The organism is Parafrankia elaeagni (assembly GCF_000374165.1).
Taxonomy (GTDB): Bacteria; Actinomycetota; Actinomycetes; order Frankiales; family Frankiaceae; genus Parafrankia; species Parafrankia elaeagni.
The window spans coordinates 57391-288076 of the sequence record NZ_KB893728.1; the positions used below are offsets into that span (position 1 = coordinate 57391).

At 72.6% G+C, this 230686-nt stretch carries 170 protein-coding genes and 6 pseudogenes (2 of these 176 running past the window's edge); 84 read left to right on the top strand and 92 right to left on the bottom strand.

What is annotated here, in order from left to right:
• The 7 genes from B207_RS0116840 to B207_RS0116870 form a co-directional block, all read right to left on the bottom strand.
• Window positions 1–367: the 5' end (the start) of an HAD family hydrolase gene (locus tag B207_RS0116840; RefSeq protein ID WP_018637736.1), read on the bottom strand. Its footprint begins 404 nt before the window's first position; only the first 367 of its 771 coding nucleotides appear in the window; it begins with the start codon at window positions 365–367; its stop codon lies beyond the left edge, outside the window.
• Window positions 364–1596 carry an ABC transporter ATP-binding protein gene (locus B207_RS0116845; RefSeq protein WP_018637737.1) on the bottom strand — a complete coding sequence of 411 codons (1233 nt, stop codon included), beginning with the start codon at window positions 1594–1596 and terminating at the stop codon, window positions 364–366. The genes B207_RS0116840 and B207_RS0116845 overlap by 4 nt, the downstream gene beginning before the upstream one ends.
• The gene (locus tag B207_RS0116850; protein ID WP_018637738.1) at window positions 1593–2882 is read right to left on the bottom strand and encodes an extracellular solute-binding protein; all 1290 of its coding nucleotides are present in this window, start codon (window positions 2880–2882) and stop codon (window positions 1593–1595) included. The genes B207_RS0116845 and B207_RS0116850 overlap by 4 nt, the downstream gene beginning before the upstream one ends.
• Window positions 2883–2938: 56 nt before the next feature.
• Window positions 2939–3784, bottom strand: a complete 846-nt coding sequence (locus tag B207_RS0116855; protein ID WP_018637739.1) for a carbohydrate ABC transporter permease — start codon at window positions 3782–3784, stop codon at window positions 2939–2941.
• Window positions 3781–4728, bottom strand: coding sequence for a carbohydrate ABC transporter permease (locus B207_RS0116860; RefSeq protein WP_018637740.1), 948 nt, complete (start codon window positions 4726–4728; stop codon window positions 3781–3783). The genes B207_RS0116855 and B207_RS0116860 overlap by 4 nt, the downstream gene beginning before the upstream one ends.
• On the bottom strand, window positions 4725–6938 hold the full coding sequence (locus B207_RS0116865; RefSeq protein WP_018637741.1) for an outer membrane protein assembly factor BamB family protein: 2214 nt from the start codon (window positions 6936–6938) through the stop codon (window positions 4725–4727). Before B207_RS0116865 ends, B207_RS0116860 begins: the two co-directional genes overlap by 4 nt.
• A 163-nt stretch (window positions 6939–7101) precedes the next feature.
• Complete coding sequence (locus tag B207_RS0116870; RefSeq protein WP_084692182.1) at window positions 7102–8037, bottom strand: MurR/RpiR family transcriptional regulator; 936 nt, start codon at window positions 8035–8037, stop codon at window positions 7102–7104.
• A gap of 415 nt (window positions 8038–8452) precedes the next feature.
• Between B207_RS0116870 and B207_RS0116875 the strand changes: the two genes are divergently transcribed.
• The gene (locus B207_RS0116875; protein ID WP_035740964.1) at window positions 8453–9661 is read left to right on the top strand and encodes an IS701 family transposase; all 1209 of its coding nucleotides are present in this window, start codon (window positions 8453–8455) and stop codon (window positions 9659–9661) included.
• Between the two features lie 127 nt (window positions 9662–9788).
• Here the strand turns inward: B207_RS0116875 and B207_RS0116880 are convergent, their stop codons facing one another.
• The 10 genes and pseudogenes from B207_RS0116880 to B207_RS0116920 all read right to left on the bottom strand — a co-directional run bounded on the left by B207_RS0116880 (window position 9789) and on the right by B207_RS0116920 (window position 19889).
• The gene (locus B207_RS0116880) at window positions 9789–11060 is read right to left on the bottom strand and encodes an ABC transporter substrate-binding protein (protein ID WP_195905305.1); all 1272 of its coding nucleotides are present in this window, start codon (window positions 11058–11060) and stop codon (window positions 9789–9791) included.
• A 173-nt stretch (window positions 11061–11233) separates the two neighbouring features.
• Window positions 11234–12430, bottom strand: a complete 1197-nt coding sequence (locus B207_RS0116885; RefSeq protein WP_154675408.1) for a branched-chain amino acid ABC transporter permease — start codon at window positions 12428–12430, stop codon at window positions 11234–11236.
• Window positions 12423–13313, bottom strand: a complete 891-nt coding sequence (locus B207_RS0116890) for a branched-chain amino acid ABC transporter permease (RefSeq protein ID WP_018637746.1) — start codon at window positions 13311–13313, stop codon at window positions 12423–12425. Before B207_RS0116890 ends, B207_RS0116885 begins: the two co-directional genes overlap by 8 nt.
• A 51-nt stretch (window positions 13314–13364) precedes the next feature.
• The gene (locus B207_RS34260; protein WP_407671425.1) at window positions 13365–14246 is read right to left on the bottom strand and encodes an ABC transporter ATP-binding protein; all 882 of its coding nucleotides are present in this window, start codon (window positions 14244–14246) and stop codon (window positions 13365–13367) included.
• A 2-nt stretch (window positions 14247–14248) separates the two neighbouring features.
• Window positions 14249–15190, bottom strand: a complete 942-nt coding sequence (locus B207_RS0116900; protein WP_018637748.1) for an ABC transporter ATP-binding protein — start codon at window positions 15188–15190, stop codon at window positions 14249–14251.
• A gap of 911 nt (window positions 15191–16101) precedes the next feature.
• Window positions 16102–16212 (bottom strand): annotated as a pseudogene (locus B207_RS41540) (3'(2'),5'-bisphosphate nucleotidase CysQ); the annotation flags it as partial.
• Window positions 16213–16293: 81 nt separating this feature from the next.
• Window positions 16294–17517 carry a cytochrome P450 gene (locus B207_RS0116905; RefSeq protein WP_018637749.1) on the bottom strand — a complete coding sequence of 408 codons (1224 nt, stop codon included), beginning with the start codon at window positions 17515–17517 and terminating at the stop codon, window positions 16294–16296.
• Complete coding sequence (locus B207_RS0116910; protein WP_018637750.1) at window positions 17504–18679, bottom strand: sulfotransferase family protein; 1176 nt, start codon at window positions 18677–18679, stop codon at window positions 17504–17506. Before B207_RS0116910 ends, B207_RS0116905 begins: the two co-directional genes overlap by 14 nt.
• Before the next feature lie 94 nt (window positions 18680–18773).
• On the bottom strand, window positions 18774–18947 hold the full coding sequence (locus B207_RS38450; RefSeq protein ID WP_230205062.1) for a hypothetical protein: 174 nt from the start codon (window positions 18945–18947) through the stop codon (window positions 18774–18776).
• A 60-nt stretch (window positions 18948–19007) separates the two neighbouring features.
• The gene (locus tag B207_RS0116920) at window positions 19008–19889 is read right to left on the bottom strand and encodes an SDR family NAD(P)-dependent oxidoreductase (protein ID WP_018637751.1); all 882 of its coding nucleotides are present in this window, start codon (window positions 19887–19889) and stop codon (window positions 19008–19010) included.
• A 165-nt stretch (window positions 19890–20054) separates the two neighbouring features.
• On the opposite strand from B207_RS0116920, the gene B207_RS0116925 reads away from it, so the two are divergent.
• Together B207_RS0116925 and B207_RS0116930 are read left to right on the top strand one after the other, a co-directional pair.
• On the top strand, window positions 20055–20996 hold the full coding sequence (locus B207_RS0116925; RefSeq protein WP_018637752.1) for a LysR family transcriptional regulator: 942 nt from the start codon (window positions 20055–20057) through the stop codon (window positions 20994–20996).
• 59 nt (window positions 20997–21055) lie between these two features.
• Window positions 21056–22000, top strand: a complete 945-nt coding sequence (locus tag B207_RS0116930) for an alpha/beta hydrolase (RefSeq protein WP_018637753.1) — start codon at window positions 21056–21058, stop codon at window positions 21998–22000.
• Between the two features lie 85 nt (window positions 22001–22085).
• On the opposite strand, the gene B207_RS0116935 is transcribed toward B207_RS0116930, so the two are convergent.
• Window positions 22086–24242, bottom strand: coding sequence for a hypothetical protein (locus tag B207_RS0116935; RefSeq protein WP_018637754.1), 2157 nt, complete (start codon window positions 24240–24242; stop codon window positions 22086–22088).
• A 512-nt stretch (window positions 24243–24754) separates the two neighbouring features.
• Here B207_RS0116935 and B207_RS0116940 point away from each other — a divergent pair.
• From B207_RS0116940 to B207_RS0116950, 3 genes are all read left to right on the top strand, one after another.
• A complete protein-coding gene (locus B207_RS0116940; RefSeq protein ID WP_018637755.1) occupies window positions 24755–24994 on the top strand; it encodes a hypothetical protein in 240 nt (79 codons plus the stop codon).
• 345 nt (window positions 24995–25339) lie between these two features.
• The gene (locus B207_RS0116945) at window positions 25340–25576 is read left to right on the top strand and encodes a hypothetical protein (protein WP_018637756.1); all 237 of its coding nucleotides are present in this window, start codon (window positions 25340–25342) and stop codon (window positions 25574–25576) included.
• Between the two features lie 226 nt (window positions 25577–25802).
• Window positions 25803–27377, top strand: a complete 1575-nt coding sequence (locus B207_RS0116950; protein ID WP_026311141.1) for a long-chain-fatty-acid--CoA ligase — start codon at window positions 25803–25805, stop codon at window positions 27375–27377.
• A gap of 13 nt (window positions 27378–27390) precedes the next feature.
• Here B207_RS0116950 and B207_RS0116955 read toward each other — a convergent pair whose 3' ends face one another.
• From B207_RS0116955 to B207_RS0116980, 6 genes are read right to left on the bottom strand one after another with little or no spacing between them, the layout of a single operon-like run.
• Window positions 27391–28950: a tetratricopeptide repeat protein gene (locus tag B207_RS0116955; RefSeq protein WP_018637758.1), complete on the bottom strand. Its 1560-nt coding sequence runs from the start codon at window positions 28948–28950 to the stop codon at window positions 27391–27393.
• 12 nt (window positions 28951–28962) lie between these two features.
• The gene (locus B207_RS0116960) at window positions 28963–29937 is read right to left on the bottom strand and encodes a tetratricopeptide repeat protein (RefSeq protein WP_018637759.1); all 975 of its coding nucleotides are present in this window, start codon (window positions 29935–29937) and stop codon (window positions 28963–28965) included.
• Complete coding sequence (locus tag B207_RS0116965) at window positions 29915–32419, bottom strand: Hsp70 family protein (protein ID WP_063820928.1); 2505 nt, start codon at window positions 32417–32419, stop codon at window positions 29915–29917. The genes B207_RS0116960 and B207_RS0116965 overlap by 23 nt, the downstream gene beginning before the upstream one ends.
• A 31-nt stretch (window positions 32420–32450) precedes the next feature.
• Window positions 32451–33101, bottom strand: a complete 651-nt coding sequence (locus B207_RS0116970) for a hypothetical protein (RefSeq protein ID WP_018637761.1) — start codon at window positions 33099–33101, stop codon at window positions 32451–32453.
• Window positions 33085–34689: a hypothetical protein gene (locus B207_RS0116975; protein WP_026311142.1), complete on the bottom strand. Its 1605-nt coding sequence runs from the start codon at window positions 34687–34689 to the stop codon at window positions 33085–33087. Before B207_RS0116975 ends, B207_RS0116970 begins: the two co-directional genes overlap by 17 nt.
• Complete coding sequence (locus B207_RS0116980; protein WP_018637763.1) at window positions 34686–35879, bottom strand: serine/threonine-protein kinase; 1194 nt, start codon at window positions 35877–35879, stop codon at window positions 34686–34688. The genes B207_RS0116975 and B207_RS0116980 overlap by 4 nt, the downstream gene beginning before the upstream one ends.
• A 509-nt stretch (window positions 35880–36388) precedes the next feature.
• On the opposite strand from B207_RS0116980, the gene B207_RS40685 reads away from it, so the two are divergent.
• Window positions 36389–38215, top strand: coding sequence for a serine/threonine-protein kinase (locus B207_RS40685; protein ID WP_051102561.1), 1827 nt, complete (start codon window positions 36389–36391; stop codon window positions 38213–38215).
• A gap of 365 nt (window positions 38216–38580) precedes the next feature.
• Window positions 38581–39693: a hypothetical protein gene (locus B207_RS0116990; protein WP_018637764.1), complete on the top strand. Its 1113-nt coding sequence runs from the start codon at window positions 38581–38583 to the stop codon at window positions 39691–39693.
• A 556-nt stretch (window positions 39694–40249) separates the two neighbouring features.
• Here B207_RS0116990 and B207_RS0116995 read toward each other — a convergent pair.
• The 5 genes from B207_RS0116995 to B207_RS0117010 form a co-directional block, all read right to left on the bottom strand.
• The gene (locus tag B207_RS0116995; protein ID WP_018637766.1) at window positions 40250–40909 is read right to left on the bottom strand and encodes a TetR/AcrR family transcriptional regulator; all 660 of its coding nucleotides are present in this window, start codon (window positions 40907–40909) and stop codon (window positions 40250–40252) included.
• A 47-nt stretch (window positions 40910–40956) separates the two neighbouring features.
• A complete protein-coding gene (locus B207_RS41545) occupies window positions 40957–41181 on the bottom strand; it encodes a hypothetical protein (protein ID WP_018637767.1) in 225 nt (74 codons plus the stop codon).
• 23 nt (window positions 41182–41204) lie between these two features.
• The gene (locus tag B207_RS42890) at window positions 41205–41435 is read right to left on the bottom strand and encodes a histidine phosphatase family protein (protein ID WP_407671422.1); all 231 of its coding nucleotides are present in this window, start codon (window positions 41433–41435) and stop codon (window positions 41205–41207) included.
• Window positions 41436–41465: 30 nt separating this feature from the next.
• Window positions 41466–42536, bottom strand: a complete 1071-nt coding sequence (locus B207_RS0117005) for an alpha/beta fold hydrolase (protein WP_154675409.1) — start codon at window positions 42534–42536, stop codon at window positions 41466–41468.
• 235 nt (window positions 42537–42771) lie between these two features.
• Window positions 42772–43398, bottom strand: a complete 627-nt coding sequence (locus B207_RS0117010; protein WP_018637769.1) for a peroxiredoxin — start codon at window positions 43396–43398, stop codon at window positions 42772–42774.
• A 205-nt stretch (window positions 43399–43603) separates the two neighbouring features.
• On the opposite strand from B207_RS0117010, the gene B207_RS0117015 reads away from it, so the two are divergent.
• From B207_RS0117015 to B207_RS0117035, 4 genes and pseudogenes are all read left to right on the top strand, one after another.
• The gene (locus B207_RS0117015; protein ID WP_018637770.1) at window positions 43604–44467 is read left to right on the top strand and encodes a hypothetical protein; all 864 of its coding nucleotides are present in this window, start codon (window positions 43604–43606) and stop codon (window positions 44465–44467) included.
• A pseudogene (locus B207_RS34275) lies at window positions 44457–44996 on the top strand (DUF1731 domain-containing protein); the annotation flags it as partial. The gene B207_RS0117015 and the pseudogene B207_RS34275, both read left to right, overlap by 11 nt.
• Before the next feature lie 573 nt (window positions 44997–45569).
• Window positions 45570–47300 (top strand): glucose 1-dehydrogenase, encoded by a 1731-nt coding sequence (locus B207_RS42585; protein ID WP_018637772.1) that lies wholly within the window; start codon window positions 45570–45572, stop codon window positions 47298–47300.
• Window positions 47301–47584: 284 nt separating this feature from the next.
• The gene (locus B207_RS0117035; RefSeq protein WP_051102562.1) at window positions 47585–49162 is read left to right on the top strand and encodes an ABC transporter substrate-binding protein; all 1578 of its coding nucleotides are present in this window, start codon (window positions 47585–47587) and stop codon (window positions 49160–49162) included.
• A gap of 206 nt (window positions 49163–49368) precedes the next feature.
• On the opposite strand, the gene B207_RS0117040 is transcribed toward B207_RS0117035, so the two are convergent.
• From B207_RS0117040 to B207_RS0117050, 3 genes are all read right to left on the bottom strand, one after another.
• The gene (locus tag B207_RS0117040) at window positions 49369–50409 is read right to left on the bottom strand and encodes an NAD(P)-dependent oxidoreductase (RefSeq protein WP_018637774.1); all 1041 of its coding nucleotides are present in this window, start codon (window positions 50407–50409) and stop codon (window positions 49369–49371) included.
• A gap of 146 nt (window positions 50410–50555) precedes the next feature.
• Complete coding sequence (gene htpG, locus B207_RS0117045; RefSeq protein WP_018637775.1) at window positions 50556–52475, bottom strand: molecular chaperone HtpG; 1920 nt, start codon at window positions 52473–52475, stop codon at window positions 50556–50558.
• A gap of 330 nt (window positions 52476–52805) precedes the next feature.
• Window positions 52806–54458, bottom strand: coding sequence for an MFS transporter (locus tag B207_RS0117050; RefSeq protein WP_018637776.1), 1653 nt, complete (start codon window positions 54456–54458; stop codon window positions 52806–52808).
• 128 nt (window positions 54459–54586) lie between these two features.
• On the opposite strand from B207_RS0117050, the gene B207_RS34285 reads away from it, so the two are divergent.
• Window positions 54587–55555 (top strand): helix-turn-helix domain-containing protein, encoded by a 969-nt coding sequence (locus B207_RS34285; RefSeq protein ID WP_018637777.1) that lies wholly within the window; start codon window positions 54587–54589, stop codon window positions 55553–55555.
• A gap of 77 nt (window positions 55556–55632) precedes the next feature.
• Here the strand turns inward: B207_RS34285 and B207_RS34290 are convergent, their stop codons facing one another.
• A complete protein-coding gene (locus tag B207_RS34290) occupies window positions 55633–56766 on the bottom strand; it encodes a prephenate dehydratase (RefSeq protein WP_018637778.1) in 1134 nt (377 codons plus the stop codon).
• Window positions 56767–57845: 1079 nt separating this feature from the next.
• On the opposite strand from B207_RS34290, the gene B207_RS0117065 reads away from it, so the two are divergent.
• From B207_RS0117065 to B207_RS34300, 7 genes and pseudogenes are all read left to right on the top strand, one after another.
• Window positions 57846–58574 (top strand): DUF4184 family protein, encoded by a 729-nt coding sequence (locus tag B207_RS0117065; protein WP_018637779.1) that lies wholly within the window; start codon window positions 57846–57848, stop codon window positions 58572–58574.
• 238 nt (window positions 58575–58812) lie between these two features.
• On the top strand, window positions 58813–60132 hold the full coding sequence (locus tag B207_RS0117070) for a class I SAM-dependent methyltransferase (protein WP_084692185.1): 1320 nt from the start codon (window positions 58813–58815) through the stop codon (window positions 60130–60132).
• Window positions 60133–60135: 3 nt separating this feature from the next.
• Entirely contained in the window at window positions 60136–88881 is a 28746-nt protein-coding gene (locus tag B207_RS34295) for a non-ribosomal peptide synthase/polyketide synthase (RefSeq protein ID WP_018637781.1), read from the top strand.
• 48 nt (window positions 88882–88929) lie between these two features.
• The gene (locus tag B207_RS0117080; RefSeq protein WP_018637782.1) at window positions 88930–89145 is read left to right on the top strand and encodes an MbtH family protein; all 216 of its coding nucleotides are present in this window, start codon (window positions 88930–88932) and stop codon (window positions 89143–89145) included.
• A gap of 40 nt (window positions 89146–89185) precedes the next feature.
• Window positions 89186–90322 (top strand): annotated as a pseudogene (hppD, locus tag B207_RS42895) (4-hydroxyphenylpyruvate dioxygenase); the annotation flags it as partial.
• A gap of 39 nt (window positions 90323–90361) precedes the next feature.
• Complete coding sequence (locus B207_RS42900) at window positions 90362–91450, top strand: alpha-hydroxy acid oxidase (protein ID WP_407671426.1); 1089 nt, start codon at window positions 90362–90364, stop codon at window positions 91448–91450.
• A gap of 189 nt (window positions 91451–91639) precedes the next feature.
• Window positions 91640–91960: a hypothetical protein gene (locus tag B207_RS34300; protein ID WP_035740970.1), complete on the top strand. Its 321-nt coding sequence runs from the start codon at window positions 91640–91642 to the stop codon at window positions 91958–91960.
• A gap of 12 nt (window positions 91961–91972) precedes the next feature.
• Here B207_RS34300 and B207_RS0117095 read toward each other — a convergent pair whose 3' ends face one another.
• Window positions 91973–92863: an aldo/keto reductase gene (locus tag B207_RS0117095; protein WP_018637785.1), complete on the bottom strand. Its 891-nt coding sequence runs from the start codon at window positions 92861–92863 to the stop codon at window positions 91973–91975.
• Window positions 92864–93164: 301 nt separating this feature from the next.
• Here B207_RS0117095 and B207_RS0117100 point away from each other — a divergent pair, with 301 nt between their 5' ends.
• The gene (locus B207_RS0117100) at window positions 93165–93473 is read left to right on the top strand and encodes a hypothetical protein (RefSeq protein WP_018637786.1); all 309 of its coding nucleotides are present in this window, start codon (window positions 93165–93167) and stop codon (window positions 93471–93473) included.
• 126 nt (window positions 93474–93599) lie between these two features.
• Here B207_RS0117100 and B207_RS0117105 read toward each other — a convergent pair whose 3' ends face one another.
• The 4 genes from B207_RS0117105 to B207_RS0117120 form a co-directional block, all read right to left on the bottom strand.
• Entirely contained in the window at window positions 93600–93755 is a 156-nt protein-coding gene (locus B207_RS0117105) for a hypothetical protein (RefSeq protein WP_326828412.1), read from the bottom strand.
• Between the two features lie 168 nt (window positions 93756–93923).
• Window positions 93924–94811: a heme ABC transporter ATP-binding protein gene (locus B207_RS0117110; protein WP_018637788.1), complete on the bottom strand. Its 888-nt coding sequence runs from the start codon at window positions 94809–94811 to the stop codon at window positions 93924–93926.
• On the bottom strand, window positions 94808–95878 hold the full coding sequence (locus B207_RS0117115) for a FecCD family ABC transporter permease (protein WP_018637789.1): 1071 nt from the start codon (window positions 95876–95878) through the stop codon (window positions 94808–94810). The genes B207_RS0117110 and B207_RS0117115 overlap by 4 nt, the downstream gene beginning before the upstream one ends.
• Before the next feature lie 188 nt (window positions 95879–96066).
• On the bottom strand, window positions 96067–97209 hold the full coding sequence (locus tag B207_RS0117120; protein WP_230205064.1) for a heme/hemin ABC transporter substrate-binding protein: 1143 nt from the start codon (window positions 97207–97209) through the stop codon (window positions 96067–96069).
• Window positions 97210–98291: 1082 nt separating this feature from the next.
• Here B207_RS0117120 and B207_RS0117130 point away from each other — a divergent pair.
• The gene (locus B207_RS0117130; RefSeq protein WP_018637792.1) at window positions 98292–99053 is read left to right on the top strand and encodes a thioesterase II family protein; all 762 of its coding nucleotides are present in this window, start codon (window positions 98292–98294) and stop codon (window positions 99051–99053) included.
• A 149-nt stretch (window positions 99054–99202) separates the two neighbouring features.
• Window positions 99203–100048: a 3-hydroxybutyryl-CoA dehydrogenase gene (locus B207_RS0117135; RefSeq protein ID WP_018637793.1), complete on the top strand. Its 846-nt coding sequence runs from the start codon at window positions 99203–99205 to the stop codon at window positions 100046–100048.
• Here B207_RS0117135 and B207_RS38470 read toward each other — a convergent pair.
• The 3 genes from B207_RS38470 to B207_RS0117145 all read right to left on the bottom strand — a co-directional run bounded on the left by B207_RS38470 (window position 99948) and on the right by B207_RS0117145 (window position 102965).
• The gene (locus B207_RS38470; protein WP_230205065.1) at window positions 99948–100742 is read right to left on the bottom strand and encodes an MFS transporter; all 795 of its coding nucleotides are present in this window, start codon (window positions 100740–100742) and stop codon (window positions 99948–99950) included. The genes B207_RS0117135 and B207_RS38470 overlap by 101 nt on opposite strands.
• Window positions 100655–101050 carry a hypothetical protein gene (locus tag B207_RS41555; protein ID WP_051102564.1) on the bottom strand — a complete coding sequence of 132 codons (396 nt, stop codon included), beginning with the start codon at window positions 101048–101050 and terminating at the stop codon, window positions 100655–100657. Before B207_RS41555 ends, B207_RS38470 begins: the two co-directional genes overlap by 88 nt.
• 250 nt (window positions 101051–101300) lie before the next feature.
• Window positions 101301–102965 carry an esterase-like activity of phytase family protein gene (locus B207_RS0117145; RefSeq protein WP_018637794.1) on the bottom strand — a complete coding sequence of 555 codons (1665 nt, stop codon included), beginning with the start codon at window positions 102963–102965 and terminating at the stop codon, window positions 101301–101303.
• A gap of 299 nt (window positions 102966–103264) precedes the next feature.
• On the opposite strand from B207_RS0117145, the gene B207_RS0117150 reads away from it, so the two are divergent.
• From B207_RS0117150 to galK, 3 genes are all read left to right on the top strand, one after another.
• Complete coding sequence (locus B207_RS0117150; RefSeq protein WP_018637795.1) at window positions 103265–105202, top strand: PhoX family protein; 1938 nt, start codon at window positions 103265–103267, stop codon at window positions 105200–105202.
• Window positions 105203–105386: 184 nt separating this feature from the next.
• On the top strand, window positions 105387–108920 hold the full coding sequence (nifJ, locus tag B207_RS0117155; RefSeq protein WP_018637796.1) for a pyruvate:ferredoxin (flavodoxin) oxidoreductase: 3534 nt from the start codon (window positions 105387–105389) through the stop codon (window positions 108918–108920).
• Between the two features lie 242 nt (window positions 108921–109162).
• Window positions 109163–110338 carry a galactokinase gene (gene galK, locus B207_RS0117160; protein ID WP_018637797.1) on the top strand — a complete coding sequence of 392 codons (1176 nt, stop codon included), beginning with the start codon at window positions 109163–109165 and terminating at the stop codon, window positions 110336–110338.
• Between the two features lie 197 nt (window positions 110339–110535).
• Here galK and fahA read toward each other — a convergent pair whose 3' ends face one another.
• From fahA to B207_RS34315, 6 genes are all read right to left on the bottom strand, one after another.
• Complete coding sequence (gene fahA / locus B207_RS0117165) at window positions 110536–111762, bottom strand: fumarylacetoacetase (RefSeq protein WP_018637798.1); 1227 nt, start codon at window positions 111760–111762, stop codon at window positions 110536–110538.
• Window positions 111759–112196, bottom strand: a complete 438-nt coding sequence (locus B207_RS34310) for a hypothetical protein (protein ID WP_018637799.1) — start codon at window positions 112194–112196, stop codon at window positions 111759–111761. Before B207_RS34310 ends, fahA begins: the two co-directional genes overlap by 4 nt.
• On the bottom strand, window positions 112193–113395 hold the full coding sequence (locus B207_RS0117175) for a homogentisate 1,2-dioxygenase (RefSeq protein ID WP_018637800.1): 1203 nt from the start codon (window positions 113393–113395) through the stop codon (window positions 112193–112195). The genes B207_RS34310 and B207_RS0117175 overlap by 4 nt, the downstream gene beginning before the upstream one ends.
• A gap of 62 nt (window positions 113396–113457) precedes the next feature.
• On the bottom strand, window positions 113458–114663 hold the full coding sequence (gene hppD, locus B207_RS0117180; protein ID WP_018637801.1) for a 4-hydroxyphenylpyruvate dioxygenase: 1206 nt from the start codon (window positions 114661–114663) through the stop codon (window positions 113458–113460).
• A gap of 122 nt (window positions 114664–114785) precedes the next feature.
• Complete coding sequence (locus B207_RS0117185; protein ID WP_018637802.1) at window positions 114786–115469, bottom strand: response regulator; 684 nt, start codon at window positions 115467–115469, stop codon at window positions 114786–114788.
• The gene (locus B207_RS34315; RefSeq protein ID WP_018637803.1) at window positions 115466–116776 is read right to left on the bottom strand and encodes a sensor histidine kinase; all 1311 of its coding nucleotides are present in this window, start codon (window positions 116774–116776) and stop codon (window positions 115466–115468) included. Before B207_RS34315 ends, B207_RS0117185 begins: the two co-directional genes overlap by 4 nt.
• Before the next feature lie 189 nt (window positions 116777–116965).
• On the opposite strand from B207_RS34315, the gene B207_RS34320 reads away from it, so the two are divergent.
• Window positions 116966–119272, top strand: coding sequence for an MMPL family transporter (locus B207_RS34320; RefSeq protein ID WP_018637804.1), 2307 nt, complete (start codon window positions 116966–116968; stop codon window positions 119270–119272).
• 105 nt (window positions 119273–119377) lie between these two features.
• Here B207_RS34320 and B207_RS0117200 read toward each other — a convergent pair whose 3' ends face one another.
• The gene (locus B207_RS0117200; RefSeq protein ID WP_018637805.1) at window positions 119378–120400 is read right to left on the bottom strand and encodes an aldo/keto reductase; all 1023 of its coding nucleotides are present in this window, start codon (window positions 120398–120400) and stop codon (window positions 119378–119380) included.
• Window positions 120401–120563: 163 nt separating this feature from the next.
• On the opposite strand from B207_RS0117200, the gene B207_RS0117205 reads away from it, so the two are divergent.
• The 3 genes from B207_RS0117205 to B207_RS0117215 all read left to right on the top strand — a co-directional run bounded on the left by B207_RS0117205 (window position 120564) and on the right by B207_RS0117215 (window position 123824).
• Window positions 120564–121913: a hypothetical protein gene (locus B207_RS0117205; RefSeq protein ID WP_026311148.1), complete on the top strand. Its 1350-nt coding sequence runs from the start codon at window positions 120564–120566 to the stop codon at window positions 121911–121913.
• A complete protein-coding gene (locus tag B207_RS0117210) occupies window positions 121910–123352 on the top strand; it encodes an acyl-CoA reductase (RefSeq protein WP_018637807.1) in 1443 nt (480 codons plus the stop codon). The genes B207_RS0117205 and B207_RS0117210 overlap by 4 nt, the downstream gene beginning before the upstream one ends.
• Before the next feature lie 103 nt (window positions 123353–123455).
• Window positions 123456–123824, top strand: a complete 369-nt coding sequence (locus tag B207_RS0117215; RefSeq protein ID WP_018637808.1) for an FKBP-type peptidyl-prolyl cis-trans isomerase — start codon at window positions 123456–123458, stop codon at window positions 123822–123824.
• Here B207_RS0117215 and B207_RS0117220 read toward each other — a convergent pair.
• From B207_RS0117220 to B207_RS34325, 3 genes are read right to left on the bottom strand one after another with little or no spacing between them, the layout of a single operon-like run.
• Window positions 123817–124500 carry a Maf family protein gene (locus tag B207_RS0117220; protein ID WP_230205066.1) on the bottom strand — a complete coding sequence of 228 codons (684 nt, stop codon included), beginning with the start codon at window positions 124498–124500 and terminating at the stop codon, window positions 123817–123819. The genes B207_RS0117215 and B207_RS0117220 overlap by 8 nt on opposite strands.
• A gap of 28 nt (window positions 124501–124528) precedes the next feature.
• The gene (locus tag B207_RS41560) at window positions 124529–124855 is read right to left on the bottom strand and encodes an MFS transporter (RefSeq protein WP_230205067.1); all 327 of its coding nucleotides are present in this window, start codon (window positions 124853–124855) and stop codon (window positions 124529–124531) included.
• Window positions 124825–125655 carry an MFS transporter gene (locus B207_RS34325; RefSeq protein ID WP_230205068.1) on the bottom strand — a complete coding sequence of 277 codons (831 nt, stop codon included), beginning with the start codon at window positions 125653–125655 and terminating at the stop codon, window positions 124825–124827. The genes B207_RS41560 and B207_RS34325 overlap by 31 nt, the downstream gene beginning before the upstream one ends.
• 54 nt (window positions 125656–125709) lie before the next feature.
• On the opposite strand from B207_RS34325, the gene B207_RS34330 reads away from it, so the two are divergent.
• Window positions 125710–126201 (top strand): winged helix-turn-helix transcriptional regulator, encoded by a 492-nt coding sequence (locus tag B207_RS34330; protein ID WP_018637810.1) that lies wholly within the window; start codon window positions 125710–125712, stop codon window positions 126199–126201.
• A gap of 32 nt (window positions 126202–126233) precedes the next feature.
• Here the strand turns inward: B207_RS34330 and B207_RS38475 are convergent, their stop codons facing one another.
• On the bottom strand, window positions 126234–126398 hold the full coding sequence (locus tag B207_RS38475) for a response regulator (RefSeq protein ID WP_230205069.1): 165 nt from the start codon (window positions 126396–126398) through the stop codon (window positions 126234–126236).
• Between the two features lie 86 nt (window positions 126399–126484).
• Window positions 126485–127081 carry a CGNR zinc finger domain-containing protein gene (locus B207_RS0117240; RefSeq protein WP_035741052.1) on the bottom strand — a complete coding sequence of 199 codons (597 nt, stop codon included), beginning with the start codon at window positions 127079–127081 and terminating at the stop codon, window positions 126485–126487.
• Window positions 127082–127111: 30 nt separating this feature from the next.
• Between B207_RS0117240 and B207_RS0117245 the strand changes: the two genes are divergently transcribed.
• Window positions 127112–127840: a maleylpyruvate isomerase N-terminal domain-containing protein gene (locus B207_RS0117245; RefSeq protein WP_018637813.1), complete on the top strand. Its 729-nt coding sequence runs from the start codon at window positions 127112–127114 to the stop codon at window positions 127838–127840.
• Between the two features lie 286 nt (window positions 127841–128126).
• On the opposite strand, the gene B207_RS0117250 is transcribed toward B207_RS0117245, so the two are convergent.
• The 3 genes from B207_RS0117250 to B207_RS0117260 all read right to left on the bottom strand — a co-directional run bounded on the left by B207_RS0117250 (window position 128127) and on the right by B207_RS0117260 (window position 132166).
• Window positions 128127–129842, bottom strand: a complete 1716-nt coding sequence (locus B207_RS0117250; RefSeq protein ID WP_018637814.1) for an alpha-amylase family protein — start codon at window positions 129840–129842, stop codon at window positions 128127–128129.
• Window positions 129839–130906: a TIGR03885 family FMN-dependent LLM class oxidoreductase gene (locus B207_RS0117255; protein WP_018637815.1), complete on the bottom strand. Its 1068-nt coding sequence runs from the start codon at window positions 130904–130906 to the stop codon at window positions 129839–129841. The genes B207_RS0117250 and B207_RS0117255 overlap by 4 nt, the downstream gene beginning before the upstream one ends.
• Window positions 130907–131029: 123 nt before the next feature.
• Window positions 131030–132166: a carboxylate-amine ligase gene (locus tag B207_RS0117260; RefSeq protein WP_018637816.1), complete on the bottom strand. Its 1137-nt coding sequence runs from the start codon at window positions 132164–132166 to the stop codon at window positions 131030–131032.
• Window positions 132167–132414: 248 nt separating this feature from the next.
• Between B207_RS0117260 and B207_RS0117265 the strand changes: the two genes are divergently transcribed.
• The 6 genes and pseudogenes from B207_RS0117265 to B207_RS34335 form a co-directional block, all read left to right on the top strand.
• Window positions 132415–132825, top strand: coding sequence for an EthD domain-containing protein (locus B207_RS0117265; protein ID WP_026311151.1), 411 nt, complete (start codon window positions 132415–132417; stop codon window positions 132823–132825).
• Window positions 132826–132906: 81 nt separating this feature from the next.
• Window positions 132907–133947, top strand: a complete 1041-nt coding sequence (locus tag B207_RS0117270; RefSeq protein ID WP_026311152.1) for a pyridoxamine 5'-phosphate oxidase family protein — start codon at window positions 132907–132909, stop codon at window positions 133945–133947.
• 442 nt (window positions 133948–134389) lie between these two features.
• A complete protein-coding gene (locus B207_RS0117275) occupies window positions 134390–134986 on the top strand; it encodes a DUF6529 family protein (RefSeq protein WP_018637819.1) in 597 nt (198 codons plus the stop codon).
• A 13-nt stretch (window positions 134987–134999) separates the two neighbouring features.
• Window positions 135000–135449, top strand: coding sequence for a Rieske (2Fe-2S) protein (locus B207_RS0117280; RefSeq protein ID WP_026311153.1), 450 nt, complete (start codon window positions 135000–135002; stop codon window positions 135447–135449).
• Window positions 135450–135463: 14 nt separating this feature from the next.
• The gene (locus tag B207_RS0117285) at window positions 135464–136036 is read left to right on the top strand and encodes an FHA domain-containing protein (RefSeq protein ID WP_026311154.1); all 573 of its coding nucleotides are present in this window, start codon (window positions 135464–135466) and stop codon (window positions 136034–136036) included.
• Between the two features lie 169 nt (window positions 136037–136205).
• Window positions 136206–137423, top strand: a pseudogene (locus B207_RS34335) (MFS transporter); the annotation flags it as partial.
• Between the two features lie 54 nt (window positions 137424–137477).
• On the opposite strand, the gene B207_RS42905 reads toward B207_RS34335, so the two are convergent.
• Window positions 137478–138200 carry an MBL fold metallo-hydrolase gene (locus B207_RS42905; RefSeq protein ID WP_407671427.1) on the bottom strand — a complete coding sequence of 241 codons (723 nt, stop codon included), beginning with the start codon at window positions 138198–138200 and terminating at the stop codon, window positions 137478–137480.
• Window positions 138201–138219: 19 nt separating this feature from the next.
• On the opposite strand from B207_RS42905, the gene B207_RS41570 reads away from it, so the two are divergent.
• Window positions 138220–138399: a hypothetical protein gene (locus B207_RS41570; RefSeq protein ID WP_230205079.1), complete on the top strand. Its 180-nt coding sequence runs from the start codon at window positions 138220–138222 to the stop codon at window positions 138397–138399.
• 224 nt (window positions 138400–138623) lie between these two features.
• Here the strand turns inward: B207_RS41570 and B207_RS0117300 are convergent, their stop codons facing one another.
• A complete protein-coding gene (locus tag B207_RS0117300) occupies window positions 138624–139100 on the bottom strand; it encodes a VOC family protein (protein ID WP_018637826.1) in 477 nt (158 codons plus the stop codon).
• Window positions 139101–139309: 209 nt separating this feature from the next.
• Here B207_RS0117300 and B207_RS40690 point away from each other — a divergent pair, with 209 nt between their 5' ends.
• The 3 genes from B207_RS40690 (at window position 139310) to B207_RS0117315 (ending at window position 141360) form a co-directional block, all read left to right on the top strand.
• Window positions 139310–139939 (top strand): hypothetical protein, encoded by a 630-nt coding sequence (locus B207_RS40690; RefSeq protein ID WP_026311155.1) that lies wholly within the window; start codon window positions 139310–139312, stop codon window positions 139937–139939.
• Window positions 139940–140003: 64 nt separating this feature from the next.
• Complete coding sequence (locus tag B207_RS0117310) at window positions 140004–140432, top strand: hypothetical protein (protein ID WP_018637827.1); 429 nt, start codon at window positions 140004–140006, stop codon at window positions 140430–140432.
• A gap of 109 nt (window positions 140433–140541) precedes the next feature.
• Window positions 140542–141360, top strand: a complete 819-nt coding sequence (locus B207_RS0117315) for an AraC family transcriptional regulator (protein WP_026311156.1) — start codon at window positions 140542–140544, stop codon at window positions 141358–141360.
• A gap of 45 nt (window positions 141361–141405) precedes the next feature.
• Here B207_RS0117315 and B207_RS40695 read toward each other — a convergent pair whose 3' ends face one another.
• The 3 genes from B207_RS40695 to B207_RS0117330 all read right to left on the bottom strand — a co-directional run bounded on the left by B207_RS40695 (window position 141406) and on the right by B207_RS0117330 (window position 145428).
• Window positions 141406–143157 carry a serine/threonine protein kinase gene (locus B207_RS40695; RefSeq protein ID WP_195905307.1) on the bottom strand — a complete coding sequence of 584 codons (1752 nt, stop codon included), beginning with the start codon at window positions 143155–143157 and terminating at the stop codon, window positions 141406–141408.
• An 89-nt stretch (window positions 143158–143246) separates the two neighbouring features.
• Window positions 143247–143948, bottom strand: a complete 702-nt coding sequence (locus B207_RS0117325; protein ID WP_326828413.1) for an adenylate/guanylate cyclase domain-containing protein — start codon at window positions 143946–143948, stop codon at window positions 143247–143249.
• Between the two features lie 31 nt (window positions 143949–143979).
• A complete protein-coding gene (locus B207_RS0117330) occupies window positions 143980–145428 on the bottom strand; it encodes an FAD-binding oxidoreductase (protein WP_018637830.1) in 1449 nt (482 codons plus the stop codon).
• 204 nt (window positions 145429–145632) lie between these two features.
• Between B207_RS0117330 and B207_RS0117335 the strand changes: the two genes are divergently transcribed.
• Window positions 145633–149730 (top strand): BTAD domain-containing putative transcriptional regulator, encoded by a 4098-nt coding sequence (locus B207_RS0117335; RefSeq protein ID WP_018637831.1) that lies wholly within the window; start codon window positions 145633–145635, stop codon window positions 149728–149730.
• Here the strand turns inward: B207_RS0117335 and B207_RS0117340 are convergent.
• Window positions 149655–150464: a hypothetical protein gene (locus B207_RS0117340; RefSeq protein WP_018637832.1), complete on the bottom strand. Its 810-nt coding sequence runs from the start codon at window positions 150462–150464 to the stop codon at window positions 149655–149657. The two genes, B207_RS0117335 and B207_RS0117340, sit on opposite strands and share 76 nt — an antisense overlap.
• A 41-nt stretch (window positions 150465–150505) precedes the next feature.
• Here B207_RS0117340 and B207_RS41575 point away from each other — a divergent pair, with 41 nt between their 5' ends.
• The 3 genes from B207_RS41575 to B207_RS0117355 all read left to right on the top strand — a co-directional run bounded on the left by B207_RS41575 (window position 150506) and on the right by B207_RS0117355 (window position 153378).
• Window positions 150506–150802 carry a hypothetical protein gene (locus tag B207_RS41575; RefSeq protein ID WP_084692189.1) on the top strand — a complete coding sequence of 99 codons (297 nt, stop codon included), beginning with the start codon at window positions 150506–150508 and terminating at the stop codon, window positions 150800–150802.
• Window positions 150803–150967: 165 nt separating this feature from the next.
• Window positions 150968–152218: a hypothetical protein gene (locus tag B207_RS0117350; protein ID WP_026311157.1), complete on the top strand. Its 1251-nt coding sequence runs from the start codon at window positions 150968–150970 to the stop codon at window positions 152216–152218.
• Between the two features lie 275 nt (window positions 152219–152493).
• Complete coding sequence (locus B207_RS0117355; RefSeq protein ID WP_018637835.1) at window positions 152494–153378, top strand: sulfite exporter TauE/SafE family protein; 885 nt, start codon at window positions 152494–152496, stop codon at window positions 153376–153378.
• Window positions 153379–153399: 21 nt separating this feature from the next.
• Here the strand turns inward: B207_RS0117355 and B207_RS0117360 are convergent, their stop codons facing one another.
• Complete coding sequence (locus tag B207_RS0117360) at window positions 153400–153843, bottom strand: MarR family winged helix-turn-helix transcriptional regulator (RefSeq protein ID WP_018637836.1); 444 nt, start codon at window positions 153841–153843, stop codon at window positions 153400–153402.
• A gap of 37 nt (window positions 153844–153880) precedes the next feature.
• Here B207_RS0117360 and B207_RS0117365 point away from each other — a divergent pair.
• Window positions 153881–154141 (top strand): annotated as a pseudogene (locus tag B207_RS0117365) (ATP-dependent helicase); the annotation flags it as partial.
• Window positions 154138–154701 carry an SWIM zinc finger family protein gene (locus tag B207_RS0117370; RefSeq protein WP_230205071.1) on the top strand — a complete coding sequence of 188 codons (564 nt, stop codon included), beginning with the start codon at window positions 154138–154140 and terminating at the stop codon, window positions 154699–154701. The pseudogene B207_RS0117365 and the gene B207_RS0117370, both read left to right, overlap by 4 nt.
• Window positions 154702–154824: 123 nt before the next feature.
• On the opposite strand, the gene B207_RS0117375 is transcribed toward B207_RS0117370, so the two are convergent.
• Window positions 154825–155745, bottom strand: a complete 921-nt coding sequence (locus B207_RS0117375; RefSeq protein ID WP_018637839.1) for an NADP-dependent oxidoreductase — start codon at window positions 155743–155745, stop codon at window positions 154825–154827.
• 88 nt (window positions 155746–155833) lie between these two features.
• On the opposite strand from B207_RS0117375, the gene B207_RS0117380 reads away from it, so the two are divergent.
• A complete protein-coding gene (locus B207_RS0117380; RefSeq protein WP_018637840.1) occupies window positions 155834–156772 on the top strand; it encodes an AraC family transcriptional regulator in 939 nt (312 codons plus the stop codon).
• Window positions 156773–157205: 433 nt separating this feature from the next.
• A complete protein-coding gene (locus B207_RS0117385; protein ID WP_018637841.1) occupies window positions 157206–157670 on the top strand; it encodes a universal stress protein in 465 nt (154 codons plus the stop codon).
• A 2-nt stretch (window positions 157671–157672) separates the two neighbouring features.
• Here the strand turns inward: B207_RS0117385 and B207_RS42910 are convergent.
• Window positions 157673–157885, bottom strand: a pseudogene (locus B207_RS42910) (IS6 family transposase); the annotation flags it as partial.
• 10 nt (window positions 157886–157895) lie between these two features.
• Here B207_RS42910 and B207_RS34350 point away from each other — a divergent pair.
• Window positions 157896–158360 carry a hypothetical protein gene (locus B207_RS34350; protein ID WP_018637842.1) on the top strand — a complete coding sequence of 155 codons (465 nt, stop codon included), beginning with the start codon at window positions 157896–157898 and terminating at the stop codon, window positions 158358–158360.
• A 2-nt stretch (window positions 158361–158362) separates the two neighbouring features.
• Here the strand turns inward: B207_RS34350 and B207_RS0117395 are convergent, their stop codons facing one another.
• Window positions 158363–158992 (bottom strand): TetR/AcrR family transcriptional regulator, encoded by a 630-nt coding sequence (locus tag B207_RS0117395; RefSeq protein ID WP_018637843.1) that lies wholly within the window; start codon window positions 158990–158992, stop codon window positions 158363–158365.
• 71 nt (window positions 158993–159063) lie between these two features.
• On the opposite strand from B207_RS0117395, the gene B207_RS0117400 reads away from it, so the two are divergent.
• The 3 genes from B207_RS0117400 (at window position 159064) to B207_RS0117410 (ending at window position 162389) form a co-directional block, all read left to right on the top strand.
• Entirely contained in the window at window positions 159064–160185 is a 1122-nt protein-coding gene (locus B207_RS0117400; RefSeq protein ID WP_018637844.1) for a hemerythrin domain-containing protein, read from the top strand.
• 252 nt (window positions 160186–160437) lie between these two features.
• A complete protein-coding gene (locus B207_RS0117405) occupies window positions 160438–161619 on the top strand; it encodes an ABC transporter substrate-binding protein (protein ID WP_018637845.1) in 1182 nt (393 codons plus the stop codon).
• On the top strand, window positions 161616–162389 hold the full coding sequence (locus tag B207_RS0117410) for a cobalt-precorrin-6A reductase (RefSeq protein WP_035741062.1): 774 nt from the start codon (window positions 161616–161618) through the stop codon (window positions 162387–162389). The genes B207_RS0117405 and B207_RS0117410 overlap by 4 nt, the downstream gene beginning before the upstream one ends.
• Before the next feature lie 11 nt (window positions 162390–162400).
• Here B207_RS0117410 and B207_RS0117415 read toward each other — a convergent pair whose 3' ends face one another.
• Entirely contained in the window at window positions 162401–164434 is a 2034-nt protein-coding gene (locus B207_RS0117415) for a DNA polymerase (protein WP_018637847.1), read from the bottom strand.
• Window positions 164435–164794: 360 nt separating this feature from the next.
• On the opposite strand from B207_RS0117415, the gene B207_RS0117420 reads away from it, so the two are divergent.
• Together B207_RS0117420 and B207_RS0117425 are read left to right on the top strand one after the other, a co-directional pair.
• A complete protein-coding gene (locus tag B207_RS0117420) occupies window positions 164795–166012 on the top strand; it encodes an acetyl-CoA C-acetyltransferase (protein ID WP_026311159.1) in 1218 nt (405 codons plus the stop codon).
• 133 nt (window positions 166013–166145) lie between these two features.
• Complete coding sequence (locus B207_RS0117425; RefSeq protein ID WP_018637849.1) at window positions 166146–167159, top strand: zinc-binding dehydrogenase; 1014 nt, start codon at window positions 166146–166148, stop codon at window positions 167157–167159.
• A gap of 49 nt (window positions 167160–167208) precedes the next feature.
• Here B207_RS0117425 and B207_RS0117430 read toward each other — a convergent pair whose 3' ends face one another.
• Window positions 167209–169968, bottom strand: coding sequence for a SpoIIE family protein phosphatase (locus B207_RS0117430; RefSeq protein WP_018637850.1), 2760 nt, complete (start codon window positions 169966–169968; stop codon window positions 167209–167211).
• 296 nt (window positions 169969–170264) lie between these two features.
• Here B207_RS0117430 and B207_RS0117435 point away from each other — a divergent pair, with 296 nt between their 5' ends.
• Together B207_RS0117435 and B207_RS0117440 are read left to right on the top strand one after the other, a co-directional pair.
• Entirely contained in the window at window positions 170265–170801 is a 537-nt protein-coding gene (locus B207_RS0117435; RefSeq protein ID WP_018637851.1) for a VOC family protein, read from the top strand.
• Window positions 170802–170948: 147 nt separating this feature from the next.
• On the top strand, window positions 170949–171233 hold the full coding sequence (locus B207_RS0117440) for a hypothetical protein (RefSeq protein WP_018637852.1): 285 nt from the start codon (window positions 170949–170951) through the stop codon (window positions 171231–171233).
• A 51-nt stretch (window positions 171234–171284) separates the two neighbouring features.
• Here the strand turns inward: B207_RS0117440 and B207_RS0117445 are convergent, their stop codons facing one another.
• Window positions 171285–171650 carry a nuclear transport factor 2 family protein gene (locus tag B207_RS0117445; RefSeq protein ID WP_018637853.1) on the bottom strand — a complete coding sequence of 122 codons (366 nt, stop codon included), beginning with the start codon at window positions 171648–171650 and terminating at the stop codon, window positions 171285–171287.
• A 131-nt stretch (window positions 171651–171781) separates the two neighbouring features.
• On the opposite strand from B207_RS0117445, the gene B207_RS34355 reads away from it, so the two are divergent.
• The 5 genes from B207_RS34355 (at window position 171782) to B207_RS0117475 (ending at window position 177725) form a co-directional block, all read left to right on the top strand.
• Window positions 171782–172378: a TetR family transcriptional regulator gene (locus B207_RS34355; RefSeq protein WP_018637854.1), complete on the top strand. Its 597-nt coding sequence runs from the start codon at window positions 171782–171784 to the stop codon at window positions 172376–172378.
• Window positions 172379–172743: 365 nt separating this feature from the next.
• Window positions 172744–173166, top strand: a complete 423-nt coding sequence (locus tag B207_RS0117455) for a hypothetical protein (RefSeq protein WP_018637855.1) — start codon at window positions 172744–172746, stop codon at window positions 173164–173166.
• Window positions 173167–173379: 213 nt separating this feature from the next.
• Window positions 173380–174198, top strand: coding sequence for a hypothetical protein (locus B207_RS0117465; RefSeq protein ID WP_230205072.1), 819 nt, complete (start codon window positions 173380–173382; stop codon window positions 174196–174198).
• Window positions 174199–174449: 251 nt separating this feature from the next.
• Window positions 174450–176828: a beta-glucosidase family protein gene (locus B207_RS0117470; RefSeq protein ID WP_407671428.1), complete on the top strand. Its 2379-nt coding sequence runs from the start codon at window positions 174450–174452 to the stop codon at window positions 176826–176828.
• 105 nt (window positions 176829–176933) lie between these two features.
• Entirely contained in the window at window positions 176934–177725 is a 792-nt protein-coding gene (locus tag B207_RS0117475; RefSeq protein WP_018637859.1) for a hypothetical protein, read from the top strand.
• Between the two features lie 24 nt (window positions 177726–177749).
• Here the strand turns inward: B207_RS0117475 and B207_RS0117480 are convergent, their stop codons facing one another.
• Window positions 177750–178370, bottom strand: a complete 621-nt coding sequence (locus B207_RS0117480; RefSeq protein WP_018637860.1) for a copper resistance CopC family protein — start codon at window positions 178368–178370, stop codon at window positions 177750–177752.
• A gap of 456 nt (window positions 178371–178826) precedes the next feature.
• On the opposite strand from B207_RS0117480, the gene B207_RS0117485 reads away from it, so the two are divergent.
• Window positions 178827–179696, top strand: coding sequence for a sugar phosphate isomerase/epimerase family protein (locus B207_RS0117485; protein WP_026311160.1), 870 nt, complete (start codon window positions 178827–178829; stop codon window positions 179694–179696).
• 190 nt (window positions 179697–179886) lie between these two features.
• On the opposite strand, the gene B207_RS0117490 is transcribed toward B207_RS0117485, so the two are convergent.
• The 7 genes from B207_RS0117490 to B207_RS0117520 form a co-directional block, all read right to left on the bottom strand.
• The gene (locus B207_RS0117490) at window positions 179887–180921 is read right to left on the bottom strand and encodes a beta/alpha barrel domain-containing protein (protein ID WP_018637862.1); all 1035 of its coding nucleotides are present in this window, start codon (window positions 180919–180921) and stop codon (window positions 179887–179889) included.
• Window positions 180918–182159, bottom strand: coding sequence for a CaiB/BaiF CoA transferase family protein (locus B207_RS0117495; RefSeq protein ID WP_018637863.1), 1242 nt, complete (start codon window positions 182157–182159; stop codon window positions 180918–180920). Before B207_RS0117495 ends, B207_RS0117490 begins: the two co-directional genes overlap by 4 nt.
• A 27-nt stretch (window positions 182160–182186) precedes the next feature.
• Entirely contained in the window at window positions 182187–182975 is a 789-nt protein-coding gene (locus tag B207_RS0117500; protein ID WP_018637864.1) for an IclR family transcriptional regulator, read from the bottom strand.
• Between the two features lie 34 nt (window positions 182976–183009).
• A complete protein-coding gene (locus tag B207_RS0117505) occupies window positions 183010–183768 on the bottom strand; it encodes a maleate cis-trans isomerase family protein (RefSeq protein WP_018637865.1) in 759 nt (252 codons plus the stop codon).
• Window positions 183758–185806: an oxidoreductase gene (locus B207_RS0117510; RefSeq protein WP_018637866.1), complete on the bottom strand. Its 2049-nt coding sequence runs from the start codon at window positions 185804–185806 to the stop codon at window positions 183758–183760. Before B207_RS0117510 ends, B207_RS0117505 begins: the two co-directional genes overlap by 11 nt.
• A gap of 10 nt (window positions 185807–185816) precedes the next feature.
• Window positions 185817–186647, bottom strand: a complete 831-nt coding sequence (locus B207_RS0117515; RefSeq protein WP_018637867.1) for a TauD/TfdA dioxygenase family protein — start codon at window positions 186645–186647, stop codon at window positions 185817–185819.
• A 150-nt stretch (window positions 186648–186797) separates the two neighbouring features.
• Window positions 186798–187616 (bottom strand): SDR family NAD(P)-dependent oxidoreductase, encoded by an 819-nt coding sequence (locus tag B207_RS0117520; protein ID WP_071086307.1) that lies wholly within the window; start codon window positions 187614–187616, stop codon window positions 186798–186800.
• Between the two features lie 221 nt (window positions 187617–187837).
• Between B207_RS0117520 and B207_RS0117525 the strand changes: the two genes are divergently transcribed.
• The gene (locus B207_RS0117525; protein WP_018637869.1) at window positions 187838–189589 is read left to right on the top strand and encodes a dolichyl-phosphate-mannose--protein mannosyltransferase; all 1752 of its coding nucleotides are present in this window, start codon (window positions 187838–187840) and stop codon (window positions 189587–189589) included.
• Between the two features lie 85 nt (window positions 189590–189674).
• Here B207_RS0117525 and B207_RS0117530 read toward each other — a convergent pair whose 3' ends face one another.
• Both B207_RS0117530 and B207_RS0117535 read right to left on the bottom strand, forming a co-directional pair.
• Window positions 189675–190595: a TIGR03619 family F420-dependent LLM class oxidoreductase gene (locus B207_RS0117530; protein WP_018637870.1), complete on the bottom strand. Its 921-nt coding sequence runs from the start codon at window positions 190593–190595 to the stop codon at window positions 189675–189677.
• Between the two features lie 19 nt (window positions 190596–190614).
• On the bottom strand, window positions 190615–191940 hold the full coding sequence (locus tag B207_RS0117535) for an AMP-binding protein (RefSeq protein WP_018637871.1): 1326 nt from the start codon (window positions 191938–191940) through the stop codon (window positions 190615–190617).
• A gap of 224 nt (window positions 191941–192164) precedes the next feature.
• Here B207_RS0117535 and B207_RS0117540 point away from each other — a divergent pair, with 224 nt between their 5' ends.
• The 3 genes from B207_RS0117540 to B207_RS0117550 all read left to right on the top strand — a co-directional run bounded on the left by B207_RS0117540 (window position 192165) and on the right by B207_RS0117550 (window position 196467).
• Window positions 192165–193745 (top strand): acyl-CoA synthetase, encoded by a 1581-nt coding sequence (locus tag B207_RS0117540; RefSeq protein WP_018637872.1) that lies wholly within the window; start codon window positions 192165–192167, stop codon window positions 193743–193745.
• Between the two features lie 162 nt (window positions 193746–193907).
• Window positions 193908–195086, top strand: a complete 1179-nt coding sequence (locus B207_RS0117545; protein WP_018637873.1) for an NAD(P)/FAD-dependent oxidoreductase — start codon at window positions 193908–193910, stop codon at window positions 195084–195086.
• 16 nt (window positions 195087–195102) lie between these two features.
• Window positions 195103–196467 (top strand): MFS transporter, encoded by a 1365-nt coding sequence (locus B207_RS0117550; RefSeq protein ID WP_230205073.1) that lies wholly within the window; start codon window positions 195103–195105, stop codon window positions 196465–196467.
• Between the two features lie 133 nt (window positions 196468–196600).
• Here the strand turns inward: B207_RS0117550 and B207_RS0117555 are convergent, their stop codons facing one another.
• The 4 genes from B207_RS0117555 to B207_RS0117570 form a co-directional block, all read right to left on the bottom strand.
• On the bottom strand, window positions 196601–197545 hold the full coding sequence (locus tag B207_RS0117555; RefSeq protein WP_018637875.1) for an alpha/beta hydrolase: 945 nt from the start codon (window positions 197543–197545) through the stop codon (window positions 196601–196603).
• Between the two features lie 146 nt (window positions 197546–197691).
• On the bottom strand, window positions 197692–198435 hold the full coding sequence (locus B207_RS0117560) for an SDR family oxidoreductase (RefSeq protein ID WP_018637876.1): 744 nt from the start codon (window positions 198433–198435) through the stop codon (window positions 197692–197694).
• A complete protein-coding gene (locus B207_RS0117565) occupies window positions 198432–199721 on the bottom strand; it encodes a cytochrome P450 (RefSeq protein WP_018637877.1) in 1290 nt (429 codons plus the stop codon). Before B207_RS0117565 ends, B207_RS0117560 begins: the two co-directional genes overlap by 4 nt.
• Window positions 199722–199840: 119 nt before the next feature.
• A complete protein-coding gene (locus B207_RS0117570; RefSeq protein ID WP_035741074.1) occupies window positions 199841–200314 on the bottom strand; it encodes a MarR family winged helix-turn-helix transcriptional regulator in 474 nt (157 codons plus the stop codon).
• A gap of 103 nt (window positions 200315–200417) precedes the next feature.
• Here B207_RS0117570 and B207_RS0117575 point away from each other — a divergent pair, with 103 nt between their 5' ends.
• Window positions 200418–201404 (top strand): extracellular catalytic domain type 1 short-chain-length polyhydroxyalkanoate depolymerase, encoded by a 987-nt coding sequence (locus B207_RS0117575; RefSeq protein WP_018637879.1) that lies wholly within the window; start codon window positions 200418–200420, stop codon window positions 201402–201404.
• Window positions 201405–201424: 20 nt separating this feature from the next.
• On the opposite strand, the gene B207_RS0117580 is transcribed toward B207_RS0117575, so the two are convergent.
• The 3 genes from B207_RS0117580 to B207_RS0117590 form a co-directional block, all read right to left on the bottom strand.
• Window positions 201425–202069 carry a nitroreductase family protein gene (locus B207_RS0117580; protein ID WP_018637880.1) on the bottom strand — a complete coding sequence of 215 codons (645 nt, stop codon included), beginning with the start codon at window positions 202067–202069 and terminating at the stop codon, window positions 201425–201427.
• An 85-nt stretch (window positions 202070–202154) separates the two neighbouring features.
• Window positions 202155–202877: a metal-dependent hydrolase gene (locus B207_RS0117585; protein WP_018637881.1), complete on the bottom strand. Its 723-nt coding sequence runs from the start codon at window positions 202875–202877 to the stop codon at window positions 202155–202157.
• Window positions 202878–203058: 181 nt separating this feature from the next.
• Window positions 203059–204282, bottom strand: coding sequence for an ABC transporter substrate-binding protein (locus tag B207_RS0117590; RefSeq protein ID WP_026311163.1), 1224 nt, complete (start codon window positions 204280–204282; stop codon window positions 203059–203061).
• Window positions 204283–204905: 623 nt separating this feature from the next.
• Between B207_RS0117590 and B207_RS0117595 the strand changes: the two genes are divergently transcribed.
• Complete coding sequence (locus B207_RS0117595; protein WP_018637883.1) at window positions 204906–206006, top strand: NAD(P)-dependent alcohol dehydrogenase; 1101 nt, start codon at window positions 204906–204908, stop codon at window positions 206004–206006.
• 268 nt (window positions 206007–206274) lie between these two features.
• Window positions 206275–207315, top strand: a complete 1041-nt coding sequence (locus tag B207_RS0117600; RefSeq protein WP_018637884.1) for an LLM class F420-dependent oxidoreductase — start codon at window positions 206275–206277, stop codon at window positions 207313–207315.
• A 13-nt stretch (window positions 207316–207328) separates the two neighbouring features.
• On the opposite strand, the gene B207_RS0117605 is transcribed toward B207_RS0117600, so the two are convergent.
• A complete protein-coding gene (locus B207_RS0117605) occupies window positions 207329–208216 on the bottom strand; it encodes a nuclease-related domain-containing protein (protein ID WP_018637885.1) in 888 nt (295 codons plus the stop codon).
• Window positions 208217–208661: 445 nt separating this feature from the next.
• On the opposite strand from B207_RS0117605, the gene B207_RS34360 reads away from it, so the two are divergent.
• Entirely contained in the window at window positions 208662–209642 is a 981-nt protein-coding gene (locus B207_RS34360) for an alpha/beta fold hydrolase (RefSeq protein ID WP_018637886.1), read from the top strand.
• 74 nt (window positions 209643–209716) lie between these two features.
• Here B207_RS34360 and tyrS read toward each other — a convergent pair whose 3' ends face one another.
• On the bottom strand, window positions 209717–210940 hold the full coding sequence (tyrS, locus tag B207_RS0117615; RefSeq protein WP_018637887.1) for a tyrosine--tRNA ligase: 1224 nt from the start codon (window positions 210938–210940) through the stop codon (window positions 209717–209719).
• A 650-nt stretch (window positions 210941–211590) separates the two neighbouring features.
• Between tyrS and B207_RS0117620 the strand changes: the two genes are divergently transcribed.
• From B207_RS0117620 to B207_RS0117630, 3 genes are read left to right on the top strand one after another with little or no spacing between them, the layout of a single operon-like run.
• A complete protein-coding gene (locus B207_RS0117620) occupies window positions 211591–212451 on the top strand; it encodes an SDR family NAD(P)-dependent oxidoreductase (RefSeq protein ID WP_018637888.1) in 861 nt (286 codons plus the stop codon).
• A 48-nt stretch (window positions 212452–212499) separates the two neighbouring features.
• The gene (locus tag B207_RS0117625; RefSeq protein WP_018637889.1) at window positions 212500–213057 is read left to right on the top strand and encodes a nuclear transport factor 2 family protein; all 558 of its coding nucleotides are present in this window, start codon (window positions 212500–212502) and stop codon (window positions 213055–213057) included.
• A gap of 47 nt (window positions 213058–213104) precedes the next feature.
• Window positions 213105–213665: a nuclear transport factor 2 family protein gene (locus B207_RS0117630; RefSeq protein WP_018637890.1), complete on the top strand. Its 561-nt coding sequence runs from the start codon at window positions 213105–213107 to the stop codon at window positions 213663–213665.
• A 121-nt stretch (window positions 213666–213786) separates the two neighbouring features.
• Here the strand turns inward: B207_RS0117630 and B207_RS0117635 are convergent, their stop codons facing one another.
• The 4 genes from B207_RS0117635 to B207_RS0117650 form a co-directional block, all read right to left on the bottom strand.
• Window positions 213787–214971: an amidohydrolase family protein gene (locus B207_RS0117635; protein ID WP_018637891.1), complete on the bottom strand. Its 1185-nt coding sequence runs from the start codon at window positions 214969–214971 to the stop codon at window positions 213787–213789.
• A 125-nt stretch (window positions 214972–215096) separates the two neighbouring features.
• Window positions 215097–216395 carry an acyl-CoA dehydrogenase family protein gene (locus B207_RS0117640; RefSeq protein WP_018637892.1) on the bottom strand — a complete coding sequence of 433 codons (1299 nt, stop codon included), beginning with the start codon at window positions 216393–216395 and terminating at the stop codon, window positions 215097–215099.
• Window positions 216392–217543, bottom strand: coding sequence for an acyl-CoA dehydrogenase family protein (locus B207_RS0117645; RefSeq protein WP_018637893.1), 1152 nt, complete (start codon window positions 217541–217543; stop codon window positions 216392–216394). Before B207_RS0117645 ends, B207_RS0117640 begins: the two co-directional genes overlap by 4 nt.
• Window positions 217544–217608: 65 nt before the next feature.
• Complete coding sequence (locus tag B207_RS0117650) at window positions 217609–218220, bottom strand: TetR/AcrR family transcriptional regulator (RefSeq protein ID WP_035741078.1); 612 nt, start codon at window positions 218218–218220, stop codon at window positions 217609–217611.
• A gap of 438 nt (window positions 218221–218658) precedes the next feature.
• On the opposite strand from B207_RS0117650, the gene B207_RS0117655 reads away from it, so the two are divergent.
• The 9 genes from B207_RS0117655 to acuI all read left to right on the top strand — a co-directional run.
• Window positions 218659–219957, top strand: a complete 1299-nt coding sequence (locus B207_RS0117655; RefSeq protein WP_018637895.1) for a cytochrome P450 — start codon at window positions 218659–218661, stop codon at window positions 219955–219957.
• A gap of 138 nt (window positions 219958–220095) precedes the next feature.
• Complete coding sequence (locus B207_RS0117660; RefSeq protein WP_018637896.1) at window positions 220096–221697, top strand: SMP-30/gluconolactonase/LRE family protein; 1602 nt, start codon at window positions 220096–220098, stop codon at window positions 221695–221697.
• Between the two features lie 5 nt (window positions 221698–221702).
• A complete protein-coding gene (locus B207_RS0117665) occupies window positions 221703–222554 on the top strand; it encodes an SDR family NAD(P)-dependent oxidoreductase (protein WP_018637897.1) in 852 nt (283 codons plus the stop codon).
• A gap of 85 nt (window positions 222555–222639) precedes the next feature.
• On the top strand, window positions 222640–224025 hold the full coding sequence (locus B207_RS0117670; RefSeq protein WP_018637898.1) for an aromatic ring-hydroxylating oxygenase subunit alpha: 1386 nt from the start codon (window positions 222640–222642) through the stop codon (window positions 224023–224025).
• 86 nt (window positions 224026–224111) lie between these two features.
• Window positions 224112–225938, top strand: coding sequence for a flavin-containing monooxygenase (locus tag B207_RS0117675; RefSeq protein WP_018637899.1), 1827 nt, complete (start codon window positions 224112–224114; stop codon window positions 225936–225938).
• Between the two features lie 38 nt (window positions 225939–225976).
• Window positions 225977–226921, top strand: a complete 945-nt coding sequence (locus tag B207_RS0117680) for an SDR family NAD(P)-dependent oxidoreductase (RefSeq protein WP_018637900.1) — start codon at window positions 225977–225979, stop codon at window positions 226919–226921.
• A gap of 141 nt (window positions 226922–227062) precedes the next feature.
• Entirely contained in the window at window positions 227063–228769 is a 1707-nt protein-coding gene (locus B207_RS0117685) for a thiamine pyrophosphate-binding protein (protein WP_018637901.1), read from the top strand.
• Window positions 228770–228833: 64 nt separating this feature from the next.
• Complete coding sequence (locus B207_RS0117690) at window positions 228834–230252, top strand: aldehyde dehydrogenase family protein (RefSeq protein ID WP_018637902.1); 1419 nt, start codon at window positions 228834–228836, stop codon at window positions 230250–230252.
• 63 nt (window positions 230253–230315) lie between these two features.
• Window positions 230316–230686, top strand: partial view of an acrylyl-CoA reductase (NADPH) gene (acuI, locus tag B207_RS0117695; RefSeq protein ID WP_018637903.1) — the 5' portion only. Its footprint extends 613 nt past the window's final position; 371 of the gene's 984 nt are visible here — the first part of the coding sequence; its start codon is at window positions 230316–230318; its stop codon lies off the right edge, out of view.

Below are 230686 nucleotides of genomic sequence, written 5' to 3' on the forward strand. Positions count from 1 at the left end.
CGAGGGCGTCCGCCGCGTGTGGGCGGGCGGGGGCGGGGTGAGCCGCCAGGTGGGCGTTCCATTCCCGCTCCGCCTGCGCCGCGTCGGCGGGCGTGATGCCGAGGCCGTGCATGAACTCCGACAAAGGAAGGCGGAACGCGGCGGCGAACTCGTCCGCGGTGAGACCGGGCCGGCCCCGGCGGCGCAGCACCGTCGCCGTCGCCGCCCGGGCCCGTTCGGCATCGTCCATGATCGTCCCGTTCCAGTCGAACACGACGACCAGGCCTGCGAGCGGTGCTGGGCTGGTCCCGGGTCCGAGGTCGGAGCCGGGACCGGGACCGGCGGCTGCCGCCCCGCCGATGATCGCCGTGGTGTCACGTTCTGTCACAGGACGAAGATGTGAAGGTCGGCGACGGGTGCGGTGACGGTGACCTCGGCCCCGGGGCGCAGCGGGACGTCCGCCGCGCAGCGGGCTGCCATCGCCGTGCCGGAGGCATCCAGGTGGACGATCTTCTCGGGCCCTGCCGGCACGACCAGGCTCACGACCGCCGGCGCGGAGACCCGGGCTTCAGCGCCGGTCCCGGAGGTCTCGCCATCGCCGCTTCGCCACGGACCATCGCCGGCCTTGGGATTCGGACCACTGACGCGCAGATGTTCCGGTCGGATCCCCACCGTCACACCGTCGCCATCCGCGGCGGGGCGGCCTGGCAGGTCCGGGTGGTGGACGAGGCCGAGCGGCGTCCGCCATCCGTCGTGGGTGTGGTCCGCGGCCATCAGGTTCATCGGCGGGGAACCGATGAAGCCGGCGACGAACGCCGTCCGCGGATGGTGGTAGAGCTCGTCGGGCGTGCCGACCTGCTCGAGGCGCCCGTCGCGCAGCACGGCGATCCGGTCGGCGGTCGCCATGGCGTCGATCTGGTCGTGGGTCACGTGCACCGTGGTGGCGCCGGCCGCCCGCAGCCGGCCGGCGATCTCGATGCGCAGGGACTGGCGCAGTTGGGCGTCCAGGCCGGAGAGAGGCTCGTCGAGGAGGACCACGCCGGCCTGGCGGGCCAGCGCGCGGGCGAGCGCGACCCGCTGACGCTGGCCGCCGCTGAGCTGGCGCGGCAGCCGGTCGAGCAGCTCGGTGATCTGGAGCCTGCCCGCGACGTCGCGGGCCCGCCGGTCGGCCGCGGCCGGGTCCAGGCGCAGCCCGTGGCGGAGCCCGAGCGTGATGTTGCGCAGTGCGGTGAGGTGCGGGTAGAGGGCGAAGTGCTGGAAGACGATGGCGATGTCGCGGCGGTGCGGGGGCAGGCCGATCTGGTCCCGGCCGCCGATGAGGACCTCGCCCTCGTCGGCGTGGTCCAGCCCGGCGATGATCCGCAGCAGGGTCGACTTGCCCGAGCCGGACGGCCCGAGCACAACGAGGCTCTCGCCGCGGGTCACCGCGAGGTCGACGCCGTCGAGCGCGACGACGTCCCCGAAGAGGCGGCGGATGCCGCGCAGCACCAGCCCGCCGTCGGAGAGCGCCGCGGAGCCGGAGTCCACCGCTGCGGCTGCCGGCCCGGCGGCTGTGTCGGCGGCCGGAACGATCTCCGATCCGCTGGCCGAGGAAGTCAGGACGTCGGGCGCTCTCACCGGGCCGCCCCGTCGATCTGCCGGACCGCGCCGGGCAGGACATCGTCGACCGACGCGCCGTTGGTCAGCTCTGTCACCAGGTCAGTGATGATCTTGTTGACCTTGGGGGTCGCGTCGCCGTGCCAGCCGCCCCAGGGGGTGAGGGTGCCGTCGAACGACCAGGCGAAACCGACCTGGGTGCGGGCAGCCGGGTCGGCCTTGAGCTCGGCCGCGGCCCGGGTGTCCACCGGGACGTAGCTGAAGGTCTTAGCGCTGGTGGCGATGACAGTCGGGTCGAGCATCGCGCCGATCATCTCGTTGGCGAAAGCGGCGCGGCAGGGGTCGTCGGACAGCACGATCCACCCGTTGCCGCCGGCGGGCAGTGAGGGCGTGCCGCCGTCCGGGACTGGGAAGGCGCTGACGCTCCAGTCGAAGCGGTCGCCGACCTGCGTGGTCATCGACGCCGCGCTGGCCGGCGAGGAGATCATGTAGGCGAGCTCGCCGCGGGTGAACATGGCCATGGCGTCGGCGAAGGCGACCGGCTCGGCGAGCTTCTCGGCGCCGAGGTCGGCGTAGATCGACAGCCCGTCGCGGCCCTGGTCGCTGTCGAAGCCGGCGGTGCCGTCGGGGTTCACGAAGGTCGCGCCCGCGCTCTGGATGTACGCCTGGGCGACCCAGTCGGCGATGCCGTCACGGGGCAGCGCGACGGCCGCCGCGTCGGTGCGTTCGCCCACGGCACGCGCCGCCGCGAGCAGCTCGCTGGAACTCGTCGGGGGAGCCGTCACACCGGCCTGCCCTGCGAGGTCGGTATTGGTGTAGAGAACAGGCATCGAGACCTGGAAGGGCGCCACGTACGGCTTCCCGTCGACCTCCCCGATAGACAGGAACCGTCGGTCGTAGGTGTCGTTCAGCGCCTCGGGATTGATCGGGGCGGGGGAGAACTCATCGACCCAGTACCGCACCTGGCCGAGGCCGACCATGACGACGTCGTGTCTGCGGCCCGAGGCGAGGTCGGTGACGACCTGCTGGGTCAGCGCGTCGTAGCCGGCGGCGGAGGACAGCTCCAGGTTGACCGTCAGACCGGGGTGCTCCGCCTCGAGGGTCTTCTTGGCCTGCTCCGCGGCCTGCGCGCCCTGCTGCGCGTAGATCGTGTCGATGGTGACGCCGTTCGGGTCGCAGCTGTCGACGGCGGCGGCCGTGGCGGGGGAGCCGGCGGTGTCGCCGGAGCCGCCGCAGGCGGCGGCCAGCAGTGCCACCGAGGCGATCGCGGCGGCCGTGGCCGCCGTGGTGCGGGAGAACGTCCGCATGGTGAGACGACCTTTCTTGGACGAACCAGGAATGTGTGACGGGTGATCCGGGCAGGTCAGCCGGGCAGCTCGCCGCCGGCGATGCCGGCGATGAACCGCCGCTGGGCGAGCAGGAAGAGCCCGACGATGGGAGCGGTGATGATCGCCGCTCCGGCGGCGAGCGCGCCGAAGTCGGTGCCGGTCTCCGCCTGCTGGAACACGGCGAGGGCCAGCGGCGGCGTGCGCAGGCCCGGGTCGCGGGCGACGAGCAGCGGCCAGAGGTAGTCGTTCCAGTGCACGAAGATGGAGAACACCGAGAACGTGGCGATGGCCGGTGCGCTCATCGGCACCACCACGCGGACGAGCGTGGAGACCGTGCCGAGCCCGTCGGCGCGCGCCGCCTCCAGCAGGCTGTCCGGGATGGTCGTCATGTACTGGCGGAGCAGAAAGACGCCGAACGCGCTCGTGGTGAAGGGCAGGACGAGCGCCACCATGGTGTTGTTCAGCCCGACCGACCCGATCCCCAGATAGAGCGGGATCGCGGTCGCCTGCGTCGGGATCAGCAGGCAGGCGAGGACGGTCGCGTAGAACGCGTTGCGGCCCCGGAAGCGCAGTTTCGCGAAGGCGTAGGCGGCCGGGATGCACGTGAGTAGCTGCAGGGCGAGGATCGAGATCGTCACGATCGCGCCGTTGAGCATGGCCGTGCCGAGGTCGGCCTGGTTCCAGGCGCGGGAGAAGTTCCCGAGGTCGATCGACTCCGGCAGGAACGAGATGCCGTCGAAGAAGACCGAGTCCTGGCCGGCGACCGCGGTGCGCAGCATCCAGTAGAAGGGGAAGACAGCCACGCTGACCGTGACGAGGACGAGGCCGGCCTGTGTGGTCCGCCAGAGCGTGTCCGGGCCGGTGAGGCGGCGCGCCTTCATCGGGCACCGCCGAGCAGCGAGCGGCGGCGCAGCAGACCGAGCACGGCCAGGACGGTGAGCAGCAGCACCGACAGCGCCGCCGCCTTGCCCAGCTCGAAGTAGGTGAACCCGAGCCGCCAGGTCATGGTGAGCGCGGTCTCGGTGGCGCCCAGCGGCCCACCGCCGGTCATCACGTTCACCGTGTCGTACACCTGCACCGCCTGCAGGACGGTCATCACACTGGCGAACACCATGATCGGACGCAGCAGTGGCAGCGTGACGAGCCGCAGCTTCGTCCAGCCGGTCAGCCCGTCGGCGGCGGCGGCCTCGTGGACGGCGGTCGGGATCGCGGTGAGCCCGGACAGGAACAGCACCATGGTCAGCGCCGCCCCGCGCCAGACGCCGACGGCGGCGACCGTGGTGAGCGCGTACCGTTCGTCGCCCAGGTAGTTGACTGGGGCGATGCCGACGACGGCGAGTGCCTGGTTGGCGAACCCGCCGCGCAGCGCGAAGATCCACCGGAAGACGACGGCCATCGCGACGAGGTTCGCGGTGAACGGGAGGAACAGCAGGGTGCGGACGAGTCCGCGGGCGCGGCGCAGCGACTCCGTGAGCAGCGCCAGCGCCAGCCCGATCACCATGCTCGGGACGATCGTCAGCGCGCAGTAGACGAGGGTGTTGCGCATCGCCTGCAGGACTTCGGGGTCCGTCAGGACGTCGGTGAAGTTCGCCAGCCCCACCCAGGTCCAGGTGGTCCCGTCCGACAGGTCGATCTCGTACAGGCTGCCGACCAGCGCGAGCACGCCGGGCACGATCACGAACAGGGTGATGAGGACCAGCGCGGGGGCGGTGAGCACGGCTGCCGTGGCGCCGTCCGCCGCCGCGCCCCGCGGCGGCCGCGTGCCGCTCGGGTGCCCCGTCGATTCTGTGACGGCGGGCACGGCGGGGCCGGTCGTGAGCGTCATCGCAGGACCGCGCGGTCGAACGCGAGGACGCGGCCGTCCACGCCGACGACGAGCAGCAGATCCTCGGCGGCGGTGACCGGGGCCGCCACCGGCACACCGACGTCCACCGGCCGGTGTACTGCTCCGGTGGTCGCGTCGACGACGTGCAGGACACCGTCCAGACCCGGGGCAACGAGGACCGCGGTGCCGTCCCCGGCGGTGAGGAGCGTCGGGCCGGCGAAGATGGCGTGCGGAGTGCGGGTGTAGCTGGTCATCGCGAAGGGAGACGGTCCGCCGAGCGGTGTCCGCCACAGCGGCGATCCGTCCTCGCGGGAGAGCAGGACCAGGCCGAACCCGGCGTCCGCGATCGCGATCCCGTCCGGAGCCGCCGCCGGCGTGGCCGGGTTGAGTGGCAGGCTCACCGGAGCCGACCAGACGGTGCTCCCGTCGGCCGAGGACACCCGCACGACCCGACCGGACGCGGCGAAGACCAGGTCGCCGGTCACCAGGTCGTGCAGCGGGGAGCCGATCGGAGTCGGGCTGTCGAGGGCCATGCCGCCGGCGGGCTGGCCCGTTGGCCACCGGGTCGCGCCGGTGTGCAGATCGAGACCGATCATTGTCGCCGGTGCTGGCCAGGCCCCGACGATCAGAGTGTCGCCGACGGCCGTGGGGGCGCTGTGCGCCACGATCGTCTGGTACGGGGTGAGGTCGGTGCGCTCCCAGCACAGCTCGCCGGTCTCGGCGTCGAGAGCGCGCAGGTGACAGAGGTCGCCGACGATCGCCAGCCCGTCCGCCACGACGGGGTCGAGCCAGATGAACTGGCGCAGCGGGTCCGGCGACGGCACCCGCCACCGTTCGTGGCCGTCGGCCAGGTCCAGGCTCACCACGTCGCCGGAGACCTCGGCGACGAGCACGCTGCCGCTGCCGCTGCCGCTGCCGCTGCCGCTGCCGCTGCCCGGGCCGGTGCCGTGCACGGTCGGTGTGCCCTTCACCGAGGAGCGCATTGGCGCGCGCCAGGCGAGCGTCCCGTCGGCGAGGCTGAGGGCTTCGACCGCGCCCGAGGCGCTGTCCTCGTGCCGGACCCCGGCGAGCACCAGGTCTCCGCTGACCCGGACCGGCGCGCGGTGACCGGGGCCGGAGAGCTGGTGCACCCAGCGCACGCTGTCGCCGGAAGCGCTGTCGCCGGAAGCGCCGTCGAGGAGGCTGCCGGCGGGCATCCGGGCCCAGGGCACGTCCGGGATCTCGAAGGTCGCCCGCTCCAGGCCCGTCGGCGCGACGGCCTGCGTCCGCAGTGTGATCCGCTCGCCGTCCCAGGTCACGATCCGGTAGGACGGCGGCGAGTAGTCGAGGGCGCCGAACAGCGGCGTCGGGGTGTTGACGTGCAGGGTCCCGCCGACCTCGACGACCCGGGAGGTGTGCCGGTGCCCGGAGAAGGTCGCGAGCGGCTGGCTGGGCAGGCCGGCGAGGATCGACGTCCACGGCTGGTCGTGGCTGAGCAGGATCCACGGCGTGCCGGCGGGCAGCGACTCCAGGTCGGCCCGCAGCCAGGCGTCCTGGCGGTCGTTGTCGAGGCCGAGCTCGTGGGTGTGCCAGTCGAGCGCGACGACATGCAGCCCGGGCAGGTCGAAGGAGTACCAGCGGGGCCCGATGTTGCGTTCGTAGCCGGCCGGGTCGCCGGAGTGCATCAGGTAGTTGGTGCGGGTCACCTCCATGCTGAACGAGTCGAACGAGCCGCCGATGTGGTCGTGGTTGCCCGGCAGGAGATGCACCGGGACGGGGCTGCCCTCGACGGCCTTGCGCAGCGCCTCGAACTCCTCGTCGCTGCCGAAGTCCGTCAGGTCGCCGGTGGCGACGACCGACGCGACGTCCCCCGCCCGCTCGGTGAGCCCGGCGAAGAAGGCGGCGAGCGCGTCGTGGCTGCCCATCTCGCTCGGCTGCGGGTAGATCGCCGCGGCCAGGTCGGGGCGGCTCACATGCAGGTCGGAGATGTGGACGAAGCGGTGCGGGAAGACATCCGGCTCGGGGGTGAGGACGAAGGTGACATCCTCGGCCGTGGCCGGGACGAACCAGTGCTCGCAGCCGTAGCCGGCCGGGCGGACCACGAACACGAACGGCCCGCTGGGCGTGAGGGTGAAGGAACCGTCGGACGTCGAGGCTGTGACGGTGGCGCCGTCGCTCACCCTGACGCCGGCCCGGGGCTCACCCCGGGTGGTGACGATACGTCCACGCATGGTCGGACCTCCTCTCTGCGCGCGCACGAACCGCGGCGGATCGCCGCGGGAACTGAGGACATGACGGAGGGGTGCACGCGGGTTCAGGCATGCGGAACCGGCCGGTGATCAGGCCGGTGCTCGGACGGAGCTGGAGTCGGCGTGCCGCGAGGTGCGGGTGCCGTCAGATCCGGTGTTCGGTGAGGACGTCGGCGGTGGCAGCGAGGGCGTCCCGTGATGGGGGATGGCGCAGCGCGATGAGGACGAACAGTGCGTCCAGCAACGCCAGGTGGACGATGCGGCTGGTCATGGTCTCGATGCGGTAGGAGGTCTCCCGGCTGCCGGCGACGAGGGGCAGGTCGACGAGTTCGGTCAGCGGTGACCGGGAGAAGCTGGTGAGCGCGACGGTCGTCGCGCCGGAACGGCGGGCGGTGCGCATCGCCGCGAGGGTCTCGGTGGTCGATCCGGTGTGGCTCACCGCGAAGCAGACATCGCCGGGGCGGAGCATCCGCGCGCTCACGTCCTGTACGTGGACGTCGGCCGGGAAGTAGGCCGGCAGCCCGATCGTCGTCAGGCGGTAGGCGATGTCCGAGGCGAGCGGGGCCGACGTCCCGACGGCCACGAACTGGATGCGTGGGGCGCTGACCAGGGTCTCCGCGACCCGGGCGAGCATCTCGGCGTCGAAGTGCGCGGCGGCCTCCTCGACCGCACGGGCGGTGCTGAGCAGCACCTTGCGCGACACCTGTTCCGGCCCGTCCTCGGGGCTGACCTCCTCGAGGAGCTGGCGTTCGGCGGGGATCGAGTCGCGGGCGAGCCGGAGCTTGAGGTCCTGGTAGCCGCGCAGGCCGAGGCTCTGGCAGAACCGGATCACCGTGCCGACCGAGGTGTCGGAGGCCGCGGCGAGCTCGGTCACCGACAGGTGGATGACACCGACCGGGTCGCCCAGCACGACCCGGCCGACCCGCTGCTCGGCCGGCGACAGGCTGGCGGACAGATCCCGCGCGAGCTCCAGCACGCTGCCGGAGGTCCGCTCTGCCGCGGGCACCGCTGGCGCCGCGGATTCGGGGGACGGCCCGGCGGACGGCCGTGCGTCCGGTGAGCCGGGCTGAGCTGCTGGCATGCACAGAACGTTAGGAGGGCCTGGTGAACGGCTTGTGTCCCGGGACGGAACCGTGGAGCAACGTTCCAGTTCAAATGGATATGTGGAGTGAAGTTCCAGAACTCCGGGACGGCAGTGGCTGGACCCGGTTTCTGGGTTCTTTCCTGAGGGCTGGGTCAGCTCGGTGTGCCGGCGGCGACGGTGACGAGGCTGCGGGCGGTGTCCGTGGCGGCCCGGCCAGCCAGGGCGCGAACGCGGATACGGGTGTCGTCCCCGCCGGGCTGTCGAGGAGCAGGCTTCCTTCTGCGGCTACCGGAGTCGCGGCCACTGACTGGGCACTAACCGGCCGCACTGGCACTTTCGGGGGATCTTTCGGTCGCTATCGGATGTGGCGCAGATCTCGCCGGTGTGGGATTGCCCTGTGAGACCGGAGGAGATGGAGAGGGTTCGCCCGGTGGTCGAGGCGTTCGCCGAGGACATGCTGGGCGGGCTGCGGCGGCGTGACCAGCGGGCGAAGGGTGAGCTGTACCTGCGTGGCCTGCTGCTGGACGGCAGGCGCAAGTCGATGCGTCCGATGGCGGATCGGCTCGCGGTCGACCACCAGTGTCTCCAGCAGTTCATCACCAGCTCGACCTGGGACCACCGGGACGTCCGCCGGCGACTGACCCGGTGGGCGGTCGGCGCCCTCGACCCGGTCGCGCTGGTGGTGGACGACAGCGGCTTCCCGAAGGACGGCCCGACCTCGCCCGGTGTCGCCCGGATGTACTCCTGCAAACTGGGCAGGGTCGGGAACTGCCAGATCGGGGTGTCGGCGCACGCGGTGACCGACGAGATGTCGGCGGCGCTGAACTGGCGGCTCTTCCTGCCTCCCTCGTGGGACGACACCGCCCTGGGCGATCCCGCCCAGATCGCGGTGGCCCGGACCCGGCGGGCGCAGGCGGCGATCCCGGACGACCAGCGGCACCAGGAGAAATGGCGACTCGCGCTGGACATGCTCGACGAGCTGCGCGGGTGGGGGATGCCCGTCCGCCCGGTCGTCGCGGACGCCACCTACGGGGACGTCACGGCCTTTCGGCGGGGGCTCACCGAGCGGGGTGTCCCCTACCTGGTGGCGGTCACGCCGACCGCGACCGTGCAGGCGGCCGACACGGCGCCGGCGGCGTACCCGGACAGCGGGCGGCCGGCGCCCGCGACGGCCCACGCCGACCCGCCGTGGGACCTGCGCACCCTGGTGATGACCAGCGGCTGGCCCGACGGCCGGTTCGTGCCCTGGCGGGCAGGCACGCAGCTGGGTCCGGCCGAGGTCACCGGCACCGGGCTGCGGCGCTCCCGCTTCCTCGCGCTGCGGATCCGTACGCCGACCCCCGATCAGGGCCCACCGGAATGCTGGCTGCTGGCCGAGTGGCCGCCCGGCACGCCCGAACCCAGTGACTACTGGCTGTCGACACTGCCCGCCGGCGCCGAGCTGCGCGAGCTGGTCCGCCTCGCCCGGATCCGGGCGAGGATCGTGCACGACTACCGTGAACTGCGCGACGCGCTCGGCCTGGACCACTTCGAGGGCCGCTCGTGGACGGGCTGGCATCGCCACGTCACCCTCGTCAGCGTCGCCCAGGCGATCCGCACCCGCCTGCGCGCGAGCCAGTAGACAACCGGAACCCGCGGGCGCCGATCCGCGGGCGCCGATCCGCGGGCGCCAACCCGCGGGAACGCGGCGGGGTCCCGCTCGGCGGGCTGGTTCACCCGTCGAGCGGGACCCCGGTCGGACATAGGCGTCAGCCGCGAACGTAGGCGGCGACCGTCGGTCCCTCGTAGTTGGCCGCAACGCCCTCGGTGCTGCCGGGCACGCCGGCCTTCGGTCGAGCAAGGAAGCTTTCCCGAGAGGGGGAGATACCCGGCTTGGAGAAGTCGAGCGTGCCGGTCAGACCGTCGGTGTCGGCGGGGCTGATGGCAGCCTTCGCGGCGAGCACACCCTCCGGGGTGAGGTCGCCGTCCTCACACGCCTTCTGCAGGATCAGTTCCATGATCTTGGAGGACGAGTAGCCGGTGACGACGCTGTTCGACGGCTCGACGTTCGGGAACTTCTCCTTGTACGCCTTCAGCAGGTCGGCGGCCGGCGGCAGGCCGACACCGACGTTCGGGCCCACGAGGTAGAAGTTCTCGATCAGGGCGTCCCGGGCCGGCGTGTCGAGCAGAGTCGGGAAGAACGTCGGGGCGTTGCCGAGCAGCGGCACGTCGAGCCCGGCGCCGTTCGCCGCCGCGGCGGCACCCGCGGTCTGGCTGGGCTGGGTGGTCAGGACGATCGCCGTGACTCCCTCGGCGGCGAGCGCGGTGACCCGGGAGGTCATGTCCGGCTCGGCGGCGCCGATGCGCTGCTCGACGATGGTCATGCCGTGCTGCGCGGCGAAGAACTTGCTGCCCTCGAGCGCGTTGTTGCCGTACTCGCTGTCGTGGAAGATGTGGCCGATCTTGTCACCTTCCTTGATCCGCCCCTCCTCGAGCAGGTAATCCAGGCCGTTGATTGTCTCCACGTCGTAGGTGGGGCCGGGAACCGCATAGCCGGGGCTCGCCGCGAGGTTCTTCGCCCAGGCGACCGGAATGCCGATCAGGCCGTCCTGCTCCAGCTCGGGAATTAGGGCGGTCGCCATCGGGGAACCGAGAACCTGGACGAACCCGAGGACGTCACCGGAGCTTTCCGCGTACTGCGTGACCGCGGTCTGCACGTTGTAGCCGTGGTCCTTGATGTCCAGCTCCACGGTGAACCGGCCGCAGATCTTCTCGCCCTGGTTCAGCCGGTCCCAGTAGATCCGCTGGCCTTCGGTGACATCCTTGCCGCTGGCCGCGTTCAGGCCGGTGAAGTCGGTCAGCACACCCAGGGTGATGACGTCGCCTTCGATGCCGGCCCCGGTCCGGACAGTGCCGGCGCTGTTCTCGGCGGGCGGCGGCTCGTCGTCGGACTTCGTGCTGCACGACGCGGCCGTGACGATCGCCGCCATCGCGGCGATCGCCGCGACCGGGCGCATCAGATCGGATCGCCTGGTTCTCATACCGTGCATCCTGGTCCCCTCACTCGCGTTCACTTGGTTGCCGGGAAAGACGCGCGCTGATCCCCATAGCGGCGCGGCCGGCGGGACATTCGGTCAGTTCGGGCAGGCCGGGTGGTTCGGGAGGTTCGGGAGGGCCCGGTGGTTCGGAGGGTGGAGTGATCGTTCGTCCGCCGTCAGGTAGGGGCCTGCCGAGAGGCGCGTCTGCTGCCTGCCGCCTTCAGCCCGCGGGCGATTCCGGCCAGCCCGCTCGGCCAGAAGACAATCACCAGGATGACCGCCGCGCCGTACGCGTACCGGGCGGCCTCGGAATAGCTCACCCCGCCGGTTCCCGGCTCGGAAAGTCCCGGAATCGACTCCGCGTACTGCCTGAGCACGTATGGCAGCGCGGTCACGAACGCCGCGCCGGCGCAGGCGCCGCCCACCGATCCCAGACCGCCGAGAACAATCATGGCCAGGTACTGGACGGAGATCTCGATCGCGAACGACTCCGGCGCCACACTGCCGATCGCCAGCGCGAACAGCACGCCGGACAGACCCGCATACATCGAGGAGAGCAGGAATGCCCTCGCCCGGTACGCGGTGACGTTCACGCCGTTCACCGACGCCGCGATCTCACTGTCACGCACCGCACGCAGCGCTCGGCCGGGACGTCCGTTCAGCGCCGCCCGCGCGAAAAGATAGCACCCGACCGCCAGGACCAGGCCGAGATACCACAGCCGCTCGAACTTCTCGAACTCAACATTGAGGATGTAGAGGTCCGGATCGGTGTCGTCGAAGGTGAACCCGAACAGCGAGAAGTCGGGCACGGTGCGCCCGTTGTGGCCGCCGCTGACCTCACTGGCCGAGTTGAAGACGTGGATGCCGACGAACACCAGTCCCAGCGAGGCGATGCCGAGGTAGAGACCTTTCAGGCGGGCGCCGATCGGGCTGAAGAGAAGTCCGGCGAGACCCGAGATGCCGACTGCGAGGACCATGCCGACCAGCGGCGGCAGCCCGAGGCCGACATACGGGTGTGAACCGGAGTCGTTCGACTCGCCGGACAGCCAGCAGTAGCTGATCCCGCCGACGGCCAGAAAGAACGCGTGCCCCAGGGACAGCTGGCCGGTGGTGCCGACCAGGATGTTCAGTCCGATCGCACCGATCGCCGCACCGAACACCGCGAAGCCGGTGCGTAGCCAGAACTCCTCCAGATAGAACGGCAGCACCGCCAGCACGGCGACGAGCACGATCAGCAGCAGGCTGCCCGCGGCCGGGCGGCGCAGCTGCCGGGCGCGGCGCGTGCCGGCCGCCGGGCCCGGGGCCCCGGTGCCCGGCACGGCCACCGGTGTGCTCTGTGTCGTTGGTGTGCTCTGTGTCGTCGGGTCAGACACGGTGCAGCTCCTTCGTCCCGAACAGGCCGGCCGGCCGGACGAGGAGCACCAGCATCATCACCACGTAGGGGACGACGATGCTGAAACCGCCGCCCAGGAAGGTCAGGCTGGAGCTGTAGCCGGCGAACAGCGACTCGGCGACGCCGACGATCAGGCCGCCGGCCAGCGCACCGGTCGTCGAGTCGAGACCGCCGAGGATGGCGGCGGGGAACGCGGCGAAGGCGATCGTGCGCAGGTTCGGTTCGAGGCCGGGCGTGGGACTGCCGGTCAGGAACACGGCCGCGACCGCCGCGAGGCCACCGGCGATCAGCCAGGCGACCGCGCCGACCCGTGCCTGCCGGATGCCCATCAGGGCCGCGGCCTCCGGGTCCTCGGCCGCCGCGCGCAGCGCCACTCCCCAGCTGGTGAAGCGGAACGCGGCGAACAGCAGGCCGATGAGCACGAACGCCACGCCGATCGCGGTCAGCCGGTTCTCGCTGATGTTGACGTCGCCCAGGCGTACGACGTCGGCGCCCCACGGCTGGCCGAGCGACATCACGCTGGAGCCGATCCGCCTGGTCAGATCAGTGGTGATGAGGACGTCCAGGCCGAGCGTCATGATTGTCAGTGAGGCCACGTGCGCGCTGCGGATCCGCGAGAACAGGATCTTCTCCGACGCGAGCGCGACCAGTGCGGTCACGGCGATGCCGATGGCGACGGCGGCGGCGAAGCCGACCGACGGCTCGACCCGGGCGATCACATAGGCGCCGAGCAGGAGGAAGGCGCCGTGCGCGAAGTTCAGGATCTCGCTGGCCTTGTAGATGATGACGAAACCGAGCGCGATCAGGGCGTACAACGACCCGAGCGACAGGCCGTTGAGGAGGAACGACAGGAAGGTGGTCAAAGCGAGGGCTCTCCGGTCGGGGCGGGGCGTCGGCCGAGGCGTTCGTCGCGACTACGGGGACGGTGCGGGCGCGGGTGCCGGGGCGGCTCCGGAGCCCGTGTCGGTGCCGGTCTCGGTGCCGGTGCCGAGATAGGCGGCGATGACCGCCGGATCGTTCTGGATCTGCGCCGGAGTGCCGTCGGCGATGAGTCGGCCGAAGTCGAGGACGCTGATCCGGTCGGCCACCGACATGATCATGGACATGTCGTGTTCCACCAGGAGAACGGTGATCCCGAGCGACTCGCGGACGGAAAGCACGATCTCCGACATCCGCAGGGTCTCGGCCGCGTTCATGCCGGCGACGGGTTCGTCGAGCAGCAGCACCCGCGGCTCGGTCGCCAGCGCGCGGGCGACCTCGACCCGCTTGCGGTCGCCGTAGGAGAGGATGCCCAGCGGCCGGTCGAGGAGATGCCCGAGGCCGACGAACTCCGCGATCTCGACGACCCGCGCCCGGTGCAGCCGCTGTTCCCGCACCGCCCACGGCAGTTTCAGCCCGGCGCCGACGAAACCGGCGCGGGTCAGCAGGTGCCGGCCGAGCATGATGTTCTCCTCGACCGACTCGCTCGGCGAGGCCGCCATGTTCTGGAACGCCCGCCCGACACCGAGGGCGGTGATCCGGTGTGGACGCCGCCCGGTCAGCGTCGTCCCGCCGAGTCGCACACTGCCGGCCGACGCCCGGTACACCCCGGAGATGACGTTGAACAACGTCGACTTGCCGGCGCCGTTCGGCCCGATCACCGCGTGCACCGTGCCCGGCTCGGCGCGCAGCGACACCCCGGACAGCGCGGTGAGTGCGCCGAACCGGACGGTGACGCTGTCGACCTCCAGCGCGGCGACGTCCCCGTGCGCCGTGCGGGCCGGGCCGGCGTCGCTGTCGCCCCTGCCGCTCAGGATCGTCACGGCCGGCCCGTTCCGGTCGCCGCTCCGGCGCCGAGCAGCCCGAAGCGCCCGCGCGCCGGCGGAGTCCAACGGCTCAACGTCGGCCGCGGGGCCGCGCCTCCCGCCGTGCCGGTGGGGCTGGCCGCGCCCCCGGCGCCGTCGCCCGGCCCTCCCGGCCCGCCTGGTCGGTCCGGTCGGGCTGGCGTGTCGTCGTGGTCCGTGCCGCCGGTGTGGCCCCGGCCGAGGTACAGCGAGGCGATGTCGTCGGAGGCGGCCAGCTCGGCAGCCGGGCCCGACAGCTCCACCCGCCCGAGCTCCAGGACATAGCCGTTGTCGGCGACGCCGAGAGCCATCGCGGCGTTCTGCTCGACGAGCATCACCGACGTGCCCTCCTGGTTGATCTGCTTGAGGACCTCGCCGATGTGGGTCACGATCTGCGGCGCCAGGCCGAGCGACGGCTCGTCCAGCAGCAGCAGCCGAGGGCCCGACATCAGCGCCCGGCCGATGGCGAGCATCTGCTGCTCGCCGCCGGAGAGCAGCGCGGCGCGCTGCCCACTGCGCTCGGCGAGCCGAGGGAACATTCCGTAGACTTTTTCCCGGCGCTCGGCCCGGGTCGCCCGGCTGCGGACGGTTATCGCGCCCGCCTTGAGGTTCTCCTCGACGGACAGCCGCCCGAACACTCGGCGCCCCTCCGGGACGAGAACGACCCCGCGGTTGACGACGTCGGCCGGGTGCGCGTCCACCAGGGACCGCCCGCCGAAGGTGATCTGGCCTTTGTCGACCTTGGCCCGGTGGCGTTTCAGGGAGCCCGTGACAGCGCGCAGCAGCGTCGTCTTGCCCGCTCCGTTGCTTCCGAGCACGGCGACTATCTCGCCGGTCCCAACGCGTAGGTCAATGTCCCGCAGGGCGCGAATGACCCCCGCGTAGGTGACCTGCAGACCGCTGACGTCCAGCTCCAAAGCCGCCCTCCGTCGAAGTGTTGGCTGATGCGTATGGCCTGGGTGTTCCGGCCCGAAAGGAAATGTTGTACAGGCGGCAGATCATGTATCCGTCCGACTCTGCGGCACAAGCGTTGTCGGCATTTTCTCGGGACTTTGTTAGGTTGCCGGACCCGGTGCCGGACATCCGCCGCCCGGTGGTCCCGCGGCCCGCCCACCGCCGGATCTCGCGTTGCCCCGCGGCATGGCCTGCTGTCGCGGAGCAAGCGGTCAGGGGGTGGTCGCTCGGCTGCCGCTGTCTGCCCATCCCGCCGGAGTACCGCCATCCGGTCGCCGCGGTGCTGTGGCGAGGCCGAGGCGATCTCTCGGGAGTCATTCGGAGCAGGGGCATGCCGGCAATTCGCGGCCGCCGCCGCGCTGTTCCGGGAAGGGCGGCGGGGCGGTGGGGCGCCGTCCAGATGGGGCGCCGCCGGGTGCGGAAGGCGAGCCGGGCATGGGCCCCGAGGCGGCCCGGAATGAGGTGCCCTCTTTTGCGCGTTGGATCTCGCCGTGTTGAGGCGGAGCGCCGCATGCTGGGATTCACGGCCAGGGTGTGAAGGCCTCAGGGGGCCGTTTTCAAGAGGTCGTAAAGGCGTTTGGTCGGGGCGGTGTCGCGGCCCTCACCAGCTCGCACGCTATCTTTTGGGGCACCATGGCCATGGTCGCCGAAGGCGGATAAATCGGAGCGTGAACGCCTGTTGCGGCGCGCGTGCGGCTCTCTCCCGCTGCTGGTGAACGGCAGTGAGTGGTACTCGGCGTGGGCAGAGGGCGACCTGAGGTTGAAAGGCCTATCGAGTCGTCGTGGCGCAGGCGCAACTGATCCGGTTGCCTTCTGGATCTGGCCGAAAGAATGTGAACGCCGCATCCTCCGGTGAATCCGGCCTCGTCCGCGCTCAGCTGCCCCGCAGCACGCTGATGACCGTCGCGGCGAGCTCCGGGCGGCAGACGAGCAGATCCGGCAGGTACGGGTTGGCCTGGTCGTAGCGCAGTGGCGCGCCGTCGAGCGGGTCGACGATCCAGACCCGCTCGCGGTCGAGGCGGGCCGGGCTGTCCGCCGCGGGTCCGTGGACGACGTGAGGGCCAGTCTAGGAGAGGATCACCGGCAGGTTCAGCCATCCCCTCGTCGTCGACGTGTGGTCGAGCACCGCGTTGTCGCGGTCGACCTCCCAGTCGGTCCACCGTTTCAACACCTCGTCGAGCACGACCCGGCCCTCCATCCGGGCCAGTGAGGCGCCCAGGCAGAAATGCAGGCCGTGGCCGAAGGCGAGGTGCCGGTCGATCCGGCGGTGGATGTCGAAGGTGTCCGGGTCGGTGAAGTGGCGCTCGTCGCGGTTGGCGGAGGAGTTGAGGAGCAGCACGGCGCTGCCCGCGGGGATGGTCCCTCCGTGGTGTTCGACGTCTCGGGAGACGACCCGGCCCTGCACGGGCGAGGGCGACTCGAAGCGGAGAATCTCCTCGATCGCCTGCGGGACGGCGGACCGGTCGGCAGCGAGTTCCCGGCGCTGGTCGGGATGCTCACCCAGGAGCTGGCCGGTCCACCCGATGAGTCGCCTGGTGGTCTCGTTGCCCGCGCCGGCCAGAACGGAGGTGTAGGTCAGGACCTCCTCGCGGGTGAGCCGGCGCGTGGTACCGGTCTCGTCCGTGAACTCGGTGGTGATCAGCTCGGTCATGAGGTCGTCGGCCGGGTGGGTGGCCCGCCAGTCGACGTACTCGGCGAACGGCTGCGCCGTCGAGCGGGCATCGGTCGGCGACGGCGCCTCGCCGTCGGTGAGCTGGTGGCGTCGTGTGCCGGCGTCGCGGATCGCCTCCTGGTCGCCTTCGGGGATGCCGAGCATCATGCCGATGACCCGCATGGGGACGATCGCCCCGAGGTCGGCCACGAAGTCGAAGCTCCCGGCGCCTACCAGCTCGTCGAGCAGCCGTGCGCACAGCGCCCGGACCTGTGGCTCGAGTGCGGCCATCCTGCGCGGGGTGAACACGCGCGAGAGCAGCCCGCGATGGATGTCGTGGACCGGGGGGTCCTCCGCCAGCAGGCTGCCCGGTGGCAGCTGCACACCGGCCTTGATGATCTCGAGGATGAAACCCTGACCGGAGATGTACGTACCCCAGTCGGTGAGCGCCCTCTCGACATCGTCGAACCGGCTCAGTGCATAGAAGTCGTACTTCTCGTTGTAGTACAGCGGTGCGGAGTCCCGCAGCCGTCGCCACACCGGATAGGGATTCGCATCGATCGTGAGGTCGTACGGATCGTAGTAGATCTCCGGCCGCCGTGTTCCTGTCATCTCGGGCTCCCACTCACGAATGGTCATGAGACGTGTCCTCGGAGCGAGCAGTCCAGTGTTCCGCGCGTGCGGTGTAGGCGGCGAACAGCGGGCGGACCTCGTCGATGTCGATGCCGAAGGTGGCCGGGTCGGGGTGCATGTTGGCCTCCCGCTTCTCCGCGTTCTCCCGCCACCACCGCCTCATCCCGGCCTCGAACTCCTCGGTGACCGGCTCCTCCAGCCAGGAGTACAGCCCGCGCACCTCACGCAGTGGCTCGCGCTGCATCGCCCGGAAGTCGATGTCGTAGAATCTGCCGTCCGCCCCCCTGTCGCGGAACGCGAGCGCGCGCTCCATCCCGACCGACCAGTGCTCGACATTGAGCGCGCCGAGGTAGCGCAGGTCGATCTCGTCGCAGTAGGACCGGGCCACCGCCGCGTACAGGTCGGCCGCCGAGACCATGACCTCGGCCGGGTCCCGGTGTGTCATCACGAACCGGGCGTCCGGGAAGACCTCGTCGAGCTGGTCCAGGAACAGCAGGTGGGTGGGGCACTTCAGCCGCCACGGCCGCGCGGGGAAACCCCACTGCAGCAGCTTCAGGACCCGCAGTTCGTACTGGTAGGTCGGGGTGAGGTCGGCGCTCTCCAGCAGCCATGTCGAGTACGACGGGACGTAGGCGAAGGCCTGGAAGTAGTGCGCCTTGAAGTCGAGCGCCATCAGGCCCTGGCACTCCGTCGGCCCGGTCGCGCTGGCCGGGACGAGCTTGGCGCGCCGCGGCGAGCTCGTCGCGCGGAACTCCGCGTCGGAGCGGCTCTCGTCGAGCCGGCTTTCCAGCCCGTCGCCGGTGGACGGCGGCGGGCAGGGCTGTGATGCCTCCCAGGTGCGCAGCGAGCGGGCCTGCGGATCCTCGGCGAGCAGGGCCGAGAGGGCCGTCGACCCCGTCCGGGGCAGCCCCAGGCCGATCAGCGGGGCGACGATCGGCTCGTCGTCGATCTCCGGGTGACGCCGGTACCAGTCCTCGACCTGCAGCCGCTGCGACAGCAGCCCGCCGAGCAGCCTGCGGAGCACGACCTGGCCGGTCGTGTTCAGCCGGGCCTCCGTCTCGAGCGAGCGGGTGAGCCGCTCGAGCCCCTCCCGGAACGCGTCGTCACCGAAGTCCGTGAGGCCGGTCCCGGCCCGGGCCTCGTCCAGCAGCTCGTCCTGTAAACCCATGGTGACTCCCTCCTCGCCGTTGTCCGCTGCCAGGCGCGCATGTCGGCGCTCAGGCACGCATGTTCGCGCCGCCGTCGATGGCCCAGGCCTGGCATCACGCCGTTGCAGCGCACCCCTGGCGGCCCCAGTTGCCGGCGATGTGCCGGGTGAGCGCGTGGACGGCCGACTTCGAGGCCGCGTAGGCGGTCCGGAGCTGGTCGCCGCTGCCGCCGCTGACGGCGGCCCCCGACGACGTGTTGACGAAGGTCCTACCTGAGAGTCCGCGCATCCACCATCTCCACGATGCTCCACCAGGTCCGGGTCCGAGGTGACGTCAGAGGGCGCGCGCTCACCCCATCCACTGGCCGCCGGCCACGTCGATGGTCTGGCCGCACATGTAGTTGGCGGCCTCCGAGGCGAGGTAGGCAACCATGTTGGCGACCTCCTCGGGCAGGCAGACACGACCCAGCTGGACCTGGTTCCTCAGCGCGTTCGCGATCGTGGTGCGGCCCGCGAGGTCGCCCTCGTTCTGCGGGTCGAGGATCATCCGCTTCATGTCGGGCTTGATCATGATGCCCGGCGCCACCCCCAGGACGTTGATGCCCCGGGGCGCGAACTCGTGGGCGAGGTTGCGGGTGAAGCCGATGACGCCGGCCTTGCAGGCGCAGTAGACGGTGAGGCCGGGCTGCTGGACGCGCCCGCCGACCGCCCCGATGTTGATGATGCGCCCGGACCCCTGCGGAACCAGGTACTGCAGGGCGGCGTGGGCGCCGTACATCATCATGGTCAGGCTGCCCAGCACCGTGCCGTCGATCTGGTCCTTGGTGAAGTTCTCGAAGGCACCGGCCGAGACCATCACCGGATTGTTGACCATAATGTCCAGACCGCCGAGAGCTTCCCGGCTTTCGGTCACGGCCTGGTGCACCTGGTCCCAGTCCGACATGTCCGCGCGGATCGGAACGGCCTTCACGCCCCAGCGCTTCTCGACCTCGGCGGCTCTGCGCTCGACTTTGGAGAAGGTTCGGCCGACAAGCGCGACATCGGCACCGGAACCGGCCAGGCGATTGGCGATGGCCTGGCCTAGCCCGTCGCCGCCGGCCCCGGTGACGATCGCCTTCTGGCCCCTCAGGTCCAACAGGTCGCTCACGCGCTTCTCGATGATGTGCGTGGGGAGCCGGTCGAGCCCCATCGCCGCAGACCAGTCCTGTTCTTCCTGTTCCTCCACGCGCATGGGAGATCTCCTGCCGCCGTGCCGGCGAGGGTGTACGGCCCGAACGGCAGGACGCCCCGTCGCGACTGTTTCGAGTGATGCTAGGGCGCTGTGGCGGCGGGCTGCCAATACAAAATTCGGCGCTCAGATATACAGGATCGGCATAGCTGGGGTAATGTCGGGGACATGGACACTCATCGTCTGAGGTACTTCTTACGCATCGCGGACGAGGGTTCGATCAACCGGGCGGCCAACACGCTGGGGATCGCCCAGCCGGCGCTGAGTCGCCAGGTACGGTTGCTGGAGGAGGATCTCGGCGTCACCCTGTTCCGGCGCACGGCCCGTGGTGTCCAGCTCACCGAGGAGGGGGAGCGGCTGCGGGCGACCACCGCCGCGCCGCTGCGCCAGCTCGAGCTCGCTATGCGATACGTGGGGTCCCCGCTGGCGCGGGTCGAGCGTGGCCTGCACATCGGCCTGCCGGCCACCGCCACCGGCATCCTCGCCTCCCCACTGCTCGACGGTCTGAGCGCGGCATTTCCCAGAGTCGACTTCCAGATAAGCGTCGCCAGTACGGACGTGCTCGTCGAGGGAATGTTGAAGGGCGCTGTCGACATCTCGGTCATCGACCCCGTCCAGGACGGCCGTCTCTTCTATCACGACCTGCTGGTCGAGGATCTCGTTCTTGTCGGCGGGCGTACCTCGGACCTGCAGCCGGGCACCGCCATGGACTTCGCCGAGCTCGCCCGCCGCCCGCTCATTCTTCCCGCATCTCCGAGCGGAATCCGTACCAGCATCGAGAACACCGCGCTGCGGCTCAAACACCGGCTGCAGTCTCGCTTCTCCACCGATTCACTGCAGGTCACGAAAAGCCTCATCGAGGCGGGACGCGGCTATGGTGTGCTGCCGCTGTCGGCCTGCGCCGCCGAGATCGACGCGAGGAAGCTGTGTTATGCCCCGCTGCGCGACCCGTCCCTGACCCGGCAGCTCGGTATCGCCGTCACCGCGAACCTCGAACTGCCCCGCGGCTTCGCCACCAGGGTCGGTGAGATCATCCGTGAGGAGGCGGCCCGGCTGGTCGAGTCCGGCGGCTGGGGCGCGCGCCTGTCCCCACCGCTGTCCGAGGCGTAGATCCGAGGCGTAGAGATTTCTCCCCGTACGCCGGGTTTTCTGGGCTAGCATCCCCGCGTATGTCGTCCGCCCAGGTGGCGCCGGAACTGCGCGCCAGGCTCCGCCGCTCACCGCGACTTCCGGTGTACCGGGCGCCGGTGCTGCGCTTCGCGCGGTTCGCGATCGGCCGGCTGCCGGCACCCCCGTTCGCCGGGGTCACCGTCGAGCAGTATCCCGAGGCGGGGCAGGGCCTGCAGGTCTACCGCCCTGACACCCGGCGTTCGGATGCCGCGCTGCTGTGGATCCACGGCGGCGGGCTGGTGATGGGCGCCGTCGTCCAGGACCACCGCCAGTGCGCGGGCACCGCCCTCGCGCTGGGCATCCCCGTGGTGGCTGTCGAGTACCGCAAGGCACCCGAGCACCCGTTTCCCGCTCCGCTCGACGACTGCCAGGCGGGCTGGGAGTGGCTGCAGGGGCAGGCCGCGGCGCTGGGGGTGGCCCCGTCGCGGGTGGCAATCGGCGGTCAGAGCGCCGGTGGCGGGCTCGCGGCGTCCCTGATCCAGCGGCTGCAGGACCGCAGCGGCGGCCCCCGGCCGGCCGCCCAGTGGCTGCACGCGCCGATGCTGGACGACCGCACGGCCGCCCGTCGTGACCTGGACTCCCCGCCGCACCCGGTGTGGAGCAACCGGCTGAACCGCTTCGGCTGGCGCTCCTACCTCGGCGCCGAGCCCGGCTCCGCCGCCCCGGTGCCGCCGTACGCGGTGCCGGCCCGGCGCGACGATCTGGCCGGGCTCCCGCCCGCCTGGATCGGAGTCGGTGAGGTCGACCTGTTCCTCGCCGAGGACCGCGCCTACGCCCAGCGGCTGAGTGCCGCCGGGGTGCCGACGACCTTCCACTCGGTGCCCGGGGCGCCGCACGGCTTCGAGACCTGGGCGTCGGAGACGACCATCAGCGTCGAGTACCTGGCCGCCGCGCGTGCCTGGCTGCGCCAGACCCTCCTGGACGGGCCCGCCGCCCGCACCTGACGGGGCTGCCGCCGGCCATCCGACGGGCCGCCGCAGGCTCGATCGGGTCGGTCGGCGACAGCCCGCCGCCTGTGCGGTTCCTGCGTCAGCGGACGACGACGCGGGCGCGGGCGAGGTTCTGGACGAGCCCGTAGGGGCTGTCCCCGGCGCCGGCTCGCCGGGCCGTGACCCGGGCGACCGGGAAGTACGTTCCGGCCCGGTCGAACGTATGGGTGGCGGTCAGCCGGACCGTGCCGTCGGCCGGGTCGATCTCGGGCCGCTCGGCATAGGCGCCGGTGCCGTCGAAGTCCCACTCCACCCGGACGATCTCGCCGGCCCCAGGGGGCAGTTCGGCGGTGACGTCGAGGGTGACCGGCCGACCGGCGCGGGCGTCGGCGCGCGCGGCGGGCCGGATCTCGCGGTCGTCGACCTCGGTGACCCTGACGTCGACGACAGGCTGGACGCCACGGCGCTCGTCGGCACCGGCCGGCACGTGGATCTGCGTCTCGCCGTCGACCTCGTAGCTGGTGCTGGCCGGCGGCGCCGTCCCGTGGGTGACCCAGTCGTCGAGGTAGAGCAGAGCCTGCTGCAGCTCCGACAGGTACCGGACGATGTGGGTCTCGGCGGCCGCGTCACGCGGCGGCACATGGCCGGCGTTGTCCATGAACCACAGCCGGTAGGAGCCGTCGAGGCCGGAGCCGAGGTGGGTCTGCGCCGCCCGGCGGTACCAGTCGGCCGGCCACGGGAAGGCCTCGGTGTCGAGCAGTGAGCCCAGCATGATCATTTTTCCGTGGAAGGTGCCGGTGGGGACGGCGCCGCTGGCCGCCTGCGCGAACGTCGGCCCGACGAGGAGCGGGCGCTGCGGGTACAGCGGCGTGCCGTCCGGGCCGCGGAACTGGTCCCAGCCGTACTCGCCGGGCGCCGGGACCTGGTGGCGCTGGTAGTACTGCAGCGCGATGATCCACGAGTTGTCGAGACGGAGCCGGTCGCCGGGGCGGATCGTGTCCGTCACCGCCCTGTCCGCGCCGGTCCCGAAGGTGATGGTGTTTCCCTCCACATCCCCGAGGGGCACCGTCTTCCCGGCGGCGGCGCCGCTGAGCACGACGAGGTCGGCCCCGGCCAGCTCCCCGGCCGGCGCGGCACCGAGAGTCAGCCTGCCGGGCGGCGCGGCCGGAATCGTCGGCGTGCCCTGGACGTCCCGCAGGGCCGGCCGGGCGGCGACGCCGGCGTCGTCCGCCCGGGCGGTGACCTCGGCCTCGTGCCGGACGCGCGCGGCCCCGGCGGACGACGCCGGGTCGGTGCCGGCGTAGCCCGGCTTCGACCAGAAGTCGTCGACATAGCCCGGGTCCAGAACGCGTACCCCTCCGCCGACCGCGAAGAAGGCGCCGCCGGTCATGTTCTCGTGGTCCCACCAGCCACGCAGCGGGAAGCCGATCCGGGTCGCCTCGCGCAGCACCGCGCGCTGCTCCTCGTTCAGGCCGGCGTAGGGGTCGCCGCTGCCGCCGGGCTCCATCGCGTCCACGATCTGTGGGAAGACGGGCTTCAGGACCCGCAGCGCCAGCAGCTGCGTGGTCATGCTGCTGGGGATGGCGTTCGGCGTGCCGGGGACCATCGGCACCCCGCCGTCCCACACGCCCTCGGTGTTCTCCAGGGCGCCGATCGTCTGGTAGGCGCCGCCGCTCGCCCCGTAGATGTAGCCGCGGGGGCGGGCAGGATCGTCGTAGACCTGCGCCGCGACCGCCCGGGAGAACTTCGCCGCCGCCGCGTTGACCCGGTAACCGGCGATGTCACCGGCGCCGGGCAGGCCGCCCGCGTTGTTCGTGGAGACGACATACGCCCCGCTCGAGACGGCGAAGGCCACGGTGTTCGGCGCGGCCTCGTCGGTGGACAGCGTCGGATACGTCGAATGGAAGAAACGGCCCTGATAGCGCTCGGGGAAGTAGAGGGAGAACGTGGCCCTGGTGCCGGTGAAACCACCGTGGATGTGGCGGACGCGGACGGTGACATCCGTGGCGGGGTCGGTGATGTCCTGCTTCTCGTCCCGGTCGACGAAAGGCTGGTTCAGCGTCGGGTCCACACACCGGTCGGTGACGAACAGGGCGGTGCCACCCTGCGGCCCCGGTGTGCAGGCGGGTCCCTGGAGTGCGCCGTCGCGCAGCTGTAAGGGACGTCCGACGTCGGTTCGCCCCGCTGGTTCGGGCGGGGAGTCGTCGCTGCAGGACACCAGTGTCGCCGTGGCCGCCAGGCTGACGGCGAGCAGCACCGCCTGGCCCGTCAGTCTCGTTCGGCCGGGCCGGAGGCCCCCGGGGCGGCCCCCTTCTCGCCAGTGCCGACGCCTGCCACGGCTCGGAGCTCGTGTCATTCTTGACCTCGCCTCACTCTCCGGTCGGTCCTGGACCGCCGATGTGGACGGCGAGTGTAGGTGCGCCTGACCCGGAGAATCGCCTGAATGCGCCCCCGTACGCCCGAACGTGGTGTTCGGGTGGTCCCTTCGCGGGCGGCAACCTTGGCGGCAACGGCCCGTCGCCCCGCCGCTCCACAGCTGTTCCCGCCCGGCAGGGCCTGCCCCCACTCCGCCTTCGCCACCGGATCGCCGAGGAAGGTGAGGACGTCGACCGGCAGAAACAGCCGCACGACAGGCGTGACACCTTACCGTCGACCCGTTGATCTCGCCGGCCGACCGATCGCCATGGCGAACACGCCTGCGAGCGCGGAGTAAAATGCATGTTGGCCGAGAGAACTCCTCGCGCCCTGCCGCGAATGACGTCGAATAGTGTGACTGTTGCTGCGAGCCGCACACTGATCGGGATTCTGACGGTCGCCCTGGCTGTCGGCGGGGGACTTGCCCGTACCGCCACCACCGAGGCCGGAGTGACGCTCGAGGGCACCGGCCCGACCCCCTCCGACCCCCTCCGACCCGCTCCGACCCGACCGTTCTTCCGATACCCGCGGTCGGGCCGGGTGCGGGCCCTTCCCGGCCCACCGGTGCGGCCACCCGGCGAGGAGTGGCTGTAACGGCCGTACTGAAGTGAGCTCCGTCGCGCGGCAGGTCGCCAGCATCAGGATGCCGGGTGGCCTGCCTGTGGCACAGGGGTCCTGGCCGTCTCCGTGACATGCGTCACCGAGGTGTGGTCGAAATGTGATTCGGGCAACGCTGATTCCCCTGTCTCGGGGGTCCGGCGGGCTGTTTTGTGTCATGGGCCACGGGCGTGGATCACAATATATTTCGCCCGCGGCGGTGCGTCTCAGGTCACGTCCGGAAGGCCTCATGAAAGCTCCGGGATGAGCGCACCATAAGGGTGGCGGTTGTGACCTGGTTGCCGTCACCAGTCTTTTCTCTGCACCTGGGAGCCTGTTGTGATGAATGTCGTCCACGCCTTCGTCCGCCCCGGCGCGCCCGCGAAGCCGGCCCCGCGCGGTTCTGCCCGTTCCTGGTTCCTCGGCCCCGAGGAGACCTTCCTGACCCTCGGCGCCCCCGCCGCGCTGCCCGAGCCCCAGGCCACCGCGGCGCCCCGCCGTCCGGTCTCCGGGAGGGTCGAGCGGGAGCGTCCGGTCCGCCGCCACCGCGTGCTGCGCTGGGCGCACTCCCACAGCTGATCTCACCGCTCCGTCTGCGGGAGCCTCTTTTCGGTACAGGCTTCCCGCGACGCCGCTTTCGGTCACCATGTTCTCACTGCACGTTGTTGCGCTCCGCTGGATCGGGCTCGGATGAGTTTCGGCCCGGGAGGCGGGGCAGGGCAGCACAGAGACGGGTGGCGGGTGGCGGATCCGGCCGGTGAGGCCGGACCGGTGTGCCGCGATCCTGAGCGAAAGGGACGCGGCCATGGCCAATCTGTCACAGCTTCTCGAGAACACCGCCGTCACCTGTCCCGACCGCTGCGCCGTGGTCCTCGGGGCGTCCCGGCTGACCTACGCCGAGGTGGACGCCGCTGCCGGCCGGGTGGCGAACCTGCTGGTCGACCGCGGGATCCGTCCCGGCGACAGAATCGCGCTGACGTGTGCGAACATCCCGCAGTTCACGGTGGTCTACTACGGCATCCTGAAGGCGGGTGCGGTGGTGGTGCCGCTCAACGTCCTGTTGCGGCGCCGGGAGATTGCCTACCACCTGGCTGACTCCGGCGCGCGGGCCTACTTCTGCTTCGAGGGAACCGCCGAGCTGCCCATGGCGAAGGAGGCATTCGCCGGGTTCGCTGACACGCCGGCCTGCGAGCACTTCTTCGTCATCACGGTCGACCCCGCCGGGAAGTCGCCGGTGGCGGGAACCGCGGCGCGCCCGGTGGAGACGCTGGCGCGGGCGCTCGCCGAGAGGCCGTCCACGTTCGCGACAGTGACGCGCGACGACGATGACACCGCGGTCATTCTGTACACGTCCGGGACCACCGGGCGGCCGAAGGGGGCGGAGCTGCGGCACCGCAACATGCGGGACAACGCGCTCGCCGGGCGGGACCAGTTCGGCTCCGACATCTCCCGCCCCGACACCTACCTGGGCGCGCTGCCGCTGTTCCACTCCTTCGGGCAGACGGTCGTCCAGAACGGGGCGTTCGCGTTCGGCGGCACCGTGGTACTGCTGCCCCGGTTCGACGCGGGCGCGGCGATCCGGCTGATGCTCGCCGAGCGGGTGACGATGTTCGCCGGTGTCCCCACCATGTACTGGGGTCTGCGCAACGCGCTCGGGCAGGATCCGTCGATCGACACCGCGGCACTCGCGCGCAACCTGCGGGTCGCCGTCTCGGGAGGTTCGGCGCTGCCGGTCGAGGTACACCGGCAGTTCGAGAAGCAGTTCGGCGTGACCATCCTGGAGGGGTACGGGCTGTCGGAGACCTCGCCGGTGGCGTCGTTCTCGCCGTATGGCCAGCCGCCGCGGGTCGGCTCCATCGGCCTGCCGATCCGCGGTGTCGAGATGACCCTCCTCGAACGTGACACCTGGGACGAGCTCGCCGACCCGGCCGGGATCGGCGAGATCGCCGTCCGCGGGCACAACGTGATGAAGGGCTACCACCGGCGTCCCGAGGAGACCGACGAGGTCATCCGGGACGGCTGGTTCCGCACCGGCGACCTGGCCCGCAGGGACGAGGACGGCTGGTACTACATCGTCGACCGCTCCAAGGACATGATCACCCGAGGTGGGTACAACGTGTACCCGCGGGAGATCGAGGAGGTGCTGGTGACCCATCCGGATGTGTCGCTCGTGGCCGTCATCGGCGTCCCGCACCCGCGTCACGGGGAGGAGATCAAGGCCGTCTTGATCCGCGAACCGGGTGCCACCGTCACCGCCGACGAGCTGATCGGGTGGGCGAAGGAGCAGATGGCCGCCTACAAGTACCCGCGGATCGTGGAGTTCGTCGACACGCTGCCGATGACCGCCACCGGCAAGATCCTCAAGCGCGAGCTCTCCTGACCGGCCCCGCTGGTCAGGGGCTGATCAGCGGTCTGAAGGCGGCCTGGATGTCCGGGCCGGAGGGGGTGACGTAGCGCTCCGTGTCATAGCCGAAGAGCGTGAAGGGACAGCTCGAGCCGTTGATCTCCACCCTGGTATCGGTCAGCAGCGCTCCGGTCCGCAGGTCGTGGACGCGGACGGGCAGCGCCACCCGATGGAACGTCACGTTCCCGCCGGGGTTGTAACGGCAGGTCTCGACCGCCGAGCCCAGCTCGTCATCACCGACGCAGAGGACCCGGGTGGCGGCGGTCAGGTCGCCGGCCTTCCACTCGCCGGGCAGATCGTCCACGTAGGTGGAGGCGCCGAAGACCAGGGCCCGGTTCGGGCCGCTGGACGCCTGTGAGAAGGGGACCGGGGCGGTGCAGTACTGCGGCAGGGTGCCGGCCGCCGGGGCGCGCAGCAGGTCGCGCAGGTTCGTGACCTCCGCCTCCCGGCCGATCCGCGCGAGGCCGTCCCGTGCCCGTGGGGCGAGCGCGTCGCCGGGGTACCGGTCGAGCAGCTGCTGGAAGGTGGCCTGGGCCCCGTTCGGATTCCCGGCGTCGAGAAGCTTGTCACCGCAGCCGACCAGCGCCGCGGGCGCGAGCCGGGGCACGGCCTCGGCAGCGCGGTCGAGATCGTTACCGCTGGCCGGCCGCTCGGTGAGCCAGGTGGTGATCGTGGCGGTGTCGCAGGGATCCTTGGCCGGTAGGCCGCCGAGGAACCGGTCGAGGACCGCCCGCACCGCGCGCTCATGGCCGGGCAGGTCTGCGAGGACGGTCGACAGTGCCCGGAACCCGCTCTCCAGCTCCGTCGTGTCGCCGCCCAGGGCGTTGGCGAGGTCGTCGCCGGCTGTCCGCAGCTGCGCGCAGGCCTCGACCGTGCGCTCGCCGTCCGCTGCCGGGGAGATCGTGACCATCCGGTGGGCGGGGGTCACCCGGTCCACGGCGGCCTCTGCCCGCGAGCAGTCGCCCGCGATGCGCGCCGCGGTGACGTCCTTCTCGATCTTCCCGGTGTCGAGCCGGAGGAACACGAACGCCAGCAGCACCGGGAGCACGGAGACGAGGGCGAGCGACCGGCGCACCCACGACCGGCGCACCCACGACCGGCGCACCCACGACCGGCGCACCCACGACCGGCGCACCCACGACCGGCGCACCCACGACCGGCGGACCGGCGCTCCGGGGGGCCCGGTCCCACGCGGTCCGGTCCCGCGGTGGCATGGCCACCCGCCAGCCAGACACCAGCCGTGCGCTACCAGGAGCGCCCACCACGCCAGCACGATGACGGCGAACCACAGCACCTGCGCGGACGAGGCGAAGATGATGAGCAGCTCGGCGGTGATCAACACGGAGACCAGGGCGAGATGGACCCGCCCCAGCATCAGGTACCCGACGCCGAGCAGGGAGGCGTTGCCCAGCGCCACCGCCAGTGGATCGTGGGACCGCTCCGCGTCCCCGGCCCGTCCCGGTCCTGCCGTCGCGTCCGGCCTGGCCGTCGTGTCCGGCGGTGGCTGCGACGCCGGGTGTGGCCCGGGCCGCGACTCGGCCTGCGTCATCGGAGGTTCCTCTCAGCCGGGCGGCGTGATGCGCAGGGTCACGGTGCGGTTGCGGATGCCGTCGGCGGGGGAGTCGGGGTAGGGCGCGACGGCGCTGCCGGCCGCCGCGACCGTGAGAGCGGCCGCGGGGACGCCGGCCGCGCGCAGGACCTGCGCGGCGGCGGCGGCGCGGGCCAGGCTCAGCGTGGTGTTGTCGGTGAACGGCCCGCCCGGTCCGACCGGGACGCTGTCGCTGTGGCCGACGATCTCGGCGGCGACGCCCGGGATGGCCGCCAGCCGGCCGCCCGCCGCGGCGAGCGCCGCGCGGCCCTGCGGGCTCAGGGTGTCGCGGCTGGCGAAGACGGCCTCGCGAAAGACGGCGACCACCTGGTCACCGGCCCTGGCGAGCGTCACCTCCGGCCCGGCGAGGCGCGCCGCCAGGTCCGCCCCGCGGGAGGCCGGCGCGGCGGTCACACTCCCGGCAACGGCGGGAGCTGCCGTGGCGGTCGCGGACGCCGAGGTGGCGCTGGCTGGTTCGTCCTGGTCGTGACCGAGCCACCAGCCTCCGCCGAACGCGATGGCGAGGGCGAGGGCAGCTGCCACGGTCACGCCTCCCCGGACCCGGCCGCCGCCGCGGCGGGTGCGCAGCTGGTCGAGGCGGCGCAGGCCCGCCGTCGCCCCGGCCGCCGTCGGGTCGAGGGCGAGCACGGCCCGCCAGTGCCGCTCCGCCTCGTCGAACCGGCCCTGCTGTGCCCGGATCCGGGCCAGCAGGTCGTGCTCGACGGCGGTGTGGTCCCGTCCGTCCGCCAGCGCGCCGAGCAGGCGCAGGCCGTCCTCGTACCGTCCCGCGCGGGCGAGCCTGGCCGCCCGCCCACGGACGGCCTCGCCGAGCAGCGCGGCCTCGCCGAGCAGCGCGGCCTCGCCCAGCGGCGCGGCCTCGCCGAGCAGCGCGGGCGGGCCGTTGCCCGTGGGGCCGGCGCCACTCTCAGCGCTGGGGCTTGTAGACACCGCTGACGTCCTCCCCGCCGTCCGGCCCGGCGCCGCGCGGGAGCAGCTCGATGAGCTCGCGGTTCACCGACCGCAGCGCCTCGATGTCGTTGCCGTCGACGGCGCGCCGGCCCTTCGCGATCAGTCGCGCGGCCGCGGCCTGGTCGGTCAGCTCGTCACGCATGCCGGTGAGCTGGGAGAAGCGGGCCATCACCACCGCCCCTGTTCTGCGGTCGACCACGGTGGCGAGGTAGGCGGCCAGCTGGTCCACCAGGGTCCGCAGATGCTCGGCATCCCGGCTCTCCAGGGCACGGCGGACGTCGGCGGCGAGCAGTTCGTAGCGCCGTCGGTCCCGCGGCTCGCCGTACTCGTCGATCAGACCCGGCGCGTCGCGCAGCACCCGGTTCGCCCACTCGACCAGCGACGGCCACTCCAGCGCCTGCTCGACGGCGTCGAGCCTGGCCTGCAGGTCCAGCAGGCGCCTGCCGGCGGTGCCGGCCGCGTCGGTGTCTCCGTGCTCGGTCGCGGCGACGTCGTTCTCCAGCTGGTCGACCACCCGCTCGCCGTCCAGCTCGTCGAGGATCGCGAGCGCGGCCGGGTCGGCGGTGCGCCGCGCGTCCGTCTGCAGGCCGTCCAGCCGCTCCTGCTCGGTCCGCAGCGCCCGGCGAAGCTCGGCCGGCTCCGGGGCGCGCTCGGTGGTCAGGTCGTGGAAGGCCTCGAACTCCTCGTCGAGGACCGGCACGTACGCCCGCGTGGTGACCAGTCGGGAGGCGTCGATCTGGATCTCCACCTCGATCTCGCTGTTCTTCGGGATGTCCCGGGTGACCTGGTCGGCGAGGATCTCCAGCGCGCCCACCTGCCGGTTGCGGCTGGCCCGGGCGTGCTCGCCCTCCACGATCGGGATCCGCAGCAGGCCGCCGGACTCGCCACGGGTCAGCCGCACGGTGCTGCGCAGGATCTCGCGGGCCTTCTCCGGGATGCGGGTTCCCTTCGTCAGCAGCCAGGAGACCTCGTTGCCGGCCAGCGTGACGCCGATCGAGTGGGTCAGGGTCGCGGCCGGTGCGACGACCCCGACGGTGTACGTCAGCTCCTCGGGCTGGACCTTCTCCCGGGCCCCGGTCGGCCCCTCCAGGACGATCTCGTAGACGTTGCGTCGCTCGGGCTCGGCCCGCAGCGTGGTGATGAACGTCCCGGCCGCCGGCAGGACGACCTTCCCACTGCGCCACGGCGGCCGGGCCCCGGCGTTGACGAACTCGACGGTGAAACCGTCCAGCACCCGCCCGGCCGGGCCCCGCACCACCCCGCCGACCACCGGTTCCGGATCGGAGCCGATCGGCTTGTACTCCAGGTCCACCGTGTAGGAGACGTCCGGGCGGACCGGCTCCGCGGGCAGGCGCTGGGTCCCCGCGAAGATCGCCGCACCGCGGGCGACGACCGTCATCGGGTCCTGGCTGACGTCCAGCTCGATGCCGAGGCCCTCGTGTAGCCGGCGGCGCAGGTAGGGCGTGAGGGTCGGGCCGCCGACGAGCAGCACCCGGTCGATCCGGTCCGGCGTCAGCTGGCTCTCCCGCAGCGCGGCCTGGCAGATGTTGACCGCCCGGGCGACGAACGGTTCGGTCAGGGCGTCGACGTCCGCGCTGTGCAGCTCGTGGACGAACTCCACCGGGGCGCCGCGGGAGTCGGCGCACAGTGGCGGGTCGCTGATGTCGACCAGCGCCGAGTCCGCCGAGGACAGCTCGATCTTCGCGTTCTCCGCGGCCGCCTTCAGCTTCGCGATCGCCTGCGCCCAGGTCGGCTCACCCCGCCCGAAGCCGGGCAGGGTGTACTGCCGCAGCAGCGCGGGGATCAGCAACTGCTCGACGATCGCCCAGTCGATGAGCTTCCCGCCCAGGAAGTTGTCGCCGCGGTGGTTGACGATGTCGAACTCGCCGTCGCGGACGTGCACGACCGAGGCGTCGAACGTGCCGCCGCCAAGGTCGAAGACGAGCCGGTAGATGTTGTCCTCGTCGCGCTGGAAGCTGTAGGCGAGGGCAGCCGCGGTCGGCTCCTGCAGCAACGGGGAGAGCTCCAGCCCGGCGGCCTCGGCGGCCCGCCGCGTCGCGTCGGTCTGGTTCAGCTCGAACGCGGCCGGCACCGTGATGACGGCGGCCCGGACCTCCTCGCCCAGCTGCCTGGTCACGTTCGCCTTGAGCGCGCGCAGCACGTGGGCGGACAGATCCTCCGGGCCCAGCTTCAGGCCGCTGTTGGCGAAGGATGTCAGCTGGTCGCGCAGGCCCATCCTGAGCTTGAACTCGGCGGCGGCGTTCGCCGGGTCGGACTCGACCCGTTCGCGGGCGCGTTCGCCGACATGAATCCGCCCGGCGCGGTCGGCGTACACGGCCGACGGCGTGGTGTCGTGCCCGAAGGCGTTCTTGACGATGCGGGCCTCGGTGCCGTCCAGGACGGCGATCGCACTGTTGGTCGTCCCCAGATCGATGCCGAAGTCCATCGTTGATCGCGCCATCATGCCTCCTGGCCGGTGAAAGGGGGATGGGTCAGCCGCCGCCGTCGCGGGCGGCGGTGTCGGGCGGGGCAGTGTCGGGCGGAGCGGTGTCGCGTGAGGCGGTCTCGCGTGAGGCGGTGTCGGGCGGGGCGGTGCCGGGCGGGGCGGGAATGCCGACCACGACCTCACCGGTCTGCACCCGCTGGCCGTGTAGGTAGACGCTCGGCCGCAGGGTCTCCAGGACGATCTCGCCGCTCAGGCCGGCGGTCTGCTGGAACTCGAGAACCTGCAGGTCGAGGCCGGAGTCGTAGCGGGTGCGGTCGTGCTCCTGGATCTCGACCCCGGCCGCGGTGAGGGTGCCCCACAGGGAGTCGAGCTGGCGCTGCAGGCGGCGGGTGTCCGCCGGGCCGGCGGGCTTCGTCCGATCGGTGCCGCCGGCCAGGTCGGACAGGCGCCGGCGCAGCCGCCAGAGGCCGGTCGCGAGCTCGGCGACCACCGGCTGCCCGAGCGCCCGCGCTGTGGCGCCCGTAGCGCCCGTGGCGTCGGGTGCCGTCGTCGAAGTGGGCCCGGAGGCATCCGCGGTTCGGGTGGCCGAGGAGGCCAGCCGCAGTGCCTCGGCCCATTCCGCGGGCAGTGCCGGTCGGGCTATGCGGAACTCGCGGGGATGGCGCCACTGGCGCAGGCCCTCAACCACCGGTGACACCGAGCGGTCGTTCGCCTCGCTGCCAGCCCTTGCCACGCAGGTCCGCCAATGGTGGGAAGGAATCGATGCGCGCCCGCTCCCGTCGCGCGGCGGGCCAGCTCACGGCCATCCCGTCGACGAGGAAGGCGATGACCGCGGCGAGAACGCCGAGCGCGACGAAGCCGCCGCCAGCGCCGGGGAACAGCATCGAGGGAACGCTGATCGCCACGAGGAAGTACAGGACGGTACGCAGGGCCATCCGCCAGCCGCCGCTCGCCCTGCGCAGCTCGCAGGTACGGCAGCGCGGCACGGTGATCTCACCCTTGCTCCACTGCACGCCCTGGAAGGTCCGAACCACCTCGCCGTGCATCCAGACCCTGACTCCCGAGCGTTCCTCGGCCGGCCGGTCCCGGCAGACCCAGCAGACGATGTGCAGAGCGGACGACTCGAGAAGCGCCCGGTTCTCGGCCAGCCGCTCGCGGATGGCCTCGGAGCCCGCCGTGCGCTCGGCCCGCGTCAGCAGCTCGGTCATCGTGAGGTGATCGCGGGCGGCGTTGTCTCCCGCGGCGCGGGGCACGCCCCTGGTCCGGTCGAAGGCCAGCAGGCAGTGCAGCGTCTCGAGGGCGACCTTGTCGTGCGCGCGGACCCGCGTCGGCTCCTCGGCGGGCAGCAGGACGTCGATCCGTTCCAGCAGCTCCGCGGACTCGGTGAGGATCCGCTCGGCCTGGGCCAGGCCGTCCGTCGAGGTGTTCTCGGCGATCCGGACGGCGCTGTCACACAGGGTCGTGACCTCGTTCGCCCAGGGGGTGCCCGCCGTGCGCAGTGCGGCCCCGAGGGCCTCGTCGGCGGTGGGCCCCAGCCGCGCCGCCCGCATCGCCGCCAGCTGTCGCTCGGCCCGTCCGAGGTCGCCCGCGGTGAGGGCCGCGACGGCGAGCTCGGCGCCGATCGCGAGCAGCGCGGTCGGCAGCGCCGCCCGGACGTCGGCGGCCAGGCTCTCGTCGAGCCGGGCGTTGCCGGCCTGCCGGATGCGCGCCGCGAGACCCTCCCAGACCCGATCGTCGTCCAGGACGTTCTCCCAGCGGCGATGGACCGAGAGCCAGTCAGGGGGCGGACCACTCGTGTCGGTGGCGGCCTGCTCGGCGTCCAGGGCCTGCAGGTGCTCGAGCACCGCGAGGTTGTGGACGGCACTCGCGGCCTCCGCGGACGCTTCCGGATCGGTTCGGGCCGCTGCCGTGCTCCAGTGCCGCACCGCGGACGCCGTGTCGCCGGTGGCCAGGGCGGCGAGCGTCGGGTCCGGCTCGCCACCCGTGCCGCTGGTGGCGACTGGCCAGAACCAGAAGAACTCGTCGACCAGCCGCTGGCGGGGGTCCCCCAGCCGGTCGAGGGCACCGCGGAGGTCCTGGGCGGACGGCGCCGGCCGCAGCGGCAGGACGTCCGACACCGGCAGCTCGCCGCCGGTCTTCTCGATCACGGCGAGCATGTCGGACTTCCGCCTGATGTCCCGCCCGGTCGCCGCCAGGGGCAGGCCGGTCACGCGGAAGGCGTTCTGCCGGTAGAGCCGTGGCGACAGTCGCCCGAGGAGACCGGAGTCGGTGTGCCGGGTCGTCATCTCGCCACCCCCCTGCGCCACAGCCGGATCCGGGACGCATGCTGTTCACGCAGATCAGGCCAGGCGGCGCAGGCCTCCTCCATCAGATCGGCGGCGTGGCCGTACCGGCCGGCGGCAGCGGCGGCCACCGCCCGGGCAGCCAGCCGCTCCGCCGCAGCCTGCCCGTCGGCCGCTGCCCGGTCCGCGGGTAACGCGCGCTGGTCCGCGGGTAACGCGCGGCGCTCCGGCGGCGCCTGGCCGCCGGGCGAGGCCCGGCCGAACGTCTGCTTGCCTGCGGCGATCTCCTCTGCCGGCACGGGTTCCCGCAGCGGCCGACGGGCCGCGGCCGGGGTGTCCGGCCGCCACGCCTCCAGCTCGGTGAGCAGCTGCGCGGCCGACGGGTAGCGCTTCGCCATGTCGAAGGACAGCGCCCGGGCGACGATGCCGTCCAGTACCGGGTCCACCGCGTGCCGCACCTCGCTCGGCGGCACGAGCGCCGATCGGTGCCACGACGCCGCGACCGGGTCGCCGGCGCCGCGCTGCGGATAGGGGACCTGGTCGGTCAGCAGCAGGTAGAACACGACACCCAGCGACCAGACGTCCGCCGGCATCGATGACAGGTGTGGGTGGAGCAGGGTCTCCGGTGCCATGAAGGCAATCGACCCCTGGGAGCTCGCCAGCAGGGTCAGGGCGCTGACCTTCCTGGCGAGGCCGAAATCGCTGACCCGCACCCGCAGGCCGGCCCCGTCATAACCGACCAGGATGTTCTGCGGAGTGATGTCACGGTGGACGATCGGCGGGGACTCCTGGTGCGCCACGGCCAGACCGCGTGCCGCCTGGCGGATGACGTCAACCGCTGTCGGGACGGGCACGTACCCCTCGCCCTGCGAGCGCCAGAAGTCGTGCAGCGTACCGCCGGCGACGTATTCCATGGTGAAGTAGGCGTGAACGCCGCCGGACGTCTCGACGGTGTTGGCCTCGAACACCCGGACGATGTTCGGGTGTGCTATGCCGGAGAGCAGCATCGCCTCGCCGAGCGCGTCATGCACCTGTTCTGTGGACATTCCCGCCTGCCGGAAGACCTTCATCGCCTGCCGCTTCCTCAGATATCGGTGCCTGACCCGGTACACCTCCGCGAACGCACCGGCGCCGAGTAGTCGCTCCACCGTGTAGGTGTCACGGACGACCTGCCCGTCGCGTAACAGAGCCATGGGTCCGAACCTCCGGCAGCGCAGTACCAGACAGGGGTTCCACGGGGCCGGCTCCCACCGTCTGCTCCGGTCCTCGGGGATGGACTGGCGCGCGGTCGGGCGGGTGCGAGCGCGCTGGGCCTGCTGATTGTCCCGCTGTTTCCGAACCGCGTCGCCGCTGCCGGCCGCCGTTGTCTGTCAGGATGACGACAGGCCGCCGAGATGTCGAGCCCACAGGTTTCTTGTCTAGCAGCAACAAATTTCCTCCCTGCTGTTCTCGTGCGGCGCACAGCCGTCACGTCAGTCTTCTCTCCCTCAGCGCGTCGCTGGGAGGAGAAACCGAAGAACGGTCTCTCGGAAAACCGATTTCTGGCTGGATCCCGCGTTCTCCCGGGGCCCGGTCGGAACGATTTCCGATGGGTCGGGGTTGTCGAGGGCTGGCTTCCTCGTGATGATGCTGCGGTGGTAAGGATGCGGCGCTCGGGGCGCTCGGGGCGCTCGGCGGGACTGCGCGACCGCGGGAGTATCCGGTGATCGTCGACCGGTCGCGGGTGGCCGCGGCCGTGCCGAACTACGTGCTGGGTGAACAGCTCGGCTCGGGGGCGTTCGGCCTGGTGCTGCGGGCCGAGCACCGCCGGATGCGCCGCCCGGCGGCGATCAAGGTGATGCCGGCCGAGGGCGCGCGGATAGACTTCGCCGCCGAGGCGCGGCTGCTCGCGGGGCTGGACCATCCGCACGTCGTCCGGGTGTACGACTACATCGAGGCCGACGATCTGTGTCTGGTCGTGATGGAGCTGCTCGCCGGCGGCACGCTGACCCGGCGGCGGGCCACGCTGAGCGCTGGGCAGACCTGCGCGGTGGGCCTCGCGGTGGCCGCGGCGCTGGGCCACGCCCACGACCGCGGGGTGCTGCACCGCGATGTCAAGGCCGACAACATCCTGTTCGCCGCGGACGGGACGGTGAAGGTCGGCGACTTCGGGATCGCGAAACTGTTCGAAGGGTCGGCGGCCACCGTCAGCAAGGTCGTCGGCACGCCGATCTACATGGCGCCGGAGCAGATCGACGTGGGCGGCCGGCTCGGACCGGCAACCGACCTGTACGCCCTCAGCGCCGTTCTCTACACCCTGCTGGCCGGCCGGCCCCCGTTCGACCCGAAGCAGCCCCTGCACCTGCTGTGGCACCAGCTGCGCAACGAGCCCGCCCCGCCGATGGACGGAGTGCCGGGCTCCGTCGCCCAGGTGGTGCTGCGCGGGCTCGAGAAGGACCCGGCGGCCCGCCACCCGGACCCGGCGGGGTTCGCTCTGGACCTCGCCGGCGCCGCGGCGGAGGCCTATGGTGTCGACTGGATCGCCCGCACCGGCATGCCGCTGCATCTCGACGACGCCGTCCGCCGTGCCGCCGTCCGCCCTGTCACTGTCCGCCGTGCCGCTGTCCGGTCACCGGCCGATGCGGTGACGGAACTCGTCCAGGACATCGTCGCGGAGGGGCCGACTGCGCGCCCCGACGGGCTGCCCGCATTCACCGGCCCGGCCCCGGGCAGCGCCGGATCCACATCGGGCACGGCGGTCACAGCCAGCGCCGACACCACCGAGGGCCGGTACGCGGGCACCGTCGGCGCGGAGGAGTTCGCCCGACTGCGGCACGCCCACGGCGCCGACCATCACACCACCCTGGCTGCGGCGAACGAGCTCGCTCTGCGGCTGAGCGCCCTCGGGCGGCACGAGGAAGCCCGCGAACTCGACGAGGACGTGCTCGGACGGCTGCATCGTCAGCTGGGGCCCGACCATCCGGACACGCTCACCTCCGCCCACAACCTCGCGGTCGACCTGACTGCGCTCGGTGCGGCCAGCCGCGCCCGTGACCTGTGTCAGGACACGCTCCGGCGGCGCCGGAGCGTCCTCGGGCCCGACCACCCGGACACCCTCGACACGGCGCACAATCTCGGCATGCTGTGCAGCGCCGGCGGCGAGCACGGGGCGGCGCGTGAGCTGGGGGAGGACACTCTGGCCCGGCGCCGGCGGGTGCTGGGGCCCGACCATCCCGAGACCCTGACCGCCGCCTTCAACCTGGCCGCGCGGCTGGGCGCCCTCGGCGAGTTCGAGGCGGCGCGCGAGCTGGGGGAGGACACTCTGGCCCGGCGCCGGCGGATGCTGGGGCCCGACCATCCCGAGACACTGGTCAGCGCCTTCAACGTCGCCTTCTACCTCGGCCGTCTCGGCCGCTACCTGGACGCCGGCGACCTCTGCGCGGACATCCAGGAGAGCCGTGGCCGGAGCCTCGGCCCGGGCCACCCCGACACCCTCGCCGCCGAGGATGCCGTCGCCTGGTGGTTCCACCAGGCCGGGCGTGACCTTTAGCCGCCTTTGGATCCGATGGCGGCCACAGCCGTCGGCGCGGTTTGTTGCTGCCACCGAACGGCGGCCTTGTGCGCATAGATCGGCGCCTTTTGTTCTGGCTGGACGAGCAGTTCTCGCCGCCGTTAGGCTCGCTCTGCTGGTGGGCGTATAAGGGTCATGTGGGTGACGGCGGATTCTGTCGTGCGTCGGCTCGGACAACTCGGAGAGCACGAGCCGCGGGCGGTTCTCCGTCATTGGCCTGATTCGTTCTGTCCAGCGGGTCGTCCGTCGTGGCCCGCCCTGCCGGCGGCAGGGCGGCACGGCGGCTGACTCCGTCACGTCTTCGTAGATACTCGGGAAAAATTCGGGGGTTTCTGGTGGAGCTTGTGTCGACGTACTCACACCTGAGTGACCGGCTTTTCGCCGAGCAGATCATGGAATCGATCAGGGAACGGCACGGGGTCGACCTGCGGGCGATCTTCGCGAATGACGCGCTGAGTGAGAGGAAGAAGGCCCGGATCGCGCGGGTACGGCTCCTGGAGGCACTCCTGGAGGAGGTGGGCCGGCCGGGCTCCGGCGCGACGGGCCTCGAGGCCACCGACTTCGACCAGGACACCGCTCTCGAGAGGATGCTGGACACCGAGGTTGACATCGAGCCGAACCTCTCGATGACGCGCAGCGACGCGAACTTCGTCATGGGTCTGCGGGGTGACGACGTCAGGCAGTATCTCAGCTCGCTCACGAAGCGCTTCGAGAACATGCAGAACGCCAAGACCCCGGGCCAGCTCGCGATGGAACTGGTTGCTGGCGGCCTGATCAGCGTGGGCGTCCCGATGGCGGTCGAGACGATCAAGGCGCTGCGTGCCGGGCAGGCCCTGCTCACCGCAATCCGCACCGGTATCACCAGCATCGGCCTCAAGACCGCGATCGGTGCTGTCGTCGTGGTTCTCGTCGGATTCCTGCTGTACCTGTTCCTCGAAAACCCGAAGAAGATTCTCGGAATGGTCATCAACGACACCGACGAGCACCTTGTCGTCAAGGAGTGGGAGAAGGGGGTGGATGGAAAGAAGGCCGGCGACCTGTATATGGCCTTCGGGCACATGGCCTCCTTCATGCAGGACAACGAGGGAGGGCTTGTCTCGCCGAAGGTCCAGGTCAGGGCGCGCGTCAACTTCGGGCCGAGCGACCCGGAGAACCTCGTGTTCGCCGGAATCTACTTCGCCGACCGGAACTTCGGGATGCGCGGCGCCGAGGGGGTCATGATCTTCAGCTCGCCGAAGATCCGGTTCGCGCACCTCTTCGCCGTCCCGTACTTCGAGGACAACGGTACGTACATCGGGTTCGTCACCGAGGGCGAGGACATCGAGAAGATCTACAATGACTTCTACGGGAAGCGGCAGGTCTCCGTCTCCTACACCGAGAGGAACTACCGGCTCGCCGCGAATGTCAACGCGCCCAGAGGCGGTGTTGTGGCCTGTATCGCCTCCATCGTCCAGTGACGGCCGGCGCTCCGCGGGCGGCGTGGGCAGGAAGCCTGACGGGGCCAGGTAACCGGCGCTGACGGAAGCGCCGTGACAGGCCGACCTCACGACCGCGGTCGCGAGACCGGCGAGGACCGGTGACACAGACCCGCCCGATAGCGGCTTCGTCGAACCGGTCCTCGCTCGGCTCGCCCTGTGGAACCCGGCTGTCGCCAGGGACCGCGACTGCGCGGTGCCGCGCGGTGGTGCTCGGCCGGATCCGCCGAGTAGGCCGGGGCCGCGCCGGTTCCCGCCGCGGCCCTGACTGCCCGCTGAAAGGGATCAAAAAGCTGTCGCGGACAACAACCTCACCCTGCGGGAGGTCGTCGAGCACCAGCTCCGCGCGATGCGCTCGCCGTTCGTCGGCTCGCCGCTGACCGTCGCGAACGAGATCCAGCGCTGGTTCGAGAGCGGTGGCTTCGAGGGCATCAACCTCACGGTGACGGTGCGGCAACCTCGGCCTGCGGGTGTCGGAGAACCGCCACACGGCGGCGCGGCACCGGCTGCGGGCAGCCGGCTCGGCTGGCGAGGGGGTCTACCAAGCGCCGTCCTCGTCCGGTTCGCCGGCACCGTCATCCTCCGACCCGGTACCCGCGGCGGTACCCGCGGCGAGCGCGCCGCTGTCGTAGCGGTGCAGCAGACGCTCCACCAGCGCGCGTGTCTCGGCGTGGCCGTCGGTGAGTCCCAGCGGATCCTCGGCGACGAAGCCGCGCGAGACCGCGCCGATGAGGAAGAGCAGGGCAGCGGGCGGGATGTCGTCCGGGCCGGTGCCGAAGTCCGGCAGCCGGCTGGCGAGGAGCTCCGCCTGCTGTCGGCGGAACCGCCGGGAGTACTCGGCGATCTCGTCGCGGATGCTCTTGCGGTGGTTGGCGAGAGCCATGAACTCGGAGAGCAGCGCGGTGCGGGCCGGCTCCACGCTGAGTTCCCACAGGGCCCGCAGCGGCTGCGCCTCGGTGAACACGCGGGCCTGCCGGGCGAGGTTCTTCTCCGCGCCGTGCCGGAAGACGGCGAGGAAAAGATCATCCAGGGTCGGGAAGTAGTAGTGGATCAGAGCTGGCGTGACCCCGGCCGCCTTCGCGACGCTGCGCGAGCTCACCGCGGCGTAGCCGTCCTGCCGCATCAGGCGCTCGGTGACGTGGATCAGGAGCGCGCGGGTCCGGGAACTCTCGGCGCCGGTTCGGCGGGGGCTGACCATAACCGCATTGTGGGTCACGCCGCGGGAGCCGCACGCTGTACTCCCGCTCAGCTGCGGTTCTCCCGGCTGGGCAGGATCGTGTGGAAGCCGTCCGTGGCTCCGTGCAGCACCAGCGACCAGCGGCTGCTGCCAGCCGAGGACCAGCGGTGCGACCACCAGGTCAGTGAGGCGTGGGCGACGGAGAAGCCGTAGGACAGCGGGGTGACGGCCGGCACCCCCATCAGCAGCCGGTGGGTCGCCTCCACCGTCTCGCCGTGGGCGATGACCAGCACGCGCTGGCCGCGGTGCAGCTCGGTCAGCTCCCGCAGGCAACCGCCCGCGCGGATGAGGAACCCGCTCCAGCTCTCCGAACCGGGGGCGAAAGGCCGGCCTCCGGCCGGTGCGCCGCCTGCTCGCGGCCCCGCGGGGTCAGCCCGGTGCAGCCGCGGTCGCCCCCGGCGATGTTGCAGTGCGCTTCGCCGTGCCTTACCAGCAGCAGATCCGTGTCGGTGTCGGACATCCAGCGGCCCCCGTCCCGTGGGTTCATCCCGAACCCTGCCGGTGCGAGCCGGCGCGGTCAGGTGAACGGGCGCAGCGGCGCGGAAGGGTAGGCGGATCGTCCAGGTGCGATGGTTTTGTCCGTCGCGAGGTCCGTCGCGAGGTCTGCTGCGAGGCGCCCGAAGTGGCGTTCGACCGCGGCCAGCCAGGCCAGCGGTCGGCTGGCGTGCGGGCTGTGGTCCGCCCCCGCGATCACCGCCAGGTGCGCGCGGGAAATGGTCCGGGCCAGGGTCTGTGCCGAGTCGCGCAGGCCTGAGTCCCGCTCGCCGACGATGACCGTCGTCGGGCAGCCGATCTCGTTGAGCCGGTCGACCATCGAGGGGTAGGCCCCCAGCTCGCGGCCGAACGCGACCAGCGCTTCCGGATCGATCCGGCCGAGTCCCTCGACCTGGTGGTCGGCGGCGCTGCCGTGGCGCTCGGCCGCCCCGGCCCGCTCGTCGACGACGGAGAGCTCGCTCGGGCCGCCGTCGGCCGCGGGCTCCGGGTCATGCGCGCTGTGGACGGCGGTGGCGATCGCCGCGGCGCCCTCCAGCAACGCGGACACGACCCGCCGGGCCGCCCCGCCTGTCGCGGAGGCCGGCTCGGCAGCGGTGTCGACGAGCACGAGGGAGCGCACCCGCTCCGGATGGTCGAGCACGTAGCGTAGTGCCACCACTCCGCCCATCGAATGGCCGACCAGGTCGACGGCGTGCGGGCCGAGCGTGTCCAGCAGCGCGACGAGGTCCGCCAACAGCAGGTCGAAGGTGTAGGAGGGACGCCCGCCGGCGGCCCGGTCGCTGGCACCGTGGCCACGGTGGTCGTAGGCGATGACCCGGCGGGTGCTGGCCAGCTCGGGAGCCACCCGGGCCCAGTCCGCGGTGGTCCCCGCGATGCCGTGGACGAGGACGACCGGGGTGGAATCCGGCGGGACGGCGCCCTGGGCTGTGTCGGTCCGCGCGGAATGCAGGTCCTCGACGTGCAGGTCGAGGCCGGCCGCCACGCGGATCCGCCGCACCGTCGGCCCGTCCGGTCGCCTGTCCGCGGGCTGGTCCGCCGACGACCCGAACGAGACGGTCCGGTCGGCCGGCCGGTCAGCCGTCTGGTCGGTCACGGACAGCACCTCTCGTCGGGCGTCCCGTCGTGTGTCCACGCCGGTGTGTCCATGTCGGTCGGCGCCGGGGAGAGGCAGAGAACCCCACCCCGACACCGGATCCGGAGCCGGCCATCCACTCGGGTGACCAGACGGTCAGACTGCCATCCGGCCGGGCAGTCCGCTGGCCGAACGGGTCAGCGGGTCAGCCGTCCTGCGGTCAGCCTGTCCGCCGACGATCGACCGGATGGACCGGTCAGGGGGCGTCCGCGTAGCGGAGGTAGGGCTTGATCTCCTCGACGTTGCTCAGCTTCGCCCGGGCGTCCTCGGTCGACAGGGCCGGCGAGACGATGACCCGGTCGCCGGGCTTCCAGTCCGCCGGGGTGGCGATCGGGTTGGCGTCGGTGGCCTGCAGTGCGTCGATGACCCGGACGATCTCGTCGAAGTTGCGGCCCACCGACTTCGGGTAGGTGAGCGTGAGGCGCACCTTGTTCGCCGGGTCGATGATGAAGACCGAGCGCACCGTGGAGGTGTCCCCCTCGCCGGGGTGGATCATCCCGTACAGCTCGGCGACGCTGCGGTCCGGGTCGGCGACGATCGGGAAGTTCAGCGGCGTGCCGCCGACCTCGCCGATGTCCGGGGCCCAGCCCAGGTGGTCCTCGACCGGGTCGACGGACACGGCGAGCGCCTTGGTGTTGCGCTTGGCGAACTCGGTCTGCAGCGCCGCGGTCCGTCCCAGCTCGGTGGTGCACACGGGCGTGAAGTCGGCCGGGTGGCTGAAGAAGACCACCCAGGAGCCCTCCTTCCAGGCATGGAAGGAGATGTCACCCTCGGTGGTGGCGGCAGTGAAATCGGGCGCGATATCGCCCAGCCGAAGGCTCACAGAAGAATCCCTTTGTCGGTAGCGGTGAACGGACGTCCACCAGGGCCGGCCGGTCCTGGCACCCCTGAAACTACCCAAGCCGCCGCCCCGGCTCCCGGATCCCCGCAGGCGTGATCAGCCTCTCGGGCCTGCCGGAGCATGTTTGTGCCGGCTGTGATCGGATTGCTCCGCCGCCTGCGCGAGGCGGGGAGAGAGGAGGTGCCGGATGCCAGAGCCCGAGGGCGAGCTCGATCTGCCGATACCGGTGCCGCGAAGGCGTCGGCGCTGGGCGGTGCCGGAGACCCCGGCCCCGGCGCAACAGACCGCGGGCCTGCCGATCTCGGCCCAGTACGCCGCGGTCCTGGCCATGCTCGTGTGGGTCGTCGCGGTCGTGGCCGGCTGGGTCCTCGCGGGTGCACTGGGTGGCCCGCCGCTGGCCGGTGCCGTGCTGGGAGCGGCGGTGGAGCAGGTTGTGGAGGGGCTCCTCGTCGTGCCGGTCCTGGCACGGCGGAGATCGCGGCCGTGTTCCGATCCGGTACGCGGCCGTGTCATTGCCGCCGGCGCCGGGCTGGGAGCGGCGGTGGCGGACGTGAGGACGCTGGGGAGCAGGCGGGGCCCGGTGCGCAGCGTGGCGGTCGTCGGCGCGGCGCGCCGTCCGCGGGTGATCCTCGGAGAGCAGCTGGCGGCGTCGGCTCCCCCGGAGCTGGAGGTCCTGGTCGCTCATCAGATTGTGAGAAGCCGTGGGCTGATCCCCCACCGTCTCATCTCGGCCCAGATCCTGATCTGGGCCGCGCTCGGCATGCTGATCGACTGGTTGGACACCAACGCGGCGGCCGCCCTCCTGCTCATGCTGATGACAGGTCTCTACTCGGGGCTCCTTGCCACGAGCCTGTGTCTGAAGTCCGCCGACCGGCGTGCGGACCGTCGCGTCGGGGAGGCGCTGGGCGCCGGGCGTCTCGCCGACGCGCTCGAGAGCCAGCAGCGGGTCGGCGAGATCTGCCCGCCCGGGTTCAGCCTCTGGATCTACCTCGTATGCCCGCAGTCTGCTCTGCCGGATCGCCTCGCTCGCCTGCGGGCCGCACAGCGTTGACATCGCACGGAACTGGGAACGCGCCCAGGCCGACGCCCCGACCCCGGACACCCGCCGGGTCGCGCTCCGTACGTCGATGGTGATGGCTCCCGGTCGGGGCGGCGCGTTCGACATGCTGCTCCGGCTGACCCGGTGCGGCCTCGGCGGGCCGGTCGGCGGCGGGCGGCAGTACATGTCCTGGATTCACGGCCGCGACTTCGCGCGGGCCGTCGATCTTCTTCTCGCCGATGACACATTCGCGGGGCCGGTCAACCTGGCTGCGCCGAACCCGCTGCCGCTGCGTGCCTTCATGGCGGGCCTGCGGGGTGCGGCCGGCGTGCGGTTCGGGCTGCCCGCCACGCGTTGGATGGCGGAGATCGGCGCCTTCACGCTCCGCAGCGATACCGAACTTCTCCTGAAGAGCCGCCGTGTGGTGCCGGGCCGCCTGCTCCGCGCCGGCTTTGTCTTCGACTTCCCCACCTGGCCCGGCGCGGCCGAGGATCTGGTGGCCCGGGTTCGTGACGGCGCCGGTGGCATCGCCGGCGCCTGACGCCGGTCCCATCCCGGCCCCGGCTCCGGGTGAGCGCGTCGCGGCCGGTGACCAGCTGCGGTGCCCACGTTGACGTGAACGTCAGGACCACCTGCCGACCGAGGCCAGGCGCTGCGGTCCCGCGGTTACCAGGGCACTGGATGCTTGCTGAGCTGCCCGTTCTCGTCTACGTTGACGTCATGTTCTCCTAACATTGACGTCGACGCCAGGCAGAACCACGACGAGAACAGAACCACGACGAGAACAGAACACGACGAGAACAGAACACGACGAGAACAGAACACGACGAGAACGGCGCCACGACGAGAACGGCAGCACGAGGGGGACCACGACCAGACAGAACCATCTCTGGCGCGATGTTCAGGAGCCGATGTGCGGGGGCGGGTACACGCCGGCCCTCGGGTTCCGGCCGCCCGATCTGTTTCGGAAGGCCTAGGCATGGCCGGGTTTCCCGAATGCTTTTTCCGGGATGGCGGGCCACAGGTACCCCGCGGCACGCGAGTATCTTCACGTGCCGCTGCGAGAAGCAGTGCGCGGCCTTCACCGTAATGCCTTGACTCTCAGGAGCGCATCGTGATCACCACCTCCGAAGTCGACCCCAACGAATCGAACGTGCCGCGCTCGCGCCGAGGCGCCGAGACCAGGACGCGTCTCGTGAAGGCGGCGAAGTCGGTTTTCGAGGAGAAGGGCTTCCACGAGGCCCGGGTGGCGGACGTGGCCGAGCGTGCGGGCCTCTCCCACGGCTCCTTTTATCACTACTTCGATTCTAAAGACGAGATTTTCCGCGAGGTCGCGGCGACGATCGACACCGAGCTCAGCGCCGGAATGCGCATCATTCTCGACCGGGAGTCCACGGCGACCCCCCGGGAGCGACTCGCGGCGGCGATCCGGGTCCATTTCGAGGCCTACCGCGAAGAAGCGCGCATCATGAGTGTGATCGAACAGGTCGGGCGGCACGACGAGCGGATCCGCGAGCTGTGGGACGGCCTGTACTGGAACCACAACACCGACGTCGCGGCGTCGGTGGAGAACCTGCAGCGCCACGGACTGGCCGACCCCGACCTCGACCCGGTGGTGACGGCAGCGGCGTTGGGCGCGCTCACCTGGCGTTTCGCCGAGCAGTGGCTGGTGCAGGGCCACCCCGACCGCCAGTTCGACACCGCCCTCGAGCAGATCACCCGACTCTGTGCGAACGCGCTGTGCCTTCGTGACCCGGTTCGTCCACCGCGCGCCGGGCAGGCGCGGATGGCACCCTTCACGGAGTCGCTCGCCGAGCCCCGCACGGATGCGTCCACGGAGCGGCCCATGGTGCCGTCGGCCCCGGCCTCGGTGCCCTTACCCACCGCGCTGTCGGACCCGTTACCGGCGGCGCCCCCCACGCCCCCTCTGGACTCCACGCCCCCCCTGCCACCGCCCCCCACCTCGCCGCCAGCCGAGCCAGCGGCGCTACCAGCCCTCTCACCTGCGGTGCTGTCGGGCCCGTCCGGGCCGTCACCACGCACCGGCCGGCCGGCTGGCCGGAGGAGAAGGCTCTACGACCTGACCGGCCGGGTCGCGATCGTCACCGGCGGCGGGACCGGTATCGGCGCAGCCACCGCCCGGCTGCTTGCCGAGTACGGGGCCGACGTGGCCATCGCCGCGCGCACCGTCGCCGACCTGGAGCGGACCTCCGCCGAGGTCGAACAGGCGACCGGCCGACGCTGCCTGCCCATCCGCACCGACGTCAAGGTCGAGGACGATGTCGTCCGGCTGGTGGGAAGCACCGTCGACGAGCTCGGCCGCGTCGACATTCTGGTCAACAACGCCGGTGGAACCCGGATGGGCCCGCTGGCGACCCTGCCGACCAAGGGCTGGGACGCCAGTTTCGACCTCAACGTGCGTGCGGCGTACTTCTGCACCCGGGAGGTCGGCCGTCATCTGATCGCGCAGGGGTCGGGCGCGATCGTCAACATCTCCTCGGACGCGGGTCTGCACGGAGTGCGCGGCGGGGCGCACTACGCCTCGTCGAAAGCCGCGCTGCAGATGTTCACCTCGGTGGCCGCCGCCGAATGGGGACCCCACGGGATACGGGTCAACTGTCTCGCCGTCGGCCCGGTCGCCTCCGCGCGAGCCGTGGCCGCCTGGCAGTTGGCCGGTATCGACACCGCCGAGTTCAGTAGTTCCACGCCTCTCGGGCGCCCCGGGACCCCGGACGAGGTCGCCCAGGCGATTCTGTTCTTCGTGAGCGACGCCGCGTCCTATATCACCGGGCAGACCCTGGCCGTCGACGGCGGCCCCCATATGGGCGGGATCCGGGAGACGTGAGGCGGCCGCGTACTGCCGCCGGAGTCCGGGCGCGGCGCAGAAGGAAAGCGGGAACCGGATGTCGGCTGTGAAGAGGAAACCGCTGCTGAAGCGGCGCCCAGCCACCGCATCGAAAGCCTAGGATGCATCCGCGGTCGGGACGGCCGCGCGCGCCCCGCCCCGTCGAAACGGTGACCACCGCGGGTACCTCTCCCGCGCACAGTCCATAGTGAACGCACCAGATGAAATAAGCGCATCAAACGCACGGAAAGTACCGTCCAGAAAAACACCGAGAAAGGCAGAACATGATTCGGGTAAAGCGATTACTGGTCGCGACCGTCGTGTCCAGTATGGCGCTCGTTCTCGGCGCCTGCGGCGGCGGAGACGATGACACCGGCTCGCCCTCGTCGTCCTCAGCGGGCCCGACCGGCCAGCCGGTGGCCGGGGGTGAGGGCCGGATCCTGATGCTGAGCGACCCGCGCAGCCTGGATCCTGCCACCCTCGGTAACAACACCCCGATCACCGCGGTGCTGGGGAACGCCCTGTACGGAACCCTCATGGTCGGCGACGAGGCCGGAAAGATCAGCTACACGATGGCCGAGTCGTTCGAGACGACCGACCAGGGCAAGACCTTCACCCTCAAGCTGCGCCCGGACCTGGTGTTCTCCGACGGCACGCCGCTGGACGCCGAAGCCGTGAAGTTCAACTGGGACCGGACCAAGGACCCGGCGGTCGGCTCGTCCTACGTCGCCGAGGCGTCGATGATGCAGTCGACCGAGGTCGTCGACGAGACCACCCTCAAGGTCACGATGGTCAAGCCGGTGTCGGCGTACGCGCAGGCCATCCTCACCTCCTCGATGAACTGGATCGGCTCGCCGGCAGCGCTCCAGAAGGGCCAGGCGTCCTTCGACGAGAACCCGATCGGCGCCGGCCCGTTCACCCTCGACAACTGGACCCGCCAGGCGGACATCAGGCTGGTCAAGAACTCCCGCTACTGGGACGCGCCGAAGCCCTACCTCGACCGGCTCACCATCCGGTCGTCCCTCGACACCACCCAGCGCTACAACACGCTGGTCAGCGGCGGTGCCGACGTCGCCGTCGAAGCCGACTGGGTCAACCTGGACAAGGCCACCGAGGCCGGAATGACCAGTGACCTGATGCCGCTCAGCGGGGGCAACTTCCTTGCCCTGAACTCGCGCCGGGCGCCGTTCGACGACATCCGCGCCCGCCAGGCCCTCTCCGCGGCGCTCGACATGGAGGCGTTCAACCTCGCCGTCTACAACGGCACCGCGCAGGTGCCCGAGAAGCTGTTCGCCGAGTCGTCGCCGTTCTACGCGGACATCCCGCTGCGCAAGCCGGACAGGGCCCTCGCCCAGCGGCTGTTCGACGAGCTCGCCGCCGAGGGCAAGCCGGTGACGTTCGCCTTCTCCTCCTTCCCCACCAGCCAGAACCGGGCGATGGCGGAGAACGTCCAGGCGCAGCTGAGCAGCTTCGAGAACGTCAAGGTGGAGGTGAAGATCGTCGACTTCTCGCAGGTCGCGGCGCTGCGCACGACCTTCGACTTCGACGCGCTCGTCTCGTCGGCGTTCTTCCAGGACCCCGAGCCGCGGCTGTGGACGGCCTTCCACCAGGACTCGCTGGCGATCCTGCACGGCGTCAAGGACCAGGAACTCAGCGATGCGCTGGACGCCGGCCGGGTCGAGACGTCGGAGGCGGCACGCAAGGCCGCCTACGAAACCGTGCAGGAGCGCCTGTCCGAGCTGACCCCGGTCATCTTCCTGACCCGCTCCGCGGCTGGTGTGATCGCGAACGAGGACGTCGGTGGCGTCCGCCAGTACGGCGCCGGGTCGCTGCTGCCCGAGGAACTGTGGATCAAGAAGTAGTTCTCCGCCCGGAACCGGACGGGACGATCGCCCGCTCGCGGGGGCGAGGTGGGACGGCCGAGGTCTGACAAAGCCCGGCGGGCGCACGGCGCACGGCGCACACCGCGCCGTGCGCCCGTACGCGTCGGGCCCGACCCGGCCCGGTCATCCTCTGGCGGCACCGTTCCGGGAGCGTTCCGGCTCGACCGGCGGTGCTGGCGGGCGGCTCAGTAGCCGGCCGTGAGGTCGACTGTGCCGTGCAGCGGTTCGCCGGCGCGCCAGCGGCGCAGGTTGTCGACGAAGACCGCCAGTCCGGCGTTGAGCCCACCGGGCGCCGACCAGGACAGGTGCGGCGTGATCCGGACCCGCGGGTCGCGGCGCAGCGGATGATCGGCCGGCAGCGGCTCGGGATCGGTGACGTCCAGGCTGGCCCGGGTCACCGTCCCGGCCGCCAGCGCCCGGACCAGCGCGTCGGTGTCGACGACCCGGCCGCGGGCGACGTTCACCAGGTGCAGCCCGGGCCTGGCGACGGCGAACGCGGCGTCGTCGAGCAGGCGATCGGTCTCCGGGGTCAGCGGCGCGGCCACGACCAGGTGGTCCGCCGCGCCGAGCAGCTCCGGCAGGGTCCGCACGACGGTCACCTCCGGCACGTCGGCGGGGCGGCCGCTGCGCCGCAGCGCCAGCTGGCGTGTCCCGAACCCGTGCAGCCGGGGGGCCAGCTCCCGGGCGATGGAGCCGAAGCCGAGCAGCCCGACTGTCCGGCCGACGAGCGAGCCGAGCGGCTCGGTGTAGAACGGCTCGTTCGTCTCGGCCTCCCAGATGTCGGGCATCCGCTTCTCGGCGGCCAGCAGCAGGCCGACGGTCAGCTCGGCGATCGCCGCGCTGTTCGCGCCGCGGCCGCAGGTCACCGTGCGGCCGGCCAGACGATCGAGGGGGAAGCCGTCGACCCCGGCGGACACGAAGTGCACCCACTGCGCCCGCTCGACCGCGGCCAGCACGGCCGGCGGACAGCCCTTCAGCGACCAGGGCATGACGAGCGTCATCACCGGCCCCGCCCCACTCGTCACCGGCGGCAGGGGATCGCCGTCGAGGACGTCCACGATCTGCGCCTCGGCGCCGACCAGCGCGCGGAGCTGTCCGACGAACTTGCCCGGGAGCACTGCCGCGACCACGGCGGGCCCGAGCGGGGCCGCTGCGGAGGCGGTGCGTGCCCCCGGGCGGAGGTCCGCGGAGGTGGTGGGCGGCGGGGTGGGCGAGATGATCGTCATGTGTCGCGGGCTCCCGGAGGTCGGTCGGCGGTCAGCGCTGCGATGCGGCCTCGGACGCCGGTAACGGTAACCGACCCGCCGCACCGTCTCGATCTCGTGCCGGCGTCCGGGCCCGAGGACCCGACGACGCGGGCCCGCCGCCGCGGCTACAGCGCGTTGGCCAGTCGGTCGGCGAGCAGGCGGGTGAAGCGGGACGGGTCGCGCAGCTCGCCGCCCTCGGCGAGCACCGCCATGCCGTACAGCAGCTCCGCGGTGCCGGCGAGCACGTCGGCGTCGGCCTCGGCGCCCTGCTCGTGCGCCTTGCGCAGCCCGGTCACCAGGGGGTGCGTCGGGTTGAGCTCCAGGATGCGCTTCTGCCGCGGAACGTCCTGCCCCATGGCGCGGTACATCTTCTCCAGGGTCGGCGTCATGTCATGGGTGTCCCCGACGACGCAGGCGGGGGAGGTCGTCAGGCGGGTGGACAGGCGGACCTCGCGGACCTCCTCGCGCAGGCTCTCGGCCATCCAGGACAGCAGGGCGCTGAAGTCCTGTTCCCGCTGCTCCCGCTCGGCGTCGGTGCTCTGCTCCTCCTCCTCGCCCCCGAGGTCGACCTGGCCCTTGGCGATCGACTGCAGCGGCCGGCCGTCGTAGCGGGCGACCCGCTCGACCCAGACCTCGTCGACCGGGTCGGTCAGGATCAGCACCTCGTAACCCCTGGCCTGGAACGCCTCGATGTGCGGGGAGTTCTCGACCAGCGACCGCGACTCACCGGTCATGTAGTAGATGTCGCTCTGGCCGTCCTTCATACGCTCGACGTACTGGCGCAGGGTCGTCGGCTCGGCGGCGTCGTGCGTGGAGGCGAGGGAGAGCAGGTCCAGGATCGACTCCTGGTTGTCGGCATCGTCGAGGAGCCCCTCCTTGAGGACCGAGCCGAACTCCTTCCAGAACGTCCGGTAACGCTCGGCGTCGTTCTCCTGCAGGGTGCTCAGCGTGCTGAGTACCTTCTTGACGAGGCGGCGTCGGACGAGCTGGATCTGGCGGTCCCGCTGCAGGATCTCCCGCGAGATGTTCAGCGACAGATCGTGTGCGTCAACCACGCCCTTGACGAAACGCAGGTAGTTCGGCATGAGCGCCTGGCAGTCGTCCATGATGAACACGCGCTTGACGTAGAGCTGGATCCCGCGGCGGGCACCCTGCGTGAACAGGTCGAACGGGGCGTGGGCGGGCAGGAAGAGCAGGGCCTCGTACTCGAAGACCCCCTCGCCCTTCATGTGGATGATCTCGAGTGGGTCGGTCCAGTCGTGGCTGAGGTGCCGGTAGAGCTCGTGGTACTCGGCCTTGTCGACCTCGTTGCGCGGACGGGCCCACAGTGCCTTCATCGAGTTCAGGGTCTGGACGTCGGTGCTGGTCGCACCGTCCTCACCGGTGGTCTCGACGGCCATGCGGATCGGCCAGGCGATGAAGTCGGAGTACCGCTTGACGATCTCGCGGATCTTGCGCTCGTCGGTGTAGTCGAAGAGGTGGTCCTCGTCGTCCACCGGCTTGAGGTGCACGGTGACCGAGGTACCCTGCGGGGCGTCGTCGACCGTCTCGATGACATAGGTGCCCTCGCCCGCCGACTCCCAACGGGTGCCGTCGGTCTGCCCGGCCCGGCGGGTGAGCAGCGTGACGGTGTCGGCCACCATGAACGTGGCGTAGAAACCGACGCCGAACTGCCCGATGAGCTCGTTCGCGGGTGTTGCGTCCTTCGACTCCCGCAGCTTGCGCAGCAGCTCCGCCGTGCCTGACTTGGCGATCGTGCCGATGAGGCTGACGACGTCGTCCCGGGACATGCCGATGCCGTTGTCCCGCACGGTCAGGGTGCGCTTCTCCCGGTCGACCTCGATCGCGATGTGCAGATCGGACGTGTCGAGGCCGTGATCACCGTCGACCAGCGACTCGAGCCGCGCCTTGTCGAGGGCGTCCGAGGCGTTGGAGATCAGCTCGCGGAGAAAGACATCCTTGTCGGAGTAGATCGAGTGGACCATCAGCTGCAGAAGCTGGCGCGCCTCGGCCTGGAACTCCAGCGTCTCGATCCGGTTGCTCACGAAAGCTCCTCCATCGGAAAGGGCATACGCCGACATGACGTCGGGGGTGATGACACGGCCCGGGCCCGCGCCGGACCAGCTGCGCCGCCGCCTGCCGCCGCCTGCCGGCTCGTGAACGCGCCGGGACGCGCCGGGCGGCCGCGCTGCCCGGTGACCACGAACTAATGCCGTGACCGACAGGGCCCGCGGCGGCTCACGGTCACTGGGTACATGCCGGAAATCATAGGGGTCCGCACCGACACATCGGGCCCGTGCCCGGAGGATTCCACAGCGAGACCCGCGCGCCGGCCGCCGGGGGAGCGGCCGGCGCGCGGGCGTCGACGAGGTCGGTCAGACCGGAGAGTCGGCACCCGCGCCGGCACCCGCGCCGACTCCGGCCGCGGAACGTGCCGTCCGCCCGAGGAGGACCACGGCGACGACCAGCCCGGCCGCGACGGTGGCCGCGCCGTCGGCGCACAGGGCGATCCGGATGCCGTCGAGCATCGCGCCGTCGGCGGCGGTGCCGGGAGATCCGGTGCCGTCGGCGGTGACGACCGCGTTCACGATCGCGCTGACCACCGGGATGCCGACCGTGAGGGCGACCTGCTGCGTCATGGTCGCGAGGCCGGTGGCCAGGCCCTGCTCGTCGTCGGGCAGGCCGGTCGTCCCCGTCACCAGGTAGCCGACGATGCCCAGGGCGTGCCCGAAGAAGCCGACCACCGAGGCGATCAGCACCAGGGTGAGCGAGGAGCGATCGAGGTCGACGAGCGCCAGCGCCGCGGCCGACGAGCCCTGGAGGAGCAGGGCGGCGACGAGCGCCGTCGGTGGGCTGATCCGGCTCAGGATCCGCGGGGCGACCAGGCCGGCGGCGAACGCCGCGGCTCCCGGCAGTCCGAAGATCAGCCCGGTGGTCAGTGCGGAGTAGCCGAGGAGCTGCTGCAGGTAGAGCGTCAGCAGGAAGACGAGCGAGCTGCCCATCGCGAAGATGACGAACCCGCCGGCGTTCGCGCCCGCGACCGTGCGTCGGCGCAGCACGGAGAGGGACGCCAGCGGGTGCGAGCTGGTCGCCTCGATGCGCCAGAACGCGACCAGCAGCGCCGCCCCCAGCACGATCGTGATCCACACGACGGGTCGGCTCCAGCCGTCCTCGCCACCGGTGGAGATCCCGTAGATGAAGGCCACCAGGCCGGCGGTGACGGTCAGCGCCCCCGGGACGTCCAGCCGCCCGCCCCGCTCACCGCGTCCGCCGGGGACGACCCTCGGGGCGGTGACCAGGATCGCGACCGCGATCGGCACGTTCAGCAGAAACGACCAGCGCCAGCTGAGGAACTCCGTCAGCAGGCCACCGATGAGGGCACCGACGGTGAAGCCGGCCGGCAGGAGGGCGCCGTTGAGCCCGAGCGCCCGCCGGCGGGCCGGTCCCTCCGGGAACATGGTCACCAGCAGGGACAACGCGGCCGGCGTGGCGATCGCGGCGGCCATTCCCTGGCCCACGCGGGCGACGAGCAGCACCGCCGGCGTCGTGGCGAGGCCACCGACCAGCGAGGCGACGATCAGCAGGGCCAGCCCGGCCAGGAACATCCGGCGCCGACCGGCGATGTCGGCCACTCGGGCGAACAGCAGCGTGAAACCGGCGGACGGCAGTGCGAAGGCGGTGACGATCCACTGCAGGTTGCCCTCGGAGATCCCGACGCCGGATCCGATGGACGGCAGCGCGACGTTCAGGATCGAGAAGTCGACCGCGAGCATGAACTGGGTTCCGAGCAGGAGCAGGAGCCCGAGGCGTTCCCGGCCGGTGAAACCGCCAGGGCCGCCAGGGCCGCCAGGGCTGGCGGGGCCGGCGGGGGGCCGCCCGTCGACCGGGCTGCCGGGCGCAGCGCGGGACGGGCCCCTGGGCGGGTCGGCGGCATCGCCCGGATGCGCCTGGGGGCGCGGCTGCGCGGTGCCGCGCCCGGCCTGCGCCGGCACGGCGACGGGATCGGCTGCGGCGGTGGTGTCGGTCATGCGGCTGACGATCGGGGCGCGCGCGTCGGGTAGCCACCGCCCTGCTGAGGCCCTCCACCGCGGGGGTAGCCCTGGCAGGGTGACCTTCGCCGCACGGAGATGTCGGTGGTCGGAGCGAGAATGCTGGCATGACCGAGCTTGGCGAGTTCCTCCGTTCCCGCCGCGACCGGCTCGCGCCCGCCGACGCCGGCCTCGTCCGGCCTGGTGAGCGGCGGCGGGTGCCCGGCCTGCGCCGCGAGGAGCTCGCCCAGCTCGCCGGCGTGAGCGTGACCTACTACGCCCGCCTCGAGCAGGGGCAGAGCCGCAACGCCTCCGACGCGGTGCTCGACTCGCTCGCCCGGGTGCTCCGGCTCAGCGACGACGAGCACGCCCACCTGCGCAGCCTTGCCCGCCCGGAGCGGTCGGCCCGCCGCGGCCGCCGGCCCGAGCGGGTCCGCCACGGTGTCCGGCTGCTGATCGGGTCGGTGCGCGACTCGCCGGCCCTCGTCGTCGGCCGCCGCACCGACGTTCTCGCCTGGAACCAGCTCGGGCATGCGTTGTTCGCCCCGCACCTGGCCTTCGACGCGCCGGACCGGTGCGCCGCCCGCCCGAACATGGCCCGGCTGATCATGCTCGACGCGCATACCCGCGACCTGTACGTGCACTGGCGCCGCAAGGTCGAGGATGTGGTCGGCTACCTGCGGCTGGCCTCCGGCCAGTACCCGGAGGACGAGCAGCTCACCACCCTGATCGGTGAGCTGTGTGTGAAGAGCGAGGAGTTCGCGTCGGGCTGGGCCCGCCACCCCGTCCGCGACTGCACCAGCTCCGTGCGGGCCTACCGCCATCCGCTGGTTGGTGACCTGACCCTGCACGAGGAGACGATGCGCCTGCCGGACGACCCCGGCCAGCGGGTCAGCGTCCTGTCGGCGGAGCCGCAGTCACCCACGGCCGAGCGCCTCGCGCTGCTCGCGAGCCTGGGCGCACCGCCCGTCCGCCCGCAGAGCTCCCTCCCAGCGCCGCGTGAGCCGGTGGGTCCGGCCCGCCCGCAGGCCGGGCACATCGAATGCGGCGGTGCCGGTCTGGCCGGCCCGCGGTACCCGGGTGAGGAGGTGCCGTGACCGCGCCCGTGGTGGCGATGGGCGGCGGCTCGGCCGCGCGTTCGCCGTGTCCGTCACGGCTGCCGCACTCTGGCTGATCAGTCGCTGCCTCTCCTTCCCGAGGAGGGATGGGTGGTGAGCCGTCCGGCGGATCCGGCGGGACGGGCCTGGTCGTACGGGGTCCGTGATCCGGGGATCCGCCCCGGCCGGGGCGGACGGGAGCGGGGCAGCACCCCGAGCACCGTCACGCCGACACCCCGGGTGCGCAAAGCACGCACCATGGTCGCCAGCGGTGCGTCGGCGATGTCACCGGTGCACTCGACCAGGAGGTAGTGCGATCCCAGCGCTGTTCCAGTCGGCCGGGACTCGAACCGCAGCAGTCGCGTTCCCGCGTCGGCAAGCGGGGTGAGCAGATCCCACAGCGAACCGTCGCCGTGGTGGGCCGGGACGCATGCCAGCAGCGTGCGGGCCGACGGGGCGCCGCTGCGGTCCGGGCTCGGCCCCGGCCCGGTCCGGCCCCGCGGGGACGGCCCACAGCCCACCACGACGAACCGCGTCTCCGCGCCGGGCACGTCGTCGATGTCGACCGCGAGTTCGACGACACCAGGGACCAGCGCACCGGCGGCGCCGGCCCCGACGGCGGCCGTCCGTCCCGAAAGGTCCGCGACGACCCGGCTGAGCCCGGCGGCCGTGGAGTCCACCGGCACTGCCAGCGCGCCGGGCGCGTGCCGGCTGAGCCAGCCGCGGCACTGGCTCAGCGCGTGGGGATGGGAGACCACGGTGGTCAGGGTGGCCAGGTCGGTCGCGGGCCGGCCGAACAGGTGCAGGCGAACGGTCAGCGCGAGGTCGCGGCGCAGTGTCAGGCCCTGGCCTGCGCCGGCCAGCTGGACCAGGGTGTCGACGGTGCCGCCCACCAGGCCTGCCGCCGAGTTCTCCCACGGGACGATGCCTTCGGCGACCACACCCTGGGCGACCGCGTCCAGTACCCGGTCGCCGGACGACAGCGGCACGTGGGGCCTGCGGGCCAGCTCGGGGTCCCGCAACAGGGCCAGATGGGTGAAGGTGCCAGCGGGACCGAGATAGCCGACCGAGCCGGCATCGTCGGCGGCGGTCGGTTCGTCGGTGGCTGGTTCGGCGTCGGCGTCGGCGGCGGTCGGTTCGGGGCTGGGCTCAGCGCCCGTCCAGCGATCTGTCCAGTTCGGTCCGGAGGATTGTCTGGAAGCGAGCGACATGCTGCGGTCCCATCAGTGTCTGGAGCTCGCCGGAACATCCACATAGCGGTTTCCCCGCCGGGTGAACCCGTCCTGTTTCCGGAGCTGGTCGGGCGGCCCGTCCTCCTTGGTTCCGGCCAATGGGATCGCGTAGAAGACGGTGAGCGCCCCGACGTTCCCGGAAGGTTCGTAGAATGCCCTGTCGTGAGCAGCGACTGGGCAGGGGACACCCACACGGTGAACCCGGCAAGATCAAGCTCGAGTGCGGCCATCCGACCCTCGAGGGCGTGGAGACAGGAGCCTGCAGCTGCTCGTCGAGGCGCGGTGGACGCAGCTGGGCGAGGAGTTCCGCTGCTGTTCCCCGGTGATGAGCGACAGAGGAGAAGCGAGATCGACGCGGACAGGGACAGTGGATCCATGCGCATGTGACGCCACCCGGATACCGGATTCCGGGGTGCTGCGTCAGATCGGAATGTGCAACCATGGCGGCCGCCTGCGGTGACATAGTCCTGCGGCGGATGGCGGGCGCATGATTTCTGGTGCGCTGGTGGCGTGAACGGAAGGTTGCTTCGCCCTCGACCGGGATGGGGAAGGGGTTTTGTCGCATCTCAGGTGTCGTTCGGCCGCACTGTGATCGACCGCTTCGTCCGAAGGATAGGCGTGTGTCCGCGCTCATGGGAAGAAGCCCGCCATGGTGACGGAAGCCACATGTGGTCCGCCGGGTTTCTGCTCTCCGGGTCTGGTAAAGAGTGTGGATGCCCGCGGCCGGGATGCTTTTGTGGTGGACCGGTCGCCGTAGCGCCTGCCGGTTTTCGGCCAGGCGGTCGACGTCGTGCCAGGAAGAGGCGGCGGGCGGACCCGGAATTCAAGATGCCGGAATGTGGCCAGCGCCGGTCACGGCACTGGATCGCAGCCGCCTTGGCAACCGCGTCCAACGTCGCGGCCAGGGATTCGGTGGCCTTCTCCCGGAAACCGGTGAGCCGCGGGACGTGCGCGGACCTGGTCAGCTCGGCGTGTCAGAGGCCCAGCTCACCGAGCAGCCGGCCGAGTAACCCGCGGCCGGCTGCTCGGTGAGCTGGGCCGGACGGGAGCATGGTGGAATGCCCTTCACGCTCAGCCACCCGGCCGCGGTGCTGCCGCTGCGGCGCCTCGGCATGCCGATGAGCGCGATGGCCATCGGGTCGATGGTTCCGGACGTGCCGGTGTTCAGCGCGGACCCGGGCCTGTACAGGTTCACCCACAGCGCGCTCGGCATCGTGACCGCCGCGCCGGCCTTCACACTGGTTGCGCTCGCAGCGTGGTTCCTCCTGGCGCGGGACGCCCTGGTCGATCTCGCTCCGGATGCGATCCGGCGGCGGCTGGCGCCACGGGCGCGGCTGACGGGCCGGCAGTGGCTGTCGGCCCCCGCCGGTGCGGCGGTGGGGGCGGCGACCCACGTCGGGTGGGACGTCTTCACCCACAGCAACAGGTGGGGTGTCCGCCAGGTTGCCTGGCTAAGCGACCAGCACGGCCCCATGCCCGGTTACCGGTGGTTGCAGTACGGCTCCAGCGTCGTCGGGCTGGTGATCCTCGTGCTCGCCGTCGCGGCCTACCTGCGGGCACAGCCGGTCGGGCCGCGCCTACCGCGGCGGCACCCGCTGATGGCCGTGATTCTCCCGGCGGCCCTCGCGGCCGCCACTGCCGCCGGCGCCGCCGTGGCCCTGGCCCACGCACCGGACGGACTGCACGCAGCCGTGTTCCACGGCGCCGTCGCCTCCGTGACGACGGCGACGGTGGCGCTGGTGCTCGTCGCCAGCGGCTGGCGGCTCACGACGCGCCGCCCCGGCTGACGTCCGCGATGCGGCTGGCCGGAGTCCGGTGGCTGGCCATCAGCTGACTGCTTATCGGGCGAGACGAATACCCGATGAACAGGCGGTGATGCCGCGTTCGGGAGGGCGTGCGCCGGGTCATTCTGACTCCGGATGCGACGTTTTGTGGCGGGTTGCCCGCTCTGCGGCGCAGGCGGATCAGGGGTAGGACCCGCCGGGCTCAGCCGCGTAGGTGAAGCGAGAGGCTCAGGTGACAACGATGTCAACACCCGGGATGTCCCATGCCCGGGACCGCGCGGGTGAACTGTCCCGCGTCGCCGACTGGCAGCGGATCTACGACACCCTCTACGCGGCCGCAGGCACGGATGGCGACGACTTCACCGGCTGGACGAGCAGCTACGACGGAACGCCGATCCCGGTGGCGCAGATGCGGGAGTGGTGCGACACCACCGCGTCGCTGGTACTGAGCCTGCGCCCCCGTCGGGTGCTCGAGGTGGGTGTGGGCACCGGTCTGCTCCTGCGTCGGATCGCCCCGCAGGTGGAGCACTACCTGGGCATCGACCTGTCCGCCGTCGTGGTCGACGCTCTGCGTGCCCGCGTCGACGCCGACCCGGTACTGGCGAGCCGGACGACGGTGCGCTGCCTGGCGGCGCACGACCTGGGGGCGGTCGGGGCCGAGGTCGGGGCCGGGGCCGCCACGGCGGACCGCGGGCCGCTGTTCGACACCGTCATCCTGAACTCGGTGGTGCAGTACTTCCCCAGCCTGGACTACTTCCACGGTGTGCTCGGCGGGCTGCTTGACCTGGTGGCCCCGGGCGGCCGGATCTTTCTCGGGGACCTGCGCAACCCCCGGCTCGCCGACTGCCTGCGCACGGCGGTGGCGCTGCGCCGCGCCGCGCCGGGGTCCACCGGTACGCAGATCGCCCAGGCGGTGGCGACCGCCGCCGAGCGGGAGCGTGAACTGCTGATCGACCCCGACCTGATCACCCCGGCCGGCCTCCCACCGGTACTCGCGGACCGGATCGCCGCGGCGGACGTGCGGGTCAAGCGCGGACGAGCCGACAACGAGCTCACCCGCTACCGCTACGACGTGGTGCTGACCACCTGCCCGGCCCCGGCCGGCACCAGCCTCCGCGGAACAGCATCGGCTGGCGGCGGGGCGCTCCTGCCGCCGGCCGTGGAGGCCCCGGCTCTGGAATGGGGCTGGGAGGTCGACAGCCTCGACGAGCTTGCCGGACACCTGGCCGCGCACCGGCCGGACCGGCTGCGGGTACTGGGCGTTCCCCACGCCCGGCTGTTCCCGGAACTGGCGGCCATGCGCGCACTCGCCGCGGGTGCCGGTGCGGCGGCGGCCCGCGCCGTGCTCGACGACCCCCTGCCCAGGTCGGTCCCGGGAGTGGAGGACCTCGCCGCTCTCGGCGCGGCCCACGGCTACGACGTCGTCCCCACCTTCTCCCCCGACGGCGGCGACGGTGATCTCGATGTGCTCTTCCGGGCTGCCGCTTCCCCTGACCCCGACCATCGCTGGCCGACGAACGGGGTCGACGACCCCGCCGCGGACCGGCGGGCGAGGACCTGACCAGTGCGTTCCGACCATGTCGACTCGCTGCCCCTGACCGCTGGCCAGACGAGCATCTGGTTCGGCCAGCTGATCGACCCGGACAACCCCGCCTACAACGTCGGGCTGTACGTCGACATCGACGGGCCGATCGACGCGGAGCTGTTCGCCGAGGCCATCCGCCGGTGCATGCAGGAATTCGACACCACCCGGGTCCGGGTGTTCGAGGTCGACGGCGAACCCCGCCAGCGGGTCGAGCCGATCGGGCCGTGGGAGCTGAGCCGTGGCGACTTCGGCGCCGAGGCCGACCCGGAGGCCGCCTCGCTGGCGTGGATGCGGGCCGACATGGCCCGCGTGCGCCCCCTCGGTGTGCCGCCGCACGTCACCTGCGCGCTGCTGCACCTCGGAGCGGGCCGGCATCGGTGGTACGTGTGCGTGCACCATCTGATCACTGACGGCTATGGTGGGCCGGCGCTCGCCCGCCGCACCGCCGACCACTACCGCGCGTTGCTCACCGGCACGGACGTCGCCGCGGGCGACCCCGGCGCCGCGGGCGGGTCGGGGCTGCGGACGCTACTGGAGGCCGAGAGCGCCTATCGGGCATCCGCCGAGTTCGGTGCCGACCGGGACTGGTGGCGGGCGCTGCTGGCCGACCGCCCGGAGCCGGCGGGCCTCACCAGCCGCGCCGACCCGGCGGCAGGGGCCCCGCACCGCCATCCGATGACGGTCAGCCCCGGCCTCGAACCGGCGCTGCGCGCGGTCGCCCGCCGGGCGAGGACCAGCTGGCCGCGCGCGTTCACCGCCGCCGTCGCCGCGTACGTGCACCGGATGACCGACGCCCGCGACATCCTGCTCGGCTTCCCGGTGCCGGCCCGCACCACACCCGAGGTCGAGTCGGTGCCCGGGACCGTCGCGAACGTGCTGCCGCTGCGGCTGGCGGTGCATCCGGGCATGACCCTGGTGGAGCTGACCGCACAGGCGTCCGGCGCGGTTCGGGACCTGCTGCGCCACCAGCGCCACCGGCACGAGGACCTCGAACGCGATCTGGGCCGGGTGGGGGCGGCCCGGCGTCCTTACGGCGTGACCGTGAACATCATGCCGTTCGACTACGTGCTCGATCTCGGCGCCGCCCGCGGGGTGATGCGCATCCTGTCGAACGGACCGGTCGAGGACCTGGAGATCGCCTGCTACGGCGGTCGGCCCGTCGGCGGGGACCTGCTGCGGGTCGACATCAACGCCAACCCGTCCCGGTACGGCGCGGCCGAGGTCGCCGCCCACGAGCGCCGGCTGCGGGACTTCCTCGGCGCGCTGCTGGACCTTCCCGCGGACGGCGCCGCGGATGCTGCCGTGGGCGCTGCGGCTGCTGGCGGCGACCGGAGGATCGGGTCGGTCGACCTGGTCACCCCGGCGGAGCGGTTCCGGGCGCTGACCTCGTGGAACCACACGGAGGCTCCACCACGGGCGTCGCTGCCCGAGCGCTTCGCCGCGCAGGCGGTCCGCACCCCGGACGCGGTGGCCGTGACCGCCGCCATGATCGGGGGCGACACCGGGGACGACACAGTGACCTACCGGCAGCTGGCCGATCGGGTCGAGCAGATCGCCGCCCGCCTGGCCCGCGCGGGTTCCGGTCCGGGTGACCGGGTCGCCGTCGTGCTGCACCGGACGTCCGACCTGCCGGCGGCGCTGCTGGCGGTGCTGCGTGCCGGCGCCGCCTACGTCCCGGTCGATCCGGACCTGCCCACCGAACGGGTCCGCCAGCTGCTGGACGACGCCGCCCCCGCCTGCGTCCTGGCCTCCGCCGCCACCGCTGCCGACCTCGCCCCGGGCCCGGGCCCGGCAGGTCTGGCGGGTTTGGCGGGTTTGGCGGGTCCGGCCTGGCTCGTCCTCGACGATCCGGCGGAGGCCGAGGGCGCGGACTCCGCCACGGCCGCGGACCTGCGTCCGCCCCGGCGGCCCGCGCCGGACGCACCCGCCTACGTGCTCTACACCTCCGGCACAACCGGCCGGCCCAAGGGCGTCGTGGTGTCGCACGGCGCGCTCGCGAACCTCCTGGCGGCGGTGGCGGACATCGCGCCGCTGTGCCCGGACGACCGGCTGGTGGCCGTCACCACCGTCTCGTTCGACATCGCCGCGCTCGAGATGTTCGCGCCGCTGCTGTGCGGCGCCGCGGTCGTTCTCGCCGACCGCGAGACCGTGCGCGACCAGGCGGCGCTGCTGCGCCTGATCCACGTGTCGGGTGCCACCACCCTGCAGGCGACGCCGTCGCTGTGGCAGGCCCTGCTGGACACCTCCGGTGCCGAGGCCGGGGACTCTCCGCTGCGCCGCCTGCGCATGCTGGTCGGCGGAGAGGCACTGCCGGCGGACCTCGCGGCCCGGATGACACGGCTCGGCCGCGCCGTGATCAACCTCTACGGGCCCACGGAGACGACGGTCTGGTCCCTGTCAGCGCCGCTGACCGGACTCGACGCCGACGCCGACGCCGACGCCGACGCCGGTGACACCGTCGGCACCGGTACTGCGGCCGTTGCGCCGCCGATCGGCAGGCCGCTGCGCAACACCCGGGCGTACGTGCTGGACGGGGCGCTGCGCCCGGTGCCGCCGGCGCGGGCAGGTGAGCTCTACCTGGCGGGAGCCGGGCTGGCCCTGGGGTACCTGCGGCGGCCTGGACTGTCCGCGGGCAGGTTCGTCGCCGATCCGTACGGCCCGCCCGGCGAACGGATGTACCGGACCGGGGACCTGGTGCGCCAGCGTGCCGACGGCGTGCTGGAATACCTGGGCCGCGCCGACGAGCAGCTCAAGATCCGCGGCTTCCGGGTGGAACCCGCCGAGGTCGAGGCGGCTCTCGCGACGCATCCGGCGGTGGGACGGGCCGTCGTCGTCGGCCGGGCGGAGCCTGGCGGGTCGCACCGGCTCGTCGCCTTCGTCGTCCCCTCCGCCGACGTCGACCCGGACCTGATCGACACCGCCGGCGTACGATCCCGCGCCGCCGCGGTTCTGCCCGACTACATGGTGCCCGGCACGGTTGTGGCGGTGGCCGCCCTGCCGACGACGCCCAACGGCAAGCTGGACCGGGCTGCGCTGGCGCGCGCCGACGCTGCCGCGGGTCCCCGGCTCTCCAACCCCACGCCCGGTGGGGGAGCAGCGGGCTCGGGTACGGATGGAACCGAGGCCGTCGTGCCGGTGGACAGCGCGGCGGGGGGCGGTGCGGCCGGTGCCGCGCGCACGCCGCTGGAGGCGGCGCTGTGTGAGCTGTTCGCCGAGCTGCTGGGCCTTCCGACCGACGGCGCGCACCCGCCGGTCGGGGCCGAGGACAACCTGTTCGACCTCGGTGGCCACTCGCTGGTGGCGGGCCGGCTGGCCAACCGCCTGCGGACCGCCTTCGGGGTGGACCTGCCGCTGCGCGAGATCTTCGACGCGCCCACCCCGGCCGCCTTGGCCGCGCGCATCACCACCATCCAGGGCGCGATCGCCGCGGCCTCCGCCGAGCCGGCATCCGCCGAGCCGGCATCCGCCGAGCCGGCATCCGCCGAGCCGGCATCCGCCGCGAGAACGACCGCGGCAGAAGCCGCCGGGAAAACCACCATCACGGGCGACGTCACCGCAGACTCCGCGACGGGACCCGCGGTCGCGCCGGCCCCGGTGGGATCGCTTCCCGTCCTGGTCAGGCGGCTGCCGCGGCCCGACCCGCTGCCGTTGTCCCCCGCGCAGCGGCGGCTGTGGTTCCTGCACCGGCTGGAGCCGGCGGACGCCGCGCCCGTCTACCACATGCCGTTCGTGCTGCGTCTGCGCGGCGCGCTCGACGCCGACGCGCTGCGGGTCGCGCTCGTGGACGTCGTCACCCGGCACGAAGCACTGCGCACCGTGTTCCCGGACGAGGGCGGCCAGCCCCGCCAGCTCGTCCTGGAGCCGGTGGCGGGCACGCCCGACGTGGACGTCCGAACGGCACGCCCGGACGAGGTGCCGCCGCTGGTGCGGGCCGCGATCCGGCGCCGCTTCGACCTGGGAGTCTCGCCACCGTTGCGCGTCGAGCTGGTCCGGATCGGCCCGGACGAGCATGTGCTGGTCCTGGTGCTCCACCACATCGCGGGGGACGGCTGGTCGATGGGCCCGCTGGCCGCCGACCTCTCGGCGGCCTACCGGGCCCGCCGCGCCGGCGCAGCCCCCGACTGGGATCCGCTGCCCGTCCAGTACGCCGACTACACCCTGTGGCAGCGCGACCTGCTCACGGACGCCACTCCCGGGCCGGGAGGCCTCGTCGCCCGCGACGTCGACTACTGGCGCGAACGGCTGGCCGGGGCTCCGGACTGTCTCGACCTGCCGGCGGACCGGCCGCGTCCGGCGGTGGCCAGCGGCGGCGGAGCCAAGGTCGCGTTCACACTGTCCGCCGACCTGCACGCCGGCCTGGCACGGGTGGCCCGCGCGCAGGGCGCGACAGTGTTCATGGCGCTGCAGGCCGGGCTCGCGGCGCTGCTCACCCGGCTGGGCGCCGGCACCGACATCCCGCTGGGCGCGGCCGAGGCCGGGCGCACCGACACCGCGCTCGAAGGCCTCGTCGGATTTTTCGTCAACACCCTGGTCGTGCGGGTCGACACCGGCGGCGACCCGGACTTCGCGGCGCTGCTGGCCCAGGTGCGCGACACCGATCTGGCCGCCTACGCCCACGGGCACGTTCCCTTCGAACGGCTGGTGGACGAGCTCGCCGTCCCCCGGTCGCTGGCCCGCCACCCGCTGTTCCAGGTCATGCTGGCCGGCCAGCCGATGCTCACCGCCGAGGCGCTGGACCTGCCCGGCGTCACCGCGGAGCTCGTGGCACCGCCGGTGGAGACCGCCAAGTTCGACCTGTTCGTCAACGCCGTCGAGCGCCGGGGCCGGGACGGCACACTAGCCGGGGTGGACGGGTTCGTCGAGTACACCACCGACCTGTTCGACCGGCGCACAGTCGAGACTCTCGTCGAACGCCTCGTCCGGCTGCTCGAGGCCGCCGCCGCCCGGCCCGACCTGCCGATCGGTGCTCTCGACATCCTGAGCCCCGCCGAACACGCCGGGCTGCTCGGCGACTGGCACGGCGTGCCCGTGCCGCACCCGCCCGACACCGCGGACACGCTGGTCGGCCTGCTGCGGGAGCGGGAGACGAGCACCCCGGACGCGCCGGCGGTCATCGCCGGGCGGACGGTCGTCGACCACGCGGAGCTCGGGCGGCGCGCCCGGCTGCTCGCGAGCCGGCTGCGCGCGTCCGGCGTCGGCGTCGGCGTCGGCCCGGAACGGATCGTCGCGGTCGCGCTGCCCCGCTCCGTCGCGCTGCTGGTGGCGCTGCGCGCCGTCCTGGAGACGGGGGCGGCCTACCTGCCGCTCGACCCGTCCTACCCGGACGACCTGATCGACCACATGCTGCGCGACAGCGGTGCCTGCGCGGTGCTGACCACCCGGGAGCTCGCCACCGGGCCCGGTGCCCTCGCCACCGCGATCACCGGCCTCGGCCTGCCCGTGCTGGCGCTCGACCGCCACGGCGCGCCGCTGGACGCCCCTGCCGGCACGACGGCATCCCCTGAGCCGGCGGGGGACCGGGACATGGCGGACGCGGCGGACGGCCTCGTGCGCACCGACCCGCGGCAGCCGGCCTACGTGATCTACACCTCCGGCTCGACGGGACGTCCCAAGGGCGTGGTGGTGTCCCACGAGGCGATCGTCAACCGGCTGCGCTGGATGACGGCGGCGTTCGGGCTCACCCCCGCCGACCGGGTGCTGCAGAAGACCCCGATCAGCTTCGACGTGTCGGTCTGGGAGCTGTTCTGGCCGCTCGTCGGCGGCGCGGGTGTCGTCCTCGCGCGCCCGGACGGCCACCGCGACCCCGGCTACCTGGCCGGCCTCATCCGGTCGGCGGGGATCACGGTCGTCCACTTCGTCCCGTCGATGCTCGCCGCCTTCCTGGACGATCCGGCCGCCGCCCGCGCCGGCCTGGGGACGCGGCCCGGGGACGCCCTGCGCGCGGTGCTGTGCAGCGGCGAGGCGCTGACCGCCGCCCTCGCCGCACGTTTCCACGACACGTTCAACCCGCCCGGCGGTGCCGGCCCGTCCGCGGGGACCGCTCGGGTGGCCCTGCACAACCTCTACGGGCCGACCGAGGCCGCCGTCGACGTCACCGCCTGGCCGGTCCCGCCCACCGCGGACGGGCTGCCGGCCGCCGGTGGCGTGCCCATCGGACGTCCGGTCTGGAACACCCGCGGGCAGGTCCTCGACGACGCGCTGCGCCCGGTGCCGCCCGGGGTGCCCGGGGAGCTCTACCTCGGCGGGGTGCAGCTGGCCCGCGGCTACCTGCGCCGGCCCGGTCTGACGGCGCAGCGGTTCGTCGCCGACCCGCTCGGACCGCCCGGCGCGCGGCTCTACCGCACCGGGGACCTGGTCCGCCGCCTTCCCGGCGGCGCGCTGGAGTACCTGGGCCGCACCGACCACCAGCTGAAGGTGCGCGGGTTCCGGGTCGAGCCCGGCGAGATCGAGGCGGTGCTCGCCGCGTCGCCGCAGGTGGCGCGGGCGGTCGTCACCGCGGTCGCGGATCCGTCCGGGCACCGCCGGCTGGTCGCCCACGTCGTCCCGGCCGCGGCCGGGAGCGGGCTGGACGTCCCCGGCCTGCGCGCTCAGGTGGCCGCGCGGGTGCCCGAGCACATGGTCCCGGCGCTGTTCGTCGCCGTGCCGGCGTTCCCGCTCACCCCCAGCGGGAAGATCGACCGGGCGGCCCTGCCCGCACCCTCGGCGGCCGCCGGCGGCGGTGGGCCGGACCGTTCCGGTGACGGGGAGGAAAGCGGCACCGCGGAGCCGTCCGACCCCGGGCGGGCCGGTGACCCGCATATCCCGAGGCCGCGGACCCCGGTGGAACGGCATCTTGCGGAGATCTTCACGGAGCTGCTGGGCCTGGCCCGGTTCGACCTGCGGGAGAGCTTCTTCGTCCTCGGCGGGGACAGCATCCTGGCGATCAGGCTCGTCAGCCGCGCCGTCGAGGCCGGGGTGGAGATCACGCTCCAGCAGGTCTTCCAGCATCCGAGCGTGGTCGAACTCGCCGCCGTCGCCACGGTCTCCCCGTCCGCCGGCCCGGGCGAGACCGCGGGGGACGTTCCGGTGGCGTCGGTGGCGTCGGTGGCGTCGGTGGACGTCCTGTCGGACGCCGTGCCGGACCGCGTGCCGGACCGCGTGTCGGATGCGGCGTCGGACGTGGTGCCGGATGCCGGGGAGCGGCCCGCGGGGCGGCGCGGGCCTGACGACTTCCCGCTGGTCGTGGTGGAGGCCGCCGACGTAGCCGCGCTCGAGGCCGCCCATCCGCGGCTGGTGGACGTCCTGCCGCTGTCGCCCGCGCAGCAGGGCGTCGTGTTCCAGACCCGGTACGAGCGCGCCGCGCCGGGGACGTATCTCATGCAGTTCCGCCTGGTCATCGAGGGCGATCTGGACGCCGGCCGGCTGCGGTGGGCGCTGGGGCGGGTGCTGCGCCGCCATCCGAACCTGCGGGTCGCGGTCGCCGAGCTGGCCTCCGGGCGCGCGGTGCAGGTGGTCGTCGACGGCGCACGGCCCACCTGGGAGACCGAGGACCTGCGGGCCCTGCCCGCCGCCGAGCAGGACGAGCGGCTGGCCCGGCTCGCCCGTACCGAGCGGACCACGGCGTTCGACCCGTCCCGACCGCCGCTGATGCGGGTTCTGCTCGCCCGCGTCGGCGAGCGCCGGCACTGCCTGCTGTTCACCCATCACCACGTCCTGCTGGACGGCTGGTCGATGCCGCTGCTGCTCGCCGAGCTGTTCACGCTGCACGACGACGCCGACGCGCCGCTTGAGCCGGTGCCGCCGTTCACCGACTACCTGCGCTGGCTGGAACGCCAGGACCGCGACGCCGCCCGGGAGGCCTGGCGGACCGCGCTCGCGGGCCTGGACGGCCCCACCCGGCTCGGGGCAGGCGGCCCTGGCGGCCTGCGCCGCACCGAGATGATCGAGGCGTACCTTCCGGCGCCGGCCACCGAGGCCCTGAGCGACGAGGTCCGCCGGCGCGGGCTGACACTGAACACCGCGGTGCGGGGTGCCTGGGCGCTGGTCCTCGGAGCGCTCACCGGCCGGGACGACGTCGTGTTCGAGTCGCCGGTCGCGGGGCGGCCCGCGGCGCTGCGCGGATCCGACTCCATGATCGGCATGTTTCTGCACACCCAGCCGGTGCGGATCCGCACCCGGCCCGACGAGTCCGTGGCCGACCTGCTCACCGGCATCCAGCGGGAGCAGGCCGGGCTGGTCGAGCACACCCACCTGGGTCTGGCCGAGATCCAGCGGCTCGCCGGGCACGGTGCGCTCGCCGACACCATGGTCGTGTTCCAGAACTTCCCGATCGACCCGGCCGCGTTCGCCGAGATCGGCGGGCTGCGGGTCACCGACGCGACGTCCACCGGGTCGACCCACTACGCGCTGCGCATCTCGGTGACGCCCGGTGACCGGTTGCAGGTGGTGGTCGGGTGCCGCGCCGACGCCGTCGACCCCGCGGAGGCCGACCGCATCCTCGCCCGCTTCCTCGCGGTGCTCACCGCGTTCGCCGCCGGCCTCGACCGGCCCGTCGGTGAGCTGGACCTGCTGCTGCCCGACGAGCGCGCCCAGTTCACCACGCTCCCGGCGCCCGCCCTCCCGCCAGCGCCGGCACCTCTGCCGGACCCTGCACCGGCCTCGGAGCCGGAGCCGGAGACCGTCGCGGAGCTGGTGGCGGCGACGATTCGCCGGTATCCGGACCTGATCGCCGTCGAATGCGGCGAGGAGGCACTGACCTACCGCGAGCTCGATGCCCGGGCCGGCACGCTGGCCGCCCGGCTCCGCGCGCACGGCGCCGGACCGGAACGGGTCGTCGCGGTGGCCGTCCCGCGGTCGGTGGACCTCGTGGTCGGGCTGTGCGCGGTGCTGCGCACCGGCGCCGCCTACCTGCCGGTCGACCCGGACTATCCGCAGGCCCGCATCGCCGCGATGCTCGGGCAGTCCGAGGCCTCGGCGATCATCACCACCACGGCTGTCGGCCCGACGCTGCCCGCGCGCGACCTTCCCCGACTGCTGGTGGACGTCGAGCCGCGACCGACCGACGCCGACGGCCCAGGTGCGCCAGGTGCGCCAGGTGCGCCAGGTGCGCCGAGCGTGCCGGGGGGGCCGGCCCGCGCGGATCATCCGGCGTACGTCATCTTCACCTCGGGGTCGACGGGGCGTCCCAAGGGCGTGGTCGTCCCGCACCGCGGGGTGGTCTCCTACCTGCGCTATCTCGCGGAGACGGTGCCGCTGCGACCGGGCACCGCCGTGCTCAACCTCGCCTCGGTGTCGTTCGACCCGTCGGTCCGCGACATCTTCGGGCCGCTGAGCACCGGCGGCCGGGTCGTCCTCGTCGCACCGGACGCCGCGCGCGACCCGGCGGCGCTGGTCACCGCGCTGCACCGGCACCGGGTGGACGTCCTGTTGTCCGTCGTGCCGGCGATGCTCACCGCCCTGTGCGCGGCGGCCCGCGCCGTGGCGCCACCGGCCCGTCCGGGCCTCCAGGTGATCATGACCTGTGGTGAGGCGCTGACCGGGACCCACCTGGAACCGGTGCCGGTGCTCGGCCCGGCCCGGGTGGTCAACCAGTACGGCCCGACCGAGACGACCATGAGCGCGCTTTACCACCCGGTCGATTCGGCTGGAGCGGCGGACCGGGTTCCGATCGGGCGTCCGGTACCCGGTGTCCGGGCGCAGGTGCTGGACCGCTGGCTGCGGCCGGCGCCGTCCGGTGTCGTCGGGGAGCTGTACCTGGCCGGTACCGGCGTGACCCGTGGCTACCTCGGCGCGCCGGCCGCGACCGCCGAGCGGTTCGTCGCCGATCCGTACGGCCCGGCCGGCACCCGCCTGTACCGCACCGGCGACCTGGCGGCCCGGCGCGCCGACGGCACGCTGGAGTTCCACGGCAGGGCCGACGACCAGGTGAAGATCCGCGGCTACCGGGTGGAACCGGGTGAGGTGGAGGCCGCGCTGGCGGCGCTGCCCGAGGTCGGGGCGGCCGCGGTCGTGGTGCATCGGGCCGGGGCGGCCGACGCCCGCCTCATCGCCTACGCCACCCCCGCGGCCACCTCCCACGCCACCCCGGCCACCGAGACCGGGCACGCCACGGTCATGGAGCCGGCGGGGCTGCGGCGGGCACTGGCGGCGACCCTGCCCGCGCATCTGGTCCCGGCCCTCGTCATGGTCGTGGACGCGCTGCCACGCACCCCGAACGGGAAGGTGGACCGGGCCCGCCTGCCCGAGCCCGACCTGACCGCCCCGTCCGGCGGCGCCTCGGCGGCCACCGCGCGCGAGCGCGCTCTGTGCGCGCTGTTCGCCGACGTGCTCGGGCTGCCGTCGGTCGCGGCCGACGCCGGGTTCTTCGCCCTCGGCGGCCACTCGCTGCTGGCGACCGCCCTGGTCGGACGGGTGCGCCGGGAGCTCGGCGTCGATCTGGAACTGCGGGCTGTCTTCGAGGCGCCGACCCCGCGCGAGCTCGCCGCGCTGCTCGACGACCGCCTGCCCGCGCCGGGCCCGGGGCGTCCCGCCCTGGTGGCGTCCGCACGCCCGGAGCACCTGCCGCTCTCCGCCGCCCAGCGGCGGTTGTGGTTCCTGCGCCGACTCGACGGTGGACGCCCGACCTACCACCTCCCGGCCGTCGTCGAGATCGACGGCCCGCTCGACGTCGGCGCGCTGCGCGCCGCTCTCGCCGACGTCCTCGCCCGTCACGAGGTTCTGCGCACCGTCTACGCAGACGCCGCAGACGACCCCGCCGGCGCTCCGACGCAGCGCATCCTCCCGGTCACGTCACCGCTGCTCACCCAGGCACTGGACGTCCTTCCGGACACCGGTCCGGAGGAGTTCCTCAGCCGGCCGTTCGACCTGGCCCGTGACCTTCCGGTGCGGGCGGCGGTGCGGGCCCTGGGCCCCGAGCGGCACCTGCTCGCCTGGGTGGTCCACCACATCGCCGCGGACGGCTGGTCGATCGCGGCGCTGGTCCGCGACCTCGCCGGCGCATACACCGCCCGGGCCGGTGGAACCAGGCCGCGCTGGGCGCCGCTGCCCGTCCAGTACGCCGACTACGCGCTGTGGCAGGAGGATCTGCTGCGGCCGGGCGGGCCCGCCGAGACCCGGCTGGCCGGCTACTGGCGCGCCCAGCTGGCCGATCTGCCGGCCGAGATCGAGCTGCCCGCCGACCGGCCGCGCGGCCGGGGCACGGTGGGCGAGCCGAGCGGTTCCGGGGGCGGGGGCGACGTGCGCCTGCGCATCGACGCGGCGCTTCGCGCCGACCTGACGGCGCTGGCGGCGGCGCACGGCGGCACCGTGTTCATGGTCCTGCAGGCCGCGCTCGCCGGACTGCTCACCCGGCTCGGGGCGGGCACCGACATCCCGCTCGGGACCGCTGTGGCCGGCCGCTCCGAGCCCGAGCTGCGCGACCTGGTCGGCTGCTTCGTCAACACGCTCGTCCTGCGCAACGACACCGGCGGCGACCCGACCTTCGCGGAGCTGCTGCGGCGCGTGCGGGAGACCGACCTCGCCGCGCACGCGCACCAGGAGCTGCCGTTCGACCGGGTCGTCGAGCTGCTCAACCCGCCGCGGGCGGCCGGGCGGCACCCCCTGTTCCAGACGATGATCACCTATGACAACGCGCCCGGGACGCAGTTCGACCTCCCGGGCCTGACCGTGCGCCCGCAGGCGCCAGGCCCTCGCTCCGCGCGGATGGACCTGATCGTCGCCTTCTGGGACGCCGACCGGATCACCTCGGGCGCGGGCGACGCCGAGGCCGCCGGCACCGCGGGCGAGGGCGGTGGCCCGGGCGTCATCGAGGGCCGGATCGAGTTCGACACCGCGCTGTTCGACCAGGAGAGTGTCCAGAGTCTGGCCGACCGGCTGCTGCGGTTGCTGCGGGCGGCGGTCGCGGCGCCGGCCACCCGCCTCGGTGACCTCGACATCTTCGCGCCGGGCGAGCGACGTGCGCTGCTGGACGGGCCTCCGCTCGCGGCCGACATGGAATCCGCGGCGGGCACGGAGTCCGCGGCGTCCGACGTGGCCGCACCGGGAGAGCTGCTGCCCGCGCTCGTCGCGCGGTGCGCCCGGCGGACCCCGAACGCCCCCGCCGTCCTCCACGGCGATCGTGTCGTGTCCTACGCGCGGCTGTGGGCGCAGGCCGAGGATCTGGCGCACCGGCTGGCCACGCTCGGCGCCGGACCGGAGACGATCGTCGCGGTCGTGCTGCCGCGTTCACCGGAGCTGCTGACCTCCCTGCTGGCCGTGCTGCGCTCGGGCGCCGCCTACCTGCCGGTCGATCCCGAGACGCCACCGGAGCGGATGCGGCGGATGCTCGCCGACGCGGCGCCGGTCTGCCTGGTCACGACCGCCGGGTGCGCCCCGGAGATCCGCCACGGGCTGGCCGCCACGGTGGTGCTGCTCGATGTCCGCGGCGCCGACGGGAGCATCGCCGGCACGGACGGCGACCCGCCCGCCCGGGCGGACGAGGACGTCCGGGCGGACGTCCGGGCGGACGTTCGGGCGGCACGCGACCTCCGGGAACTGCCGGTTCCCGACCCGCGGCATCCCGCCTACGTCATCTACACGTCGGGCACGACCGGCGAGCCCAAGGGCGTTGTCGTCACCCACGGGGCGCTCGCGAACCTGCTCGCCGCCATGAGCGCACTGGTGCCGCTCGGCGCGGGTGACCGGATGACGGCGCTGGCCACCGTCGCGTTCGACATGGCCGTACCCGAGCTGTACCTGCCGCTGATCCACGGTGCGGCGGTGGTGATGGTCGACCGGGACGTCGCCCGCGACCCGGCGGAACTCGTCGCGCTGACCGCCCGGACCGGCGTGACCGTCATCCATGCCACGCCCTCGACCTGGGCGGCGCTGCTGACGCGCGGCACGCCTGCGCCCGACGTGCGGATCCTCGTCGGTGCCGAGGCGCTGCCCGACCGGACCGCGGCCGGGCTGCGCACGCTCGCCGCGGCCGTGCCGCCCGTCCAGCTCTACGGGCCGACCGAGACCACGGTGTGGTCGGTGGCCGGCCCGGTCGGCGAGCGTGGTGCCGCGCTGGGGACCGTCCTGCCCGGCAACCGCGCCTACGTGCTGGACGCCGCGTTGCGGCCGGTGCCGCCGGGTGCGCCCGGCGAGCTCTACCTGGGCGGGGTGCAGCTGGCCCGGGGCTACCTCGGCCGCGCCGGCCTGACGGCCTCCCGGTTCGTCGCCGACCCCTTCGCCGCCGAGACCGCGGACACCGGCGACCGGATGTACCGCACCGGGGACCGCGTCCGGCGCGGCCGGGACGGGCGGCTGGAGTACCTGGGCCGGCTCGACCGTCAGGTCAAGATCCGCGGTCACCGGGTGGAGCCGGGTGAGATCGAGGCGGTCCTCGCCGCGGCGCCCGGTGTCGGTGAGGCGGCCGTGACGGTACGCGGCGACGACCGTGGCTCGGGCAGCGGCCACCTGGTCGCCTTCGTGACCCTGCCGGACTCACCGCCAGCCGCGGACCCGACCGCGGACCCGACCGCGGACCCGACCCCTGAGCCCGCAACCGAGCCCACCACCACCACCACGACCATCAGCACCGCCGCGGCGCGGATCCGGGCGCATGCTGCCATGAGGCTCCCGGGCTACATGGTTCCCTCGGCAGTCGTCGTTCTGGACGCGCTGCCGCGCACCTCGCGCGGCAAGCTCGACCGCGCCGCGCTGGCCGCGATCGACATCCCCGCCGCGGACGGGCGGCGTGCCGGGCCCGCGCAGGGCCGGGCCCCGGCCACCGAGCGGGAACGCGCTCTCGCCGCCGCCTTCGCGGACGTCCTCGGGCTGGCCGGAACGCGGGCTCCGCTCGGCGTCGACGAGGGGTTCTTCGACCTGGGCGGGCATTCGGTGCTCGCTGTCGCACTGGTGAACCGGGTGCGGGCCGAGCTGGGCGTCGACCTGCCGGTGCGGGCCGTGTTCGACGCGCCGACCGTCGCCGGCCTCGCCGGCCTGATCGACGCCGCCGTCGGCGACGGGCAGCCGGGACCGGCCGGGCAGCGCCCCGCGGATCCGGCCAGGCCCCCGCTGCGGCGGCTCGACCCCGCCGAGCGGGGTCTCGGCCAGCAGGGTCCCGCCGAGCAGGATGCCGCCGTGCCGCTGTCCCCGGTGCAGCGGCGGCTCTGGTTCGTCCACCAGCTGGAACAGGGCCGGGCGCCGGCCTACCACCTGCCGGTCGTGCTGCGGCTGCGCGGGCGGCTCGACGTGGCCGCGCTGCGTGCCGCCGTCGCCGACGTGTGCGCCCGGCACGACGTCCTGCGGACCAGCTATCCGGACGTCGACGGCGAGCCGCGCCAGCGGGTCGCCCCGCCGGACGACTCGTGGCCCGGGCTCGGTGTCGCCCGGGTGGACGAGGCGGGCCTGCCCGGCGCGCTGCGCGACGCCATCGCGGCACCCTTCGACCTGGCCGAGGCCGCGCCGGTGCGCGCCCAGCTGTTCTCCCTGACCGCCGCCGACCACGTGCTTCTGCTGGTGGTGCACCACATCGCCGCGGACGGGTACTCGATGGGTCCGCTCGCCGTCGACCTGGCGACGGCCTACACCGCCCGCCACGCCGGCCGGCACCCCGGGCTCGCCGCACCGTCCGTCCGCTACACCGACTACACGGCCTGGCACCGCGCGCTGCTGGGCGCCGAGGACGACCCGGACTCCCTGGCCGGGCGTGACCTGGTGTACTGGCGGGCCCGTCTGGACGGCCTGCCGCAGCGCATCGCCCTGCCCACCGACCGCCCGCTCCCACACCGGCCGAGCGGGCGCGGTGACGCACTGCGGGTGGACGTCCCCGCCCCGGTGCACACCGCGCTGACCGAGCTCTGCGCGGCGCGGGGGGCCACCGTGTTCATGGCTCTGCAGGCCGCGCTCGCGGCCCTGTTCACCCGCCTCGGGGCGGGCACCGACATCCCGATCGGGACGGTGGTCGCCGGGCGCACCGACGCCGCCCTCGACGGGCTGGTCGGCTGCTTCGTCAACACGGTGGTCCTGCGTACCGACACCGGCGGAGACGTCTCGTTCGCCGCGCTGCTCGACCGGGTTCGGGCCGCCGACCTCGCCGACCTGGCCCACCAGGAGACCCCGTTCGACCGCGTCGTGGCGATGCTGGGCGCGGGCCCGACCGGCCCTGCGCCGCGGGGACCGATGCGCGGGGGCGACCTGGGGCACCCGCTCGTGCAGGTGATCCTGGCCAGTCAGCCGGACCTGGACGGCAGCACGCTCGCACTGCCCGGCCTGAGCTGCGAGCCGCTGCCCGGGCCCGCCGGAGGGGCCCGGGTCGAGCTGTCGTTCGCCGTCACCGAGCGCCGCGGCGCGGACGGGACGCCGGCCGGGATCCACATCAAGGCCGACTTCGCCACCGACCTGTACGACCGGACGTCCGTCGCGGCGCTGGCCGCGCGGCTCGTCCGGCTGCTCACCGCGGCGGTCGACCAGCCCGCCCGCCCGATCAGCGCCCTGGAGATCGTCGGCCCGCAGGAGCGGGACGCGCTGCTCGCGCTGGGTACCGGCCGTGGCATGGACGCCGGCACCGGCACCGGCCGTGGTACCGGCACCGGCCGCGGCACGGACGCCGGCGGCTTCGGTCCGGGCGCGCTGCCGCAGTGGCCGGCGTCCGACCCGCTGGCGTCCGACCCCCTGGCATCGGTGCCCGCGGCGTTCGCCGCGCAGGTGGCCAGCCGGCCGGAGGCGCCCGCGGTGCATGCCGACGGCGGTGCGCTCAGCTATGCCGACCTGGCGGCCCGCGTGGAGCGGCTCGCCGACCATCTCGTGGCGGCCGGGGTCCGGCGCGGCGACCGGGTCGCGGTACTCACGGGTCGGGTGCCGGCCGCGATCGTCGCGTTCCTCGCGGTGCTGCGGGCCGGCGGGGCCTTCGTCCCGCTCGATCCGCGCCATCCGCAGGCGCGGATCCGGCGGGTGGCGGACCGGGCGGGCGTGTCGGCGCTGGTGACCGACGGCGCGGGGGAGCCCGGGGCGCTGGTTCCCGCGGACCGCCGCATCCTGGTCGACACGCTCGGCGGCGTGGTCGGCCGGAGCGACGGGGCGCCCTCGGGATCCGCTCAGGGCCTGGGCGGCGGCTCCGCGCGGGCCGTGGTCGGGCCGGACGATCTCGCCTACGTCATGTTCACCTCCGGGTCGACCGGCGAGCCCAAGGGCGTGGGTGTCACGCACCGTGGCGTTCTCGGGCTGGTGGCCGATCCCCGCTGGTCCGCCGGACCTCCGGTGCGGATGCTCGCGCACACCTCCTTCGGGTTCGACGGGACCATCCTCGAGGTGCTGGTGCCGCTGCTCACGGGCGGCGATGTGGTGCTCGCCGGTGACACCGTGCCGGACGTGGCCGAACTGGCCCGGCTCATCCGCGCCCACGAGGTGACCTGCCTGTTGCTCATCGCCGGGCTGTTCCGGGTGGTCGCCGAGGAGGACCCCCGCATCCTCGCCACGGTGCGGGAGGTGCTGGCCGGCGGCGACGTGGTGCCCGCGGCGGCGGTGCGCCGCGTCCTCGAGCACTGCCCCGGCCTGCTGGTGACGGACGTCTACGGCCCGACCGAGGCCACGGTGTTCGCGACGGCCGCCCCGCTCGACAGCCCGGCCGCCCTCGACGCGGCGGGCCACGGCGTGCCCATCGGCCGGCCCCGGGCCGACGCCCGCGTGTACGTGCTGGACGCCGCGCTGCGCCTGGTGCCCGCCGGCGTCGTCGGGGAGCTGTACATCAGCGGCGGCGGTCTCGCCCGCGGCTACGTCGGCGCTCCGGGCGCCACCGCCACCGCCTTCGTGGCGGACCCCTTCGCCACCCGGGCAGGTACGCGGATGTACCGCACCGGGGACCTCGTCCGCTGGAACTCCGCCGGGCAGCTGGAGTTCGTCGGCCGTGACGACCACCAGGTGAAGATCCGCGGGTTCCGGGTGGAGCTCGGCGAGGTCGAAGCGGCCCTGGCGGCGCTGCCGGGGGTCGCCGACGCGGCGGTCATCGCCGTCGACGGCCCGGCTGGCACCCGCAGCCTCGCCGGCCACCTCGTCGCCGCACCCGGCCGGGAGCCCGACCTCGCCGCGGCGCGTGCCTCGCTGGCGGGCACGCTGCCGGCCCATCTCGTCCCGGCCTCGCTCACGGTGCTGGACCGGCTGCCGCTCACCGAGACGCACAAGCTCGACCGCGCCGCCCTGGCCCGGCTGACCCCTGCCGCCACGGCCCCGCGCCCGACCGGTGCCGGTGCCGGTGCCGGCGACGACGCCGCGTCCGCGGGCGAGCCGCGGAGCGCGCCGGTCACGGCGGTCCGCACGGAACCGGCCACCGGAGCGGCGAGCCGGCAGGAGGCCGACAGCCCGACGTCCCGGCTGGCCCGGATCTTCGCCGAGGTGCTGGGTCTGCCCGCGGTCGGGCCCGCCGAGAGCTTCTTCACCCTCGGCGGCGACAGCATCCTGTCGATCCAGCTCGTGAGCCGGGCCCGCCGGGCGGGCCTCGTGCTCAGCGCGCGGGACGTCTTCGAGCACCCCACCGCCGAAGCTCTGGCCGCGGTCGCCGTAACCACCACGGACCCGGGCACGGCGCCCGCAGGTGCGGCTGACCCGCCGGGCTCGCGCACCCTCGCGGCCGAGGGCGGCTGGAGCGGGGAGCGTGCCGGGCCGGTGCCGCTCACCCCGATCGTGCACTGGCTGCGGGAGCTCACCCGTTCCGAGGGAGCGGTCGGCCCGCGCGGGCCGCGGCGGACGGGCGACCCGGCCGACGAGTTCCAGCAGTCGATGCTGCTGCGGGTGCCGGCGGGCCTGGGCGAGCACCGGATCCGCGGCGCGGTGCGTGCGCTCGTCGAACACCATGACGCGCTGCGCCTGCGGCTCACCCGGGCCGCCGGTGGACGGGTGTGGGCGCTGCGCGTCGACGAGCCCGGCGACCGCGCCCCGAGCGGCGTCGGTGCCATCGCCGGGGCTGACATCGGGCAGGTGCGGCGGGTGGACGTCGCCGGGCTGGCGTCGGCGTCCGACCTCGCGGACGAGGTCCGCCGGCAGGCGGCCCGCGTGGTCGGCGAGCTGGACCCCGAACGGGGCCGGATGCTGCGGGTGGTCTGGTTCGACGCGGGTGAGGCCGCCGGACTGCTGCTGGTGGTGATCCATCACCTGGCGGTGGACGGGGTGTCGTGGCGGATCCTGCTGCCGGATCTGTACGAGGCGTGGGAGACCCTGGGCGAGGAGGGCGCCGAGGTGCGCCTCGCGCCGGTGGGTGTGCCGCTGCGCGCCTGGGCCCGATCACTGGCCGAACGCGCTCACGACCCCGTGCTGCTCGACGAGCTTCCCCACTGGCACGCGGTGCTCTCGGCCGGTGCCGCCGGTGCCGCCGGTGCCGCCGGTGCTGCCGGTGCGGTCCGCGATGCGGGGAAGCGGGCTGGTCCGGGCACGGGGGGTCCGGGCACGGAGGGCCCGGGAGCGGTGCTCCGGCAGGGTGCGCGGGCACTCGACCCGGTGCGTGACACGCGGGGGTCGGCGGGGCGGCTGGAGGTGTCGGTTCCGGCGGCGGTGTCACGGTCGCTGCTGGTGGAGGTGGCGCCGTGGCTGGGGTGCGGGGTGGAGGAACTACTGCTGGGGGCGTTGGCGGTGGCGTTGGACGGGTGGGGCGCCGCGGGCCCGGAGCCGGGTCCGAAGTCGGGTCCGAAGTCGGGTGCGGGCCCGGCGTCGGGCACGGGTGGGGTGCTGGTCGATGTGGAGCGACATGGGCGGGACGGGGCGGTGGACCTGTCGCGGACGGTGGGGTGGTTCACGGCGGTGGTTCCGGTGCTGGTGGAAGTGGGCGGTGTCGGTGTGGTGGGTGCGGTGCGCCGGGTGGTGGAGGTGCTGAGGAGGGTGCCGGGGGACGGGGCGGGGTTCGGGTTGTTGCGGTATGTGAACGGGCAGTCGGGGGCGGTGCTGGCGGCTGCGGGCGGTGGCGCGGGGGTGGGGTTCAACTACCTGGGCCGGCGTGACGTGGGTGTGGGCTCGGGTGTGGGCGGGTGGTCGGTGGCTGATGGTGTGGATCTTTCCGGTGTGGGCGGCGGGGGTCTGGCGTTGGCGCATGCGGTGGAGGTGGCCGCCCTGGTGGTCGAGGGCAGCGGGGAGACGGGTGGCGAGCGGAGCGGCCCGGTGCTGAGGGCGTGGTGGTCGTGGGCGCCGGCGCTGTTCGGCGGGGGTGAGGTGGAGCAGCTCGCCCGTCGCTGGGTGGACGCGCTGACCGACCTCGCCGCGTTGGCTGCGCGGGCACCCACGGGTCCCGGCCAGCCGGGTGGACCGCGCCCGGGGCTGCCGGCCGGCGGGTACCTCCCGCTCGACTTCCCCCTGGTGCCGCTGAGCCAGGCCGAGGTGGACGAGCTGGCGGACCGGGTGCCGGGCCTGGTCGACGTCCTGCCGCTGGCGCCTCTGCAGGAGGGCCTGCTCTTCCACGCCCTGTACGACGATGACGGCGGGCGGGACACCGCCGGGCCGGGCACGTCCGACGTCTACACCCTCCAGCTGGCGCTGGACCTCGCCGGAGCCGTCGACCCGGGCCGCCTGCGCCGGGCGCTGGAAAGCGTGGTGGCCCGGCACCCGGCCCTGCGCGCGGCCTTCCTGACCGGGCTCGACAGCACGGGTGAACGCCCTGACACCGCGTCCCACGGCCCCGGGCCCCGGGCGGTCCAGGTGATCGCCGGCGCGGTCACCCTGCCCTGGCGGGAGTTCGACCTGGCGGGCCTGCCCGCCGCTGAACGCGAGGCCCAGGCCGAGCGGATCGCCCGGGCGCAACGGGCCGAGCGGTTCGACCTCTCCCGCCCGCCGCTGCTGCGGGCGGCACTGCTCCGACTCGGCGCCGCACCGATGCCCGACTCCGACCCTGGACCCGTGGGCGCGGAAACCCGATCAGCGGAACCCGGATCAGGCGACGACGGGGAAGCCCGGGGGGATCGGCTACGGCTCGTCCTCACCCACCACCACATCCTGCTCGACGGATGGTCGTTGCCGCTGCTGCTCGAGGACCTGCTCCGCGCCTACGCGGGAACCGGGTGGGAGACGCCCGCCAGGCACCACCGGGACTACGTGGCCTGGCGCGCCGGCCGGGACCGTGAAGCGGCGCGGCGCGCCTGGGAACAGGCACTCGCCGGGATCACCGGGCCGACCCTGCTCGCCGCGGCGGCCGCCCCGGCCGGGACCGCGACCGCCCCGGCCGGGACCGCGGCAGCGCCGGGTGTGCTGCCTGGGCAGGTCCACCTCGACGTCCCGCCGGGGCTCGCCCTGCGGCTGCGGACCTGGTCGCGGGCCCAGGGCCGCACCCTCGGCACCCTTGTCCAGGGGGCGTGGGCGCTGGTGCTGGCGCGCGTGACGGGCCGCTCGGACGTCGTGTTCGGCACAACGGTCTCGGGACGCCCCGCCGAGCTCGACGGTGTCGAGTCCATGATCGGCCTGTTCGTCAACACGGTGCCGGTGCGAGTGCGGACGTCCGCCGCGGACACCCCCGCGCAGCTGCTGGGCCGGCTTCAGGAGGAACAGGTACGCCTCCTCGACCACCATCATCTGGAACTGTCGGAGATCCTGCGGCTGACCGGTGCGCCGCAGCTGTTCGACACCCTGGTCGTCGTCGAGAACTATCCGCTGGGGGAGGCGACGGACCGCGCCCGCACAGCCGCCGGGCTGCGCGTCACCGACCTCCTGATCCGTGACGCCACGCACTATCCGCTGACCGTGGTCGCGTTCGCGCACGGCGGTGCGCTGCGGCTCCGACTGGACCACACCCTCCCTCTCGTCGACCGGGCCACGGCGACGGTGCTGGGCGAGCGGCTGCTGGCGGTGCTCGCGGCGATCGTCGACGGCCCGGACCTCCCACTGGCCGGCATCGACGCGCTCGCCCCCGCCGAACGCCGCCGGATCCTCGGCGACTGGAACCGGCCCGGCACCGACGGCGGGCCCGGTCCGGGGACGCTTGCCGACCGGCTGGCGCGGGGGCCACGGCTGCCCGGCGGCGCGGTGCCGGCGAACGTGCCGGAGCTGTTCGCGGCCCGGCTCCGCACGGCACCCGACGCGGTGGCGCTGCGCGACGGCGGCACCGTGCACACCTACGCCGAGGTGGACCGGTGGGCCGCCAGCCTCACCGACCGGCTCACGGCGGCGGGCGTGCGGCCCGGCGACCGGGTCGGCCTCCTGCTCGAGCGCGGTCCCGCGATGGTCGTGGCGATGCTCGCCGTGCTGCGGGCCGGCGCCGCCTACGTGCCGGTGGACGGACGGCTGCCGGTCGGACGCCAGCGCGTGCTCCTGACCGTGACCGGCGTGCGGGTACTGCTGGTCGACGGCACCACCGACGCCGGGCCTCTCACCGGTCTCGCCGTCCCCCTGCCCGTCCCGACGACCGTCTCCGGCGGCGACGGTGCCTGTGCCGGCGACGAGGTCCGCGGCGGCGAGGTCCGCGGCGGCGAGCTGCCCGGGATCGGGCTCGACAGCGCCGCCTACGTGATGTTCACGTCGGGATCGACCGGTGTGCCCAAGGGAGTGGAGATCACCCACCGCGGGGTGCTCAGCCTCGCCCTCGACCAGCGGTGGGTGCTCGGGCCCGGCGAGCGGGTGCTGGTGCACTCGCCCTACGGCTTCGACCCGTCCACCTACGAGGTGTGGATGCCGCTGCTCGGCGGCGGCCAGCTGGTCTTCGGGCCACCCGGCGAGCCCGACGTCGACGCGCTGGCCACCGTCATCCGCGAGCACGGGGTGACCTCCGCGCTGCTGACCGCCGGGCTGTTCCGCATCGTCGCCGAGGAGGACCCGCTCGCGCTCGCCGGGGTGCGTGAGGTGCTGACCGGCGGCGACGTGGTCTCCGCGGCGTCCGTGCGGCGGGTCCTGGAGCACTGCCCCGACACGGTCGTCACGGACATCTACGGGCCGACCGAGATCACCCTGTTCGCCACCCAGTATCCGCTGCGGGCCGGGGACGACGTCCCGGCGAGCGTGCCGATCGGCCGCGCCCGCCAGGGGATGCGCGCCTACGTGCTCGACGACGCGCTGCGACCGGTGCCGCCGGGAACCGTCGGTGACCTGTACATCGCCGGTGACGCGCTGGCCCGCGGCTACGTGGCGGCCCCCGGCCTGACGGCCACCCGTTTCGTCGCGGACCCCTTCGCCGGCCTTCTCGGGGACCTCGGCGCCACCGGCGGCGATCGCATGTACCGGACCGGTGACCTGGCACGCTGGACGTCCGAAGGCACGCTGGCGTTCGCCGGCCGCGCCGACGAGCAGATCAAGATCCGGGGGTACCGGATCGAGCCCGGTGAGGTCGAGGCCGCGCTCGCCGCCCATCCGGACGTGACCGACGCGCTGGTCGCCCCGCTGGTCGGCCCGGCCGGTGCCACCGCGCTCGCCGGCTACCTCGTCGCCGCGCCGGGCCGGGCACCGGACATCACCGCCGTCCTGGACACCGCGGCCGCGACGCTGCCCGCCTACATGGTGCCGGCGGCACTCGCCGTGCTGGAACGCCTGCCGATCACCGCGAACCACAAGGTCGACCGGGCCGCACTGCCGAGCGCCGACCTGACATGGCTCAGCCCGGGTGACACCGTCCAGAACCTGACTCCCAGCCTCGCCCGTGACGTCCCGCCGCCGCCCGCGGACGCTGGTGCTGGTGCTGGTGCTGGTGCTGGTGCGGGTGCGGGGACGGGGACGGGGGCAGTGGCGCAGGAGCTGCTGTGCGGACTGTTCGCCGAGGTCCTGGGGCGCCCGGCGGTCGGCGCCGCCGAGAGCTTCTTCGCTCTCGGCGGCGACAGCGTCCTGTCGATCCAGCTGGTGAGCCGGGCCCGGCGGGCCGGGCTGCTGTTCAGCGCCCGTGACGTGTTCGAGCGCCGCACCCCGGCCGGGCTCGCCGCCGTCGCCCGCCCGGCCGCCGGAAACGGGTCGGCGGGCGGAAGCGGGCCGGCCGCCGGAAGCGGGCCGGCGGGCGGAGCGCCGCGGGTGGATGACGCGACCGGCGATGTTCCGCTCACCCCCGTCATGCACTGGCTGCGGGAGCTGGTCCGTGACCGACCCGGCGGCCCGGCCGGCGGCACCGACGCCGGTCGGCTCGCCGGCTTCGCCCAGTCCGTGCTGCTGAGGGTCCCCGCCGGTCTGGGGGAGAAGCGACTCGCCCGCGCGGTGCGCACCCTGGTCGACCACCACGACATGCTGCGGGCCCGGCTGATCCAGAACGCCGAGTGGCACCTGCACATCCCCGCCCGCGGCAGCACTGCGAGCGTGGATGCGGACGCGAGCGCGGGTGCGGACGCGAGCGCGGGTGCGGGTGCCGGCGAGGAGCTGGCGCCGGTCAGCCGCGTGGACGTCACGGGTCAGTCGCCCGTCGAGGCCACGGACACGGTCCGGGCGTGGCTCGCCACCGCCATCGCGGACCTGTCACCCCTGACCGGCCGGATGCTGCGGGTGGTCTGGTTCGACGCGGGAGACGCCGCCGGCCTGCTGCTCGTGGTCGTCCACCATCTGGCTGTCGACGGGGTGTCGTGGCGGATCCTGCTGCCGGATCTCCACGAGGCCTGGGAGCTCGACACCGCCGGCCCCGGCGCCCGGAGCCTCGCCCCGGTCGGCTGTTCCTTTCGGGCCTGGGCCCGGCAGCTGGTGGCCCGCGCGACCACCCCCGAGGTACTCGCCGAACTGCCGTACTGGTGGGGGGTGCTCTCCGGCGGCGTTCCGCCGGTGGCCGGCCGGCCGGACCCGCTTCGTGACACGTGGGCGTCGGCGGGCCGGTACGCGGTGTCGCTCCCGACGGAGGTGTCGCGGTCGTTGCTGGTGGAGGTGGCGCCGCGACTGCGCTGCGGGATGGAGGAGCTGCTGCTGGGGGCGTTGGCGGTCGCGCTGGACGGGTGGGGCACCGCCGGTCCGGGTGCCGCCGCCGGTCCGGGTGCCGCTGCTGCTCCGGAGGTTGACGCTGGTCCACGGGCCGCTGACGGCTCGGGCGGGGTGCTGGTGGAGGTGGAGCGGCACGGGCGCGACGAGGGGGTGGATCTGTCGCGGACGGCGGGGTGGTTCACGGCGGTGTTTCCGGTGCTGGTCGAGGTCGGTGGTGTGGATGTGGTGGGTGCGGTGCGCCGGGTCCGGGAGGTGCTGCGGGGGGTTCCGGGTGACGGATCGGGCTATGGCCTGTTGCGGTATGTGAACGGGCAGTCGGCCGCGGTGCTGGCCGGTGCCGGTGCTGGTGCGGGGGTGGGGTTCAACTATCTGGGCCGGCGTGATGTGGGTTCGGGTATGGGCCCGGGCGCGGACGGATGGTCGGTGGCCGGCGATGTGGATCTTTCGGGTGTGGGTGGCGGTGGTCTGCCGTTGGCGCATGCCGTCGAGATCGGTGCGCTGGTGGTGGAGGATGCCGCGGAGAACGGTCCGGTGCTGACGGCGTCGTGGTCGTGGGCACCGTCGCTGGCCGGCGCGGACGAGATCCGCGACCTCGCCGACCGCTGGGTCCGCGCGCTCACCGACCTCGCGGGCCTGGCCCCGCGCGACGACGACCCCGTCCCGGCGGACGAGGCCGAGTCTGGTCCGGCCGATCCGTGCCGCGGCGTCCCGCTGGTGGCGCTCACGGCGGCGGGGCTCGCGGACCTGCGAGCCAGGGTGCCGGGCCTGGCCGACGTTCTGCCGCTGGCACCGCTGCAGGAGGGCCTGCTCTTCCACGCACTGTACGGAGCCGGGAACGGTGACCTGCCCGCCGGCGATCACGCCGGGACGTCCCACGTCGATCCGTACACGGCCCAGCTGGTGGTGGACCTCGCCGTGCCGGTGGACCCGGGCCGGCTGCGCGGCGCCTTCGAGGCCGTCCTGGCCCGGCATCCGGCGCTGCGGGCGGCGTTCCTGACCGGGGTACCCGGCGTCACCGGTGACCGGGACGGCTCGCGCTGGGCCGTGCAGGCCATCGCCGGGACGGTGGAGCTGCCCTGGCGGGAGGTCGACCTCGCCGGCCGGCCGGAGCCGGAGCGCGACGCCGCCCGGATCGCGGCCGCGGAGCGGTCAGCCGGTTTCGACCTCGCCCGCCCACCACTGATGCGGGTGGCGCTGCTGCACCTCCCGGCGGGCAGTGCACCGGCGGGCAGTGCACCGGCGGGCAGCACCGGGGCGGGCAGTGCCGGGGCGGTCCGGGCGCGGGTGGTGCTCACCCACCATCACATTCTGCTCGACGGCTGGTCGATGCCGCTGCTCGTCCGGGACCTGCTCGCCGCGTACGAGAGCGGCGGCCGGCTGGCGCCACCGGCCGCCTCCTACCGCGACCACCTGGTGTGGCTGGCCGGCCGGGACCGGGCCGCGGCACGCGCGGCGTGGGCCGCCGAGCTCACCGGGCTCGCCGAGCCCTGCCTGGTCGCGCCGGGCGCGCCCGAGATCGCCCCGGTCGCGCCCGCCCACCACGAGATCGAGCTGCCCGCGGAGCTCGGCGACGCGATGCGCCGTTTCGCCCGCGACCACGACCTGACCCTCAACACCGTGGTGCAGGGAGCCTGGGCACTGCTGCTGGCCCGCCTGACCGGACGCCCGGACGTCGTGTTCGGGGCGACGGTGTCGGGACGTCCCGCCGAACTCGACGGGGTCGAGTCGGTGATCGGGCTGTTCATCAACACCGTGCCGGTGCGGGTCCGGGTCGACCCCGCGGAGCCGGCGGCCAGCCTGCTGAGCGGTCTCCAGCAGGCCCAGGCCCGGCTCCTCGACCACCAGCATCTCGGCCTCGGCGAGATCACCCGGCTCGCGGGACTGCCGCGGCTGTTCGACACGCTCGTCGTCTTCGAGAACTACCCGCTGGACGAGGCGCCGGCCGACCCGCGCCTGGTCGCCGTCACCGGGCACGACGCCACCCACTACCCGCTCACCCTCGTCGTGCTGCCGGCGCGCCGCCCGCGGCTGCGGCTCGGGTACCGGCCCGACGCCGTCGGTGCCGACCTGGCCGAGGCGATCGGCCGCTGGCTGACCCGCCTGCTGACCGACCTGACCGACCTGACCGACCTGACGGATCTGACGGACCTGACGGGCGTCCCGCGACACGGTGGCGCACCCGGCCGGCTGACCGGGTCGTTCGACCTGCTCGACGAGAAGGAGCGCCACCAGGTGCTCGTCGAGTGGAACGACACCGCGGTCACACTGCCCTCGGTCACCCTGACGGAACTGCTCGACGCCCAGATCGCGCGGACCCCGGACGCGGAGGCCGTCGTGTTCGAGGGCACCCGGCTGCGCTACGCCGAGCTCGACGCCAGGGTCACGGCCGTCGCGGCCTACCTGCGGGCCCGCGGAGTGGGTCCGGAACACCGGGTGGCCGTGGTCGTCCCGCGCTCGGACGGGCTGGTGGTCGCCGTGCTCGCCGTGCTGCGGGCGGGTGCCGCCTATGTCCCGGTCGACCCCGGGTACCCCGCGGAACGGGTCGCCACGATCCTGCTGGACGCGGCGCCCACCTGGATCCTCACCTCGGCGCAGCTGCGCGCCGCCGAGGCTTCCGGCGCCGGTGACCCCACCGGGGTCTCCGGCGCGGCGGCGGGCGGCGGGCCGTGCCGGCTCGACCCGCGGCACCCGGCCTATCTGATCTACACCTCGGGGTCGACCGGCGAGCCGAAGGCGGTCACGACCAGCCACGAGGCGATCGCCAACCGGCTGCGCTGGATGCAGTCCACCTACCCGCTCGGCCCGGGCGACCGGGTGCTGCACAAGACCCCGGTCACCTTCGACGTGTCGGTGTGGGAGCTGTTCTGGCCGCTGATCGCCGGAGCCACCGTGGTCGTCGCCCGGCCGGACGGGCACCGGGATCCCGGCTACCTGGCCGACCTCATCGCCACCGAGCGGATCGACACCGCCCACTTCGTTCCGTCGATGCTCGAGGTGTATCTGGACGAGATCGCGCGGCCCGGCCGGGACCGCACCGCGGCGGCCCCGCGCCGGGTGCTGTGCAGCGGCGAGGCACTGCCGGGCGAGCTGGTCCGCCGCTTCCACGAGGTGCTCGGCGACCCGTCCGCCGGCGGTCCCGGCGGTTTCGGCCGGACCGAGCTGCACAACCTGTACGGGCCGACCGAGGCGGCCGTCGACGTCACCGCGTGGCCGTGCCCGCCCGGGCCTGCGGGGCCTGCGGGGCCTGCGGGGACGGTGCCGATCGGCCGGCCGGTGTGGAACACCCGCCTCCACATCCTGGACGCGGCACTGCGGCCGGTGCCGCCGGGCGTGCCCGGCGAGCTGTACCTGGCCGGGACGCAGCTCGCCCGCGGTTACCACGGCCAGCCGGAGGTCACCGCGGCCCGGTTCGTCGCCGCGCCGTTCGGCCCGCCAGGGTGCCGCATGTACCGCACCGGTGACCGGGCCCGCTGGCGCGCCGACGGCGCGGTCGAGTTCCTCGGCCGCGTCGACGACCAGCTGAAGATCCGCGGGGTCCGGGTCGAACCCGCCGAGATCGAGCACGTGCTCGCCGCCCATCCGGGCGTGGCCCGGGCAGCCGTCGCCGCCCAGCCGGGCCCCGGGGGCACGCGCCTCGTCGCCTGCGTGGTGCCCGTGCCGGACGCACCGGCCGACGCGGGCGGCCTGCGCGCACACGTGGCCCGGGCGCTGCCCGAGCACTGCGTGCCCTCGGTCGTCGTCATGGTCGACGACCTGCCGCGGACAGCCAACGGCAAGCTCGACCGCCGGGCTCTGGCGGCCCTTGCCGCCGCGGGTCCGGCGGCGCATCGGCCGGAGCTGCTGGTGGCGCCCGAACCGTCGCCGGCCACGCCCGCAGCGGCGTCTCCCCGGGCGCGGGCGCTGGCCGTCCTGTTCGCCCAGGTCCTGGGTCTGCCCGAGGTTCGACCGGAGGACGGGTTCTTCGACCTGGGCGGGCACTCGCTGCTCGCGATGCGCCTGGTCGGGCGGATTCGGGACGAGCTCGGCCTGGTGACCGGTATCCGCGACCTGCTCGCGGCGCCCAGTCCGACCGCGCTCGCGCAGCGGCTCGCCGACCAGCACCCGGAGCCGGACCCGGATTCGAAGCCGGACCCGGACCGGAGGCTGGAGGGGGCGTTCGATCCGGTCCTGCCCCTACGGGCCGGTGACGGGACCCCGCCGCTGTTCTGCGTCCACCCCTCGTCCGGGCTGAGCTGGGCCTATACCGGGCTGCTACCCGGTCTGGACGGTCGCCAGCCCGTCTACGGCCTGCAGGCGCCCGCGCTAGCAGGTCTCGGCACACCGTCCGGACCCGCCGGACCCGCCGGACCGGGAGCCTCCGTCGGCGAGCTGGCCCGGCGCCATCTCACGGCCCTGCGCACGGTGCGCCCGGAGGGCCCGTACCGACTGCTCGGCTGGTCCTTCGGCGGGGTCGTCGCGTACGAGATGGCGGTCCGGCTGCAGCAGGCGGGCGAGCAGGTCGAGCTCCTCGTCCTGCTGGACGCCTACCCGCCGGCCGGCGGGACCGCCGCCGAAACCGGACCGACCGCCGGAGCCGGTCGGGAGGTGCCGGAGGAACTGCGGGAGCACGCCGCGCTGGCCCGCCTCGACGAGGCGGCGCTCGACCGGCTCGCGGCAGTGTCCGCGGAGCACGAGCGGGCGCTGGCCGGCTTCGCCCCGGGGCGGTTCGACGGGGAGCTGGTGCTGTTCACCGCCGGGCAGGACCGGGGCCCCGGCGTGACGGGGACCGCGGCGTGGGCGGGGCACGTCACCGGCCGTGTCGTCGAGCACCCGCTGCCCTGTACCCATCACGAGATGCTCCGGCCGGAGCCGGCTGCCGCGATCAGCGCGGTGCTCGCCGAGCTGCTGGCCGCGGCCGACGCGGCCGACCCGGCCGACCCGGCCGACGCGGGTCACTGAAACCGGATTCCGCTCACGCGGGTCCTCCGACGGCGAAGGAGCCGACCGATGACGACCAATCCGTTCGACGACGAGAACGCCGAGTTCCTGGTTCTGGTCAACGACGAGAATCAGCACTCGCTGTGGCCGGTGTTCGCCGACGTCCCGGCCGGCTGGACCTCGGTGCACGGCCCGGCCGGCCGGGCCGAGTGCCTCGACTACATCGAGACGCACTGGACGGACCTGCGCCCGCGCAGTCTCGTCCAGCAGATGTCCGCCGGCTGAGCTGTCCGCCCACCAGACGTCGATCCCGGAGGGGCGGTCCATGCCCGAGAACACGCCTACCGACAGCCTGACCCCGCAGGCAGCGGCGGCCGAGCCGCCGGCGCGCCCGTTGACCGTCAGTCACGTCGTCTACTTCGCCGCGGACGCGCCCGCCACCGCCGCGGACTTCGCCGACCGCTGGGGATTCCACCCCGTCGCCACCGCGGACGACGACGGCACCCCGGACGGCCCGGGCCGCGCGGTCGCACTGCGCCAGGGCGGGCTCAACCTGGTGGTCTGCGAAGGCCGGCATCCCGATCATCCCGCCGCGCGGTTCGTCGAGCGTCATGGGGACGGCTTCGGCGACCTCGCGCTGCGTACGGCCGACGTGCGCGCCGCGGTCACCGAGGCCGTCGGGCGCGGGGCGCGGGTGGTCGCCGAGCCCACCGAACGGGACGGGCTGGTGTGCGCGGTGCTCGGCGGCTTCGGTGACATCCGGCACACCCTGGTCGAGCGGCCGGGGGCGGGGGAGGCCTGGCTGCCCGGGTTCACCCCGGTTGCCGACGGGATCGGTTTCGGCCCGGCCCCGGAGGCGGATCAGGGTGCGGATCAGGGTGCGGACCCGGTGACCGGGCTGACCGTGCTTGATCACGTGGCCGTCGCCGTCGAGGCCGGCACGCTGGACGAGACCGCGGCCTACTACCACCGCGTCTTCGGCTTCCGCACCGTGTACTCGGAGATCATGGTCCGTGACGACGAGGCGATGGACTCGAACGCCGTCCGCAGCCCCTCCGGTGACCTCACCCTGACGTTGATCTCCCCGAGCTCGGACCACAAGCCGGGCCACATCGGCGACTTCCTGGCCTGGCACGGCGGCCCCGGGGTGCATCATCTGGCGTTCGCGTCCACCGATCTGACCCGTACCGTCGACATCCTGCGTGATCGTGGTGTGGCCTTTCTCGACCCGCCGGATCTGTACTACGAGCGGCTCGCCAGCCGGGTCGACCTCACCCGGCATCCGCTCGACGAGGTGCAGCCCCGTGGGATCCTCGCCGACCGCGAGGAGGGCGGGCTGCTTTATCAGATCTTCACCCGGTCCAGTCATCCGCGGCACACGCTGATTTTCGAGGTCATCGAGCGGGACGGAGCCCAGGCGTTCGGCAATCGCAACGTGCGCGCGCTCTACGACGCGATCCAGGCCGAGAACGCCGAGATCGCCGGCCAGGTCGCCGTCCCGGTGGCCCCGGCTCCGGCTCCGCTGCTGACACCGGCGGATGCCGAAGCCGCCGCCGCCCGGCTGCTGCCGGCCGACGTCTGGGACTTCGTGCGTTCCGGGGCGGGCACCGAACGCACGCTGACCGCCAACACGACCATGCTCGACCGGGTCAGCCTGCTGCCCCGGGTGCTCGTCGACGTCTCCGCGGTCAGCACCGCGGGCCGGCTGCTCGGCAGCGACGTCCCGGCGCCGATGGCCGTCGCCCCGATGGCCTACCAGCGGGCGGTGCACCCCGACGGGGAGCTGGCGGCCGCGGCCGGCGCGCTGGCCGCGGGGGTGCCGTTCACTGTCAGCACGTTCAGCAGCGTCGCCGTCGAGGACATCGCCGTCACCGGCGCGGACCTGTGGTTCCAGCTGTACTGGCTCCGTGACCGCGGCGCGGTCGCCGAGCTGGTCGCCCGGGCCGAGCAGGCGGGTGCCCGGGCCCTCATGCTGACGGTCGACACCCCCCGGCTGGGCCGGCGCCTCGCGGATATGCGCCGGTCGTTCACCCTGCCACCGGACGTCGCCGCCGCGCACTTCTCACTGAACGCCGAGGGCGTCCAGGCCGGCGTCTCGGCGCTCGCCGCCCAGACCGCCGCGCTGGTCGACCCCGCGCTGAGCTGGGCGGATCTCGACTGGCTGCGGGAGCGGACCAGCCTCCCCCTGATCTGCAAGGGCATCCTGCACCCCGACGACGCGGTGCGTGCCGCACGGGCGGGCGCCGCGGCGGTGGTCGTCTCCAACCACGGCGGGCGCCAGCTCGACGGGGCGGCGGCGAGCGTGACCGCGCTTCCCGCCGTCGTCACCGCGGTGCGGGCCGCCGTCGGTGACAAGGTCGACGTGCTTCTGGACGGCGGCGTGCGCACGGGAGCCCACCTGCTCAGCGCGCTCGCTCTCGGCGCCGACGGGGTTCTCGTCGGCCGTCCCGCGCTGTGGGGCCTGGCTCTCGGGGGCGCGACCGGCACCGCCCGGGTGCTGGGCCTGCTGCGCGCGGAGCTGGAGGACGCGATGGCTCTCGCCGGCTGCCCGGACCTCGCCGCCGCGGCGCGCCTGACCACCATTCACTGACCATCCGCCGCGGCTGGCCGGACCGCGACATCCGGCTGGTCATCCGCGCGTACGGCCGTTGCTCGGGGTAGTGGCTACTGCCGACCGGCGCAGTCCCGCGATCTCGGCGCCGCGCGGATGCCTGTGCGCGCTCCCGGCGGGGTGCGGAAAGGTCAGGCGCGGCCGGGCCGCTTCCGGGAGGATGACGTCATGCACAAGCCCAGAGGCTCCCGGTTGTCGATCGGCTCCGAGGACTCCGTCCTCTGTCTGTGGTCGAAGGGGTCCGTGCTGTCCATCGGGTCGGTCGGCTCGGTGCTGTCGATCGGGTCCGTCGGCTCGGCGGTGTCCGTCCTCGGCGTGGGCTGCTACGCGTCGATCTTCAGCATCGGATCCTTCGCCAGCATCGGCTCGATCCACAGCGCCGCCTCCCGCTGGTCGGTGTTGTCCTGGCGGGCCCGCTGGGCGGCGCTCACCAACGGCACCCCGAGCAACCCCGGCCGGGACGTTCGGACGTCCCGGCCGGGGTCGTGACACTTCGGGCGATCAGGCTTCGGGAATCTCCCGTCCCCAGGCGGCCCGCGTGATCGCTTCCGGCTCGGGGCCGCCGCGTGCCCCGGTGTCCAGTGTGTCGATCGACGCGAGCTCGGCGTCGGTGAGCGTGAAGTCGAAGATGTCGAAGTTCTCCGCGATCCGGGTCGGTGACACCGACTTCGGGATCGCCTGTCGGCCCTGCTGGAGGTGCCACCGCAGCATCACCTGAGCAGTGGTCTTCCCGTGTGCCGTGGCGATCTCGACGAGCGTCGGGTCCTCTAGGGTGCTGCGGCGGTCGTCGTCGCCCCAGCCGGGGTAGAAGGTGATCCCGCCGATCGGGGACCACGCCTGGGACAGGATGCCGAGCTTGTCGTCCTTCTCCAGCAGTTCGGTGTTGCGGAAGTAGGGGTGCACCTCGATCTGGTTGACCGCGGGTACCACGGTGGTGGCGTCGAGGAGCCGGTCGAGGTGGTCGGGCAGGAAGTTGCTGACGCCGATGGCGCGCACCTTCCCGTCGGCCAGGAGCGTCTCGAGGGCTCGGTAGGCGTCGATGGTGAGGTCGAACTCGCTCGGCAGCGGCTGGTGCAGGATCAGCAGGTCGAGCTGGTCGACGCCGAGCTTGCCGACCGCCTTCTCGAACGCGTGCAGGGTCTCGTTGTAGCCGTAGTCGCTGATCCAGACCTTGGTCTCGACGAAGATGTCGTCGCGGGCGAGGCCTGACCGGCGGATCCCCTCGCCGACGCCGCGCTCGTTGCCGTAGGCGGCGGCGGTGTCGATCAGCCGGTAGCCGACCCGCAGCGCCTCCTCGACCGCGACCGCGGTCTCCTCGGGCGGGGTCTGGAAGACGCCGAAGCCGAGGGCGGGCAGCCTGACGCCGTTGTTCAAGCTCAGATCGGTGCTCATGCCTCCACGCTAGGTACCGGCACACCGTCCAGGGAGGTCGGGTCAGTACCCCCCTCGCCAGCCCGATCAGCGGCGAGGCGAGCGCGGAGACAACAAACCCGGCGACGAACACCGGCTCCCGGCGGGATCGACTTTTGCCGAGAATCCGCACAGCAGTTTCGGATCTCCACTTGGGAACAATGGGGTGCCTGGTCGGTATCCACGCCGAGTCGGCAGTCGCACGGCGTTCCGGCGACGGCCTGGGTAGCCTTTCCCCCGCGCTACCGCGGCAGAAACCGAACCGAACGAAAGGGTATATCTGATGTCTCAGCAGGAGCAGCAGCAGCGCCAGCAGGTCGAGCAGCAGCTGCGCCAGAACTGGCGGCAGCTTCGCTACCCGCTGCTCGACCAGTTCGGTCAGGTCAGTGCCGCCGACCTGGACGCGGCGAACGGCATCAACGACCTGATCGCGCGGATCGCCGACCGGACGCACCACAGCGAGGGGTACGTCGAGAACCGCCTGCGGGAGCTGGTCAGCGCGGGGGCCGGCCAGAGCCGGAGCGGGCAGTTCGACGAGCGTTTCGGCAGCGAGCGGAGCGGCGGCCAGGGGCAGTCCTTCGGCTCCCGCTAGTCAACGGGACCGCACCGGGCAGACGGGGCGGGAGACCGGCCCGCCGGTTCCCGTGACCGGCGTCGCCGCCTGACGCGTGCCTGCCCGGTGTCGGTCCCTCCGGGCCCACCGCCCTGGGCGACGGCGTCAGTGGGCCTGATCCGTATCCGTCGACCGCGCCGAGAGCAGTGTCCGGAACTCCAGCAGGTCGTCGATCAGGGCCGCGGTCTCGGCGGTCTGGGGCAGCCGGCGCAGCTCCGCCAGTATCACATCGGTCTCCGACAATGTCGGAATGCTGTCCATGGACATCACCATTGACAGGACATCGTCCACGGAACACCCGCCAGTCAGGGTCAGGGGCATCTTCTGCTCGGTGGGACGCCCAATGCGGAACAAGTTTCGTCCGGGACGATGTGGGGATTGTTACGACCGAGGTGTCGGCCTGTTACTTTTTTCTGACAAGAAAAACCGTTACGATTTGCTCGGCGGGTGATTCCCTCGTGATTCCGGCCACTTGTGGTGGACCAAGGGCCCCGCGCGGCCGCCCGCCGGCTCGGGATGGCTGTGCCGGCCGGGGAGGACCAGCCTGGCCGGGCGTAGCGGATGGTCGATCACGGTGACCGGATGGTCGTAGGTCTCGGTCAGGATGGTGCTGGTCAGCGCCTCGGCCGGCGTACCCAGGGCGCGTAGCCGCCCACCGGCGAGGACGGCGACGGTGGTGGCGTGCACCGCGGCGAGGTTGAGGTCGTGGACGACGACGACCACGGCGCGGCCCGCGTCCGCCATCCGGCGCGCCGTCATCAGGACGTTCTCGGTGTGCCGCAGGTCCAGGGCGGCGGTCGGCTCGTCCAGCAGCAGGACGGGGGTGTCCTGGGCGAGGACCCGGGCGAGGCTGACCCGGGCCTGCTCCCCGCCGGACAGGTCGGTGCAGCGGCGGGCGGTGAGGTGGGCGACGTCGGCGACGGCCAGCGCCGTGCCGACGGCCGCGTCGTCCCGGTCGCGGTCCGGTGGCCAGGGCGCCCGGCCCAGCCGGACCACGTCCTCGACGGTGAACGGGAAGCGTGGCGTGCCGCTCTGGGGGAGGACCGCGCGCAGGCGGGCGAGCGCGCCCGGCCGGTAGCTGCCGATCGGGCGCCCGAACAGGCTGACCTCGCCGGTCGTGCGGGTGCGGGGGGTGGGGCGGTCACCGGCCAGCGCGGCGAGCAGGGTCGACTTGCCCGCTCCGTTGGGGCCGACGATCGCCAGCAGCTCCCCGGCGCGCACGGTCAGCGTGATGTCGTCCAGCAGCCGGCCCGTCGGCGTGTGGACGGACAGGCCGGCTGCGGTCAGGACCGGTTCACCGGCCGCGTCCACGGTCATGCCCACCCGCCGTGGGCGTTGCGGGTGCGGCGCAGCAGCAGGACGAACACGGGTCCGCCGACCAGGGCCGTCACCACGCCGAGCGGGACCTCCGCCGGCACGGCGATCGTGCGCGCGGCCAGGTCGGCGAGGACCACGGTGCCGGCGCCGACCAGTGCCGAGGCGGGGAGCAACGTCGCGTGCCGCGGGCCGCCGACGAGACGCACCAGATGCGGGGCGACCAGGCCGATGAACCAGATGATCCCGGTGAACGCGACGGCGGCGGCGGTGAGCAGTGCGACCAACGCGACCGCCTGCCGGTGGGTGCGCTCGACCGGCAGGCCGAGATGTGCCGCCTCCCGCTCCCCGAGGGCCAGCAGGTCCAGCGGGCGGGCCAGGCGCAGGGCCAGCACCAGCCCGGCCAGGCCGGGCGGAGCCACCGCCGCGAGCGCCGTCCAGGTCGCGCCGCCGATGCTGCCGAGGCTCCAGAAGGTGATGTCGCGCAGCTCCTGGTCGTTCGCTGTGAAGATCGCCAGGCCGACGAGGGCGTTGGCGACCGCGCCGACCGCGACGCCGGCGAGCATCAGGGTGATGATCTCCGTCCGGCCGTCCCGGCGGGCCGCGAGGTAGACCACGGAGGTGGCGAGCAGCCCGCCGAGGAAGGCGGCCGTGGGCACGGTCCACTGGCCGAGCAGGGCGGGTGCGGCGACGATGGCGGCCGCGGCGCCCGCGGCCGCCCCGCCGGAGACTCCGACCAGCGCCGGATCGGCCAGCGGGTTGCCGGACAGCCCCTGCAGGATCGCGCCGGCGCAGCCGAGGCACGCGCCGACCAGCAGCCCGAGCAGGACGCGGGGCAGTCGGATGTTCCAGACCACCGCGTCGTGCCGCGCGCTGACCTCCACTCCGAGGGTGCCCAGGCCGAGGTGCTCGGCGAGGACGCCGAGCACGGACAACGGTGGGACACCCACTGCGCCGGTCGCGGCGCTGAGCACCGAGGCCGCCGCGACCGCGGTGCTCAGGAGGACCAGTGCCGACGCCGCACGGCCCCGCCGGACTGGCCCGCGCCCGCGCAGGCGCGGCTTCTCCACGGGCGGGCTGCCAGCGGGCGGGCTGCCAGCGGGCGAGTTGGCCGCGGGCGAGTTGGTCGCGGACGGGCCGGCCGTAGACGGGCGGCCCCCGCTTCGGACAGCTTCGGGGACGGCCGGCGGGGCAGGGCCGTCCGTTCCCGCCGGGCCCCCGGGCGCCGGCGCCCGGGCGCCCTCGGCCGGGGGCCGGGTCACCGCAGCCCCGGGTGGAGCGCGTCCACCAGTTCGTCGAGCGCGGCGGGGGTGCGCGGGCCCAGGCCGAGCAGTTCCAGGTCGTCGAGGTCGATGACCGCCCGGTTCTCGCCGGCGGTGGTCTGGGCGACTCCCGGCAGCCGGAGCAGCCCGTCGATCCCGCCGACCGACTCCAGGCCGTCGCTGAGCAGCAGCAGGTGATCGGGATCCGCGGCGACCAGCGCCTCGGCCGTCAGCGGCGTGAACTCACCCAGCCCTGCCGCGCTGCCGGCGTCGACACCGTGGGCGGCCTCGATCAGCAGGTCCGCCCCGCTGCCCTCGCCGCCGATCATGGCCACGTTCTGCTGGCCGCGCACGTAGAGGAAGGCGACCTTCGGCGAGTCCGTGGCACCCGCGGCCCGCTCGAGGACCTCGTCCAGCTCGGTCTGCGTGGTGGCCGCCAGCGCCGCACCGCGGCCCGGCACGCCGAGCGCCGCGCCCACGGCCCGGATCTTCGCGTCGACGCCGTCCAGCGACTCGGCGCCCCGCTCGACGATCACGGTGGGAACGCCCGCCGACCGCAGCTGTTCGATGACGGGGGGAGGGCCGGCCTCCGGTGTTCCCACCAGGACCGTCGGCCGCAGGGCGAGGATGCCCTCCGCGGCGAGTGACCGCTGGTAGCCGATCTTCGGCTTGGCCGCGGCCTCGGGCGGATAGGTGGCGGAGACGTCGGTCGCCACCACCTGGTCACCGAGCCCGAGCGCGAAGACGATCTCGGCGATCTCGCCGTTGAGGGGAATGATCCGGCTGACGTCGGTGACGGTCACGTCGCCACTGCCGGCCGAGGACACGGTGACCGGCAGCACGGGAGCCGCCTCGGACGGCCCCGCGGACGGCCCCGCGGACGGCCCCGCGGACGTCGACGACGAGGGCGCGGCCGGCGGTTCCGCCTCGTCGGACGACCCACAGCCGGCCAGCAGCATGCCGGCCACCGCGGCGACCGCGAGGACGGCCGTCACCCGCAGCTGTGCCGGCAGAGCCCTGGCCCGCTGCGGGCCGTGACTCCTTCGGCGGGCGACGGATGGACGGCGCCCCGCCCGCCGGGCCGGGTGTTCCTCCCGGTGCCGCGCACCGTGCTCGATATCAGGATCGGACCAGGTCACTGCCATCACGCTCCGCACACGTTCGGAATAGCCTCTTCCGGTCGCATCCGATTAAATTAAGTTAGCCTTACTTAATCAAGTGCCTGGCGGGACGTGGTGTGTCACCCGGTGTCGGCCGGGCCTCCGCTGCCGGCGGACAGCGCGACGTTATGCGTCGGGGCGAACACGCGACAACGTCGCCCACGGCCGAACGGCACGATCGTGCGCGCGGCACCGACACCGCGGATCGCCGTGCCGCGGCCGGCGGCCGCCGGCCCTCGGCCCTCGGTCCGTGGCCCTCCTGTGGCCTCCCTGGTCCCCGGAACGCCAGGTGCCCCCGTGCACCGCGAACAGGGCGGGTGTCAGGAGCCAGGGCCGGATGGTCGGTCGTCGCATGGGGTCGAACGGCAGGAACACCCGCAGGCGGTGGGAAGCTCTTGAACGAACCCCTGACCGGCTCCGATCCTCATCCGAACAGAGCCGGCCCGCCGGTGGACCGGCGGAGCGCGCCGGCGGAGCGCGCCGGCGCGGGACGCGGCGCGTATCGCGGAGTCGGGACATGAGGTTCGCGGGGTCGAAACGCGCCGACGGTATTCCGGAGGGCGCTGGATTCTCCGTACGGGAATTCGGATCGCGGTTGTCGCCGCGGCAGTCGAGTGGTCTTTCCGCGGCCCGCCGAGAACCCGTGCGTCAGATCCCCGGGACGCAGGGTTTCTGTGGCGCAGAGAGCGGTGGTCACCCGTGGGTGCTCCCGGCTTCGTGATTTTATCCGACTTTTCATCTGACTTTTTCAGTCGGTGCTGGTAGGGGACGGCTAGGGGTGTCCGGCCCGGCGAAGTCGCTCCTAGCCTCGTTCCGAGGCTGCCCCGGGTCGGCTATCCGCGCGGGCGGAACGGATATCCGGTCGCGGCCGGACATCCGTTATCGCCGCTGACCGTGGGCCTACCCGCAGAGGTGGATTCTGATGTCGCTCGTCGCCCCGCACCTGGCCTGCCGGGCACCGACCAGTCGGAAACCGGCCAGCCGGCAACTTCCGGCCCGACACTGGTTACCGAGACCGCGCGCACCGAGCCGGCCCCCGCTCAGGAAACGGACCCTGCCTGATGACCAGCACCACGCCCGACGACAGCCTGTGGCTCCGCCGGTTCCACACCGCCCCGGAGAGCCGCGTCACCCTCGTCTGCTTTCCGCACGCCGGGGGATCGGCCAGTTTCTTCTACCCCGTCTCCGCCGCGCTGCAGCCGACCCTGCAGGTCGCCGCCCTGCAGTACCCGGGCCGCCAGGACCGGCGGCACGAGCCCGGCCTGGGCAGCATCGCCGAGCTCGCGGAGGCCGTGTTCGCCGCCCTGCGGCCGTCGCTGGAACGGCCGGTCGCCTTCTTCGGCCACAGCATGGGTGCCACCCTCGCCTTCGAGGTCTCCCTGCGGATGCAGGAGCGGCTCGGACGCAGCCCGGTGACCCTGTTCGCCTCCGGCCGCCGCGCGCCGTCCCGCCACCGGCACGAGACGGTCCACCTGCTCAACGACGACGGCATCGTCGGCGAGCTGAAGAAGCTGAGCGGCACCGACTCCCGCGTGCTCGGCGACCTCGAGCTGCTGCGCATGATCCTGCCGGCGATCCGCAGCGACTACCGGGCTGCGGAGACCTACCGTTACACCCCCGGCCCCCGACTCGACTGCCCGATCGTCGCGCTGACCGGCGACCAGGACCCGAAGGTCGACCTCGACGAGGCCGGCGCCTGGGCCGAGCACACCACCGGGCCCTTCGAGCTGCACACCTACTCCGGCGGGCACTTCTTCGTGGCCAACCACCAGGCCGCGGTGATCAACCTGATCTCGGACCAGCTGCTCTCCCTGACGATCTGACCCATACCCCATACCCATACCCCGTGCCGAGCACCGAGGAGTCGCCCGTGTCCGCGTTACCCAGCCATCGGCCGCTGGACGCCCCCGGCGCGCAGGGTGGTCCCGGGCAGCCGCCCGCACCACCCGGGACGCCCGCGCCGATCCGCCGGGTGGGCATCGTCGGGTGCGGCACCATGGGTGCCGCTGTCGCCGAGCTCTGCGCACTCGCCGGGCTCGACGTCCGGGTCGTGGTGTCCCCACGTGATGTCTCGGCCGCGGCCGGGCGCCGCCGGATCACCGACTCGCTCGACCGCGGCGTCCAGAAGGGGCGGCTGACCACGGCCGACCGTGATGCCGCGCTCGCCGCGATCGAGCTGACCACGCGCCTGGACGATCTGGCCGACCGGCAACTGGTGATCGAGGCGATCCACGAGGACGAGGGTGCCAAGGTCGACCTGCTGTCCGCGCTGGACCGGATCGTCGAGGACCCGGACGCGATCCTCGCCTCCAACACTTCATCGATCCCGATCGTCCGGCTGGGCAGGTGCACCCGCCGCGCCCGCAACGTCATCGGCCTGCACTTCTTCAACCCGGTGTCGGTGCTGCCACTGGTCGAGGTGGTCTCCTCGGTTCTCACCAGTGAGGACGTCCGGGACCGGGCCGAGCACTTCGTCGCCACGGTGCTGGGCAAGGAGCCGATCCACTCGCCGGACCGGGCCGGCTTCCTCGTCAACGCCCTGCTGATCCCCTACCTGCTCGCCGCGATCCGGATGGTGGAGTCCGGGCTGGCGACCCCGGCCGTCATCGACCAGGGCATGACGTCCGGCTGCTCGCACCCGATGGGGCCGCTGCGCCTCGCCGACCTCATCGGCCTCGACGTGACGGCGGCAATCGCCGACGCGCTGTACGACGAGTTCAAGGAGCCGCTCTACGCACCCCCGCCGCTGCTGCAGCGGATGGTCGAGGGCGGCCTGCTGGGCCGCAAGCGCGGCCGCGGCTTCTACGTCTACTCCTGAGGCCCTGTACCCCGGACTGGCCGCCAGGATCAGCCGCCTCTGCCGGTGCCTGGCCCAGCGGCTCCCTGCCGCCGTCGGCCCGGGCGAGAGCCAGGCCGCCGAAGGCGAGTGTGATCAGGGCCAGGCCGCCGAGGAGCAGCGCCCAGGGTCCGAACCGGATGATCAGCCGAGCCGACAGCCCGAGCGAGAACGCCGCGATCACGACGGCGATCGGGACGAACGCGAGGCCGGCCTGCAGGGAGGTGTAGCCCAGCACCCGCTGGACGTAGAGGGTGCCGTAGAACAGCAGGCCGAACATGCCGGCGATCAGCAGGAACTGCACCAGGTTGGCCGCGGCGACGGTCCGCGAACGCAGCATCGCCAGGGGCAGCAGGGGCGCGGCGGCGGTGGCCTCCCGGGCGAGGAAGCCCGCCAGCAGCACGATCGACAGCGGGCCGAGCAGCAGGGTCTCGCCGGTCCGCCAGCCCACCTGGCCGGCGTTCACGATGGTGAACACGAACAGCATCAGCCCGGCCGTCACCAGCGCGGTGCCAGGGACATCCACGCTGCGGCCCCGACCCAGCCCGGGGCCGGTGTCCCTGGGCAGCGTGCGGAGCGCCCCGACGATCACCGCGACGCCGACCGGTGCGTTGACGAAGAAGATCCAGTGCCAGCTGGCGAGGTCCGTGAGCGCCCCGCCGATCGGTGGGCCCACCGCGGCGCCGGCGGCGGAGGCGAAGCTGTAGGCGGCGATGGCCTGCGCCTGCGCGCGCGGTTCCGGCGACCGACCAGGTCACCGAGCCGGCCGGCGAGCATCAGCAGGCCGCCGAACGGGACCAGGTAGGCGTTGACGACCCAGACCAGGTTCGCCGACGAGAAACCGAGACCGCGCTGCAGGTCCGGCAGCGCGACGTTGACGATGTTCTGCTCGAGAACGATCAGCATCTGGCCCGCGCAGAGCACGGCGAGCGCCAGCCCGGGCGATCCCCGTCTTCCCTGGGCGGACTGGGTGGCCTGGGTCATCAGCCGGTCTCCTCACCTTGCCTGCGGTCAACAGACACGGTGGAGGCACTGGAGGCCCCGCGAAAGAAGGCACTTTTTCGTGCCTCCGTCACAACGATGTGCCCGTGCCCGTGCCCGTGCCCGTGCCCGTGCCCGTGCCCGTGCCCGTGCCAGCCTGCGCCTGCGGCTGCGGGCCGGGTGGCGGAGCCGGCTGGGTGGCAGGCGCGGGACCGGGCGCCTGCCACCGTGCGCGGGTCTGCCGACCCGCGGATCAGCGCCGCGGGCCGCCCTTCGCGGTCACGGTGATGGTGACGGTCGCGGTGCTGGTGTGGGCCGGGAGCCTGGTGGTGTCGACCACCAGGAAGGCGCCGTCGTCCTGCTGCCCGTTCGGCAGGATCTTGGGCTTGAGCTGGAAGGGTGGCGTGGTGTTCGTCAGACCCGCGATGCCGAAGTCGTTGTCGTTGCTGATGACGAGGGTGCGTCCGCCGTCCGTCGTCGCGACGCCCTCGACCTTGTCGTGGCCGAAGAAGCCGCCGGTCGGGTCGAGCGTGCTGACCAGGCCGGCCAGGTCGACGTCCAGCGTCTTGCCCACCGGGCGGATGCCGAACGACGCCAGGGTCGCCGCCGCGGTCGCCGTGTCGGTGCTGCCGACCGTCGCCTCGATGGTCCTCCCGGGCGTGCCGAGCAGCAGGCCGCCCTGGCCGGCCGTGTACACCGCGCCGGGCACGGACGCCTTCGGGCCCACGTCGGTCGCGCCGGTCAGGTCGATCGTGAAGATCTTCTTGAACGCGCCCGGCTCGAAGTTGCCGTCCCGCTCGGTGACCAGGAACCTCGAGTTGCTGATCGCGGTGATCTCGCTGACCGCGCCCGCGTTGCGCAGCGGGTCGTCCAGCAGGTACACGTACTCGTGGGTGGCCCTGGTGCGCAGGTTGTAGGTGACGACGCGCAGGGTGGGGACGGTCACCGGCCGCGGGGTGAGGTCCTTCTGCGCCAGCGCCGACTGCATCATCCCGACCAGCGTGGAGCCGTCCGGCGTGATCGTCAGGCCCTCCATGCCGCGGTTCGGCATCCGGTTCGCGAGCTCCGCGGGCAGCGCGCCGTTGAACGGTGACAGCCGCTCGATCGCCCGGCCGTGACGGTCGAAGTGGGTGATGTAGGGCCCATACTCGTCGGAGACCCAGAACGTGCCGTCGCGCAGGGCGACCAGACCCTCGGGGTCGTAGCCGTTCGGGTCGGCGGTGAGGACGTTCCCGTTGATGTCGAGAATCGTCTCGCCGGTGCTCGCCTCGGTGCTGACCCGCCCGTTGTAGGGGGTGCCGTCGGCGGCCCGCAGCGGAATGGTCCGCAGCAGCGTCGCGCGGCCGTCGACCAGGCGGAACCTCCCGATGGCCGGGGTGAACGCCGGCAGTGGCTCGATCTTCACGCCGTTCGGGCCGTCGACGTTCGGGCCGCGGTCGGTGAGGCCGTAGAACTCGTCCCGCGAGCCGGGCACCGGGTAGATGGACGAGCCGTAGGCGCCGCCCTTGATGGTGACCCCGCCGATCGTGGCCAGTGGCGGGACCTGTGTGGCGTACCGGGTCACGGCGTCGCTGACGGAGTAGGTGAACGTGTCGGTGCCGGTGAAGCCGGGCTTCGGCACGTAGCTGAAGGTGCCGTCCGGGTTGAGGTGCAGTGTTCCGTTCGCCGGCGCGGTGTTCGCGACCAGGGTGACCGGGCGGCCGCTGTCGTTGCGCAGCACACCGCCGCCGCGGACGGTCAGCGTGTCGCCGGCCGCCGTGCGGTAGGCGTCGCCCCGTGCCGCCAGCGCCTGCCCGGGCTGCGGGCCGCCGCTTCCGCCGCCGTCTCCGCCGCCGGCCTGGGCGACGCCCGCCCCGGCACCGAGCAGCGCGACAGCCAGTGCGCCCGCGGTTACGCTGGTGACGCTCCGACGATTCATCCGTTCCCCCTTCGCACGCGCGCCCCGTAGCGCGCGCCGTCGGCGAGCCTGCGCCGCCCTGATGGACGCGCGGCGTCCCCCGCATGGCCCAGCCGTAAACCGCGTCGCACATGTCGGTTATCTGCGCAGTACGGGGGGCCTGCGTCGCGGCGGGCCCGGGCAGCGCGGAACGTTGGCCGGCGGTTCATCCTGGGTTCGCGCACCGGCCCGCCGCGGCAGCCCCGGGCTGGTTAACGTCGCCGACGCAGCGATCAAAACACAGCGATCAGCAGCGATCACGCGGACGTGACGGAGGAAATGTGCACGACGACGCCGACGACGCCGGTTCGAATCCCACCGAGAACCCGAGACTCTCCGACCTCATCGCGGCCCGGGTGAGCCGCCGGACGCTTGTCGGCGGCGGAATCGCCGCGGCCACCGCAGGCTTTCTCGGAGCGTCCGGCGTCACCGCGGCCAGCGCCGGTGGTCCTGGTGGCGGTCGCCCCGGCCACCCCGGCGGCCCGGGAGGCCCCGGGCGGGGCCTGCTCGGTTTCACCGAGGTCCCGACCAGCACCGCGGACACCTTTGTCGTTCCCGCCGGCTACACCTTCCAGGTGATCGTCCCCTGGGGCACGCCGCTGGCGCGGAAGGGCCCGGCCTGGAAGAAGGACGCGTCGAACAGTGCGGCCGACCAGGCCGTCCAGGTGGGAATGCACCACGACGGAATGCATTTCTTCCCGACCGGCCGCGGCTCCGCCGAGAACCGTGAGGGCCTGCTGGTCGTCAACCACGAGTATGTCGACCAGGGCCTGCTCTTCCCGGACGGCGGTGCCACGATCACCCCGGAGAAGGTCGCGAAGGCGCTAGCCGCGCACGGCGTCAGTGTCATCGCGATGCAGCTGCAGGGCGGGAAATGGGTCAATGTCGACTCCCGCTACAACCGGCGTATCACCGGGGCCACCCCGGTGACCTTCTCCGGTCCGGTCTCCGGCCGGCACCCGGAGCTCGCGGCGAACACCGCCCCGCAGGGCACGCTGAACAACTGCGCGAACGGATGGACCCCCTGGGGCACCTACCTGACCTGCGAGGAGAACTGGAACGGCTATTTCGGCACCACCGACGCAGCCTGGAGCCCGAACGCGGCGCAGAGTCGTTACGGGGTGGGCGCGGCAAGCGGCTACAACTGGCACACGGCCGACCCCCGGTTCGACGTCGCCAGGAACCCGAAGGAACTGAACCGGTTCGGCTGGGTGGTCGAGATCGACCCGTTCGACCCGAAGTCCACGCCGGTGAAGCGCACCGCGCTCGGCCGGATCAAGCACGAGGGCGCCACCGTCGTCGAGCAGGACGACCGGATCGTCGTCTACACCGGCGACGACGAGAACGGTGAGTACCTCTACAAGTTCGTCGGCTCCCAGCCGTGGCGCAGGCTGCGGCGCGAGGGCAGGAGCCCGCTGGACCACGGCACCCTGTACGTCGCCACCTTCGGCGCGGACGGTTCGGGCACCTGGGTTCCGCTGGTGTTCGGCAAGGGCCCGCTCACGGCCTCCGCCGGGTTCGCCGATCAGGCCGACGTCCTGCTGCGCACCCGCCAGGCCGCGGACGCGGTCGGGGCGACGAAGCTCGACCGCCCCGAGTGGGTCGCGGTGCACCCGAAGAGCCACGAGGTCTTCGTCACCCTGACCAACGGAAGCAACGGACCGACGCCGGCGAACCCGCGGGCGAACAACATCTACGGGCACATCCTGCGTTTCCGTGAGAAGGGCAACGACAACACCGCGCTGTCGTTCACCTGGGATGTCGCCTTCTACGCCGGCGACCCGTCCTACCAGCCCGAAGGCGCCTCGGTGCCGGCGAACCAGCCCCTGTTCGGCTCGCCCGACGGCCTGTGGGTCGACCGCGACGGCCGGCTGTTCATCCAGACGGACGTCTCGAACAGCTCGCAGAACCTCGCGTCCCGCAAGCACGACCGGATCGGCAACAACCAGATGCTGGTCGCCGACCCGGGGACCGGCGAGATCCGCCGGTTCCTGACCGGCCCGCGCGGCTGCGAGATCACCGGCATCACCGCGACACCCGACGGCACCTCCCTGTTCGTCAACGTCCAGCACCCCGGTGAGTCCACCCCGGCCTTCGGCGCCCCGACGCCGGAGAACCCGCGGGCGGTCAGCAACTGGCCGGACTTCGACCCGGCCGGCCGCCCCCGCGCGGCCACCGTCGTGATCCGCCGCCGCGACGGCGGCAAGATCGGAACCTGACGCCCGGACGGGGTGTCGCCGCCGTCCAGCCCGTGACAGGCTGGACGGCGGCGACAGCACGGAGAGACCCGGACCGGCCCAGGAGAAGCTGCTCATCGATCCCTCCGTGCCGGGGGAGCTCCGTCGTGGGGGTAAGGACGTAGGTCCCGTTCTGTTCGCCTCCCGTACACGGACTCTGTTGTGCATGGGGCAGCAGACGATCGATGGCAACGAGGCGGCGACCTCGGTTGCGTACCGGGCGAGTGAAGTGATCGCCATCTACCCGATCACGCCTGCCTCGGGCATGGGCGAGCTCGCCGACGCCTGGTCGGCGAAGGGACGTCCGAACCTGTGGGGCACCGTGCCGGAGGTGGTGCAGCTGCAGAGCGAGGGTGGCGCCGCGGGCGCGGTCCACGGGGCGCTGCAGGCCGGGGCGCTGTCGACGACCTTCACCGCCTCGCAGGGGCTGCTGCTGATGCTGCCCAACATGTTCAAGATCGCCGGTGAGCTGACGCCGATGGTGCTGCACGTCGCCGCGCGTACCCTCGCCACCCACGCTCTGTCGATCTTCGGCGATCACAGCGACGTGATGGCCGCCCGCACGACCGGCTTCGCGATGCTCGCCGCCGCCTCGCCGCAGGAGACACACGACCTGGCAGCCGTCGCGCACGCGGCCACGCTGGCCTCCCGCATCCCGTTCCTGCACTTCTTCGACGGATTCCGCACGTCGCACGAACTGAACGAGGTCGACCTGCTCGACGACGCGACGCTGGCCGCGCTGCTGCCCGCCGAGTGCGTCGACGCCCACCGGCGCCGCGCCCTGTCCCCGGACCATCCGGTCATCCGCGGCACCACCCAGGACCCGGACACCTTCTTCCAGTCCCGCGAGGCGGCCAACGGCTACTACGCGGCCGTCCCCGGCATCGTCCAGCGGGTGATGGACCAGCTCGCGGTGTCGACGGGCCGCGCCTACCGGCTGTTCGAGTACCACGGCCACCCGGAGGCCGAGCGGGTCGCGGTCATCATGGGCTCGGGGCGCTCCGCGGTGCGGGCCGCGGTCGACCGGCTCGTCGCCCGCGGCGAACGGGTCGGCTTCGTCCAGGTCCGGCTGTACCGGCCGTTCGACACGGCGGCGTTCCTCGCCTGCGTGCCGCCGACGGTGCGCTCGATCGCCGTCCTCGACCGGACGAAGGAGCCCGGCGCCGCCGGTGAGCCGCTGCGCCTCGACGTCCTGGCCGCCCTCGCCGAGCGTCCCGAGCGGATGCCGCGCGTGATCGGTGCCCGCTACGGGCTGGCATCCAAGGAGTTCACCCCGGCGATGGCCGCGGCGGTGTTCGACGAGCTCGACCGCGAGCGTCCGCGCCGCGAGGTCACCGTCGGCATCCACGACGACGTCACGAACCTGTCCCTGACGGTCGACGACGACGCCTTCCCGGAGCCCGACGACGTCCTGCGGGCCGTGTTCTACGGCCTGGGCAGCGACGGCACCGTCGGCGCCACCCGCACCACCGCCGGCCTGGTCGACGATCGGACGTCCCTGCACGCCCAGGCGTACTTCGTGTTCGACTCCAAGAAGTCCGGGTCGATGACGGTGTCGCACCTGCGGCTGTCCCCGGAGCCGATCGACGCGCCGTGGCTGATCCGCGATGCCCAGTACGTGGGCTGCCACCAGGCCGGGCTGCTCGACCGGGTCGACGTCCTCGCCGTGGCCGCCCGCGGTGCCACCGTCCTGCTCAACAGCCCGCACCCCGCCCAGCGGGTGTGGGACCACCTGCCGGCCCAGGCCCAGCGGCACCTGCTCGAGAAGAACGCGCGGCTGTTCGTCGTGGACGCCGACCGGGTGGCGAAGGAGGCCGGCATCCCCGGCATCGTCAGCCCGGTGCTGCAGACCTGCTTCCTGGCACTCTCCGGCCTGTTCCCGGCCGCCGAGGCCGTCGACGCCGTGCGCGACGGGGTCCGCACCGCGCAGGCCAAGCGCGGCGAGGACGTCCTGCGCCGCAACGTCACCGCGATCGAGGCCGCGCTCGGCGCGCTCGGCGAGGTCGACCTGCGCGGCCGGGAGGTCACCGGCGGCCCGCGCCGCGGCCTGGTCGGCGACCTGCCCCTGTTCGTCCGGCAGGTCACCGCGCGGATCGCGGCGGGGGAGGGGAACCTGATCCCGGTCAGCGCGCTGCCCGCCGACGGCACCTTCCCGGTCGGCACGGCCCGCTACGAGAAGCGTGCCATCGCCCGCGAACTGCCGGTCTGGGACCCGGAGCTGTGCGTGACCTGCGGCAAGTGCGCCATCGTCTGCCCGCACGCCGCCATCCGGATGACACTGTTCGAACCGGAGCGCCTCGACGGCGCGCCGGAGTCGTTCCGCCACACCCGCCCGAAGGACGCCCGGCTCGGCCAGTACCGGCTGACGATCCAGGTCGCGCCGGACGACTGCACCGGCTGCGGGATCTGCGTCGAGGCCTGCCCGGCGAAAAGCCGCGAGATCCCGGACCACCGCGCCCTCGACATGGTCGACGCCGCGACCCGGTTCGACGACGAGCGGACGAGCTGGGCGTTCCACCAGTCCCTGCCGGCGGTCAGCCCGGAGCTCGCCCCGGCCACCAACGTGCGCGGCTCACAGCTGCGGGAACCGCTGTTCGAGTTCTCCGGCGCGTGCGCGGGCTGCGGCGAGTCGCCCTACCTGAAGCTGCTCACCCAGCTGTTCGGCGACCGGATCGTCGTCGCCAACGCCACCGGCTGCTCGTCGATCTACGGCGGGAACCTGCCGACCACCCCGTGGACGACCAACGCCGAAGGCCGCGGCCCGGCCTGGGCCAACTCGCTGTTCGAGGACAACGCCGAGTTCGGCCTGGGCATGCGGCTCGCGCTCGACGCCCGCACCCGGGAGGCCCGCCGCCTGCTGCGCTCGGTGGCGGGTGTGGTCGGCGACGACCTGGTCGGCGCGATCCTCGACGCCGACCAGTCGACGGAGACCGGGATCGGCGCGCAGCGCGCGCGGGTCGCCGAGCTGCGCCGCCGCCTCGCTCACGCCGCCGGCTCGGGAAGGGAAGGTTCCGGGGTCGACCCCTGGCTGGACGCCGTCCTCGACGACCTCGTCGCGAAGAGCGTGTGGATCGTCGGCGGCGACGGCTGGGCCTACGACATCGGCTTCGGCGGCCTCGACCACGTGCTCGCCTCCGGGCGCGACGTCAACGTGCTCGTCCTCGACACCGAGGGCTACTCGAACACCGGCGGGCAGGCGTCGAAGTCGACGCCGCGGGCCGCGGTCGCGAAGTTCGCGATGGGCGGCAAGCGCACCCGCAAGAAGGACCTCGGACTCGTCGCCGCCGCCTACGGCGACGTGTACGTCGCCCAGGTCGCCCTCGGCGCCAACGACCAGCACACGGTACGGGCATTCAACGAGGCAGCCGCCTGGCCGGGGCCGTCCCTCATCGTCGCCTACAGCCACTGCATCGCCCACGGCATCGACATGACCGCGGGCATGGCGCACCAGAAGGCGGCGGTGCGGTCCGGCTACTGGCCGCTCTACCGGTTCGACCCGGCCGCCGAGGCCCCGTTCAGCCTCGACTCGCGGGCACCGTCCATCCCGTTCAGCGAGTTCGCGGCCACCGAGACGCGGTTCACCCGGCTCGGGGCGGCAAACCCGGCGGAGGCCGACCGCCTCGGCGAGCTGGCGCAGGACGACATCCACGGCCGCTGGCAGACCTACGAGCGAGAGGCCACCCGCCGAACGGAGAACTGAGCCGCGGCTGACCGACCTTCCGCCTGAAAAGCGGAAGGTCGGCGGTCCGACCCGGCCCGGACACCCATCCCACCAACCTCGGGGACCAGCGCTGTCGGCACTTCCTGAAGACTGACCCCTGCGCCCAACACGCCGGACTCCGCCACCCACGCCCGCGACATACTCGGCTGGCAGCACCGCTGCCCCGACCTCGACGACATCGTCACCGACGAACGGGCGTTCACCGAGGAGACGAGAGTGCCGTGACCGGATTCCCGAGCGCCTTCGGCGCGGAACCCGAGGGAGTCTGGGCCGCGCCCGGCCGGGTCAATCTGATCGGCGAGCACACCGACTACAACGAGGGGCTCGTCCTGCCGATCGCCCTGTCCCAGACCGTGCGGGCGGCCGCCCGTCGACGGGATGACGGACGGATCCGGTTGCGCAGCGCCCAGCAAGACAGCCGGGTCGTCGACCTGACGGCCGGCGACCTGCGGCCCGGTGGCATCACCGGCTGGGCAGCCTATCCGGCTGGCGTGGTGTGGGCGCTGGTCGAGGCCGGCCATCTCGTGGGCGGTGCGGACCTGCACTTCGACAGCGACGTCCCCGCCGGGGCCGGCCTGTCCTCCTCCGCGGCCCTCGAATGCGCCACCGCGGCCGTGTACAACGACCTCTACGACCTCGGGCTGACACCCGAGGGACTCGCCTCGATCGCCCATCGCGCCGAGAACGCCTTCGTCGGAGTGCCCTGCGGAGTCATGGACCAGACCGCGTCGGCCTGCTCCGCCGCGGGGACGGCACTGCTGCTCGACACCCGGTCCATGGCCCGCCGCCACGTCCCGTTCGATCCCACGGCCCATGGTCTGGACCTGCTGGTCCTGGACACCCGCGTCAGGCACGACCTCACGGACGGCGCCTACGCCGAGCTCCGCGCCGGATGCGAGCACGCGGCCGAGCTCCTCGGCCTACGAGCGCTGCGCGATCTCACCACCGACGACATCACCACCGACATCACCACCACCGGCGACCCCGCCGTGGACGGCCGCCGATCCGTCCTGAGTCGGTTGCCCGCCGCGCTCCAACCGTTGGTCCGCCACGTCGTGACCGAGAACGAACGTGTCATCGAGGCCGTCGCGATCCTGGAGGAAGGCGTTCTACCCAGGCTGGGCCCCATCCTTACCGCCGGGCATGCCTCCCTGCGGGACGACCTGCGCATCTCCTGTCCCGAGACCGACCTTGCCGTGGCAACTGCCGTCGAGGCCGGCGCGCTCGGCGCGCGCATGACCGGCGGTGGCTTCGGCGGCTCCGTGATCGCCCTCGTCCCCGCGCACCGGACCGCGGCGGTCACCGAAGCCGTGACCGCCGCCTTCCGCGCGGCCCGCCACCGTGCCCCGTTCGCCTTCACCGCGGCCACCTCCGCCGGCGCACACCGCATCCGGTGAACCGGCGGGCAGAAGCCGTGGCTCCATCGCCTTGGTCGCTCGGTCCTGGGTCTCCGTCTGACCGGATTCTGGCTCGGCGCTCGGCGCTCGGCGCTCGGCGCTCGTGGCCGGTGCCTTTGCCTTGTCCGGACTGTCTCGTGTCGGTCGGGGCGGGAACGTACGTCCCGTCTCGCCGCGGAGCACGTGGGGGGCGACTGTCAGGGCATCGGCCGGGGCGGCTGGACCCGGCCGGTGACCGCGCCGAGGGAGACGGCCCCGCCGTGAACTCCGGTGGCCGTGGCGGTGATGCTGACGTGGTCGTCGTCCCGCAGGAAGGTGCGGACGGAACCGTCGGGCAGCTCCAGCGGTTCCCGGCCGCCCCAGGTCAGCTCGATGAGCGACCCGCGCTGATGCTGCTCGGGGCCGGAGACCGTCCCGGACGCGAACAGGTCCCCGGTACGCAGCGAGGCCCCGTTGACGGTCAGGTGCGCCAGCTGCTGGGCCGGCGTCCAGTACATCAGCCCGAAGGGCGGGCGGCTTACCAGGTGCCCGTTGATCCGCACTTCCATCCGGATGTCGAGGCCCCACGGTGCCGTCGCGGCGTCGTCCAGGTAGGGGAGCAGCGCCACTTCGCGGGCAGGGGGCGGGACCCGGGCCGCCGCCAGCGCCGTGAGCGGCACGACCCAGGGCGAGACCGAGGTCAGGAAGGACTTTCCCAGGAAGGGGCCGAGCGGCACGTACTCCCAGGACTGCAGGTCACGCGCGGACCAGTCGTTGACGAGGCACACTCCGAACACGTGCTGGTCCAGCTCCTCCAGTGTTACCGGCCGGCCCAGCTCCGACGGTGTCCCGACCACGAACCCGATCTCCGCCTCGATGTCCAGCTGCTGCGACGGCCCGAACGTGGGTGGGCCGTCCGCGGGTCCCCTGCGCTGGCCATGTGGGCGGGCCACCGGCGTGCCGGACACCACCACGGTTCCCGAGCGCCCGTGGTAGCCGAGGGGCAGGTGCAGCCAGTTGGGAGTCAGCGGCGCACCGCCGGGACGGAACAGGCGGCCGAGATTCTCCGCATGGTGCCGCGAGCTGTAGAAGTCGACGTAGTCGGCGATAGCGACCGGCAGGTGCAGGCGAGCCTCCTCCACCGGAACGAGGTGCGGCCCGACCAGGGAGCGGTGCCGTTCCTCGGTCAGCCACCCGACCAGATCGGCGCGTAGCGCCTTCCACCGTCGTGGCCCCAGTGCCAGGAACGCGTTCAGCGACCCCGTGGCGTGGACGGGGTCGCCGGTGACACCGGCCAGGTCCAGCACCCGGTCACCGATCGCCACCCCCGTGCGGGGCCGGCTGTCCCACCGCGTGGAGAACACGCCGTAGGGCAGGTTCTCCAGACCGAACCCGTCGTCGGCGGGAACGTCGCCGCTCAGCCAGCTCGCGGCGGAGGCTGTCATACCGCGCCGTCCGCGCCGCTCGCGCGCAGCAGCCCGAGGGCGACGAGGTCACCGGCCGGTTCGGCGATGCCGCAGGTGCCGAAGGAGGTGAACAGCGCCCGGGCCCGGTCGGCGTCGGCAGCGGACCACTGTGCCATGACCGCGGGCAGCTCGCCCGCGGGCGTCGTCACCACGAGCGCCACCGGATCCGGGGACTCCCGCGGCCCCGCCCGCCCCAGCGCCTCGACCAGTTCGCCGAGGCGGGCCGCCGGCACGACGAACCTGGCCACCATCGTCCGCAGGCCCGCGGGGCGGAACCGGTACGCGGCGAGCGCCGCGTCCATGGGTGCGTTGCCCGGTGGGAACAGGGCGGCATCGTCGAACAGGCCGGCCAACAGCCGGCTGACGGTGCTGCCGCTCGGGGCGCCGGCCAGGCCGGTGCGCGGATTCGTCATGTGTCCGTCCCAGGGCGGGACCAGGACCAGGCGTAGTCCCCGTCGTCGGCGGCCAGCGCGCCCTCACCCAGGTCGAGCGGGTGGAAGGTGTCGACCATGACCGCGAGCTCGTCGACATGCTCGACGCCGAGAGAACGCTCGACCGCCCCGGGCGCGGGGCCGTGGGAATGCCCGCCGGGATGCAGCGAGACCGAGCCCCGGCCGATGCCCGATCCCCGGCGGGCCTCGTAGTTCCCGTCGACGTAGAACATCACCTCGTCCGAGTCGACGTTGGAGTGGTAGTACGGCACGGGGACCGCCCGCGGGTGGTAGTCGACCTTGCGGGGGACGAAGTTGCACACCACGAAGTTCCGGCCTTCGAACACCTGGTGCGTCGGCGGGGGCTGGTGCACCCGCCCGGTGATCGGCTCGAAGTCGGCGACGTTGAAGGCGTACGGGTACAGGCATCCGGCCCAGCCGACGACGTCGAAGGGATGCTGGGGGAACACGTGCACCGTTCCCGCCAGGCCGTCCCGGCCCAGGCGGTGCCTGACGTGGACCTCGACATCCGTACCCTGCACCAGCATCGGTTCGGCCGGCGCCCGCAGGTCACGCTCGCAGTACGGCGCGTGCTCCAGGAACTGCCCGTACCGCGACAGATAGCGGCTCGGCGCCGCGATGTGGCCGCTCGCCTCGAGCGAGTAGAGGCGCAGCGGATCTCCCCCGGTGGGCACCCACCGGTGGATGACGGCCCGGGGGAGCACTACGTAGTCTCCGGGCCCGACGTCCAGCGCGCCGAACGACGTCTCGACCGTCGCGCCGCCGCCCTCGACGAAGACGCACTCGTCCCCGACCGCGTTGCGGTAGTACGGCGACGCCACGGAGGCCACCACGTAGGAGATCCGGACGTCGCCGTTCCCCAGCAGCAGCCGCCGCCCGGTGACCGCGTCGGCGGCCTTGTGCTCCTGGCCCGGAAAGAGCTCCGGCAGCCGCAGGTGGCGGGGCCGCAGCGGCATGTTCGCGACCAGTGTCTGGTCCGGCAGCTCCCACACCCGCGAGCCGACGATCGCCGAGGGAACGAACCGGTGGTAGAGCAGCGAGGAGTCGGACGAGAATCCCTCCGCGCCGACGAGCTCCTCGCGGTACAGGCCGCCATCGGGCCGCCGGAACTGCGTGTGACGTTTCGGCGGGACGTCGCCCACCTGCCGGTAATAGGCCATCGGGCCACCTCCCTCCTTCCGCCCTGACGTCCGCCCTGCCTGACCGCTTCTCCGGCCCGGTCTCAGAAGTTGCCACGCAGCTGCTGTTCGCGCTCGATCGCCTCGAACAGCGCCCGGAAGTTTCCCTTGCCGAACCCGAGGGAGCCATGCCGTTCGATCAGTTCGAAGAACACGGTCGGGCGGTCACCGACCGGTTTCGTGAAGATCTGCAGGAGATAGCCGTCCTCGTCCCGATCGACCAGGATCCCGCGCCGCGCGAGCTCCCCGACGGGCACCCGGACCGAGCCGATCCGGGCCCGCAGTTCCGGGTCCTCGTAGTACGAGCTCGGGGTCGACAGGAAGTCCACTCCCGCGGCGACCATCGCGTCATACGCGGTGATGATGTCGTCCGTGGCGAGCGCGACGTGCTGCGCGCCCGGACCGCCGTAGAACTCCAGGAACTCGTCGATCTGCGACCTGCGTTTTCCGGCCGCGGGCTCGTTCAGCGGGAACTTCACACGGTGGTTGCCGCTGGCGACCACCTTGCTCATCAGCGCGGAGTACTCGGTGGCGATGTCGGCGCCGACGAACTCGGCCATGTTCGTGAAACCCATGACCCGGTTGTAGAAGTCGACCCAGTGGTCCATCCTGCCGAGCTCCACGTTGCCGACGACGTGGTCGACGGCCTGGAACAGCCCTCGCGGCGCACCCGGCCGCAGGACCGGCGTCGAGCTCCGCCGTTCGTAGCCCGGCAGGTAGACGCCCTGGTAGCGGGACCGGTCCACCAGGGTGTGCACCGTGTCCCCGTAGGCCGCGATCGTGGCGAGCCGGACGAGACCATGCTCGTCTCGGACGTCGTGCGGATCCTCGACGACCGTCGCGCCGCGCGCCCGGGCATGGTCGACGCACCGGTCGACGTCCGGCACCCCGAGAGAGATGTCGACGAGGCCGTCACCATGGCGCCGCTGGTGCTCCACGAGCGGACTGGCCGGATCGTAGGCGCCCTTCACCACGAACCGCGCCGCTCCGGAAAGCAGTACAAAGGCGCGATGGTCGACATTTCCGGTCTCCGGCCCCGAGCAGGCCACCAGCTCCATACCGAAAGCCGACTGGAAGTAGTGCGCGGCCTGCACCGCGTTGCCGGCACACCAGACCAGCGCATCCCACCCGGAAACGGGGAAGGGATCCGCGGAACCGTCGTACTCCACCAGCCCGACCAGCTTCCTCAGCTGGTCCAGGTCAAGGTCGGCGAGGCGTTCCAGGTCATTTGTTCCCTGATCAACCGACATGTCGACGACCCCTCGTCCGTGAGCTGCGCCGTCAGGCCATCACACGTCAGGGGAGTTTTCAAACGCGGCGTTCAGGCGCGGCATTCACGCGTGGCGGCGAGGCAGCCCGACTGCTCGGTTGCTCAGCCGGCGCGGGCGTCGCTGGGCGGCGGCTGGACGAGGTTCGCCTGGTAGGCGATCACCACCAGCTGGGCGCGGTCGCGGGCGCCGAGCTTCGTCATCGACCGGTTGATGTGGGTCTTGACGGTGAGTGGTGAGAGGAACAGGGCTTCGGCGATCTCGTCGTTGGACAGGCCGGTCGCCACCAGCCGGACGACCTCGGTCTCCCGGTTGGTGAGCCGGTCCAGCGAGCCCGTCGCAGGGCCCGCCGAAGGCCGGGGGTGGGAGACGTAGTCGGCGATGAGCTGGCGGGTGGCGAGCGGGGACAGCAGGGCCTCGCCGCGGGCGACGACCCGTACCGCGTTGATCAGCTCGTCGGGCTCGACGCCCTTGCCCAGGAAGCCGCTGGCGCCGGAGCGCAGCGCCTCGAAGACGTACTCGTCCAGCTCGAAGGTCGTCAGGACCAGGACACGGGTGGCGGACAGCCGTGGGTCGGTGGTGATCGTCTGGGTGGCGGCGATGCCGTCCATGCCGGGCATGCGGATGTCCATGAGCGTGACGTCGGGCGTGAGCTCGCCGGCCAGCCGGATCGCCTCGGCGCCGTCGGCGGCCTCGCCGACGACCGTCATGTCGGGGGCGGCGTCGATGAAAACCCGGAATCCGGCCCGGATCAGCGGCTGGTCGTCGGCCAGCAGCACCCGGATCACGCCTCGCCCCCGGCACCGGCTGTGGCGCTGGTCGTGGCGCCCGGGCCGGCGGGTGGTGGGAGGGGCAGGCAGGCCGCGATCGTGAAGGCGCCGTCGCCGTCCCGGTCGACGTGCAGCTGGCCGCCGAGCGCCGCCGCGCGTTCCCGCATGCCGATGATGCCGTGCCCGGCCACGTAGCCGGGGTCGGTGGCGCCGTTCGGCTCAGACGTCGTCCCGGGGACGTCCACCGCCGTCCCCCTGACCGTTCCCGCGGGGCCCGCGTCGCCCAGGCCCGTCGGCGGGCCGCCGCTGCGGACCTGGATGCGCAGGTCATGCTGGTCGTAGGCGAGCCGCACCCGGGTGTGCCCGCCGTCACCGTGCTTGTAGGCGTTGGTCAGGGACTCCTGGACGATCCGGTACGCGGCCAGGTCGACGAGCGCCGGCAGCTCCCGCTCCGGCCCGGTGGAGCTCCAGCTCAGCGGCAGCCCGCTGGCGGCGAAACCGGCGACGAGCTCGTCGAGGTGGGCGAGCCCGCGGGCCGGTCGGGTGGCGATCGGCTCGTCCGGCTCGCGCAGCACCCGCACGAGGGACGACAGCTCGTCCAGGACGGTGCGGCTGGCCTGACGGACGTGGCCGAGCGACTCCTCGGCCCGGTCCGGGTCGGTGCGCAGGACGTGCGCGGCGACGGCGGACTGCACCTTGATGAGCGCCACGTGGTGACCGACGACGTCGTGCAGCTCACGGGCGATGCGCAGCCGTTCCTCGGCGACCTGCCGCCGGGCCTCCTGCTCCCGGCCCTGTTCGGCGCGCCGCGCCCGGTCCTCGACGGCGACGATGTAGTCGCGGCGACCGCGTACCGAGTAGCCGGCGAGCGTGGCGAGGCCCAGCCAGGTCCACGTCGAGGCGATGTCCTTGGCCGATGGGCCGCCCGGCAGGCTTGCCAGGGTGGACGCCAGGCCGGCGAGGACGGCGAAGTACCACACGACCGCGCCACGCCGCTGGACCGCGACGGTGTAGATCGCGACCCCGATCGCCAGCAGAAGCACGGGGTTCCCGAGGTCTGCCGCCGCACCGACCGCGCGCAGCCCGGCTGTCGCGGCGAGGACCGCCAGTGGCCAGCGCCGCCGCAGTAGCAGGACGAGTGCGGCCAGCATGCCCAGGACGACCGCGGGCAGGGCTAGCGCGTTCGCATTGGCGGCCGGGGTGGCGACGGCGGCGCAGAGGCCGGTGCCGAAGGTGGCGAGCACCACCAGGCAGTCGACCAGCGGGGGCCGGGCGTGGGCCTGCTCCCGCAGGGACGCCCACGCAGGGGTGAGTCCGACGGACATTGTGCTCACGGTACCGGCGGTAGCTCTGCTGTCGACCTGCGTCAACGGTATGTCCCAGGTACCGCGGACGCGGTACGCGCCCTCTACCGCGTGCTGCGGCCGCGGCAGCGGAGTACACCCATGACGGTACGTGCAAGTGACGACGCTCGCTGGATGTGCGCGGACCCGTCCGGGAACAGGGTTGTCGGCATGGCTCTTTACCTCCAGCGGCTCGGCCGCTTCTCCTACCGGAGGCGAGGTCTGGTCCTCGCCCTGTGGCTCGGAGTCCTGTTGGTCGCGGGGGCGGGCGCCGCCACCCTGTCGGGCCCGACCGTCAACGGTTTCACCATGCCGGGCACCGAATCGCAGCGGGCGCTCGACCTGCTGGAGGAACGCTTCCCCGAGGCCGCCGCCGACGGCGCGACGGCCAGGATCGTGTTCGCGACGCCCGACGGGTCGCCGCTCACCACACAGCGGTGGCAGGACGCGGTCGGCTCGGTCGTCTCGTCCCTTCAGGGCACGGCCGCCGTCGCCACCGTCGCCGATCCGTATCAGGGGCGGATCTCCGAGGACGGCTCGGTCGGCTTCGCCCAGGTCACCTACAGTGTCGCCGCCGCCGACATCTCCGATGAGGCCCGCGGCACCCTCGACCACGCCATCGAGACGGGGCGGGCCGCCGGCCTGACCGTCGAGGCCGGCGGCGAGGCCGTCCAGGAGGCCGGCGCGCACGGCGCGTCCGAGCTGATCGGCCTGGGCGTCGCCGCGGTCGTCCTGTTCATCACACTGGGTTCGCTGGTCGCTGCCGGTCTGCCGCTACTGGTCGCGCTGGTGGGTGTCGGTATCGCGGTGAGCTCGATCATCGCCGCGACCGGGTTCATGGATCTGTCGGCGAACACCCCGACCCTCGCGGTGATGCTCGGCCTCGCCGTCGCGATCGACTACTCGCTGTTCGTCGTCTCCCGTTACCGCCAGGAGCTCGCGCGGGGCCACGGCCGCCAGGACGCGGCGGGTCGCGCGGTCGGCACAGCCGGGTCCGCGGTCGTGTTCGCCGGCCTGACGGTGGCGATCGCGCTGGTCGGCCTGGCCGTCGTCAACATCCCGTTCCTGACCGAGATGGGTGTCGCGGCAGCCTTCGCCGTGCTGCTGGCGGTCGTCGTCTCCCTGACCATGGTGCCGGCGCTGCTCGGCTTCGCCGGTGCCCGGATCCACCCACGCCGTTCGAGGGCGGACCAGAGCGGCGACTCCCGGGGGCGGCACCTGCCGAGCGCCCCGACCCGGGCGCGCCGCTGGGTCACCTGGGTCACCCGCCACCCGGTCGCCGTCCTCGTCGCCACCGTCGTCGCCCTGGGCGTCGCGGCGATCCCGGCACTCGACATGCGGCTCGCTCTGCCCAACGACGGCGCGGCCGCGCCGGACACCTCGGCCCGCAAGGCCTACGACCTGCTGTCGGACAACTTCGGCACCGGCTTCAACGGCCCGCTCACCATCACCGTCGACACCCGGTCGACCACCGGTACACCGGTCGCCGACCCCCAGGCCGTCGCGGACGCCATCGGCGCCGAGATCAGCCGGCTCGACAACGTCGCCACCGTCCGCCCGGCACAGGTGAACGCGGCCGGTGACACGGCGATACTCGGCGTCGTCCCGGAGACCGGCCCCTCCGCCACCGAGACCGCTGACCTGGTCCGCACCATCCGCGACCTGCCCTCACCCGACGGAGCCGAGGTCTCGGTGACGGGAACCACCGCGCTCGCCATCGACGTCACCGACTCGCTCGGAGACGCGCTGCTGACCTACCTGCTGGTCGTTGTGGGTCTCGCGCTCATCCTGCTCTGCCTGGTCTTCCGTTCCGTGCTCGTCCCGCTCAAGGCGATCGGCGGCTTCCTGCTGACCGTGGTCGCGTCGCTCGGTGTCGTGGTCGCGGTCTTCCAGTGGGGCTGGTTCGCCGGGCCGCTCGGGATCGAGGGCCAGACCGGGCCGATCACGAGCCTGCTGCCCGTGCTGATCATCGGCCTGGTCTTCGGACTTGCCATGGACTACCAGGTCTTCCTGGTCACAGGCATGCGTGAGCAGCATGTCCATGGGGCCCGGCCCACCGAGGCGGTGATCTCCGGCTTCGACCACGGAGCCCGGGTGGTCTCCGCCGCGGCCATCATCATGATCAGTGTCTTCGCCGGGTTCATCCTCAGCCCGGAGATCCTGTTCAAGCAGGTGGGCCTGGCGCTCGCGCTCGGCGTCGCCATCGACGCCTTCATCGTCCGGATGACCCTCGTCCCCGCGGTCATGGCACTGCTGGGGCGTTCTGCCTGGTGGATGCCGCGCTGGCTCGACCGCGTGCTGCCCAACGTCGACGTCGAGGGCACGCGGCTGGTGGACCACGGGTCACCCGCGCAGGCGGCGCCGGATGGGCTGGCGCCGGAGCTGTCCGGATCTCCGGCCGGCTACGCTGCGGTGATCCGCCAGAGCGACGGCGACCACGCGGACACCGGGCCGGTCGGGTCCAGGCCCGGCCGATGAGTCATCGGCCGGGGCTCTGGAAGGCCGCCGTGGATCCGGCGGCCTTCCTCGTCCCCTCCTGCTGCTCAGAACGCTCCGGTGACGGAGCGCTCCGGCGTCGGAGCCTCAACGGCGACGAAGGGCCGGCTTGCTGAGGACGGGCGGCGTGTACCCGGCGTCCTCCGGGTTGAGGTTCACCCCGGGCGGGACGATCTCGTCGATCCGGTCCAGTGTCGCGGTGTCCAGGACGACATCGGCGGCGGTGAGCTGGCTTTCCAGATGTTCCATCGTGCGCGGACCGATGATCGCGGAGGTGACCGCCGGGTGGCGCAGCACGAACGCCAGCGCCAGCTCGATCAGCGTGATGCCTGCCTCGGCGGCGAGGTCACCGAACGCGATCGCGGCCTCGACCTTGCGCTGGTTCGCCGGCAGGGACAGGTCGTAGCGGTTGGGGACCCGGGCCGTGCGGGTGCTGGTGACCTCGCCGCCGCCGCGCTTGTAACGCCCGGAGAGGAAGCCGCCGGCGAGCGGGCTCCACGGCAGCACGCCGAGTCCGTACTTCTGCGCCACCGGCAGCAGATCGGCCTCGATGCCGCGGACGAGCAGCGAGTAGGGCGGCTGCTCGGTGACGAACCGTTCGCGGTGCCGCCGCTCGGCGACCCACTGCGCCTCAACCACCTCGTGGGCCGGGAACGTCGAGCTGCCGAAGTAGCGGATCTTGCCGGCGCGGACGAGGTCGGTGAGAGCGCCGAGGGTCTCGTCGATGTCGGTCGACGGGTCGGGGCGGTGCACCTGGTAGAGGTCGATCCAGTCGGTGCCGAGGCGCCGCAGGCTGTTCTCCACCTCGGTGATGATCCAGCGGCGGGACAGGCCGCGCTGGTTGGTGTCCGGGCCCATGGGCATGAACAGCTTGGTCGCCAGCACGACGTCGTCACGTCGGCCGGCCAGGGCCTTCCCGACGATCTGTTCGGACTCACCGGCGGAGTAGACGTCCGCCGTGTCGATGAAGTTGATTCCGGCGTCCAGCGCCCGGTGAATGATCTTTATCGAGTCGTCGTGGTCCTGGTTGCCCCAGTCCCCGAACATCATGGCGCCGAGGCAGAGCGGGGAGACCCGCACGCCGGTGCGGCCGAGTACGCGGTGATCCATGTGACCCCAGTATGGGGGTGCAGGGCAGGCGCGGACAGCCGTCGCACTCGCCGGGCCCGGCGCTTCCCCTCCTGCCGACATCCACGGGGACCGTGGGATCTCCTCTTGACATCTGAAACTATACTCGCGAGTCTAGTTCTGTCGCGGTCGGAGGGAGATTCTGGTGAGTGGTGCAGTGGAGCGCCTGACAGGGCTCGTGCAGTCGGAGAACCGTTTCGCCATTCCGTACGCGGAGCTGCGCGAGGCCCAGGTCGAGGCCATGAACGAGCGTTTCCAGGAACGCCGGGACCGCATCCGGCTGCTCGCCTTCCGCGCGAAGGAGGAGAAGGTCACCGAGATCCGGTCACTGGCCGACGCGGTACCGCTGCTCTTCCCGCACACCGCGTACAAGAGCTATCCCGAGAGCTTCCTCGCCGAGCAGAAGTGGGACCGGCTCGGGAAATGGCTCGGCACCGTCTCGGCCCATCCCCTCGCCCCGATCGACACGACCGGCATCACCGATATCGATGACTGGGTCGCGCGTTACGAGGAGAACCGGCACTACATCTCGTGCTCGAGCGGCACGACCGGAAAGTCGGCGATGCTGATCGCCTCGGAGCGGGACATGGACTGGTCCCGCCTCGACACGGTCGGAGTGTTCTCCTGGGGCTCCGGTGTCCAGCCCGCGCGGGACCGCCGGATGATGGGCCTGGCGCCGAGCGCCAGCGTGCCGAAGAACAACATCATCCGGGACGCGCAGGTCGCCGCCTTCGGCGACCCGCGGTTCGAGCCCTTCCGGCTGCCGATCCCACCGATCACCATCGGCGAGATGACGAAGATGGTGGTGCTGCGCCGGGCGATGGCGGAGGGCACCGCCCGGCCCGAGGAGATCGCCGCCTTCGAGGCGACGTCGCGGGAACGGGCGGAGATCCTCGACAAGTCCTATGTCATCGCCGCGGAGACGCTCGTCGCGGCCCGCGGGGACAAGCTCATGCTCGCCGGCATGTGGAACGCGCTTCACCACATCGCCAGGCTGGTACGGGATCTCGGCTACAGCGGCGACGACTTCCACCCCGACAACTGCATCTACGTCGGCGGCGGCCTCAAGCGCGCGCAGCTCCCGCCGGACTACCAGCAGTTCGTGCACGAGACCTTCAACATTCCCGCCACCCGCACCTTCCAGAACTACAGCATGCAGGAGCTCAACTCCGGCATGCCGCGCTGCCGGGAGGGCGGCCGCTACCACGTGCCGCCGTGGGTCGTCCCGTTCGTCCTCACCCGGGACGGCGACGCACTGCTTCCGGAGACCGGCGGCGAGGTCGAGGGCCGCGCCGCGTTCTTCGACCTGGCGCTCGACGGCCGCTGGGGCGGTGTGACCACCGGCGACCGGATCGCGCTCGACCACGGCCCGTGCTCCTGCGGGAACGCCGGGCCGAGCATCCGCGACAGCATCGTCCGCTACGCGGACCTGGAAGGCGACGACAAGATCGGCTGCGCCGGCACCGTCGACGCCTACGTGAGGGGCCTGTCATGACCACCACCGAAGCCGAACCGGCCGCCCCCGCCCCCGCTGCCGCCCACGCTCCCGAGCAGGACGTCATCCGGGTCGACCACTTCATCCGCGGGCGGCTTGTGCGCGGTGGGGCGGTGCACTACCGGTCCCGTGACCTCGGCGTCGAGTTCGCCACCCCCGAGATCTCGCTGGACGCGCTGGTCACCCCGCGCTCGGAGCTGCCTCCGCTGCTGGACGTCAGCACCGAGGAGATCATCGACTTCCTCGCCGCCTGCGGTGAGCGCCTGGTCCTGGAGGACAACGTCCACCTGCAGGAGGCGGCCGAGCGCATCATCGCGACGAACCCGCTGCCGCGGCGGGTGGTGGAGAACCTGTTCCGCGTCGCCCGGCACCGGCTGACGAAGCGGGCGCTGTGGGGCAGCATCGAGACCAACTTCGCCGACCCGGCGGCGCTCGACGGCTGGGTCGACCGGGTCGACTTCCACGGCAACCACGGCGCGCTGCGCGCCTTCCCACCGCGGATGATCCACATGCTGGCGGGCAACTCGCCGACCGGCTGCATCTCCTCGATCGCCCAGGGTGCGCTGGTCAAGGCGGTCAACGTCTTCAAGATGCCGTCCAGCGACCCGTTCACCTGCGTCGCCATGCTGCGCACCATGGCCGAGGTCGACCCGGAGCACCCGGTCGTCCGCTCGATGTCGGCGGTCTACTGGCGCGGCGGCGACGAGCGCATCGAACGCACCCTCTACCGCCCGCAGTACTTCGACCGGATCGTGGCCTGGGGCGGCGGCGACGCGATCACCAACGTCATCCGCTACCTGGGCCCGGGCCTGCAGCTCGTCTCGTTCGACCCGAAGACGTCCATCTCGATGGTGGGGCCCGAGGCCTTCACCTCCGACACGGTGATCGGCGAGGTCGCCGAGGCCGCCGCCGTCGACGTCTCCGTGTTCAACCAGGAGGCCTGCCTGGCCAGCCGTTTCATCTTCGCCGAGGGCGAGCGGGACGGTATCGAGAAGTTCTGCGCGGCCCTGCAGGAACGCCTCGGCGTCGACCGGGAGATCGCCTCGGCCGTGGCGCTGCCGCTGCCCGTCGACACCCGCGACGAGATCCAGATGCTGCGGGTCATGGACGACGACTGCAAGGTCTGGGGGGCGCCCGACGGCCGCGGCCTGGTCATCCTGACCTCCGAGCCGGTCGACTTCCACCCCAGCAACAAGACGGCGAACGTCGTGCACGTCGACTCGCTCGACGACGCCGTCCGTCACGTCAACGTCGCGACGCAGACGATCGGCATGTACCCGCCGGCGCGCAAGCGGGCGATGCGCGACCGCCTCGCCAGCGCCGGCGCGCAGCGGGTCGTGCGCCTCGGCGGTGCGGCGAAGCACGTCGAGGGCGGCCCGCACGACGCGATGTTCCCGCTCCAGCGCTTCGTCCACTGGATGTCCGACGAGGACGCCTGACGACGCCTGACGAGGCCGGACGAGGCCGGACGAGGCCCCCGGCGCCACTCGGGGTTCCGGGGGTGCCAGCCGGTCGGCAGGCCGGCGCCCATAGGGTGGATGCATGGAAAAGCCCGAGATCGACTTCGTGGACCCGACCCCGCCGACCGATCTGGTCGTCAGGGACCTCACCGAGGGGCAGGGAGCTGAGGCCACCGCCGGCCGGACCGTCTCGGTCCACTACGTCGGCGTGTCCCACAGCTCGGGTGAGGAGTTCGACGCCTCGTACAACCGCGGCCAGCCGTTCCGGTTCCGCCTCGGTGCCGGTCAGGTCATCTCCGGCTGGGACCAGGGCGTCCAGGGGATGAAGGTCGGCGGGCGCCGGCAGCTCGTCATCCCGCCGCACCTCGCCTACGGCTCGCGCGGCGCCGGTGGCGCCGTCAAGCCCAACGAGACCCTCGTCTTCGTCGTGGACCTGCTCGGCGTCAGCTGACCGCCGGCGGCCGAAGTCCCGGCGGCCGAAGTCCCGGCGGCCGGAGTCCCGGTGGCCGAACCCCCGGCGGCCGGAGTCCCGGCACGGTGCGGCCGGGCTGGTCGGGGCGGTCGAACTCCCGCAGCAGATCGGTGAGGACGCTGACGGGGAGCCCGACAACGGTGTCGTACTCCCCGTCGATGCGGTCCACCAACGCCCCGCCGGCCCCCTGGATCGCGTAGCTCCCCGCCTTGTCCAGCGGCTCGCCCGACGCGACGTACGCGGCGATCTCGTCGTCGCCGAACGCACGCATCGTGACCGCGGTGGTCGCACTCCGCCCGTGGCAACGACCCGTCACCCCGTGGACCACGACGACACCGGTGGTCACGTGGTGCGTCCGGCCGCGCAGTTCCCGCAGCGTCCGCGCGGCGTCCTGCTCGCTGTCGGGCTTGACGAAGATCCGCCCGTCGAGGCCGACGACCGTGTCACAGCCGACGACCAGCGCCTCCGGTTCGGACCGGGCCACGGCCAGTGCCTTGCGGCGGGCCACCTGCACCGTGAAGTCCGACGCGCCGTCGTAGTCGTGGAGCGTCTCGTCCACGCCGCTGGTGACGACGGTGAACTCCAGGCCCATGCCGGTCATGATGGCGCGGCGGCGCGGTGAGCCCGAGGCGAGAACGATCCGGTATCCGGGCACGGCGCCCACGCTACCGGCCCCATCCCGGTCACCTCGCGGGTGGAGTCACCGGGCGCGCGGGGTGCGTGGCCCGCGCCGGCCGGCGTAGCAGCACCACCGCGGGGACGATGCCGACCAGGGCGAGGCCCGCCGTCACCCACCAGGTTTCCCGGAAGGCGTGCAGGGACGTCCCGGTGCCCACCGACGACTCGCCGAGGATCGCGATGGCGACCGCCACTCCGAGCGCGAAGCCCGTCTGGCGCAGCATGTTGACCACCGCGGAGCCGGTCGCGAACGACTGCGGCGGCAGCGATCCCGAGGCGGTGGCCATCATGGTGGGCAACGTCAGGCCCACACCGATGCCGGTGAGGAGCATGCCGCCGAGCACCCCGGAGACGTAGTTCTGCGGGCCACGAACAGTGCCAGCAGCACCACGGCACCGAGTAGCGTCCCGAGCAGGGCCGCGGACGTCCACCCCCAGTCGCCGCCGCGGACGAGCCCCGCCGTCAGCAGCCCGATGCCGCCGGTCGCCAGCACCACCCCGAGCGGGTCGGGCCGCTCCGTCGGCTGGCCTGCCAGCTTCGGCAGCCACCGGCGCCCGGCCACCAGGGCCGCCAGACCGACAGGGATGTTCACCAGGAAGGCCCAACGCCAGCTCGCGGCGACGAGCAGACCGCCGATCACCGGGCCGATCGCCGCCGCCATGCCGCCGATGGCCGTCCACGCCCGGACGGCTCCCTGGCGGTGCTCGGCGCTGTGGGCGGCGAGCACCAGACCCAGCGAGGTCGGCGTCACGAGGGCGGCGCCGACGGCCTGCGCCAGCCGGAAGCCGATCAGCATCTCGACGTTGCTGGCGGCCGCGCAGGCCGCGGACGCCGCCGTGAAGATCACGACGCCGAGCAGGAAGCCGAGATCGCGGCGGTAGCGGTCCGCCAGCCGGCCGAAGAACACCAGCAGCGCGGCGTAGCAGACCGCGTACCCGTTGAGGACCCAGGACAGCGTGCCCAGATCGCTCTCGCCGAGGTCGCGGGCGATCTGCGGCAGCGCCACGTTGACGACGAACAGGTCGAGGTTCACCAGGACCACGCCGGCGCAGACGATCAGCAGCACCCCGCGCCCGGACGCCGTCCTGGCCGACTGTGTGGTGGGGCCCCGCTCCACCGTGAGTTCCGTCATGGAACTCACCCTAGGAGCTTGCAGTTCTATCAAGCAACCCACTAGCGTGGAGTAATGGAGCGCAAGAGCTTCGCCGGCATGCACTGCTCGGTCGCCCAGACGCTGGAGATCGTCGGCGAGTGGTGGACGATGCTGATCGTCCGCGACGCCTTCCTCGGGGTGACCCGCTTCGACGACTTCCAGAAGCGGCTCGGCATCTCCCGCAACATCCTCAACCAGCGCCTGGCCGGCCTGGTCGACGCCGGAGTGCTGACCCGGGTGCCCTACCAGGACAACCCCCCGCGCCACGACTACCGGCTCACCGACAAGGGCCGTGACCTGTGGCCCGTCCTGACCGCGATGCGCGAGTGGGGCGACCGGCACGCCGCGCCCGACGGGCCGCCCCTGCAGCTGCGGCACACCGGCTGCGGGGAGGTCTTCCACACCGTGCTCGGCTGCTCCGAGTGCGGCGAGCCGGTCAGCCTGCGCGACGTGCGCGCGGCCCCCGGCCCCGGCGACCTCGACGGCATCGTCCGCACCAGGCCGCCACGCCGCGACCCCGACTGACGCACCGGCAGCCCTGAACGATCAGACGGGCGTCAAAACGTCCGCAGCTCCGGATCGGCCTTGATCGCGGCGACGGTCTCCACCTCCTGCCCGAGACCGCGGGCAAGGAATGCTTCGGTCACCAGCATCGCGTCGCCCGGGTCGTCCTCGGCGAGCAGAACGGAATAGGAAGGGCTGGGCACGGCGGCGACCATCACCGGCATCTCCATGGCTGTAGGTCGGCGGGTGCGCCCCCCGACGCACCGTTATCGTCGGACACCATCGCGGGTGTCGCGGGCGGCAGTCAGGAACGGCGGGCCCGGTGGTGGGCGGCGCGGGCACGGTTCCCACAGGCCTGGTCCGAGCACCAGCGGCGTCGGCCGGGCCGGGACGCGTCGAAGAACAGCAGCGCGCACTCGTCGCTGGCGCACTCCCGTAGCCGCGCGACGTCCGGGCTGCCCAGCAGTTCTACGGCGTCCCGCGCGACCGTGGCCAGTGCGGCCTCGACCGGGGCGCGCCCCGGATGGAGCTCCTGGGAGCCCAGGCCGGTGAGCTGCGGGGCCAGGCCCGCGTGCCGGGCATGCGTGTTGATCGTCCGGAGATCACTGCCGTCGGCTGCCCCGCCGTCGATCGCGGCCCGCGCCGTGCGGTAGACAGCCTCCCGCAACCGGCGAGCGGACCGCAGCCGCGCCTCGGTGACCGTCGGCGGCTCCGTCAGCAGGCCCGCGGCCACGAACCAGCGGCCAAGATCCTCCCCGGAGCGGAGTCGCTCGAAGCTACGGCGCCAGCGCTCGCCCACCGTCGCCGTGTATGCCAGGCAGAGCCGGCCGGAGAGGAACCGGAACTGCAGCTCCCAGTCGGGCAGCTCGCCCGGCGGGAGCACCCGGACAGCGGTTGCCACGCCCTTCATGTAACGACTATAAGTCGTTACATGCGGAGCATCGACGAAGCAGCTGTCAGGACGTCCGAGGCCCGGCGCGAGGCCTTCGGCCAGGCCACCGCCGCCTTCACCGCACTGGTGGCGAGGGTCGGGTCGGAGGACTGGCAGCTTCCCGCTCTCGGTCAGTGGACGGTGCGCGACCTGGTGGGCCACGCCAGCCGAGCGCTGTCGACGATCGAGGCCTACCTGCCGACAGCCGCCCAGCCCGCACCGGTTGTGCAGGGAACGCGGGCCCGGCAGGCCGGCAGGCCCACCGATCCGGTGCTCGACGCGGACGCGTACGAGTTGGCCGGGCCGGCGGACTACTACCTCGCGGCGCGGGCCAGCCTCGGGGATCCCGCCGCCGTGGCCGAACGTGGCCGCGTCGCCGGCCGGGCCCTCGGCGCGGACCCGGCGGGCGCGGTGTGCACGCTCGCCACCCGGGTGCTGGCCCTGGTGGCCGCCACCGCGGACAACACCCTGATCCGCAGCCCGGTCGGCACGATGGCCTTCGTCGACTACCTGCCGACGAGGACCTTCGAACTGACCGTGCACGGCCTCGACCTGGCCCGTGCGCTCCCGGGCGACAGCGGGCCGGGGGCCGGGGCCCCGCTCGGCTCGGCCCTGGCCGCTGGTCTCGACCTTGCCGCGGAGCTGGCGGCCCGCGGCCCCGATGCCGCTGACCTGCTGCTGCTCCTCACCGGGCGCGGTTCGCTGCGCACCGGTCTGAGCGCGCTCTGATTCCAGCCGGCCTCTCCCAGCCCGCCGCTGATCCCAGCCGGCTTCTGACCCTGCCCGCGTCTGACCGCCCGCCCGACTACCGGTCCGCCTCCACGCCGCGGCCTCCTCCAGGGGCACGGAACACCGCTGCCACCGTCCCAGACGACGGGCTGACCGGTTTCCAGCTCCACGGCGGTGATCAGCAGCCGCTGAGCTGGCCAGGCCTCCGTACCGAGCACGAATCTCATGTCGGCGATCGCGCCCGCCGAGGTTCCCACGATCAGACCGGCATCGGCGAGGTCCAGATTCACCCCGTCCCGGTCGTCCCACGGCGCCGGATGCGCAGCCAGCAGTAGCCGTAGCCGGCCAGGTCGAGGTCGACGGCGCCGCCGTCACCGGCAGTCAGATCGCCGCCGGACCCGCCGGACCCGTGGGAGCCGCGGAAGCCGCCGGACCCGGCCAGCTGCGTCAACCGGTCGCCGGACTCGACGCCGGCGAGCGCGAGGCGCGTGGCGACGGGTTCCCGACCGAGGTTGTGCACCGTCACGACGGTCTGGCCGTCCAGATCGCTGCGGTGGACGAACAGGGCGGGGGCGCCGGGGCAGTCGAGCACGGCGCCGTCGCCCCAGGCGAGTTCCGGGCAGCGCCGGTAGACGCGGATCATCGCGGTGAACCAGGACAGCAGCGAATCGGGATCGTCCTGCTGGGCCGCCACGTTGACCTTCGCCGGGGCGAAGTCGCCCTCGACGACCGGGCCGACGAGGTGGTCGGGCTCGACAGCGGAGAAGCCGCCGTTCGGGCCGTCCGTCCACTGCATCGGCGTGCGCACGGCGAGACGGCCCTCGGCAGCCAGGTTCTCGCCCATCCCGATCTCCTCGCCGTAGAAGAGGGTCGGGGTGCCGGGCAGCGCGAACAGCAGACTGTAGACGAGGCGCAGGCGCGCCGGGTCCCCGTCGAGCATCGGGGGCAGCCGCCGGCGCAGCCCGCGGTCGTACAGCTGCATCGACGGGTCGGGGCCGAACGCGGCGAAGACCTCCCCGCGCTCGTCGTCGCTCAGTTTGTCGAGCGTCAGCTCGTCGTGGTTGCGGACGAAGGTCGCCCAGTGCCCGTCCTTCGGTGCGGCCGGCCGCTCCCGCAGCGTGGTGGCGAGCACGGAGGCGTCCTCCCGGGCCATCGCCAGATAGAGCTGCTGCATACCCGGGAAGTCGAAGCACATTGTCAGCTCGTCGCCGTCCTCGTCGCCGAAGAACGTGCGAAGCTCCGGGTAGGGAAGGTTCACCTCGCCGAGCAGGATCGCCTCGCCGCTGCGACGGGACAGAAAAGCCCGCAGGTCACGCAGGAAGTCGTGGGGGTTCGGCAGGTCCTCGGCGTCCAGCGCGCCGGCGGTCTCCAGCAGGAACGGAACCGCGTCGACCCGGAAACCGGAGACGCCGAGTTCCAGCCAGAAACCGAGGACCCGGGCGATCTCGTCGCGCACGTCGGGACTGGTGACGTCGAGGTCGGGCTGGTGCTTGTAGAACCGGTGTAGATAGTACTGGCCGGCTTCCTCGTCGTACTGCCAGACGCTGTCCTCCTTGTCCGGGAACACCACGTCGGACGGGCCGTCCTCCGGTGGCTCGTCCCGCCACACGTAGAAGTCGCGATAGGGAGAATCCCGGCTGGAACGCGCGGAACGGAACCAGGGGTGCTGGTCGGAGGTGTGGTTGACGACGAGATCGATGATCACCCGGATACCGCGGTCGCGGGCGAGCCGCAGGAACTCGACCAGGTCGCCGTGGGTGCCCAGACGCGGGTCGACGCCGTAGAAGTCGGTGATGTCGTAGCCGTCGTCGCGGTCGGGGGATGGGTAGAACGGCATCAGCCACAGGCACGTGACGCCAAGTTCGTGCAGGTGGTCGAGCCGTTGGGACAACCCGCGGAAGTCGCCGCAGCCGTCGCCGTCGGAGTCGGAGAAGGTCTCGACGTCCAGGCAGTAGACGACTGCGGTCTTCCACCAGAGGTCACCCGTCCTGGTCAGCCTCATGCCTGCGCCGCTCCCGCCCGGGCCGCGGTCGGCCGCTGTGCCGTCGGACGGGTCGCCGCGGTGCCGGAGCCGCCGGAGCCGCCGGAGGTGCCGGGGGTGCCAGGGATGTCGGTGAGCTGCGGCAGGACGGATCCGGCGAACACCTCGATGAACTCGTCCAGGTGCTGGCCGACGTGGTGCAGGAAGATCTCCTCGTAGCCGAGCTCGGTGTACCGCGTGAGCTGCTCGGCGTGCCAGCCCAGGTCGCTGGAGATGTTGACGGACTCGGCGACGACCTCCGGCGGGACGTGCGCGGACACCGCGTCGAACGTGTCGATGTGGTCGATGTCCCAGCAGGCCGGCGGCGCGAACACGTTCGAACGCCACTGGTCGTGGGCGATGCGCGTCGCCTCGTCGGCGTCAGGGGCGTAGCTGAGGTGAACCTGCAGGCGCAGCGGGCCGCGCCCGCCGGCGTCGCGGTAGGCGTCGGCGACCGCACGCAGCCGCTCCTCGGGCCCGTTGACGGTGATCAGGCCGTCCGCCCATTCCGCGCACCACGCCGCCGTCTCCGGGCTGACGGCCGCGCCGACGAGCGCCGGCGGTTCGGCGGGCAGCGTCCACAGCCGGGCCCGGTCGACGGTGACGAGTCCGTGATGGGTGACCTCCTCGCCGGCGAACAGCGCACGCAGGACGTCGACGCACTCCCGCAGCCGCGCCGCCCGCACCGGCTTCGCGGGCCACGGATCGCCGGTGATGTGCTCGTTGCTGGCCTCTCCGGTGCCGAGCGCGGCCCAGAACCGGCCGGGGAACATGGCGGCGACCGTGGCGATCGCCTGGGCGCTGATCGCCGGGTGGTAGCGCTGGCCGGGCGCGGTGACGACGCCGAACGGCAGGTTCGTCGCCTGCATCGCCGCGCCGAGCCAGGTCCAGGCGAAACCCGACTCGCCCTGCCGCGCGCTCCACGGCGAGAAGTGGTCGGACGACATCGCCGCGCCGAATCCGGCCTGCTCGGCCAGCACGACGGCGCGTACCAGCTCACCGGGCGCGATCTGTTCGTGGGACGCATGAACGCCGAAAAGAGTCACGCCGCGATCTATGCCCGCTGAGCGCGTCCTAACCATCCGCACCCTCCGGGCTGTCCGTGAAGCGGCGTTGCGGCGTTGCGGCGAAGCAGTGTTGCGGCGAAGCGGCGTTGCGGCGAAGCGGTGTCACACCGGCGACCCGCCCGCTGACTCCGGATCGGTCTCCCGCACGATCAGGTCCACGACGTCGGCGATCCGCCCGCGGCGACGCAGCATGGCGCGCTGACGGTCGGCACCGGTACCGCGGGCGAACAGGGTGTCCACCATCCCGCCGACCGCTGCCAGGTCACCTGCCGCGGCGAGCGCGGGGGAGATCCGCTCCACCAGCCGGTCGACCATCGCGCGGGCCTTCACCAGCTCGCCGGACACGGGGTCGACCAGTTCTCCCTGGATGCCGTCGCGGGCCGCCCGCCACGTCGCCGCCCGCAGCACCTCCGGACGGGCGTCGGGCACCGGCCGGCCGTCCGCCCAGTCGGCTGCCGCGGTCGTGACGAGGCCACGGGCGAGCGCCGCGAGCAGGACGGCGTCCTCGACCGAGAGGCAGACGTCCGCGACCCGCAGCTCCAGGGTGGGGTAGTGGCGGGAGAGACGGGCATCGAAGTAGATCATGTCGTCGTCCATCGCCGCGCCGCTGCGCACGAGCAGGTCGACGACCCGGTCGTACTCCGCGGCGGAGCCGAACGCCGCGGGGGCCCCGGCCGTTGGCCAGCGTGCCCAGACCTGGGTGCGGTAGCTGGCGTAGCCGGTGTCCTCGCCGTGCCAGAGGGGGGAGTTCGCGGACAGCGCGGCCAGTACCGACAGCCACGGTCGCAGCCGGTCGAGCGCGCCGACCGCCTCGTCCGGCGACTCGATCCCGACGTGCACGTGGCAGCCGCAGGTGAGCTGTTCCCGGGCGGTCAGGCCGAACTCGTCCCGCATCCGCTCGTAGCGCGGTTTGTGGGTGAGGGTCGGATCGCCGCGGGTGGGGCTGGTGGCGGTCGCGGCGAGCATGACACCCTCGGCGCGGGCCGCCTGGGCGGCGGCGCGCCGCAGTGTGGACAACGACCCCCGAACCAGTGCGAGCGAGGTGTGCGGGGCGGACCCGCTCTCCACCTGCTCCCGGGTCAGCTCGACGTCGAGGTCGCCGTCCAGTTCGCCGTCGAGGTCGCCGCGGCCGCTGCTCCGGGAGAGCACGCGGGGAGCGGCGGCACGCACCGCGAGGCTGTCGGGATCGAGGAGGAGGAACTCCTCCTCGACGCCGAAGGTGCGAGGGCTGGTGGCCATGGAGCACTGCTTCCCCGGCACGACGATGACTAACTGCCGCACGGGGAAGGGGCCCGACCGGGCCGGTGCGGGATCACCCGTTCTGCCCGGTACCTGCGCCGTCGGTGACCGTCGCCCGGACACCCACCCCTTTCTTTATATTGTAATCCTTGCTAGGATTACGTCCGGCGGAATTCACGGAGAACGCCGGCCCCGGTCGGTCGGGGCTGGTTCGCCAGCTGTTTCCGGGAGAGAGAGGGGAGTTCCTCTTGTTCAAGCAGGTATGTTTCTTTCGCAAGCGCCCCGACATGACGATGGACGAGTTCCTCGACTACTACGAGAACCATCACACGCAGTTGGCGGCGAAATTAGGAAAGCCGGCGATTCCGAACGCGGTGCGCTACGTGCGGCGCTACCTCACGCCGGTCGAGAACCCGGTGACGGGTGAGATCCACGACAGCGGCTACGACTGCATCATGGAGATCTGGTGGAACAGTCGCGAGGATTTCGAGACCTCGCAGCGGCTTATCCGGGATCCGGAGCGCCTGCCGTACACGATGGAGGACGAGAAGAAGCTCTTCGCCACCCACGAGAACCCGATCTGCATCGTCGAGGAGCATGATTCCCCGATGGGCCCCGAGGGTGAGACCTACGACTGGGTGCCGGTCGTCCGGAGCTGAGATTCCACTGCAGCGGCAAACGCCCCGCATCCGGGCCTGCCGCGTCAGCACCCATCCATATGACAGGAGATGGTCAGCGCGATGAGTGGTCTTCACGATCTCCCGGCGGCGGTGTCAGGTCTCATCGAGTCGGGCGTGGTGGCGGAGTTCTCCACGGTGTCCGCGGCGGGTATCCCGATCGACACGCCGACCTACTACTTCCCGGCCGACGACATGTCGTCGATCGACCTGGCGACCGGTCTGCCCAATCCCGCCAAGGCCGAGCGGGTGCGGCGCAACCCGAAGGTCGGCCTGCTGATCGAGGGCAGGCCCGAGGAGCCGGTCGTGGTCGTGCGCGCGCACGGCGCGGTCCGCGACAGCGACATCCAGGCGAACGCCGTCCGATACCTCGCCGAGACCGGCTACAAGGGGATCAGTCACGGCATCACCTGGGAGGAGGCGCGCAAGGCGGTCACCTACTGGTCCCGCATCATCATCGAGAACAAGCCCGAGCGGGTGTACTGGTGGGAGAACCACGCGGCGCTCGACAGCCCGCCGCAGGTGTGGTCCGCCGAGCCCGGAACGGTCTTCCCGGTGTCGGATCCGGCGCCCGCCGGGCGTATGAAGAAGTCCGCCTGGCCGGTCCGCCCCTGGCCGGTCGTGGCCCGGGAGGCCGTCGAGGGCGGGACTCCCGCTCATCTGTCGGTACTCGACGACGACGGGTACCCCCTTCCGATGCGCGCGCTCGACTTCTCCCTGACCGATGACGGATTCCTGCTGCGACTGCCCACGGGAACGCCCTGGCAGCTGAAGGGCCGGGCGTCCCTCACCTTCGCCGGGTTCCGCACGTTCGTCGGCGATGCCGGGCCCGACGGCGACCGGGTCCTGTTCCGGGTCGAGCGGGCGCTGCCGCAGCACCCCGCCACCCTCGACACGAAGCAGGTGCTCCAGCCGAGCGAGGACACCCTCGCCAAGGCCCGCGCGCGTCTCGAGCACGAGGCGTCCCGCCGCGGCCAGTCCCTGCCGGTCATCCCGGCGGACCCGCCGGCCCGCACCCGCCTCGCCCTCGCCCGCCAGGCCCGCATCGAGAGCGACGCGCCGATCACGGGCATCACCGAGGACCACGGCAACCGCACCACCTGACCGGCGGTCGGACCTGACCGGCAGCACCACCTGGCCGGCAGTCCCGTCCGTGGCGGCCGGACGCGCCGCCGCGGACGGGACGGTCGTTCTCTGTCGCACCGGCTGGGTGGCAGAGAACTGCCATGGCAAGAAGCGCGTTCTTGGACGGTGCGCCGTCATCCCCAGGGGAAAGGGCAGGTCGGAACGTCTGGCGCGGTTCCGGCGGATCCACAGCGGCAGCTTCCGCGACCCTGATGACAGTACGTACCCTGCGTAGCATTCCGTGCGCGTGCTGTTCGATGATGTGCCCGGAGCTGGCCGGGAGGCGGCCGCGCGGAGACATCTTTCCCAACGGTCGCACGTTTTTTCCCCATGGTCTGTCAGGCGGATGACTTTGCTTGATCTCCAGCGAACCGTTGCTGGATAGTGCGTCATCACATTGACGGTGCAACGAGGGGGGCGGATGGCGCTCGGAACACAGAGGTCCGATCGGAGTACGGGATCGGAGGCGGTGCTCGCGCGCTCGGCGGGGGCCGGGTTCGCCCTGGCCCTGCTCGTGGGTGTCGCAGTCGCGGTGTCACTGGGTGTGTACGCACGCGAGCATGACCCGGCTGGCCGCCCCCTGTACACGCTCGGTTTCTCCGGAGCACTGCCGATGAAGGCCTGGCTGACGACGGGGGCCGCCGCCCTTCTCCTCGTCCAGCTCACCACGGCACTGTGGATGTGGGGCCGCCTTCCCGGCGCCGGCCGCGCCCCGGCCTGGGCCGCGCCGCTGCATCGGTGGAGCGGCACGGTGGCGTTCGTCCTCACGCTGCCGGTCGCTTTCCACTGCGTCTGGGCGCTCGGTTTCGCCAGTGACGAGACCCGCACGCTCGTGCACAGCCTGGTGGGTTGTGTGTTCTACGGCGCCTACGCCGCGAAGATGCTCGGACTGCGCACCCGCCGGCTGCCCGGGTGGGCCCTGCCGGTTCTCGGATCCGCTGTTCTTCTCTCCCTGGTGGTGCTCTGGCTGAGCGCCTCGCTGTGGTTCTTCACCCGTCCCGACATCCCGAAGTTCTGAAAGAGGCCGGTACATGGCGCAGGAAACTCCGACACGACGAGTGGTGGTGCCGGGCGTCGTCGTCACCGTCGCCGGTGCCGCGGCCGGGTTCGCCGTCGCGTCGAACAGCAGCGCGGCGGACCCGAAGCCTCCGACGGCAGCGGCCAACGGCGGTGGAGGGGCACCCGGCGGGACCACCGGGCCACTCGCCCAGCTCTCCGACGTCCCGGCGGACGGTGGGGTCGTCCTCAGCGACGCCGGCATCGTTCTGACCAGGGGCAGCGGCGACGACATCCAGGGCTTCTCCGCGGTGTGCACCCATCAGGGCTGTCTGGTCTCGTCGGTGGCCCAGGGCCAGATCAACTGTCCCTGCCACGGCAGCAGCTTCGACGCACGCACCGGCGCACCCGTCGCCGGGCCCGCCAAGAAGAATCTGCCGCCGGTAGCGGTGACGGTCCGCGACAACGCCGTGTACATGGCCTGAGGAAGGTGACGTCGATGGAACTGGGCAGTATTCGGGTGACCACCCCCGCAGGCTCGGTGGAACTGTCCCCGGACCGTTCGCACGTGATCGGCCGTGGCCGCGAGGCGGATCTGGCGGTGGCGGACGGGAAGGTCTCCCGCCGTCACGTCGAGCTCGTGCCGGGGCCGGCCGGCTGGATCGCCCGTGACCTGAGCAGCAACGGCATCTGGCGGGACGGCGTCCGGGCGAAGGAGTTCGCCGTGGACGGCGAGGCCCACGTCCGCCTCGGCGGCAGCAATGGCCCGGAGATCACACTGCGGGCATCCCGACCGGTCCGCCGTCCGCCGGCGGTGGTCGACAACTCCGAGGTCCAGACCGTTCTCAGCGGCCAGGGGCGGGGGCCCGAACCGGGCCGCGGGCCGGTCCCGGCTCCGGCAGCGGGGGGAGCCCGGGCGCAGCCCGCGGGTGCGGCCTCGGAACCGCAGGGCGCGCCCGAACGCGAGGCAGGCCCGGTGCCCGCCCTGTCCGGATGGTTGCGGATGCTGCCGACCCTGGTCTGGCTCACGGCGGTCGGATTCACGCTCGGGGCCCTGGTGGCGCTTTCCTGATCGGTCCTCTTCGGGTCCTGACCGGTCCTCTTCGGGTGAGGTCCTCCGCGGGGCCCGGCCCTCGGCCGCCCGCTGCGCGAGATGCTCAGAGGGCGAGCCGAGGGCCGCCGGGCGTTTTCGTGCGCCCGGCGGGGCCCGGCCGCGTTGACCAGCCGCGGCGAGGAGGACCTTGAACCCGTTCCGTTCTTTGCGTGTGCGTAACTTCCGGCTGTTCGTCGCCGGTCAGATCCTGTCGGTCGCCGGGACCTGGATGATGGTCGTCGCGCAGGACTGGCTGGTGCTCGATCTGACCGACGACTCGGCGAGCGCGCTCGCCGTCGTCACCGCCCTGCAGTTCACGCCGTCACTGCTGCTGACACTGCTCGGCGGCCGTCTCGCCGACCGGTACGACAAGCGGCTCCTGCTCACCCTCGCCAACATCGTCTCCGGCGCGTTGGCACTGGTGCTCGCGCTGCTGGTGCTGGGCGGCGACGTCACGCTGTGGCAGATCCAGCTGTTCGCGCTGGCGCTGGGTGTGGCGAGCGCCGTCGAGATCCCCACCCGGCTGTCGTTCATCAGCGAGATGGTCGGCCCGGAGCTGCTGCCGAACGCCTCGGCGCTCAGCGCCGCCTACTTCAACCTGGCCCGGGTGGCCGGCCCGGCGGTCGCGGGCCTGCTGATCGCCGCGTTCGGCCCCGGGCCGGTGATGGTCGTCAACGCGGTGAGCTACCTGGCGACGGTGGTGGGCCTGCGCATGATGCGGCCCGCGGAGCTGCTGCGGCCCACCCGCCCGCCGTCGCGGGTGCGGGTCGTGGACGGACTGCGCTACGTCGCGTCCCGCGACGACCTGGCGCTGCCCCTGGTCCTGGTCGCCGCCGTCGGCCTGTGCGCAATGAACTTCCAGCTGACGCTGCCGTTGCTGGCCCGGACGGTGTTCCACGCCGACGCGGCCGCGTTCGGCCTGCTGACCGCCGCGTTCGCCGGCGGGTCACTGGTGGCGGCGCTGGTCACGACCGGGCGGCGGGAACGGCCGTCGGCCGGGCTGGTGAACGGGGCGGCTGTCGGCCTCGGTGTGGCGATGACCCTGACCGGATGGGCCCCGACGTTCGCGGCCGCGGCGGCCGGCCTGTGCGTCACCGGCTTCGGGGTGATCTATTTCGCCCAGGCCGCGAACCACCGCATCCAGCTGGGCAGCGACCCGGTGTTCCGCGGGCGGGTCATGGCGCTCTACTCGACGATCATGATCGGGTCGACGCCGCTCGGCTCACTGCTGGTCGGGGTGCTCGCCGAGCAGGTCAACGCCCGCGCCGCGATGTGGTTCGGCGGCGCCGCCACACTGGTCGCGGTCGCGGCCGTCCACACCGCCGACCGGCGTGCCCGGCGTGCCCGGCCGGCCCGTGTTCCGTCGCCGCGTCCGGACGGGCGTGTCCTGGCTCCGGACGGGGCAGCGGCGGCGGCGCGGTCAGGCAGCGAGCCGGAACGAGGTGCCGGAACTGCTCGGGACCCAGGCGTCGGGGAGCGCCAGGGCGAGGGCCCCCTGCGCGCGCCAGCCGGTGCAGTGGGCGGAGGCGACGAGGTCGGGTGCCAGCTCGGTGAGCGCGCTGACCGTCGGCGGGATGACCGGCTCGAAGGCGGGGCCGCCGAGGTGCAGCCCGCCGATCAGCGCGTGCAGCCGGTCCACCCCGGTCAGCCGCAGGGCGTGTCGGGCGATGTTGACCGCGCCCGCGTGCCCGCAGCCGGTCAGGACCAGGAGACCCCGGCCCCGCACGTGCACGACCAGCGCCTGGTCGTCGAGGACGAGCGGGTCGTGCTGCCAGCCGGAGCCGTTCCACCCCTGGTGCGAGGGCGGCATCCCGCGTTCGAAGTCCGTCGTGCGGTCGATCTCGCCGGTGATGAGGACGTGGCCGTCGACCAGCAGTGACGGCTGGCGTCGCTCGATCACCTGGAAACCCTCGGACTCCAGCGCGCGCCGGCTCAGCGTCGGCAGCTCGGACGGGTCCAGGCCGGGCGGAGCGAGCCGGCGGCGCGTCCAGACCTGTGGGTGGACGGTCATCGGCAGGCCGCGCACCCCACGGCGGCCGGCGAGCCCGGCGAGGCCGCCGGCGTGGTCGAAGTGCCCGTGGCTGAGAACGACACCCTGGACGTCGCCGAGGTCGACACCGAGCCGGTCGGCGTTGCTCACCATGCCGTCCGGCGAGACGCCGGTGTCGAACAGCAGCGTGGTGACCGTGTCGCCGCGGCGGACGCGGACCAGCGCCGAGAAGCCGTGCTCGGCCCGCAGCCCCGCCGTCGTGATCCCGGCCTCGAACTGCGGTGCCTCGACCAGCCCCACCCCGCGCGGCGGACGGATCACCCGCTCGTCGCCGGGCAGCAGCCCGTCGTAGGTGTTGTCCATCAGCGCGGTGACGACGACCTCGTCGACGGGGACCAGCGCGACCGGGTCCACAGCCGTGCCGGGGGCGGGGCGGGGCAGGCTGGCACGGGCACCCGCCGGGCTACCGGACGGATCGTCGTCGCACACACGCGGCTCCTCGGACTGCTTGATCGTGCTCGGTCGGGACTACAGGCCGGTCCGGGCGTGAGGACGCGGCGGCTGGCGTTCGGGAGGCTACGGCTGATCCGTACTGGCCTGGGCCTGATAGCCGGGCGCGGGTGTGCCAGGGGGGTTGTAGACGCCGGGCTTCGCGTCCGGGTTCGGCACGCAGACCTCCGCCTCCAGCCCGTCCGGGTCGCGGAAGAACAGGCTCAGGACGGGGCCGAAGTCGGTGACGAAGCCGTCGGTGGCACCGCGGGCCATCAGCCGCTCCCGGATCAGGTCGAACGCGTCCGTGGAGGCGGCCTGCAGACCGAGGTGGTCGATGCGGCCGCGGCCGAACATCGGTGTCTGCCGCTGCGCCTCGGTGTTGTCGCTGATCTCGAAGATGTTGAGCTCGGTGAGCGGACCGATGGAGAGAAGCGACAGGGTTCCACCGGGCATCCTCTCCTCGTGGTCCACCGTGGCCTCGAAGACGTCGCGGTAGAACCTGTGCAGCCGCTCAGCGTCGTTCGTCAGGATCGCCACGTGGTTCACGCCGTTCAGCAGCATGGGCGTTCGTCCTTCCGGATCCGGGTGGTGCGGGAGAACCTCGCGACAGCAGAATCTCACGCGGTCCGCGCGCGTCGGGCCGGGTCGATCAGCAGAGCACACCGGGAAACGCCGGACCGTCGCCCGACGGGCCACCAGGACGCGCGGGACCCTGTCGGTTCGGCGTCCTTTCCTCCCGGTCGGCTGGTCGCCCGCGCTACAACGCTGGCATGTCGCGTGTGCTCGCCGGCCTGGCCGCTGCCCCGATGCTGCTGATCGGGGGCGTCCTCACGGTCGCCTTCCTGCTGCCGGCCGACCGGATGTACCTGCTCGGGCCCATGATCGCCGGCGTGATGATCATCATGATGGTCGTGCTCCTCACGCTGCTGCCGCGGGTGATCCGCTGGCGGATGGCCGAGATGTTCGGCGGCGAGCTCTCGCCGCTGCTCGGGCACGGCGGCATCTCCGGCGGGCGGCGTGGTGGAGCGGGCGGCACGTTCCCGTTCCCCTTTCCCCTCGCCGCCGGCCTCCGGGATGCTCCGGTCGGCGCCGGCGAACCCGGGGGCGCGGACGATGGCGACCTCCGCGGCGGCTGCCGCCACGACCACCGCGACCGCCACGACCACCGCGATCACGGCGGTCACGGCGGTCACGGCGGTCACCACGACCATGCTGGTCACGGCGGTTCCGACGGCCATCACGGCCACGACCACGGCTGGACGGGGCCGGCTTCCTGTGCCGGCGGCTCGGACAGTTTCGACAGCTCGTCGAGCAGCAGCTGCGGCAGCTCGTCCAGCTGCGGTTCCGACAGTTGGTCGAGCAGCAGCTCCGACAGCTCGTCCAGCAGTTCCTCCTGGTGACAGGTGTCCCTGCGGGGACAGCTCGGTGAGAACAGCTCGGTGAGGACGCCTCGGTGAGGCGGCGTTGCGCAGGCGCTCCGCGATGGGCGTCTACACCCGCGGCCTGGTGGACGCCATCCCCGGCGCCCGACCTGGATCGTCCGGCGGTGCCGCTGACGGGCGTGCACCGCCCGGTCCGCACGGCGAGCCGGTCGGTATCGGTGCCTGGGCCGACTGGGTCGCCGAGCAGGGCGTTCCGTTCGCGGTGCCCGAGTGGGGCGTGAACGACCAGGCCTGGGGCTCGACCGACCCGGCCTTCATCACCCAGATGTGCACCGTGTTCGAACGGGCCGCCGCGTCGAGGACCGGGCTCGCCTACGAGTCCTACTTCGACGGCTCGACCGGTTACAGCTGCAAGTTCACCCTGCACGACAAGGAGTGCGGCTTCGACTACCACGAGGCCGCGGCCCAGCGGTACAAGGAGCTGTGGACGGGGCCGTACGTCAGATCCTGATCCGCGGTTCTGATTCTCGCCCGGCACAGGCGGTGTCGCGCGGCGGTCCACCCGTCGCGCGGCGCCGCCGTGCCGGGCTTCTCCCGGCTCGGGCGCCTACGATCTGGTCGTGCCTGATGCGGTCGTGCCCGTGGCCCCGCTGCTGCCGATGCGCCGTCGCCTGACCGTGTCCGCAGGCACGGTGGAGCACCACGCGACCGAGCCGATCTCCTACTGGCATCGCCACGACCTGCACGAGATCGAGTACGCGGTCCGTGGCAGCGCCGAGATCCGGACCCGGTCGACGCACTACCTGCTGCCGCCGCGCTACGCGGCCTGGCTCCCGGCCGGAGTGGAGCACTCGCCGCTGCTGCGGGACGTCCACACTGTGGCGGTCTTCTTCGACCCGGCCGTGTTCAGCCTGCCCTGCCCGCGGGCGGCGATCATCCCGGTCCCGCCGGTCCTGCGGGAGATGATGCGCTACGCCGTCCGCTGGCCCGTCGAGCGGCTCGACGACGACCCGGAGGCGCTCGCCTTCTTCAAGGCGCTGGCCGGGGTCCTCCGCCAGGCGCTCGCGCAGGAGCTGCCCCTGTCGCTGCCCGTCTCGGACGATCCGGTGATCCGGGACGTGGTCGCCTACACCGCCGCGCACCTGGACGACGTCACCGCCGGTGCTGTCTGTCGCGCTGTCGGGATCTCCGAGCGGGTGCTGCGCCGCCGGTTCGCCGCCGAGCTGGGCCAGACCTGGCGCGACCATCTGCAGCACGCCCGCCTGCTGCGGGCGATGTCCCTGTTGAGCAGCACGACCCAGCCGGTCGGTGAGATCGCCGCCGCGGTGGGGTTCGGCAGCGCGAGCGCGCTCGCCCGCGCCTTCCGCACCTGGACCGGTGAGGCCCCGACCGCCTACCGCGACCGCTGGCAGTCCACGCGGGCGGAGCTGTCCGCGTAGTCCCGGCGCGGCTGTCATCAGCCCTTTCCAGTGACGGACCGCCGCTCAGACCGGGGTGATCTGGGAGACCCGCCACCCGGCCGCGGTCGGGACGAGGTTGACGTCCTGGACCATCGTGCCGGTGGCCGCCTGCCGGGTCAGCACCCGGCCGGAGGCGCTGACGACGGAGAACGGCATCATGTGCGAGGCGAAGCGCAGGACCACGATGCGCTCGTTCTCGGTCAGCACATCGACGGAGTCGATGACCTGCTCGCCGCCCTGGCCATGGCCGCCGATCGCGATCATCGCCCGGATCGACTCCTCCTCGCTGGCCCGTGCGCTGCTGGCCTCGGTGTACACCTCGCCGAGCAGGCCGATGTCGGCGGCCGCGTAGGCGGCGACCCGGCTCCGGTCGAGGGTCCGCAGCACCTCGGTCCAGTACTGCACGGTGTGTCGCCCGCCGCCCGGTTCGGGGGCGGGCCCCGGCGCGCCCGCGGACCCCGGCACGTCGCCGGTGACGGGGACCGTGGCCGGGGCACTGTTCGGCTGGGCGGAGGAGACCGGCGCGGGCGGAGGGGACGTTCCGGTGGCGGCGGGCGGGCCCGAGGGCGTCGTCACGTCCGCGGCGGTGGCAGCACCTGACACCGGGCCCTCGACCACTCCGGTGCTGGAGACGGTCACCGCGGGAGCGTCGAGGGCACCGGAGGAAGCGGCGTCCGGCATGGAGCGGACCAGGAGAAGTGCCACGCCGGCGGCCGCGAGGGCGGCGATCGCCGCCGAGACCGCCCCGAGCGCGCGTCGCCCTCTCCCGGGTGGACGGCGTCGGTGTCCGGCCCGTGACTGACCGCCCTCCACCTCCACCTCCACCCCCGCCGCCGGCGGCGGGGGCGTGATGGGTGGTCCGATGCCGGCTGCCGTCTCCATCGGCTCGGCGACCGGCGGCTGGTCGGGCACGGCCTGGGCCTGAGCCTGGGGCGGCAGCACGGCGGCCATCGGCCGCGTCGAACCGGTCAGCTGGCCGAGCAGGTCGGTGGCGGTCGGCCGCTCGGGCGCCTTCTTGCTCATCGCGGCCCGGACGAGCGGGAGCAGGCGCGTGTCGAGCCCGTCGAGGTCCGGCTCGCCGTGCACCACCCGGTACATGACGGCCGGCACGGCACCGAGCCCGAACGGCGACCGGCCGGTGCCGGCGAACGCGACGACACCACCCCAGGCGAAGACGTCCGCGGCGGCGCCGGTCGCCTCCCGTGCGGCCTGCTCGGGTGCCATGAACGCCGGGGTGCCGACGGTGTCGGACGCCCCGGTCAGCAGCGAGGCCGACTCGACCGACATCGCGACGCCGAAGTCGATGAGCCGCGGCCCGGTCTTCGACAGCAGCACGTTGCCCGGCTTGACGTCCCGGTGGACGAGGCCGGCGTTGTGGATGGAGGTGAGCGCGGCGGCGATCGCGACGGCGAGCTGGTGCAGGTCGGTGGTGGACAGCGGGCCGTGCTCGTCGACGGCCTCGGCGAGCGTCGGCCCGTCCAGGAACTCGGTGACGATGTAGGGCCGGCCGTCGGCCACGCCGAAGTCGAGGACCTCCGCGGTGCAGAACGGCGCGACGCTGCAGGCGATCCTCGCCTCACGCTGGAACCGGGCCAGGTACTGCCCGTCCCGGGCCAGGTGCTCGTGGATGACCTTCACGGCCACCCGGCGGCCTTCGGGCGAGCGGCCCAGGTAGACCCGGCCCATCCCGCCGGTGCCGAGCACGCCCTCGAGGGTGTGTGGCCCGAGGAGCGTGGGGTCGGTCGTCAGCAGCGGCGTCACTCCGCCCACCGCCATGCGCATCACCCCGAATCAGCTCACCTCGCGTGACCGGTAGGCCGCCGGCCGGCACATCGCGGCTGATTCTGCCATTGCGGATGAAGTGGTCAGGCGGCCCGCCGGGCCGGGCCGCCGGCGGGGACCTCCCGCAGCACGGCCCGGTGCGTGACCAGCGGCTGCAGGGCGGTGGCACCGGCGGCAGCGGCCGCCAGCCGGTAGGCCTGCACGAGCGCGACCCGGCCCCTGACGGTCGTGGGTGCGAGCGCGACGGCGCCGTCGCCGGTACCGGCCAGCCCTGCGGCGGTCTGGGCGCAGACGACGGTGGTGCCGGGCTCGCGGGCCATGCTCTGCAGCCGCGCGGCGAGGTTCACCGTGTCGCCGACCAGGGTGAACCCGAGCCGCTCGTCGTCGCCGAGAACGGCGGCGGCGACCTCGCCGGTGCACACCCCGATGCCGAGGCCGAACGGCGCCAGGCCCTGGGCGGCCCAGGTCTCGTCGAGCCGCCGCTGCCGGCGGTGCATGGCGGCGGCGGCCCGGCAGGCCCGCTCCCGGTGGTCAGGTGCGGGCCCCGGGACGCCGAACGCGGCGAGCACGGCGTCACCCGCGTACTGGATGACGGTCCCGCCGGCGTCGAGGACGGCGGTGGCCATCTCCCGCCGGTGGGCGTCGAGCTGGCCGGCGAGCACCATCGGATCGGTGCGTTCCGCGATGCCGCTGTAGCCGCGGACGTCTGACATCAGCACGGTGACGACGAGCCGCCGGGCCACCAACGCGGGCCGGGCGTCGATCGTGTTCACGGTTGCAGGCATCCTCGCTGCGTCCTCTCTGCGTCGACCGGCACTAGGCAGCCGGGGGAACGGGGTGGTTGGCGACGAACAGCCCACCCGGGTCCACCGCGGCGCGGATCGCGCGCAGCCGGGCCCAGGTCCGCGGGTCGTAGCCGGCGGCGGCGTCGACCTCCGCCTCGACGAAACCGAGGTACTCCTGGCCGCCGGCGAACGGGGCCAGGGCGGCGGCGACCCGGCGGGCGTCCGCGAGGGCCGGGACGGCCGCATCCGGTGTTGGCACGACCCCGCAGGAGAACAGGACGAACGCACCGTCGAGGCAGGCCAGCGCGCCGCCGCCCGGGGCCGGCCGGGCCAGGGCCCCGCCGAGCTGGCGCAGCTCGGCCGGCACCGCCAGCGAGGTCCCCGAGTCGGGCCCGGCGGTGTTCAGCACGGCGTCGACGGCCCCCGCCGGCAGCCCGGCGAGCATGCGGCTGGCGGACACCACCGGTGTCGGCCCTTCCGGGTCCATGTGCAGGCGGATCAGCGCGGGTGCCGGCAGCCGGGTGAAGGTGTCGAGCTCCGGTCCGAGCTCCCGCAGGGGGGCGAGGATCCGCTCGGCGTCGGCGTTGTCGCCCAGCACCGCGCCGTCGATCGCCACCAGCCGCCGGCCGCGGACCGCCTCGGGCATCTCCGGAATCGGCGGAACCTGCAGCAGTCGCAGCGCGGTGGTGACCGCCTCCGGCGCGGTGCCCGCCCAGTCGGCCCAGCGGGTGAGCACCCGCTGGGCGTGCCGCCAGTCCCAGGCCAGCAGGCCCGCGTAGGCGGTGTCGATCGGGTGGAGGTCGAACTCCAGTGCCGTCACGACGCCGAAGCTGCCGCCGCCGCCGCGCAGCGCCCAGAACAGATCGGCCTCGTGATCCGCGTCGGCGCGGACGAGGGTCCCGTCGGCGGTGACCAGCTCGATGGCGGTCAGGCTGTTGGTCTGCAGGCCCAGCGCCCGCGAGTACCAGCTCAGCCCGCCGCCGAGCGAGTAGCCGGCGACCCCGACATCCGGGGACGAGCCGTGCAGCGCGGCCAGCCCGTGGGCGGCGGCCGGCGTCACGACGTCCAGCCAGAGCGCGCCGGCGCCCACCCGGGCCCGCCGTGCCCCCGGGTCGATGGTGACCTCGTCCAGCCTGGACGTCCGCAGCAACACGACGTCGTCGAGCGAGCCCAGGGACGCCGCGCCGTGGCCGGTCCCCTGGGCGGCGATGCGCAGGTTGCTGGCGGCGGCCATCCGGACCACCGCGGCGACCTCCGCGGCGTCCGCCGGATGGGCGACCGCGGCCGGGCGCTGGTCGACGGCCGCGTTCCACGGCAGTCGGGCGGCCTCGTAGCCGGGGTCGCCCGCGAGAAGCAGGCCGCCGGCGGGCGGCTGCGGCGCCGACCCGGGCTGCGGCACCGGCGCGGGGGACAGCGTGGTGGGCGGGGTCGTCGCCGTGGCGGACGGGGTGGTCTCGGAGTGAAGCTGGTCGATGTTCACGGGTGCGTCTCCCTGGTGTCTGGGCTGGCGGGACGACAGTGCGTCAGGCGCCTTGCGGTGCACTTGGGAGCGGCCGCTTGCGGACCACTTGAGAACGACTGACGTCCACTGACAAGCCGTCCCAAGAAGGTCGGACGGCACAGGGCGGCGGGTGTCGTACATTCGCTCGGACGCCGAACGCGGGCGGCGCTGAGGGGGAGAGCTGTGCGCGGTGGTCAGGGCTGGGCAGGAGGACCCGGCACCGGTGACCCGAACGGCCCGAACGGCCCGAACGGCCCGAACGGCCCGAACGGCCGCATCGATCCGGGTGGTCCGGGTGGATCGGGTGGATCGGCCGGGGCCGACCTGCCGCTGATCAGCGTGCTGGGTGACCTGACGGCCTCCCGTCGCGGCGTGGCCCTCGACCTGGGCGGGCGTCGCCAGCGGGCGGTGCTCGGCCTGCTCGTGATCGCCCGGGGCGACGCCGTCGCCGCCGACCGGCTGATCGACCTGCTGTGGGCCGACCGGCCGCCGTCGGGGCCGCACGGCGCGCTCCAGTCGTACGTGTCCCACCTGCGGCGCGCCCTGGAACCGGAACGCGTCGCCCGGTCCCGCGGGACGGTGATCGTCCGGATGGGGTCCGGCTACGCGCTGCGGGTCGCCCCCGACGCGGTGGACGCCTGGTGGTTCGAACAGCTGGTGCGGCGCTCCGGAGCGGGCGCCGAGCCGCAGGTACGGGTCGACCTGCTCACCACCGCGCTGGGCCTGTGGCACGGCCCGGCGTTCGCCGAGTACCGGGACGAGGCCTGGGCCCGTCCTGAGGCGGCGAGGCTCGCCGAGCTGCGGGAGGTCGCCCGCGAGCAGCTGATCGAGGGCCGGCTCGGCCGCGGGGAGACCGCAGTGGTGGTGCCCGAGCTCGAGGCGCTGGTCGCCGAGCAGCCGCTGCGGGAGGAGCGGTGGCGACTGCTCGTCCTGGCCCTGTACCGGGCGCAGCGGCAGGGCGACGCGCTGGCGGCGCTGCGCCGGGCCCGGCAGGTGCTCGCGGACGAGCTCGGCGTGGACCCCGGCCCGGCGCTGCGTGCGCTGGAGGCCGAGGTGCTCCGCCAGTCACCGACGCTGCAGGCATCGCCGCCGACCGCCCCCGGGCCGTGGGCCGCGCCAGCCGCGTCCCCGTCTGCAGTCCCCCAGCCGGCTGCCGCGCGGCTGTCCGCGTCGCTGGAGTTCGGCGGACTGTCGGCGTCGCCGCCGAAGGCACCGGCGGCACCGGCGTCCGGACCGGTGCCGCCGACGCCGCCGGTCCGGGAAGGACTGGTGGACCGGGACCGTGAGGTCGCCGAGCTGGCTGCCTGTGTGGCCGAGGCGGCGGCGGGCGAGGCCAGGCTGGTGGTCATCGAGGGCCCGGCCGGGATCGGCAAGAGCCGGCTGCTGGCCGAGGCCCGTCGTCTTGCCGTCCCGGAACGGTTCCGGGTGTTCACGGCCCGGGGGAGCCAGCTGGAACGGGAGTACGGCTTCGGCGCCGTCCGTCAGCTGTACGAGGCGGAGGTCGCCAACGGTGCGGCGGGCCGTGGCGTGCTCGTCGGGCCGGCGACGCAGGCCGCGTCGGTGTTCGACGTCCGGCTGCCCGACCCCGACCCCGACCCGGGGCCGGGCGTCCTGGTCGGCCCGGCCGGCCTGGCCGGCCTGGTGGGCACCGCGGGAACAGCGGGCGCCGGCGGCGGGCCCGGCCTGACCGGGGCGGCTGATCCGACCGTCGGAGGGTACCCACTGGGCCGGCGGCGGGGTGACGGTTCGTTGGCAGTCCTGCACGGCCTGTACTGGCTGACAGTGCGCCTCGCCGCGGACGGGCCGATGATGCTCGCCGTCGACGACCTGCAGTGGTGTGACAGCGCCTCGCTGCGCTTCCTGTCCTACCTGGTGCGGCGGGCCGAGGACATGCCCGTCCTGATCGTCGCGACGCTGCGGACCGGTGAGCCGAGTGACGACGAGGGCCTGCTGGCCGAGCTGACCCACGACCCCGGCACGGTCTGGATCCGGCCGGCGCCGCTCGGCCCGAGCGGCGTCGCCGACCTCGTGCGCGGCCGGCTCGGCACCGACGCCGAGGACGGTTTCGTGGCCGCCTGCCACCGGGCCACCGCCGGGAACCCGCTCTACCTGCGGCAGCTGCTGCGGGCGCTGCAGGCCGAAGGGGTCCGGCCGCGGAGCGCGCAGGCCGGCACCGTCACCGCCATCGGGGCGCGGGCGGTGTCCAGCCTGGTGCTGATGCGGCTGGCGCGCATGCCACGGGAGAGCACCACTGTCGCCCGCTGGATCGCGGTGCTGGGCGGCGGCGCGGTGCTGCCGATCGTCGCCGCGCTCGCCGGCCTGTCCGACGCGGCGACGGCGGCAGCTGTCGGCGCGCTGGCCCGGGCCGAGGTGCTGCGCGACGACTACCCGCTCGGTTTCGTCCATCCGCTGGTCGCGGACGCCGTCTACCGCGACCTGCCGCCGGGGGAGCGGCAGCTGCACCACGACCGCGCGGCCCGCGAGCTGTACCGGTCCGGTGCCGCGCCGGAGCAGATCGCCGCGCACCTGCTGCAGGTGCCGCACCGGGGCGACCCGTGGGTGGTCGGCGTCCTGCGGCAGGCCGCGGCCAGGGCCACCGACCGGGGCACGCCGGACGCCGCCGCGTCCTACCTGGTCCGCGCGCTGCGCGAGCAGCCCGAGCCGGAGCTGCGGGCGCAGGTGCTGCTCGAACTGGGACGGGTGGCCGTGCTCAGCGACGGCGTCGCGGCCGTGACCCACCTGGCCGAGGCGTACGAGGCGCTCGAACCCGGGCCGCGCCGGGCGCTGGTGGCGCAGATGCTGACCCGGGCGCTGGTGTTCGCCGGTTCCCCGGGCGAGGCGACGCGCTTCGGCTACCGGGTCGCCGACGAGCTGCCGGACGAGCTGGGCGACGAGCGCCAGGGCCTGTTCGGTCTGGCCCGCATCGGCGGCTACATGCACGACGTCGACCCGGTGGTCTGGCGCCGGACGCCCGAGCCGGCCGTGACCGGAGACGGCCCCGGCGCGCGGATGCTGGCCGCGGCGCTCGCCTGGGAGGCCCTGATCGACGGGGTGGACCGCCCGCGCGCCGTCGAGCTGGCCCGGTTCGCCGTCGCCGGCGGGGTGCTGACCCGCGCGGACGTCGGGCTGCTCTGGGTGGTCGCCGCCGTCGCGCTGCACCTGGCGGACGAGGACACCGACGCGGTGTTCCAGGACGGCCTGGACCACGTGCACCAGCTCGGCTCCGTGTTCGGGGCGCTGGCCGCCAACATCTGGCGGGCCTACGCCCGCTGGGGGCACGGTGACCTGCGCGAGGCCTACCAGATCTTCCAGCTCGCCAGCGACCAGTCGGCGACCTGGGGGCTGGCCTTCGGCTCCGGGCACAGCGACTCGTACGCCGTCGGCGTCCTCGTCGACATCGGGGACCTCGTGCAGGCCCGGGCGCTGGCGGACGCCATACGCGACAAGCCGCGCTCACCCGAGGGCATGCGGCTGTTCGGCGAGATGCACGCCAGCCTGCTCATCGCCGAGGGCCGCCACGCGGAGGCGCTGACCAGCCTGGACGAGGTCCGCACGCTGATGGCGCACGCGAGGAACCCGGCCTGGCGGCCCTGGCACTCACTGCGCGCCCAGGCGCTGGCCGGGCTCGGCCAGCGTGACCAGGCCGTCAGCCTGCTCAGGGGCGAGCTGGCCGCGGCCCGCGCGTGGGGCACGCCGACCTCCGTCGGCCGCACGCTGCGCCTCCTCGGCGAGATCCGCGCCGGTGACGCCAGCGGCGCCGGTGACGGCAGCAGCAGCGGTGACGGCGCCGGTGACGGCGGCCTCGCCGAGCTCCGGGAGGCCGAGGCGCTGCTCGCCCCGACACGGGCCCGGCTGGAGCACGCACGTGCCCTGCGCGCCCTTGCCGCCCGCCTCGTCACCCCACAGACGCAGGCGACGCAGGCCACCGTGGACCCGGGGGACCGGGAGCGGGCCCGGGCGATGCTGGTCCAGGCGGCCGAGCAGGCCTGGCGATGCGGCGCGACCGGGCTGTACCGGCAGATCAGCGACCAGCTCACCGCCGCCGGGGAACCCCTGGCGACCCGCCCCCCGGCCCTCGGCCCGACGTCCATCGAGCGGGACGTCCTGCGCCGGCAGGCGGGCGGGGCCGACGAGCAGGAGATCGCGGAGGCCCTGTTCGTGACGCCGCACTCGGTCCGGCGGATCCTGGCCTCGGCCCGGGCAGCTCACCCCACCGGCGACGGGCCCACGGGCGACGGGCCCACGGGCAGCGCCACGGCGACCTCGGTGCCGAGGCGGTAGCCGTCGGCCAGCGGCAGGTCGTCCCCGCTCCAGAACCGGCCCGGGTCGTACCAGTTCGGACGCCGGCCAGGCGGCAGCAGGCCCATCGCCTCGTAGGTGATCGCGACAACCTCGGCGCAGTAGGCGGACTCCAGCCCCACCGGCGCCGACCCGTCCGACGCAGGGCGCTCCTGCGTCGCCATCCCCTGCTCGGAGCCGGAGCCGGAGCCGGAGCCGGAGCCGGAGCTGAGGCCGGGGCCGTCGGGGGCCGGTCGGTGCCGGCGGTGGCTCGCCCAGGCCCGGACCCGGCCCGGTGGGCGCGGCAACGGCACCCGGCCGCCCAGCCAGCGAGCCGCGAGCCGGGCGGTGGACGGGAACGGCGTGCCGTCGAGCCGGGCGACGGTGCGCAGCACGGCGTCCTCCGCGGCGCGGCCGACGGTCGGGTCCAGCTGCCGCAACCACGCCCGCTGGCCGTACCGGGTGCCCCAGACGACGACAGCCTCGCGCAGATCGTGGAGCTGCACGCCGCGATGGTGGCCGCCGGTCCAGACGTCCCGCAGCGACCGGCCGAGCTCCGCGTGCCACATCAGCGGCGGCAGGTCGTCGAGCACGACCGCCATCCCGACATGGTTGACGGGACTGTTCGTCGTCATCTGGATGGCGCGGTCGGCAGCGCTGCGCCCGCGGAAGACCCACAGGTCGCCGGTGCGGGTGAGGTCCACCGCCTGGTCGAGGGTCAGGGAGGTTCCGACCATGGCCCCAGCCTAGGGGGTCGCGGTTTCCGTAGCCTGAGCCGATGACGAGCTGGAGACCGGCGCTGCCCGGACCGGGCCGGGGACGCTGGTGGAAGGTGCTGGGGCTGGCGAGTGTCGTCGGCGTCGCCGCGGGTGGGGCGGCGCTGGCGCGATCCGAGCGCACCCGCCGGGCGTACACCCCGGACGAGGTCAGGGCCCGGCTGATCTCGCGGCACGCCGAGGCATCGGACGAACAGGCAGACGAACAGGCATCGGACGGGCCAGCGCCGAGCGACCAGGGGTCGGCGAGGCCGGCGGGGTCGGCGGGGTCGGCGGCGGGCTGGCGGGATCGTCCTTAGCACGGGTTCGGGGTGCGGCCGGGTTGCCGGCTTGGTAATTTTTCAGGTGGCAAGATGGTGACCTGTCGGGGTGGCCGGGTGGGCGGATTCCCGGTGAGCGCGAGGTGGTCGGGCCCGTGAGTCGTTCGTACCGTCACTGTGCGGGCCCGCCGCGGGGTGGCAGCCGTGCCCTCTGAAGCCGCCGGTGTGCGCGGGACGAGCGCCGCCTTCAGCGTGACGGTCCTGGTACCCGGCCGGGTGCGGGCCGACATCGACGCCGTGATCGCCTCCGCCCCGGGGGTCGTGGCCTGCTATGCGGACGAGGCCGACGAAGCCGACGCCCGCGACCAGCGCCGCATCACCCTCGACGCCGATAGCGGCTCGACGCTGGCCTGGCTGACCAGCGCCCTGCGGGCGCGGCTCGGCGCCGACCTGCTGCAGACCGAGGATCCCGTCTTCACCGTCGCGTCGTCGGGCAAGCTCACCCAGTCGCTGTGCGCGTCGGTCACCACCGGCCACGACCTGGCCCTCTTCGACGCCGAGGCGGACCGCCGGGTCATCCGGTACCTCTCCGTCCACCCGAACCACACCGACCGGGTGACGGGGCGCCCCCGCCGGATCGCCCTGCTCACCGACGCGAGCGCCGTCCTCGACTTCGAGCCGCTCGCAGCCGAGGCGGCCCTGCCCGCGGTCGAGTCGCAGGCCGCACACCTGCACCGGGCGACGGGCCTCGATGTCATCCCGATGCCGGTCGACGCGCACGAACCGGCCGACCTCGCCCGGCTCGTCGGCATGCTCGCCCCCGGCTTCGCCGCGATGGTGCTGGTACACACGCACGTCCGGAGGATCGACGCGGTGCGCGCGGCGATGCTCGCCGCGGCGCGGCCGACGTCCCCCCTGCTGCTGGACTCGATCAACGACGGCCTGGCGGTCGCGGCGACCGCGGCGATCCTCAACCACCTGCGGGCGCACGGCATCGAGCCGCCCCGGGCCCGGGTCGCCATCGTCGACCCCGGTCGGGGCGGCGACCTCGCCGGCCTGGTGGTCGGCGCCGGCGTCCGGCAGGTGACGCTCTACGACCCGGTGCTGTACGGGGTGCAGCCGCTGCACGGGCTCGCCGCGGACCTCGACCTGATCGTGGACCTGATCGGCCTCGCCCGGCCGCCGGACGGCGTCGCCGTGCTGCGGACCCGCCCGGAACTGCCGCCGCCGCTGGACTCGGCGAGCCTCGGCCCCCGCCCGCTGCACGCCCTGCCGGGCCTGCTCCAGGCGGCGGTGACGATGCGCCGGCCGATCACCCCGGCGGCACGGCTCGCCGCCGTGCGTGCGCTGACCGTGCAGACTCCGCCCGGGATGCTGCTGCCCCCGCTGGACCTGCCCCGGCTCACCCCCGCCGTCGCGGCTGCGGCCGTAGAGGCACTCGCGGCGCGGGAGTAGGGCCCGGCTGGCGTCGGGGAAACATCTGCCCGCTATTTTCGGCTGATGTCGCCGAGTCCGGGGGAGTATCTTCACCAGCCGATCGGGCGGTTTCCGCACGGGTTCCTCGGCTGTATCGGGAAGGTGTCTGGTAAAAGCGGAGAGAAGCGGGCTTCCGGATCCGAATGTGCGGAGATTTCCGCGCCATTCCGTCGGGCGGTCGGCGCCGTTCACCTGCACGCCGTGCCATCGGCCGATGCCTCTCCCGTGCGCGTGCGTGGACTGACCGCACCAACGTGACGATCGTTCTGCTCGGCTTCGTCGCAGGCTTCCTCATCGCCGCGGTCACAGCACCGGTCGGGGTGTCCGGCGCGGTGTTCATGCTGCCGGTTCAGCTCGACGTGCTGCACACCCCGAATCCCGCCGTGACCCCGACCAACCTGCTGTTCAACGTGGTCGCCACCCCCGGCGCGCTGCTCCGCTACCGGGCGCGTGGGCAGGGCGCCGGGCCGCTCGCCCGCAGGCTCGTCGCCGGGACCCTGCCCGGGGTGGTGCTCGGGGCCGTCCTGCGCGTGCATGTCGTGCCCGGAGCCCGCCTGTTCCGCCTCCTGCTCGGGCTCTTCCTGCTCCCGCTCGGCGTCTGGCTCCTCCTGAGCACCGCGCGCGCTCGCCGGCAGGCCACCGCGGCGGTGTGCGGCAGCGCCTGCCGGAGCGGGGCCACGTGCGGGAGCGCGGGCGAGAACGCGTGTGGGAGCGGGAACGGAAGCGCCAGTACGGCGGGAGGGAAGGCGCCGGCGCCCGGGCCCGCGCCACGCACCATCACCGCGCTGGCCGTGGCCGTCGGGCTTGTCGGCGGCGTCTACGGCATCGGTGGCGGTTCCCTCCTGAGCCCGATCCTGGTCGGCCGGGGCCTGCCGGTCGCCACCGTCGCACCCGCCGCCCTCACGGCCACGTTCACCACCTCGGTCGTCGGTGCGGTCACCTACGCCCTGCTCGCCATGACCACCCCCGGCAGCATCGCGCCGCACTGGGCGGTGGGGCTGGCCAGCGGCCTGGGTGGGCTCGCGGGCGCCTACCTCGGCGCCCACCTGCAGCACCGCGTCCCCGACACCGCGCTGCGCCTCCTGCTCGGCGGCCTTGCCGTCACCCTCTCGATCGGGCACCTCCTCCAGGCGACCTGATCGGAGTCGGGGCATTCGGGGTCAGGGCATGGAGCGCAGCTGGCGGACCTCGGCGATCGCGCTGAGGCGGAACACCTCGACGAACCGCAGGAGGGTGCGCAGTTCGTCGTCGTTGAAGGCGGCCAGGTCCTCGCGGGTCCGGGCGGTCAACCCGGCGTAGTAGGCGTTGATCCGGTCGAGGCCCTCGTCGGTCGGCTCGATGATGATCCGGCGCCGACTTCCCGGGTCCGGAATCCGGCGCACGCAGCCGGCTGCGGCGAGCCGGTCGATCATGCGGGACGCGGAGCCGGGCGTCAGGCCCACACGCTCGGCCAGTGCACTGGCCGTGGTCGGACCGTCCTGCTGCAAGGCGTGGAGGCAGTGGAAGTCCGTCACGACCACCCCCATCCGGGCGGCGATCAGGCTGTTGAGCTGGATGAGGTGGGTGATCCAGTCCGGCAGCGCTTCGATGACCTGTGCCGTCAACGACTGGCTGGTGTCCGGCGAGTTCTGTTCGTTCGTGGTCCTGCACTACGGCCGCTGGTGGAACCCGGCGGTGGAGGAGCAGGCGACCGACCGGGCGCACCGGATCGGTCAGCTGCGAACGCTCAACGTTCACACGCTCGTCACCGGCGGCACGATCGAGGACCACATCGCGCAGATGCACGAGAACAAGCGGGGCGTCGCCGAGATCGTCTCCGGCGACACCCAGGCCGCACTGGCCAGGATGTCCGACGACGACCTCCACGCGGTCCTGGACCTGGGCCAGGGGGCGCTCGCATGATGCCACCGGAGTTCGGCGCCACGCCCTGGGGCCGCGCCTGGGGCCGCACCGTCGAGCCGACATCGATGGCGCGGCCCAACCCGCTGCTACCCAGGGCGCGCACCCTCGCGCGGAACACCACCACCGTCGTGGTTGCCGGCGTCGGCCACGTCGAGGCCGAGGTCACCGTGTCCGGGCAGGTGTGCCGGGTCCGGATCGACCTGCCGCTCTGGCCCGACGAGACGCAGGCCGAGGCAGGGCGTCTGATCGCCGGGGCCATGGCCGAACACCGTGGGCTGGTCGCCGGAGACCTGCCCGACACCCTCGAGGTGGACCTCACCCAGCACGCGATCAGCATTGCCGTCCCCCCGGAAGCGCGGCGAGGCGAATGCACCTGCCGGGCCCGCACACGACCATGCGTGCACATCCTCGCCACGATCTACGCGCTGGCCCAACTCGTCGACGAACGCCCGGCGCTGGCGGTCGAGCTGCGATCCACCCCCACGAAGACCACCGTCACCGCGGACCCGGGCTGGGTCGCGCTGTCCGACCTCGACCCGGCCGGCTTCTACGGAGACTGACCCGCTGGCGCCGGCTCTGGGGGTGCCGACGATGCCGCGCCGTGCTGACGTCCTGGTTCCTGGTCCCTCGGGACAGCACCGACATCGCCTCAAAAGGGCAGGGACGGTCGCTCAGGGGTTTCCTCACGGAACAATTATGATCTTGCCTCGGGTGCGGTTGGACTCGGCGTCGCGGTGTACCGCGGCGAGGTCGGCGAGGGGGCGGGACGCGGCGATGTCGATGTGGACCACGCCGGTGTCGACGAGTGTGACGAGTGCGGCGAGCTGGCTGGTGTCATTGCGCGCCACGAAGTTCCTGGCTGTCACGGGGATGCTGGTGGGCGGTTCGACCGGGGTGGTGATGGAGACGAACATGCCGCCGGGGCGAAGCAATGGGACCAGCGCGTCGGCCTGCTGCGGGGTGATCGCGGCGAGGTTGAGTACCGTGTCGATCCGCTCATCCAGGTGATCGGCAACGGGTGAGGCCGTGTAGTCGATGATCTGGTCGGCGCCCAGGCGACCGACCGCCACGGCACTGCGTGGGCTTGCTGTGGCTAACACGTGTGCTCCCGCGTGCTTGGCGAACTGGACTGCGAACCCGCCGACCCCACCGCCGGCGCCGTTCACAAGGACCCGCTGCCCGGCTGTGACGTGGGCGTGTTCAAAAACCGCCTGCCAGGCGGTGAGACCGGCGACCGGGATGGCCGCGGCGTGGGTGAGTGGGGATGAGGTCGGTGCCAGTACCAGTGCGTCGGCTGCGGCAACGGCGTATTCGGCCGCGGCGCCGCTGTCGAGAAGTCCGATGACCCGATCATGGACGGTGAACGTACGGACGTTGCTGCCGACCTCGACGACCGTGCCGGCGACGTCCCAGCCGAGGGTATGCGGCAGCTCCAGTGGAAAGGTGGAGCGCAGCAGCCCGGAACGCAGCCCGATCTCGGACGGGTTGAAGGAGGTCGCGGCGACGCGAATCAGCACCTCGCCCAGTCCGGGAACGGGGCGCGGAACATCTTCGTAGCGGATGACGGACGCATCTCCGTACTCGTGAATGCGGATCGCTCGCATACGTCGAACCTAGGACGAGAACACGAGCCGGCCCATGCGTAGGAGTGCCTGATTCATACTCGAGCGTCTCGCCGGCAATACTGCACAGATGGATGTGCTCAGCGACGTGATCGCGGTCATGCGCACCGGTCGTCCGCGTTCGGCGCGGGTGACCTGGCACGCCCCCTGGGCGCAACGGTTCGGGTCCGTGCCCGGCTCCGTCGGCTTCCAGGTGATCATGCAGGGGCCGTGCTGGCTTGTCGCGCCGGACGCTGGCCCTGTGGCGTTGGCCGCCGGAGACGTGGTGTTCCGGCCGCACGGGCGCGGGCACACCCTGGCGGACAGCCTGACGACCTCACCGGCTGCGGCCCCCTGCGATCCGAGCGACCCGCGGCTTCTCGAGAGCCACATCACGGACACCGTCGGCGCCCCCGCCGGTACGACTGTCCCCGCCGCGGTGACGCTCTGCGGCGCCTACCAGGTTGATCCGAGCCGGGCCCATCCGCTTCTGCGTGATCTGCCGGAACTCGTGCACCTCCCTGCACATCTCACGCGGCACCCCGAACTACACGCCGCCGTCGATGCGCTCGCCACCGAACTGGAGTACCCCCGTCCCGGCAGAGACGCCATCGTCCCCGCGCTGCTCGACACCCTGCTGGTCCACATCCTGCGAACCTGGTTCGACGAGCGGCCCACAGGCGGGCCCGCCACCGGCTGGGCAGCTGCACTCAACGACCCGGCGACCAGCCTCGTACTACAGGCCATACACCGCGACCCGGCGCGGCCCTGGACGGTCGCGGCGCTGGCCGCCGAGGCAGGACTGTCCCGGGCGCCCTTCGCCCGGCGCTTCACCTCCCTTGTCGGACAGCCGCCGCTGCAATACCTGACCTGGTGGCGGATGACCACCGCCGCCCGGCTGCTGCGAGAGTCCAACGCGCCGCTGAACATCGTCGCTGCCCGGGTCGGCTACACGTCGGAATTTGCCTTCGCCAGCGCTTTCAAACGCCGTTACGGGACCGCGCCCGGCAAGTACCGCCACGGCGAATAGCGGAATCCCCTCCTGGTACGGGCCGCCATCCCGGGCTCACCTGAGCCTTGGCCGGGATGTCGTCGGCATCGGATCGATACGACGGAAGATGATCCCAGGACGGCCACGGCGGACTGTGAGGCAACCTTGATCCTTTCTATGTCGGCCGGGGTCAGTTGAAGCTGCCCCGGTTTCGTTCACAGGTAGGGCTTTGAACGATTATGCGGCTTGGTGACGCGCCTGGTCCTTCGGTGCGGCCGGTGCGGTCAGCGGCTGTTGACGAGGATGCTGTCCGCTGCGGCCAGGACCCGCTTGGTCGACGCCTCGTACCCCGCGGCTGGGCGGAGTGGATCTCCTGGCAGCTAGCCAGGGCAAGTAGCTACACCAGGCCGTTGACAGGGCGAATGTGGCCTGACGCGGCACTATTCGGGCCGCTGGCGGAAACCCTGTGGGTATGCAGCACATCGTTGTCGGAGTCGACACCCGGGAAGCAGCTCCCGCCGCCCTGGTCCGGGCGGCTGACCTCTCGCGGCGGCTGGGCGCGGAACTCGATGTCGTCCACGTCCAACCCCTCAGTCGCGGTGAGATCCGCGTGATGGTCTCCACGGTGCCCGGGCGGCACCTGTCCGAGCGGTTCCTCAGGGCTGACCAGAATGCCCGGACCAGGGAGGTCCGCGTGCTGGTGGAACGGACACTGGCGGGCAGCGCCGTGCCCTGGCGGTTGCACGTCTTGGCCGGGGATCCCGCGGCGCACCTGCTCGCGGTGGCCGACAGCATCGACGCCTACGCGATCGTCATCGGCACCCGGCACGGCGGCGGGGTCGTCCTGGAGCGGCTGCTGACCGGCTCGGTCTCCCACCGGGTGGTCAACTGGGCGAAGCGGCCCGTTCTGGTCGTTCCGACAGACCTGGACAAGTAGCAGAACCACCGTGCCGCGGCCAGATCACGAGGGTCGCAGGCCAGCACGTCTCGACGAACCATCCCGGGCGAGTGCAGGCACGGCCGGGCGGCGTCGACGAGCAGCGGGGTGAACCTCCGTACGCACCGGTACACGGTCACGTGATGAACCTCGATGCCCCGTCCGGCCAGCAGCTAATCGACGTTCCGATATGACGGCGGAGATCGCGGGTACCAGAATGATCTCGTGGACGAGCTGGGCGTGGACGAGCTGGGTATGGATGGTGCGGTGGAGGAGCTGGAGATCGTCTGGTGGCAGCTGAGCTCCGGTCGGAAGGTCATGGCGAGCCTGCCGCATCTCGCGGCGCAGGCGCTCGCCGAGGGGCACGACAGCCCGGCGTTGCGCGAGCTGGCAGGGCTCGGCGTCCGTGACGATCTGCTGGCCCGCCGCCTGCTCCCGCTGGTGCTCGAGGAGCTGGATCGTGACCTTGACCGGGCACCTGGCGGCTGGGGTTGGACGGTGCCCTGGGAGACGGCGCGGGAGCAGTTCGAGGCTGGTCTCGTCGACCGTACCGAACATGCGCTGGCAGCTGTCCGGCGTGATCTCGCAGAGATCGGCGCCACGGTCGGCCGCCTGACGCTGCACTGGGCGGGCAGCTATGACGACTGCGGCAGCACCGATGAGCCGCCTCGTTCGGCTACGCGGCAGTGAGGTCAAAGAAGCAGCGTGGTGAGGGTGGCCTCGTACCAGGCGGCGACGGAGGCCTCGTCGCGGTCGGGGTCGTCCTCGTAGAGCAGCCACGCCGTGTACCAGTTGCACGTCGTCCACACCGTGCGCGAGGCGTCGTCCACGCTGAGGCCGGGCCGTAGGCCACCACCGGCCGCGAGGGCCGCCACGAACAGCCGCGTGTCCTGCAGGCGGCGGCGCTCCTGCTCGCGCCAGGCGGCGGCAATCGACTCGTCCTGCGCGGCCGCCTGGACGTAGGCGCGGCTGATCTGGGCGTTGCGCCTGGCCCGGCGGCCCGCGAGCACCCCGAACAGGCGCAGCTGGCTTCGCTGGTCCGCGGCGCCCATCGCGGCGCGGAAGGTGTCGTCCTCGGCGAGCGCGGTGTCGGTGCCGTCGTCGACGGTCCGTTCCAGGGCCAGCTCGAGCAGCCGCGCCTTGGACGCCAGCGCGTAGACCGACTCGACGGCCACGCCGGCCTTCGCGGCGACGGCCTGCATGGTCGTTCCGGCGTAGCCATGGGTGCAGAAGAGGTCGACGGCGGCGTCGAGGATCGCGGCCCGGGTCGCCTGGGCCTGCGCGGCCCGGCGGGGCGAGTGGTAGCTGCGGGTCGGCTTCACGACGACTTGCACTCCAGGTGACATGGAATCAATACAGTCTGCCTGTATTGATTCTAGCGAGGGAGCCTCCGATGGCGAAACCGACCGCCTATCTTCTGATCCACGACGCCATCCGCCTGGAGCTGCGTCGCCTGGCCGACGTGACGTCCGAGCTCGCCGACGGCCGCCGGGTGGCCGGGCCGGCGCAGCTCGTTGCGCTGCGCGACCACGTGAACGACGTCCTCGACGTCCTGCACCACCACCATGTCGGCGAGGACGACTACCTCTGGCCCCTGCTGCGTGACCTCGGGCTGCCGGCCGACGGCCTGGCCACCCTCAGCGCCGACCACGAGCAGCTCGACCTGCTGATCCAGCGGCTGCGCACCGGGCTGGCGGGGCTCGCCGGCGGCGACCGCGGGGCGGTCGGCGCGCTCGCCACTGTCACCGGCACCCTGCACTCCCTCATGGACGAGCATCTGGCCGTCGAGGAGTCACTGGTCGTTCCCGCGATCGAGAGCATGATCACGGACGCCGAGCTGGCCCGGCTCGAGAAGCGGATGAGCCGCGACTCGACGGCGCGGATGTCCTTCGCGCTGCCCTGGGTGGCCGAAGCGGGCCCGGACCGGATGGCGGAGGTCGTCGGCGGGATCGGGCCGCTGCTGCCCGCCCTGCTCGCGGTGAGCCGCGCCGGTTACCGGCGCCGACTGGGTATCGCCTACGGGGCCCTCGTGGCGGAACCGGGCCCGGTGCGGCTGCGCGGCGCGGCCGAGATCGTCATCCCCGCCCCGGTGGAGGAGGTGTATGCGGCGGTGTCCGACGTCCGCCGGATGGCCGGGTACAGCCCGGAGTGCTACCGGTGCGAGTGGCTGGACGGGGCCTCCGGGCCTGTGGTCGGTGCCCGGTTCCAGGGCTGGAACCGCTTCCGGGGGTTCCGGTGGTCCCGTGAATGCGAGATCGTCACCGCCGATCCCGGCCGGATGTTCGCGTTCCGGACGCGTCGGACCAGTCTCCGGCCGGACAGCACGCTGTGGCGGTTCGAGCTGCGCGAGCACGCCGCAGGCACCCACGTCAGCCAGACGTTCGAGCTCTCCGCGGGGGCGGTGACCATGCTGTTCGAGCGGGTGAGCGGCCGGGAGACGAGTACTCCGGCCGCCATGCTGCGCACCCTGGAACGGGTGCGTGACGACCTGGCCCGCGTGCCCGTGCGCATCTGAGTCGACCGGCCGCATGGCGGGGTAAACAACCCGAAAAGGTTGACGCGGGCCGCCCCACTGCGAATGCTGAATGGCCGGTGCGGAAAGGGAGCGAACAGCGGAATGGTGCTCTGGGGAAGTGGCGTGGCCGGCCGGCGTGTGCGGCGCTCGACACCGGACTTCACCTGGAGTAAACGGAGGCGGGGCCGGGTAAACGCGGGTCGCCGCCGTGCCCCGTGGGCAGCAGCCGGTCTCTCGGCGGTTCTCCTGACGGTGTCGAGCGGGTGTTCCGGCGCCGGGGATGCTCCGGCTGCGCCGGACTGCGCGAGCGCGCCGGGGATTACGAGCGACACCATCCGCCTGGGTCTGCTCATCTCGGACTCGGGGACTGCGGCCAGTCAGGTCATCGGTGCCCGGTCCGGCATCGACGCGCGCATCGAGTCCGAGAACGACCGGGGCGGTGTGCACGGCCGCAGAATTGTCTACGACTGGCGCGATGACGGGTCGAATCCGGCGGCGAATCTGATCGCGGCGCAGGACCTGGTCGAGCGAGGTGGCATTTTCGGCCTGCTCAGCGCGAGCATCGTGGCCACCGGTTCGGCCGATTACCTGCACGAACGGGAGATCCCGATCGCGGGCCTCGCGACCGAGCCGGCCTGGTCGAGCTACGACAACATGGTGAGCTACCTGAACCGGGTGCCGACGGCGGTCGTCTACGACACTCTGGGGCAGTTCGCCCGGTCGAAGGGGGTGCAACGAGCCGTGATCGTCAAGACCTCGATGTCGGCGGCCTCCGAGGTCGGGGCCCAGCGGATCGAACGGATCCTGCGGCACGCCGGAATCGAGATCGTCGCGGCCGTCGACTACACGCCGAACGGCATCACCGCGGCGACCCTGGGCCGCCAGATCGCCCGGACCGGAGCCGACGGCCTGTTCGGCGCGCTCTCCGGAGACCAGTTCGCCGAGGTGTACGGCGGCGCGGTGGCGGCCGGTGCCCCGCTGCGTGCCGGGGTGGGAACCAACGGCTACGGCCATGAGCTCCTCAGCAGGTACGGCGCGAAGATCGCCGGAGCCTACTTCTACCTCGCCTACCAGCCGTTCGAGGCTGACACGCCCGCCCAGCGGGAGTATCTGGCGGCGCTGGCACGTCATGCCCCGGAGCTTCATCCGCCCGACGCGCAGGCCGCCGTCGAGTCCTACATCGTCACGGATCTGCTGATCAGAGGACTCGACGCCGCCGGGCCGTGCCCCACCCGGGCCGGGCTGCTCGCCGCGCTGAGATCCATCACGGACTTCGACGGCGCGGGCCTGCTGCCCGGGCCGGTCGATCTCACCAGGGGCTTCGGCCAGTCGGCGAGCTGCCTCACCTTCGTACAGGTCAACCAGGGCGGGACGGGCTTCGAGGTGGAACAGCCCCCGCGGTGCGGCCAGGCCATCTCCGGCCCGGCCGCGTGACGCGGCGGGTGCTGGTGCTCGGCGGCACGGCGGGCGGCCGCCTGCTCGCGGAGCGGCTCGCCGAACTGCCCGACGTGCGGGTCACCTACTCCCTCGCGGGCCGGGTCACCGCGCCCGCGCTGCCGCGGGCCGCCGGCGCGGCCCGGATCCGCGCCGGCGGGTTCGGCGGCGTGGACGGTCTGGTCGACTATCTCCGGTCCGAGCGGATCACGGCGGTGATCGACGGGACGCATCCGTTCGCCGCCGTGATGACCGGGACGGCGGTGGCGGGCTGCCGGGCGGCCGGAGTGCCCCTCCTGGTCATGCGGCGGCCGGGATGGACCGAATCCGCCGGTGACCGCTGGCACCGGGTGCCCTCACTCGACGCGGCGGCCCGCGCTCTCGACGGGCTCGGCGAGCGGGTGTTCCTCACGACGGGCCGTTCCAGCGCCGCGGTGTTCGCCGGTCTGGACCGGCACTGGTTCCTCCTCCGGTCGGTCGAGGCCCCCGGGCCCGTGCTGCCCGCCCGGTCGGAGATCCTGCTGGAACGGGGTCCGTTCACCGTCGAGGGGGAGACGGCGCTGATGCGCCGCCACCAGGTGGACGTCGTCGTCACCAAGGACAGCGGCGGCACGCTCACGGCGGCGAAACTGAGCGCCGCGCGGGCCCTGGGCCTGCCGGTGGTGATGGTCGACCGGCCCCCGCTGCCAGCCGGCGCGGTCACCGCACCGGACTCCGGCGCGGCCCTGCGCTGGCTCGACACCCAGTGCGACGGAGCGGGCAGCGGGTAGCGGCGGCCGGCTCAGCTCTTGGCGTCCGACCACCGTTCGGAGACCGTGATGTCGGCGACGAACCGGACACCGCTGCCCGAGGCCCAGTAGCCGGCCGTCGCGTCCAGCGCTCTCCGGGTCGCCGCCACCACCTCGTCCGCCCGTTCCGTGGGCACGTGGAGCAGCAGCTCGTCGTGCAGGCAGAGCACGATCTCCCCGCCGAGCGGCACGAGCAGCTGCCGTACCGTCACCGCCCACGCCTTGAACAGCTCGGCGGCCGCGCCCTGGACCACCGCGTTGCGGGCGAAGCGGCCCCAGCTCGCGTTGAGCTTCTCCTGATCCCGCGCGCCGTCCGCCTCGTCCGTGCCGTCAGGCCTGACGGGCAGCGGGATCCGGCGCCCGCCGAAGGTCCGCAGCGGGGGCCGTGCCATGCCCGCCGGCGCGGCGGGCTCCCGGCCGACGGCCTCGGCCGCGTCGAGGTAGGCGAGGGCCACGGGATAGGTTCGCCGCATCTGGCGCAGTGCCTGGCCGGCGGCTCCGGACGTCTGCCCGTACATCGCGGCGAGGACGGCGACCTTCGCCGTGGGGCGGTCGACCCGCAGACGTGCCGCGACGGGTGCGTACAGGTCGTCCTGGGCGGTCGCCCGGGCCAGCTCCGGATCTCCGGAGACCACAGCGAGGACACGGGGCTCGATCTGGCCGAGATCCGCGCGCACGAACCGGTGCCCGGGTTCGGCGATCACCGCCACCCGCAGGTCGCCGGGCAGGCTGTGCAGCCCGGCGTCGGCCGTCATCCGGCCCGCGGCGCCGTCGCTGCCCCGCCAGGCTCCCCGCAGCCGCCCGTCGGCGCCGACATGATCGTCCAGCCAGCCGAAGCCGTAGGTCGTGGCGATCCGCTCCGCGCGCCGCCAGGCCAGCAGCGGCTCGATCACCGGGTGGGCGCCGCGCAGCGCGGTGAGCCGCCACGACCGGGTGTCCGGCACGTCGATGCCGACCGCGGCCAGGCCGGCCCGGAGCGACAGCGGGCTGCGCAGGTCCACCGACGGGCCGAGATGGCGCAGGACGGGGGCATCGCGGGCCTGCCTGGCCGTGACCCGTCCGGTCTCGTCACGCGGCCTCGGCCCGATGATGGCGGCGATGGTCCGCTCGGCTGTCGGGCGGTGCACCGGCAGGCCGCGCCGCGCCAGCTCGTGGGCGAGCAGCTCCGCGGCCGACTCGGCGCGCGCCGTCAGGACGGCCAGCGGCACACCGGTCGGGCGGACCCGCGGGTCGGGCAGGGCCCGCAGTGCGCGCTCCTGGGCAGCCATGGCCGCCAGCGCCAGCTCGGCGAACCGCTCCGCCCGCGTCAGCCTCACGGCCACCCCGCCCGCCGCGGTTCCGCGCAGCGTCTCCTCGACCCAGCCCGGCCGGAGCTGGCCGTCCGTGCCAAGCGCGCCGTCCGTCCAGCCGTCCGTCCAGCCGTCCGTCCAGCCGTCCTCCCGGGCCTGGCTCCCGGCGCCTGCTCCGGGTACCGCCGGCGACTCGTCGAGGGAGGCGAGCAGGTCGAGCTGGCCGTCGCGACGAGGACGCGGCGGCGGTGGCGGCGGGAGCCCGCGCGCGGCTGCCCAGACCGCGCCCGGGTCGTCCCGCCGCCCGCCGTGCAGAACACGGTGGACGGCGGCCAGGTCCCAGCACAGCGCGGGGGCCGCGAGCCCGGCCGGGACTCCGGTGGCCACCGTGCCGCCGGACGTGTCGTCGCCTCCCGCCCCCGCCAGCAGCGGCCCGGTGCCGTGCACCGCCCACCAGACCCACCTGGGCGCGAGGGCCGCCTCCACCGCGCGGAGGACGGCGCCCGGGTCGGCGGGACAGGCCCAGGTCGACCCCCCGTGCGCCAGTGCGACCCCGGTGCGGCCCACCGGGACCACCGCCACGGGCGAGCCCCGCGCAGCTCCGGCCGCGACCAGCGCCCGCACCGCCGCGGCGCCGGCGTCAGTGATCACCTCGGCGCGGCCGGGAGGCGCCGGCTCGGCGGGAAGCCCGCGGTGGTGGCGATGAGCACCCCGGTTCCGCCCGGCGTCCAGGGACACGTGCCCGACCTCCCCTCCGCGCGACATCAGCGGCGCCGCCGGACGTCCCGCGCCGGCCGATGGAGATTCCGCGAAGGACCGGAACCGAGGAAGACCATGCTACGGACCATGCTACGGACCACCGGCCGGAAAGCGCGGCCGGCGGATGCCGCCTCGGCCTGTTCCCGGCCCCGCGGCTTCTTTTCTCCGCGGCATGTCGGGTGTTTTGGAGGGGACGGGCTGGCAGGGCGCATAAAGGGGCGACGCGGGAACGAACTCGGTATGGTCGGCGAGATCGTCGATCCGCCGGAGTGGCCCTGCGCGCGGGCCGGCGAGTTCGTACCAGCCGGGCCGGGCACGGACGATCGAATGGGGTGTGCGATGCGTGACGCGGTGATCTGTGAGCCGGTTCGTACCGCGGTCGGGCGCTTCGGCGGGGCGCTGCGCCCGCTGAGCGCGCAGGCGCTCGGCGCGGCGGTGCTGCGGGGCCTCGTCGAGCGGACCGGTCTGGGGCCGGCGGATCTCGACGACGTCGTGTTCGGCACCTGCTACCCGACGATGGACGCGCCGGCCCTCGGCCGCGTCGTCGCGCTGGACGCCGGCCTGGACATCAGCGTCCCCGGTCTGCAGCTCGACCGCCGCTGCGGGTCGGGCGTGCAGGCGGTGGCGCTGGCGGCGATGCAGGTGCAGACCGGGGTCAGTGACGTCGTGATCGCCGGCGGCGCGGAAAGCATGAGCAACGCTGCCTACTACTCGACCGGAATGCGCTGGGGCGCGGGCGGCGGGGACGTCACCCTGCACGACGCGCTCGCCCGCGGCCGCGTCACCGCCGGCGGTGAGAACCATCCGGTGCCCGGCGGGATGATCGAGACGGCGGAGAACCTGCGCCGCGAGTACGGCATCGCCCGCGCCGAGCAGGACGCGCTCGCGCTGCGCTCGCACCAGCGGGCGGTGGCGGCGCAGGCCGCCGGCCGTTTCACCGACGAGATCATCCCGGTGCGGGTGCCGGGCCGCCGCGGCAGCGTGACGGTCGTGGACGTCGACGAGCATCCGCGGGCGGACACCACCGTCGAGTCGCTCGCTGCCCTGCGGCCGGTGATGGGCCGCACCGACCCGGAGGCGACGGTCACCGCGGGGAACTCCAGCGGGCAGAACGACGGTGCCTCGGCGTGCGTGGTGACGCACCCGGAGGCGGCCGAGCGGCTCGGCCTGCGCCCGCTGGCGCGCCTCGTGAGCTGGTCCGTGACGGGCGTCGAGCCGGGGCGGATGGGGATCGGGCCGGTCTCCGCCACCGCGCGGGCGCTGGAACGGGCGGGGCTGAAACTCGCCGACATCGACCTCATCGAGCTCAACGAGGCGTTCGCCGCGCAGGTGCTGGCCTGCACCCGCGAATGGGGCTTCGGCACCGCCGACTGGGAGCGGTGCAACGTGAACGGGTCCGGAATCTCGCTGGGCCACCCGGTCGCGGCGACCGGCGGCCGGATTCTCGCGACGCTGCTGCGCGAGATGCACCGCCGGGGCGTCCGCTACGGCCTGGAGACCCTGTGCATCGGCGGTGGGCAGGGCATCGCGGCGGTCTTCGAACGCGTCGACGGATAAGCCGCACGTCTCAATACAAGCCCGGCGCGGCCCTGGGTTCCCGGCATAGCGGCACCAGTGAAATCATCGTGGCTGACCTGGGTGACGTCGCCGCGTTCCCGATCGCTGGACAACCGTTCGGAGGGAGATATCCGTGGACCTGATGCGAGCCGCCCGCCTCCACATTCCCAGCCGCACTCTCACGATCGAGGAGGTCCCCAGACCTGTTCCCGGGCCGTGGCAGGTGCTGGTGAAGGTCGAGGCGGCCGGCGTGTGCATGTCGGACGTCCACCTCATCGACGGCTCGCTGGGCCGGCCCCGGTACCTGCCCGGCGACACGGTCACGATCGGCCACGAGGTCGCCGGCACGATCGCGGAACTCGGCCCGGACGTGCCCGAGCTGACCGTGGGCCAGCGGGTCGTCCTGCAGGCGGGTGAGGTCCGGGACGGTGACATGCACACCCGCGGCATCGACTTCGACGGCGGCTGGGCAGAGTACGCCCTGGCCGGGGTGGAGTGGGTGTTCCCGCTGCCTGCCTCGATCCCGTTCGAGCAGGCGGCGATCATCCCGGATGCGGTGTCGACCCCGTGGGGCGCGATCGTGCACACGGCCGCGAGCCGGCCCGGCGAGGCGGCGGGGGTGTGGGGCGTCGGCGGGCTGGGCGCGCACGCCGTCCAGGTGCTGCGGGCGGTCTGCGCCTACCCGATCGTCGCCGTCGACCCCGTCCCCGCCGCCCGGGCACGGGCCCTGGAACTGGGCGCGGACCTCGCGCTCGACCCCCGGGACAACACGCTCAAGGACCGGATTCTGTTCCTCACCCGCGGCGCCGGCCTGAACACCGCCTTCGACTTCGCCGGGGTCCCCTCGGTGTACGACCAGGCGCTGGGCGTGCTCGCGCAGGAGGGCCGGCTGGTGGTCGTGGGCCTGTCCGGCCGTCCGCTGACCATCCGCAACAGCACGACCTTCGGCTACATGAAGCACCAGGTCCTGGGGCACTTCGGATCCGGGCCGGATGTCGTCGCCCGCCTCGTGGACCTGGTGGAGCACGGCCGGCTCGACTTCTCCCGGTCGATCACCGACGTCCTGCCGCTGGAGCAGGCCAGCGTCGCCGTCCAGCGCATGCACACCAAGGAGGGCGACCCGCTGCGCCTCATCCTGCGGCCCTGAGGCGCGCCGGACCGGCCTCGGGCGGGCCCCGCCCCCCGGGGGGCCGGGTTCAGGATCCGAGGCGGACGGCGAGCATCGCCACGTCGTCGTCGTTGTCCCCGGTGCGGCCCAGCGCGGCGAGCAGGAGGTCGCACAGCTCCTCGGGAGGCAGATCCGGCGTGGCGCTGCGCCGCAGCAGCTCCAGTCCCTCGTCGATCGGGCGGATCCGGTCCTCGACCAGCCCGTCGGTGTACAGCAGCAGCGTGCTGCCGGGTTCCAGGACCAGCTGTGACTCCGGGTATTGCGCCACCCCGGTGCTCAGCGGCGGCCCCGGCTCGACCGGCGGATACCACGGCTCCCCGCGCGGCGGCACGATCAGCGGTGGGAGGTGCCCGGCGGACGCCACCGTCAGCGACCCGTCCGCCGGGTCGAGGACGCCCATCGCCACCGTGGTGATGCTTCCCTGCTCAAGGCGGCTCATCGCCGCGTCGAGCTGGCCGAGGACCACGGCCGGGGCGAACCGCTCCCCGGCGTACGCCCGGGCGGCCGCGCGGATCTGGCCCATCGTCGCCGCGGCGTGCAGCCCGTGGCCCATGACGTCGCCGATCACCAGCGCGGCCCGTCCGCCGTCGAGGTGCAGGACGTCGTACCAGTCGCCGCCCACCAGCGCGCCGGCGCTGCCCGGCAGGTAGCGCCAGGCGACGGTGAGCCCGGCGACGTCGGGTGGCCGGCGCGGCAGCATGCTGCGCTGCAGCGTCACCGCGATCGCCCGCTCGCGCTCGTACTGCAGGGCGTTGCCGAACGCGTTGCTCGCCCGGCGCACCAGCTCCTCGGTCAGGGTCTCGTCCGCGGGGTCCGTCCCGTACACCGGCCGGCCCGGTCCGGCCGGTCCGGCCGGATCGTCCTGCGTGCCGTCCTGCCTGCGCAGGTGCCGCTGACGGCCCAGGGCGACGACCGCGGCTGCGCGGCCGGCGACCAGCAGCGGGAAGACGGACGTCCCGGTGGCCAGGTCGTGGACGGGGACCCCACGCCGCGCCGCCGTGACGACGGGGAGGGGCGGACGCCCGGTCAGCGTGCGCAGTGCGTCGGTGCCGCCGGCGGTGGCAGCGGTCACGGCGGTGGCCTCGAGGAGGGACGCGACGCCGGCGCCGTCCATCGGGATCCGCCAGACGGCCGCCGCGTCCGCGTACCGGGGTACGAGGAGCCCGAGGAGGCGGTCGAGGATCTGGCCCGAGTCGAGGGTGGAGGCGAAGAGCTCGGCCGCGGTCGTCAGGAAGGCGGCCCGTTCCCGGGCCCGCCGCTCCGCGGCGAACAGGCGGGCCCGTTCCATCGCCAGCGCGGTCTGCGCGGCGATCGCCTCGGCGAACGCCCGCTCGTCCGGGTCGAACAGGTGCGGGTGGTCGAACGAGAACCGCAGGGCGCCGAGCACCTGGTCGGTGACGACCAGGGGAAGGCAGCACATCGCCACCACCGACGGCTCGAGCCGGGCCAGGTCGGGATAACGCTGGTAGCACTCGGCCCGGGACTCCAGCCAGACCGGCCGGCCGCTGCGCAGCGCCTCCGCGGCCGGCAGCTGGTCGTCCAGCCGCTCCGCCCGAAGCTGCGCCATGAGCTCGTCGCCGTACCCGACGGCCCCCGGGATCTGGACCTGCGCGGCGCTGGCGGAGCCCGGCTCCGCGGGCACCAGCAGGCCGCCGCCGGCGGCCCCGAGCGCGGTCACACTCTCCGAGACGACCACCGCCGCCACCTGCTCCGGTGTCGTCGCGGTGGCCAGCGCCGCGGTCACCCGTTGCAGGCGTGCCGCGCGCTCGGTGGCCCGCCCGGCGAGAACCTCGGCGTCGAGGGTGTCCAGCAGGTACTGCTCGAAGGTCGGCGTCGCCACCGGCGCACCGCCCGTCTCCAGCGCGCGCAGCTGATCCACCAGCGAACGGACGTACCAGCGGCGGAACGCCACATGCTGCGGCGGGGACTGCAGGGTCAGCAGCCGTGCCGCCCGGGCGTAGCTCTCGATCTCCTCCAGCGCCGTCAGATAGGCGTCGCCGGCCTCGGCGGAGGTGGCGGACAGCTTGAGATCCAGGGTGGTGCGTGGCGCGCCGCCGGCGGCCGCGGTGAGCGCCAGCCGCCGGATCGCCTCCCGCGGCTCGGCGAACCTGGTCGTCACGATCCGCAGCAGGTCCGCGAGCCGCCCCGGCAGCGGACCGCTGGACCCGTTCCGCGCCCCGGACATGGCGAGGGTGAACTCCCGCATCAGCCCGTCGACATGGTTCTTCGCCGCGAGCAGCAGATCTGTCGGGACGTCCCCCAGCCTGACCGTGACCCGTGTCGGGTCACCCGCGTCGGGCGGCGCCAGGTCGGGTGCGCGGGTGGCCGCGGGTGGCTCCGCGTCACCGGGGAGCTCGGTCTCACCGGCCAGCTCCGCCCAGATGATCTTGCCGCTGCCCGCCTGGGCGACACCCCACCGCGCCGCGAGCGCGGCGACGAGGCCGATGCCGCGCCCGGTGAGCCCCAGGCCACCGGCCGGCGGGCACACCGGCGGTGTCACGCTCCCGTCCGCGATCTCGATGCGGACGGCCTCGCCGGAGACCAGGAGCCGCGCCTCGACCGGCGGCTGGCCGTGCAGCCAGGCGTTCGCCGTCAGCTCGCTGGCGATCAGGACGGCGTCCGGCCGCAGGTCGGCCCACTGGTCACCACCCAGCGCCGCGCCCACCAGCCGACGCACCGCGGACGGCGCTGACGGCTGGCAGTCCAGCTCCCACTGGCCGGCCCGGACCCAGCCCTCACCCGGCGGAGGCCACCCCGAAGGTGCTGCCGGAGCCAGGCCGTAGTCCACCGGACCATGTATACCTGCCTTCGCCGGGAAACACCTCCCGGCAGGCTCCGTCCCAACGCCGCCTTCCGGGCCGACCGGGCTTTCGGCGCATCTCCTCCGCATCTCCTCCTTCTTTCGACCGTCCCGCTGTTCCGCGTCCCGCTGTCCCGGTGGGATGCCGGGACGTCCCCGCCGACGTCCCCGTGCGGGTGCCGGGCCGGTCGTCGAACCCGGGAAGAGCGGGAGGCCCGGCGCCGCAGTGGGTATGACGGTGCCGAGCGGGTGGCGGACCGATACCCGCATCGACCCGGAAGGGAGTGACGCCGGTGACCACCGACGCGAGACCAGCTGCCCGGCCCGCCGTCGCGCCGGGCAGCGCGACCGGCGGCGAGCAGGCGGGCGGTGCCGGGATCGTACGGCCGCGCTGGACCCACATCGCGCTGCCGTCGGGTGACCTCGACGCCTCCATCGCCTTCTACACGTCCATGACTCCGCTGGTGGTGGTGGCGACGCGGGAGGACGCCGACGGACGCAACGTCTGGCTGTCCAACCCCGGGCAGTGGGAGACACCGTTCGTGCTGGTGCTGGCCTCGTTCAATGCCACCAGGGGCAGCCGGCAGGGCATCCTGAAGCCGTTCGCGCACATCGGCATCGAGCTGCCCACCCGCGCGGACGTCGACGATGTCGCCGCCCGGGCGCGGGCCGCCGGCTGCCTGCACTGGGAACCGCGGGACATGCCCGGCCCGATCGGCTACATCTGTGCCGCCACAGATCCGGATGGCAACGTGATCGAGTTCAGCCATGACCAGCGGGTCTTCGCGACCGTCCGGGAACTGTGGGGCCCGAGGTCGTGACCCCGCCCTCCCGCGGCCCCTCGAATCTGTGATCTTCCTCTGGTCGCTGTGACGACTCGAGCGAGAGCGGCTGCGCGAGTTCGGCGCTGAGTACTCTCGTGACCGGAAGTTCTACCGGACGTCGAACTTGCGCGGAGAGGAATCCCGGTGGACGGCAGGGTCAACTGGCTCGTCTGCAAGGTCGGCTGTATCGAGTGCGGCATCATCGAGGAGCCCGCGCTGATGGTGATCGGCGTCTTCGCGGACGAGGAGCAGGCCGTGGCGGCCGCGCGCGGGGCGGCGCACACCATCGCGAAGCGCTGGGGGATGACCAACCCCGAAGAGCCGTACGCGGTGCGCGCGGCCGAGGTCCTGGGCTCACGGCTGGGCGCGGGCTGGATGTGGACACCCGCCGACCACGAGCAGGTCTACGCGGTGCAGATCCCGTACTGACGCCGCTCGCGGGGCCCGCGCGGAGCTACCGGCGCCCGGGGCGCGCCCGGTTCATGAGGGCGAGCAGCTGTAGTACGCGGACACCTTCTCGATCAGCCCGTCGGCGTTCACGACCAGGACGTCCGCCACCAGCCTGCCGCCGACGCCGCGCATGTACAACGTGATGCCGTCCAGCCCGCGCAGCACATCGACGATCTCGAACCGCAGGCCGGGGTTGGCGCCCACAGCGCGCCCGAAGTAGTCGCGCAGCCCGTCCCGACCCCGCACGACGGGGGTGCCGACGACCTGCTCGGCGAAGGGGGAGGTCAGCTCGACGTTCTCGGCGTAGAGCTCGACGATCTCATGGGGATCGAGCCTGTTCCACACGGCGATGTGGTGCTCGGCGAACGAGACGGCGTCCTCGGCGGTCCAGAGCATGTCAGGATTCTCCCATCTCGACGGGGTAATCTGGACGATCACCGGGGGGTCGGCAGGCGGATGTCACCGATCCTCGTAGGCTGGTCCGACCTGTGGGGAAGGCGTTCTGGTCCCAGGGGATGAGAGCTCGCGTGCAGCCGTCAGATGAGATCGTCCGTGTGGTGCTGGAGCTCTTGGAGTCCGGCGGTTACGAGGAGGTCCGTCTCCGCGAGGTGGCGCTGCGGGCCCAGGTCTCCCTCACCACGATCTACAAGGTGTTTCCCACCCGGAACGAGCTCATCGTCGCCGCACTGGAGCAGTGGCTGGCGATCCACGCCGACCCGCGGCTTCTCCCGGCCCCGGCCCCGGCGCCGGAGTGCCTGTACGACGGACTCATGCGGATCTTCCACCGGGTCCTCGAACCGTGGACGGAGCATCCGCGGCTGCTCGCGGCCTGGGTGCGCTCCCAGCGGGAGCCAGGCGGGTACCGGCTCTTCGAACAGGCCACCGCGGCCATCGAACCGGCGTCCCGCGTGCTGTTCGAAGGCTGCGAACCGCGCTACGCCGAGGACATCGCCGCCGTGGTGACGAATGTGGCCCACGGGCTCGTCTGGCAGTTCACGAACGGTGTCATCGGGGCCGCCGACATCCTGCCGGGCCTGGAACGCACCGTGTTCCGCCTCACCGCCGACAACGGGCGCCCGACCCCGAGCACCCGGCACGTCCGTCACGGACGCCTGCCGGCCTGAGGGACACGGCGGTACCGGTCGGGAGCGCCGACCCCTCGGCCTACCCGGATCGGGTGCGCCCGACTGACCGCGGGGGCCACCGGTGGGCGGGACGTCGCCGGGCGGGAAGGGGATTCTGACCAGGCATAGGTCAGTCTGGCAGACCCCGGGGGCGGTGGCCGAAACACCGGCCGGGAAGCCTGCGGGACAGGCCCAGCCCCTGGCACCTGGCGAGGGCCCCGCGGACATCGGGACCTGCGGCGTCCGCCGACGGTGCTCTCTGCCGTGGGCGGGCCGGTCCGCGCCGCGTAGCGTTCACAACCGGCCGGGTTCCTGGACGTCGGACCAGGCGCCGGACCGAGCCGTCCGGAGGGTGACGACCGAAGATGATCGTTGTGCTGATCGTGCTGTTCCCCTTCGCGCTGATGGTGATGATGCTGGGTATGCACGCGATCGAGGGCGCCTTCACCAGGCCGGCCGCGTTCGCCGGGCCGCCGGGGCTGACTCTCGCCTCGCCGCCCGCCGGCTCCGCGCCCGCCGGCTCCGCGCCCGCCGCGCCGGCGACGCCCGGGTGGTCAGCCGCGCCCCGCCCGGCGGTGGCGCCCGACCTGACCGGCGCCGCCCGTCCGGCGGCGGCGCCGCTCCTGTCGATCGTGCCCCGTCAGACCCCGGCGCCTGGTTCCGCGGTGCCGTCCCGTCCGGCGGCTTCGGCCACACCGGCGGCGCCTCGCGTGACGGGGCCCCGTCTCGCGGTCGTGCCGGCGCATCCGTCCCGGTCCGCCACGCCGTCGACCGTGCCGACCGCCTAGCGTTCCTGCCCGGGCGGCACCGCGGAACCGAGGGACGCGGTGCCGGTCCGCTGCGACATCAGCATCCGTGCGCGGGTGCTGCGCGACGTCCCGTAGGCCGGGGCGACACGACGGCTGAACGCGGCCCGGAGCCGCAAACCACGCGGGTCGGCACGTGTAGGCCTCCGGACAGGAGCGGGCCTGCTGGTGCGTCCGGGCGGTAGACAATTGTCCGTGGCAGCACATCCCCCCGATGACTGGCAGGCCCGCCCGGGAGAGGCGGCCAGGCCTCCGAGCGGGCCGCGGCCGAGCCCGCCGCCCCGACCAGCCCGGCCGCCCCGACCAGCCCGGCCCGGTGAGCGGGCCGAGGGCGCCCCGCCGGAGGGTCTCCTGTTCCGGCTGGTCCGGGCGCCGGTGTTGCTGGTCGCGCTCGTGGTGGTCGTGCCCCTGCGGCTGCTCTGGGAACTGGCCGTGCTGACCGTGCGGGCGCTCCGGACGCTGCTGTGGAACTGGCTGGCCCGGCCGCTCCTGCTCGGGCTGAAGCGCCTGGTGTGGGACTGGTTCCTGGCGCCTCTGGGGCGCCTGCTGTGGCGGTGGGTGCTGTGGCCCCTGCTGGCCGCCGCCCGGGTCCTGCTCCACCTCCTGGTCGTGGTGCCCGTGCGGTTCCTGGTCACCTACCTGCTGGTCGTGCCGGCGCGATGGTTGTGGCAGCAGGTGCTGTGGGTGCTGGTGGTGTGCCCGCTCCGCTGGGTCTGGCGGGTGGTGATGGTGCCGGTGGGCCGCGCCGTCGCCGTGGCGGTCCGGTTCGCTCTGCGGGTCGCGGCCGCGATCTGCCGTGGCGTGGGCATCGTGCTGCGGGTCGTGCTGGTCCGGCCGGTTGTCGTGGTGTGGCGGGCGGTGGTCGTGCCAGTGGCCCGGGCTGTCGCTGTGGTCTGGGGTCTGGTGGTTGTCGCCCCGGCCCGCTGGGTGCGCCGCACGTTCTGGCTGCCGGTCGCGCGGGCGACCCGCGAGGTGACCAGGGCGCTGTTCGGTCGACCAGCCCGGCGTCACTGACCGGATCCCGCGCCGGTGGAACCGGGCGAGGTCCGGTGAACGCCTGATCCGCGGTGGCTGCCGGCAGGCCGATGGCGGTGTTAGCGTCACGCTTTGTGCGGCTGCCGCCACGTGAGTGCCGCCGGACCCGCAGACCGCAGACCGCAGACCCCGGACCCGGGAGTGCCCAGGTGACCCGCAGGGACGATGCCACCCGCAGGGACGATGCCACCCGCAGCCCCCAGGCCCGGGCCGACGAGCTTCTGCGCAGGATGACCGTCGAGGAGAAGGCGCAGCAGGTCACCGGCGTCATGCCGATCGCCCTGTTCGGCCGGGCCGGTCTGCTCCACGACCAGGCGGAGCGGCTGCTGGGCACCGGCATCGGTCACGTGGCACCGCTGGGGATGCTCAGCCATCCGGCTCCCGCGCGGCTGGCGGGCTCGGTGAACGAGATCCAGCGTTTTCTCGTCACGCACACCCGGCTCGGCATTCCGGCGCTGTTCCATGTGGAGGCGCTGAACGGGGTCGTCTCACCGGGGTTCACCGGCTTCCCGACCGCGATCGGCCTGGCCGCGACCTGGAACCCGGCCGGGGTGGAGGAGATGGCGGGCGTCCTGCGCCGCCAGACGCGGGCGATCGGGCACCGCCAGGTCCTGTCCCCGGTGCTGGACGTCGCCCGCGACGCCCGGTGGGGCCGGGTGCACGAGACCTACGGTGAGGACCCCTATCTCGTGTCGGCGATGGGGGTCGCCTTCGTCCGCGGCCTGCAGGGGCCGGACCCGCGCGACGGGGTGATCGCGACCGGCAAGCACTTCCTCGGCTACGGGCTGACCGAGGGCGGGCAGAACATGGCGCGTACGACCGCCGGCCCGCGGGAGCTGTACGAGGTGTACGCCCGCCCGTTCGAGGCCGCGATCCGGCTCGCCGGCCTGGGCGGGGTGATGAACTCCTACAGCAGTGTGGACGGGGTGCCGGTGGGCGCGAGCCCGGCCGTGCTCACCACCCTGCTCCGGGAGAGGCTCGGTTTCACCGGCACTGTCGTCTCCGACTACGACACCGTCCGCCACCTGCACACCCGGCTGGCGGTCGCCCGCGACGCCGAGGAGGCCGGGTGTCTCGCGCTCGCCGCGGGCCTCGACGTCGAGCTGCCGACCCCCTACGGGTACGGCCCGGCCCTCGCGGCGGCGGTGCGGCGCGGTGCCATCCCCGAGGAGCACCTCGACCGGGCCGCGCGGCGGGTGCTGCGGGACAAGTTCGCGCTCGGCCTGTTCGACCAGCCCTACGTCGACGAGGACCCGGTCACCCTCGGCCGCGTCGCCGGCGAGGGGTCGGGGCTGTCGCTGGCCCTGGCCCGCCAGTCGGTCACCCTGCTCACGAACGACGGGACGCTCCCGCTGGACCGGGCGGGCCTGCGGCGGATCGCGGTCGTCGGCCCGCACGCCGACGGAGTCGCCGTCGCGTTCCCGCCCTACACCTACCCGGGCGCGCTGGAGATGCTCCGTGCCCGCATCACCGGCGAGCGGGCTGCCATCCCCGGTACCGAGCACCTGGCCGCCGACCTGCCCGCGGAGGCGATCGAGCTGCTCGGCGAGGAGCTGATGGCCGCCTTCGCCAGCCCGATCGACGAGTACGTCCGGGAGAGCTACGGAGCCGTCTCGCTGGTCGACGCCGTCCGGCGGGCCGCCCCCGGCGTCGAGGTGACGATCGCGCCCGGCTGCGGCGTGCTGGCCGAGGAACCGGCGGACGTCCCCGTCGCCGTCGCCGCCGCCCGTGACGCCGACGTGGTCATCCTGGCCCTGGGCGGCCGGGCCGGCTGGTTCACCCCGCGGATCACCGAGGGCGAGGGGTGCGACACCGCGGACATCGACCTGCCCGCCCACCAGGTGGATCTCGCCCGCGCCGTCGCCGCCACCGGGACGGCGTGCGTCGGCATCGTCCACACCGGGCGGCCGCTGGCGCTGACCGCGCTGGTCGACGTCCTACCGACCCTGCTGTACGCCTGCTACGGCGGGCCGCACGCCGCCACGGCGCTCGCCGAGGTGCTGTTCGGCGAGGTCAACCCGGGCGGGCGCCTGCCCGTCTCGATCCCGCGCCACTCCGGGCAGGTGCCGGTCCACTCCGGGCAGCCGACGGGCACCGGCTACCGGCGCACCGACCTGGACATGCACCAGGGTTACCAGGACCTGGCCTCGACCCCGCTGTTCCCGTTCGGCCACGGACTCAGCTACACGGACTTCACCTATGGCGATCTCGTCGTCACACCGGAGCGGGTGGACGCCGGCACCGGCGCCGTCACCGTGGAGGTGACCGTGCGCAACAGCGGGGCGCGCGCCGGGGACGAGGTCGTCCAGCTGTATCTCTCCGACCAGGCCACCGGAGTCAGCCGGCCGGCGCGGGAGCTCGTCGGTTTCACCCGCCTCACCCTCGCCGCCGGCACCGCCGCCGTGGTGCGGTTCACGGTACCGATGAGCCAGCTGGGCTATGTCGGCCTGACCGGCGAGTTCGTCCTCGAGCCCGGCCCCGTCCAGGTGCACGTCGGCAGTTCCTCCGCGGACATCCGGCTGACCGGCACCTTCGAGATCGCCGGTGACACCGTCGTCCTCGACGGCCGACGCACCTACCTCTCGGACGTCACCGTCGTCGCGCGTTGAGCGTCGGGCGCGCAGCGTTGTGTCTGTGCGTTTCCGGGTCGGCGCCGCGGGCGATCGATACGCTGCTGTCGCGGCAGATCGACGACGTCACGGGGGCGGGGGATCATGGACGCGGGGATCGTCGCTGCCCTGATCTCCTCAGTGCTGAGCGCTGTCGTCGCGGTCGCCGCGACGGTGTGGACACACCGGCAGGGCGTCGAGATGGAACGCCTTCGCCACGACCTCGAACGGTCCGAGCGGGACAACGAGAAGCGGTCCGCCGCGAAGACCGAACTCGACCGCTACCGGGAACCGCTGCTCGTCGCCGCGTTCGATCTCGGTTCCCGCATCCACGCCATCCGCAAGAAGGAGTTCCTCGCCTATCTGACGTCCACGGAGCGCCGGAGCCGGCTCGCGCTGCTGGGCACGCTGTTCTGCGTCGCCCGCTACTTCGGGACACTGGAGATCGTGTACTCGCGCCTGGCGTTGCTGCGTTTCGAGAGCGCCGACGACACCCGGGTCGTCGCCGCACTGCTCGCGGACATCGGCGGGGCGTTCAGCAGTGACCAGTACGACCGGGTCGACACCTACCACTCCTCCCGCTTCATGCTGTGGCGGGAGGAGCAGCGGGCCATCGGCGAACTCATGCGCGGCGGTCCCGGCAGCACCGCGACCGAGTGCCTGGGGTTCGCCTACTTCCACGACAACTACGACCAGGTCTTCGCCGAGTGGTTCGACGCGTTCGCCGCGGCACTGGAGTCACCCGAGGCCGCGGTGGCGGCCAGCGCCCGGCTCGCCCGGCTGCAGACCCTGCTCGCCCTCCTCGTGGGCCTGCTCGATGAGGAGGGCGCGTTCACCCTCACCGTCGGCGGCGAGCGCCTCGCCCCCGACTGGGTCACCCCGGCAGGCCTGGCCTGACCCGTCCGAGGGGAGGTCCGCCCGTCAGGGCTCGCGACGGGTCGGCCGCCGCCTCTTGATCACGAAGATGGCGGCGATGATGGCGAAGGCGGCGATACCCGCGCCGATCACCGCGAGGATCCAGCCGTGCCCGCCGCCGCTGTCGTCCGGCGCGGGGCGGATCACCTCCGGGGCGGTGCTCGTCGCGGACGTGACGGCAGCCGTCGGTGCCGACGTCGATGTCGTCGATGTCTGCGTGGGCGTGGGTGTGGGCGGCGGTGCGGGGGCGGCCACGGTGAAGGAGAAGTCGCCGTTCATCGCATGGCCGTCCCCGGCGATCACCCGCCAGACGGCCTGGTAGCGGCCGTTGGCGAGCCCGGTGACGGGCACCGTCAGCGTGGTGTCGGCAGCGGACGGTGCGCCGACCGTGACGGGCGCGCCCGCGCCGCCCGTCACGGTGACGGTGGAGCCGTCGGCGCGGACGAGCCCGCTGAAGGTGAGCGAGATCTGCCCGGGGACCGTGTCCAGCGTCGCACCGGCAGCCGGATCGGAGGTGGTGAGCGCGGTATGGGCCCAGGCGGGCGAACCCAGGGCAGTGACCGTCAGTACGGCCAGTGCGACGACCAGTGTCGCTGCGGACCGGGTCGCGCGTGATCGTCTGTGCACGGCTCGGATGTTACGGCGCGGACCGCCCCGCCGACCGCAGAGCCGGCCTCCCGCCCCGCGCGGGTCTGCCCGCACGTCTGCCTGCACGTCTGCCTGCATCGGCTCCACGGGCGGAGCCCGGTGGCGCGCTGCGGCCGGTGTCGGCTGCGTCAGCGTGGCGGCCGGCCGGGGGGCAGAAGAATCCGGTGCGCCGCCGTGGTCATTTCCGTCATCTCGCGTGGAACGGAACGGTATTACTTCCGGGATGCTGCCTTGACGTGCGACCGACGACACACCTAATCTGTGTTATCCGAATGTCGTCATATCGTCAACGGGAGTTGCCGTGGACAGGCTGATCTGTTTGGTGGGCAGGGCGATCTTTTTATCGGGCGGCCGGGATGCGGGAATTCGCACGAGTGCACGCCCCGGTTTTGTCGATGATCGGGCTGTGTTTTCCGTGTGGGTCGGGGCGGCACGGTGACTGCGCCGGCGCCCGGTGCCGCGTCGGCCGCGGTGACCGCCCCGACGCTTTTTCCGCTCGGCGGTCCCTTCGGGGCGGCCGAGGCGCGTGCCCTGGTCGACGCGGTGGCCGGTGCCGGTTTCGGTGCCGTGCAGCTGACCGGCGCCCATGTCGACGGCGCGGCCGCGGACGGGATGGCCCGCGAGGAGTTCCTCGACCTGCACCGGGCCCGCGGGCTGGAGGTCGTGACCGTCGAGGTGCTGATGGGCTGGGCGACGGCCGACCAGGAGACGATCGCCGCCGAGGCCGTGCCGCTGCTCGACCTGGCCCGGCACGCCGGCTGCGACAAGGTCGTGGCGATCACGATCGACAGGTCGGGGGCGTCGGCGGCCGAGGTGGCGCAGCGGCTGGCCTACCTGTGCGATCTCGCGGCCGAGCGCGGCCTGCGGATCAGCTACGAGTTCATACCCTGGTCGGTGGTGCCGACCCTGGCGGATGCGCTGCGCCTGCTCGACGCGGTCGACCGGCCCAATCTCGGGCTGGTGCTGGACACCTGGCACCTGTTCCGCCAGCCGGGCGGGCTGGACGAGGCGGTGCTGCGGGCGGTGCCCGCCGACCGCGTGCACGTGGTGCAGCTGTGCGACGCGCCCGCCCGGCCCGCCGACGACCCGGTGGTGGAGACGACGACCGGCCGGCTGCTGCCCGGCGAGGGCGACATCGACATCCCGGCCGTGCTCGATGTGCTCGCCGCCGCCGGGGCCACACCGGTCATCGCGGCCGAGGTGTATTCCGCCCCGCTTGCGGAACTCGGGCCGGCGGAAATGGCGCGGCGAGTTTACGCGGCGACCGAGAAGGTCCTCGGAACTCGCTTTTCCGGGCGGGTATGAACAGCTAGGAGGACGCCGTTCACCCGGCTGGCGGAAGGCGTATACCGGCCAGCCGGGAAACGGTGTCACCGGCGCCCCGCGGTCCATGGAAAAGCCGGTCCCCGGGAAAGTCATCGCCGCGGGCGGCCGTGGATCCGGGGAGAAACCGGTGCCGCGGCGGTCAGCCGTCATCGCCCGCGGTGGGTCAGCCCTACCGGGTCGTGGTGACCCCGTCGAAGCCGCCCATGATCTCCTTCCAGGTCGTGTCGACCATGTCGCGTGCCGATCCTCCGCGGGTGAGGTGGTCGAGCGGGTCGCGTCCGGTCGCCTCCCGGGCCAGCTCCGACACCCGGGTGTACCGCTCGGCGTCCACCCCGGTGCTGACACCGATCGCGTCGGTGAACGCGAGGAGGTCCTCGGTCGGCAGGTTCCCGAGGACGTCCGGCTCGCCGGGGAACCACAGGTCGCCGCCGATGCCGCAGAACGCCGACTCCAACCAGTCGACACCGGTCTGCAGCGCGGCGAGGGCGTTCGCGAGCGCGAACCCGTTGCGGGCATGCAGGTGCAGCCCGAGCTCCAGGCCGGGGAAACGCTGCCGGGCCGCGGCCAGCGCCTCGGCGACCTGCACCGGGTTGGACATGCCGACGGTGTCACCGAAGTAGACCCCGGTCGCGCCGGCGTCGACGGCGCGACCGATGATCTCCATCCGCGTGGCGGGGTCGGTCGGCCCCACACACGGCGCGAAGAACGCCATCGCGATCCCGACGACGAGCGCGGCACCCTCGCGCCGGGCGGCCGCCCCGATCGCGGGCAGCTCGGCGAGGACCTCCTCGACGCCGCGGCCCTGGTTGAGCCGGCTGACGTCCTCGTCGCAGCAGGTCAGCGCGACCAGGTGGTCGAGACCGCAGCCGGCGGCGCGCAGCGCGCCCTTCAGGTTCGGGACGAGCGCCCGGTAGCGGACCCCGTCGACCCGCGGCACGGCGGCCAGGACGGCTTCGGCGTCCGCGAGCTGGGGGAGGACCTTCGGGTGCGCGAACGAGGCGACCTCGATCTCGCGCACCCCGGCCTCGACCAGCCGGTGGACGAGATCGACCTTCACCTCGGTCGGGATGGTCTGCTCCACCGACTGCAGGCCGTCCCGCAGCCCGACCTCGACCAGCGTCACGCTGCCCTGCAGGGCGAGCGCCGCTGCCGGCGACCCGCCCTCGGCCGGTGACCCGCCGTCGGCCGGTGTGGCCGGCGTCATCGGACGACTCCCCGTTCACGCAGGTCGGCGATGTCACCGTCGCTGAATCCGAGCTCGTCCAGCAGGTCGTCGGTGGCGTCGCCGAGTGGCGGGCCGGCCCAGCGCACCCGTGCCGGGGTGCGGCCGAACCGCGGGACGACGGTCTGCATCGGCAGCTCCGACCCCTTGACATCCACCGCGACGATGGACTGCCGGGCGGCGAAGTGCGGGTCGTCGAGCATTTCGGGGGCGCGGTAGACCATCCCGCACGGGACGGCGTGCTCCTCGCAGCTGCGCTCCACCTCGTGGTGGGTCAGCGTGCTGGTCCAGGCGGCGATGCGCTGGTCGAGCTCCTCCTGCCGGTCGCCGCGCGCACCGTGGGTGGCGTAACGGGGGTCGTCCGCCAGCTGCGGGTCACCCATGGCGGCGGCGAGCCGGCGGAAGACGGTGTCCTGGTTCGCGGCGATCAGCACCTCGGCGCCGTCCGAGGTCGGGTAGACGTTGGACGGGGCGACACCGGGAAGCACCGATCCGGTGCGCTCCCGGACGTGCCCGAAGGCGGCGAAGTCGGCGACCAGCGACTCGCTCATCGCGAGGACGGCCTCGTACAGCGCGCAGTCGACGACCTGCCCGCGCCCGCTGACTCCGCGCTCGACGAGCGCGGAGACAGCGCCGAGCGCGCCGAGGGTGCCGGCCAGGCTGTCGCCGATCGACAGGCCGGCGCGGCTCGGCGGGCGGTCCGCCTCGCCGATGAGAGCCCGCAGCCCGCCCATCGCCTCGCCGATGGAGCCGTAGCCGGCCCGGGCGGCGTACGGGCCGGTCTGGCCGAAGCCGGTGACCCGCACCATGATCAGGCCGGGGTTGACGGCGGAGAGCTCCGGGTAGCCCAGGCCCCACCGCTCCATCGTGCCGGGGCGGAAGTTCTCCACCAGGATGTCGGCGGTGGCCGCGAGCCGGCGGACCAGCGCCTGGCCCTCGGCGCTGCGCAGGTCGCAGCCGAGCGAGCGCTTGTTCCGGGCCAGCACCGACCAGTGGACGGGGTCCCTCGTCCCGTCGGTGTGCCCCCAGCGCCGCATCGGGTCGCCGGCCGACGGATCCTCGATCTTGATGACCTCGGCGCCGTAGTCGCCGAGGAGCTGGCCGCAGAACGGGCCGGCGATGAGCTGGCCGAGTTCCAGCACCCGGATGCCGGCGAGTGGCCCCTCACCGGGCCGTCGGCGTGCGGCCGGCGCGCTCGTCGTCCCGGGTTCGTCCACCATCTCCGGTCTCCTCGATCCTCGGTGTGCCTACAGAAGCTGCTGGGAGATCGCCTTCGCGCAGTCCACCAGGGTCGGCGCGTGCCGGGCGGCCGACTCCAGGGAGAGCCGGAACGTGGGTGCGCCGATCGCCAGCGCCCCGACCAGGGCCCCGTGCGCGTCGGTGACCGGCGCGGCCATCGAGCTGAGCCCGCGTTCGCGTTCCTCCGGGGCGTACGCCCAGCCGCGACTCCGGGTCTCCCGCAGGTCGTCCTCCAGCCGCTCGCGGCTGACGATCGTGTTCGTGGTGTACGCGGTGAGGCCGGCGTCGAGGGCGGCCCGCAGCGCCTCGGGGTCGTAGGCCATGAAGACCTTCCCCGCGCCGCCGGCGTTGAGCGGCTGGATCTGGCCGACCCGGCCCTGGTAGATGATCGACTGCTCGGAGTGGCTGATCAGCACGGCGACCCGCGACCCGCCCTGGCGCACGTAGACGATGCTCGACTCGCCGGTGCGGTCGCGCAGCTCGGTGACGACCGGCTTCGCCGCCTCGATCAGGTCGGAGCCGGCGGTCGCCGCCGCCGACCAGGCCATCACCCGCAGCCCGATCGAGTAGAAGTCACCTGTCCGCGCCAGCAGGTTCTCCTGGACGAGTGACCGCAGGATCCGGGCGACCGTCGTCGCCGGCAGGTCGGTGGCCGCCCGGACGTCCGATGCCCGCAGCCGCGGCTGCCCCCGGGAGAAGCAGTCGAGGATCAGCGCCTGGCGGTGGAGTACCTGCACCGCGTCGGCGTCCCGGGCTGCCCCGCGCTCCGGCTCGTCGTCCTGGTCGTTGGTTCGCAATCGGTGTGCTGCCTTCAAATTCAGTGGTGGAGGGTCAGTGGTGGAGAAGGAGTGAGCCGAATCCCTCGCGCCGGTCCGGCAGACCGGCCCGGCGCAGGGCGTGCCAGTACGTCGCCGTGTTCACCGCGATGACCGGCAGCCCGAGCCAGCGCTCGGCCTCGTCGGCGAGCCGGGCCATCGAGAGGTTCGCGCCGAACTGGATGATGGCCCGCGGCCGGTCCCGCGCCAGGTCGGTGAGGGCGGTGCGGACGTCCGCCTCGGGGATGTGGGAGATCTGCAGCGGGGTGGGCGCCCGCAGGTGGATCGCCCGCCGGTAGTCGTAGCCGAGCTCCTCGACGAACCCGCGCAGGTGCCCGTCGGCGTCCGGCATGTACGGGGTGACCAGGGAGACCTCACCGCCGTCGATGCCCAGTGCCGCCAGCGCGGCGGGCAGGGCATCCGCCGCGTGGATGAGGGTCAGCGGGCCGAACCTCTCGGCGAGGCGCTTCTCGATCGCCCGCGCGGCGGACACTCCGCCCTGGTAGACAGCCTCGATCGAGACACCCATGAGGACACAGTCCGGGGCGCAGGACAGCACCCGTTCGACGGCGTCGTCCAGCGCGCCGTCGATGGCGCGGACGAGTTCCTGGAACCCGGAGTCCCCGTCGATCGGCTTCTCCGGGATGTGGATGCGCGCCACGTGGTTCGTCACCCCGTACGGCCGCATCGCGTCGTACTCGGGCTGGACCACCGTGTTGACCGACGGTGTCACCACGCCGAACTTGGCGCGGTACCCCAGCGGGTCACCGGGCATGGTCTCGTCTCCTCGGGCCTGGTAGCGGGTGGGCGGCGGCAGTGATCGACCGGGCGGCGAGGTCACCGTCCCAGACGGCGTCGAACACCCGGCGCGGGGCGACGCAGTCCCCGACGGCCACCGCGTGCTGGCCGGCGGCGCGGAGCTCGCGCAGCAGGCCGTCCTCGGCGATCTGCCCGGTCACCAGCACCACCGCGTCGACTGGTTCACGCACCTCCTCCTCGCCGGTGTGGACGTCCGCGAGACGCACCCTGTCCTCGTCGATGGCGACGAGCTCGAGGCCGGCGGTGAGCCGGACCCCGGCCCGGCGCAGCCGCCCGGTGACGCTTGGCAGGTCGTGGCTGTCGGCCAGCCCGATGCCGACGTGGGGCAGCCGGGTGACGATCTCGACGGTGCGGCCGGCGGCCAGGTACTCGGCGGCGGCGAGGGCCCGGCGGTCCCCGATGTCGTCGAGGACGAGCACCGACGCCGGCAGCGTCACCTGGTCACCGAGGACCTCCCTGACCGTGTAGACGTTCCACTGGCCGGTGCCCGGGACAGGGGCCGACCCGGGCGCCCACCGGGACGGCCGCAGCGCCGTCCACCCGTCGCGGCGCGGGACGGACCCGGTCGCCACGACGCAGGTGTCGTAATGGCCGGCGAGCTCCGCGGCGCTCACCTCGTGGCCCAGCCGCAGGGTGACGTCGTGGTGCCGCAGCTGCTCGGTCATCCAGTCGGTGATGCCGAGCCACTCCCGGTAGGGCTCGGCGGCGCTGAGCCAGCGCACCTGGCCACCGGTTTCCGCCGCCCGCTCGAACAGCGTCACCCGGTGGCCCAGCTCGGCGGCGGTCAGTGCCGCCCGCAGCCCCGCCGGCCCCGCCCCGACGACCGCGACGCTGGCCGCGGGCGTGGTGGTGGCGGTGGCCGCGGCCACCACGGTCCCGGCCTCCCGCCCGACGTCCGGGTTGTGGATGCAGGCGAGCGAGGTGCGGGCGATCGAGGCGATGCAGTGGTTCGCGCCCACACACGGCCGGATGTCGTTGGGACGCCCCGCCGCGGCCTTCGCCACCCACTGCGAGTCGGCGATCAGCTGCCGGGCCATCCCGACGAAATCCGCCTGGCCGCGCTGGAGCACGGCCTCGGCCAAATCGGGGGTGGTGATGCGCCCGACGGCGATGACGGGCAGCCCGCCGGCGGCCGCCCTGATCTGTTCGGTCGCCGGGAGCTCGTAACCCGCCGGCGCGGGGGCGGCACCGTAGATGAGCATCCGGTCGAGGTAGGTGCCCTGGGAGACGGAGATGTAGTCCACCTTGCCGGTGGCGGCGATCCGCCGGGTGATCTCCACCCAGTCCGCGGGGCGCAGCGCGGCCTCGAAGTCGCCGTCGTCGCCGTTGACCCGGATGCCGACGACCAGGTGCGGCGGCACCACGGAGCGGACCCGCTCGATGATGCGCTCGACCAGCCGGAACCGGTTCCGCGCGTTGCCGCCGTAGTCGTCGGTGCGGTGGTTGGTGGCGGGGGAGAGGAACTGCCCGAGCAGGTAGCCGTGCGCCAGCCCGTGGATCTCCACCCCGTCGAGGCCGCCCTCGACGGCGAGCCGCGCCGACTGCTCGTAGCCGTCGACGAGCTCGTCGATCTCCGCGGCGGTCACCTCGTGCGGGATCTCCCGGTACACCGCGCACGGGACCGGGCTCGGCGCCCACACCGGCAGCCGGCTCACCACGCTGTCCGTCTCCCGGCCGCGGTGCCACAGCTGGGCGAACAGCAGGGTGCCGTGCGGCTGGACGGCCGCCGCGACCTTGCGGTAGCTCTCCACGACCGCCGGGTCGTAGGCGAGCACGACACCGGTGCGGGGCTGGCTCGTCGGATGGACCGACGTCGCCTCCATCGTGATGACCGCGACCCCGTTCGCCGCCCGCTCGCCGTAGTAGGCGGCGTGCGCGTCGGAGTAGGTGTGGTCGGTGGTGAACTCGGTCGCGTGGGCCGTCATCCAGACCCGGTTGCGGGTGGTGCGCGGACCGAGCCGTCCGGGGGTGAACAGCGCTGGGTAGGTCGTCATCCCGCCTGGCCTACTGGATCGGCTCGTCGCCGAGGAGAGTCGTCCGGTGCATGACGCGCGGCTTCGAGCGGTCGAACTCGCAGGCCCGGTGGACGAGGCCGCGGTTGTCCCAGATCACCATGTCGCCCACCGTCCAGGTGTGGCGCAGCACCCGGTCGGGGGTGGTGGTGCGCTGCTCCAGTTCGTCGAGCAGCTCCCGACCCTCGGCGGCCTCCAGCCCCACCACGTGGGACGTCGTCGACCCGATCACGAGCGAGCGGCGGCCGGAGCGCTGCTCCCAGACCAGCGGGTGCGTCCGTTCCGGCCGGGACGCCCACTCCGCCAGCTGCTCCGGTGTCGGGTCCGGGTAGCTGTGGCGCTGCACGGCCTCGAAGGTGTGCACCACCCGCAGCTTCGCGAAGCGCTCCTTCTCCGCGGCGGAGAGGGCCTCGTACGCGTTGTAGGTGCTGGCGAACTCCGTCTCGCCGCCCTCGGCGGCGACCACGTGGGCGCTGAGGACCCCGGCCTTCGGCGGGGGCACGGCGTCGAGGCAGCCGTCCAGGTGCCAGCGGTCGTTGCTGCGGAAGTACTCCGCGTTCGGGTTCGCCGGGTCGAAGCTGATCTCGGTGACCTCGGGGATCCGGTACTTGGCGGACTTCGCCAGGCTGCCCAGCTTCCGGCAGAACTCCACCTGGCTCTCGTCGTCAGCGTGTAATTCGCGGAAAAGCAGCACGCCGTACTCCTCCAGCGCGGCTGTGCAGGCCCCCGGCAGATCGTCGTCGGCGCGCAGGCGCTCGACGTCGACACCGAGGATCTCCACCCCGACGTGCTCGCTCAGTCTCTCCACGGCGATCACGGCCATCCGTCGTTCCTCCTCCTGCCGGTGCCCCGCCCGGGAGCCACCGACCCGCTGGTCCTGTTCGTGCCTTCCTCGCGTTCGCGTCGACCCACCGCGGCGCTCGGATCCACTGCGGCGCTCGGATCGTGGTTCGATTGTGCTACTGATCGTCCGTCAGATCCGGCGTCCGGCCGGTACCTCGTTGTGTCTGCGTGGCCAGCGGAACATCGCGTTCGACGCGTGCTGGCCGCCGTTGATCAGCAGGGTCACGCCGGAGACCCAGCCGGCCTCCGCCGAGCACAGGTAGAGCGCCGCGGCCGAGACGTCGTCGACATGGCCCACCCGGTTGATCGGGTAGAACGACGCCAGGTCGATCTGGTCCTCCTCGGAGACCAGCCGGTCGGCGACGAGCGGGGTGTCGATGAGGCCGGGCGCGATCGCGTTCACCCGGATCCCGTGCGTGCCGAACTCCATGCCCAGCGTCGAGGTCAGATGATTGATGGCCGACTTCGCCGACCCGTAGAGCACGGCGCCGGGTGTCGGGAACAGGCCGCCGGTCGAGGTGATGTTGAGAATGGCGCCGGGAATGCCCAGGCGCACCATCGACTCCGCGGCCTTGATCGAGGTGAACAGCGCCGACTTCACATGCAGCTGGTAGACGTGGTCGACGTCGTCGTCGGTGAGATCGAAGGTGGAGCGCTCGAGCCGCCCGGTGTCACCGGCCGAGTTCACGAGGACGTCGATCCGCCCCATCACGTCGAGCGCGCGGGTGACCAGGTCCTGCGGGGCGCCGCGGGCGGTCAGGTCGACGGGCAGCGCCCACGCCTCCCGGCCCAGCTCCTTGATCTCCCGGACGGTGTCGTCGAGCTGCCCGGGGCTGCGGGCGGCGACGGCGACGTCCGCTCCGGCCTTCGCGTAGGCCAGTGCGATGGCCCGGCCGATGCCGCGGCCACCCCCGGTGATCAGGGCCCTGCGGCCAGCATAGGAGAACATGATCGACCTCCGCACGTGGTAGCGATCCGGCCGGGGCTCCGCGAGCGTCTCCTGGCCGGCCGACGTGACCGTATCGTGGTTACTGGACCCGAGATACGGCTTCGACGAAAAATCATTGTTCGGGCAACCTGCCCCGGATCGCCATCCACTGAGACGCTCCGACCGTCTTTGTGTGGATATCGGAGGTAAGGTTCCACCCCGTCACCACCTACGCTGGACGCGTGACGGCACCGACGACGGCTGACCCCGCCGCCTCCGCGACCGGCCCCGGTACGGCGGGCACGCCTCAGTCGGGCGGGGGCGGGCCCCGGTGGCGGCATCTCCCGGACCGCGCCGCCGCCCTCCGGCTCCGCGTCGCCGCCGGAGGCTCCGGCCAGGCCGCCACCGGCAGGTCGGGACACGGCGGCAGCGACCGGGCGGACGAGGCGCTGAAGAACCGGCTGTGCCCGCCGATGCCGACCGATCGGGTGCTCGGCTGGGCAGCGGCCCTCGCCGTCACCGTCGTCGCCGGCCTGCTGCGGTTCTGGCAGCTGACCGAGCCGAAGGGCATCTACTTCGACGAGGTCTACTACACCAAGGACGCCTGGGGCCTGATGACCGCGGGCTACGAGGTGGACAGCAACACCTGCTCGGGGCCCGCCTTCGTCGTGCACCCACCGTTGGGCAAGTGGTTCATCGCGGCGTCCGAGAGGGTCTTCGGCTACATCGACTGCGCCGGGGTGCCGCACGGAAGCCCCGAGCTCGGATGGCGGTTCGCCTCCGCGTTCTTCGGCACCCTCGCCGTGCTGGTGCTCACCCGGCTCGCGCGGCGGATGTTCCGTTCCACCCTGCTCGGCTGCGTCGCCGGCCTGCTGCTCGCGCTGGACGGGCTCGCCTTCGTCCAGAGCCGGATCGGCATCCTCGACATCTTCCTGATGACGGGCCTTGTGCTGGCGCTGGCCTGCCTCGTGCTCGACCGCGACCACGGCCGCGCCCGCCTCGCCGCCCGCCTCGCGGCCGACGGTGCCGCGCCTGACGACGGTGCCGCGCCTGACGACCGTGCCGCGCCCGACGAGCGCGCGGCGCGGTACGGGCCCCGGCTCGGGTGGCGGCCCTGGCGGATCGCCGCCGGACTGTGCCTCGGCGCGTCCCTGGGGGTGAAATGGAGCGCGCTCTACACCCTGGTCGGGTTCGCCGCGCTCGCCCTGGCCTGGGACATCGGCGCCCGGCGCACCGCCGGCGCCGCCAGGCCGGGGCGTGGGGCGCTGCGCCGCGACGCCCCCGCCTGGGCGGGCTGCTACGTCCTGCTGCCGATCGTCACCTTCCTGGCCACCTGGACGGGCTGGTTCGTCACCGACGGCGGGTGGCGCCGGCACGAGCACGGCGACGGGTTCGTCGCCGCCTGGCGCGGCTGGTGGTCCTACCAGCAGGCGATCCTGAACTTCCACGAACACCTGTCCTCTCCGCACGTCGCCCAGTCGACGCCGATGAGCTGGCTGGTGATGGGGCGTCCGGTGGCCTACGACTACGAGGGCGTCCCGTTCGGCCAGCAGGGCTGCCGGGCCGCGGAGGGCTGCGCCCGCGAGGTGCTGGCGCTCGGCAACCCGGCGGTCTGGTGGGTCGGGTCCGCCGCGCTGCTGGCGATGGTCGCGCTGTGGGCCAGCCGGCGCGACTGGCGGGCCGCCCTGGTGCTCGTCGGCTTCGGCTCGTCGTTCCTGCCCTGGCTGGCGTTCCCGGACCGCACGATGTTCTTCTTCTACGCGCTGCCGCTGCTGCCGTTCCTGATCCTCGGGATCACGATGTCGGCCGGCCTGGTCCTCGGCCCCCGCACCGCGTCCGACACGCGCCGCCTGGCGGGGGCGGTGGTCGTCGGCAGCTACCTCATCGTGGTCATCCTGCTGTTCGCCTACTTCTACCCGCTGCTGGCCTCACAGGTGATTCCGCTGAACGGCTGGCGGGACCGCATGTGGTTCCCCGGCTGGATCGTCGCCTGACCATTCCGCTCTGGACGGGTGGCCGCCGTACCGGGGCGGCGCAGCAGGCTGGGAACCAGGCGATCGGGAACCAGGCGATCGGGAATCAGGCGATCGCGGGCATGATCTCCTCGGCCACCCACTGGGTGTAATCGTAGTATTCCTGGATGTCGTTGACGGCGGGGATGGGCACCGAGCTCATGGTGACGCCGAGTTCGGAGAACCAGCCCAGCCGATCGATGATCTCCTGCCTGCTCATGCCCGGCCGGGCCCGCGGATCCGTCTGGACGCTGTGGCCCTCGCCGACGCGGGAGGTGGCGAACCCGTAGTACACCTCGGTGAGCCGGCCGTTGTAGTCCGGCTGGGAGCGGATGAAGTCCAGCCGCGCCGGGATGTCCTCGGGCTTCGTGAGGAACGGCCACCACCCCGACGCGTAACGGGCGGTGCGCCGCAGGACGGGGTCGGCGTCGCCGCCGAACCACACCGGCGGATGCGGGCGCTGCACCGGCTTCGGCTCGAACGCTACGTCCCGAAAGGAGACGTAGCGGCCCTCGAAGGCGGGCTTCTCCGCCGTCCACAGCTCGATGATCGCCTGGACGTACTCCTCGGCGATGGCGCCGCGTTCCCGGAACGGGACACCGAGGATCTCGAACTCCTCCGCCAGCCAGCCGACACCGAAGGTGACGGTGACCCGCCCACTGGACAACCAGTCCGTCGTCGCCAGCGATTTCGCCGTCACGACGGGATGCTGTAACGGCAGGATCGCGATACAGGAGTTGACCCGGATCCGTTCGGTGGCGCCCGCCAGGTAGGCCATCCCGGAGTAGGCGTGGAAGTAGTGCGGGCCGGACAGCTCCACATGGCTCTCCGGGACGATGTGGTGCTCCGGGAGACTGATCATCGCGTAGCCGAGCTGCTCCGCCCAGCGGGCCAGGCGGGTCTGGTCCGCGCCGGTCACCTGGGCCTCCCAGGGCTGGCAGGTGGCCTTCAGTCGGAGCATGTGCGGCATCGCGAAGCCGAGTTTCATGATCGTTCACTCCTGTCGGTCAGGTGAGCAGCAGCTTCTTCTGGACCTTGCCCATCGGGTTGCGCGGCAGGGACGTCGCGAAACGGATCTCCCGTGGGCGCTTGTGCGGAGCCAGCGTCGACGCGACGTGGTCGATCAGCACGGTGGCCTCGACGGTGTCACGGGTGACGACGACCGCCACGATCCGCTGGCCCAGATCGTCGTCGGGGACGCCGATGACGGCAGCCTCGGCGACCGCGGGATGGGCGAGCAGCGCGTTCTCGATCTCCCCGGCGCCGATCTTGTAACCGCCCGACTTGATGAGGTCGGTGCTCTGCCGGCCGACGATGCGCAGCTGCCCGTCCGGCTCGAACACCCCGAGGTCGCCGGTGGCGAACCAGCCATCGGGCGCGAGCGCCGCGGCGGTCGCCGCCGGATTGCCCAGGTAGCCGGTGAACACGTTCGGGCCGCGCACCTCCACCGGGCCGAACTCCTCCGCCCCGGTGACCCGGACCTCGACACCGTGCAGCGGGGCACCGACGACCCCCGGCCGGCGGTCACCGTCGGCCCGCGCGGCGGTGTTGATGAGGGTCTCCGTCAGGCCGTAACGTTCCGCGACCCGCTGGCCGGCCTGGGCCACGAACCGGTCGAACACCGGCACCGGCAGCGCGGCCGAGCCCGAGACGAGCAGGCGGGCCGACGCGAAGGCCTCCGGTTCCGGCACCCGGGACCACATGGTGGGCACCGCGAAGTACAGCGTCCCGCCGGGCACCGGCGCGAAGCGTGCCACGTGCCGCAGCGCGGAGCCGATCCGCAGCGGGCCCAGCGTGCCCAGCACGAGCCCGTGCACGTGGAACAGCGGCAGGGCGTGCCCGAGCACGTCGTCCGGCGACCAGGCCCAGGCGTCCGCGAGCGCGTCGATGTTCGCGGCGATCGCCCGCCGGGGGATGACCGCGCCCTTCGGTGGCCCGGTCGTCCCCGAGGTGTAGATGACAAGCGCGGGGGCTTCGGCGCCAGCCCCGCCAGCCCCGCCAGCCCCGGGAGCCTCGTCGACCTCGGGGGGCAGCGCGGAGCGGGCGGTCAGGTCGACCTCGTCGAGGACCAGGTCGGGCGCGCTGTCCTGCAGGACGTAGGCCCGTTCCGTCTCGCCCGCCTGCGGGTTGATCGTGACCACGGTGACGCCGGCCTCCACCGCGCCGGCGATGGCGACGACCGTCTCCAGGGTGGGGGTGGCGACCACGGCCACCCGGCGCACGCCGCGCAGCCGCGCGGCGACGGCGCCGACGGCGCCCGCAAGATCGTCTCCTTCCAGAGCGACGTCCGCTACCTGGATCCTGGCCTCGCCTCGGCGCAACGCAGTCAGCACACGCCCATTCTCCGGCCCCGGCGTGCCTCAGGTCGACGGAACCGGCAGGGTCGGGAGGAACCGGCAGGGTCGCGAGGAACCGGCAGGGCCGGGAGCAGGACCGCGGCCCGGGGCTCCGGCAACGGCCGGACAACGCCGCCTTCACTGGCCTAACCTGCCCTGGTGTCCATTCGTCCGCCCGCGACCGGCCCTTCCCGCTAGAGACGACCGACGGAGAGGAACGAATGTATCCGGGGGTACACGCCGAGCGCTTTCCCGACAAGGCCGCCGTGGTCGTGGCGGAAACGGGGGAGCGGCTGACCTACCGCGAGCTCGAGGAGCGTTCCGCGCGGTTGGCCCGGTATCTGTACGATGCCGGTTTCCGCCGCGGCGACCACATCGCCCTGCTGACCGACAACTCCCCGCGCGCCTTCGAGGTGTACTGGGCCGCGCTGCGCTCCGGGCTTTACCTGACCGCTGTCAACAGTCATCTCTCGGCGGCCGAGGTCAGCTACATCGTGAACGACTGCGACGCGGGTGTGCTGGTCGTCTCGGGCGTGCTGCGCGACATCGCCGAGAAGGTCGTTCCGGACACGCCCGCGGTGCGGGTCCGGCTGGTGTTCGGCGGGGCGGCCGAGAACCATGGCGACTACGATGCCGCGCTCCGTTCCGTCTCTCCGGAACCGCTTCCGGCGCAGCCCCGCGGGGCGGACATGCTGTATTCGTCCGGGACGACCGGACGGCCGAAGGGAATCCGCAAGGCACTGCCGGAGCGGGAGGTCCACGAGCCCGGCGACCTGTACGTCGAGCTGCTCACGCCGATGTACGGATTCGATGCCGACACCGTCTACCTGTCGCCGGCGCCGATCTATCATGCGGCGCCGCTGCGGTACACCGGTGTCGTCCTCGCACTGGGCGGCACGGTCGTTCTGATGCGCCGTTTCGACGCGCGGGCGGCGCTGGCCGCGCTCGCGCGGTACCGGGTGACACACAGTCAGTGGGTGCCGACCATGTTCGTGCGCCTGCTGAAACTGCCAGCCGCGGACCGGGAACTGCACGACCTGTCGAGCCACCGGGTGGCCATCCACGCGGCCGCGCCCTGCCCCGTCGAGGTGAAGCAGGCGATGATCGACTGGTGGGGGCCGATTCTCTACGAGTACTACGCCGCCACCGAGGCCATCGGGACCACGTTCATCACCAGTCCGGAATGGCTGCGCCGGCCCGGATCCGTCGGCCGGGCCAGTCTGGGCATTCTGCACATCTGCGGGGACGATGGAGCGCCGGTGCCGACGGGCGAGACCGGAACCGTCTACTTCGAGCGGGACGACCCGCTGTTCGAGTACCACAACGACCCGGAGAAGACGGCGCGGTCCCGGCATCCGGACCACCCGACCTGGATCACGGTCGGCGATGTGGGGCACACCGACGCCGACGGCTATCTCTATCTCACCGACCGCAAGGTGTTCGTCATCATCTCCGGTGGGGTGAACATCTATCCGCAGGAGATCGAGAACAGCCTGGTCCTGCATCCGAAGGTGTTCGACGTCGCCGTCGTCGGGATGCCGGACGAGGAGATGGGCGAGTCGGTGCTGGCCCTGGTGCAGCCGGTGCCCGGCGTGCCACCCGGGCCCGCGCTCGCCGCCGAACTGGCGGAGTTCCTGCGCGGGCGGATCGCGTCCTACAAGATCCCGCGCAGGTTCGACTTCGTGGCCGACCTGCCCAGGACTCCGACCGGCAAGATGGCGAAGAAGGCGCTGCAGTCCTCGTTGAGCGCCGCCCCGCCTGCCGTCCCGCCCGCCGCCCGGCCGGGGGAAGGCGGCGGCTGACCGTCCCCTTGGTGTGCCAGGTACGCCACCTCGGCGTGCACCACTCGTTCCTGCCCGGACTCCGAACGTAGCGTCGAACCGTACGAGACCCGTACGGGGAGACGACTCGGTACCCGCAGGATCGGGAGGTCCACGTTGAGTGGCATCGCAGCCAGGCACCGAGTGCTGATCATTGGGGGCGGCACGGCCGGGGTGAGCGTCGCGGCCCGGCTGCGTCGCGCCGGGCTGGGGGACGTGGCGCTGGTCGAACCGTCCAGCACGCACTACTACCAGCCCCTGTGGACCCTGGTCGGCGGCGGCCGGGCGCCGGTGGAGAGCACCGCACGGCCCGAACGGGACGTGCTGCCCCGCGGCGTCCGCTGGTACCCCGAGGGGGCTGTCGAGATCGACCCGGACGCCCGGACCGTCCGGCTCGCCAGCGGCGTGCGGCTGGCGTACCAGACGCTGGTCGTGGCCCCCGGGCTGCAGCTGTGCTGGGATGACGTCCCCGGCCTGGAACAGACTCTCGGCCGCGGCGGGGTCTCCAGCAACTACAGCTACGAGTTCGCCCCGGCGACCTGGAACTTCATCCGCAACCTGCGGTCGGGCACCGCCGTGTTCACGATGCCGTCGACGCCGGTCAAGTGCGGCGGCGCACCTCTGAAGATCGCCTTCCTGGCCGCCGACCACTGGCGCCGCACCGGGGTGGCCCGCGACATCCGGGTCGTGCTCGCCTTCGGCCCCTCCGCGCTGTTCCGGGTCGCCGAGTACCTGCCGGCGCTCGAGGCGGCGGTCGAGCGGTACGGCCTGGAGCTGCGGCTGTCCACCGAGCTCACCGAGATCCGCCCCGGGCGGCGGCAGGCCGTCCTGCGTGATCTGGCCACCGGCGGCACCGCCGACGTGGACTATGACCTCATGCACGTCACCCCGCCGCAGCGGGCTCCGGACTGGATCCGGACCGGTCCGCTGGCGGGCCCCGACGATCCCGGCGGGTACGTCACCGTCGACCCGCACACCCTGCGGCACACCCGGTATCCGGACGTCTTCGCGCTCGGCGACGTGGCGAACCTGCCGACGTCCAAGACCGGGGCGGCGATCCGCAAGCAGGCGCCGGTGGTCGCCGCGAACCTGCAGGCCGTCCTCGCCGGGCAGGAGCCGGCGGCCCGCTACGACGGCTACACGTCCTGCCCGATCGTCACCGCCCGGGACCGGATGGTGCTCGCCGAGTTCGACTACTCGATGCGGCCGGCCCCGACCATCCCGCTGATCGACACCACCCGGGCCCGGCGGGACATGTACCTGTTGAAGCGCTACGGGCTGCCGGCGCTCTACTGGAACCTGATGCTGCGCGGCCTGGCCTGAGACAGGAGAACCCGCCTTGGCGCGGTCAGTGACGAGCGAGGCCGTTCCACCCGCGGCGGACCCCGCCGCCCGGCGCGAGCTGTCCCGGGCCCGGACCGCGACGATGGTGTGTTTCTTCGTCCTGGCACTGCTGTTCGCGTCCTGGGCCCCACGGATCCCCCAGGTGAAGGAGGAGCTGGGTCTCTCCGACGGCGAGCTGGGCCTCGCCCTGCTCGGCGGCCCTGCCGGTGCACTCGCCACCATCTCGGTCGCCGGGCTCCTGGTCGGGCGGCTCGGCAGCCGCGCCATGGTCAGGGTGACGCTCGTCGGCTACGCCGCGGCGGCCCTCGGGCTGGTCGTGGTGTCCGGCGTGCCGCCGCTGTTCGCGGTGCTCGCGCTCTGGGGCGCCCTGGCCTGCGCGCTGGACGTCGCGAGCAACGCCCAGGCCGCCATCGTCGAGGACCGGTTCGGCCGCAGGATCATGATGACGGTGCACGCGGCCTGGACGGGTGGCGCCCTCACGGGCGCGGTGCTGGGGGCCGGGGCCGCCGCCCTCGACCTCTCCCTGGGTCTGCAGTTCCTGGTGCTGGGAGCCGCCGCGATCACCGGTGCCCTGCCTGTCACCGGCTGGATGCTCGCCGGCGACCGGCCGACCCGGCCCGCGAGCGCGGTCCTTCCGGCTGACCCGGCCCTTCCGACTGACGCAGCTTGCGCACCGTTGCCGGTGGGCCGGCCCCGGGCTTCGCCACGCCGGCTCCGGCGCGGACGGCGCCGGCGGCGCCTGCCCTCGTTGCGGTGGGCGGTGCCGCTTCTCCCGCTGACGATGATCACCTTTGCGAGCTACCTGGGCGAGGGCATCGCGGCCGACTGGAGTGCGGTGTACCTGACCGACGTCACCGGCGCGTCGCCGGGTCTGGCCGGGGTGGGCCTGGTGGCCTACATGACGTGCATGCTCGGCGTGCGGCTGCTGGGCGACCGCCTGGTGGAGGTCCACGGTGTGCGGCGCACGATCCGCCCGCTCGCGTTCGCCGCCGCGGTCGTGTTCGCCCTCGCCCTCGCCGCCGCCGACACGCCGTCGGGCACCGTACTGGGGATCGCCGGTTTCGCCGTGCTCGGCGCCGGGCTGGCCTGCGTCGTGCCGGCGGCGTTCTCCGCGGCGGGCCAGCGGGCGGTGCGCGCAGGCGCCCCCGCCGGGCCGGCGATCGCGCTGGTCAGCTCGGTCGGCTACGCCGGCTGGCTGGCCGGGCCACCGCTGATCGGCGGCCTGGCCGAACTGGTCGGCCTGCACGCCACCATGTGGACGGTGGTCGGCCTGACCTGCGCGATCGCCGCGCTCACCGGCGTTCTCGCCGGCTTCGCGCCGATCGGGCCAGGTCCGGATCTCCCGGACCCGCCTGCCTGACCGGACCCGCCTGCCTGACCGGACCGGCCGTCGGGTCACCGAGCCCGCGGCGCCGGCCGTCCCGTCCGGTTGTCAAGATAGTCATCGGTGTTGACGTGCATCCGCTCGCGAAATGATCTTCGGGAGCCGATCTTCATCCGCCCGATCGGCCCGGGGCCCGGGCCGCACGAGCGAGCTCGTGGCCGAGGAAGGCGAGCTGGGCCGGGATCGCCGCGCTCCAGTAGGCAGGGGTGTGGCCGCCGGGGCCGAAGTTCCGCTCCTGCGCCTGCAGGGCGTCCGCCGCCTCGCGGGAGACGCTGTGGAACGGGTCCGCCTCGCCGCAGTCGATGCGGTAGGCGACGCCCGGCACCGGCGGTGTCCCCAGGATCGCGTGCTCGGCGAAGTCGGCGGCGGAGTCGAAGGCACCGGGAGCGCTGGCCCGGTAGGAGTGCCACATCGCGGGGCTGCTCGCCGCGACGGCCACGACCAGGTCGGGATGGCGGCGCGCGAGGAGGAGCGCGCCGTAGCCGCCCATCGACCAGCCCGTTGCCGCAATCCGGTCGGTGCGCAGCCCCTGCGCGGCGAGCCGGGGAAGCACCTCGCCAATAATCATGCCCTCGGGGTCGTCCCCGGAGGCACGACGGTGCCAGTAGGTCTCCCCGCCGTCGAGGGTGACCAGCGCGAACGGTGCCGTGCCGGTCGCCAGCGCGGCGGTCAGGTGCGCGTCGAGCCCCAGCAGGCCGACCGCGCGGTCGGCATTGTCGCCGCGTCCGTGCAGCACCAGGCAGACCGGCAGCTCGCCCGCGCCCGCGGTGGCGGGTGCGCCCGTGGGGACGGGGGCGACCACGACCATGTCGACGTGGCGGCCTCGTGCCGTGCTCGCGAACGTCGTCCGCCGCACCGCGACGGGCCCGACCGTGGGTGAGGCCGCCGCCTGGCCGGCGGGTGACGGATCGCCGGCGGGGGAAGGGGCGACGCCGCCTGCCGTGCCGGCGCCGGTGGGAGTGGAACCGCCCGGCGGCGGGCTGTCCGTTCCGCATCCCGCGGCAAGACCGCCCGCCGCGGCCGCGATGAGAAGCGCCCGTCTGCTCGCTGGCATGGTACGGATGCTCTCATCGCGGACAGGACGGCCGCCGCGCCCGGGTGCCGGGCCCCGGGTACCGCAACGCCCGGCGCCCGGCGCCCGGGGCGGTGCGGCCCCGGCAACCGGGTTCTGCGGCGGGTTGCCTGGGCAGCGGAGCGACGTCAGATGTACATGCCGCCGTTCACACCGATGATCTGGCCGGTGACGTAACCACCGGCCTCCGAGCAGAGGTAGGAACAGGCGCCGGCGATGTCCGCCGGTGTCCCCGCCCGGCCGAGCGGGACCATGGACGCGATCACGTCGATGCCGGGGACACCGCCCTCGGCCTCGCCGCGACGTGCCATCGGGGTGTCGACGAGCGTCGGCGGGATCGTGTTCACCGTGATGCCGTGGACGGCGAGCTCCCGCGCGAGCGACTTCGTGAGGCCGATGACCCCGCCCTTGGAGGCGGCGTAGTGGGCCATGTTCGGCGCGCCGGACTGGGCGCTGGACGAGGAGATGGTGACGATCCGCCCCCACCTCGCCTCGATCATGCCGGGAACGGCGGCCTGGACGCAGCTGAACGTCCCGGTGAGGTTCACGGCGAGCATGTGGTCCCACGCCTGCGGCGTCAGGTCGAGGACCGGGACGAACGACTCGATGCCCGCACTGGTCACCAGGATCTCGGTCGGCCCGAGTGCGGTGTGCACCTGGTCGAAGGCGGCCCGCACCGCCTCGCGGTCACCGACGTCCACCGCCACCGCGAGTGTCTTCGCGCCGGCGGCGGCGAGACGCTCCGCCGCCGCGCTGGCCGCGTCGCCGTCGCGGTCGAGCAGCGCGACGTGGTACCCGTCGGCGGCGAACTGCTCGGCCACACCGAGGCCGATGCCGGACGCCGCGCCGGTGACGACGGCGACCCGGCTCATCGGCCGCTGCCCTCGGCCGGGGTGAACTCCAGGTGCAGCTCGGTGAGACCCCGCAGGATCCACGTCGGCTCGTAGTTGAAGCGGCGGTCGCCGGGCGGCCCGTGGTGCTTCTCGGCGAGCTGGATGTCGCGGGTGCGGTCCAGGATGCGCTCGAGGCTGATCCGGCCCTCGACCCGGGCGAGCGGACCACCGGGGCAGGAGTGCACCCCGCGCCCGAAGGCGACGTGCTGGCGCAGGTTCTGCCGGTCGATGCGGAACTCCGCCGGGCATTCGAAGTGCCGCGGATCGCGGTTGGCCGCTCCGTTGAGCAACATCACCGGGGTTCCGGCGGTCACCTCCACGCCGCCGATCGTGGTCGTCCGCCGGGCGAGCCGGAAGTCCGTCTTGACCGGGCTCTCGAGCCGCAGTGTCTCCTCGATCAGGTCGGGGATGAGCTCCCGGTGCGCCCGCAGCTCGTCCTGGACCTCCGGGTTCTCGGCGAGGTACTTCAGGACACCGCCGAGCAGCCGGGCGGTGGTCTCCTGCCCGGCTGCGAACAGGAACGTGGCGGCCCGGACGACGGCGACGACGTCCGGGGTGCTGCCGTCCGGATACACCGCCGACGCCATCTGGGTCAGCACATCGTTGCGCGGGGTCTCACGCCGGTTCTCGATGTACCGGGTGAACCACTCGTCCAGCCAGCCGAGCGCGTTCATCTCGCCGTCGCCGTCACCGCCGGATCCGATCATGCCCGGGCTGGTACTGAGACCGAAGCCCTGCCGGAACCGCTCGTGATCGGATTCCGGCACCCCGAGGATGTCGGCCACCGCGAGCATGGAGAACGGCTGGGCGAAGGCGCGGATGAACTCGCAGTGGCCGTCGGCGAGGAACTCGTCCAGCTGCCGGTCCGCAAGTCCCCAGATGAACGCCTCGTTCTCCTGGAGCCTTTTCGGTGTCAGCATGCGCATCACGAGCGCCCGCTCGTTGGTGTGCATCGGCGGGTCCATCGTGACCATGTGCTCGTTCATCGGCAGCTGGTCGCGATAGGTGTCGATGACGTCGCTGACGTCGTCACCCTCCAGCGGTACGGGAAAGGCCGCGAACGGGCCCACCACCGAGTTGCACGACGAGAACGTCTCCACGTCTCGGTACACCTCGGTGACCTCGGCGTAGCCGGATACCGCCACCACTCCGAGATGCGGTAACGGCAGCACCGGACATGCTGAACGCAGTGTGTCGAAATAGGGGTACGGGTTCTCGACGAGCGATTCGTCGTTGAAGAAATCGATCGTCTTCCAGTCGGTCAACCCGCTCTCCTCCGGGGCAGTCGAATGCACGGCAGAGAACATTTTGGGCGGGTGCCCAAACCGTGTTGGGCACCTGTCTAGCACAGCTCCGACATCGCGGGCAACCATCATTGCCGGGTTCAGGGTCCCGCGGTGTTCCCGGCGCCGTTCCGAGATCCGCCGTCATCCTCGGACAGCAGCGCGGTGAGCAGCTCCCGAAGCTGGTCCAGGCCGTCCGGGCCGAGGTGCCGCGACCACTCGCCTTCCAGTGCGAGCGCGGTGCGGCGCATCGCGCGCAGGGCGGTCAGGCCGTGCGGGGTCAGGCGCACCAGCCGCGCCCGGCCGTCGTCCGGATCGGCGACCCGCTCGACGTAGCCACCCCGCTCCAGGACGGTGACGGCCTGCGCGACGGCCTGCCTGGTCACGCCGAGGCCGTCGGCGAGCTCGGAGACCCGGCGCCCGCCGCCCAGCAGCGGCACGAGCAGCTGGGCGTGGCCGGGGCGCAGGTCGGTGAGCCCGGCGGCGGCGAAGCCCTCGGCCACCCGGGCGGCCTGCCTGCGGGCGACCATCTGCAGCAGCGCCGGCGTCGTCGGCGCGGCGAACGGGCGGTGCATCTGTGTCACCGACCCATCGTCCCATTGCAGATAGGCAAGAACCTTGCCTATTCTGGCCGGTATGTCGACCTCGATCGGTTCCCGACGGCCGCGGACACGGGGGGTGGTGCTGGGCTCGGCCCTGCTCGTCACCCTCGTCCTCGCCCTGCTCCTGGCGTCCTGCGAGCCCGGGCAGCGGCGGTCCGGCCCGCCGCAGCAGGGGAGGGCCGGAGAGCCGGGGCCCACCCCGTCCACCGCCGGCACGGCGGCAGCCATCCCGGCGGGCCGGTCGAGCCAGACGCTCACGGTCGGCGGAGTGGAACGGAAGGTGAACCTGTACCGCCCGGCCGGGCTGGTCGAGCCCGCCCCGCTGGTGGTCATGCTGCACGGCGGGTACGGCAACGGCGTCCAGGCCGAGACCAGCTACCACTGGGACCGGGCCGCCGACAGCGGCCGCTTCCTCGCCGCCTTCCCCGACGGGACGAACCACTCCTGGAACGCCGGCGGCCAGTGCTGCGGCCCGGCCGCGGCCTCCGGCGTCGACGACGTCGCGTTCCTGCGCGAGATGGTCACGACGCTGCGGGGCCAGATCGCGGTCGACCCGCGGCGCGTGTTCGTCGCCGGCATCTCCAACGGCGGCGCGATGGCGTACCGGATGGCATGCGAGACCGACCTCTTCGCCGGTGTCGGCGCGGTGTCGACGACCATGCTGGTCGACTGCCCGGACCCGGCACAGGCCTCCGTCCTGCACATCCACGGCGCGCAGGACACGGCGATCCGCTACGACGGCGCTCCGGGCGAGCCCTACAGCCGGCGCAACGCCGGTATCGACGGCCCGCCTGTTCCCGAGGTGCACGCCGCCTGGCGCAGCCACGACGACTGCTCCGCGCCGCAGGTGACAGTCGCGGGCGTGCTCACCACCTCGGCAGCACGCTGCCCCGAAGGGCGCGCCGTCGAGCTGGTCACCATCGACGGCGCCGGGCACCAGTGGCCCGGCGGTGACCCGAACACCCTCGCGCAGCGCCTCGGCGCCGCCACCCCGTCGACGGCCCTCGACGCGACGGCGAGGATCTGGGACTTCTTCGCAGCCCACCCCGCGCCTGCGGGCTGAGCCGTGCCGAGCAGATCGGGCTACCAGCGGTCGCGGTGCAGGACTGTCTCGAGGGGATCGCGGGCCGCCGGCCGGAAGCCGGTGCCGATGGTGTGCGCGACGGGGATCAGCGCTCCCTGGCTGTAGCCGGGCGGGATGCCCAGCAGGGCGGCGACCTCATCGGCGTAGGCCAGGTGCAGGCTCGTCCACGCCGTGCCGAGCCCACGCAGCCGCGCGGCGAGCATGAAGTTCCAGACCGCGGGCAGCAGGGACCCCCAGAACCCTGCCTGGGCCTGCGGCGGGATGGTCGCGACATCCCCCTCCAGGCAGGGGATCACCAGCACCGGCACGCGGTGCAGGTTCTCGGTGAGGTACCGCGCCGAGTCGGTGACCCGGCCCTGGGTGGCGGCCCGGTCGCCGGTGTAGCCGGCGTTGCGCCGGTCGGCGCCGTCCAGGTAGGCGAGGGCGCTCCTGCGGTAGTGCTCGGCGATGCCGGCGCGCAGCTCGGGGTCGGTCACCACGATCCAGTGCCAGCCCTGCCGGTTCGACCCGGAGGGTGCCTGCAGCGCGATCCGCAGGCACTCCTCGATCAGTTCCGGTTCGACCGGGCGATCCAGGTCGAGCCGCCTGCGCACACTGCGCGTCGTCGTCAGCAGTTCTTCGGGAGTCAGGTCGAGCAGAGCCACCGGACACTCCTCGCGGTGCCGCGCGCGGGTGGGCGCGCTCCTGGGGAACAGGCGGACATCGACACGGTAACGGCCCGGGCGCCGCTCAGCCGGTCGGGATCCGCTCGAACCACAGGAACGGATTGTCACCGACCAGGACGCCGGACGTCAGCACGATCGCCGCGCAGGTCAGGACCGGCACCACCACGAGCCGCTCGACCCGGCCGTCGGTGCGGGGCACGAGGACGGTCTCCATCCGCCATGGGATCGGCCAGAGAAGCGGGCAGCCGCGCGGCGTCAGGCAGTCCCCGAGCAGGTGGGCGAGGCAGCCGAGGGTGACCGCGATCCCGGCGAAGCCCATGTCCAGGTCGTGCATGAGGTAGACGGCCGCGCCGGCGGCCAGGCAGTCCTTCAGGCCCGACCAGAACTCGTGGCCCTTGAAGTCCAGGCCGAGCCCACGCAGCCCGAAGCCGACCAGGACGAACAGCGCCACCCACCAGCCGTACCGGACGTACTCGGCGAGCGACCACATCAGGACACCCATGGCGGCGGCGAACAGCAGCGAGTGCGTGGCTTTCCTGTGGCCTCCCGCTGCGCGGCTCACCCACCGGCACAGCGTCTTCGTCACCGGCCCCAGGGTGTTCGCGATACGTCCGGACGGATGGTCGATGTCGGGCAGCAACGCGGCGCCGGCGGCCACCACCGCGCCGGCGATCAGCTGGCCGGACGACAGCGGCACCGCGTACGACCCCAGCAACTCCTCCCGTGACAGGACAGGCGCCGCGGCCAGCCAGACCACCGCACCGCTCAGCACGTGCGTCTGCCCCATCACGTCAGATCAACCCCAATGATCAGCACCGGCGGACTTTAGCCTGTTCACGGCCCACAGTGCACGTGACGCGCCTAAGGGACATCCCGCCCCTACCGTCCGCAGGCGCTCCGCTGCACTCCTCTTGTCCGGCGAGGCCGCCTGCCGCCCACCGCGCCGCCGCCCGCCGCGCCGCGCCGGCTCAGTCCAGCCGGCGGCCGCAGAAGTTGGGGTTGACGACCTCGAGGCGGTCGCCGGTCGCGTTCACCTGGGTGAACGCGTAGCACTCCTCGAGCTTCCCGAAGTCCGCCTCGAAGTCGATGGCGTTGAGGAGACCGCCCGCGTCATAGCTCCTCACGGCGCGCAGGCCGTCGATGAAGCTCTGCCGGGTCGGGCAGGCACCCGCCTCCTGCAGACCGCGCACGAAGATGTCGGCGACGATGTACCCCACCAGCGCGAGGGTCTGGTTGGCATCCTGCAGCTCGGGGGCGAACCTGGCCATGTTCGTGCGGTAGGCGTCGATCGCCGGTGAGTTCAGCTCCAGCGGCCGGTAGCTGGTGAATGTCGTCAGGCCGGCAATGCTGGAACCGTACCGGGCGAGCAGCTCCTTGGTCGGCGCCTGGCTGCCGCTGAGCACGACCTTGACGGGCAGCCCGTTCCGGCGCAGCGCGGTAACGATTTCGGCCAGGCCCTCGGCCCCGATCGCCCCGATGATCGTGTCGGCGCCCTCCGCCCGCATCCGCTGTTCGAGCGCCTCGATCTGGTCCGGTGCCGGATCGTTGTCGCCGCCGATCGAGGAGGACGTTATGCCGGCCGCCGCGAGGCTGGTGGCGAGTTGCTGGGCAATCAGTGGCGACACCGTTGCATCCAGCACGTTGTAGAAGATCAGCGCGCGCGTGCCGCCCTGCTCCCGGACGAATTGACCGAAGGTGTCCACCGAACCCTCGCCGGTGAAGCTGTAGCCGAAGGTGAACATGTTGCGGTGACGAGTCCATACCTTCTCGACCGCAAGGCCCACGACCGGGACGCCTCTCTCGGCGAGGTAGTCGGCGCTTCCGGAGGACGCGACGCTGGCCTGGAGGATGCCGAAGACGTCGCCCTCCTCGACCAGCTTCTGGCTGACCGCCCGGTTCACGGGCGCCTGGGCCTGGTCGTTGCGCGTCTCGTAGACGATCTGGCGGCCGTGCACTCCGCCGGCGGCGTTGGCCGCCCCGAAACGGGCGTCCACACCGGCACGCAGCGGGGTGAAGATGTCGGCGCCGAGACCGGAGTCCGGATAGACGAGCCCGGCGGCGATTTCCTGCCCGGTGACGCCCGGAGCATCACAGGAGGGCGCCTGCGGTACGTTGTCCTGCCCGCAGGCGGACAACGCGGTCGTGCCGACGAGGGTGGCAGCACAGCATAACAGTGATAAGAAATTTCTCAATCTGCGGTTCTCCCGAAGAAGAATGTAACGTCGGTCAATGTAATGTCGGTCATGCGAGTTGTTTCTGTTCCGCCCTTTTGTGATCGGCGAAGCCGACTATAGCAGTATCATGCGAGCCGCGGCGCCGCTGTCAACCTGTCCTTCGTGCCGCTTCGCCGCCGCCGGGCGATGCGTGGCGCGGTAAAGGCAGATGATCGGTGTCGGATGTCGCAATCCAACTTCTCTCCGGCGGCCGGCGAATGTGTGCGGTCGCTCTCTCGATTGGCTTGCTGGTAAGCAGGTTTCGTGCGGTTCGGCCCCGGCGTGCCGCTGGAGGAGCCGTCGTTCGCGCCCTGTGCGGGCAGCCCGGAACGCAATTCTGTCGGCTGTCCCGCGCAACCCGCCGTGGTCGAGATCGGCGGTGCCTGCCGGGCGAACAGGTGCACGGGTCTGGCGTCCGCTGATGATCCCGTGGGTCTCGAGTGCGGGGCGTGGGAATCGGGTCGCCGTCTCTTTGTCTGGTTGAAACGCCGGATACCGGTGCTCTAGGGTTCCGGAAGTCGCGTCGTTCCCGGGAACCAGCGGACGCTGCGGAACCAGCGAGCGGCGGAGCCAGAACGACCGACGAAACCAGGAGGCCTCGAATGAAGGCGACCGCGGCTGTGCTGCGTCAGGCCACCGGCCCCTATCTGATCGAGGACGTCGTCCTCGACCCACCCGGGCCTGGTGAGGTGCTGGTCCGGGTCGTGAGCGCGGGCATGTGCCACTCGGACATGCTGCCGCGGCAGGGAGACGCCCTCGCTCCGCCGCCCATCATCACCGGGCACGAGGGCGCCGGGGTGGTCGAGGCCGTGGGCGCCGGGGTCGAGCGGGTGTCGGTCGGCGACCACGTCGTCCTGTCGTTCGACTCCTGCGGCGAGTGCGCGAACTGCCGCCGGGGGCTGCCGCCCTACTGCGACACGTTTCTGGGCCGCAACATGCTCGGGCGCCGGGTCGACGGGTCGACCTGCGCGTACGACGCGCGGAACGAGCAGATCGCGGCCCGGTGGTTCGGCCAGTCGTCGTTCGCCACCCACTGCATCGCGACCGAGCGCAACGCGGTCGTCGTCGACCCGGCACTGCCGCTCGAGAAGCTCGGCCCGCTCGGCTGCGGCATGCTCACCGGCGCCGGCACGGTCCTCGTCGGGATGAACATCACCGCGGGAAGCAGCGTCGTGGTGTTCGGCGCGGGTGCCGTGGGCCTTGCGGCCGTCATGGCCGCGAAGGTCGTCGGTGCGGACCCGATCATCGCCGTGGACCTCCACGAGAGCCGGCTGGCGCTCGCCGGCGAGCTGGGAGCCACCCACGTTCTGGACGGGACGGCCGACCGCCTGACCCGCAGCATCCGGAGTCTGACCGGCGGTGGGGCGCACTTCAGCATCGACACCACCGGCAACGTCACCGTCGCGGCGCGGGCAGTCTCCGTGCTGCGCCAGACCGGCCACTGCGGGCTCGTGGGCCTGCAGCACGAGCCGTTCGTCCTCGACCCGGCCGCGTTGCTGGGCAGGACGGCATCCGGGATCATCGAGGGTGGCGCCGACCCGCAGGTCCTCATCCCGCGCCTGATCGAGCTGTGGCAGGAGGGCCGGTTCCCGTTCGACCGACTGATCGAGACCTTTCCGCTGGCGGAGATCAACACGGCCGAGAAGGCATCGCTGTCCGGCGCGGTCGTCAAGCCGGTGATGCTGCCCGGCGGGATCATCTGAACGCTCCGCTTCCGTCTCCTTCGGGCAGGCCGGGGACGAGAGCCGGCAGGCTGGTCGGCGGCGTCATACAGGAGTCGGTTCGGCTGGTTCGGTACCCTCCTCCGCGCCGAGGGCCTCGCGCCGAGGGCCTCGCGCCGAGGGCCTCGCGCCGAGGGCCTCGCGCCGAGGGCAGGAGGCCGCGGAGCAGGGCTGGTGACTGGCGGCGGCAAGGGCACGGCACGCGCAAGACCGGAAAGGTCGGGAATCGAAGGCAGGAGGCAGGAGACGCATGCGGATCGGAATGCCGCTGAACTACAGCGGCGGGTTCACCGAGGCTGTCGCGGAGCTCGGTGACTTCGAGAAGGCGGGGCTGCGCATCGTCTTCGTCCCGGAGGCGTACTCGTTCGACGCCGTCAGCCAGCTCGGGTTCCTCGCGGCGCGCACCGAACGGATCGAGATCGCCTCGGGCATCCTGCCGATCTACACCCGCACGCCGACCCTGACCGCCATGACGGCGGCCGGCCTCGACTTCGTCTCCGGCGGCCGCTTCACGCTCGGCCTCGGTGCCTCCGGGCCACAGGTGATCGAGGGCTTCCACGGGGTGCCCTACGACGCCCCGCTCGCCCGCACCCGGGAGGTCGTCGAGATCTGCCGGATGGTGTGGCGGCGGGAGAAGCTCGAGTACGCCGGCCGCCACTACACGCTGCCGCTGCCACCGGAGCAGGGAACGGGGCTCGGCAAGGCGCTGAAGATCATCAATCAGCCCGTGCGGGAGCGGATCCCGGTGCTGCTCGCGGCGATCGGGCCGAAGAACGTGGCGATGGCAGCGGAGATCGCCGAGGGATGGGAGCCGTTCTTCTTCCACCCGGAGAAGGCCGGTGAGGTGTGGGGAGAGGCCCTGGCGGAGGGCACCGCCCGGCGCGCCCCCGAGCTGGGCCCCCTGGACGTCGTCGTCGCCGCGCCGCTGGCGATCGGAGAGGACACCGACGGCCTGCTCGACCTGATGCGCCCGATGGTCGCCCTCTACGTCGGCGGCATGGGCGCCAAGGGCCGCAACTTCTACAACGACCTCGCCCGCCGCTATGGCTATGTCCGGGAGGCCGAACTCATCCAGGAGCTGTATCTGGCCGGCCGGAAGAAGGAGGCGGAGGCGGCCGTACCCGTCGACCTGCTGCGCGCCACCGCGCTCATCGGCCCGCCCGGGTACCTCCGGGAGCGGCTCGCCGCCTACGCCGAGGCCGGTGCGACGACGTTGAACGTGACGCCGCTCGCCGCACACCACCATGCGCGCGTCGCCGCGATCGAGCAGGTGTGCGAGTGGGCGTCCTGACAGGGCCCGCCGCTCAGACACCCACCCAGGTGGCCGGGATCCGGGCGCAGGCGTAGATGCGCTCGACGTCCGCCGGCCCCCACACCGGCCGGACGGCGTCGAAGGCCGTACCGAGGTCGTCGTGGTGTACGGCGTAGACGTCCTTCAGTGTCTCCACCACCGTGAGCTGTTCCGCGTTGACGAAGGCCAGCACACCGGCGACGCAGATGTCGAAACCGCACGCGCGGCTCAGCGCCGTCGAGGCCCGCAGCGCCTCGGCGCGGGCCTTGCGTACGTACTGGTAGGCACGGGGACCCAGCCGTACGGCCTCGTCGCCCACCCAGATCCGGCTGCCGTGGTGGTGCTTGGTGTTGATGGTGAAGACCCCGCCGGGGCCGATCAGCAGATGGTCGATGTCCACCTCGTTGGCCAGGGGGATCGAGTGCAGCACCCGCCAGCCGCGGGACTCCAGCGGAGCGAGCTCGGCCGCGACGATCCGCTCGCCCGCCAGGCCCGTCCGCCAGCCCGCTGTCTCCGGTCCCCCGCGCCGTAGCAGGCGGTCCACCAGCGCCCGCCAGAAACCGGGCTCCAGCTCGGCGAGCAGCGCCTCGATGGCCGCGCCGGGCTGGTTCACCGCAAGATCGTCGGGTCTGGCCGGGTGGCCCCGCCGGGAGCCTCTGGCTGCTGGGGGCGGGCTCATGACCGGGCTGGTGGCCGCGGTCGGAACCGCCGTCGCTGCCGGCACGGTGCCCAGATGCGGACTCAGGACGGAGAACACCGTGTCGCGGTCGACGCCGTCGGCCGTGATGTCGAGCTTCCCGGTCAGCAGATCGAAACAGGCGGCGTTTCGCCCATCGGGAAAGTTCACGTACAGCCGGTCCTGCCCGAAGCGTTTCCAGCGTTTGACCTGGAACTCGTCCATACTCCGCCCATCGATGACGACATGGAGATGCGCCGGCCGTCAGCCCGCTGTCACGCGCGGGCCGTACCATCACCGCCGCACACCGGCAGGGCAGCGGCAGATGTCAGGATGCAAGTCCTGGAACTGCACGGTATCGCCGCCGCGACCGGGCCTCCACCGATTCCCTCGACAAGGAAGTCGTCGCGGCGCCGAGTCCCGGGAAAGATGGCCCTGACCAGCGAGGAATCGCTTCCGGTGAAACGGTGACCAGAAGTGGCGGGACATCCGCGGCCGTTCCCCCTGGTCCGCGTCCAGGCAGGCGCGGTCGGCTGGGGGTACACGACGCGTCCACACCCGGCACTCGCCCGTGGTTGGCTGGAGAAGGCAAGGCCATGAGCACTGTTGCCCGCGAGCGGTGTCGTGGTGCTGTGGTGCCGCACAGACGAGGCGGCGGGGCGACGAGGGGATGAGGCGGTCGGTGAGCGCGCGCGTGCAGAGGTCGTTCGAGGGGGCCGGAGTGCGGCTGGCGGGTGACCGCTGGGATCCCGCTGGCGGCGGCAGGGGAACCGTGCTGCTGCTGCACGGCGGCGGGCAGACCCGGCACTCCTGGCAGCGGACAGGGGAGCGCCTCGCCGCCCTGGGCTGGTCGGCGGTCGCGGTCGACGCGCGCGGCCACGGCGACAGCGACTGGTCACCGGACGGCGACTACGGCTATCGGACGCTTGTCGGCGACGTGCGGGCGGTCGCCAGCCAGCTCGGCGAGCCGCCTGTCCTCGTCGGTGCCTCGATGGGGGGCATGGCGGCACTGATCGCGCAGGGGCAGGAACCAGCTCTCGGCCGTGCGCTGGTGCTGGTCGACATCACGCCCCGGGTGGAGCCCGAGGGGACGGAGAAGATCTTCGCCTTCATGTCCTCGGCGCCGGACGGGTTCGCGTCGCTGGAGGAGGCGTCGGCCGCGATCAGCGCCTACAACCCGCACCGCCGGCGCCCCGCAAACCTTGACGGCCTGCGGAAGAACCTGCGTCAGCGGGACGGGCGCTGGTTCTGGCACTGGGATCCGGCGTTCATGCGGATCCGCGAGGAGGCCGACCGGGCGCTGGAGATCCAGCAGGGATTGCAAGGCCCGACGGTGGCCGGGGCCGGGGCGGCGCCCGCCCACCAGCCCGAACCGCTCTATGCCGCGGCCCGCGCGATCAGGGTGCCGACCCTTCTGGTGCGGGGCAGGCAGTCCGACATCGTCAGCGAGCAGGGCGCGGCGGAGCTGCTGGAGCTCATCCCGCACGCCGAGTACGTCGACGTCACCGGTGCCGGCCACATGGTCGCCGGCGACGACAACGACGTGTTCGCCGGCCGGCTCGGCGACTTCCTCGACCGGTTGCCGCCGGCGGGCGCCGCCCCCGGGGTCACCACCCCCGAGGGGGCCGCAACCGCCGATGCGGCGGGCTGAGGCACCGCGGGTCCACCGGCTCCGGCCGGTGGACCCGCGGTCGCGGTCGTGACCCGGCCTGGCAGTGCCGCGGGTCAGTCGACCGGGTGGGAGATCTGGAACCAGCGGCGCTTCCCGAGCTTCACCGGGGTCGGCTCGGCGCTCACCGTGATGACGGCCTCGATGTCGTCGATGCGGTCGTCGCCGACCGTGACCCCGCCCTGCTCGATGAGCCGGCGCAGGTCGCCCTTGGACGGCCCGGCGCCGAGCAGGGCGCGCATCAGGTCCAGAATCCGGACGGACGCCGTGTCGATGACGACGTGCTCGGCGTCTGCCGGCGCCTGGCGGCGGCTGAAGGTGGTGATGAACCACTCCCGCTCCGCGGCGGCGGCGGCCTCGCCGTCCCAGCGGGTGACGACCGCGGTGGCCATGTCGTACTTCGCCTCGATCGGCGCCGACTCCTGCTTGCTCAGCACCTGCTGGATCCGCTCCGCCGGCAGGTCGGTGTACACCGCGAGGTACTGGCCGACGTACTGGTCGGGAACCCGCATCAGCCGGCCGAACTTCTCCCGCGGGCTGTGGCTGATGGCGACGTAGTTCCCGAGGCTCTTGCTCTGCTTCTCCCCGCCGTCGATTCCCGGCGTGATCTTCGTGGTGATGACGACCTGGGGCGCCTGGCCCTCCTTCTCCTGGAGGGAGCGCCCCATCATCTCGTTGAAGAGCTGGTCACTTCCGATGATCGTGAGGTCGGCGCGCAGGCAGACGGAGTCCCACCCCTGGATGATCGGGTACACCAGCTCGTGGGCGGCGATGGACTGGCCCTCGCTCATCCGCTTGCGGAACATGTCCCGGGAAAGGAGCCGGTCGACGGTCACGCGGGACATGACGCTGAGCAGTTCCGACGGTGACATGGCGTTCAGCCACTCGGAGTTCGGTCGGACCTCGAGCAGCTCCGGATCCGTCCGCAGCACCTGGGTGGCCTGCTCCTGAATCTGCTTCGCGTTCGCCGCTATCTCCTCGCGGGAGAGTACCGGGCGCGTCCTGCTCTTTCCGGTGGGGTCGCCGATCTGTGTGGTGAAATCACCGAGAAGAAGCACGACCCGGTGCCCGAGATCCTGGAGCGCGCGGTACATCCACAGGTTTACCGCATGACCGATGTGCAGATGCGGGGCGGTGAGATCGACACCGTATTTCATAATCAGCTGCCGGCCGCTCAGAAGGCGCGTGCGCAGCTCTTCGAGTGTCAGTATCTCGTCGGTCGTCCGCGCGAAGTCGCTGAGGAGGCGGTCGACGTGCGCACGGTCATTAATGACAGACATCTGGATCCCTGTGAGAGCTGATAATGGATCATCGTATCATGGCGGTCGAGGTGGACCGGTGATCCCGTCGCCGGCCGGGCCCGTGCGGAGGTTTCGCGCATTGACCGAAAGTCGGCCGAAGAACCACCCGGGCGCGGCGGCGGCTCAATAAACCGATTGGCCCGCCGGGCGTGATATTGGCCCCGGCGACCCGGGTGGCCACCGGGAGTCGGCGGTCGCGAGGTCGTCCGGTCATGCGTTGCGCGATTGCGTGTTTGCGCAGGGCCATCGGAACTCCGCGTGCGGACCACCCTGGGCGGGGCGGCTGCCGGGAGCCGGGCGGCGGTGATCCCGGGCGGCGGTGATCCGCCCTGTCGTGACGGGCGCTTCGAAGACCCGTGCCGGTGTAACGGGTCGAGGGTCGAACCGCGGGTTCGGTGCGGGGAGGCCCTAGCACGTAAGGCGACGGCGAAAAACATCTATCCTTGAAAGGATTGCTCTCATATTCTCAGGTGCGTCGTCGCGGGGGATCCGCCCCGCGCCGGGGAGCGGAACATCATGGCCTGCGTGTGGCGGGCGTCCACCGTCGGCGTACGCGGGCGTGTGTGCGACGAGCCCCGCCGTCAGGCGTAACCACCCGCCCCGGGCACTGATAGCAGACTGGAGTTGGTATGGGCTCCCTCGCCGGGAAAGTCGCTGTCGTCACTGGAGCCAGCAGGGGCATCGGCAGAGGAATCGCGCTGGCGCTCGCGGACCACGGCGCCACGGTGTACGTGACGGGGCGGACGGTGGTGCCGGGTTCGCACGCTCTGCCCGGCACCGTCGGGGAGACCGCGGCGGAGGTCGACCGCCGCGGTGGACACGGTGTCGCGGTCCAGGTCGACCATGCTGACGACACGCAGGTCGCCGCGCTGTTCGCGCAGGTCGAGCGTGAGCAGGGCCGGCTGGACATCCTCGTCAACAACGCCTTCTCACTGCCCGAGGACCTGACCGAACCCGGGTCGTTCTGGGAGAAGCCGCTGTCGAACTGGGAGATGGTCGACGTCGGGGTCCGGTCGAACTTCGTCGCGGCGTGGCACGCGGCCCGTCTCATGGTTCCGCAGGGCCGCGGCCTCATCGTGGCGACCTCGGGGTATGTGGGCGTCACCTACACCTACGGGGTCGTCTTCGGCACCTGCAAGTCCGCGGTGGACCGCATGGCGCGTGACATGGCGATCGAGCTGAAGCCGCACTCCGTCGCCTCCCTGTCGCTGTGGCAGGGGCTCACCTTCACCGAACGGGCGGAGCGCAATCTGGCCCGGGACCCGTCGATGAAGGCGCAGACGGTCACCAACCCGCTGATCGGCAGCTCGCCGGAGTTCCCGGGGCGCGTCATCGCGGCCCTCGCCGTCGACCCGGACCTCATGGCCAGGTCGGGCGGCACGTTCATCACCGCCGAGCTGGCGACCGAGTACGGCATCACGGACATCGACGGCAAGGTCGTCCCGTCGGTCCGCGCGCAGCGGGGATCGCCCCTCTGGTCACCCGTCTGACCCCGCGCCGCCACCAGGTGTCGCCCGTTTTTCCCTCTGGAGGAGACAATGGATATCCCGATCAGCCCGGAGCGGCTCGCCCGGCTTTCGGAAGTGCTCGACCGGCAGGACATCCTCGACGCCCTGACCCGCTTCAGCCGGGGCATGGACCGATTCGACCGTGAACTGTTCCTCTCGGCGTTCCACAAGGACGCCGTGATCGCCGCGGGCTCCTTCGTGGGCGGCCCGGCGGAGCTGTACGACTGGGCGGCCCCCATGCACGAGCAGGGGCAGGCGGCGACCCATCACAACCTGCTCAACGTCACCTACGACATCGACGGCGACACGGCGCACACGGAGACCTACTACCTGTTCGTCGGCCGCAACCGGGACGAGACGAACTGGATCGCCGGCGGACGCTACCTCGACCGCCTGGAAAGGCGCGACGGTGAGTGGCGGATCGCGCTCCGGACGAACGCCATCGAGTGGTCCGGGCTCGTCCCGACCCTCGACATCCCCTTCAAGGACGTCCCCGACGTCCACCTCAACGGCACGCCGGGGCGGGGGGCGAGCGACCCGTCCTACCGGCGGCCGCTGACGAACCTGCGCGAGCCGCAGATCCCCTGACCGACCGACCGCCCGCCGGACGGACCGACCAAGAGGGAGCCCGCACCATGACCAACGACACCACCGAGGGCGCCCCCGGGGCCGACGACCTCAGGTACGTCGTCGACCGCGCCCGGATCCTCGACTGCGTGGCCCGCGTCGCCCGGGGTGAGGACCGCCGCGACGCCGATCTGATCAGCAGCGCGTACTGGCCGGAGGCCACCGACGACCACGGCATCTTCGTCGGCGGGCTCAAGGAGTACCTCGACTGGGTGGTCCCGGGCGCCGAGGCGATCACGGTCACGTTACACACCCTGGGGCAGAGCCTGATCGAGGTCAGCGGGGACAGGGCGACCGCGGAGACGCACGTGACCGCCTACCACCGCATCAACATGGGCGAGCAGGAGAACGACATCGTGATCGGGGGGCGGTACCTGGACCGCCTGGAGCGGCGCGACGGGCAGTGGCGCATCGCCCACCGCACGATGCTCTACGACTGGCTCCGTGACTTCGGCACGTCGGTCGACTGGTCCCAGGGCGTGCTCGGCATGCCGTTCCTCGGCGACCACTACGTCGGCCGGGCACACGGCGACCACAGCGTCACCGCCTTCCGGTCCGACCAGGCCTGACCGGGCCTACCGACCGGGCCTACCGACCGGGCCTACCGACCGGGCCTGACCGGCAGACGAGAGCGGCCCGCACCAGAACGGTGCGGGCCGCTGCGCGCTGCGCCGGGCGGGGAGGGCGGCCTCAGACCGCGGCGGGCACCTTCATGAGCTGGGCGAGGTTGCCGCCCATCATCTTGCGCACCAGCGGCTCGGGCAGGTGCTCAAGCTCCTTCAGGTAGCTGCGCGGGCTGGCCAGCCCCTCGGGATGCGGGTAGTCGGAGCCGAAGAGGACGTGGTCCTCACCGATGAGCTCGGCGAGCTCGGCGAGGTTCTCCTCCCAGAACGGGCTGATGTAGATGTTGCGCCGCACGACGTCGACCGGGTTCTCCAGGAAGTCCTGGGGCATCTTCTTGTACAGCTTCGCCATGGCGGACAGCAGCGGCCCGACCCAGCTCATCCCGTTCTCGACGATGGCGATCTTCAGCTCGGGGAACCGGGAGAGCGCCCCGTGGCAGACCAGCGCCGAGACGGCGTCCTCGACGGGCCGCCAGGCCTGCAGCATGTGGAAGGCGTTCGGCTGGAACGGCAGCATCTCGCGGCTGCGGCCCATCCAGTCACTGCTGTACCGGGCGTAGCCGCTGTCCGAGGAGTGCAGCGCGACGAGGATGCCGGCCTCCTGGACCCTGGCCCAGAACGGGTCGAACTCCGGCAGCCCGAACGACCGCGGCCCGCGCAGGCCGGGAACGGGAGCCGGCCGGATGAGGACGACCCGCGCGCCACGCTCGAGGACCCATTCGAGTTCCTCGATGGCCTTCTCGACGATCGGCAGCGTGATGACCGGGGTGGTGAAGATCCGTTCCTCGTAGTTGAACGTCCAGGTCTCGTGCAGCCATTCGTTGAGCGAGTGGACGACCACGTGGATCAGGTCCGGGTCGTCACGCAGCCGCTCCTCGATGAGGCTGGCGAGGGTGGGGAACATCAGGGTGCGGTCGAGGCCCTGCTCGTCCATGAGGGCGAGGCGTGCGGCCGGCTCCCGCCACGCCGGGATGGAGCGCACCGGCTTGCCGAAGATCTCCCGGTAGGACTTGCCCTCCGGGTTGCCGTGCCGGTAGTAGTCCTCCTGCGCGCCCGGGCGGGCGACGACGTCGAACGTCGGGTTCGGGATGTACTCGCTGATCTGGCCCTTGACCACGATCTTCGTACGGCCGTGCAGGTCGACGTAGTCGATGACGCCCTTGTACCGCTCGGGCAGGAACTGGGTGAGCGCGTCCCGGGTCTCGTATAAGTGGTTGTCCGCGTCGAAGACCGGGATGTCGTTGCTGGGCATCGGACCTCCTGGGAGAGCTGCCTGGGGAACGGGTACCGGACGGGTGCCGGTGGGTCACGCGGTGCGAGCCGGCTGGGACTGTCCACCACACCAGGACGCCAGGACACCGGGGGTGGCCGGTGGCCTCAGGATCGGGCGGAGCCGCCCCGTGGGACGTCGCGGAAGGCCCGGTCGCGGTCGAGCGCGGCCTCCCGCGGCATACCGAGCACTCGCTCACTTATGACATTACGCGCGATCTCGGTTGTCCCGCCGCCGATGCAGGTGGTCTGACGCAGCAGGAAGTCCGTGCCGATCTCGGCGATCGCGCCGTCGTCCGCCGCCCAGGCCGCTCCGGCCGAGCCGGAGATGTCGAACGCCATCGAGGTGACCCGCGTCGAGGAGAGGCCCGCGAACAGCCGGCCGATCGCCGCCGACTGGTCGGGCAGCTTGCGGGAGCGCACACCGGTGCTGATCCGGGCCTGCAGGGCCTCGCGGACGAGGTCGAGCACGCGGCCCTCGCCGATGAGGTCGCGGGTGCGCGGGTCGTCGAGCCGACCGGCGTCGCGGGCGACGTCCACCAGGAACGTGGCGTCGACGCCGCCGTAGGACCAGCCGGACGGCATGGTGACGAAAGGGGAGTTGTGCAGCATCCGCTCGTGGAACATCCAGCGGGTGCCGACCGTCCAGCCGTCGTCGACGTCGCCGATGCGGTCGCTGTCGGGCACCCGGACGTCGGTGAGGTACTCCTGGCAGAACTCCTTGTTGCCGTTGAGCATCTCGATGCGCTGGACGTCCACCCCGTCCTGGTGGATCGGCAGGATGAACACCGTCAGCCCGCGGTGCTTGGAGACGTCCCAGTTGGTGCGGGCCAGGCACAGCGCCCAGTCGGACCACCAGGCGCCGGTCGTCCAGATCTTGGAGCCGTTGAGGATCCACTCGTCGCCCTCGAGGACGGCGCTGGTCGTGACCGAGGCGACGTCCGAGCCGCTGCCGGGCTCGGACAGGAACTGCATCCAGATCTCCTCGCCCCTGAGGATGGCGGGGATGTGGCGCAGTTTCTGCTCCTCGGTGCCGAACTCAAGCAGCACGGCGGCGCAGGGCGAGAACGTGGGCGCCTGGATGCGGGACGGGTACTCGAAACCCGTGATCTCCTCGTTGAACGCGCGCTGGTGGGCGGGGCTGAGGCCCAGCCCGCCGTAGGCGGGCGGGAAGCAGATGCCCGCCAGCTTCGCGTCGAAGAGCATCCGCTGGATCTCGCGCTCGCGGGCGACCTCGGCGAGCTCCTCGTCGTCGGTGAGGCGGGCCCGCATCACTCCGGTCTTCGCGTGCGTGACCAGCGGCTGGAGGTTGGCCCGGATCCAGGTCCGGGCGCGGGCACGGAACTCCTCGACGCTCTCCACCGGTGCTGCGTCCGCCGGGGAGGTGCCGGTCGGCTCGGTGCTCATGCCCGCTCCTTGTACTGCTCGACGGTGCCGGCGACGCGCTGGCGGTGTTCGGCCGGCGTCCCGTACAGGGCCCGGTTCACGGTGACGCGGCGCAGGAACAGATGCAGGTCGTGCTCGTAGGTGACGCCGATGCCGCCGTGCAGCTGGACGCATTCCTGCAGCAGCTCGGTGCCGTTGTCGCCGATGTACGACTTCGCGGCGCTGACCAGTTCGCCGGCCTCGGAGGAGCGGGCGTCGACCGCGGCCGCGGCCGCGTCGTTGATCGCGTGCGAGGCCTCCAACCAGGTCTTCATATCCGCGAAGCGGTGCTTCAGCGCCTGGTAGGAGGCGAGGGGGCGGCCGAAGGAGTAGCGCTCGAACGCCCACTGGACGGTCATGTCGAAGGCGGCCTGCATGGCGCCGACGGCCTCGGCGTTGTGGATGACGATCGCGAGCTGCAGCTGCCGCTCCACCTGCTCGGCGGCCTCGCCGACAGCGCCGACGACGGTGCCGGGCCCGACCCGGACCTCGTCGAGGCGGACGGTGGCGAACCGCCGGCTCAGCTCCACGGTGCGCAGCGGCTCGACGGAGACTCCCGGGGTGCCGGTGGAGACCAGGAACTGGGTCAGCCCCTGCTCTCCCCGGGCGGTGACCAGCAGATGGTCGGCCTGGCCACCCGCCTCGACCGGGCGGCACGAGCCGTTGAGGACGAAGTCGTCGCCGTCGGCGTTCCAGGTGACCCCGACGCTGCCGAGCCGGTCGAGCGGCGGTGCCCCGGCCAGGCACCAGGAGGCCACGGCCGACCCGGACACGATCTGGGCGAGCACGTCGGCGTGCGGGCCGTCGGTGTCGGCGCCGCCGACGTCGGACAGCGTGGCGGCCACGACGTTCGTCCCGGTCAGCGGGCCGGGGGCGGCGCGCAGCCCGAACTCGTGCGCGACCAGGGTCAGGTCGACGAGCCCGGACCCGCTGACGGAGCCCCCGCCCTGCTCCTCGCTGACGAGCAGTGACACCCACCCCAGCTCGGCGCCGGCGCTCCAGTAGCCGGGCTCGAACCCGGCGGGGCTGGTGCGCAGGCTCCGGACGGTCTCCGCCGGAACGCGGTCCGCGAGGAACCGCGCGGTCGCCTCCCGGAGGACCTCCTGGTCAGGACTCAACTCCAACAGCACGTTGCGTCACCTCGCGTCACGGCGTTCCCCTGCCTGTTCCAGCCAGGTCGTCTCCAGCCAGGTCGTCACGATACGGACCGCCGGTCCACATCGGCAAGAGGTGCGCCCGGGTCCCGCGTCGCCGGCACCGCGAGCCGGTGCAGGCCGGCTCGCACCTGCTCCGGGTTCATCCCGCGCACGGAGATCAGATAGTCGAGGACGTCCGCCCGCAGCGCCGTCGACAGGATGTAGGTCAGGTAGTCGGTGTCCTGCGGGTGCGTCGCGGCGAGCCGTCGTGCCAGCTCGGTGAGCCAGTACCGGCTCGACGAGTGGGCGTAGTACGCGTGCGGCACCCGGTGCTCCAGTGCGCGGATGAGCGCCCGGTTCTCCCAGACGAAGTCGAGCAGGAGGTCGAGGTAGGCGCGCAGGGCGTCCGTCGCCTCGCCGCCGGGGCCGAGCGGCGGCGGGCCGTGGTCGACCAGGCGCCGCATCGCCACGGAGCGGGGGAGCAGCACCGCCTCGATCAGTGCCGTCCGGTCGCCGAAGCGGCGGAAGATCGTGCCCTTGCCGACCCCGGCGGCGCGGGCGATGTCGTTCATCGAGACCTGTTCGACTCCGTCACGGTCGAACAGCTCCGCCGCGGCCGCGAGGATGGCGGCCCTGTTGCGGGCCGCATCTGCTCGCTCCGATCCGGTCACCACTCGTGTCTCCTCAGCTGTTGGCGTGGACGATCCCCTTGCCGATGTGGACCGTCGGTCCGTATTGTGACGCCCTAGTTCGTACGGCCGGGCCGATCGCGGGGCTACATCCCACAAACCAAAGGTGGACCGGGGTGGAGACGCGGTGGAAGTCCTGGCCGACAGGGGCGTCGGGCAAGGGAGCCGGATGACGCAGGGTGACCGATCGCGAGGTGACCGATCGCGCTGCCGGGGACAGGTGCTGGCCAGCGGGTCCTCCTCCGCGCGGCCGCTGCGCCGCCGGGGGATCGTGCCACGGATCCGGCGGTCCGGCACCGGCCCGTCACGGCTCATCCCGCCTCGCGCGGCAGCCCTGGTCCGGGCCTGTCCCGACACGAGCGCCCCACGGCCGCGGTATGACCAGCGCGAAGCGCCGACAGTCGGCGGTGAAGGGATCCGGTGCAGACGGTGACAGACATTGATGCGGTCGACTTCTTTCGGGGCGACGAGCTCATCGAGGACCCGTACTCCTATTTCCACGCCCTGCGGGCCAAGTGCCCGGTGCAGAAGGAACCGCACCACAACGTGGTGATGGTGACCGGGTACGACGAGGCCGTCTCGGTCTTCCACGACTCCGAGCACTTCTCGTCCTGTATCTCGGTGACCGGCCCGTTCCCGGGCTTTCCGGTGCCCCTGGAGGGCGACGACATCTCGGAGCTGATCGAGCGGCACCGGGACGAGCTGCCGATGAGCGACCAGCTCCCGACCTTCGACCCGCCGATGCACACCGACCACCGCGCGCTGCTCATGCGGCTGATCACCCCCAAGCGGCTGAAGGAGAACGAGGAGTTCATCTGGCGGCTCGCCGACCGCCTGCTGGACACCTATCTCGCCGACGGCGAGGGTGAGTTCATCAGCGGCTTCGCCGGGCCGTTCGCCCTGCTGGTCATCGCGGACCTGCTCGGGGTGCCCGAGTCCGACCACGAGGAGTTCGCCGCCAGGCTGCAGGGCCGTGGCCACGGCGACGCCGGGGTGGGCAGCACCGGTGACGACCACATGGCGCACTCGCCGCTGCAGTTCCTCTACGACAAGTTCAGCACCTACGTCGAGGACCGCCGCCGCGAGCCACGCGACGACGTCCTCACCGGCCTCGCGACCGCGACGTTCCCGGACGGCTCGACGCCCGAGGTCATCGACGTGGTGCGGGTGGCGGCCAACCTGTTCTCGGCCGGCCAGGAGACCACGGTCCGGCTGGTCAGCACCGCGGCCAAGGTGCTCGCCGAACGCCCCGACCTGCAGGCCCTGCTGCGCCGGGAGAGCGACCGCATCCCGAACTTCATCGAGGAGACGCTGCGCCTGGAGAGCCCGGTGAAGGGCGACTTCCGGCTCTCCCGGGTCGCCACCACAGTGGGCGGCGTGGAGATTCCGGCGGGCACGACGGTCATGGTGGTCAACGGTGCGGCCAACCGCGACCCGAGCCGCTTCGCCAACCCGGACACCTTCGACGCCGGGCGGCCGAACGCCCGCCAGCACATCGCCTTCGGCCGGGGCATCCACTCCTGCCCGGGCGCGCCGCTGGCCCGTGCCGAGGCCCGCGCGGGCCTCGAGCGGCTGCTGCAGCGGACCTCGGACATCAGGATCTCCGAGCGCGTGCACGGCCCGGCCGACGCCCGCAGCTACCGCTACCTTCCGACCTTCATTCTTCGCGGCCTGACCCACCTGAACCTGGAGTTCACGCCGGTGGAGAACGGCAGTTGACTCCGGATTCGGCGCGGGTGCCGGCAGCGCTGCCGGCACCCGCGCCGGGGCCCGGAATCCGCCCCTCTGCGATCCACCGTTCTGTGACCCACCGCGAGTGCTTACCCTAACAACGAGGTTTCCGGGAGTACGCCACCAATGTCGTTACAAGGCGCGCGTTACGTCAGTGCCACATCCATCAGTGTCGCCGACGGGTGGAGCCTGGAACGGCTCACTCCGCCGAGCCGGCTGTTCGGCGCCAACGGTCTGCGGACGGGTCCCGACGGCCGTGTCTACGTGGCGCAGGTGACGGGCAGCCAGATCAGCGCTCTCGACGTCGAGACCGGGGCGCTGGAGACCATCAGCGCCAAGGGCGGCGACATCATCGGTCCCGACGACGTCGCCTTCGACCCGGCGGGCAACCTCTACGCCACCGAGGTCATGGACGGCCGTGTCAGCGTCCTCGGCGCCGACGGCCGGACCCGTGTGCTGCGTGACGACCTCCCCAGCGCCAACGGCATCACCGTCCACCAGGGCCGGCTGTTCGTCGGCGAGTGCCGCATCGGCGGGCGGCTGATGGAGCTCGACCTGGACGGCGGCGAGCCCCGCATCCTCGCCGAGAACGTGGCGATGCCGAACGCCATGGAGGTCGGCCCGGACGGCCTCCTGTACTACCCGGTGATGGGCACCAACGACATCTGGCGGATCCACCCCGACGGCGGCGAGCCCGAGCGGGTCGCCGGTGACCTCGGTGTTCCCGACTCGGTCAAGTTCGACGCCGAGGGCTTCATCGTCTCCACCCAGGTGCACAGCGGCCAGGTGCTGCGGATCAACCCGCGCAACGGCGACAGGACCGTGCTGGCCCAGCTGGGCCCCGGCCTGGACAACTGCACCTTCGTCGGTGACCGGCTCTTCGTCTCGAGCTTCACCGGGGCGATCACCGAGATCCTCGGGGACGGCAGGACCCAGGAGACCCTGCCCGGCGGGCTGACCTGGCCGCTGGGCCTGACCGTCGACGCCGAGGGCACCCTGTTCATCGCCGACGGCACCTTCTTCTACGCGCTGACGCCGGGCGGCACCCCGCAGACGCTGGGCATGCTGTTCAGCCCGAACTACCCGGGCTTCGTCCGCAGCGTGCAGGCCATCGGCCCGGGCGAGTTCCTCGTGGGCACCGCCAGCGGCACCGTGGTGCGCTACCGGCCCGCCGCCCAGGAGTCCGAGATCCTCGCCGAAGGGCTCGACCAGGTCTACGGGGTCGCGGCCGCGCCGACCGGCGCGGTGGCCGTCGCCGACTTCGGCACCGGTCAGGTGCTGCTCGTCCGCTCCGGCGGCCAGCCGGAGGTCGTGGCGTCCGGGCTGGCCAAGCCGCTCGGCGTGGCCTTCGCCCCCGACGGCACGCTGCTGGTCTCCGAGTCCGGCGCCGGGCGCGTCGTCGGGATCACCGGCCCGAAGGTCGACACGGTGGTCGACAACCTGTCCGACCCGCAGGGCATCCTGGTGCACGGCGGCCGGATCCACATCGTCGACTCCGGGTCGAAGGAGCTCGTCAGCGTCGACCTGGCCGGCGGCGACCGCCAGGTCATCGCCCGTAACCTCCCGCTCGGCGCCCCGCCCGGAGTCGTACCGAAACCGCTGCGCGGCATGGCGCCGTTCTCCGGCCCGCAGGGGCCGTTCGCGGGCATCGCCGTCGGGCCCGACGGCACCCTGTACGTCTCCGCCGACGCCGAGGGCAGCGTGCTCGCTCTCACCCAGGCGGGCTGATCACGATGACGGACAAGGAGTTCCTCGGCCTCGACGGCCGCGTCGTCATCGTCTCCGGCGCCGGCGGCGGCGGTATCGGCACGGCGACGGCCCGGCTGATCGCCCGCGCCGGCGCCACCGTGATCGCGGTGAGCCGCCGCCAGGACAACCTCGACACCCACATCGCGCCGCTGGCCCAGGAGGGCCTCCCGGTCATCCCCGTCGCGGCCGACTCCGGCACCGACGAGGGCATCGCGAAGGCGCTGGAGGCGGCCGAGAACGCCAGCGGCGACCTGTACGGGCTGGTCAACATCGCCGGCGGCGCGGCCCCCTCGACCTGGATGGCGTCGACCCGGGTGACCAGGTCGGACTGGCGCGAGCTGTTCGCCTGGAACCTGGAGACGATGTTCTTCATGAGCCAGGCGGTCGCGGGCCGGCTGCGCTCGCAGGGGCGCCCGGGCTCGATCGTCTCGCTCTCCTCGATCAGCGGGATGAACACCGCGCCGCTGCACATCGCCTACGGCAGCGCCAAGGCGGCGGTGGTCGCGGCGACCCGTTCGCTGGCCGTGGAACTGGCCGCCGAGAACATCCGGGTGAACGCGGTCGCGCCAGGGGTGACGGAGACGCCGGGATCCGGCGCCTATGTCGACACCGATGTCGAGCGGGACCGCCGGGCCATCGCGATGGGGCGGCGCGCGCAGCCGGAGGAGCAGGCCTCGGCGATCCTCTTCCTGCTCTCCGACCTTTCGTCCTACATCACCGGCCAGACCATTCTCGTCGACGGCGGGCTCAATCTCCGGTGGACCCATCTCGGGTCCGACAACACGTCGTTGTTCCTCAAGGACGACAACTTCCGCGCCGAGATCACGCGCCCCTAGTAATCCCCCGCGGCCTCACCGGAAAACTGGCAGAAGCTGCAACCGCCAATACCGACTATCTCCTCACGCGGGTTGGAGAAACGTCATGACAGAGACTGTCGACAACATGCAGGGATCAGTGGCCCCGCCGACCGAGCCGCTCTCGGAGCCGTTCACCATCGGGCTGGACGCGTACCTCTCGCCCGAGTACGCCCGGGCCGAGCGTGACAAGTTGTGGCGCAAGGTGTGGCAGCAGGTCGGCCGGGTCGAGGAGATTCCCCAGGTCGGGGACTTCCTCACCTACGAGATCCTCGACGACTCGGTCATCGTGGTGCGCTCGGCGCCGGACCGGATCCGCGCCTACCACAACGTCTGCTCGCACCGGGGCCGGCCGCTGGTGGACGTCCCACCGGGCGCCCACGACGCCCGCGGCCGCAAGCGGCAGTGGGTGTGCGGGTTCCACGGGTGGCGGTACGACCTGGACGGCGAGAACACGTTCATCGCCGAGCGTGAAGACTGGAAGTGCGCCCTGACCGAGCAGAACACCCGGCTGCCCGAGGTGAAGGTCGACACCTGGGGCGGCTGGCTGTGGATCAACCTGGACCCCGACAGCGGCCCGCTGCGGGAGTACCTCGAGCCCGCGGCCAGCCTGCTCGACCCCTTCCAGCTGCAGAACATGCGTTACCGGTGGCGCCGGTGGCTCGTCTTCGACTGCAACTGGAAGGTCGCCCTCGAGGCGTTCATGGAGACCTACCACGTGCCGTACACGCACCCGGAGTTCATGAGCTTCGGCGCCTTCCTCGGCTGGTCCCGGGCCCAAGGGCAGCACAGCAACATCGGCTACGACGCGCCGAAGGGCATGGACGAGAACCAGGCGAAGCTGCGGGTGGGCGGCGGCACCGACGCGCGGGTCTCCACCGCCGAACTGCAGAACTTCACCTGGGAGAACGCCAACACCAACACGACGCGGACGCTCGTCGACGTGGCGAACCGGCTGGTGGAGGAGCTTCCGGAGGGCACCTCGTCCGCCGAGGTGCTCCAGCACTGGCTGGCCACCGCCCGCGCCGAGGACGCGGCCCGCGGCGTGGTCTGGCCGACCGTCGAACCGGCGCTGGTGGGCAAGAGCGGGACCGCCTGGCAGATCTTCCCGAACTTCCAGATCGGCCACGCGCTGAACAACATGCTCTGCTACAGCGCCCGGCCCTACGGCTACGACCCGGACAAGTGCATCTTCGAGGCGGCCGTCTACGAGCTGTTCCCGGAAGGCGAGGAGCCGGCGACCGAGTGGGAGTTCACTCCCCCCGAGGACCCGGGCTGGCGCACCGTCCTGCCGCAGGACTTCGCCAACATGGCCGCCATCCAGAAGGGCATGAAGACGGCCGGCTTCACCGGGCCGAAGCCGAACCCCTACCGGGAGCGCACCGTGGTCAACCTGCACCACAACCTCGCCCGGTACATGGGTACCGGTGAGCCTCGCCCGCTCCAGCCCTGACGCCTTATCGCGCAATCGCCCGCCGCTGACCGGGTCCGGGTCACCCCCGGACCGGTCAGGGCGCTGTGAAGAACCGAGGACCCTGCATGTCGCACTGCGCCCCGACGCAGACACCCGAGATCGACCATGACGCCCTGCGCGCCCGGTACCTGAACGAACGCGACAAGCGCCTTCGGGAGGACGGCCAGAAGCAGTACCTGGTGGCCGAGGGCGACCTGGAGGAGTTCCACGAGGCCGACCCCTACCTGCCGGTGACCCCGCGCCTGCCGATCCAGGAGGACATCGAGGTCGTCGTGCTCGGCGGCGGCTTCGCCGGTCTCATCGCCGCGGCCCGGATCCGGCAGGCGGGCATCGAGGACGTCCGCATCATCGAGCACGCCGGCGACTTCGGCGGAGCCTGGTACTGGAACCGCTACCCCGGCATCCAGGTCGACTCCGACAGCTACTGCTACCTGCCGTTGCTGGAGGAGGTCGGCTACATCCCGACGCGGAAGTACGCGTACGGCGACGAGGTCTACGAGCACTGCCGGCGCATCGGACGGCATTTCGGGCTCTACGACAAGGCCGTCTTCCACACCCTCGTCCGTTCCCAGGAATGGGACCCGGAGATCGGTCGCTGGCGCATCGGCACCAACCGGAACGACGAGATCCGGGCGCGTTTCGTCGTCATGTGCCAGGGGCCGTTCAACCGTCCGAAGCTGCCGGGCATTCCCGGTCTGAAGGACTTCGCCGGCCACACCATCCACACCGCCCGCTGGGACTACGAGTACACCGGCGGCAGCTCGACCGGCGGGCTGGACAAGCTCGCCGGCAAGAAGGTCGCGGTGGTCGGCACCGGCGCCAGCGGCGTGCAGGTCATCCCGCACATCGCCCAGACGGCGGAGCACCTGTACGTGCTGCAGCGCACGCCGTCGTCCATCGACCACCGCGGCGACAGCCCGACCGACCCGGAGTGGGCCGCGTCGCTGCAGCCCGGCTGGCAGCTGGAGCGGCAGCGCAACTTCCACACCGCGGCGTTCGAGGCGTTCGGCCCCGGCCAGCCCGACCTGGTCTGCGACGGCTGGACGGAGATCAGCCGCAACCTGCAGGCGCACCTGGACGCGACCGACGGCTGGGCGGCGCTGGCGGACCCGGCGAAGTTCATGGAACTTCGCGAGACCGTCGACTACCAGGTCATGGAACGGCTGCGGCAGCGCGTCGACGAGATCGTGACGGATCCGGCGACGGCGGAGGTACTGAAGCCGTACTACCGCTTCCTGTGCAAGCGGCCGTGCTTCAACGACCTGTACCTGCCGACCTTCAACCGGCCGAACGTGACCCTCATCGACGTCTCGAAGACACAGGGCGTCGAACGGATCACCGAGAAGGGCTTCGTCGCGCACGGCGTCGAGTACGAGGTCGACTGCATCGTGTTCGCCAGCGGTTTCGAGATCACCACCGATCTCGACCGCAAGCTCGGCATCGCCCCGTTCGCCGGCCGGGACGGCCGCTCGCTCTACGACCACTGGCGGGACGGTTACCGCACGCAGCACGGCATCATGAGCGACGGCTTCCCGAACCAGTTCTTCACCGGCTTCATCCAGGGTGGGGTGACCGCCAGCACCACCTCGATGTTCGAGCAGCAGGCCGATCACATCGCCTACGTCATCAAAGAGACCCTCGCCCGCGGGGCCACCACTGTGGAGCCCACGACCGAAGCCGTGGACGCCTGGTGCACCACCGTGCGCGAGACGGCGATCGACAACAGCAACTTCGAGCGGGAATGCACCCCCGGCTACTACAACAGCGAGGGTGAGAAGAAGCGCCGGTCGCATCTCGGCGACCCCTACTGGCCCGGTTTCTACGCGCTGGAGGAGCTGTTCCAGGCCTGGCGCGGAACCGGTGAACTCGAAGGTCTTTCCCTGAACCGCTGACCGGTTCATCCCGAGATGTGCGTCGAAGAGGAGCGCTGATGTCGGAACTACGGTTCGACGGCCGGGTGGCGGTGATCACCGGTGCCGGTCGTGGGCTGGGCCGGGCCTATGCCTTACTGCTCGGCTCGCTGGGCGCCAAGGTCGTCGTCAACGACCTCGGCGGCACCATGCGCGGTGAGGGGGTCGACGCCGGGCCCGCCGAGGACGTCGTCAAGGAGATCGTCGCGGCCGGCGGCGAGGCGGTGGCCGTCACCGACTCCGTGAAGACCCCCGAGGGTGGGCAGGCGATCGTCCAGGCGGCGCTCGACCACTACGGCCGGATCGACATCCTGATCCACAATGCCGGGAACGTTCGGTACGCGCCGCTCACCGAGATGTCCTACGAGGACTTCGACGCCGTCCTCGACGTCCACCTGCGGGGTGCCTTCCACGTGGTGCGGGCGGCGTTCGGGCTGATGAAGGACGCCGGGTACGGGCGGATCGTGCTGACCTCCTCGATCGGCGGGTTGTACGGCAACCAGGCGGTGGCCAACTACGCCTCGGCGAAGGCGGGCGTGGTCGGGCTGTCCCACGTGGTCGCGCTCGAGGGCGCGGAGCACGGCGTGACGTCCAACGTCATCGTGCCCGGCGCGCTGACCCGGATGGCGGAGGGCATCGACACCTCGGCCTACCCGCCCATGGGGCCGGAGCTCGTCGCCCCGATCGTGGGCTGGCTCGCCCACGAGTCGTGCTCGGTCACCGGTGAGATGTACGCGGCGATCGCGGGCCGGATCGCGCGCATGTTCATCGGCGAGGTTCCCGGGGTGTACCAGCCGTCCTGGACGATCGACCAGGTCGCCGAGCGGATCGACGCGATCCGCGACACCAGCGACCCGTGGATCCTGCCCATCGTCCCGTCGGCCCACGTCGACCACATCACGCGCAGCTTCGGGATGGCGACGGGCGGGGCCGGCGTCACCGGGCAGACCAGGGGTTCCGCCTGACCCCAGGCCCGACCTGACTCCAGGCCCGACCTGACTTCAGCACCACACCGACCATCGCCAAGCCGTATGCGGGCGGACCGCATGTGCGGACTGAAAGGGGGATGGGGAGCCGGGCCCGAGCGGCCCGTCCCCTGACTACCAATGGGTGTGAAAGTCTACGAGCGCATTCTGCAGCTGTTCGAGGCCGAGGGCATCAACACCATCTTCGGCATTCCTGACCCGAACTTCGTCCACATGTTCCACCGCGCCGAGGAGCGTGGCTGGACTGTCGTCGCGCCGCACCACGAGGAGTCCGCCGGCTTCATGGCGGAGGCCGTGTCGCGGATGACCGGCAAGGCGGCGGTGTGCATCGGCACCCTCGGCCCGGGTGTCGCGAACCTCGCCGGCGCGATGATGTGCGCCAAGGTCGAGAACTCGCCGGTGATCTTCCTCGGTGGGCAGCGGGCGCGGATCACCGAGCAGCGGGTCCGGCGCGGCCGGATCCAGTTCGTGAAGCAGGCCGAGCTGTTCGAGCCGTCGGTCAAGTACAACGCCAGCATCGAGTACGCCGACCAGACCGACGAGGTGATCCGCGAGGGCCTGCGCAAGGCCCTGGGCGGCACCCCCGGGCCGGTCTACATCGAGTACCCCTCGCACATCATCCAGGAGGAGCTCGACGTCGCGGAGCCGGTGGCGCCGTCGGCCTACCGGCTGGTCAACCAGACCGCGGGCGCGGACAGGATCGCCGAGGCCGTGGCGGCCATCAAGGCCGCGAAGCAGCCGATCCTGCTCGTCGGCCACGGTGTTCACACCGCCCGCGCGGGCGAGTCCGTGAAGGCGCTGGCCGACCTGGTCGCCGGGCCGGTGATCCAGACCTCCGGCGGCACCTCGTTCATCAGGGGCCTGGAGGACCGCACCTTCCCGTACGGCTTCTCGGCCGCCTCGATCGACGCCGTGGTGCAGTCCGACCTGGTCGTGGCGATCGGCACCGAGCTCGGCGAGCCGGTGCACTACGGCCGCGGCCGGCACTGGGTCGCGAACGAGGCGAACCGCACCTGGATCCTCATCGAGCAGGACCCGCAGGCGATCGGGGTCAACCGCTCGATCGACGTGCCGTTGGTGGGTGACCTGCGCGCGGTCGTCCCGCAGCTGGTCGAGGCCCTCAGGGACTCGCCGCGCACCGCCACCCCGGAGCTCGCGGGATGGATCAGGCAGGATGCCGAGCAGCTCGCCGAGCTCGCCGAGACCGCGCCGTCGGGCCGCGCCCTGGTGCACCCGGCCCGGCTGATCGTCGAGGCGACGAAGGCGTTCCCGCCGGACGGCATCATGGTCCGCGACGGTGGCGCCATCACGATCTTCGGCTGGACCTACTCGCAGGCCAAGCCGAACGACGTCATCTGGAACCAGAACTTCGGCCACCTGGGCACCGGACTGCCCTACGCGGTCGGCGCCGGTGTCGCCGACGGCGGCCGCCGGCCGCTGATGCTCATCACCGGTGACTCGTCGTTCCAGTTCCACATCGCCGAACTGGAGACCGCGGCCCGGCTCAACCTGCCGCTGGTCTGCGTGGTCAGCGTCGACTACGCCTGGGGTCTGGAGGTCGGCGTCTACAAGCGGACGTTCGGCCAGGGCTCGCTGGAGACCGGCGTGCACTGGAGCAAGGAGACCCGCTTCGACAAGATCGCCGAGGGCTTCGGCTGCTACGGCGAGTACGTCGAGCGCGAGGAGGACATCGCGCCGGCCATCAAGCGCGCCTACGCCAGCGGGAAGACCGCCGTCATCCACGTGCCGGTCGACCCGAAGGCGAACTCGGAGGAAATGCCGAACTACGACGAGTTCCGCACCTGGTATGCGGAAGGAACCCAGTGATAATCCGGCCGAACCAGTCGGCTGACATCCGTCCGCGTGCATTAGGAGAGGACCTTCCGGGATTATGCGCGAGTATCTGAAGTTCTACATCGGCGGTGAATGGGTCGACCCGGCGGAAGCGGCGACGTTCGACGTCGTGAACCCGGCGACCGAGGAGGTGGCCGGCCGCGTCTCCGCCGGTTCCGCCGCCGACGTCGACCGGGCCGTGGCCGCGGCGAAGGCCGCGTTCCCGAGCTACTCGGCGACCAGCCGAGAGGAGCGCGTCGAGCTGCTCCAGTCCATCTCGGACGTCTACCAGAAGCGCTCGGCCGACCTCGGCGCCGCGCTCACCGAGGAGATCGGTGCCCCGGCGGCACTGGCCAACGGCTTCCAGGTGGGCCTGGGCGCCGGCCACCTGGCCACCGCCATCGAGAACCTGAAGACCTACTCCTTCGAGCAGGTGCGCGGCGGCTCGCTGGTCGTGCAGGAGCCGATCGGGGTCGCCGGCCTGATCACGCCGTGGAACTGGCCGATCAACCAGATCGTGGTGAAGGTCGTTCCGGCCCTGGCCACCGGCTGCACGGTCGTGCTCAAGCCGTCGGAGAACTCGCCGTTCACCGCGCAGATCCTGGCCGAGATCTTCGAGGCCGCCGGCGTGCCGGCCGGTGTGTTCAACCTGGTCCAGGGGGACGGGCTCGGCGTCGGCGTGCCGCTGTCGTCGCACCCGGACGTCGACCTGATCTCCTTCACCGGCTCGACCCGCGCGGGCATCGAGATCGCCCGCAACGCCGCCGCGACCGTCAAGCGGGTGACCCAGGAGCTGGGCGGCAAGAACCCGAACATCATCCTCGACGACGCCGACCTGGCCGAGAACGTCGCCAAGGGCGTCGCCGGCGTGATGCTCAACTCGGGCCAGACCTGCAGCGCCGCGACGCGGATGCTCGTCCCGGCCGGCCGGTTGGACGAGGTGATCGAGGCCGCCCGCGCGGCCGCCGAGGCGACGACCGTCGGCGACCCCACCACCGAGGTCGCCATCGGCCCGGTGGTCTCCGGCGCCCAGTTCGACAAGATCCAGGCCCTGATCCAGAAGGGCATCGACGAGGGCGCGACCCTCATCGCCGGCGGCGTCGGGCGCCCCGAGGGCCTCACCCGGGGCTTCTACGTGCGCCCGACCGTCTTCGTGAACGTGCGCAACGACCAGACCATCGCCCGTGAGGAGATCTTCGGGCCGGTCCTGACGATTCTCAGCTACGACAGCCTGGACGAGGCGGTCGAGATCGCGAACGACACCGAGTACGGCCTGGCCGGCGCCGTGGCGGGGGCGGACCTGGAGCAGGCCCGGGCCGTCGCCCGCCGGATCCGCGCCGGGTGGGTCACCATCAACGACGGTTTCGACTTCGACGCCCCGTTCGGCGGCATCAAGAAGAGCGGCAACGGCCGCGAGTGGGGCGAGTTCGGTTTCCACGAATATCTGGAGACCAAGGGAATTCTCGGCTATCAGTAGGGCGACCGGCCGCCTGTCCGTTCGGGCGGCCGATCGTTCGCGTCGAAAGGGCTGTATTCTCCGATGTTTTCTGCGATCCTCATCGAAAAAGGCGAGTCGGGCCAGACCGCCCGCGTCACGAGCCTCGACGACTCGGCGCTGCCGGAAGGCGACGTCACCGTCGACGTCGAGTACTCGACGCTGAACTACAAGGACGGTCTCGCCATCACCGGGAAGTCGCCGGTGGTGCGCAGGTTCCCGATGGTGCCCGGTATCGACCTGGTCGGTGTCGTCACCGAGAGCTCGCACGCGGACTGGAAGCAGGGCGACCGCGTCGTGCTCAACGGCTGGGGCGTGGGGGAGACGCACTGGGGCGGCCTCGCGCAGCGCGCGCGGCTCAGGGGCGACTGGCTGGTGCCGCTGCCCTCGGCCTTCACCCCGCGCCAGTCGATGGC

Bases quoted from the DNA above. Each gene is read 5' to 3' on its own strand.
- B207_RS0116850 (WP_018637738.1), bottom strand. From the start codon at position 2,882: ATGCGGACGTTCTCCCGCACCACGGCGGCCACGGCCGCCGCGATCGCC.
- B207_RS0116855 (WP_018637739.1), bottom strand. From the start codon at position 3,784: ATGAAGGCGCGCCGCCTCACCGGCCCGGACACGCTCTGGCGGACCACA.
- B207_RS0116860 (WP_018637740.1), bottom strand. From the start codon at position 4,728: ATGACGCTCACGACCGGCCCCGCCGTGCCCGCCGTCACAGAATCGACG.
- B207_RS0116865 (WP_018637741.1), bottom strand. From the start codon at position 6,938: ATGCGTGGACGTATCGTCACCACCCGGGGTGAGCCCCGGGCCGGCGTC.
- B207_RS0116870 (WP_084692182.1), bottom strand. From the start codon at position 8,037: ATGCCAGCAGCTCAGCCCGGCTCACCGGACGCACGGCCGTCCGCCGGG.
- B207_RS0116875 (WP_035740964.1), top strand. From the start codon at position 8,453: ATGGAGAGGGTTCGCCCGGTGGTCGAGGCGTTCGCCGAGGACATGCTG.
- B207_RS0116880 (WP_195905305.1), bottom strand. From the start codon at position 11,060: ATGAGAACCAGGCGATCCGATCTGATGCGCCCGGTCGCGGCGATCGCC.
- B207_RS0116905 (WP_018637749.1), bottom strand. From the start codon at position 17,517: ATGACCATTCGTGAGTGGGAGCCCGAGATGACAGGAACACGGCGGCCG.
- B207_RS0116910 (WP_018637750.1), bottom strand. From the start codon at position 18,679: ATGGGTTTACAGGACGAGCTGCTGGACGAGGCCCGGGCCGGGACCGGC.
- B207_RS38450 (WP_230205062.1), bottom strand. From the start codon at position 18,947: ATGCGCGGACTCTCAGGTAGGACCTTCGTCAACACGTCGTCGGGGGCC.
- B207_RS0116920 (WP_018637751.1), bottom strand. From the start codon at position 19,889: ATGCGCGTGGAGGAACAGGAAGAACAGGACTGGTCTGCGGCGATGGGG.
- B207_RS0116925 (WP_018637752.1), top strand. From the start codon at position 20,055: ATGGACACTCATCGTCTGAGGTACTTCTTACGCATCGCGGACGAGGGT.
- B207_RS0116930 (WP_018637753.1), top strand. From the start codon at position 21,056: ATGTCGTCCGCCCAGGTGGCGCCGGAACTGCGCGCCAGGCTCCGCCGC.
- B207_RS0116945 (WP_018637756.1), top strand. From the start codon at position 25,340: ATGAATGTCGTCCACGCCTTCGTCCGCCCCGGCGCGCCCGCGAAGCCG.
- B207_RS0116950 (WP_026311141.1), top strand. From the start codon at position 25,803: ATGGCCAATCTGTCACAGCTTCTCGAGAACACCGCCGTCACCTGTCCC.
- B207_RS0116955 (WP_018637758.1), bottom strand. From the start codon at position 28,950: ATGACGCAGGCCGAGTCGCGGCCCGGGCCACACCCGGCGTCGCAGCCA.
- B207_RS0116965 (WP_063820928.1), bottom strand. From the start codon at position 32,419: ATGGCGCGATCAACGATGGACTTCGGCATCGATCTGGGGACGACCAAC.
- B207_RS0116975 (WP_026311142.1), bottom strand. From the start codon at position 34,689: ATGACGACCCGGCACACCGACTCCGGTCTCCTCGGGCGACTGTCGCCA.
- B207_RS0116980 (WP_018637763.1), bottom strand. From the start codon at position 35,879: ATGGCTCTGTTACGCGACGGGCAGGTCGTCCGTGACACCTACACGGTG.
- B207_RS0116995 (WP_018637766.1), bottom strand. From the start codon at position 40,909: ATGGTCAGCCCCCGCCGAACCGGCGCCGAGAGTTCCCGGACCCGCGCG.
- B207_RS42890 (WP_407671422.1), bottom strand. From the start codon at position 41,435: ATGAACCCACGGGACGGGGGCCGCTGGATGTCCGACACCGACACGGAT.
- B207_RS0117015 (WP_018637770.1), top strand. From the start codon at position 43,604: ATGCCAGAGCCCGAGGGCGAGCTCGATCTGCCGATACCGGTGCCGCGA.
- B207_RS0117035 (WP_051102562.1), top strand. From the start codon at position 47,585: ATGATTCGGGTAAAGCGATTACTGGTCGCGACCGTCGTGTCCAGTATG.
- B207_RS0117040 (WP_018637774.1), bottom strand. From the start codon at position 50,409: ATGACGATCATCTCGCCCACCCCGCCGCCCACCACCTCCGCGGACCTC.
- B207_RS0117050 (WP_018637776.1), bottom strand. From the start codon at position 54,458: ATGACCGACACCACCGCCGCAGCCGATCCCGTCGCCGTGCCGGCGCAG.
- B207_RS34285 (WP_018637777.1), top strand. From the start codon at position 54,587: ATGACCGAGCTTGGCGAGTTCCTCCGTTCCCGCCGCGACCGGCTCGCG.
- B207_RS34290 (WP_018637778.1), bottom strand. From the start codon at position 56,766: ATGTCGCTCGCTTCCAGACAATCCTCCGGACCGAACTGGACAGATCGC.
- B207_RS0117065 (WP_018637779.1), top strand. From the start codon at position 57,846: ATGCCCTTCACGCTCAGCCACCCGGCCGCGGTGCTGCCGCTGCGGCGC.
- B207_RS0117070 (WP_084692185.1), top strand. From the start codon at position 58,813: ATGTCAACACCCGGGATGTCCCATGCCCGGGACCGCGCGGGTGAACTG.
- B207_RS0117080 (WP_018637782.1), top strand. From the start codon at position 88,930: ATGACGACCAATCCGTTCGACGACGAGAACGCCGAGTTCCTGGTTCTG.
- B207_RS34300 (WP_035740970.1), top strand. From the start codon at position 91,640: ATGCACAAGCCCAGAGGCTCCCGGTTGTCGATCGGCTCCGAGGACTCC.
- B207_RS0117095 (WP_018637785.1), bottom strand. From the start codon at position 92,863: ATGAGCACCGATCTGAGCTTGAACAACGGCGTCAGGCTGCCCGCCCTC.
- B207_RS0117100 (WP_018637786.1), top strand. From the start codon at position 93,165: ATGTCTCAGCAGGAGCAGCAGCAGCGCCAGCAGGTCGAGCAGCAGCTG.
- B207_RS0117105 (WP_326828412.1), bottom strand. From the start codon at position 93,755: ATGGACAGCATTCCGACATTGTCGGAGACCGATGTGATACTGGCGGAG.
- B207_RS0117110 (WP_018637788.1), bottom strand. From the start codon at position 94,811: ATGACCGTGGACGCGGCCGGTGAACCGGTCCTGACCGCAGCCGGCCTG.
- B207_RS0117130 (WP_018637792.1), top strand. From the start codon at position 98,292: ATGACCAGCACCACGCCCGACGACAGCCTGTGGCTCCGCCGGTTCCAC.
- B207_RS41555 (WP_051102564.1), bottom strand. From the start codon at position 101,050: ATGACCCAGGCCACCCAGTCCGCCCAGGGAAGACGGGGATCGCCCGGG.
- B207_RS0117145 (WP_018637794.1), bottom strand. From the start codon at position 102,965: ATGAATCGTCGGAGCGTCACCAGCGTAACCGCGGGCGCACTGGCTGTC.
- nifJ (WP_018637796.1), top strand. From the start codon at position 105,387: ATGGGGCAGCAGACGATCGATGGCAACGAGGCGGCGACCTCGGTTGCG.
- fahA (WP_018637798.1), bottom strand. From the start codon at position 111,762: ATGACAGCCTCCGCCGCGAGCTGGCTGAGCGGCGACGTTCCCGCCGAC.
- B207_RS34310 (WP_018637799.1), bottom strand. From the start codon at position 112,196: ATGACGAATCCGCGCACCGGCCTGGCCGGCGCCCCGAGCGGCAGCACC.
- B207_RS0117175 (WP_018637800.1), bottom strand. From the start codon at position 113,395: ATGGCCTATTACCGGCAGGTGGGCGACGTCCCGCCGAAACGTCACACG.
- hppD (WP_018637801.1), bottom strand. From the start codon at position 114,663: ATGTCGGTTGATCAGGGAACAAATGACCTGGAACGCCTCGCCGACCTT.
- B207_RS34315 (WP_018637803.1), bottom strand. From the start codon at position 116,776: ATGTCCGTCGGACTCACCCCTGCGTGGGCGTCCCTGCGGGAGCAGGCC.
- B207_RS34320 (WP_018637804.1), top strand. From the start codon at position 116,966: ATGGCTCTTTACCTCCAGCGGCTCGGCCGCTTCTCCTACCGGAGGCGA.
- B207_RS0117200 (WP_018637805.1), bottom strand. From the start codon at position 120,400: ATGGATCACCGCGTACTCGGCCGCACCGGCGTGCGGGTCTCCCCGCTC.
- B207_RS0117210 (WP_018637807.1), top strand. From the start codon at position 121,910: ATGACCACCACCGAAGCCGAACCGGCCGCCCCCGCCCCCGCTGCCGCC.
- B207_RS0117215 (WP_018637808.1), top strand. From the start codon at position 123,456: ATGGAAAAGCCCGAGATCGACTTCGTGGACCCGACCCCGCCGACCGAT.
- B207_RS41560 (WP_230205067.1), bottom strand. From the start codon at position 124,855: ATGCTCCTCACCGGCATCGGTGTGGGCCTGACGTTGCCCACCATGATG.
- B207_RS34325 (WP_230205068.1), bottom strand. From the start codon at position 125,655: ATGACGGAACTCACGGTGGAGCGGGGCCCCACCACACAGTCGGCCAGG.
- B207_RS34330 (WP_018637810.1), top strand. From the start codon at position 125,710: ATGGAGCGCAAGAGCTTCGCCGGCATGCACTGCTCGGTCGCCCAGACG.
- B207_RS0117245 (WP_018637813.1), top strand. From the start codon at position 127,112: ATGCGGAGCATCGACGAAGCAGCTGTCAGGACGTCCGAGGCCCGGCGC.
- B207_RS0117250 (WP_018637814.1), bottom strand. From the start codon at position 129,842: ATGAGGCTGACCAGGACGGGTGACCTCTGGTGGAAGACCGCAGTCGTC.
- B207_RS0117260 (WP_018637816.1), bottom strand. From the start codon at position 132,166: ATGGCCACCAGCCCTCGCACCTTCGGCGTCGAGGAGGAGTTCCTCCTC.
- B207_RS0117270 (WP_026311152.1), top strand. From the start codon at position 132,907: ATGAGTGGTCTTCACGATCTCCCGGCGGCGGTGTCAGGTCTCATCGAG.
- B207_RS0117275 (WP_018637819.1), top strand. From the start codon at position 134,390: ATGGCGCTCGGAACACAGAGGTCCGATCGGAGTACGGGATCGGAGGCG.
- B207_RS0117280 (WP_026311153.1), top strand. From the start codon at position 135,000: ATGGCGCAGGAAACTCCGACACGACGAGTGGTGGTGCCGGGCGTCGTC.
- B207_RS0117285 (WP_026311154.1), top strand. From the start codon at position 135,464: ATGGAACTGGGCAGTATTCGGGTGACCACCCCCGCAGGCTCGGTGGAA.
- B207_RS42905 (WP_407671427.1), bottom strand. From the start codon at position 138,200: ATGGTGAGCAACGCCGACCGGCTCGGTGTCGACCTCGGCGACGTCCAG.
- B207_RS0117300 (WP_018637826.1), bottom strand. From the start codon at position 139,100: ATGCTGCTGAACGGCGTGAACCACGTGGCGATCCTGACGAACGACGCT.
- B207_RS40690 (WP_026311155.1), top strand. From the start codon at position 139,310: ATGTCGCGTGTGCTCGCCGGCCTGGCCGCTGCCCCGATGCTGCTGATC.
- B207_RS40695 (WP_195905307.1), bottom strand. From the start codon at position 143,157: ATGGCGGTGGGCGGAGTGACGCCGCTGCTGACGACCGACCCCACGCTC.
- B207_RS0117325 (WP_326828413.1), bottom strand. From the start codon at position 143,948: ATGCCTGCAACCGTGAACACGATCGACGCCCGGCCCGCGTTGGTGGCC.
- B207_RS0117340 (WP_018637832.1), bottom strand. From the start codon at position 150,464: ATGGTCGGAACCTCCCTGACCCTCGACCAGGCGGTGGACCTCACCCGC.
- B207_RS41575 (WP_084692189.1), top strand. From the start codon at position 150,506: ATGACGAGCTGGAGACCGGCGCTGCCCGGACCGGGCCGGGGACGCTGG.
- B207_RS0117370 (WP_230205071.1), top strand. From the start codon at position 154,138: ATGATGCCACCGGAGTTCGGCGCCACGCCCTGGGGCCGCGCCTGGGGC.
- B207_RS0117375 (WP_018637839.1), bottom strand. From the start codon at position 155,745: ATGCGAGCGATCCGCATTCACGAGTACGGAGATGCGTCCGTCATCCGC.
- B207_RS0117380 (WP_018637840.1), top strand. From the start codon at position 155,834: ATGGATGTGCTCAGCGACGTGATCGCGGTCATGCGCACCGGTCGTCCG.
- B207_RS0117385 (WP_018637841.1), top strand. From the start codon at position 157,206: ATGCAGCACATCGTTGTCGGAGTCGACACCCGGGAAGCAGCTCCCGCC.
- B207_RS0117400 (WP_018637844.1), top strand. From the start codon at position 159,064: ATGGCGAAACCGACCGCCTATCTTCTGATCCACGACGCCATCCGCCTG.
- B207_RS0117420 (WP_026311159.1), top strand. From the start codon at position 164,795: ATGCGTGACGCGGTGATCTGTGAGCCGGTTCGTACCGCGGTCGGGCGC.
- B207_RS0117445 (WP_018637853.1), bottom strand. From the start codon at position 171,650: ATGCTCTGGACCGCCGAGGACGCCGTCTCGTTCGCCGAGCACCACATC.
- B207_RS0117455 (WP_018637855.1), top strand. From the start codon at position 172,744: ATGATCGTTGTGCTGATCGTGCTGTTCCCCTTCGCGCTGATGGTGATG.
- B207_RS0117470 (WP_407671428.1), top strand. From the start codon at position 174,450: ATGACCGTCGAGGAGAAGGCGCAGCAGGTCACCGGCGTCATGCCGATC.
- B207_RS0117475 (WP_018637859.1), top strand. From the start codon at position 176,934: ATGGACGCGGGGATCGTCGCTGCCCTGATCTCCTCAGTGCTGAGCGCT.
- B207_RS0117490 (WP_018637862.1), bottom strand. From the start codon at position 180,921: ATGACGCCGGCCACACCGGCCGACGGCGGGTCACCGGCCGAGGGCGGG.
- B207_RS0117495 (WP_018637863.1), bottom strand. From the start codon at position 182,159: ATGGTGGACGAACCCGGGACGACGAGCGCGCCGGCCGCACGCCGACGG.
- B207_RS0117505 (WP_018637865.1), bottom strand. From the start codon at position 183,768: ATGCCCGGTGACCCGCTGGGGTACCGCGCCAAGTTCGGCGTGGTGACA.
- B207_RS0117510 (WP_018637866.1), bottom strand. From the start codon at position 185,806: ATGACGACCTACCCAGCGCTGTTCACCCCCGGACGGCTCGGTCCGCGC.
- B207_RS0117515 (WP_018637867.1), bottom strand. From the start codon at position 186,647: ATGGCCGTGATCGCCGTGGAGAGACTGAGCGAGCACGTCGGGGTGGAG.
- B207_RS0117520 (WP_071086307.1), bottom strand. From the start codon at position 187,616: ATGTTCTCCTATGCTGGCCGCAGGGCCCTGATCACCGGGGGTGGCCGC.
- B207_RS0117530 (WP_018637870.1), bottom strand. From the start codon at position 190,595: ATGAAACTCGGCTTCGCGATGCCGCACATGCTCCGACTGAAGGCCACC.
- B207_RS0117540 (WP_018637872.1), top strand. From the start codon at position 192,165: ATGTATCCGGGGGTACACGCCGAGCGCTTTCCCGACAAGGCCGCCGTG.
- B207_RS0117555 (WP_018637875.1), bottom strand. From the start codon at position 197,545: ATGCCAGCGAGCAGACGGGCGCTTCTCATCGCGGCCGCGGCGGGCGGT.
- B207_RS0117560 (WP_018637876.1), bottom strand. From the start codon at position 198,435: ATGAGCCGGGTCGCCGTCGTCACCGGCGCGGCGTCCGGCATCGGCCTC.
- B207_RS0117570 (WP_035741074.1), bottom strand. From the start codon at position 200,314: ATGCACCGCCCGTTCGCCGCGCCGACGACGCCGGCGCTGCTGCAGATG.
- B207_RS0117585 (WP_018637881.1), bottom strand. From the start codon at position 202,877: ATGGGGCAGACGCACGTGCTGAGCGGTGCGGTGGTCTGGCTGGCCGCG.
- B207_RS0117595 (WP_018637883.1), top strand. From the start codon at position 204,906: ATGAAGGCGACCGCGGCTGTGCTGCGTCAGGCCACCGGCCCCTATCTG.
- B207_RS0117600 (WP_018637884.1), top strand. From the start codon at position 206,275: ATGCGGATCGGAATGCCGCTGAACTACAGCGGCGGGTTCACCGAGGCT.
- B207_RS0117605 (WP_018637885.1), bottom strand. From the start codon at position 208,216: ATGGACGAGTTCCAGGTCAAACGCTGGAAACGCTTCGGGCAGGACCGG.
- B207_RS34360 (WP_018637886.1), top strand. From the start codon at position 208,662: ATGAGGCGGTCGGTGAGCGCGCGCGTGCAGAGGTCGTTCGAGGGGGCC.
- tyrS (WP_018637887.1), bottom strand. From the start codon at position 210,940: ATGTCTGTCATTAATGACCGTGCGCACGTCGACCGCCTCCTCAGCGAC.
- B207_RS0117620 (WP_018637888.1), top strand. From the start codon at position 211,591: ATGGGCTCCCTCGCCGGGAAAGTCGCTGTCGTCACTGGAGCCAGCAGG.
- B207_RS0117625 (WP_018637889.1), top strand. From the start codon at position 212,500: ATGGATATCCCGATCAGCCCGGAGCGGCTCGCCCGGCTTTCGGAAGTG.
- B207_RS0117630 (WP_018637890.1), top strand. From the start codon at position 213,105: ATGACCAACGACACCACCGAGGGCGCCCCCGGGGCCGACGACCTCAGG.
- B207_RS0117635 (WP_018637891.1), bottom strand. From the start codon at position 214,971: ATGCCCAGCAACGACATCCCGGTCTTCGACGCGGACAACCACTTATAC.
- B207_RS0117640 (WP_018637892.1), bottom strand. From the start codon at position 216,395: ATGAGCACCGAGCCGACCGGCACCTCCCCGGCGGACGCAGCACCGGTG.
- B207_RS0117660 (WP_018637896.1), top strand. From the start codon at position 220,096: ATGTCGTTACAAGGCGCGCGTTACGTCAGTGCCACATCCATCAGTGTC.
- B207_RS0117665 (WP_018637897.1), top strand. From the start codon at position 221,703: ATGACGGACAAGGAGTTCCTCGGCCTCGACGGCCGCGTCGTCATCGTC.
- B207_RS0117670 (WP_018637898.1), top strand. From the start codon at position 222,640: ATGACAGAGACTGTCGACAACATGCAGGGATCAGTGGCCCCGCCGACC.
- B207_RS0117675 (WP_018637899.1), top strand. From the start codon at position 224,112: ATGTCGCACTGCGCCCCGACGCAGACACCCGAGATCGACCATGACGCC.
- B207_RS0117680 (WP_018637900.1), top strand. From the start codon at position 225,977: ATGTCGGAACTACGGTTCGACGGCCGGGTGGCGGTGATCACCGGTGCC.
- B207_RS0117685 (WP_018637901.1), top strand. From the start codon at position 227,063: ATGGGTGTGAAAGTCTACGAGCGCATTCTGCAGCTGTTCGAGGCCGAG.
- B207_RS0117690 (WP_018637902.1), top strand. From the start codon at position 228,834: ATGCGCGAGTATCTGAAGTTCTACATCGGCGGTGAATGGGTCGACCCG.